Genomic DNA, 225,948 nt, shown 5'->3' with positions numbered 1-225,948 from the left:
CGGTAATCCAGGCCAGAGATGCGCTCAAGTCCAGCGTGAGTCCACCGGCGCCCTGCGTCAATTGCCCCGCCAGCAGTTGCAGATGGAGAAACCACGCCACGGCGGCGAACCACCAACTCATCACCGAGGGTTGGCGCACCCCCTGTTGATGGTTGATGATAATCATGGCCGAGGCGGCGGCGTAGCCGAGCACGGCGCCCCAAAATAGTAGTTCCGATATCACACCGGGCTCCTTTATTGCGTCTTGGGAGCGAAGGGCCAATCAGGGAATTTTCGCGTGACCAACCCCAACACTCTAAATTCCGCCCCCCACCCTCATGCGCAGGAGGCGCAGACCGCGCCATGCGCCATGGTGCTGGTGGCGGCGGGTCGCGGCAGCCGCTTCGGCGGTGAAAAGCCAAAGCAGTATCAATCCTTGATGGGACACCCCATTATACTCAAAACCCTACGCGCGCTGCACCGGCATCCGTTGGTGACGGACATCATTCCCGTGCTGGCGGCGGACGACCCTTTTTGGCCTGCGCTGACAGAGGCGCTCAAACAACTCCCCAAAGTCGCCAAGCCGGTCATTGGCGGCGCCGAGCGCCAGGACTCCGTGCGCGCTGGACTGGAAGCGGCCCGTGACGCCGGGCATCAGTGGGTCGGCATCCACGACGCTGCGCGACCCGGCGTCTCCACCGCGCTACTGGACCGTTTGTTTTTGGCGCGCGCGCAAGGGGATGGCGTTATTCCAGCGCTTCCGGCCCAGGATACCATCAAACGAGGCGATGCTCAGGGGAACATTGTTGAGACCTTGGACCGTTCGCAGATCTTTCTGGCGCAGACCCCGCAAGTGTTTCACCTACCCACCATTCTGGACGCCCATCAGGCGGCGATGCAGGCGGGCTTCTTCGGCACTGACGACGCCTCCCTCTTGGAGTGGGCGGGCAAAACGGTAAAGATCGTCGAGGGTGAGATGCGCAACCTCAAGATCACCCGACCGCTGGACTTGAAAATTGTCGAGTATCTATTAGGAGAGAGCGCATGAACATTCGCGTGGGCCAAGGCTTTGACGTGCACCGCTGGACGGATGGACGCCCTTTAATGCTGGGAGGGATTGAAATCCCTCATAATCAGGGCCTGCTCGGTCACTCCGACGCCGATGTGCTGCTGCACGCCATCTGCGACGCCCTGTTGGGCGCAGCGGGGTTGGGGGACATCGGTCAACACTTCCCCGATACCGACCCTACGTATAAAGGCGCCGACAGTCGGGAACTGCTGCGCGCCTGTGTGGCGGCGGTAACCGAACGCGGCTGGCGCATTGGCAACGTAGACGCCACGGTGATCTGCCAAAAGCCCAAGCTTGCTCCCCATCGCGCCGCCATGCGCGCGAGCATTGCCGCGTGTCTGGGAATTGACGAAGACGCGGTCAACGTGAAGGCCACCACCACTGAGAAATTGGGCTTCACGGGACGCAATGAAGGCGTGGCGGCACAAGCAGTGGCGCTCCTTGAAACATTCTAAACGGAATGGTCTGCCCCAGCTCATATTGTCAATACTGGCGCCATTTCCTTCCTTCCATCAGGCCATAGAAGAAACATGCGATATAGACGAGAAATCGACGGGCTTCGAGCCATTGCTGTTGCGCCAGTCATTCTTTTCCATGCTGGGGTGGAGTCCTTCAGCGGTGGATTTATCGGCGTCGATATCTTCTTCGTCATCAGCGGTTATCTTATCACCTCTATCGTTCTTGATGACATTGCCGCCAATCGCTTCAGCGTGATCCAATTTTACGAGAGAAGAGCCCGCCGCATTCTGCCGGCCTTATTTCTGATTATTTTCGCAACGGCGCCATTCGCATGGATGTGGATGTTGCCCAATGACATGAAGGACTTTTCGCAAAGCTTGATTGCCGTACCGCTCTATGTCTCAAATTTTCTCTTCACCATAGAAACAGGATATTGGGGCGCCCCCAACGAGATCAAACCTCTCCTGCACACATGGAGTCTAGCGGTTGAAGAGCAGTTCTATATCGCCTTCCCGCTTCTCATTCTTTTGATATGGCGCATCAACAAAACATGGTTATTGAGAGTGATTGTCGCTTTGGGCTTCATCAGCTTGGCCACGGCGCAGTGGGGGGCGGAAGCACACCCCCAGGCAAACTTTTTCCTCTTGCCATCTCGCTGGTGGGAGTTGGCTCTTGGCGCTATAATTGGCATACGCCTTTTCCACACGCCGGGAACGCCTAACCCGCATTACTCATTGGTTTTCGCCAATGCTCTCAGCCTGTTAGGAATATTCCTGATCACCGCCTCAATTTTTGCCTTTGATGAAAAGACACCCTACCCCAGTTTTTATGCATTAGCGCCAACAGTAGGTACAGGCTTGATTATTCTATTCGCCACGCCAGGCACGATCTGCGGAAGGCTCCTTGGGTCAAAGCCGTTCGTGGCGGTGGGACTGATAAGCTACAGCGCATACCTATGGCATCAGCCCTTGTTGGCTCTGGCGCGCCATTATCACTTAATGGGACACCCTCCCGAGATCTTGAGGCTTTGCCTAGCGTTTATTACACTGCCGCTCGCATATATCAGCTGGCGATTCGTCGAAGCGCCTTTTCGGAATAAAAATGTTGTGAGTCGGCGCACGCTTTTGGCAAGCATCACAACCGCCACAATACTCAGCATCGCATTTGGCTTGACTGGACACTTCACCAACGGATTTGGTTCTCGCTTGGCGGCAAACGGACAAACAGTTCTCAGTCTGCAGCAGCGTTTAAGTCCAAACTACGGACTGGACCTTCTTTGTGATGATCGCTTCACCCTCTCAGAACGCTGTAGAACCGATCCTGAGCCAGAAATTGTCCTGTGGGGAGACTCATACGCCCAACATCTGGCGCAAGGCCTTCTGGCGTCGGATAGAAAAATCCGTCTCATTCAAATGACCAACCGTGCTTGCGGGCCAATTCTTGATGTTGCGCCAATCCTGACAGGTAAGAAGCCAGTTTCCTGGAGCCGTGACTGTCTTGAGTTTAATAGCCAGGTTGAGGCGTGGCTAAAATCAAACCCAACGGTCAAAACCGTTATTCTCTCATCAGCTTTTCATCAATACTTTAAAGCTGGGCATCGACTGCTATACCCGGACGGGTCTCAGAAGCCAGCAGATTACCAAACTGCACTGATTTCTTTCCGCGCAACACTGGAGCGCTTGCAGGCCATGGGGCTTACCATTCGCGTGGTCTCCCCCCCGCCCAGCACGCAACAGGATCAAGGAAGGTGCCTGGGTAAAGCCGCGCTGCGTGGGGCGCCATTATCCGCATGTGATTTCAGTTGGGAGGATCTCGATCCAAACAACAAAAAGGCCTTTGATTTTATGAATGATCTCGCAAAGGATTGGTCTGTCATCCGGTTAGATCACATAATCTGCGCGCATAATCTATGTAAGACGTCCCTGGAGGATGGTACGTTTATATTTATGGATTATGGGCACCTCTCCCGCGAGGGCTCCTCTGCGCTCGGCAGGAAGGGAGAGTGGCGCGCCTGGGGCGCAAGCAATACATCAGACCACCTTTAAGGATTTACACCTTAAAAGAAAATGCGGACTATTCATCCCCTGAATTTGGCGGGCTCTGATTATTCTTAAGCACCCAGCGTCCCGACTCCTGCGCCCAATACTCCATAACGCAGCCCCGCTCGCGATAGAAGCGATAGCGCTCACGGCTGGCGGCCAGGGATTGCGGATCGCGCCCATCGGCAAAATCAAAGATCTGCGCGAATTGTTCTGGCGGATCCACCACCTGCCCGCTCATCACCATCAGCAACTCGGCGCCATTGGCGTCGGCGGGGCCGACGCCGATCAGCACCGGCTGATCGGCGTCGAACTCCCCGCCCGCCACCCCATGAGGCAGAAAGCTGTCGGGCTCGAACTTCCACAGAAAATCATCCAGCCACTGCGCATGCTGCGGATCTCCCGCCGCCACGCCGACCGGCAGGCCCTGTTGCAGGGCCTTGCCGATCAATTGCAGCAACGCGCTCTGCGGCGAGATCAATCCCACCTGGTAGAAGCGCGCCCGCGTGGGCTGATTATCCCTTTTTGCCATCTGCGGCCACGCAGTCCATCAGATATTGGGTCATCAGGCGCACGCCGATGCCTGATGCGCCATGGGGGATGTGCGGCTTGCTGGGCACAGCCCAGGCGGCTCCGGCGATATCCACATGGGCCCAGGGGATCTCCTCGCCGATAAAGTTGGAGAGGAAACAGGCGGCGGTGATGGTTCCCGCAGCGCGATCGCCTACGTTCTGGATGTCGGCCACCTTGGATTTGATCTGCTCGTGGTACTCGGCGAACATGGGCAGACGCCACACGCGGTCGCCAGAAACCTGACCGGCGCTCTCCAGCGCGCTTTGCAGATCGTCATCACTGCCCATCAGACCCGCGCACTGATGCCCCAGCGCCACCACGCACGCCCCAGTCAGGGTGGCGAAATCGACGATGGCGCGGGGTTTCATATCGCTTGCGTAGTTGAGGGCGTCAGCCAGAATCAAGCGCCCTTCGGCGTCGGTGTTGATCACCTCCACAGTGACGCCATTGGGATAGGAGATCACATCCCCCGGACGCTGCGCCGAACCGGAGGGCATGTTTTCCGCCACCGGCACCACCCCGACCACGTTAATCGGCAGTTTGAGTTCGGAGAGGGTTTGAATCAGTCCGAACACGGCGGCGCCGCCGCACATATCGAACTTCATCTCCTCCATTTTGGCGCCGGGCTTGAGGGAGATGCCGCCGGTATCGAAGGTCACCGCTTTGCCCACTACCGCCACCGGGGGCTGTTTCTTGCCGCCGCCGTTGTACTCCATAACGATCAGCCCAGGGGCATTGTCGCTCCCCTGCCCCACCGCCAGGATGCCCGGATAGCCGCGCTTTTTCAGCTCGGCGGCGTCGAGAATGGTGGTTTTGACCTTCTTGAGCTTGGCCATCTGCTCGGCGCGCGCCATCAGGTCCGCCGGACGCAGCGCATTGCCGGGGGTATTACCCAGGTCGCGAGTCAGATAGACGCCGCCGGCAATGGCGGTCTGCCGGGCAATGGCTTCACTCAGCAGCGCCTCATCGGCGGCGGCGCACACCAGGGTCAACTGCGCCAGAGGCGGATCGATCTCCTCTTTTTTGCTCTTATAGTCATTGTAGGCGTAGGCGCCCAACAGCGCGCCTTGCGCCAGATGCTCGCCACACTCGCCGCGCACCATGCCGCTGGGGCGCTCCAAAGAGAGCAGCGCCACGGCGGATTTGGCCTGCCCGCCCATCTGGGCGATGCGCGCACCGACGGCGCGCAGGGATTCGGCGGTGATCTTGTCGGCTTTGCCCAATCCCAGATAGAGAATGCGCTCGCACAGCAACGCGCTGCGCGGCGGTTTGGGCAGAATCAACGTCTCACCGGATTTGCCTTTGAACCACCCTGACTGCACCGCACTCTCGAGTTGGGCCGCCACCCCGGCGCCGCAGCGGGTGAGGCCGGACTGGGCCTGACCGCCTTCATACACGCCGATAATCAACAGCTCCGCGCTCCAGGCGCTGGCGCGCTCAGAACTCGCTTGAATGGTAATCGCCAATTCGGTCATGGGCCTTCCGTTCGTCGCAAGGCGCCAACCCTTCGAATGCGTGCGGGAATTCGCTATGATGGAGCGATCCGGCATCGCCGCCGCCAAATGCGTTGCATCGCAATGCTCTGGCGGCCGGGGGCGCAGTGAATGAGTAGATGCGCGAGGCGCGGCGTCAAGAGCGCCGCAAACGCGCGCGAACCTGAACGCATCATAGCCGAACCCCGGTCCAGAATGAACCGACTTTCCCGATATTTGCTCGCTGAATGCACGCAGGCGAGCTTGATCGCCCTGCTGGTGCTCACCGCGCTGGTGCTGCTGCCGCAGGTGCTCAAGCTGGTGGACCTGTGGGTCAACAAGAGCGTATCGATCACCATCCTGGGCATGATGACGCTGCTCATCATCCCCAAATTCCTGGTGGCGAGCCTGCCCATGGCGCTGCTGGTGGGCACTCTCACCGCGCTGGGACGCCTGGCGCAGGACAGCGAACTGACCGCCATGAAGGCCAGCGGCGTGGGGCTGTGGCACATGATCCGCCCCCTGGCGCTGCTGCCGCTGGCCGCGGCGCTGATCTCCCTCTCTCTGAACTGGTACTGGGTGCCACAGGCCCACGTGCTGTTTACTCAGGTTAAGAGCGCGCTGCTGGCCAGCAACACCTTTTCCATCAAAACGCAGACCTTCAATCAGTCCATTCCTGGCCTGACCATCTATGTGCACAAGCAGTCACAAGGGGGCCGCTTGCTGGAAGGACTGTTGATTCACGATGCCCGCGAGCCGGATCACCCCGTGACGCTGGTGGCGCGCAGCGGCGCGCTGCACCGCAACAGCGATGGCGATACCGCCATTCTGCTGCGTGAGGGCAGTCGTCATCAGTCGTTGCCGGAGGGGAAATTCCGCCAGCTGGCCTTCGCCACTTATGACCTGCCCCTCGGCGTGGACCTGGGCGCCTCCTCCAAAGAGGGAGACGAGGAACGGAAAATCACCGCGTTCTCTGGCGCGCAACTGCTGGAACAGACCCAAAGCAGCGACCCGCAACAAGCCTATGAGGCGATTCAAGAGCAGCACCGGCGGCTGGCCATTCCCATCGCCACGGCGATTCTGGGTCTGCTGGCGATCCCGCTGGGAACGCAGCATGCACAACGTACCGGACGTAGCTATGGATTGGTGGTGGCGGTGCTGGTAATGATCGCGCAGTTTGTGCTGCTGAACCTGGGCGAAGCCATGGCCAAGCGCCACGTGGTCTCGCCTCTGGTGGGGTTATGGTCGCCCAACTTGATCATGGCGCTGTTTACGCTGTATGTGCTACGGCTGGCGCATTATGATCGCGGCCTGCGCTTCGCCGACTGGCTGTCGCAGCTGCTGTCGGTGATTCCCCAGCGCCTGTTGCGCAAAGGACCGCCCGCCTCCCCCCGCGCCGAGGGCTGACCATGCCGATTCTGTTCCGCTACCTGTTCGCGCTGTTCTTCTCCGGCTTCACGCAGATTCTCGGCGTTTTCTTCGGCCTCTTCTTCCTGCTTGACGGCGCCGAGCAGATTCGCAAATTCGGCGGACGCGAGCACGTGGTGTGGCAGGATCTCACCGAGCTGCTGGTGCTGCGCATGCCGGCCTTCCTGGCGCAGTTCATGCCCGCCATCGCCCTGCTGGCCACCCTGGTGGTGGTCAGTCGCCTGAGCCGCAACAACGAATTGACCGTGATGCGCGCAGGCGGTGTCTCGCTGCTGCGGATTTTGATTCCGTTTCTATTTGGCGGGGCGATTGTGGCGGCGGCGCAGGCGGGGTTGCAGGATCAGATCACTCCGCGCGCCAATCAGGCCGCCGAGGCGTTGGAAGCGCGCCTGAACCAAACCGCCAGCACCCAGCAGCTGCGCAAGGGCGGCGAGTTGTGGCTGCGCGATCAGGGACGCATCATTCACGCTCGCCGCATCCTTTTCAATGAGCACGCCATGGAGGGGGTCACGGTGTTTGAATTTGATCCCGATCACCGCCTGGTGCGTCGCATCAACGCGGTGCGCGCACAGCAGACCGAACAGGGATGGCGGCTGTTGGACGGCATCGTCTACGACCTGCAGCCCGATGGCGATGGCGCGCAGCCATTCACCTCTCTGCCCTGGGAGGTGGAGTTGGAGACCCGGCAACTGGACCGTTCGGCGCCGCGCCCGGATGAGCTCTCCATCGGCGAGTTATGGGAGCAGGCGGAGCGTCTGCAACGGGAGGGTTATGAGGACACCCCCTACCGCATGGCGCTGTATCGCAAAATCGCCGACCCCTTCGCCACTCTCTCGGCGATTCTGTTGGCGTTTCCGTTTGCGCTGCGACTCTCGCGCATGGGCGGCGCCGCGCGTTCTGGATTGGCGGGATTGCTGGCGGGATTTGCGCTGTTTGTGGTGGTGGATCTGTTCACCGCGCTGGGGCTGGGCGAGCGTCTGCCCACCCTATTCGCCGCCTGGGCGCCGGTGGCCAGCTTCGCCAGCATCGGCGTGTTTCTCTTGATGCACATCGAAGAGACCGCCCCGCGCTAAGGCTCGGGGCGGCAGACTCATTCATACAAAGCACAGCCCACACAATCTGACGCATGAATCACATGCGCGAATCGTTGTCCAACTGCTGCAGCACCGCTTCGATCACCAGGAACAGCACCGAAATGGCGTTGGCCACCAGCGCGCCCCACACCATCGCCTTGGTCATCTCCAGATTGCCCGCCACATAGAACGCCCCCAGCGCCGGAATCAGATGGAAATCCGACACCAGACTGGCGGACATCATCATTGAACCGATGGCGTGACGCGTGCCCAGCTTGAGCATGGTGGCGATGAGGTTCATACACACGGCGATGATCAACTCATAGCCATTGCCATGAAACAGAAAGCTCACCGTGGTGGTCAACGCCATCAACAGGAAAAAGGTGGTCCAGATCAATCGCCAAGCCATCTGCTGCGCTCCTTAGCGTGCCGCCGCAAGGACGGGCCTCTTATGAGGATTTCTCGGTCGCGGTATCGACGCTCTCTTGCGCCACCGGGACAACATCTTCGGGGATTTCGTCATCGCCATCGGGCCCCTCCAGTTGCGGAGGGCTGGCGTCAAAATGGTGGTGTGGGTCCGGCGGCTTGCCTTCCGGGTGCAGGAAGGCGGGCAACTTCTCCAACTGCGCCAAAGTCCCCATAATCAACACCTGGTCGCCCCGGGTAATATGGATATCCGGATTGGGCATCATCAACAGGCGTTTGCGGCCCCGTTTACGAATGCCCAGAATGTGCGCGCCAATGGCGTCGCGCACGCCGGACTCGCGAATGGTCACCCCGTCCAGACGCGCGCCGCGACCAATGCGCACCTCACGAATGTCCAGATTGAGGAATTCGCCAAACGCCACTTTGTCCAGAAAGCTGCTGTGTTCCGGGTCTGGCGGATGCAACGCCATGGCGGAGATGCGTTGGCCGATCAGTTCATTGGGCAGAATCACCACGTCAGCGCCCACTTTGAGCATCTTGCCGCGCGCTTCATGGTGGGTGGCGATGGTGATGATGAGCAGCTCGTTGCCGGTCTCCTCCTCCATGATGCGCCCGGTCACCACGGCGGTGATGTTATCGGAGTCCTCATTGAAGGCGGTGATCAATCCGCGCGCCTCCTGCACATTGGCGCGCCGGTAGCTCTCGTTCAGGAAGGGGTTAAGGGGCAGGATCTGGTCGATCTGATCCTCATTGGCCTGGGCGATACGCTCAGGATCGTCATCCACCACCACATAGGGGATGCTCTGCTTATCGAGCATCATGATGGTCTCGCGGGCGATCTCGGTGTAACCCACGATGATGAAGTGCTGACGGAACTGCTTGACCTGATACTCCATGAGCGACTCCCGCAGTTTACCGATCAGATCCTCTTTGACGATGATGTTGATGGTCAGACCCAGAGCATAGGTCCACACCAACACGCCGCCCAGGATGAGCAGCACCACAAACAGTTTGCCGACATTGGAGATGGGGTGGGTCTCCTGATACCCCACCGTGGTCAGCGTGAACACCGTTTGGTAGACGGCGTCCAGAAAGGGGTAGCCGTCAATGGCCATGAAGCCAATGATGCCAATGGTGTTGACCATAATCAGCGCGATGATGGCGGGGCGGAAGCGTCCGACCAGATCGTAGAAATCATGGCGCTGCGTGTCGCGACGATCAGACAGAGCAGGCCTCCCCCTTCAGCGCGAAGGTTACTGAAAATTGGCGAATGAGGCCTGACGCCAAGGGCGCCGCGCCGCACTCTACAGCTTGCCCACAGCGGATTGAAAAATCAAGCAACGCGCGCCCCGGCGCAGAGGTTTGTAGCGCGCAGAGGCGCGCGTGGTGACCCTGGGCGCAAAAAAGCCGCCCTGAGCTCTGACGTTGACCAGAGTTCAGGGCGGCTTGAGTGTCCTGCGGATTCAGCTCAGGAGAGGCCGCACATTCCCGATGCGCAACCGCCGCCCGCACAAGGCGAGGGCGCTGGCGCATCGGATTGGCCCATTTTGGTGGAGCCGAGAATGCCGCCGGTGGAGAGGATCTTGCGCACTTGCTTGGAGTCGCACTGGGCGCAAGAGATCTCCGGAGTTTCGCTCATGCGGTGGTTGACTTCAAAAGTGTGGCCACAGCTGTCGCATTTGTAATCATACAAAGGCATCGATCATCTCCCCATGTGGATGGATTGAACGGCGTCGCCTTTGAAACGGCGCTTACTGCTTCACTTCACGCTCGACGATGACATCGAACTCACGCACCACGTCGGGGTGCAGACGGATGCGCACCGGGTGTTCGCCCAGGGTGCGGATCGGCTGCAACACGTCGATGAGGTTACGCGCCACGGTCACGTCCTGCTCTTTGAGGTAGGAGGCGATGTCGGCGTTGGTCACCGAGCCGAACAGCTTATCCATGGCTCCGGCGGGACGCGCCAGTTTCACTTCAATCTCGTCGAGCTTGGCGGCTAGCGCTTCGGCTTCGGCGAGGATTTTTGCCTGACGCGCTTCATAGTCAGCGCGATCGGCGTCAAAACGGGCCTGATTGGCCGCCGTGGCGGGCAGCGCCTTGCCTTGCGGGATCAGGAAGTTGCGGCCGAAGCCGGGACGCACGCTGACGGTCTGTCCCAGATCGCCCAGCTTGCCGATTTTTTCCAACAGGATCACTTGCATTGGATCTCTCCCAAAACGAAAGGGCGTCTACCCTTGAATTCATTCAGTCGTCATCTTTGAAGCGTTCACGAAAGTGAAACCAGGAGTCAAACACCCCCACCATCGTGATCGCGATATTGAACTCAACCCACCAGATCAGCGCGGCATAGAAGACGCCGCGCACCCAACCGCCCACTTGCCGCTTGGCAAACAGCGCCTCAGCGATGGCCACCCCCTGCGCCAGATAGGGCAGGATCCAGAAGAACACCAGATTCAACGCTGCAGCGCCGATGAAGGAGTCTCCCGGCAGGAAAGCCGCCGCCAATCCCAGCACAATGGCGGGCCACACCCAGTTGAACGGCATGGCGAACGCACGGAATGCTGAGAACTCCAGCGGAAACTGCGGCTCCCAACGCTTCATCAACAAAGCGCCCAGCCCCATGGTGACCAACTGGATCAGCAACCACCCCTGCACCACAATCAGGGGAAAGAAGCGCGCGATGATATCGAAGAACGCGCGCAGCTCAGCTTGCACATTGGCCAAATCCGTCGCTGCAACGCCTTTGGAGTTCTCCAAGGTTTGCAGGATGGAGGCCTCCTGGGTTTGCAGCGCCTGGCGCACCGCCGACTCGATCTCTGCGCCAAACAGGGGCGCAAACACCACCATGAGCAGCAGTGCGGCCAGAGCCAGCAGATAGCAGCCCGAGGCCAAGTGGAAAAAACGCCAGCCCCGGCGCATCAACCAAGCGCCAACCACAGGCGCGACGCCAATCAAAACCAGCGTTAACCCCAGAGCCTGCACATCGCTGGTCACCAGGGTTTGAGCGGTCACCCCCAACCCCAGCGCAATCAGCGCCGATTTTGCGTCGCCCTGTAATCCGGCCAAAAACACCGGCAAGCCAGCGATTCCCAACAGCGGAAAGAATGCTGCGGGCGCATACAGCGGCAGAACCAGACACAGCGCGGTAAGCAAACCGGCGCCATAAGGGTTGGCGGTGAGCCGTTTCATAGTCTGCTCGTCCCGAGACCAGCCAAAGGGACGCGCATCACGCCGAATCGGCGTGATCAGCCCACCAGGAAAGGCAGCAGAGCGATGTTGCGCGCCTGCTTGATGGCCACCGACAGCTTACGCTGGTGGGTGGCGCACACGCCGGTGATGCGGCTGGGCACCATCTTGCCCCGCTCAGTGATGAAGCGGGAGAGCATCTTGGGATCTTTGTAGTCGATGCGCAGGGTCTTGTCGGCGCAGAACGGGCACACTTTGCGACGACGGAAGAAGGGACGACGCGCGCCGCCGCCCATGGGGCGACCACCGGCGGGACGACCGCCGCGACCTTCGGGTTTGCCTTCACCACCGCGCGAGGGGCCGGAAGCTTGTTCGCTCATAGTTTACATCCTCTTGAATCTTCTTTCAGCGTCAGTCTGTTACGGACTGCGCCGAACTCGTTTGCGACTGCGCAGGCGGCAGAATCTCCAGCCGCCGCGCGATCAATTCCATTTTGCCCCAGCTCAGAGCGCCATTGCGGGTGCGTTTGGGCTGATTGAGCCCGCCCTCCACACGCAGGAGTTGCCCGGGTTGCAGACCGTCGCATCGATGGGCCAAATCGCCGATCACGCGCACGGGAATCAACAGGTGCAACCGCTCCAACAGGGCCACCCCATCCGCCGGGCCTTCATGCAACAGCATGAGGGTGGCGATGGGCGCGCCCGCCGGGGTGTAGCGCATTTCCACCGACTCTTGCAGCGCGCCCTGGAGAACCACATGGTTGCTGGGGGCGCTCACTGCGCTTACTCCTCGTCGGCGGTGGCCTCAGTGGTCTCTTCAGAGGCTTCGGCTTCGTCACCCTTCTCTTCGCTTTTCGGCTCCTCTTGGGGAGCCAGCGGGGTGGGATCGGCAAACGCCTGCTCAACGCGGATATTTTGGAATTTGATCACGTCTTCGTCGATGCGCAGCTTGGATTCCAGCTCATGCACCAGAGTCCCGCCGCCTTCGACGCTATGGAACACGTAGAAGCCTTTGTTGTTCTTCTTGACTAGGTAGGCCAACTGACGACGGCCCCACATTTCGGTCTTGAGGATTTTGCCGCCCAGGCCTTCGATCATTTCGCCCACGCGCTTGACCACCTGCTCCACTTGTTCATTGGAGAGGTCGGGCCTTAGGATGTAGATTGTCTCGTAGAACGCCACTCTTGTCCTCCTTTTGGACTTGCACGAACTGAACTTGCTTTCCGCTTTTGCGGGCGGCCCCCCGCGTGGCGCGCGAGGAGCAAGAAGGAAGCTCGTTAAGATGGAAAACGGGCAATATACCTATTTCAATGACTGGATTCAAGCCCCATGACGCCTCTCCTCCCTCAAGAGAACCGCTGGCCGCAAATTCCCGGCGCGCAACTGGCCTTTTCCACTCGCCATGGCGGCATAAGCCAAGGAGCCTACGCCTCTCTCAACATTGGCGACCATGTCGACGACGCGCCAGACGCGGTGCGCCAAAACCGGCGCATCCTGCGGCAAGCGCTGGGCGACGCGTCGCAACCGCTTTGGCTCGCCAATCAGGTCCACGGCGCCGCTGTGCTGCGCGCGCCATGGATCGATCCAGACGTTCATCCCGACGCCGACGCCATCGTCACCGACCAGCCGGACTGTCTCATCGGCGTCATGACCGCCGACTGCCTGCCCATTGTGATGGTTGACCCCACAGCGCAGGTTGCTGGCGCCGCCCACGCAGGTTGGCGCGGCGCCCTCTCCGGGGTAGGCGAGCGCTGTATCGAGGCGATGGAGGCCCTCGGCGCGCAGCGACAGCGGATCATCGCCGTACTGGGTCCGTGCATCCATCAACAGGCTTACGAGGTGGATGACGACTTTCGCGCACGCTTCTTGCTTGAAGACAGCGATAGCGCATCGGCCTTCGTGCAATCAGGAGACAATCGACCGCGCTTTGACCTGCCGGGTTATACGGCTATGCGGTTGCGGCGTTTCGGCGTTGCGCCCCCCAACCTGTTTGATGTCGGAATATGCACCTACACCAACGCACGCGACTTCTTCAGCCATCGATTCGCCACCCATCACAACGCCGCGCCCTGTGGGCGTCAGTGGAGCGGTATTGTGCTGCAACCCTGATCGCCGGGTTGCTGACGCTCCTGAGCCCCCTGCCCGCTCTGGCCGATGGCATCCCGCAACTGATTCGACAGATCGCCGCCGCCGAAAATGTGGACCCCGGATTGGTGGAGGCGGTGGTAGCCATCGAATCGGCGTTTAATCCAAAATCGGTGTCAAAATCGGGCGCCCAAGGGCTCATGCAGTTGATGCCGTTCACCGCCAAAGAGATGGGGGTGGATGATCCCTTTGTTCCAGAACAGAACATTCGCGGCGGCACACGCTACCTGAAAAAGCTGCTGGAGCGCTTTCAAGGCTCTGTCAGCCTGGCGCTGGCCGCCTACAACGCCGGCGCCGCCCATGTGATCAAACATGAAGGCATTCCGCCCTTCCCTCAGACGCAACGCTATGTGGTGAAAGTGCTGGCGTATTACTACGACTACCAACAGCGCCATGGCGAAGGCGCACCCAGCTTTGATCTGGCCAAACTGCGTCGCGCCGACGACGCCTCGGACGCCTCGCAAGACGCCGAACACGCCACTGATGATGAGTTAGCGCGCGCACTATTGGCGTCACTGCGTAAAACCGAGCCCACAGAAGCGGACATGCAGCCTGCCGCGCCAACGTCGCCGCCGACCCAATCCAAACCGAAGCCTCGTAAACTTGTCTTCACAACCCAAGCCAGCCCGCCCGCGCCGCCCACCGCGCCGTTGCGCACAATGCGCACCTCCAGCGGTCTACTGCTGACCAACGTTGCGCCGAACGCTCAAGCCACTCGCGCCCCTATTGTCCTGGACACCGGCGCCATGGGCTTTGCGCACGAGAGCGACGAAGATGACGCACAGGAGCGCGTACTCCCACACCGGCAACGGGCGCGGCACTCACTGGCCATGGGCTTTGAAGGCCAGACGTCGGCAGATGCGCGCCCCGGCGTTCAGGCGTATCGCGCCGCTTTGCAGAGCCCTGCACAGGGCTTTGAAGCTCAGGAGGAGAGCGCATGGGATGATGATACGTCACACAGTTCAGACGTCATCCGTCTCATTGCAACGGAGTTGCCTGCGCGCAGTCAGTTAAACGAGGATGAAACCGTTCTGGGCTTTGCGGAATAGGCGCGATGGCGCCAGGGCGACGGCGGGACCTCCTGCATCGCCCCCCGGCAGGGCATACAGGAACGGATATCAGGCGGGGAAAATCTTAGGGGGGGCGGCCAACTGATTGCCGTCCCCCCTTTATTCCATCATCAGCCCGCGCCTTAGGAGCGCGTTTCGTCTTCGGTGGGCTGCTCCGCATTCTGCGCGGCGACATCTTGTTGTTGTTGCATCATCTGCACAGCGGCTTTCTCTTCCTGCAGCGGGTTGACATTGTTGTCAACGGTAGCCAGGGCGGGAACCAGTGCAAACATCAGAGCGATCAAACCAGCGGCCATTGTTCATCTCCTTGGATCTTGAGGGTATGCGACGCTTTTTGCGTCCGCGTTTGCTTACTTAGACAAAACGCAACTCACCAGAATTCCAACAAGTTTTGCAAAATATGCGTAACACGAGACACACTTTGGATACACTCTGCGCAACAGATTGGGCGCGGCATGATACAGCGCAAACGATCAGTTGGCCGTCGTGCGTGCAGTAACGGATGCGAGACAAAACTGAGAAGGAAAACCAGAGGGCGGCCATGACGCCGCAAGGGGAAGAAAATCTTAGGGGGGACGGCCAGCTTATTGCCGTCCCCCTCTATTTCGTCATCAGCCCGCGCCTTAGGAGCGCGTTTCGTCTTCGACTGGCTGTTCCGCGTTCTGCGCGGCGACATCTTGTTGTTGTTGAATCATCTGCACGGCGGTTTTCTCTTCCTGCAGCGGGTTGACATTGTTGTCAACGGTAGCCAGGGCGGGAACCAGTGCAAACATGAGAGCGATCAAACCAGCGGCCATTGTTCATCTCCTAGAGTCTTGTGACTATGCGGTGCTTTTGCGTCCGCGTTTGCCTATTTAGACAAATCACAACTCACGGAAATTCAACTGGTTTTTGCAAAACTTCTGTAACAGATGCAACAGATCTGAAACAGGATATCCTAATATTAGGATTTTATTAAACTTATATTTATACATAGCTCCTGTAGCGCGCGCTGCACATCCAGGAACGGGTCCGTTCTTCGGCGTTTTCACCCAGCGGCGTCTTCGCCAAACCACGCTCTTCCGCCACTTTAATCACGGCCAAAGCGGTTTTCAACGACACTGCGCGGATATCCTGCAACGAGGGGTAAACGCGCCCTTTGTTGAGATCCGCCTCATCGGTGATCTCCGCCAGGGTCTGCGCCGCCACCAGGAACATCTCATCGGTGACATGCTTGGCCTGACACATGATCACCCCCAGGCCAATGCCCGGGAAGCAGTAAGCGTTGTTGCCCTGCCCCGGCACGAAGGTTTTGCCCTGCCAGGTAACCGGGTCAAACGGGCTGCCGCTGGCGAACACGCCGCGCCCTTCAGTCCAGCTGTAGCACTGCTCGGCAGTGCACTCGGCTTTGCTGGTGGGATTGGAGAGCGCAAAGATGATGGGACGTTGATTGATGCGCGCCATGGCCCGCACCACCTCTTCATAGAAGGCCCCGCCACGACCGGAGACGCCGATCAACGCGGTGGGCTGGAAGCTCTCCACCACCTTCTCCAGATCCTTTTCAGGCGCATCGTCGCAGGCAAATTCGCCTTTGCGTCCCGTCAGGTCATCCCGTTGACGCGTCACCACCCCGCGCGAGTCCATAAAGCGGAAGCGCTTAAGCCCCTCTTCCCGGGGCATCCCCTGCTGCTCCATGGCCAACAGAATCAGATCGGCGATGCCGAACCCGGCGCTGCCTGCGCCCATAAAGAGAAATTTCTGCCGTTTCAGTTCGCCTTCAGTGATGCGCAAAGAGGCCAGCAGGCCCGCCAGCGCCACCGCAGCGGTGCCCTGGATATCATCATTGAATGCGCACACGCGGTTACGGTACTTGTCCAGCAGACGGAAGGCGTTGTCGTTGGAGAAGTCCTCAAACTGAATCATGGCGCGGGGGAAGGCGTCGCCCACCGCCTGCACGAACTCCTCAATCAATCCGTCATAGTCGTCGCCGCCCACGCGTTTGTGCTGCAGCCCCACATAGAGGGGGTCATTGAGCAGATCTTCATTATTGGTGCCTACGTCGATGGTGATGGGCAGACAGTGAATGGGCGGAATCCCAGCACACGCGGTATAGAGAGCCAACTTGCCCACCGGAATGCCCATGCCGTTGGCGCCCTGATCGCCCAACCCCAGAATGCGGCTGCCGTCGGTCACCACAATGACGCGCACGTCCTTATGCTCCCAGTTGCCCAGCAGCTCGCGCACGTGGCCGCGATCCTCCAGGGAGATGAACATGCCTTGAGGGCGACGGAAGATCTGGCTGTAGGTCTGACACGCCTCGCCTACGGTGGGAGTGTAGATGATGGGCAGGGTCTGTTCGATATTCTCGCGCACAAAGCGGTAGAACAGGGTTTCGTTGCGCTCCTGCAACGCGGTCAGGAAGATATACTTCTCCAGATTGTTGGGCTTGCTGAAGAAGTTGGCCTTGACCCGCTCCAGTTGCGCCTCCATGGAGAGCGGGCGCGGCGGCAGCAGCCCCCGCAAACAGAGCCGCTCACGCTCCTCATGGGTAAACGCCACCCCTTTGTTCTGCGATGGATCGTGCAGAATATCCATGGGGCTGGCGTGACCGGTCAGGGCCTGGAGTTTCTCCGCATCATAGTTTTCCACTGTATCCGACATCTCACCAACTCCCTCGACTCACTCAGACCCACGCCGCGCACCGGCAACAACAATCAGGCGGTTAACGCCCGCTTCTATTCCGCATATCCGTGACGACCATCACACACCGGCATAGAGCTGGAGCGCCCACACTGGCAGATGGGCACATACTTATCCTTATCCACAGTGATCACCGCCGCCTTGCGACAGGCGGAGGCGTCCTGCTCGCCATCACACACCGGAAAGGTCTCCGACTCGCCGCAGTGGCAAATGCGATGCTCGCCCGCCTCCAAAAACGCCACCACCGGATGCATATCGCCCATGATGTTCCCTCGACCGCTGTTTTGCTATAGTGAATCAACAGATAACGCGCCACTTGGCGCATAGATGCAACCCAATGCCGCACGCAGGCGGCGCAGATTGGAACCCGCAGCCATGACCCGCGCACTTTTCCTGATCTTTCTCGGGGCCTTCCTTGCCCTGTTATCCGCGCGACTGATGACTTGGCTGTGGAAGCGTCTGTTTCCGACGCAGTCCAAGGACGCCACGCTGGAGGCGGAGGATATCACCCAGGACGCCGAATACCCACAACCGGACTGGATGCAGAGCCCGTGGGTCAAACGCGCGTTTTTGGGACTGGCGGCGCTGTTTGTCCTGCTGCTGATTTGGCGCATCAGCGCCACCAGCGAGCCGCCGCCCAAAACCTATCACACACCCCGACTGGAGGATGGCCGCATCATTCCGGGACGGATGGAGTAATCTCCGCCTGCTGCGCGCGCCAGTCGGTATAGCGCTGTGCAAACAAGCGCTCCAATTTTGGAATCACCTCGGCGTCATCGCCCCCCATCATGCGTTCCATAAGCAACTTGGAGGCGTCATCCAGCAGCGCGGCGTCCGCTTCGATCATGGGATAGCTTTTTTTCAACCGCTTGAGCGCCGCCACCGAGGTCTCTTTAGCGGGGGCAGGGATGGCAAGAGGCTCCATAGCCGAAGGCGCATGCTGCGCGGCGCGCGCGTCCTGCTGCTGCTCCTGGTGCAGAAACTCGGCAAAACGAATCACGCTTTTGCGCGCATCGGGGCTCAATTTGCGCCACGCGCGCAGGAGACGCGACTTCTCCGCATCGCCGCCCGGCGTCATCATAGGGAGAACTCCGCGATCACCGGCGCATGGTCCGATGGACGCTCCCAGGCGCGCGGCGTTTTGTCGATATGGCAATTCTGCAGCGCGCCACGCAGCGCATCTGTGACCAGAATATGGTCGATGCGCAGCCCCATGTTGCGGCGGAACGCGCCTTGTCGGTAGTCCCACCAGCTGAACCAGCCCGCCTCGTCATTGCCCACCCGGAAGGCGTCGCTCAAGCCCAGTTGCTGAAGTTTGCCAAACGCCGCGCGCTCGGGCTCGGAGACCAGCACGCCGTCGGCCCAGGCGGCGGGGTCATGCACATCGCGATCATCCGGGGCGATATTGTAATCCCCAAGCAGCGCCAATTTGTCATGCCGCGTGAGTTCATCAGCCAGAAACTCCTGCAACGCCTCCAGCCACTGCAGCTTGTAGTCGTACTTGTCCGACCCCACGCTGGATCCGTTGGGGATATAGACATTGACCACACGCACCCCATTGATGGTCACGGCCAGAAAGCGCTTTTGCGCCGCATCCACACCGGGCAGATCATAGACCGGATCGACGCCCTCCAGGCGACTAAGCAGCGCTACGCCATTATAGGTTTTCTGGCCGGTATACCAGACGTGATAGCCCAACTCCTGCAGCGCCAATGCGGGGAATTTCTCATCCACCAGCTTGGTCTCTTGCAGACACAGCACATCCACCGGATTCTCAGCCAACCACTCCTGCACATGCGGCAGGCGCACATTTAGTGAGTTCACGTTCCAACAAGCCAATCGCATGGTTTCAACCGTTGCTTTTTTCCGCCCACACGTACGCATAGACGCTGCGCCCGCCGGGAAGTTTGGTGATCTCCTCCAAGGCGTCGTCGACGTCGGAGAGATTGGGGAAGCGCAGATCCAGCGTCACCAGCGTGTTGCGCGCTGAACGGCTCTTGCTGTGCACTTGCAGACAGGCGATGTCATGGGACTCAAAATAGGCGAACAGCGCCGCCATATTGGGCGAGTCAAACGCCATAAGCAGTTGCACGGTGAGGATGGGCGGTGGACTGTTGAGAGTCTTATCGCTCCACGCGCCACCGCCCCAGTGGCCGCCATGGCGGGTTTTCTCGCATTGGGCGCGGTGCACGATCCAGCGTCCATCGCCGGACAAGCGGCCAATAATGTCGACGCCCGGCGCGGGCAGACAGCAGTTGGACCAGAGAATGTCCGCGCCGGTCAGATCATGCACCAGGAAGGAGCCGTCGCTGTTGCGTTTGATGCCGTGAATCTGGGTATTGCCCTCATGCAGCGCTTTTTTGATCAGGGTGCGCGCGCGCGCGGTTTTGACAAACTCCAACCAGCCTCGTTGGGGACGGGCGTTATTGGAGGTGATGACGGAGACCACATCGCCATCGGCCAGCGGATGGTCCGGCGGACGCTTGATGCCATTGACGTGGGCGCCGGTGCAGTGGTCGCCGATTTCGGTGTGCACCAGATAGGCGAAATCCACCACCCGTGAGCCCACCGGGAAGGTCAAGCGCGCGCCTTTGGGGGAGTAGACGTCCAGCAGGTCGGGCAGCACATGGGCGTGCACCTCGGACATACGCAGGTCGCTATCGCCCAAAGTGCCCAACAGACGCATGTAGCGGGCGGTATCGGGACCCGACTCGCCCCACTTGGCGAGAATGCCCAAGCGATTGGACTCATCGTCTCGTTTGCGCACCACGTGCACCGAGACCGGCAGACCGTCCCACACAATGCGCGTGGCCAAGGCGCGATAGCCATTCACCCGCGGCGCATTGAGATAGTCGCGCACATGGCGCGGCAGGGGGCCAAACAGACCGTGCATTTTACCCAGCACGCGCCAGGCGGCTTCATCGTTCTCCACCAACAGTTTGAGCCGATAGGCGGGCCACCCCACCCGTTGCAAGGTGCCGGTGCCGGGCTTCTCCGCCAGATGGAAGTAGTCGGCCAGCTTGCGCGGCTCCAACACAAAGTCGGTGGCCATCCCCTCGCCCATCACCAGCGCGGCGTGACGGGTGAGCCGGTCCATGGACTCGGCGCCTTGATTCTGCAGCGTGCGCAGACTCTTTTTGGCGCGATTGTACTGCACCGGCATCAGATGCGGCAGCAAGCGATCGATGAGCGCATCGGCCAGCATCATGATGCCAAGCCGCCGCGCCACGCCCACATAGATCAAGCCGATGCTGGCCTTGGCTTTGGCTTTTTCGGGTTTGTGAACGTTGAGGGTTTCGGAGTTGTGCAGAACGTCGAAGGTCTTGACCACCAGCACGCGAATGTCTTTGGCGGCGGCGCTGAGGATACGGCGATAGGTGGCGGGCATGTCGCCGGCGCCGGTCTGGAGATTGCGGATTTTGGACAGCGCCTGCACCAGCTCCAGCACATCCTCACCGATGGAGAGAATATCCTCCTCCGGTCCCTGGTCTGAGGCGTCTTCGATGACGTCATGCAAGAGCGCCGCACAGATGGCGGTGACGTCATTGAGGCCCCAGCTCAGACAGTGTTTGGCCACACTGATGCAGTGGGTGACGTAGGGCGCGCCATCCACTTTGCGAAACTGCTTGGCGTGATACTTACACGCCAGCATCGCCGAGCGATGAGTCTTCTGCGCCGCCTCCTCGCCATGATTGACGCGGCAGTGATCCACCAACTCTTGAATCTGTTTGAGCAACATGGGGCCAAACGGCCCCTCCAGCAACGCAGTTCCCGCATCGCCGGCGCCATCCCAGCGTTCGCCGGTAACGGCGATGCCATCGCCGCCTTCGGCGAACCCATCTTCGGGGTGCGTCTCGGGCGAACTGGAGCCGTCGGAAGCGACGTCGTTGGCGTACGCGCTGCTCATTTCTTGAACAGCGCCTCCGCCGCTTCGCGCGCCGCGCGCGCTTCCGCTTTGGGGTCCGGGCGCGCGCTGCCGCCCATGGCGTCTTTTAAAGAGGGGCGACGTGGTTTAAACCAGTCGCAAAAAGTGCTGTCCTCTTTCTCCACCACCCGTTCCGCCACGGGTTCAGCGCACTCATTATAAGAGGCCGGATCGTAAAATCGGCAGCCCATGCAGGCGCGTGTGGCGCGACCACAGTGCGGACAGACGTCGCTCCGGCCAAAATCATTGCCGCCCAACAGAGCGCCGCAATGCCAGCAGACGCCGCTACCCTGATGCTCCATAACGCGATTCCATCCCGATTGTGGGTCAGTCGGCGGACAGAGTGTTCGCCAACCCGCCCGGATGATTCCCTCACCCTGTTACGTCGGAACAGAATAGCGCAAAGGCGCGCGTTTCGGCGCCTCTTTTTTTGCGCTTTTTTGCTGACTCAATTACGCGCGGAGTTGGGCCTGTCCACCTGCGGAGAGAAAGTCATACAAATCGCCCATGATGTCATCGAGCTCTTCGGCTTCATACTCAGACAAGCGACCGATATCATCCAACTTTTCAACTTTGGCCAGCTGCGTGTCATTGAGGGTGGCCAGGGCGGCGCGATAGTCCATCTCCGTCCGATTGAGGTTCTCCAGACGAGTCAGGCTTTTGCGTAGTTTCTGTTTGTTTTCCATGTTGACGCTCCACAGGTTGGTACGGAACAACGCCTGCCGCTCTTGAGGCGGCGATCGCTTCGATCACAACATGCAAATATAGCGCCATCATTCTAAAAGCATGTATTCACAAGACTCCCTCCTCCCACCAGGAAATTCACAGGGCATATTTTTCCGAATGCTTCGCCATTTCCCTACATGACTGGCAAGATTTTCCCAATCAACAGACATCCTCAATCCTTGATGCAACGGCGCGCATCAGAGAGGATAAAGCATTACCACCTCAGCCCAGGAGAGATGAGCCATGGCGAAGAAAAAGAAGGAGAAGAGCGGCGCATTGGCGCTGGACGTCGAAAGCAATGAGCGCCTCAAGCGCCTGCGCGACCAGACCGGTCTCCCGCCAGCTGAGGTAATCGCCATGGCGCTGAAGTTTTGGGAAGAGCACACCCAGCCCGGTCAGACCGACCCGCTGGTGGCCAGCATGCGCAAAGTGGTGCGTGAGGAACTCAAGAGCATCACTCTCAACAGTGATGCGGCCTCCTCCACCCCACTCACTGAAGACGGCGAACGCGCCGCCCTGCCGCCGCAAGAGCGGGAAGCCTTGATTCAAGAGGCCCTCAAGCTGCGCCAGGAGGGCCAGTCCTGGAACCGCATCGCCGAGAATTTCAATCGCCGTGGACAAGCCACCTTGAGCGGCGTGGGCAAGTGGCACGGACAAACTCTGGGCAACTGGATGCGCCGGGAAACGTCCGAGTCGTCATAATCCCGACGCCAAACCAAGAGATCTGCGTCCCGCACGGACGCAAAAGCCCCTCTGGTCGCAGACGCCAGCCATATATTTCTGGCGTATGAATTGCATTCTCCCCACCAGCCGTCTGGTCCCTTTGGGCCATTTCACGGTGTGAACGACTCTCCGGGAGATGTTGCATGGCCAGTCCGAACATTCAATACATCAAGACCCCCCTGCATGACGCTGCAGGCGAAGGTGATCTGCAAAAACTGGAAGATCTCTTGATGGAGGGGACCTACGATGTGAACTCGCCCGACCAGGATGGTTGGACGGCCCTGCACTACGCGGCGGTGCGCGGACACGCCATGGCCGCAGAATTCCTGATGGAACAGGGCGCCAACCCCAACGCCGTCAACAGCCAAGGCGTCACGCCTCTTCTGGCCGCCACCTATGAAGGTCACCGCGGCGTGGCGGAAGCGCTGATCAACCACCAGGGCGACCCCAATACCTGTGACGAGAACCTGCTCACTCCGCTCACCACGGCGTTAGGGCGCGGCTATGGCGAGCTGGTGGATCTCCTCATGAATCACGGCGCGCGCTTTTAAACGCAGCGCGTCATAAAGCACGCACGCTAAAGATTAAATCCATCATGTTTGCGAAATATGCGAGATCTCAAGAATACATACACAAATCTATGCGCAATGGCTGAATTTATATAGATTTATATATAACATGCGCATAGTTGTATAAATCGACAATCGGAACATTTTTATACGCATTTGTAATATTTATCTCGCAACTCGGAACTCAGTCGGCGGATTGGTCGGCATCGCCGCCAGCGAGACAATAACATCCTGAACCCGCGCCATGGGCGGCCCCTGCCAACACCACTGCGCCAAAGCATCCACTTGCGCTGGCGGACCGATCACCAGCGCACGCACCGAACCATCCGGTTCATTACGCACCCACCCTCTCAGCCCCAACTTCTGCGCCTGTTGTTGAGTGGCTCCACGATACCAAACACCCTGCACGCGTCCGCGTATCACCAACTCCACACATGCAGATTTCTGCTCGCTTTGCGATGCCTCCATCTCAAACCCCTTACCAGCGCAACGTCATGCGGTCGCCCTGCACCTGCATGCTCCGCAAACGGTTAAAAAAGCGCATTCCCAACAAGGATTCGCGCATAGCGGCTTGATTCACCGACGCAGGAACTCCATGCAGCGTCAAATCGCCCAACGCCACTTCGCGCAACTTGACCGACGCCCCGCGCCCGCGTCCGTTGGCCGTATGATAAACGCGATCATAGGTCAAATCCGCTGGATTAAATCCCACTGCGCGCGCATCCTGCGGCGCCAGCACGATATCGCTGGCGCCGGTATCAGCCAAAAAGCGCACCGGCCGCCCATTGATCTGCAAGGTGAGCAAAAAGTGCCCGTTGCGGCTGCGGGTAATCACCATCTGTCCCGGTTGCTGCGACTCTGCATAACGCCCGGGCAGCAGCTGCGCCAGAAAACGATCCTTCACGCCGCCCAACTCATGCCGATAGCCGTACAGTAGGACCAAACTCGCCGCCAAAGCAATCCAACCGGCAACGGCCTTGAGAGTCTGCAATCGATCGAACGAGACGCGACCGTTGATGATCCATCCCACCCAAGCGCTCATGGCGAACAGATAAACCACGCCCATGCCATTCTGCTTCTCCGGCACGGTCAAGCGGCCGTTGAGCAGCCAATCCCCACCCAGGATCAGGGCGACAATCGCCACAGCTACGAGCAACGCCGTCTTCATAGGCGACACCCCTCCCACGTTAGCGAATCACTCACTGTTTATAGTCGCTAGCATTCAAAAGTGCACATATGGGCGCTGAAAGATATCGAGGGCTACGCCCTCGAGCTCCCAAGATCAAAATCCAAACCGTGATTCGGGCCATCCATGGCCCTCGCCCTTCGGGCTCGCTGCGCGAGTCCGATTCGGCAATCCTGCCGAATCGTGGGCGCTGCCCACACCCGCTTAAGAGTCACGGACCCTTAAGAATCCCGCCAAATTTCCGTTGGAAATTTGTCCCAGAGTCAGCGCAAGACCAACCAATGTCACGCAAACATTGAGCGCTTTGGATTTGTGGCATTCTGGATTCAAGCGGCGATATCTTTGCGCGCCGCAGAACTCTGCGCCAACCCCTGCGCCCACATGGCCGTGGCTCCGGCCACAGAAGCCGGCATCGCGATCAGGTTCAACCCTGGGATCAAGGTCATCACCAATGCCGCGCCGCCGAACCCCATGCTATTCATCCAGGATGCGCGCAAGATGCGCCGCATCTGCTTACCCTTGTAGCCATGGTTACCCATAGGAAAGTCGCCATACTCCACCGCCAGCATCCATGCCCCAAACAGCAGCCACGCCAGCGCCGCCAGCGGCGATAGAAACGGGATAAACAGACCGATCAGCGTCAAAATCGCCAGCGGGATCACCCAGCGCAACATGTAGAGGATTTTGCCCAGCTCGTCGAGAATGGCGCCGGGAGCGGATTTCAACGCCTGCGCAAAAGTGGCGTCATCGCCGGGCTCCGTCCCGGTCAACAACGCTTCGACCCGCGCCGCCAACACACTATTGAAGGGCGCGCCAATCAGATTGGCCAACACCGTAAAGCCATAGAACAGGAAGAGCAGGAACATCACCACAAACAGCGGTCCCACCAGCCACTCCAGCCACTGCAGCCAACTGGGCAACGCGGCGATGTACTGCGCCGCCTGCGCCTGCGCCCACTCATAGCCATAGTAGAATCCTGCGCCGAACAACACCGCATTGATCAACAGAGGAACCGCCACAAACGGTAGGACTTTGGGGTTCAGCAGCAGCCCCATGCCGCGCAGCAGACAACCCGGGCCAAAGCAGCGCACTGACGATTGTGCATCACTCATTTGGCGCTCCAAGGCATGATGGGCACGGTGGAGATGGCGTTTTGCGGCGAGCCATCGATGATCTTTTCGCTGTAAACCAGATAGATCAGCGTATTGCGCTTACGATCGAAAAAGCGCACCACCTTCATGGATTTGAACAGCGCCGAGGTGCGCTTGGAAAACACTTTATCGCCATCTTCAATCTCCCGCTCGAAGGAGATCGGGCCGATCTGGCGACAGGCGATAGAGGCGTCGGAACGGTCCTCCGCCAATCCCACCGCGCCCTTCAGCCCGCCTTTGACCGCGCGGCTCAAATGACACGCCACCCCATTGACGTCCGGGTCGTCAAACGCCTCAATCACGATTTTGTCATCGGGCCCCAGCATCTTAAACACGGTATCCACATGACCGATCACCTCGGCCTGGGCGCTGGATACCGCCGCGGCGCCACCGCCAATGGCCAGCAGCGTTCCAATCATCCTTTTGCGTATCGGCAACATTGTTCCTCCCTTTCGATTCCAATCCGGTAAAATTGGTCTCTTGACGCAATCCCATGCGTGAAACGCGCGACGCCCTGGCATTCTCCAGCATCAAAAAGCCCTGCATTACCCTCTGAAACTACAATTTATTTTGATCCAGAAACGACTCGACCCAAACCTGTGACAGTTTCTGGCATGGTCACTGCATTATGATGCACAACAGACAGGCAACAGATTCTCTCCGGCTCCGCTACGGCGTTGAGTCAGAGTCAATTTGAAACACCCAGAACAAGGCGGAATCCGATGAGCATGCTCGGCATCACCACTTATCTGACGCAGCGCGGAACCCAAGTCATGACTGGCCTCAAGCGCGATGGCCGCGATGACACCAATCGCGGCGCCGCTCCGGTGGCGCGCGATGGCAAAAACGAAGCCTCTGCGCAGGGTTCGCGCAATGCGCCGCGCGCCTCTGGCGCCTATCGCGTCACCCTCTCCAAGGCTGCGCTGCAGCAGTTCCAGCAAGCGCCGACCACCATCTAAGCACAGCGCATAACAGCGCCTGACCATCTCAAGTTAGGCGCTGATGCAAAAAAGGGGAAGGCCTTGAGGCCTTCCCCTTTCTGTTCCCGCCAACGCTCAATTCAGGCGTTGCTCTCCTTATCGCCAGATGCGCCATCCTTCTCCTGCGCAGCGCTATTGACTTCATCTTTATCATCATCCAGAGCCAGACGCCCCGCCTTGTCGTAATCCTTCTTATGGCTCGGCCAGTAGGCCCAGCCGATGATGATCAGAAAGATTACGAAGAACCACACCAAGCCAAACTGCTTGAGTATGGAAACTGTTTCCATGCCCATCGCCTTACTCCCCTGGTTGCGCTTTTTTCACGCTGATGCGCTGAACAAAGCGATAAACATCCTCACCGCGCTGCGCCTTGAGCTTCACATCCCAAATCCCACGCTGCGCAGGCGTGATCTGCGCCTGATAGACGCCGGGCGCCGCCTCACTCATGGAGATCGGCTGATCCAACGCCTGATCAGTGGGCCGGAACAGCGTTCCGGCCACCGTGGCCCCAGCCACAGGCTGGCCTGACTTATCCAGCACAGTGAGGGAGATGGCTCCTTGCCGCCCTTCTTGCAACGCTTCGGATCCAGCCAAACTCACGCGCCAACCCAACTCCATCTGGCGCCGCGCTGCGTCAATCTCCTTATTGTAGGTAATCCCGCGGCGATAAGCGCCCTCGATCACCAATCCATTGGAAGATTTCCCCGCCAGGTAGATAAACGTGGCGTTGACCACCAGCGCCGTCGCCAAGATGCCGACGATCACCCACGGCCAGGGTTCGAAGCGCTTTTTCGGCGCGGCGGTGCTTTGCTCTTGTTCACTCATAAAGATCAGGGCCCAATAAACACGGATTCATAGGTCGTTTCACCGCCTGAGGGATCCTGCGCAACCAAGCGGAAGGTCACCTCCCGCTGGCCGGACTGGACTTCCCCTCGCGGCTGTTTCACGAACAGACGATACGGCAGCACCTTGCCGGATTCAACCGGCAGCAACGGCGAGCCATCTGCAGCATACTTCACCTCCGTGGCCACACGAATGGTCGCCTTAGGCAGCCCTTCAACAGTCAACTTATACAGCTGAGCGCTGTGCGACATGTTCAGAATGCGCGCGGTGAAGTTGTTCTGCACGCCACCGTCAGAGAGCGGAATATAGATCGGTTGACGCTCGCGCACCACCCCCAAATCCACCGACGAACGCACCAGGAAGTACCCAAACATGGCGGCGGTGGTCACGCCCAAGATCAAACCGTAGATCAAGATGCGTGCGCGCACGAATCGAGTCGTGCCCTCGCCTTCGTTCATCTCCCGCATGGAGGTGTAACGAATCAGACGCGCCGGGTGCAGATCGGAGTGTTCTTTGGAGAGCGCCGCCATGGCGTCGTCACAGGCGTCGATACAAGCGCCGCAGGTGATGCACTGATACTGTTGGCCGTTGCGGATATCGATCCCCACCGGGCAGACATTGACGCATTCGCCGCAGTCGATGCACCAGCCCACGTCTTGGGCATGATCATGCCGTACGCGGCGATTGGACTCACGCGGCTCGCCCAGCTCTGGATGGTAGGCGACAATAATGGTGTCTTCGTCAAACATCGCCCCCTGGAAACGGGCATAGGGGCACATGTAGGTACACACCTGTTCGCGGGCGAATCCAGCCATGGTGTAGGTGGTCAGGGTCAAGAAGCCCAGGGTGAACCAAGCAGCGGTGGGCGCTTCGCCAGAGAAGAACTGATTGAGCAAAGTCGGCGCATCGGCGAAGTAGAAGACGAATACGCCGCCGGTAAACATGGAGATGAGCAACCAGGAGACATGCTTGCCGGTTTTGCGCAGGAACTTATTCATGTTCATCGGGCCGTCGTCGAGCATACGGCGCTGACGATAGCTGCCCTCGAACACCTTCTCCATATAGAGGAACATATCGGTCCACACGGTCTGGAAACACATGTAGCCGCAGAACACACGTCCCGCCAGCGCGGTGATGAAGAACAGACCCACCGCGGCAAAGATCAGCACCAAGGTCAGCAGAAAGATCTCCTGTGGCCAGATAACCAGATCAAACAGAAAGAATTTGCGCGTGGGCAAATCAAACAGCACCGCCTGATCCGGCAACCCCGCCTCACGATCCCAGCGCATGAGAGGCAGGACATAGTAGACGCCCAGCAGGATGATCAGAAGAAACCAGCGAACGTTACGGAAGAAGCCCGTCTGGTATTTGGGGTAGAGTTTTTTCCAGTCGGAGTAGAGAGAGTCTTCTTCCGGCTGTGTATCCTGCGGGGATTGTGCGTCCACGGGAGTCAGCTCCTTGAGTTGAGGCCAGTTCGAGAGGTGAGGCAAATTGTCATATTAGAATATAATAAACTTGATCAACAGACAATGGTTGCCTGTGGCGCACACGCGCCCAGGGTGGAAATCCTGCGCATCTTAGAAAAGAGCCGCCGCGTGACGCATAACAGAGGCGCGACACGCTGCGAAAGATAAGGGATTGATACTACCACTCAGAAGGCGCCGAGCCAATCATTTCTTCCCATTCAAGACGGCGACAGGCAATAAAGCGGAAAAACTGTGGGAAATGACGCACAATGCGCTAATCGCCTTGCTATTGGGCGCCGGATCATGCTATTCACCCACTCTTAATGTCTAATGAATTTTTTACCCGGACCCTGCAATTCCCCCTGGGAGTGATTTGACGAGCGTGACGTCCACACGCGCATTTTCGTTGAAACTCCCGAGACTAAAAGAAGGAGCGTTGCCGTGGCGCAAACAGCACTCTCAGAGAAGTATGATTATGGAATTGTAAAGATGTTCACCGTTGTGGCGGTCATCTACGGCGTTGTCGGTTTCCTGGTTGGGGACCTGGCGGCGTGGGAGTTGGCCTTCCCCAATATCAACGGCGGCATTCCTTACATCAGTTTTGGTCGCATCCGTCCGCTGCACACCTCTGCGGTGATCTTCGCCTTTGGCGGCTCGGTGCTGTTCGCTACTTCTTATTATATCGTTCAGCGCACCTGCAAGGCGCGGCTGTTCGCTCCGGGTCTGGCCCGTTTCACCTTCTGGGGTTGGAATGCGGTCATCGTGGGCGCGGTGATCACCTATCCTCTGGGCATGACCCAAGGTCAGGAATACGCCGAGACCATCTGGCCCATCGACATCCTCATCACCCTGGTGTGGGTCGCCTACTTCATTATCTTTGTGGGCACCTTGGCGCGTCGCCAAGAGAAGCACATCTACGTGGCCAACTGGTTCCTGCTCGCCTTTATCATCACCGTGGCGGTGCTGCACCTGGGCAACAACATCCACGTGCCGGTGAGCCTGACCGAATCCTATCCGCTGTTCTCCGGCGTGCAGAACGCCATGATCCAGTGGTGGTACGGCCATAACGCTGTGGGCTTCTTCCTCACCGCCGCGTTCCTGGGCATGATGTACTACTTTGTGCCCAAGCAAGCCGAGCGCCCCGTGTTCTCGTATCGTCTCTCCATCGTCCACTTCTGGGCGCTGGTGTTCCTGTACATCTGGGCTGGTCCGCACCACCTGCACTACACCGCTCTGCCTGACTGGACCGGCACCCTGGGCATGACCTTCTCCATCATGTTGATCCTCCCCTCCTGGGGCGGCATGATCAACGGCATCATGACCCTCTCCGGCGCGTGGGAAAAACTGCGCACCGACCCGATCATCCGCTTCATGGTGATCTCCCTCTCCTTCTACGGTATGTCCACCTTTGAAGGCCCCATCATGTCCATCAAGGACGTGAACGCCCTGTCGCACTACACTGACTGGACCGTCGGTCACGTGCACTCCGGCGCCTTGGGCTGGGTGGCCATGATCTCCTTCGGCTGCCTGTATCACATGGTGCCCCGTCTGTGGAACACCACCATCTACAGCGTGGGTCTGATCACCTTCCACTTCTGGCTCGCCACCATCGGCGTGGTTCTGTACATCGCCTCCATGTGGGTGTCCGGCATCATGCAGGGCCTGATGTGGCGCTGGTACGATAGCTACGGCAACCTCGCCTACGACTTCGCCACCACCGTGCAAGAGATGCATCTGTACTACGTCATCCGCGCCACTGGCGGGGCTCTGTTCGTGGTCGGTGGCGTGGTTATGGCTTACAACGTGTTCATGACCATCAAAAAAGCTGGTCAGGAAACCACCGTGGGCGCGACCGCTGCTGCGTGATCGCAATCAACCAGGAGAGTCCGGCCCTCCCCCACAGTGGGGAGGGCCCACAGAATGTAAGGAGCGTAAGCGGTGAATCACGCAATAATTGAAAAAAACATCCCTCTGTTGGCTATCCTGACGACGATTGTGATCTCCATTGGAGCCATCGTTGAGATCTTCCCCCTGTTCTGGATCGAAAAGACCGTGGAGAAGGTCGAGGGCATTCGCCCCTACACCCCGCTGGAACTGCGCGGGCGTGACATCTACATCCGTGAAGGCTGCTACAATTGCCATTCGCAGATGATCCGTCCCTTCCGCGACGAAGTGGAGCGTTACGGCCACTACTCGCTGGCGGCGGAATCTCAGTATGACCATCCGTTCCAGTGGGGCTCCAAGCGCACTGGTCCGGACCTGGCCCGTGTGGGCGGCAAGTACTCCAACAAGTGGCATCGCGAGCACATGCGCAACCCGCAAAAAGTGGTGCCTGAGTCGGTGATGCCGCAGTATCCCTGGCTGGAGAGCACCCCGCTGGCTTACGGCAACATCAAGAAGCGTTTGGAAGTCATGAAGATTGTTGGTGTGCCTTACACCAAAGAGATGATCGACAACGCGAAAACCGACCTGATGGCGCAAGCTAATCCCGACGCCGACGCCGATGGTCTGCAAGCGCGCTACAGCGAGCAGTTCAAGAGCCCGGAAATTCGTCAGGAGGACTTTGCTGGCGACGGCGCGGGCTCCATCACCGAACTGGACGCTCTGGTGGCGTATCTGCAAATGCTGGGCACCCTCGTCGACTTCAGCAAAGTTGAAGGCTTCGATGCGGAAACCGGCGTCGCCAAAATTGAACAGTACTAATTGTCCCGTGGCTTAAGACGAAAAAAGAGAAGTAAGGAGAGATTCTTATGGCTGAAGAGAATAAAGGCGTCGAAACCACGGGTCACAAATGGGACGACGAAGAGGGCTACCCTCTCCAGGAATGGAACAACCCGTTGCCCAGCTGGTGGCTGTACAGCTTCTACGCTTGTATCGTGATCGCCATCGTGTGGTGGATCCTCTATCCGGCATGGCCTCTGGCCAACAGCGCCACCAAAGGCGTGCTGGGTTGGGATATGAAGTCGGAACTGCAGAAAGAACTGCGGGAAGCGAGCGCGAAGCGCAAGCCTCTGGACGACCAGATTCTGAACATGTCCCTGACCGACGTGAAAAAAGACGTTGAACTGTATAACTACGCCATCAAAGGCGGCCAGTTCATCTTCGGTGAAAACTGCGCTGCGTGCCACGGCCGCGGCGGCGTCAACAGCGTGGATGGCTTCCCCACCCTGTCTGATGACGATTGGCTGTATGGCGGCGATTTGGAAACCATCGCCACCACCATCGCCGAAGGTCGCCAAGGCGTGATGCCCGCCAAAGGCGGCGCGGAACTGTCTGACAGTCAGGTCAATGATCTGGTCTCCTATGTGATGTCCCTGTCCGGCGCTGGCGCCGGTCCGGGCAACGCCACGGCTGGCGACAAGCTGTTCCACAGCGACGACGCCATGTGCTACACCTGCCACGGCGTGGGCGCCAAAGGCTCCCTCAAAGGCAAGACCCCCGACGGTGAAGAGATCGACAACAGCATTGGCGCGCCCAATCTGTCTGACGGCATCTGGCTGTACGGTGGCACCGAAGACGCCATTAAGACCACCATCTCCAAAGGTCGTAATGGTCATATGCCGGTGTGGAGCAGCGATAACGGCGGCAAGCTGTCTCCGGTTGAAGTCAAGAAAGTTGCTCTGTACGTGCAAAGCCTGGGCGGCGGCATGTAAGTTTCGCCCCTCAGTGAACACTCGAAAGCCCGCCTTATGGCGGGCTTTTTTTTTGGATAGATACGCCCTCTCCTTCTCGTATAGCCGCTTAATCCAGAAAGACACACATCCAAAGCGCTCAATGTTTGCGTGACATTAGTTGGTCTTGCGCTGACTATGGGACAAATTTCCAACGGAAGTTTGTCGGGATTCTTAAGGGTCTGTGACCCTTAAGCGGGTGAGGGCAGCGCCCGCAGTTTAGATTTTGATCTTGGGAGCTCGAGGGCGTAGCCCTCGATATCTTTCAGCGCCCATATGTGCACTTTTGAATGCTAGCGACTATATTCGTTAACCTCGCTTCTTGCGATTCAGCTTGAGATTGCTCACCATTGCGCCGAAGAACAGACTGTTTCCCTTTACGTCGACAGGAGCCGTCGGATGAATCGTGAGAAGGTGGTTTTCGGATTCTTTATCGTCTCAGCCCTCACTCTGAATTTTGGTTTCTGTCTGGGGGATATCGACAACCCCGACCACCATCACCTCTACGAGCTGTTTGTTGTGATTGTGGTCAATCTGGTGGCCACCATCCTCAAACTGGGGGATCGCACCCAAATGGGCGCCGTCCTGCTGGCCACCAGTCTGGTGGCGGATCTACAGTTGATCTGCGCAGCCATCGTATGGGGCGTCGCCACCCATGTGGCGCAAGCGGAATTGGCGGGCTCGGTCATGGCCTCCATTGTCTCATTGGCCAGCGGGGCGTTGGTGGCCAACGTGATTTCGGTGACGATTCTGGTGATTGAAACGGTGATTATCCGCCGCTGAGGAGGTCGTCATGACAGGGATGACCTACCACGTCTTCAAGCGTATGCGCACGCCGCTATTGGCGTTGCTGGCCGCTTACTCCATCGCCATCTTGGGCATGACGCTGATCCCCGGCGTCGACGACCAGGGCAACCCCTGGCGCATGTCATTTTTTCACGCCTTCTACTACGTCTCGTTCATGGCCACCACCATCGGCTTTGGCGAGATTCCCTATGCATTCAGTGAGGCGCAAAGAGTCTGGGGAATCTTCTGTATCTATCTGACAGTGATCGCGTGGTTCTACGCCATCGGCGCCATCATTAACCTGGTACAGGACTCTGGCTTTCGCGGCGCCTTTATTCGCGACAATTTTGCCCGTTCCGTGCGCGCCATACGTGAGCCGTTCTATATCATCTGTGGCTATGGCGATACCGGCAAAGAGTTGGTGCGGGCGCTGTGCGCCCGTGAAATCCGCGCTGTTGTGGTCGACTCCAACCAGCATCAGATGCACGATTTGGCGCTAACCAATCATTCATTGGAAGTGCCCGGCGTCTGCGCAGACGTTCGCGTACCCAAAACCTTGATTGATGCGGGAATCCAGCACCACTGGTGTCAGGGGCTGGTGGCCATGACGGATATCGATGCAGTCAATCTGAAGGTCGCCATTACCAGCAAACTGCTCAATCCCGATATGCCGGTGATCTGTCGCGGCGAGGCCCCGGAGTACGAGGAGAACATGGCCTCCTTCGGCACCGATCACATCATTGACCCCTTCACCACCTTCTCCAACCGGCTGGCCCTGGCGCTGGATAAGCCGGGCCTGCACCTGCTTAACGACTGGTTGAGCGGCGTGCCAGGAGCCCCCATGGAAGATCCGGTCTACCCTCCCAAGGGAACCTGGGTGGTGTGTGGATTTGGTCCCTTCGGCAAAGCGATGCACGCCAGTTTGACCCGCCGCGGCATTCCTGTGGTGACAGTGGAGTTTGACCCAGATAAGACCAGCAGCCCCCCCGGCACCATTCAGGGCATCGGCGCTGACCACGCCACACTGCGCGCAGCTGGAATTGAGAACGCAGTGGGGCTGGTAGCCGGCACTCAGGACGACGCCAACAATCTCTCCATCGTCATGACGGCGGTGGAGATGAATCCGCAGCTGTTCGTGGTCATTCGTCAGAATCGCAGCATGAACACACCGCTGTTTTCTGCTGTCACGGCCAATCTGGTGATGCAGTCGAGCCGGATTTTAGCGCGCGAGGTGCGGCTTCTGCTGACCCTTCCGCTGTTGCGCGAATTCCTGATTTTGGCCCAAAAACGCGATAACGATTGGGCCAATGGAGTCTCCAGTCGCATCCTTGGAATGATGCGCACCAACGTGCACCCCAGCTCCTGGTCCGTTTCCGTGGATGAAGAGCGCGCGCCCGCCATCGTGGACTCCATCAAGCGCGGCAATCCGGTCGCGATTGTGGATCTAATGCGTTCACCGGCCAATCGGGATGAGTTTATGCCATGCATGCCGCTGCTGCTCAAACGCGCCAGCGGTCAGACTCTGCTGACGCCAGAGACCGAACTGCATTTAAACCCAGGGGACCAAGTGCTGTTTTGTGGGGAGCGTGGAGTACGCCACCGCATGGGGTGGAGCTTTGCCAATATCAATGCGCTGGGCTACATCCTCACAGGAGACGATAGCCCGGATGGGTGGGTGTTTCAAAAATACCACGCGTGGCGGGCCAAACGCGCCATGCGTCAAGAGCGGGTATAGCATGACAAAGCGGGCGCAGTGGCACCCGCTTTGTACACGAAACAATCAGGCGATGGAGAGATACTTCTCCCCTTTCACCCCACACACCGGACAATTATCCGGCGCCTTGCCGATTTCGGTGTGACCGCACACCGGGCAGATGTAGATATCCAGGGCCGCATCCAGATCTTTACCAGACTTCACCGCAGCCAGAGCTTGCGAGAACAGGTCATAGTGGACCTTCTCCACTTCCATGGCTTGGCTCATGGACTTCACCGCGCGGCTGTTGCCTTCGGCTTCGGCCTCTTTCACAAAGCCCGGGTACATGTCGGTGAATTCATAGGACTCACCGCCCATGGCCTCTTCCAGATTGGTCACGGTGTCTTTGATTCCATCCAACACGCGCAAGTGCGCATGGGCGTGCAGGGTTTCGGCTTCCGCCACCGCGCGGAACAGTTTGGCCACTTGGGGGAAACCGTCGGTTTCGGCTTTTTTGGCGAAGGCCAGATATTTGCGGTTGGCTTGGGACTCTCCAGCAAACGCCGCTTTCAAATTGTCTTCGGTGCTCATCTCACTTGCTCCTCAAGGAAAGAGCGGCGCCGCAGCGCCGCAGTCGGCAATCGATCCATTATTTTGCGTCAGACCCGCGCCAACCTCACTGGATTTTCTCAATTAATCAGCGCATTCAAGCCACTTGTGAGGAATCGTCATTGGCTTCCGCGGGCATTTTCAGATCAGCCGGATCGGTTTTGGCCACGCAGACGCGATTGCGCCCGCTGGTTTTGGCTTCATACAGCGCCTCATCAGCGCGTTGACAAAGCGAGTCAAACGGCTCTTTGCCCTGCCGTAGCGCCACGCCGAAACTGGCCGTGACCTGCTTAATGGGCGGCGCCTGCATCTCCGCCACGCGCTGGCGCAGTTTTTCCGCAAACCGTCGCATCTCCTCTACGCTCTTACTGGGCACGATGATGAGGAACTCCTCTCCGCCCCAACGACCCGGCGTATCGGTGCCGCGCACGCTCTCCAGCAACAGCGCGCCAAACCGTTTGAGCACATCGTCGCCCACATCATGGCCATAGCGGTCATTGACCTGCTTGAAGTGGTCGATATCGCAGAAGATCACTGCACACCCTTCGCCATAGCGATCGTCGCGCATGATCTCCTTTGTCGCCATCTCGCCCACGGCGCTCCGGTTGGGCAGTCCGGTCAGCAGATCGGTATTGGCCAGGGTCTCCTTCTGCTGCAGGATCTTCTCGGTATAAGAGAGCAGCGCATTGATGGAGAGGTTGATGCGATCAAACTCGTCGGATTTGGTCAGCGGCAGGCGCACGCCGAAGTTTTCTGTCTGCATGATGCGATTGAGGCTCTGAATCAGGACTGACAGAGCGCGCAGCACGCGCACTACGGTGTGCACAGTCAGACCGATGGCCGCCACCAGCAGCCCCACCGCCAACATGATGAACATGCGCAACAGCCGCCACTGTTTGGCGATATCCTGCTCCAACTCGGCCTGGAGCTGGTCCAGCAGTTCGGTCTCAAGCCCTTTCATGGCATCGATGGCCAGGGAGGCCTGGCCCCACCACAATACGGTGGAGGTTTGCTCCACCCGACCGCCGCCGGGTTTCAGCAGATGCTCGATCTGCGCGATCACCTGTTTATACGTCTCGTTTTCCACCCTTTCGGCAAACAGATGCGCATTCTGCGGATTGATATCCCGGCGGAACGCATGCAGATGCTCATTTAATGCGCCAAAATTGCTGGCAACCGCGATGAGGTCAGCGGAATCGACGGCTTGTCGCGAGTAGATGCGATTGACGCCAGCGCGGATCAAGCCGAGCTTCTCCCGGCTCACCGCCAAGTCATGCACGGCGCGCACGGTATTGCTCACTTCATGAGAGAGGGAATCGATGCGCAGCAGCGCGGTTTCATCCAACAGCGAGGTGATCCAGCGGGTATAGAATGCGCGCACTTGAGGCCAATCAACCTCTCGTGCATCCACTTTGGCGCGGAAGATGGGCAGCTCTTTGCGCAACGCGGCAAGCTGATTGCTGCGCGCAATGGAGATCTCCGCCTGCTGCATGCGGGCGAAGTGTTGATCGATACCCTCACGCTGTTTTTTCAGCATGGCGGCGATGCCGACATTATCCCCGGCCAGTTGACCAGCGGTCAGGCCACGCTCTTTTTGCAACAGATGCACGGTATGCGAGAGGATGCGCGCATCGGACAGCAGCGCCAATTGCTGGCGCGATTCGACCACAGCGGCGTTGCGCCCCTGCCACTCCTGGAACAGCACCATCGCCACCGACAGCACCAACAGAACCGCCAACAGAATGGTGCTCAGACGAACGCTCATCATTTCAATTCCGATCACTTACACTGCGCTACCGCCATTGAACGCGCCTTGCGAAAACCTTGCACCGCGTTCAAAAAGCCAAGGGAAATCAAAGCACTTAAATGTCATTTAAAGCATATCGCCAAGGCGTGCTCATAAGTGAAGCGAATGAACACTCCAGCGCGCCTTTGCCACCTATTTCAGCGTTCAATTATATGCGCCTCGGCGTTTTGTAACAACCCCGCCGCCCCAGCTTTCCCCGGGATTTTTGTCACGAAACGCCACAGGCATCTCTTTAGAGCATTCCAATACACACTTTGCTCATGGCATAAAGGATTGCGTGGTCTATCCATCATCTTTCAAATGGCTTATGTCACCATGACAGACGTAAAAAGAGTCTTCGGCATCGCCCTGCACTCCGCCCCTGACACTTATGCAGCGGGCGAACCCACATGGCTGGCCATGCTGGAGACTCTGCTGGCCGTCTGCGCCTATTGGGGCATCGCCTGGTACTGGGATACCCATATCCACTTGATCGTGAGTATCTGTGTGGCGCCTTTGCTTTTGTTGCGCTCTGAGGAATCGGTTAAGTTGGGGGCTAAATGGTTTGTTGATTATTGGCAAGACACCCAAACTATACCATTTAAACCTAAGCCAATCATATATTCTATTTCAGTATTTTTCTCATTTATTGTATCTGGCTTCACATCTTGTATATTCTACGAATGGTTATTATCTGATATCACAGTACAGGCTGTCAAATGGTATGCACTGCTATACGGATATATCATATATATTATTTCTTTATCATCAGCTACACTTTCCTCCAACATTTTTTTAGGCCTGACAATGAAATATCAAATCCACTTGAGTACGCATCATTTTCTGCATCTATAGTAGCAACACTAATTCTTACCACAAATGATTTTACATTAGAAGCATTTGGAATATCAATAATTGTGTTGATAATTTATTTTCTAAAAATCAAAGGTACGGTCTATAAAAACAATATCCAACGAAAAGATTAGAGCTGGTTTATTGGTAACTGGAGCAATCGATTTGTTTTTCTTAACAATATCTCAAGCGTTTGGAATTTATATTAGATCTATCTATATACGCTTATTTTCAACAATAAAATTCCTACTGCATGGAATCAAGGCCCTGCCAGACAATTGGCACAGAAATACGTTTGAAATTGACACATTTCATCCGCCACAACTTATCGAAAAACAGGATATATTGACTACCAAAAAATTCCTAGTGGAATTTAATAGTGCTCGCCAATCCATAAAAAAACTACTTATTCCAATTGGAGTAGTAATATTACTCCCTGCGTACATGTACCGCTTGAGCCTAAAATCTACATTCTGGCTCTATTTCCCACTGGTTTATATATCTAAGACCCCAACCTGGAACTCTTTAAACGACATCCACGAAGCCAGCGGCTATCTGGATAGACTCCGCAACAGCTGGAACGAGTGGCGCAAACGCCTCCTTGCCGCCTTGGCGATTGCCAGCCTGCTGGTCGCCAATCTCTCACCAGAGATGCTAAACCATGTGCTTAAGGAGATTCCCCAATCATCCATGCTCTTCTATGCCTGGGTATTCGAGTGGGGCAACTTCGCGCCGTGGCAATGGCTGCTGCTGGCCAATGCGGCATTGACCGTCATACTCCCCTTCCCCTGCGATACCGCCTATCGCACCTGGCGGCACGATAACACCCATAACAAAGACAACCTCGCCACCATCACTTGGGCCAAGGGACTCAATCTGGTGGATCGGCTACGCAATGTTTTGGGATGGTTCTACCTGATCATGGCCTTTGGCTACGCGCTCATAGCCATGGGGACGATCAACCAATTTGAGCTGCCCAGCGGTTTTGGCTTTCTGCTCGATCTCTATGGCCCTTACCTGCCTAAGTCTGAGGGAGCTGAATCAGCATTGGTGATTTGAGGAGATTGGCGGATTGTGCTGCGGATCTGACTATTTTTCAGGTTGGCGGCCCCTAGGGCATTCGCTCCTGTCGGCTTCGCCGACATATCGCTCACCGCCGTTTCCCGTTTTGCCTCTTTACTGGCGCCGCCTTTCGCGCTCCTCTTGGGGCTTCTGACTGGCTCAGGCTTCTTTGCGCGGGAAACAGCAAATACCACTGCCACACCGTGGGGCGCCGCCCCACACCCCGCTGGGGTCGCGGACCCCAGACCCCGCCGCCGACCAGTCGGCGGCTACCTGACACAACGCCAGCACCACCTTTGTCACGCACACACTTTTGCTCTGTGCTGGCGCTACATATGGATCGCCCGTCCGTGCGCCGCCAACGCCGCCTCCTTCACCGCCTCCCCCAAACTCGGATGGGCATAACAGGTCTGGCCCAGCTCAGTGGCCGTCAACCCGCCGCGCATCGCCGCCGCCGCCTCCGCAATCATCTCCCCCGCCTGCGACCCCACCATATGCGCGCCCAGGATCTTATCCGTCTGCGCACACACCAGCAGCTTCACAAACCCTTCCGTCTCGCCCACAGAGCGCGCTCGCGCATTGGCCATAAAGGCGAATTTGCCAACAAGGTATTCCACCCCAGCCTCTTTCAGCGCCTCTTCACTCTGACCGATGGTCGCCACTTCAGGATGGGTATAGACCACACCGGGAATCATGCCGTGGTCCACTTCCCCCACCGCCTCCCCGGCGATGATGGCGGCCACAGCGACGCCCTCCTCTTCGGCCTTGTGCGCCAACATCGGCCCGCCGATCACATCGCCCACCGCATAGATCCCCGCAACGCTGGTCTCAAACAGCGTATTCACACAGATGAAGCCCTTGGCGTCCAGATTCACCCCCAACGCCTCCAACCCCAGCCCTGCGGTGTACGGACGCCGTCCCACCGCCACCAGCGCTACGTCCGCCTCCAGCGTTTCCGCTTCGCCCCCCGCTGCGGGCTCCAGAGTCAGGGTCACGCCGTTCTCATGGGCCTGCGCCGAGGCCACTCGGGTGGAGAAGCGGAACTTCAGCCCCTGTTTGGAGCCGAATACCCGCTTGGCGGTGCGGCGCAGCTCCCCATCCATGCCCGGCAGCGCGGCGTCCAGGTACTCAATCAGGGTCACTTCCGCGCCCAACCGCCGCCACACCGAACCCAGCTCCAACCCGATCACCCCGGCGCCGATTACCGCCAACCGCTGCGGGACACTCTCCAGCGCCAGCGCGCCGGTGGAGGTGACAATGCGCTTTTCGTCCACAGTGAGATTGGGCAGATCCGCCGACACCGAGCCCGTCGCGATCAGAATTTTCCCTGCGGTCAAAGTCTGTTTCGCGCCCTCGGCATCGGTGACCGCCACCTGCCCCGGCGCGGTAATGCACGCGGTTCCATCAAACTGAGTGATCTTGTTCTTTTTGAACAGGAACGCCACCCCTTTGGTGAGGTGCTCCACCACTTCGCCTTTGCGCGCCATCATGCGCGCCAGATCCAGCTTCACCTCGGCGGCGATCACCCCATGGTCGGCCAGATGCTTCTGTGCGGACTCGAAATGGTGCGACGACGCCAGCAGCGCTTTGGAGGGGATGCAGCCCACATTGAGGCAGGTTCCGCCCAGGGCTCCGCGTTTCTCCACGCAGGCCACGGAGAGTCCCAGTTGCGCGGCGCGAATGGCGGCCACGTAGCCGCCGGGGCCGCCGCCGATGACGATGAGATCAAACGAAGAAGAGGACATAAGGCCACCTGATACTTGGGCAATATCGAAAACGGTCACTATGATGCGACAATGCCCGATCAGGACGCGGAATGGGAAGGTGGAAAATCGCGAGATTTCTGGCCATGCAAAACCAAAACTGCTGAGAGCGGCCAATGTTTGCGTGACGCAGGGAGAGCTAGCGCTGACTATGGGCCGCCGACTGGTCGGCGGCGGGGTGATTCGGGCCATCCATGGCCCTCACCCTGCGGGCTCGCTTCGCGAGTCCGATTCGGCAATCCTGCCGAATCGTCTGGGGGCTGCGCCCCCAGCGGCCACAGGCGAAGCCGTATCTCACAAAATGGGCGGTGCCCCACGGTGTGGCTGTTGATCTTCAGCGGAGTTTGAGGGCGCAGCCCTCAATATCTTAAACCATCAATATTGTCATAGCTGGGGCCTGCCATGGAGAAACGTCAATGCCTCACCGCCGCCAGAAGCCGGGCCACAGGAGAATCAACACGGTAAAGATCTCCAAACGCCCCACCACCATGAGCACAGCCAACAATAACTTACCGATCTGCGGCAACGCGGAGAAGTTATCCATGGCCCCCACCCCGCCATAGCCGGGGCCCACATTGGTCAGACAGGTAAGCGCCGCCGACAGCGCCGTCATCATATCCACGCCCATCAGATGGAGGACCACGCCGCCCATGAGGGTGAGCAGAATGGTCATGGCCAACATCGCCACGCACCCCTCCACCACGTCCATGGGCAGGTCGCGTCCGCCCCACATCAGGGTCTGCACCCGACGCGGCTGCAGCAGACGCCGCATGGCCGCGCCCAACATCACGAACGCCACCGAGACGCGCACCACTTTGGGTCCGCCCGCAGTGGAGCCGGACATGCCGCCCACCCCCATGAGCAGAATCAGCAGCATGGCGGACAGCGCCTCCCACTGCTCCCAGTCGGCGCTGGCGTAACCGGTGGTGGTGAGAATGGAGGCCACTTGAAAGAATGCTTCCCGCGCCGCTTCCAGCGCAGGAACCTGCGCCTGGAACATCCGCAACAGAGTGATCATCACTGCCGCGCAGAGCGCCACGCCCATGTAGACGCGCCACTCCCGGTCTCCGAAGGCTTTCAAGTCGCGCATGAACACAAGACGGTAGTGGAGCAGAAAGTTGGTCCCCGCCAGCATCATGAACAGCGTGGCCCACCACTGCGCCGCCGGTGAGAAACCGACAAAACTGGAGTCGCTGGTGGAGAAGCCGCCGGTGGCCATGGTGGTCAGGGCGTGATTGAGGGCCTCGAACGGGGTCATGCCAAACAGCCAATAGCCCAACGCCGCCAACGCGGTGAGCCCCACATAGAGGCCCCACAGGATGCGCGCGGTGGTGATCAGTCGGGGCGTCAGGCGCTCTTTGCGCGGCCCCGGCGTCTCCGCCTTCATCAACTGCATGCCGCCCACCCGCAGGAACGGCAGAATGGCGATGGTGAGCAGCAACATGCCCATGCCGCCGATCCACTGGGTCAGACTGCGCCACAGCAGCAGACTGCGCGGCAACCCTTCCGGATGCCCCAACACGCTGGAGCCGGTGGTGGTGAAGCCGGACGCGGATTCAAACAGCGCATCGGCCCAGCCCAGGTGGTGGGAGATCACATAGGGCAGCGCACCGAGAAAGATCGCCGTGCCCCAACCGGCGGTGGCGACCAGAAAGCCGTCGCGCGGACCTAACCGGGGGTCGGCCTTCCAGGCCAGAATCCAACCACACGCGCCGACAATCAAGGCGATGAAGATGGCCCAGATCAGCGTATGCAGATTCTCCCCCGCATACCAGGCGTAGAGCAGCACGCCGCCTTCGAACATCGCCACCATCAGACTCAGCGCCGCCAACAGGCGCAGATCCATGCGCCAGTTCACGACTCGGCGCCCTTGGTGAGGAAGTTATCCACTCGCGACAGACCGCGGCGCGGCGCGATGAGCAGCACGCGGTCCCCCGGCTTGAGCACCGTATCGCCGTCGGGAATGCGCGCAACCTCCTCGCCCTGGGCCACCGCGCCCACCAGCACGTCGCGGGGAATTTTGGCTTTGCGCAGCGGCACGCCATCCAGGGCGGAGTTGGCGTGCACCTCGGCCAGCACCGCCTCCAACTGCGCATTGAGTAGCGGCGCGGCGTCGATCACCCGCCCTTTGCGCACAAAACGCATAATCGAGCCAATGGCGGCCAGTTGCGGACTGACGATAGCGTCCACGCCCAGTTGTTCGGCCAGAGAGATATAGGCTTCGGAATCAACCAGCGTCACCGCCATGGCCGCGCCCAGCTGTTTGGCCAGCAGCGCCAACGCCAGATTGCGCTCCTCATTGCCGCTCAACGCCAGGAAGGTGACGTCGGAGCCCAGAAGCTCCCGCAGCAGATCGCTGTCCTGCGCCCGGCCCCACAGAATCTGCGCCGAGGGCATCAAGCGCGCCAGCTGCTCGCAGCGGGTTTCGTCCTGCTCAATGATGGTCAGACGATAGCCTTTGGCCAGCAGCGCGCCACCGATCAACGAGCCGGTGCGTCCGCCGCCAGCGATGATGATGCGCCGCCGCCCCATGGGACGCTTGCCCAGCAGGCGCAAAATACGTCCGGACTCTTCGGTGGTGGGCAGCGCCAGATAGACGTCATCGCCCGCTTCGAACAGATGGTCCCCTTTGGGCACCAACGCCTTGCCGCCGCGGCGAATGGCCACCACCAGGGCGCCGCCGTTGCGGCTCCACTCCGCCCCCAATTCGCGCAACGACCGCCCCAACAGCGGCGATTCGGCGTCAAAGCGGAAACCCACCAGGTTGATCTGGCCATCGATGAAGGGGATCACCTCAAACGCCTGCTCGCGCAACACCAGTTGCAGCAGCATGTCGCAGGCGGACTGCTCCGGGCTGATCAGCGCCACATCGCGCAGCTCCAAGCCGCTCCATAATGCGCGGTCGGTGGAGAGTTTTGGGCCACGCACGCGGGCGATCACCTGGATGTCGGGATTGCGCGCCTTGGCGATGAGGGTGATGACGATATTGGTCTCATCGGAGTCGGTCAGCGCCAGCAGGAGCGCGGCGCGCTTGAGGCCTGCGTCCAGCAACACCGCCTGATCGGTGCCCTCGCCTTCGATGACCTGGGCGTCCAGCGCCTCCTGCGCCAACTTGGCGGCGCGCGCGTCGCTCTCCACCAGAGTGACATCCACCCGCTCTTCGGAGAGAAAACGCGCCAATTCGCGCCCGGCGTCTCCGGCGCCGACGATAATGACCTGCATGGGCGCGCGTCCTATTGCTCAGAAGAGTCCGAGGTTACGGGCATCTGCGCCTGAGTCGCGCGCATGCCCATCACATCCTCCAGCCACTGCGCCAAGGCGCCGTGACCGGTGTTGGCGGCCACCGCCATGGGGGTGTTGCGATAGCGATCCTCCAAGGTGGGATCGGCGCCCTTTTCGATCAGCAACCGCGCCTTCTTTTCATCTCCGCTATTGGCGGCGAAGTGTAGCGGCGTCCAGTCATAACGATCGCGGGCGTTGATGTCGGCGCCATGTTCGATGAGCAGTTCGGAGAGTTCGGCGCTGGCGAAGTGCAACGGGGTCCACTGTTTGCTGTCGCGGATATTCACGTCCAGCCCCAGTTCGATGAGATAGCGCGCCATCTCCACGGTGGTCAGGTGCAAAATGGTCTCGCCGGAGCGGTTGGTGCGGTGGATGTCCGCGCCATGAGCCACCAGCACTTCAGCGGCGGCGCGGTTGGCGTAGAACAGCGGGGTGTCGCCCTCCTTATCCACCGCGTTGACATCGGCGCCCTTGTCGATGAGCTGTTTGCAGGTCTCGGCGTCGCCGATGTCCGCCGCCAGGTGCAGCGGCGTGCGCCCGGCGTCATCGGCCAAGTCCACCTTCTTGGTGTGCGGCAGCAGCAGCGCCACCAATTCATGCCGCCCCGTCGCCACCGCCAGGTGCAGCGGCGTATCGCCGTGGGCGTTGGCGATGGATGGATCCGCCTGATACGCCAGCAACAAGCCGCACATGCCTTGATAGCCGCGCTCAGCGGCCAGACACAGCGGCGTTTTGCCGGTGGGGTTGATGGCGTTGACGTTGGCCCCCTCCGCCAGCAGCATCTGCGCCTTGGCGATATTGTCCAGACGCACGGCGTTGTGCAGACGGTCCGCGGCCTCTTCACCGCGAGAGAACTTCCCTTTTAACCAGTTAAACATGTTCCACTCTCCCGCAACGTCATCGAACTGATCGCGCCGCCCTTTAAGCAGTCACGCTCTGGCTATTGTGATGAGCCTCGCTCTGTGCAGAGGGCTGGCTCGCAGTCGGATTTTCCTCTCCAGATTCGCTCTGCGTAGACGCGCTATGCGCTGCAGACTCCCTTTGGGAGGAGTCTTCCAACATGGCGGCTTCGCTACTGCGCAGCCTCTCCTCCTCCTGCTGCCTGCTCTTCAATGAGCTGGGGCACTCCAGGAAGACCTGATGCGGACAGGCGGCGCACTGCGCTTTATCCAGGAAGCGATCGACAATGTTCTCCACCGCCTGGGACTTGGAGCAGAACACGTGATCCTGCTGAATGGCGCTGAGCGAACCGCTGCGCTTGATCATTTCATAGACCTGCTCCTTAACGTCATACAGGAACAGTCCACCGCCGCGCTTGCGCCGACGCTGCGCTTCGCGCTCCAGCATCTCTGCGCCGGACAGATCGGTGAAGTTGATGCCGCTGCACACCACTAACGCATTTTTCTGCGCGCCAGGTTGTTCGGCGTAATCTTTGAGGATCTGCTCCACATGGGCCACCGAGCCGAAATAGAGCGAGCCATCAATGCGCAGGATCTTCAACTGCGGACACTCCTGCAGCGCTGGGTCAGTGACGAACATGCGCCACGGCGATTTGGGATCAGGCACCCGCGCCACCACCTTGGGATGAGAGGTGCGGTTCAGATAGAACATCAGCGACAGCATCACCCCGGCGTAGATGGCGAACTCCAACTCCAGGAACAGGGTGGAGGCGAAGGTGACGCCCATGACGATGGCGCCCGGGCGCGTGGTCTGAGCGATTTTGCGGATCTCGTGGAAGTCGATCAGGTTATACGCCACCAGCAGGATCACCCCCGCCATGGCGGCGGTGGGCAGGTGGGAAGCCAGCGGCGCCACCGCCAGCACGATCAGCGCCAGAGAGGTGGCGGCAAACACCGCCGAAAGCGGAGTCTTGGCCCCGGCGTCGTAGTTGACGCCGCTGCGAGTGAAGGAGCCGGAGGCCGGATAGGCGGAGAAGAAGCTGCCCGCCATATTGGAAAGGCCCTGGCCGATGAACTCCTTGTTGCCATCGATGGTCTGGCCCGACTTCAGCGCCACCGAACGGGCGATGGAGACCGCTTCGATCAACCCCAACAGGGAGATGGCCAGGGCGCCGTTGGAGAGCGCGCGCACGTGATCGAAGCTGAAGGTGGGGTGGGAGATCGGCGGCAACTGGCTGGGAATGGCGCCGATGAGTTTGACCCCTTCGGCCTCCCAGCCAAACCAATAGGTGGCGCCGCCGCTGAGGATCATGGCGATGAGCATATTGGGCCAACTGCGCCGCCACAGGCGAATCACCAACGCCACCACCAGGGTGAACAAGCCCACGCCCAGCACGTAGAAATTGGTCTGATCGATCTGCGCAAATATCTGCACAAGCACATGCACAAAGGAGTGGGCATCCCCCTCCAGCGTGATCCCCAGCAGACTCTTGAGCTGGCTGACGGCGATGAGAATCGCCGCGCCGCTGGTGAAGCCGACCACAGCCGAGTGGGAGACGAAGTTGATCAATCCGCCCAGCCGCGAAATGCCGAGTCCAAACTGGATCACCCCGGTCATGAACGCCAGCGTCAACGCCAGCGCCACATACTGTTGCGAGCCGGGTTCGGCGATGGGCGAGAGGGTGGCGAACACCACGATGGAGATGGCGGTGGTGGGGCCGGAGATGAGGTGATGGGACGAACCAAACAGCGCCGCAATGACGGCGGGCACGATGGCGCAGTAGAGGCCATATTGCGGCGGCAGGCCAGCGATCATGGCGAAGGCTACGCCCTGGGGCAGCACCACGACGGCGCCGGTGAGACCGGCCATAAAGTCCTGACGCACGCTTTGAGGGGTAGAGGTGAGCAACCACTTGGGGGGGCGCAGACGCAACCAACGACGGGATTTGTTGGCTGGCGCGGCGGCCGATTGGGCGGACATGACGACTCCTTCAAAACAGACGGGACGCCATGGTGGAGCAACTAGCGGCTGCGGATGACCAACAGCTCGCAGATGGCGTCGTAGGGATTTTTCCAGTTATGCGGGTGGTGGGGCAGATAGTAGACCGATTGGGTCTCCTGTAGTGTGAACTCTTCGTCGCAATATTCCAACACAGCGCGACCTGAGCGAATCCAGACAAACTCCACGCCGTTGCCCACGCCAAACGGCTGTTTGGCCATGCGGCCATTGGGCAGCAGACGAATCAGCATCGGCTCGAAGGCCGGGGCAAAACGCCGTGAACCCAACGGCAGCAACTCGGCGCTGCGCAATGCATGCAGCAGCGGCTGCTTGTCCAAAGACAGCACCTCGATCTCCGAGAGAGGCTCGGCGGCGTCGGCGAAAAAGGCCGCAACAGGGATATCCAGAGCATCGGCCAGCTTCTCCAGCGTCGCCACCGACGGGGAGGTCTGACCATTCTCGATCTGCGACAGACCGGCGGCGCTGATTTTGGCCCTCTCGGCCAACCCCCGCAGGGAGAGACCTTTCTCCTGGCGATAGGCCTGGATGCGTTGTGCAACGATATTTGACATGGCGATTGTACGGAATTCTGAACGGTCGTCAACTATAATGATCGTCTAATATAACGATATTGAACCCAACACGCTACTCTCTTCATGGAAAAATTCCCAGTGCGTGCGTGTCGCATAGCCAACAAATGGCGTGCAATGTCGCATACGCGCGCACCAGCAGCCACCGGGTAAATCGTCAGATCACCCGCCATTCCGGAAGGTTACACACCATCTTTATACTGGCGCCACGCTTGCGCTATGTAGTGGTTCGCGCGCAAACAGGCGCGTGGAAAATTGTCTGAAGGAGAGCGCTGTCATGAAGACCCACCTGGATTGGTCCGCCTACGAAGACGCCGGCATGGGCGACGCCTACGCCGATATCCCCAAACACGGCGGCGATTTCGGCAAGGCGGTGGCGGTGTGCATCAACAGTCGCCTGTGTGAAGCGCGCGACGCTGACAAGCAGCTCATGTGTCCCAGCTTCCGCGCCACCGGCAATCCCAACCTCTCCACCGGCGGGCGGGTGCGCATGCTCAAGGCGGCGCTCAACAGCGACGATCCCGACGCCTCCTTCGCCAATCCAGAATTGGCCGAGGCGATGGATCTGTGCGTCTCCTGCAAGGGGTGCAAGCGCGAGTGCGAGAACAATGTGGACATGGCCCTGATCAAGGCGGAGTTCCTGGCGCAACGCTTGTATCGCCAACCTCTGTCTGCGCGCGGGCGTCTGTTTGCCGAGCTGCCCGCCTGGCTGCACAAATGGCCGCAACTGGGCGGGCTGGCGCGCTGGCGCAACGCTTCGGGGCTGCTCGCCAAACTGGGCGAACGCTGGCTACGCATCCCCGGCGACCGCCCCGCCCCGGCGCCGGAGACGCAAGCGTTCAATGAGAGCGACGCCCTGGCGCAGTGGGCCGATTTGCCGGTCAATCCCGAGCTGCCGGAAGTGACGCTGCTCACCGACACCTTCAGTCGCTATTTTGAGCCGCAGGTCGCCTATGCGGCGGTGGCGGTGTTGCGCGCGGCGGGCTATCGACTGCATCTGGCCACCCCGGACGACGGCGTTTCCGATCCCGAGCGCCCGCTGTGCTGTGGCCGCACCTACCTCTCCCAAGGGCTGGTGGATAAAGCCCGCGCCGAGGCCAAGCGCATGGTGGATTCGCTGCACCCCCACGTGCAGGCCGGGCGCATCATCGTCGGCATGGAGGCCTCCTGCGTGCTGGGTCTGCGCGACGACGCCAAGGCGCTGGGGCTGGGCGAAGCGCTCAATGAGATCGCCGACAAAACGCTGCTCTTAGAGGAGTTCCTGGCCCGGGAGACCATGGCCAAGCGCCTCAACCTCCCTCTGCGCGCCATTCCCGACCAGCCCAAGACGCTGATCCATGGCCACTGCCATCAGAAGACCGTGGGCGCCATGAAGTCCATGCGTCGAGTGCTCAAAATGATCCCGGAGTTGGATTTTGAGATGATCGAATCCAGCTGCTGCGGCATGGCGGGGACCTTCGGCATGGAGTCTGAGCACGCCGAACTCTCCACGCAGATGGCTGAAACGGCGCTGATGCCCACTCTGCGCGAAAACCCACAAGCCGATGTGGTGGCCAACGGCTTCTCCTGCCGCCATCAGATGCGCGCCCATGGCGACAACCGTGCGCGCCATCTGGCGCTTTTATTGCGCGATGCGCTGGACGCTCCCGCCGACGCCCGCTAAAGTGGGGCTTCCCCACTTCTGTTTGCGTCTGGAGCCTATGAAACATCAACGGCTGTTCCCGTTTATTGCGGCGCTGCTGGCCATCACCGCCGTGCTGAGTCTGAGCGGATGGGCATTGCTCAACTGGCTGGGGCAATCTCCCGAGTTGGCGCAGACTCTGGCTGCTGTAGGCGGCTATAGCCTGTTCGGCGCCTTTGTGGGCGGTTTTCTCACCCTGGCCTTTATGCCCCGTTGAGCAACCTGCGACGCGATGCGATGATTCAATAGGCTAAACGTTTATCCTGTTGAAGATGAAAGATATCGAGGGCTCTGCCCTCGAGCTCCCAAAGACCACACCGTGATTCAGGCCATCCATGGCCTTCACCCTGCGGGCTCGCTGCGCGAGTCCGATTTGGCAATCCTGCCAAATCGTGGGGCGCCGCCCCACATCCCGCTTAAGGGTCACGGACCCTTAAGAATCCCGCCAAATTTTCTATGAAAATTTGTCCCGTAGTCAGCGCTAGCTCCCATTGCGTCACGCACACACTTTTTCCTCTGTGCAGGCTTCGCCCCTCCTCTGCGCCCGCTCCCCGTGCTAGAATTTCAATTTTTGCGATCGCTTGTTCACGCACAGGATTTTCATGAAGATTCTGCTCGCCGCCCCCCATGACGCCATGGCCGACGCCGTCCTCGCCGCCCTCTACGTCAATGGGTGCGAAGTCCATCTGTACGACTACCGCTACAAGGCGCTCAAACGGCGCATATTGGGGATCAAGCCGGTAGGCGGCTGGCGCATGAGCGGCGATCTGGTCGCCACATGCCGCAGCCTGCAACCGGATATCCTGCTGGTGCGCAAAGGCGAATCCATCTCCTATGCCGCGTTGGCGAAAATCCGCGCCATGGGGATCAAGGCCCTCAACTGGTTCCCCGACGATCCCCACCGTTTGCGCCAGTCCATGCGCCTGGCGCCCCATTACGACATCCACTTCACCCACTGCTCCTACGCCGCCGAGCGCATCCGCGAGCAGACCGGCGCCGATGCGCGCTATCTGGCGCTCTCGGCCACGCAGCTCTTTTTCCAGGACATCGCCTTTACCCCCGAGCAGATTCGCGACTACGAATCCGAAGTCTGCTTTGTGGGCGGCTGGGATCCGGTGCGCGAAAAGGTGATGGCGGCCCTCACCGGCTTTGACCTCAAAATCTGGGGGCCGGGTTGGGAGAACTCCAGCCTGCAATCCCACTGGGCCGGGCGCGGCGCCTATGGGTTGGAGATGGTGAAAATCTTCGCCAACACCGGCCTCTCCATCAATGTGCACCGCAACTTTGGCCATGCGTTCGAAACCTATGGCCATGGGGCCAATGTGCGCGTGTTCGAGACCGTCGGGACCGGCGCGTTCCTGCTGTGTGACCGCAAAAAGGACGTCACCGACATGTTCCCCGAGGGGAGCCATGCGGGCTACTTCTCCACCCCTGATGAGGCCATTGAGCAGGCCAAATATTGGCTCACCCACGATACCGAGCGGCGCGCAGCGGCGCGACGGGCGCAGCAGGAGGCCCGCGCCAACCACACTTTGGAGGCGCGCATGGGGCAACTGTTGGAGATTCTGCGTGCGGAATGACGTGTGATGCGCATCCTCATGCTCACCTCGGACTATCCGCCGGATATCGGCGGCATCGCCGCCCATGTGCATCATCTGGCTCATACCCTGGCGGCGCGCGGGCATGAAATCACTGTCGCTTCGGTGTGGTTGGACATCGACCAGCGCGAAGCGATCACCGAGACCAGCGGCGGCGTGACGCTGCACCGGGTTCCCGGCTTTGCGCACTGGTTGGGGCGCGACATCACAATGCATCGCCGCCGTCTGCGCGCGCTGGCGCGCCGACTTCAGACCAACACGCCGTTTGACGTGGCGCACATCCATGGCCATGCGTGGGAGGCGTTCGCCTCGCGCCGTCTGCCAGGACGCCCGCCAATTGTAGGGACCATGCACGCCTCGGGGTTTCGCAATCGCTGCAAGAGCGCCAGCGGCCGCGCCAAACTGCGTCGCCGTTTGCGTCACCTCAACGCCATTATCGCCCCCAGTGCGGAGATTGCGCAGGCGGCGGAGTCGCTGCATCTGCCCCGCGCCGCCATTCACGCCATTCCCAATGCGGTGGATGCGGACAAGTTCACCCCTGGCGCGCCGGAGGGAGCGAACCCCTGGGGCATCGACCCCGGCAACAAGATCGTTCTGTGCCTGCAGCGCATTGCGCCGGTAAAAGGGACCATTCATCTGGCGCGGGCGGCGCGGCGCATTCTCGACGCCCACCCGGATGCGCGTTTGATCTTTGCCGGCAGTGAGACGCCGGAGTATGCGGCGCAGGTCAAGCACATTCTGGATGAGAGCGGCGCGATGCCGCGCTGCCGTTTTCTCGGCTCTGTGCCCAATGATCAAACACCGGCGCTGCTGCGGCTGGCGCAGGTGTCGGTGACGCCTTCTTTGATGGAGGCCACCAGCATTGCCTGCCTGGAGGCGATGGCGTGCGGAGTGGCGGTGGTGGGCTCGGAGGTGGGCGGCATTCCGGAGTTGATTGTCCCGGGCGAGCATGGATTGCTGACGCCGGTTGGCGATGCACACGCCATTGCCGATGCGGTGATTGCGCTGCTGGACGACCCGCAACAAGCCAAAGCCATGGGCCAGAGGGGGCGGCAACGGGTGGAAGAGAACTTCGACTGGCGCATCGCCGCACAAAAAGTCGAAGCTGTATATACTGAGATACTAGAGCCATGCGAAACATAACTGCACAGAATGGCCAATGTTTGCATGGCGCAGGCTGAGCGTGCTCTGACTATTGGCCGCCGACTGGTCGGCGGCGGGGTCTGGGGGCCGCGCCCCCAGCGGGGCGTGGGGCGGAGCCCCACGGTTTGGCTCTTGATCTTGGGGGAGTTTGAGGGCGTAGCCCTCAATATCTTAAAGCGTCAACAATTTGCATCACACTGTGTTGCAAAGACGGAGTTACCCAAAGATGCACATCGTCATGACCCAGTTTGCCCCGCCCTGCGACCACGGCGTGAGCGAAGAGGAGTACCTGCGCTATGACGATTGGTTCGCCAAATTGCGGCGGCATCTGGCCAAATCGCACCGGGTGACGTTCCTCTCCCAGACCAAGCAGAAGAGCCTGATTCGCATCCCCTGGGAGGGTTACGAGGCGCTGTTCTTCCCCATCGACAACCCTAATGAGAAGCAGAAGGCGGGCATCCGCTACCACAGCGCGGCGCTGCTCGACTGGTTCGAGCAGGAGAAGCCCGACGTCCTGCACGTCATCGGCTCGCAATCGGCCATGGGGCTGCAGCTGCTGGAGAGCCCGGCGGCGGGAGTGAAGATCCTGTGGGAGCGCAATCACACCACCCCGCAGACCCTGGCGTGGCCCGGCTGGAAGCACGCGCAACGCTACCTGCACTGCACCCAGGAGTCCGCCGAACTGGCCGCCGCCGAAGTCCCCCGTGAGCGACTCGACGTGGTTCCCATGGTCAGCGATCCGAGCAAGTTTCACCCTATGGAGGATGTGGCGCGGGCGTACGATATTCTCTCGGTGGGCAAGTTGACTGGACGCAAGCAGTTCAACGTGGTGCGCGATCTGGCGTTGGCGGAGAACTTACGCTGGCTGCACGTGGGCGGCTTCGTCAAAGGCCCCCCCTACCCGCGCTGGAAGGATCTGTTCTACTCGCGACAGATGCGCGCACTGGGACTGGCGGGCCCAATCAAATCCGCCCACGGCTGCGCCACCGGCGTTGTCTCTCATGATCAGATGCCGCGCATCTACAATCAGGCGCGCCTACTGGTCCACCCCAGCAACAATGAAGGCGCCTCCCGCGCCATGCTCGAAGCCCTCGGCAGCGGCATGCCCGTCGTGGCCAATCGCCAGGGCGCGCCGTGGGTGCAGCCGGAGTTCGGCATTGTGCTGGATGACCTGGCCAGCTTCCGCCCCACCGTGGCCAAGCTCTTGGCTGATCCTGACCGTTTGAACGCCATGGGCCGCGCAGGCCGTGAATGGGTGCAACACCACTGCGCTCCTGAACGTCTGTTTGAGACCATCGACGCCCTACACGCCCAACTGGGCCTGACTTTCTAAGGAGATTTCACCATGGAGGAACAATCCCGCCCCCAAGTTCTGCCCGGCCTCACCGCCGAAGGGATCCAGAAGCTCGAAAAGCTCAAAGCCGAACACGAGTCACTCAGCGCCGCTCTGCAGCACGCTGACTCCATGCCCGCCCACGAGTTGGAGGGTCGTATGCGCCAGCTACAGGATAAGGACGCCGAAATTCGTCGCTTTCTGCGGGAGTTGGGTTTGGACGTGGGGTAACAGGAACAGATGAAGTAACGGAACGGGACGCATAAAGATATTGGGGCTTTGCCCCAAACCCCACCAGGGCTCCGCCCTGGACCCGCCAGGAGGCCAGCCTCCTGGACCTCTTGGACCACAGACTTCCGCGCAATGCTTGGCGCCCCCGCCCTGGCCGCTCGTCCTGCGCGCTCATCGGAGTTCAAGTATTTGCAATCGTCTGACTGTGGGGATGCTTTAAGATAATGGGGCTCCGCCCCATGTCCGGCCAGGGCTCCGCCCGCTTTGTTAGATACGGCTTCGCCTGTGGCCGCCAAGAGGCCAGCCTCCTGGACCTCTTGGACCACAGACTTCCGCGCAGTGCTTGACGCACCAGCTTGGCCGCTGGTCCTGCGCGCTCATCGTCGCTCCGGAACAGCTACATGACCTGCCGGATCAATGCCTCCATGCGGTCCAGCATCGGCTCCATGCCGAATCGCTCCCGCGCCCGCGCCAAACCCGCCTCAGCCAGCCGCGCCCGCTTGTCGGGATTCTCCAGCAAGTCAGCCAGCGCCGCGCCCAACGCCACATGATTCTTGGGCGCAAACAGCAACCCGCTCACGCCGTCTTCAATGGTCTCGGGAATTCCCCCCATGGCGCTGCCCACCGCGCACACGCCGCACCCCATAGCCTGCCGCAACGCCTGCGGCACCCCCTCATTGGCATACGAAGGCAAGACGAACACATCCATGGCGCGCAGCCACGGAACCACGTCGCGCTGATCCCCCGCCAACGTCACCCACTCATGCAGTTGCAGCCGATCAATAGCCGCTTCCACCGAGATGCGCGCCAAACCATCACCCACAATCACCACCCGCGCCACCGGGAAGTGCTCACGCAATCCGGCGAACGCCTCCAGCAACGTCTCGTGCCCCTTCCAACTGCGCAGTGAAGCGACAATGCCGATGATCTGATGGGCTGGATCGAGCCCAATTTCCGCCCGCGCCGCATCCCGATCCCCCGGTGTAAAACGGTCCAGATCCACCCCGGTGGGTATGGAGTGAATGCGCTCCCCCGGGTAGCGATTAAGGTCGATCATCTGCTGGCGGATCATCTCGCCGGTGGTCACCACCGCGCGGCTGGCGCGCAGATAGAGCCAGCGGGTGCCGAAGTTATCGGTCACCGGCGCGGAGATGTGACGTAAGCGAATCACCGGGATATCCCGCCCTAACGTCACCCGCGCCGCTGCGGTAAGCCAACTGTCGGTGGAGCTGTGGGTGATGATGACGTCCGGTTGATTGAGGGTGAGCCAATCGCGCATCGCCTTGAGCCCCGGCCACTTCTTTTTGCTTAGCGGCATGGCGGTGACCGGCACGCCCGCCGCCTGCGCTTCACTGTAGATGCGTGATTGCGGCGAGCAGAGCAGATGCAGACGATGGCCGCGCGCCATCAGCCCACGGGATTCGGTGAGAATGCGGATCTCCTGCCCGCCCCACCCTTCCGAGGCTTCGGTATGCACGATAAATAGCGGTTGCGAATCGCTCAAAACGCGCCCTCTCTGGCCATCCGGAGCGCCATTCTCTTCGAGTGACGCAACGCAGGCGGGTTATTTTTCTTTTAGATCTGACTCAGATTTATTTTGCACTGCGTCATTAATTTGCGCATCTTCATTTTTCTTTGCATGGGGATCAAGTTCGCCGTCGTCATCGAACAGGATGCGATGGGCGGGGCCTTCCAGATCGTCGAACTGCCCCTGTTTCCAGGCCCAATACATGCCGATCAGACCGACCAAGCCAAGCATGATCGCCAGCGGCGCGAGAAAGTAGAGTACATCCATGATTTACCTCGTCAGTTCGCCCGTCACGCCCGCTGATGATGCCCGCGCCCAAGCCAGGAAGCAATAGCTTGAGCCTCGTGACGAAAATTCGCTCAATAGCCACATGCCCCACTGACTTGGACTCCAGAAAAGAGCCGCCAACTCACGGGGGTGCAGGGGAATCATTCCCCTGCCGGGTCGAGGGCGGAGCCCTCGCGGGTCAAGGGCGGCGCCCTTGTGGGTCCAGGGCAAAGCCCTGGTTGGGGTTTGGGGCGAAGCCCCAATATCTTTCAGCATCCAATCACCGCGCTCACCTCAAGTTAGTGCGTCACTTCACCCGGCAGAGGCTGAATCCGATTCAACCGCAAGGCGTTGCCCACCACGATCAGGCTGGAGAGCGGCATGGCCACGGCGGCGACGATGGGCAGAACGTGCCCACTGGCGGCCAGGGGGATGGCAATGGCGTTATAAACGAGGGAGAAGGTGAGATTCTGTCGAATAATCCGCATGGTGCGCTGGGCGATGGCGATGGCGCGGGCGGCGGTGGCCAGTTGCGGCGAGAGCAGCGCCACATCGGCGGTCTCCATGGAGACGTCGGCGGCGTTCTCCACCGCGATGGCCACATCGGCGCGGGCCATAGCCGGAGCGTCGTTGACGCCGTCGCCCACCATGGCCACCGCGACGCCATCGGCTTGGAGTTGCGCCACATGGCCCTCTTTTTCCCCCGGCAGCACGCCGCCGATGGCGTGGTTCACGCCCACTTCGGCGGCGGTCTGCTCCACCACGGCGGCGCGGTCGCCGGAGAGCAGTGTGGTTTCCAAACCCAGGGCGTGGAACGCCGCAACCGCCTCGCCCGCATCGGGCTTGGGCGCATCGGCCAGGGCGAACCAGCCCAGCAGGCGACCATTCTCCGCCACTGCGGTCCAGGTGAAGGGATTGGCGTCTGCGGGGGGCTCCAAGGCGTCCACGCCCAGCCACTCGGCGATAAACGGCGCGCGCCCCATGCGCGCTTCCTGCTCGTCTCCCCAATTGCCTTGAATGCCCAACCCGGCATGGTTGCGCGAACGCTCGGGTCGGCGCGGATTCTCGCCGCTCTGGTCACGGGCGTAGGCGGCGATGGCGCGGGCGATTGGGTGTTCCGACGCCGACGCCAAAGAGGCGGCGATCTCCAGCAGATACGCCTCGCCCACATCGGCGTCCAGCACCACCCGCTGCACCGTGGGACGCCCCAGGGTGACGGTGCCGGTTTTATCCAACACGATGCGCTGGGCGCGGGCCAGACGCTCCAGCACGTCGCCGCCCTTGATCAGAATCCCCGCTCGCGAGGCCGCGCCGGTGGCCACCACCACAGCAGCGGGGGTGGCCAACCCCAGCGCACAGGGGCAGGTGATGATGAGCAGCGCCACGGTGTTCTCCAGCGCCTGCGCCGGGTCCACCGTCAGCCAATAAGCCAGCGTGCCCGAGGCCATAATCAGGATCGCGCCGACGAACCATCCGGCCACACGGTCAGCCAAGGTCTGAATCGGCGGACGCGCCGCCTGCGCCGCCTCCACCATGCGCACAATGCGGTTGATGGCGCTCTCATCGCCGATGCGGGTAACTTCGATCTCCAGCGCGCCATCCACATTGAGCGTGCCCCCAGCCACCGAGTCGCCGAGGGTTTTGAGCACCGGCACACTCTCGCCGGTGAGCATCGCCTCATCCACGCCGCCGCCGCCGCTGAGGACGGTCCCATCCAGCGGGATCTGCTCGCCGGGCTTGACCCGCACCATCTCGCCCACCGCCACTTCGCGCACTGGAACCTGATACTCATCGCCATCGCGCACCACGCTGGCCAGCTTGGGCGTAATGCTCAGTAGACGCTCGGTGGCGTTGGCGGCCTTGCGCCGCGCGCCGGACTCCAAAAAACGCCCGGTGAGCAGGAAGAACAGGAACATGGTGACCGAGTCGAAATAGACCTCGCCCACGCCGCTGAGTGTGATCCACACCGAATAGCTGTAGGTGATCGTAGCGCCGATGGCGATGGGCAGATCCATGTTCAACGTGCGCAGACGCAACCCGTTGATGGCGCCGCGAAAGAAGGGCCAACCGGAGAAGAACAGCACCGGCGTGGCCAGCACCAGCGACAGCCAATGGAAGAAGTGTTTGTACTGCGCCTCCATGCCGGTGAAGAAGCCCGCATAGAGAACCACCGCGATGAGCATCACATTGCCTGCGCCAAAGCCCGCCACCGCCATGCGCAACAGCAGGTCGCGATCGCGTTTGCGGTGGCTCTGCTCCACCGCTTCGGGGTCATACGGCTCGCCGTTGTAGCCGATGCGGCGCACCGTATGGATAATTTGCGACAACTTGGTCTGCGCCGGATCCCAGGTCACGGTGGCGCGGTGGGTAGAGAAGTTCACCTGCGCCGAGGTCACCCCGGGCAGACCGCTCAGGACTTTCTCGTTAAGCCACACACAGGCGGCGCAGTGGATCCCCTCCAGCAGCAGATGCACCCGCTGCTTGCCGTCAGGCAGAGCGCGGACAACGGTTTTCTGATAGATTGGGTCGTCGAACGCCGCCAACGCCGCCAGATTCTCCTCATCCGGACGGCCGCCGCTCTGTTGCGGATCGCGCCGTTTGTAGAACTCCTCCAAGCCGGCGGACTGAATCAGTTGATAGGCGGTTTTGCACCCCACACAGCAGAACCGGCGCGTCTGCGGCCCCTCCTGAATGGTGAGATTGACCCCTTCGGGAATGGGCAGGCCGCAGTGGTAACAATATCCGTCGTCTGAGGCGTTCATGGAAACAGGCACACTCCGGCAGCGCATGCGCGCAAAAGGGATTTTGGGACAACCATGGAGCTGACGTTCTCAACGCTGAATCTGGGCGCCGCGCTGCTGGGCGGTCTGCTCTCGGCGGGCCACTGCGTGGGCATGTGCGGCGGACTCATCGCCGCCTGCGCCATGCGTCATGCACAGCATCAGGGCCACCTGCCCGCCTGGAGTCCGGCGCGGGTCACGCCCCATCTCCTCTACCACGGCGGACGCCTGCTGGTCTATGTCTGTCTGGGCGCGATCATCGGTTACCTGGGGTCGGTGGCGGACGCCGCCAGCGCCCTGGCGGGGGCGCGCGGCCTGCCGCAACTGCTGGCGGGCGCGGCGATGCTGCTGATGGGCTTGGCCACCCTGGGGTGGCTGCCGTGGAATCTGGAGCGCGGGTTTGCCGCCGACTCCCGCCTGGGCCGTCTCTATGCCCGCTTGATGCAGCAGGGTTCGGCCCTGAGCATGCTGCCGCTGGGCATGCTCACCGGCTTGCTGCCGTGCGGACTGCACTGGGCGTTTCAGGCCCAGGCGGCGGCCAGCGGCTCGGCGCTGGGCGGCGCGCTGATCATGAGCGCGTTTGTGCTGGGCACCATTCCGCCGCTACTCCTGTTCGCCCTGATCGCTGGCTGGATGAGCGCCCACGCCCGTCAACGCCTGCTGCAGGCGGCGGCGCTACTGGTGATGCTCATGGGCGGGCAACTGCTCATTCGCGGCGCCGGTTTGGCTGGTTGGCTGTAACGCTCACTTGGCGGATTTATCATCCATCGTTTTGACGACGTCGATCACCACAATGGGCGCCGCCCCCGCCTGGGGGTGGGTCACCAAACCCACATAACCGGGCACGCGCGCGGCCCACCCGGCCAATGGCGCGCGCAACACCGACTGTTTGAGCCGCCACTGCGCACGCGCATGATCGCGCTGCGCCACCGCCAGACCCGCCTTGGCCTCCACCGCCGCCAACTGCGCCTTCTCCAGCTCTTCGGCAGAGGTGTTGAGATCGTCATACAGCTGCTTGACCCGCCCCGCCTCGGCATCGGCCTGCTTGGCGCGCTCCTGCGCCGCCGCCAACTGCGCACGGGTCATGGCCGCATCGGCGCGAAACACGCTCTGATCCAACCGCGCCAACTCATCGCCCTGGGCCAGCTTCTGCCCCGGTTTGGCGCTGACGCTGGCCACCACGCCGGGCACGCCAAACGCCAGCGTCAACTGCTCGGCAACCGCCTGCCCCGCCGCCAACATCACTCCGCCCCCCAACATGAGGGCGCTCAACAGCGCCTTACGGCTGCGCATGGGTTCCATATCCGCTCCCTCCCGGTGGGGTGAATGAGTTCGACTCGCTGGCGGGCGCGGCGTCGGTCTGCGCGCCCATCTGCGCCACGCGCGTTAAGAAATCCGGCTTCAGCGCCGCTTCCGGCGACTCCCCCAGCAACACCGCCAGGGTCATGGAGGCCATATAGCGCGCCCCGGCGGCTTTGACCAGCTGCGCCTCGGCGCGGGTCAGATCCACCATGGCAAAGCCCAGATCGCTCACCCGCTCCTGCTGATAACGAGTCTGCCGTTTGAGCAGCTGCATCTCGGCCCAGCGCTTTTTCGCCTGCGCCGCCAGAATCGCCTGATGCGCCCAAGCGCTCTTCTGCGCCGCCTCCTGCACCTGTAAACGCAGACTCTTTAGCAGCAGATCGCGCTCGGCGCGCAACGCCTCGGCGTCGGCCAGCGCCTGTTCGCGCCGCGCATCCGTGGCGCCGCCATCCCACAGATCCCAACTGGCCTGCACCCCAGCCGCCCAGCGATCGTTGCCGCGCAGCGTGCGGGTGGAGCGGCCAAACTCCGCCACCGCATCCAGCTGCGGACGCGCGCGCTGGGCCTCGGCGGCCTGGGTCTGCGCCTGAACGCGCAAGTTCAACGCCTGCAATTGGGGATTGCGCTGCGCCGCCACATCGGCCAGACGCCGCCAATCCAGCACCGGCGGTTTGTCTTCCGGCGCGGCGGGCGGGCGAATCAGCTCCTTATCCAGCGGCAACCCGGTCAACTGCGCCAACTGGGCGCGTAGCTGGGCGTTGCGGTCACGCTCGCCATAATAAACCGTGCGGCTCGCTTCCACTTTCGAGAGCCATTCGGCGGTGACCACCGCATCACTCTTGCCCAGCGCTTCGCGCTCCTTGGCGCGCTCCCAGCGCACGTAGTCCAGCGCATGGGCCTCGTTGGCCGCTTGCAGGGTCAATTCAGAGACGTAGAGATCGAAATAGGCGCGCGCCGCATCCAGAGCCGCCGCATCCCAAGCGTTGCCCACGCTCAGTTGTGCAGCCTGGGCGCGCAGCTGGGCCGCCGCCGAGAGGGCGTCGCGTTTGCCAAAGTCCAGCAGCGGTTGTGTGAGGGTGATCGTGGCGTAGGCCTCGGCCTCATCGGTCTCGGCGGCGGACTCGGACTCAAACGCCCGCGCCGCGCCCGAGGCGGTCACCTGCGGCCCGTAGGCGGCGCGGGATTCGCGCACGGAGGCCTGTGCGGATTGGGCGCGCGCCTGCTGCGGCGCGGCGCGATAGCCCGCCTGGGCGCGCGCGCCCTCCAGCACGCTCTGCAAGGAGAGGGATTCGGTGTTCTGCGCCAGCGCCGAGGATGCGCCGATGACCACCCCCAACAGCGCCAGCCTCAGCGTTCTCAATACAGCCCACTGCGGCATCAGCGGCCATCCCGCATGAAGCGCGCCAGGGAGATCCCCTCTTTATAGGCGCCCGAGTGCACGTAGCGTCCGGCGGCGATGAAGCGCTCCGGCGGGAAGTAGCCGGTAATGCGCAGCGCCTGCTTGCCGTCGGTATCGAAGAAGATGATCACCGGCGTGGCGCGAATGCGCAACTCAGTGGCCCAGGCCTTTTCGCTCATGCCTTTGCCATCGGGGCTGGTGATCTCCAAGTCGCCCTTGATATTGCTCTCCAGCAGCACGAATTTGTCGCTGTAGTAGGCGTCCACGGCGGGATCCGGGAACACCCGCGCGCGCATTTTGCTGCAGAAGGGGCAGCCGCTGTAGTGGAACATCACCACCACGCGCTTGCCCGCTTCGGCGGCGTCGGCGATTTCAGTGGGCAGGTCAAAATCCAGGCTTTCGCCGATGAAGGCCGCTTGCCCATCCCGCATGCCCAGCACAAAGCAGCACACCGCCGCCAAAAGAATCAGCGTCTTCTTCATTCTGTCATCCCATATGTGAATCAAAACTCAAACTGGCGCGCCGCGCGCGCAATCAATTTTTATGATTCAAAGACCACCTGATTGCGCCCGGTCTCCTTGGCGTGATAGAGGCGCTTATCGGCTTCGTTGACCATCTCCTCCAGCGACCCATGCAGGGTGGTGGTGATGCCGATGCTCACGGTCACGCGGATGGCGTGGGAGCCGAACTGCGTGGTGGCCTCTTCAATACGTTTGCGGAAGCGTTCAAAGGTCTCATAGATGCGATCCGGCGAGGCGTTGGAGAGCAGAATGGCGAACTCTTCGCCGCCCATGCGCGCCACCACGTCGGTCTGGCGGAACGACTCCTCCATCTGTTTGGCCATCATTTTGAGCACCAGATCGCCCGCATAGTGGCCAAAGCCGTCATTCACTCCCTTGAAGTGGTCGATATCCATCATCGCCAGCCCCAGGGTGATGTTCTCCCGCTTGGCGTTGGAGAAGAGTTTCTCGCCCACATCAAAGAAGTGACGACGGTTGGACAGACCGGTGAGGAAGTCCAATCGCGCCATCTCCTGAATGGTGGCGACATGCTCGAGCAGCTCCACATCCTGCACCACCCGGCACATCAACTCTTCGCGTAGGAATGGTTTACTCAGAAAGTCATTGCCGCCGCTCTTGATGAAACGGGCCGAAAGCGCATTGGTGCCATAGGCCGACAGCCCCATCACCGACAGCTCATTGCGGCTCTTGCCCATGCTGTTGCGAATCCACGACAGCAGTTCGAAGCCATCCATCTCCGGCATCATGTAGTCGGTGATCACCAAACGCGTATCCGGATGATCCATCAACATACGCGTGGCTTCCAACCCATTGGAGGCTTCAATGACCTGAAACTGATACAGCTCCAGCATTTTGCGCGTCACCGCCCGCGAGGTGCGCGAGTCATCCACAATGAGAATCTTGACGTCGCGATTGCGATGCACCCGCTCCACCAGATCCACCACCAGATCGACGTTGGAGCCCTGTTTGACCACATAGTCAACAATGGACTTGGTCTCCATGCGCTCGCGCACGTCATCGCTGTAAACCGATGTAAACACGATACAGGGGATCTCGTGCTCCACCACCAAGTCCACCACTTCGCCATCTTTGGCGTCGGGCAGCACCAGGTCGCTTAAAGCCAGGAAGAACTCCACATCGCCTTTCTCCAGCAACTCCTGGGTCTGCGCATAGGAGGTGGTGTGAGTGACTTGAAATTTCAGCGTGGAGAAGATGCGCCGTTTGAGCAGCTCCGCCTGTACCTGGCTATCTTCCACAACAAGAATATTGAGCATTCTCGCTCCCACTCTCCGCCCTGAACCGGGGATACCGTTGGCACAGCGCGCGCGATTGGGCGCGCGCATTCAACAGTGTCGCAACGATGAAAAGAGACAGATCCCCTCAGCATACGGGGACGAAACCGCACCGCTGACTGAGGAGAGCCTCCTAGACCGGAAAAATTGTACGGCATTTGCAGTCAAATAGCCAACCCACGAGGGGGGGGGGGGCGCCGCCAGCTGCCGAATCCTGCAAAGAAACGGGGGCGGAAATGGTTAGGATGACCTAATAAACCATCATGATGCTTGAAACCGTGCCGGGAGTTATGTGACAATTTGTTTATGTTGTTAAATGTCTATTTCCTTATGCAGGGATGTGTAGTTTTCTCCTGCTAAAATGTGTAGATTTGGCCGTTCCCCTTACAGCGCATCGCAGCAAAACGTCATGGTTTCTGACGTTGAGGGCCGATAGCGCGTTTTCCGGTCGCGCACGACTGCGTTGATCAACCTTTGATGCGTCCGCGCCAACTGCGCGACGAAGGGCCGAACCGTATCAGCATGCTCACTTTTCTCCATAGATCCGTCGGCAAAAAAATCCTCTTCGCAGTCGGGGTGATGGGAACGCTCTGCCTTCTGGGCATGGGCAATGTCATCATCGCCATCATGGAGAACAGCCTCAATACCCAGTACCAGCACAACCTGGAGAATTTCAGCAACTCCGCCAACATCGGTCTGAAGAAGATCATGCTCAGCGGTCGCTCCGACATGGCGCATGACTTCATGGAGCGGCTCAAACGCAAAATCCCCGGACTGACCACCTTTATGGTTCTGCGCAAAAACGGCACCGAAGCCTTTGCCGTGGAGCGCGACAAAGACGGTAAGCCCATTCTCGACGAGGATGGCGAGACTACGCCGCTGGATCCTGAAGAGCAGAAGCCGGTCGAGCTCGACCCGGACAAAAAAGCGATTTTTGACCAGATACTCAAACAGGGCAAAGACGCCAAAAAGGGCTATACCATCGAAGAGGGCCCGGATGGCGTGGGCATCATCACCTACTTTGTGCCGGTGATTAAGGAGGAGGCGTGCAACGAGTGCCACGACGCCGACCCCAACCCCATCCGCGGCGTGTTCCAGCTGACCACCTCCCTGCATGAGGTGTATGACCAGATCAACAAGGCCAAGATCATGGCCCTGTTGGTGCTGGTGGGCGCCAACGTGGTGTTCGTGCTGATGCTGAGCCTACTGCTCAAACGCACCATCACCAGCCCCATCAACCACATCAACAACGCCATCCACGTGTTGGCCGACGGCGACCTGTCCAACCGCCTCGAACTCCACAAGACCGACCCGACGCAGTTTGACGAACTGGATGATATCTCCGCCCAGGTCAACCGCATGACCGACAATTTGGCCGAGAGCGTGGAGGTGATCAGCATCCAGTCAAAAACGCTGGATATCTGCGTGGCGCAGCTCAACTACGTGCAGCACATGCTCACCCAGGACGCCAAGCAGTCCCATGACATCAACCAGGTGCTGGCCAAAGACAACGAGACCCTGGGCCAGGGCATGGGACAGATGAAGGAGTCGGTGGCGCAGACCACCTCGCGCATCGAGAGCGTGGCCGAAGAGATTCAGACGCTCTCGACGGATATCACCAATATCGCCGACGCCGCCTCGGTGGCCAGCGGCAACGTCAACACCATGGCTTCCGCCGCCGAGGAGATGACCGCCAACATCACTCAGGTCAACGCCAGCATCGAACAGGTCTACGCCGAGGTGGACTCGGTGGCGCAAGCGATGACCGCCCTGAACGCCGCCCAGGAGAGCATCCGCGCCCACGCGCAACAGGCCAACCAGGTCTCCGACGCCGCCGGCTCCCACGCCGCGCGCACCAATGAGGCGATGGAGCAGCTCAACGAGTCGGCGCAGGAGATCGGTAAAGTGGTGGCCATCATCAACGCCATCGCCAGCCAGACCAACATGCTGGCGCTCAACGCCGCCATCGAAGCCGCCGGCGCGGGCGAAGCGGGCAAAGGCTTTGCCGTAGTGGCCAACGAGGTGAAGGATCTGGCCAGCCAGACCGCCGACGCCACCAAGATGATCTCCACCCGTATTCTGGAGATTCAGAACAACACTCAGGTGGCGGTCTCCATCACCCAGGAGGTCAGCGCCAGCATCGCGCGCATCAATGAAGTGAGCGATCAGATCAACGGCGCCGTGGATCAGCAGGCGATTACCGCCAAGGCCATCGGCGAATCGGTCACACGAGTCACTGAAGCCACCGACACGGTGACGCGCAACTCCAAGGAGCTGGACTCCGCTGCGCAAGAGGTGGCCCGCGCCGCCGCCGAAGCCGCCTCCGGCACCCAGGAGATCGCTGACTCCTCCCTGAGATTGGCGACTCTGGCCGAGAGCGTCTCCGGGCAAACCGGCGAAGCCAACGCCTTCATCCGCTCGGTCAACGAGTTCGCGCAGCAGACCGAGAAGGCCAGCGGCTCCGAGAAGATGCTGGTGGCGTTCCGTCTGGCGGGCTACCTACGTCGTTCGGTGGAGTATTTGGGCACCCTGACCAACACCATCTCCGACACCAGCAAATACCTGAGCGACTCCCAGGAGGGGCTCACTGTGGGCGACGAGCCGTTCAGCGCCATCACCCTTAAGAGCGTGCTGCTCTCCAGCGTGGGGCAGATCGGTCAACGCATCGAAGGTCGCATGGCGGAAGAGATGGGCCAAGCCGATCAAGTGGACATGGTGCTCGACGGCAACTTGCTTGGCTGGCTGAGTGGCGACGGAGTCGAAAAACTCTGCGAGTATCCCAAGTTCGCCGAAGCCGAGCAGCACTATAAAGCGATGCAGCAGACTCTACGCGAATGCCTGTCGGCTATTGACGATGAGGATGAGCCCGCAGCCAAATCCGCGCTGGGTCGATTCAACGAAGAGCGCGTCAATCTGTTCAACGCCATCGACAAGCTGTTCCTGGAGTTCTCCGACTAATCCCGGCGCAAGGCGGATATGGCGCCGAAACAGATGCAAAACGGGGAAGCGCATGCGCTTCCCCGTTTTTTTAAGCATCCGACCCCTGCAATAGCCGTTTAGCGCTTTACGCGCTTGGCCGCCGGTTGGAACATCAGGCGGTGAAACATCTCCAGATAGCGCTCATAGGCCTGCCTGCGATCCCGGTTCAGCCACTTATTGAAGCCGTAGAGCGCGCCCAGCGACAGCAGCTTCTCGGCATATAGCGGCCAGGCGTAGCGGCTTTGAATCCGCTGCATGGCGCGTTGTGAGTAGCCGTTCCAATGCTCGCCGTCGGCGGCGCAATCGTTGAGGAATTTGGCCATCAACGCCGCCGCCGCCACGCCGTCGTTGGGATCGATATGGAACCCGCACACATCGTGTTCGATCACCTCGCGCGGTCCGCCATGACGGGTGGCGAAAGTGGGCAGCCCCGAGCCCATGGCCTCCACCACGGTCAAACCGAACGCCTCATACAGCGCCGGTTGCACGAACACCGCGCGACGGTCGGCCAGCCAGCGATAGAGTTCGCCATTCAAACGCCGATCCTTGCTGGCGGGCAGCCAGCGCATCTGCCCATCCAGTTGATGGTTGTCCATGATCTGGTGCATCAACAGGATCTGATCGCGCTCCTCGCGATCGCCCGAGGCCGCCGCATCCACATGGCCGCCGATGATGAACAGATTGGCGCGCTCGCGCAGCTCCGCGCTCTCGCCAAACCAGCGCGCCAGCCCGGTGAGATTTTTGATGTGGTCCAGCCGCGCCATGGTGAACAGAATCGGCTTGTCCCGATCCTGTAACGCGCCGCGCCGCCCCGGTTGACTCTCGCCAAACACCATCTCCTCGATGGTCTCATGGTACTCCGGCATGCGCCGCTGGGCGTCGGTGTAGGGGAAGTAGATGTCTTCATCGGCGCCCGGCGGCACGATATTGAAACGCGGATCGAACACATCGATGCCGCCAACCACCCGATAGAGTCCCGGCATGGTGAAGTGCTGGTGCGCCTCATATTGGCCGACATTGACATCGGTGCCTGCGATCTCCTGAAAGGTGCTGGAGATGACGAAGTCGGCCTGATTCATGGCCAGCAGGTCGGCGCTGAACTGGCAAGAGAAGTGGTAGTTCTCCTCATGGTCGCGCCAGTAGAGGTCAGCGTTGAGGTATTTTGTCTTCTCCAGAGCGTGGGCGATGGTGGCCAGTGTGGCGCCGCTGCGCTGGGCCATGATGGCGGCCACCAGATTGCCGTCGGAGTAGTTGCCAATAATCAACTCCGGCTGACAGCCGAGGTGATGCGCCAATTCGCTCTCGGCATCCACCGCAAAGCGGTCCAGGAATGGCCACACCGCAAAGCGGGTAATCCAGTGCTGCGCCACATCGCCGTTGGGGTGACGGAACGGCACGCGCAGAATTTCGGCTCCCTGCGTCCCCTCAATGGGCTCGATGCGTTGATTGCAGGTGGTCTCCCCCGCTTCGGGGATCAGGCGCGTCAGCACCACGATGCGCGGCTCGATATCGAGCCCCTGCTTATACAAACGCTCGCTGATCTCCTTCTCCAGCGCCTTGACCTGGTCGAGGATATAGACCACTTGGCCGCCGGTGTCAGGCATGCCCAACACCCCCTCCTGGCCGAAATAGCCATGGGGCGAGAGAATCGCCACGGCGGTGATCACATTGGTGCGGTCGAGGAATTTGGCGATGGATGTGGCCGAAGGCGCGTCCAGCAGGTCCAGCAGCAGCGCCATGGCCTCGCGAATGCGCGCCACACTGCGCCCCCACCCCGCCTCAAAGCCCAGCGCGCGCAACGAATCAGCCACGTCGGCCCACTGCGTATCCGCCGAGTGGCTCACCAATACGCCATCGGCGCGCAGCAGCGCCTCACGCAGCTCCTCGGGTGTGTCCAACTGCGGTTGCGTCAAAGTCTGCTGACCGCGCACGGTTTTCTGCGCCAAGTACTCGGTCAGTCGCGCCGCGCCCTGATCAGGCTCCAGGAACAGCTGACTGGCCACCTGCCGGGCGATAAAGGTGTGCCCCCGACCGATGGAGTGCGCCCCCGCCGGTTTGTGCACATAGGGGTTAAAGGCGGTAAAATCCAACTCCAGCACGCCGGAAGGGTCGGTGTCCGGAGCGGAGATCAGCGACTCTTTGAAGTGCAGGTAGGCCTGCGGCGTCATCTCACTCAACGCGCCGCCTGCGCTGGCCAGTTGAAAGGTGCGATAGCGCCACGCCGCCACCCGGGGGCGCACGGCAAAGGCGGCGGCTCTTCTGCGCGCATCAAACGCCGCTTCCTGCGCCCAATGTAGTAGACAGCGCACGCTCTGCTCGACCTCGGGAGCCAACGCCTGCTCCGCCAAAAACTCCCCAAACGCCTGTTCCAACGCATCCCGTCGCATCACTTTGTGATTGCGGGAGATGCAGTAACGAATGAACTGGGAGAAGGGTTCGGCGTGTTGCGTGGCGTTGTGTTCCCATTGGGCGATGCTCATGATGGCGCGGTCTCCTCTGCGGCGTCGGTCTCCGTGGCGTCAGGAATTTGGATGTCGCCGAAGAAGTGGTAGTGGTTGATCCCTTCCAGGATGCCCCAGGCGTAGGGCTCTTCGGCGAAGTAGATACGCTCCTGCCCGCGCAGGAACGCCACTTCCGGGCTGTGGTTGGCCACCACCACGCCCAATTGGTTGCCTTGCAGCATCTCGATGTCGTTCCCGGCGTCCCCAGCCACCAGCACGCGATCCAACGGCACCCCCCACTTCAGCGCCAAGTGCGACAGCGCCAACCCCTTGGAGGCGCGGATGGGCAGGATATCGAGGAACTGCTGACGCGAGACGATCACCCGCGCGTGCAGATCGCGCGAGCGCAGCAGGCTCTGAATCTCCTCCCCGGAGGGGGCTTTCTCCACATCGATGTAGTAGCTGATTTTGCGTGAATTCTGGTGGTCCTTGGGCTGCGGCTTGAGCCCAGGAACCGCGCCCAGCGCATGCAGCAGTTCATCGCGCTCCCAGCGATAGTCGATGTGCTTGGCCCAGGTTTCATCCTCCACCAACTTGTGCCGGTAGTGGATCTCGCTGCCCGCCGAAGTGATCATGAAGTCGGGCAGCGGCACGCCCCACTGTTTGAGGATCTTGACGGTGTTTTTGAGCGTGCGCCCGGTGGCCACGCCGAAGCCGACATTGCGGGTTTCGGCCAAGTGGTTGAGCAGCGTACACATCCCCGTGCGGTCACCCAGCAGAGTGTTATCGATATCGCACAGCAAGATGCGGTCCACGGTGGGCAGACGGCTGCTGTCCACCTTCCGCCGCGAGCCCATGGCGCGCACGATGGTGCGCTTGCCCATCTCCTTGAGGCGTTTATCCACCGCCTTGAGGTAGGTGGCCACATGGCCGTCCCAGGTGTAGTGTTCGCGCACCCCTTTCAGACCATTTTTCGACCAACGCCGCCACTGCGCGCGGTCGGTCACCGCCTCTTCCAGCAGCGCCCCCAGCGCATCGGCGTCCAGCGGATCAAACAGCTTGCCGTTCTTGCAGTTGCCGATGATGTCGCGAGGGCCGCCATCATGGGTGGCGAGAATAGGCGCGCCACAGGCTGCGGCCTCAATCAGGGTCAAACCGAACGGTTCGGTGAGGGCCGGATTGACGAACACGCCGCGCTTTTTGGTCACCATGCGGTAGTAGTCGGGCACATCATCAGGCTGGTGATGCTTGGGCAGCGCCATGTGGCCATAGAGGTCATAGCGGTCCATCATCAGCAGCAACGAGCGCAGCACTTCGCGGGCGCCCTTATCCAGGGTTTCGATATCGTCGCGATTGCCCGCCACCACCACCAGATTGGCCAGCTCGCGCAGACGCGGATGTTCGCCATAGGCGCGCACCAGGGTGGCGATGTTCTTGCGTTCGTCGGCGCGGGAGAGCGCCAGGATCATGGGCTTTTTGGGATCGTGCAGAAAGCGGTGCAGGGTGTTGCGAATGGGCGGATGGAAACTACTCCAGGTCTCGGGCACGGAGAAGCGCGTGAGGTCGACGCCAGGGGGGATCACCACCATCTGTTTGGTGTGGTGATTCTCATACATGCCGTACTGCTCGGTCACCTCCTGGCTGGTGCTGGTGACCACCATGCCCGCATTGCCGAGGGTGATCTCCTCCTCCTCGATGCGTCGGGCGATGCTGTAACGCTGTTCGATGGTCTGCTCGTCGAGCCCCTTCTCCAGCAACCGCGCCTTTTTCACCCGTCCCAGGGAGTGGCCGGTATGCACATGCAGCACCCCCAGGTGGCGAGTGATGCGGGTGGCCACATAACCGGCGTCGGCGTAGTGGCTGTGCACCACATGGGGCAGCATGCCCAGTTTGCGAAAGTGCGGCAGGGCGTTATCGGCAAAGTGGCTCAGGTACTGCCACAGACTCTCTTTGCGCAGGTAGCGTTTCGGGCCGCACGGCAGGCGCACGATGTAGACATTCTCGCCCACCGACTCTTCAGCCACGGCATAGTCAGGCCCAACCCGGCTGTCCTGAATCAAACGGGTCATCAGGTCCACCCGCGCCACGCGCGGGTGGCGGCCCAGCGCCTGGGCCAGCTCCAACACATACTTGGTCTGCCCGCCGGTGTCGGCGTCGCGTCCAAGCTCCAGATTATGTCCGCGAATCAGCCCGTGCGGGCTGATGAGAACTATATAAAGTTTATCATCATCCTGCCGGACTTTAGCGCCTGCCATGGCGACTCTCCTCCCGCTACTGCGGGTTGTTGTGACCCCATTGCTCGAGATGGCGCGCATACAGCGCCGTATCCGGCGCCGTGGCGCCGCGTTGAATACAGATATCAGCGGCGAAATCCACCGCCCGTTGCACCGTCACGGCGTCGGGCCACCCCAAAATGCGGCCAATGACGCACACCGAGGAGAAGGCGTCCCCCGCCCCCACCGTATCGGCCACATCCACCGCCGCCGCGCGCGCCTGCGCCGCCTCCTTGACGCTGATGATCATGGCGCCCGCCTCGCCGCGGGTGAGCACGATGCGCTGGTTGCCGTGGCGCTCCAGCAGGGCGCGCGCCGCCTCCAGCAACTCCTCTTCGTCATCGATGTCGCACCCCTGCAGATAGGCCAATTCATGATCGTTGAGTTTGACGTCGTGGGCGCCGTCGAGCATCTGGCGCACATCATCGGGGTTGTGCCAGGGGTCGCGCAGATTGATATCCACGAACAGGCGCGGCTTGCGCTTGACGCGCATGCCGAACAGGGTCTGGCGCGACACCGATTCGCGCAGCGCCAGGGAGCCGTGAATCAACACCGCCATGGGCGATTCACAGCGACGCAAGCGCTGATCGGCCTCGGCCCAGTTGATGAAGTCGTAGGCTTGATTGGGATTGATAACGTAGCTGGGTTGGCCATCGACCAGGGTGACGCTGACCGAACCGGTGGGTTTTTCCGGATCCACCTGTACGCCGGTCAGGTCCATGCCCCAACCGGTCATGGCCTCGGTGACGCGCCGCCCCAGGCCATCATCGCCCACCCGGGTGATCATGTGCGGTTTCAGGCCGAAGCCCTGCAGGTGCCAGGCGACGTTGAACGGCGCGCCGCCCAGTACTGGCGGGCCCTCTTCAAAACAGTCAAACAGGGTTTCGCCAAACACCACGGGCCGACCGGGAAACGCGGTGAGCTGTGACATCCTCTCCTCCTGAAACGACGGCGGAAACGGGCAATGTCCTGGCAGCCGGACCACTCACATCATAGCGGCGCGGCTGCGCGCCCCACGAAACACCAATCATAGGCGAGCGCGGCGCATCCCACCACCCTTAGCGGGAAAAAGGACGTCTGTTTTCAGGGCTTCCGTCGTTCATTATGGGGGTGTAGAATGGCCCATTAGGATTTTCACCATCTTGATTTTGCGCCAACCGGTGCGCTTGCGCAGCCCAATATTCGGCTCAAAACAAAACATGTTGCGCCAAGGAGACGCCTGCATGCAATGCGCGCAGTGTCAACATCAGAACCGTGAAGAGTCCCGTTTTTGCACGCGTTGCGGAACGCCTCTCTATCTCCTGTGTGGTCGCTGCAATGCGCCCGCGCAGCATGACGACCTCTATTGCGGCGCCTGCGGCTCGCGCCTGCCCGCCGCCAATGGCCAACAGCTGGCGGCGCTGACTCCCGCCGCAGGCGGCAAGTCGCCGACCACCCGCGCGGTCGGCGCCAGCGCCGCAGCGGCGGCGCCGGAGTCCGAGCGCAAGAACGTCACCGTGCTGTTCGCCGACATCTCCGGCTTCACCGCCATGAGCGAAAAGCTCGACCCCGAAGAGGTCACCGACCTGATGAACGGCTGCCTGAAGATGCTGGCCGACATCGTGGTGCGCTATGAAGGCCACGTGGACAAGTTCATCGGCGACTGCATCATGGCCATCTTCGGCGCCCCCATCACCCATGAGAACGATCCCGAGTTGGCGGTGCGCGCGGCGCTGGACATGCAAAAGGAGATCGAGGAGTACAACAAACGCCTGCCGGTGAAGCTGGAGAAGCCGCTGTCGCTGCACATCGGCGTCAACTCCGGCATGGTGATCGCCGGCGGCGTGGGCTCCGATCAAAAAATGGAGTACACGGTGATGGGCGACACCGTGAATCTGGCCTCGCGCCTGGAGTCCATGGCCACCGGCGGCGAGACCTATCTATCGGTCTACACCTACAACCTGTGCCGCAACCACTTTGAGTTCGAAAAGCTCGATCCCATCAAGGTCAAGGGCAAGAAGGACCCGGTGGCGGTGTACAAGGCGATCAAGGCCAAGACGCTCACCGCCGCCGATCGCAAGAGCGCCAACACCGTCACCCCGCTGGTGGGGCGCGCGCGCGAGCTGGACACCCTGCGCGGCTGCATGGACCAACTGCTGGCCGGCAACGGTCAGGCGGTGTTCCTGGTGGCCCCGCCGGGCATCGGCAAGAGCCGCGTGCAGATGGAGATCAAACAGCGCCTGTCCGAAGGCGACGTGCAGATCATCGAAGGCATCTGCCGCTCCTTTGGCCGCACCACCAGCTACTACATCTTCAGCGAGATCTTCCAGCACCTGTTCAACATCGACAGCGAAGATATGCCCGAGGCGATCACCGAAAAGATCAGCTCCGGCCTGCCGCTGCTGCTCAATCTGGAACCCGGCGCCGCCACCGCCGAGGCGCGCAGCGCCATGGTCTTCATCGGCGCCATTCTGGGCGCGCACTTTGATGAAGCGGAGTTCGACGTGCCCATCAGCCAGATGGACGCGCAGGAGATCAAGGGCGCAACCTTCCGCGCCATCGCCTGGTTCTTCCTGGAGATGGCGCGCAGCAAGCCGCTGCTGCTGGTGCTGGAAGATCTGCACCACGCCGACAACAGCTCGGTGGAGCTGATCGCCAGCCTGTTCGAACAGCTGCGCAACGCCCCCATCGCGGTGTTGGCGCTGATGCGCCCGGTGAAGGATCACCCGTGTCAGAAACTGCCCATGATCGCGCAAAAAGCGCTGGGCGACTCCGCCACCGAGATCGAATTCAAATCCCTCACCCCCACCGAGTGCGACGAGTTGGTGCGCAAACTCATCGGCAGCGACGACGCCCCGGAGGAGATCCTGGCGCTGATTCGCCAACGCGCCGACGGCAACCCCATGTTCATCGAGGAGATCGTGCAGAGCCTGTGGGATGAGGAGGTGATCGAGCGCGCCAGCGACGGCGCCATCCGCCTGCTCAAAGAGCCCGATCAGGTCGCCATCCCCAGCTCCATCCAGGGCATGATCATCGCCCGCATCGACAAGCTGCAGAGCGATTTGAAGGAGACCCTGCACGCCGCCGCAGTGATTGGCCCGGTGTTCAAACACGCCCTGATCCAGCGCGTCTCCGCCGCCCCGGATATTGAGGACAAACTCAATCAAGTGGTGGATATGGGCCTGATCTTCGAGTCCAAATCGTTCCCGGAGATCGAATACAGCTTCCGCAACATCATGATTCAGGAGGCGATCTACGGCACCCTGCTGCACAAGAAGCAGAAAGAGCTGCACGCTGTGGTGGCGCAGCAGATCGAGGATCTGTTCGAGAATCGCTTAGAGGATCACTACGAGGTGCTGGCCGAGCACTATCAGCTGGCCGATGAACCGGCCAAGGCCTACGACTACGCCCTCAAGAGCGGTCTGAAGGCCAAAGAGGCGTTCGCCAACGCCGATGCGCAGAACTATCTGGAGATGGCCATCGACATCGGCATCAACCTGCCTGAGCCCCCCACCCCGCTGGCCACGGTCTACGCCGCCCTGGCCGACGTACAGGAGTTGGGCGGCGCGCTGGACAACGCCATCGCCGCGCGGCGCAAAATTCTGCCGCTGCTCACCGAGGTGGAGGCGCAGGCGGACATTCTGCGTCAGATCGGCCGCACCGAGGAGAAACAGTGCGCCCGCGAGCAGGCCATGGCCACCTATGAGGAGGCGCGCAAACTCCTGGCTGATGCGCCCGAGAGCATGAGCATGGGCAATCTGCTGGTGAACATCAGCTGGGTGCTGGGCCGGCTCAAGCGCACCGATGAGGCGATCGCCACGGCCGAACAGGCCATGGCGATTTTCGAAAAACAGGGTCACAAGGAGGGCGTGGCGCTGGCGTGCAACAACCTGGGCGTATTCCACGAGTTCCAGGGCGATCTGGACACCGCGCTGGACTACAACCAGAAGAGCCTGTCGATCTTCTCGGGACTGGGCGACCGCCGCCAGACCGGCAATCTCTATCTCTCCCTGGGCTTCCTCTACGCCAAGCGCCAGCAGGGCGACATCGCCCTGGACTTCTTTGAGAAGTCGCATCAGATCATGACCCGCATCGGCAACCGCCCGGGCGCGGCCACGGCGCTGATGAACAAGGGCAAGTGTTACGCCCAGCAGGAGCGTTTTGAAGAGGCCGAGGACGCCTTGTCGCAAGCGCTCAAGCTGCACCGCGAATTGAATCTGCGCGGACGCATCATCGCCAACTGCTGGTTGCTGTTTGATGCGCAGTTGGCGCGGGGCAAGACCAAGCCGGCGCGCGACACCCTGGAGTTGGCGCGTTCCCTGGCCTCGGCCCAGGAAGACACTCTGGATCTGGCCAAGACCGCCCGCGCTGAGGCGCGTCTGTTGGCGCGCGAGGGCAAACAGCCGCAGCAGAAGCTGAACGCGGCGATCAAACTGTTTTTGGAAGCGGGCCGCGAGAAGGACGCCGACGCCGTGCGGCAGGATTTGGCCCGTTATGAGGAGAGCGGCAAACTGTAATCCCTTTCGGCGCGGCGCAGTGCGCCGGGCCAGACAACCGCAAGTTTGCAGAAAGGATCGGGCAATGAGCAAAACGTTGAGCAAATCGCCACTGCGCCCCCTGGGTCGTGCGCTGATGTTGGCGGCGGCTTTGGGCATGGGCTCCCTGAGCTTGGCGGATAAAGCGGAGGCTTTCTGGGGCTGGGATGGCCCCTTTAACGGCTGGAATGGTCCCTTCTCCGGTTGGGACACCCCCTGGGGCGGCGGTCCGTGGGGCGGTGGACCCTGGGGCGGCGGTCCGTGGGGCGGCGGTCCTGGCTGGGGCGGCTACCCGGGTTGGGGCGGCGGCTATCCCTACGGCGGCTATGGCTACCCCTATGGCGGCTATGGCGCCCCCTACGGCGGCTACGCCTATCCCGGCTACGCCTACCCGGGCTATGCGGCCCCCGGCGCCGCAGCAGCGCCCCAAGCGGGCTATAGCGCCGCCGATATCGAAACCCTGAAGACCTCCCTGGGCATTCAATCCCACCAGGAGAGCGCCTGGAACGATCTGGTCTCGGCGGTCAATCAAGTGCCCGACGGCGAGAGCATCCTGGCGAACCCGGCGGTCACCTCCGCCTACGCAGTGTTGATGGAAGTGCTCAACCCGCAGCAACAGCAGATGGCCGAAGCCTTCAAGCAGAGCCTGATCTACTGAGTTTGAATACAGAGTGTTCAGCACAAAAAAAGGCCGCCCACTTGGGCGGCCTTTTCTATAGTCGCTTGAATTCAGAATGACACATATCCAAAGATGCAATGTTTGCGTGACGTAGGCCCGGCTTGCGCTGACTATTGGCCGCCGACTGGTCGGCGGCGGGGTCTGGGGGCCGCGCCCCCAGCGGGTGTGGACGGAGCCCACGGTGTGGCTGTTGGTCTTGGGAGCTCGAGGGCGGAGCCCTCGATATCTTCCAGCGCCCATATATTCACTTTTGGATGCTAGCGACTATATTTCACGCCAGCGCAGATCAGGCCGCCGCGTTCTCCTCCAAGTCGTCATTGGCCTCTTCGGCCGCTTCGATCTCTTCCAGAATGCCGGTTTCCGTGACCACGCCATCCAACTCCTCTTGGATCTCAATGGCGTCCACCGCCAAGCGCGCCAGCGCTTTGGAGAAGGAGTAGACGCGGCGCAGTTTATCCAACATGTCGCGCACAAAGGAGAACGAGCCCAGCATCTGGTTGGCGGCGCCCGCCTGCTTCAGATGACGCATGGAGGAGGATGCGATCAACGCCTCCAGCTCCTTCTCAATGGCCATCACACGTCGCACCGCCGGTTCATCGCGCTCGGTAAAGGCGCGAATGGCGGTCTCCATCGACTCCATTACCAGCGCATGCACGCTGCGCAAGAAGCTTTCCGTCTGCTCATCAACGGCCAGATTGCCTTTGACCCGCTGCCGTCCCAGGTGCACCAGATTGGTCTCGACGATATCGCCGATATTCTCCACCGTATCCACCGCGCTCACCAGCGAGATCAATTCGCGGGTCTGCAAACTGGTGAGATTGCCTCGCGAGACATTGCCCAAGTAGGCGATAATGCCTTCGTAATAGGCGTCGATCTCCTCGTCGCGCTTTTTAAACAGCTTCAGTTGCGGCTTATCGCCGCGCATCACCACCGGGAAGGCGTCGTTGAGCATCAGGCCACAGCGCATGCCCATGCCCTTGAACTCCCGCCGCGCCGCCTCCATGGCCAGCGCGGGCGTGGTGACCAGCGCCTCTTCCAGATAGAGCGGTTTGAACACCGGCGTTTCGTCGGGGGAGACGCTCTCCACCACCCGTTTTTCCGGCAGCAGTTTCAAAATCAACCAGGCAAACGGACCGGTAAACGGCAGGAAGATGATGGTGTTGACGATATTAAACAGGGTATGGGCGTTGGCGATCTGGCGCGGGCTCTCTGCAGCCAGCTTGGCGATGCCGGTAACATCCGCTGGCGCCGAAGGGGAAATCATCGCCACGGCAGAGGCCAATTGATCGATAAGCCCCACCCAGATCAGCACGCCAAACACGTTGAACAGAACATGCGCCAAGGCTGCGCGCACCGCTTCGCGGGGCTTGCCGATGGAGGCCAGCAGCGCGGTCACGCAGGTGCCGATGTTGGCGCCGAAGGCCAGCGCGATGCCTGCTGGCAAGGTGATAAATCCCTGCGAGGCCATGACGATGACGATGCCGGTGGTGGCTGAGGAGGATTGCACCAAGCCAGTGAAGGCCGCCGCCACCACGATGCCCAACCACGGGCTCTCCATGTGGATCATCAGGTCCAGGAACGGCTGATAGGAGCGCAGCGGCTTCATGGCGTCGGACATGATGGTCATGCCCAGGAAGATCAACCCCAGCCCCATGATCATGGCGCCGTACTGTCTGATCTGATCGCGCTTGCCCATGGCGTTGAGGCCAAAGCCCACAGCGATCATCAGGAATGACGCCTTGGTCACTTTGAAGGCGACGATCTGCGCGGTGATGGTGGTGCCGATATTGGCCCCGAAGATCACCCCCACCGCCTGCGACAGGGTCATCAAGCCCGCGCTGATGAAGCCCACCACCAGCACAGTGGTGACCGACGAGGACTGAATCACGGCGGTCACCGCCGCGCCGGTCATGGCCCCGGAGAGTCGGTTGCTGGTGAGTTTGGCCAGGATCGCCTTCATCCGATCCCCGGCCACCGCTTTCAAGGCGCTGGCCATCATCTCCATGCCGAACAGGAACAGCGCCAGACCGCCGAACAACCCCATGGCCATGGAGCCCCAGGCGATGGAGACCTCTTCGGAGTCCGCCGCCCACACGCTGGTGGGCGTTACGCTGATCACAAGTGTGGCGATCAGGAGAATAGAGAGAGCAATTGGGCGGTCGCGCCATGCGCGCCCTATGCTCAGATGGCTGACGGATCGCATAATGCCCCCAATACGCGTAAGAGGAAGAGTTGCTTGAGTTACGAGTATGACATTTTCGTGTCATCATGGAAACATCCGCAAGATATATTCATGCAAATATTCATAATCCAGTAGCGAAATGGAGGCGTGTATGCGCGATTCCGAATTCAACACAGGGGCTCTCCCCCTCTCGCCTATGCAGAAAGCGGCGCGTTATGCACAGATGGCGACCCTGGCGCAGCAGTTGCGCCACGTCTTGATGCGGGTTCCGCATGGGCATGGCGATCACTCAGATCGCTGCCGCATGGCCAATGACGGCCTGGCTCCCAGCGCGCCTGATCAGTGTCAGTGCCACGTGGCGGAGATTCGCGCGGTGTTAGCGCAATCCAGCATGTTGACGGAACCTGAGAAAGAGAGATGACGACAGAACAAACTGAAGAGATTATCTGTCCGCAGTGCCGGGGCAGCGGACAGATCTTCTATGGAAACGAGGATTGCTGTCTTGAGGGGTGCTGTTTTGAACCGTGTGAACGGTGTCAGGGCAGCGGACGAATCGCCCCGCCCGCCGACAGTAGCGAAGCGGTCGAGCAGGAGGGCGAGCCATCCGAATAGAAGCGATCAGGCGGAGTTGTCGGCGCTATCGCTGATCACGCTGAACATTTCGAAGACGTTGGAGCCTTTATAAAACTCGCGCGGCGTTTCGCGCGCCTTCTTGTGCGCCTGCACAAACGCATCGCTCTTGGTCCAGGCCACAAAGGACGCTTCGTCCTCCCAGAAGGTCATCACCACATGATAGTCGGTGCTGTCGCCCTCGGGGCGCAGCACCAGATTGCGAATGAATCCCGCGCAACCATCCACCAGCCCGGCGCGGTCCTTGAAACGGGCTTCGAACTCCTCCCAATGCTCCTTGTGCACTGGGATGCGATTGGTCACCACCACCATATTCCGACTCCTTGCCGCTGAATCCGCGCGCCGCGACCATCGGGGCGCGTACAACCAGTATGCCCCCGGCGCGGCGACGCGCCAAGGCCCGGCGCGGCTTACGGCGTGTGACGACGATCCACGAACAGCACGCTGCCCGGAGTCTGTTTGGCCATCTTCTTGGCGTGCACCGCCAGCGAAGCCACCTCATGATGGCTCTGGCACAACTCCACAGTGGGCTGCACCGCTCCCACCGAGAGGGAGAGGATGCCGAAGAAACTGCTCTGTCCGCGCCGGTCCACCGCCACGATGCCTTTGCGCGCGCGATCTTCTGGGGAGTAGAGCTGAACGATGCGTTCATCAAACGCGTTAAGCGCTTTCTGCACGCGGGTTTTCCAATCTGAACTGCGCATAAGCAGAATGAAATCGTCGCCGCCCACATGACCGACAAAATCCTGTTGTGGATCGACATAGGAGGTCAGCAACTCGGCGGTGATGCGAATGGCGTCATCGCCCTTGTCATAGCCGTAGGCGTCATTGAAAGGCTTGAAATTATCCAAGTCGCAATAGCACACCACGAACCCCTCGCCCCCGAGCAGACGCGAATCGATCTCCTCGCAGATGGGCACGTTGCCCGGCAACAGAGTGAGCGGATTGGCGTAGCGTGCGTAGGCGATCTGCAACTCGGTGATCTTCTGCAACAGGTCGATCAGATAGCCGACGCCCAGATATTTGCCTTCGCGCACGATCAGAAAGTCGTGCTCTGCGCGTTTGAGGGCGTCATGGGTGATGGCGCGACTGGCTGCGTCCAGCGGCGTTTCCGCTTCGACCGTCATCGGATCAACGGTCATCAATTTGCGAATGGGGCGACGGCCATACAGATCATGGCCGAATTGACTGAGGAAGATCGCCATAAAGCTGTTGCGGTGCACCGCGCCGACGGGGGCGCCGTTTTCCAGCACCGCAATAATGCGCAGCGCCTCGTCGGCCTGGAACGCCGACGCCACTTCCGAGGCTTTGGTCTGCGGCGTCACGGTTAATGTGGAGCGCAGCAGTGTGGCGATGGTCTCCTGGCTGCGCACGGTGGGAGCCGAGTTGTTACGACGCGCAGGGGCAGGCGGCGCCGCACGTTTTTTCACTTCGTCGATCTGGGGCATAGTGGGGGGCGCCAATACGGGGAAAGTGGAAGCGAATCGACCGGGGAGCATCCTGTCCCTCCAATCATTACTCTATAAGGGGGAGAATTTTCCGCTCGCTATGGAGCCAGTCGTTCTCATGAAAAATCACGCGCCGACACAAGCCGCGCAAAACCTGACCTTGCAGATATCCTGCAGGCCGTCAGGGTGGCATTAAATAGAAGTATGGAGAATTATTGCGCCCGCTTGAGTGAATTGTCCGTGAATAAGCGGGCAAATTTGGATTTCTACAAGCTGGGTGTATGAAGCGCGGGTTTGAGCGGAAGCGACAGCCCCGCCATGCACAAGGTCACGTTGTCGCAGCGCTGCGACAACGCTTGATGCAACCAGCCGGCTTCATCAACGAAACGACGGGTCAGTTCGCCCATGGGGATCACCCCCAGACCGGTCTCATTGCTCACCAACAGCGTTTGTCCGGGTAGAGAGGGCAGCACATCAAGCAGCGCCTGTTTCTGCACGGCAAACAGCGCCTCATCCTCGGCTAGCAGCAGATTGTTGAGCCATAGCGTCAGACAGTCCACCAGCAACGCGCCATCGGGGCGGGCGTGGCGCTGCAGCGCCTCCGCCAGCGCAATGGGCTCCTCCACCAACGCCCATGACGCTGGGCGATCGGCCTGATGCCGCGCAATGCGCGCCGCCATCTCCTCATCACCCGACCAGGGCGTCGCCGTGGCCACATAGGTGACCGCCAGACCGCTCTGCTCGGCCAGACGTTGCGCCAATGCGCTCTTGCCCGAACGCGCGCCGCCCAGAATCAGATGTGCGCTCACGCCACTCCCCTTTCGGCTTGGGCCGCGATCAATGCATCCATCAGCCGCGCCCACTGCGCCTCACAGCCTGGCAGTCCGAACCTCAGACCATTGTGCTCCTCGAACAGACGCACCCACACCCCTTGCCGCGCCAGAGCATTGCGCCAAGCGGCGGCTTGGGATGATTCAACCCACTGAAACAGCGCCGTGGCGCCGCTGGGCTCCAGCCCAAACATCTGCAACAGCGCACCCAAACGCGCGCTATCATCCGGTAATGCGCGACGCTGCTCACGCTGCCAATTCGAGTCGCTCAACGCCTGCTCGGCCACCCATTGCGCGGGCCCGGCCACGCGCCACGGCCCCAGCCTTTGGTCCAAATGGTTGAGCAACTGGAGGTCGCCAGCAGCGAAGCCCACCCGCGCGCCAGCCAGTCCAAAAAACTTCCCCAAGGAGCGCAACGCCACGATGTGCGTCAGGTTCTGGGCGCGGAGGACGGACTGCTCCGGTTGGGGATCCATGAACGCCTCATCCACCACCAACCAGCCGCCATGAGCCGCCAGGGCGTCGCGCCACGCCAGCAGTTGCTCCACCGGCCAGAGGCGAGCAGTGGGGTTATTCGGATTCACCACCACCAGAACGTCCAACTGCGCCAAGGCGACGGCGTCAACCGCCGCGCCATGCAGCAAGCGCACCGTGTGACCGCCATTGCGCCATGCTGCTGCGTGTTCGGCGTAACTGGGCGCCAGCACGCCCACCGTCAGCGCAGCGCGCCACAGCTGCGGCAGCGCCTGGATGATCGCCTGCGACCCCGCCGCCGCTATGAGGGACGCCGCGCCGTAGTAACGCCGCGCCGCAGCCAGCAGCGTCTCACGCCCCGCCTCCGGCAAGCGGCGCCAACATTCAGTGGGCGGCGCGCCCTGCGCTGTGTATGCAACAGGATTAATGCCGGTGGAGAGATCCAGCCAACCGCCTGCGGGAACCCCAAACCACTCTGTCGCTTGCTCCAAATTTCCGCCATGCTCAAGCCTGTCCAACACTGGAGCAAGCGCGGGGGATTGACGAATCTTAAGAGCGCTGACGGTCATTGGGACTCCCTGGAGTGGTGGCGTAGCGTGCGTGAGCATACGCCGGACCACGCCCCACGCCAAGGCGACCCGGCGCGATTACAGCCCCAATTCGGTCAAGCCTGGGTGATCCGCCGGACGCGGACCTTGGGGCCAATGAAATTTGCGCTCGGCCTCGGCAATGGGCAGATCGTTGATGGAAGCGATACGACGCTGCATGCGTCCATCGGCGGCAAACTCCCAGTTCTCGTTGCCATAGGAGCGATACCACTGGCCGGAATCATCGCGCCACTCATAGGCGAAACGCACGGCGATATGATTATCGCTCCAGGCCCACGCCTCCTTGATCAAACGATACGCCAACTCCCGCGCCCATTTGCGCTGCAGGAACGCTTCAATCTGCTCCCGCCCCTGCATGAATTCCGCGCGATTGCGCCACTGACTCTGCTCGGTGTAGGCCTGCGCCACCTTATGGGGATCGCGCCCGTTCCAGGCGTCTTCGGCCATGCGCGCCTTCTGCTGCGCTGTCTGTTGGTTGAATGGCGGCAGCGGCGGACGCGGTTGTTCTGCTGTGGTCATGAGCTCTCTCCTTCAGAGTGAAATAGTTTCGCAAACGGATGAGACAGACTTGTCTCACTCTTGTATGAGACAGATCTGTCTGTCAAGATGTTTTTCTGAATCTTGAGGAGCCCCCATGCCGCAAACCACTGAGCGCAAAAGCGCCCGCGACCGCCTATTGGAGACCGCCAGCCGCCTGTTCTATCAGGAGGGATTGCGGGGCGTGGGCATCGACCGCATCATCGCCGAAGCCGGGGTGGCGAAGATGTCCTTCTACCGCAACTTCCCCAGCAAGAATGCGTTGATCGTGGCGTTTCTTGAGCAGCGCCATACGCGCTGGATGGAATGGTTCCAAGCCGCTGTGAAGCAACGCCTACAGACCGATCCCAACTGTGGCCTCACCGCCATCGCCGACGCCCTGGCCGAGTGGTTCGCCGAGCCCAGCTATCGCGGCTGCGCCTTCATCAACGCCATGGCCGAGGGCGGCGTAGCGTTGGACCCGGCAGTGCGCGGGGTGGTGATGCGGCATAAACAGGAGCTGGCCGACTGGGTGGCGGCGTTGGCGCAACAGTTGGGCTTGGATGAACCGCAGATGCGCGCAGCGGCGGCCATGGTGGCCATTGAAGGGATGATCGTGCGCTACCAGATGACCGGCGATGCGCAGAGCATCGCCGCCGGACGCGCCCTGCTGGCGGTGTGTGGCCAGCTCCCCGCTGCGCAGCGTTGACAATTTCCGCCCCATAGCCAACTCTGACGCTCCTGGAGCGCGCTGCGCTCCGCCAACCTGAAGCTCCGCTGTATGAACGCCATCGCCCACATTCTGAGCCTGCCCCCCGCACAACGTCTGCACAGTCGTTGGCGCAACGCCTCGGCCAATCTGCGCGGCATCGCCTGGATGCTGCTGGCGGGCTTCTGCTTCACGCTGATCGCCACCTTGGTCAAACAGTTGGGCGAGCATCTGCATCCGTTCCAGATCATCGCCTTTCGCGGCGTGGCCGGGATGCTGTTTCTTGCGCCGATTCTGTTGCGCAATGGCGGCGCGCTGCTGCGCACGTCGCGCCCCGGCATGCACCTGGCCCGCGCCGCCATGGGCGTGGCGGCTATGGGGACCACCTACTACGCCTATGCGGTGCTGCCGCTGGCGCAGGTGACGGCGCTGTCATTCACCACCCCGCTGTGCATGATCGTGCTGGCGGCTCTGTTCCTGGGCGAACCGGCGGATTGGCGCCGCGCCCTGGCCACGGCGGCGGGCTTTGCCGGGGTGCTGCTCATCGCCCGACCGAGCGGCGTGGAGCGGTTCGATTCCCACCTGTGGCTGGCCATCGCCAGTCCGTTTTTTATCGCCGGAGTGCGGGTGATCATCGCTCGCCTCACCCCCACCGAGGCGACGCTCACCATCGTGGGCCGCTTCTCCATCGCCGCCACTCTGATCATGCTGCCGCTGGGTCTGTGGGCCTGGCGCGACCCCACCGGGATGGAGTGGCTCATGCTGGCGGCGGTGGGCGTCATCGCCACCGGCGCGCAGTCGGCCATGGTGCGCGCCTACGCCGAGGGCGAAGCCACCGTGGTCACCCCCTTCGACTACGCCAAACTGCTATTCGCCGTGGCGCTGGGGTTCGCTTTGTTTGGCGAAATCCCTGACGCCGACACCATCACAGGGGCCATTGTCATCGTCGGCAGCAACTTCTCGGTGGTGCTGCTACGCAAACCCCGGGAGCGCGCCGCCGATGTCTGACGCCAACCACCACCCGCAAGCGCCGCAATTGAGTTGGCGCGACGGCGACGCCCCCTTCAGCGAGGCGTTCGGCGATATCTATTTCAATCCCGAACATGGGGAGGCGGAGTCGCGCGCGGTGTTTCTCGATGGCGTGGGGCTGCCCGAATCCTGGCGCGGACGCGCGCGCTTTGTCGTTGGCGAAACCGGCTTTGGCACGGGGCTGAACTTTCTGCTCACCGCGCAACTGTGGCTGCAGAGCATGCCGCCTTCGGCGCGGCTCCACTTTGTCTCAGTCGAGGCGTTCCCCCTCAGCGCCGAGCAGCTGCGGCGCGCTTTGGGGGCGTTCCCCGGCCTCAGCGACGTCGCTGCGGAGTTGATCGCGCAGTGGCCGCCCGCCATCCCCGGATTTCACACCCTGGTTTTGGCCAGTGGGCGCATCACGCTGCATCTCCTTTTGGGCGAGGCGGAAGCGATGCTGGCCAATCTCTGCCTGCCGCCCACCGCCCGCGTGGATGCCTGGTATCTGGATGGGTTCGCCCCGGCGCGCAATCCGCAGATGTGGCGCCCAGCGGTGTTGCGGCAGATCGCCCGCCTCTCCGCCCCCGGCGCAAAACTGGCCACCTTCACCGCCGTGGGGCAGGTGCGACGCGACTTGGAGTCGCTCGGTTTCGCCATGGCCAAAACGCCCGGCTTTGGCGACAAGCGCGAACGCTTGATTGGAACCTACCGCGCCGACGCGCCGACGCCGTCCTACGCCGAGCCCTGGTTCGCTCCCAGCGAAGCCCCCAGGCCGGACGGCCCCATCGCCATCATTGGCGCCGGGGTGGCCGGGTGCGCCAGCGCCCATCTGCTGCGACAGGCTGGACGCGAAGTCATTCTGATCGACCGTCACGCCGCCGTGGGGCAGGAGGCGTCCGGCAACCCCTCAGGCATCTTCATGCCGCGCCTGACCCTGGAGCAGTGCGCCGACAACCGATTGCACGCCATGGCCTGGGTGGCGGCGCTGAATCTCTACGAACGCGCCTACGCTGACGATCCCGTCATCTGGCGCCAGCGCGGCGGCATTCTGCAACTGCCGGAAGATGAGAAGGAGGCGGGGCGTTTTGGGCGCATGTTGAGCAACGCCGGGTGGCCAGAGGATCAGGCGCGGCGGGTGACGCCCGCACAGGCGCGCGCCCTCAGTGGCCTGCCCGCGCAGCAAGAGGGGATCTGGTACGCCCAGGCGGGCTGTCTGTGGCCCGGGCGTCTGTGCCAATGGCTGGCCAATAGCGCGCCACAACGCTTGGGGCGGGAAGTCGCCGCCATTGCGCGCCATGGCGAGACCTGGATTCTGCGCGACGCCGATGGCGGCGTCATCGCCGAAGCAGCGGCGGTGATCTCCGCGCTGGGCGCCACTGGCGGCCCTATCGCGCCGGATCTGCCGCTGCAAGCGATGCGCGGCCAGTTGAGTCTGCTCACCCCCAGGGCCACCCGCGCGCAGCGGAGCGGCGCGCTGTTCGGCGGCTACCTCACTCCGCCCTATATTGATGAGCAGGGACAGACCCGACAAGTGCTGGGCGCTACATTTGCCCCATGGGATAACCCGTCCGACGCCGCGTGGCGCACGCTCCACGCCGCCGACCACGCCTTCAATCTGCAACAGCCGCGCGACCAGTGGCCCGCGCTGGCCGACATCCTGCCAGAGACTTCCGCCGGGGGGCGCGCCGCCCTGCGCGCCGCCACCCCGGACCATCTGCCGGTGAGCGGGCCGCTGCCGGACGCCCACGCCTATATCTCGGATTATGCGAAACTGTATCAGGGCAAACGCGGCGGCCCCTTCCCCGCCGCGCGCTATGCGCCGGGGCTATTTGCGCTGGGCGGTCTGGGTTCGCGCGGACTGCTCACCGGTCCACTGATGGCGCGCCAGTGCGTCGCCACGCTATTGGGCGCCCCCTGGCCCCTACCCATGGATGTGGCGCGCCATGTTCACCCGGCGCGCTTCCTCGTGCGCAAGCTGAAAAAGCAACCGCCCGACCTCTCCCGCAGTTGAGTCAAACCTGAGCCACCCTGGACGAAGGTGCGCAACACACGCGCCGAATCGCCCCACCTCCCAACGTATCAGTGGTTGTCCCCAGCCGAAGCAATCGACTATGTTTGAAGAATTGCCGCCTGCAAAGGTCTGGCGCAGCACTGACCCGCGCCAGCGCCCTTTGCGACGCGCATCACCGGAAGATCATGGAGCGCGTTCACCATGAAGCGGATTGCCCTCTTCGCTGTTGTCCTGAGTCTGTGGGCTGCGCCCGCCAGCGCCTGGGCGATGGATGTGCTGATCCAGGATCTCCGGCGTCACGTTGAGGCGGGCGATCTGCACGCCGCGGTGCGCGATTTAGGCGCGGGGGCCGACGTCAACGCCCGCACCATCAACGGCATGACGCCGCTGATGTGGGCCGCCCAGGAGGGTCATGTCAAACTGGTCCACTATCTGGTGGCTAAAGGCGCCGACGTCAACGCCCTGTTCGGCGACAAGCAATCCTCCGCCCTGATCATGGCTATCGAAGGACTGCATGAGGATGTTGTCCACGCTCTGCTCAAACACGGCGCCGACGCCAACTTCCGCCCCCGTTCCGGCGGTACGCCGCTGCTGCGCCTGTCGCGCTTTCGTCTGGCCAAGTGGGAGGAGCGCCGCCGCGCGCTGATCATTGTGCGCCACCTGCTGCGCTATAATGTGGACGTCAATGCACGCGACAACCGCCAGCGTACGCCGCTGATTCTGGCCGCCCAGTCAGACAATCCCGAACTGGTGGCGATGCTGCTTAACCACGGCGCCGAGGTCAATCTGCGCGACAAATATGGCGAAAACGCCCTCATGCGCGCCATCGAAAAGGGCGCGATGAATATCGTCCATCAACTGCTGGATAACGGCGCCGACGTCACCCTTAACGACGCCTGCGGCTGCAGCCCGCTGCACATCGCGGCGGAACGCGGCGATAGCGCCATCGTCAGCCTGCTCCTTCAGTATAAGTCGCCCATCGACGCCCCGGACGCCGATGGCTACACGCCGCTGATGTTTGCGGTGCGCGGCAAGCATCCGCAAAACGTCTCCCTGCTGTTAGAGCATGGGGCCGACCGGACAGTGCGGGATCATGACGGCAACACCGCCCTGATATTGGCCGACCGTTTGGCATTGCAACAGATCCATGACTTGCTGGCCGCCCAAGAAGCAGTCGCCAAATAAGCGCCCACATGCTGTGGTGGCGCGCCATGCTCGCTTGCGCGCCAAGAACAACGCGTGTAAATACCCATGATGTTTTGGGATTATGCCACCAACGCCAAAGCGCATTGTGGGAACGGCGCGCTTGTGCCATCATTCGGCATCCCATGACATGACGCCACCGCTTTGCGGCAGGCCCCCTTTGACGCAGTTATCAGGAGAGAGAGCTCATGATCAAGCCTCATGGCGCAGACGCCTTAACGCCGTTGTTTGTATACGATTCCGAGAAGCACCACGCGCTCGCCAAGGAAGCTGAGTCCCTCCCGTCGCTGTTGATCAACTCCGCCGCCGCCGGCAACGCGGTGATGCTGGGCGCGGGCTACTTCACTCCGCTCAAAGGCTTCATGAATCTGGCCGACGCGGTGTCGGTGTGCGAAAAGATGCAGACCACCGACGGCCTGTTCTGGCCCACCCCGGTGCTGAACATGACCGATAACGTCGCCGCCATCGGAGACGCCAAGCGCATCGCCCTGCGCGACCCCAACGTCGAGGGCAACCCGGTGCTGGCGGTGATGGACATCGAAGCCATCGAAGAGGCCTCCGACGCCCAGATCGACGCCATGTCCGAACAGGTCTACGGCACCACCGATCCCGAGCACCCCGGCGTGAAGACCTTCAAGAGCCTGGGCAAAACCGTTCTGTCCGGCCCCATTGAAGTGCTGAACTTCAGCTACTTCCAACAGGACTTCCCCGACACCTTCCGCACCGCCGTGGAGATCCGCAACGAGATCCAGGAGCACGGTTGGAACAAGGTGGTGGCGTTCCAGACCCGCAACCCCATGCACCGCGCCCACGAAGAGCTGTGCCGCATGGCGCAAAAAGCGGTCAACGCCGACGGCATCCTGATCCACATGCTGCTGGGCAAACTCAAGCCCGGCGACATCCCCGCCCCGGTGCGCGACGCCTCCATCCGCAAAATGGTGGAGCTCTACTTCCCGCCCAACACCGTGATGATCACCGGCTACGGCTTTGACATGCTCTACGCCGGTCCGCGCGAAGCGCTGCTGCATGCGGTGTTCCGTCAGAACTGCGGCTGCACCCACTTCATCGTCGGTCGCGACCACGCTGGCGTGGGCGACTACTACGGCGCCTTTGACGCCCAAACCATTTTCGACACCCCCATCGTCGCCGAGTCGCTGCTGATCGAAGTATTCCGCGCCGACCACACCGCCTGGTCCAAAAAGCTCAACCAGGTGGTGATGATGCGCGACGCGCCGGACCACACCAAAGAGGACTTCGTCCTGCTGTCGGGCACCAAAGTGCGTGAAATGCTGGGCCAGGGCATTGCCCCCCCGCCGGAGTTTACTCGCCCTGAGTGCGCGAAAATTCTGATGGACCACTATCAGAACAGCTAAATGAGAAAATCGCAGCGCCCTGGCGAACTTTCGCCAGGGCGCTCGGCCTTATTTATAGAGAAAACCGTTTGATCACCATCCACGCTTAATACAATTAAATCAGACTATTTTTTTCAATACTGGACCGCATAACGCCCGTCACGATACTATTCCACTGTCGCCCATTTTATCAGGACCGCCATATGAATCGTGATTCCGACAGCCTGCCCTCATCGCTGAGTGAAACTGAAGCCGAAGAAGCCCTCGCCATACAGTTGGCTGAAATGGGCGAGGATGACGATTGGCTGGAAGACCCCTCCCTGCGCTCCGAGAATCAGTGGGCCGAGGAGACGGTCAAAGCGTTGGAAGTGATGGCTGTGGCCGAGCAGACCATTGCGGAATTGGTCGGCAGCGCCAAAGCGGGCGAGCCGTTGGACCTGAGCGAGATGGACCTGTCGGTCAATCAGATGAACGCCTCCCTGGCGCGGGACCCCGAGGCGCTGCTCAGCCTCTCCATGCTGCGTGAGTTCGATGGCGAAGGGTTTGATCACGCCATCAACGTCTCCATCTACTTGATGGCCATGGCGCGCAGCATGGAGCTGGACGAGCAGACCGTCACCACCATCGGCATGGGCGGCATTCTGCACGATATTGGCAAAGCGCTGCTGCCGCAGAAGCTGATCCACAAAATCACCCCGCTCAGTGGTGACGAGCGTGATCAGATCGAATCCCACGTCACCATCAGTCTTGATCTGCTGCAAGAGATGAAATCGGGACGGGACCGCATCATCCCCCTCATCGTCAGCCAGCACCATGAGCGCCTGGACGGCAGCGGCTATCCCAACGGTCTGGCGGGCGACAAAATCAGCCTCTATGGCCGCATGGCCGCCGTGTGCGACTGCTTCGACGCCATGAGCTCCCAACGCACCTACCGCAAGGCGCGCCCGCCCAATGAGGTGCTGGGTGAATTGATGCTGGAGGGGCGCGTGCGTCGCCGTCTGGATCAAGAGCTGGTGGAGCGCTTTGTGCGCGTGGTGGGGGTCTACCCGGTGGGCTCGCTGGTGCGCCTGGCCGATGGCCGCGTGGGCGTGGTGATGCGCAACAACCCGCAGGACCTACTGCGCCCCAGCATCAAGGTGATTGCGCGGGACAATGGCGCCACGCCCATCACTCCGCAACGACTGGACTTGAGCAAACGCCCCAAAGGGGTGGAGGGGTTGCGCATTGTCAGCCATGAGTCGCCCGCAAGCATGCGCATCGACCCCATGAGCTTCATGCCCTCGCCGGAGTCCTACAGCACCCACTAAGCGCTCGTTTGAGCGTTAGCGCATTGATGACCGCCCCACCCCGACTCGCCGCAACGGCTTGGCTTTAACCTGTTTAGCGAATCGCTTGCGCCAGTTCGTTGGCGAACTCTCGATTGCCCACCACCATCATGCCGCCATGGAAGATGTCGATATCGGCGTTGCCATCCAAGCCGCAGGTCACGCCGCCCGCGCCCTGAATGATGGGGAACGCGGCGGCCACGTCGTAGGGCTCCACCTGGTTCCAAATGCGCGCATCGAACTTGCCTAGCGCCACCATCGCCGCATCGAACGCCGCCGAGCCGGTAATGCGCGTGGTGAAGGCGCGTTTGGCGATCTCCTGATAGCGCGCAAAAGCCGCCTCCCCCAAGCGATAGAATTGGTTGTCATAGGCCACCAACGCTTCACTGAACTGATGGCGTGGCGAACTGGTGATCACCCGCGTGCGGCCGCCATAGTTCTCATGGGTGGGGCCTTTGCCTGCGGTGAAGTTGTACAGCAGCAGATCGTAACGCGGGATGTGAATGAATCCCGCCAACGGGCGATTGTCCGCATCCAGCAGCGACACGGCGATGCCCCACTGTGGCAACCCATAGTGATAGTTGTGTGTGCCGTCCAGCGGATCGATCAGAAATTTCAACCGCTTGTCTTCGCGGAAGCGGCGCCAGTCAGCCATCTCTTCGGAGTAGATGCCCGCATCGGGAAAGCGCCAGGCGATGCCCTCGGCCAACAGTTTGTCGGCCATCAGATCCTCTTCCAGCACAAACTCATGGGGCGCTTTCATGCGCCGCTCGCCTTCGGCCCGCGCCCCCGCCTCATCGCCGGGATCGGGAAAGTGACGCGCCTCAAAACGCCGCAGCAGCAGCGCTCCGGCGTCCTGAATCAAGGGGATGAGTTTGCTCAGTTCAGCGGGCGAAATGGTCACGGATCTTCCGCCGCTGGAGTTTGCCGCTGTGGGTTTTGGGGATCTCATCGACAACCTCAATCACCGACGGCAACTTATGGGTGGAGAGCTTCTCACGGCAGATGGCGCGCACCGCTTTGATCAGTTCATCGCGGTCCACACTGGGATCCTTGGGCGCCACCGCCACCGCGATCACCTCGCCATGCACCGGGTCCTGTTTGCCCACCGCCACACAGCCCAGTACGGCGTCACAGCCGTAGATCACCTCTTCGATCTCGGCGGGCACGATGTTGATGCCCGATTTGATGATCAGATCCTTCTTGCGGTCGGTGAAGACGAACACGCCGCCCGGCTCTTCACGCCCCAGATCGCCGGTGTGGAACCAGCCATCCACCACCACTTCGTTATACAGCGCCTCGTTCTTGTAGTAGCCGACAAAAACGTTGGGGCCTTTGAGCAGAATCTCGCCATCCTCGGCGATGCGACACTGGTTGCAATCCAGCGCCACGCCGATGCTCCCCGGCTCCCATCCGTCCACAGTGGGGTCATCCACATGGCTGGGGCCGGTCTCCGAGAGACCATAGAGATTGGCCACCTTGACGCCATAGGTCTGCATGAAATCGCGCTGCGACTCCAGCGGCAAAGTGGAGGAGCCGCAACCGATAAAACGCAACGCGGAGAGGTCCAAACCGGTCAGGTCATGCTTGAGCTTGAGCAGCATCAACAGCACCGAGGGCACCACCTCGGTGTAGTTGATGCGATTTTCCGCCAGCACCTGGAAGAAGTTGGCGCGCAGCTTTTCGAACCCTTGCGAGGTGAACAGCGGCGAGCCAGCCAACAGCGCGGGCAGGATGTTGTAGTTGATGGAGGCGGTGTGGCCAAACGGCAGGAACGCCAGTTGGCGGGTTTCGGCGTCGAACCGAAAACCGCGATTGATGCTGTCGATGAGAGCGAAGACGTTACCGTGGGAGTAGAGCACTCCCTTGGGGTTGCCGGTGGTGCCGGAGGAGTAGTAGAGACACGCAATGGCGTCGTCGTCGGGCTCCTCCGCCGTGCAGGCGATGGGTTCCAGCGCCGCGACCTGATCAGGCGTCAGCGCGCTCATCTCGCCGATATAACGGGTGATCAAATCCTCACGATCGGTAATCAGCAACCCCGGCTGCACGTAGGTGAAAATCCGCGCCAACTCCCCCACGCTGGAGAAGTAGGGAATCGGGTTGAACACCGCGCCATTGCGCAGACAGGCGATGTAGGCGGCGATCCACTCAATGCCGTTGGGCAGCACCACCGAGACCACCTGCCCGCTCAATCCGGACATGGCGCGATTCCAGATATCCGCGCGCGCCAGCAGATCGGGGTGGGAGATCGTGCGCCCCCCCTCCACTTCGGTCACGCCGTGGGGGGAGCCGCTCAAGCTCCGGGTGATCTCTTGCAGCCAACGGGACATGCGGATCTCCAGGTTGGGGCGAGGGACTTACGCGTCGCCGTTAATCAGCGCCAGAATGCCGGCAATGGAGGAGAATGCGGTGATATTGGCGGCGGTGGCTTCGACATCGAACGCCTCCTCCACCCGCGCCACCACCGACATGTAGGCCATGGAGTCCCACTCGGGATAGTCGGCCTCATTGGCGTCGTCGGCGATGTCGTCGCGGCCCAACTCTTCACGCAAGATCGATTTCAGGGTTTCCAGTTTGTTGCTCATGATGGCGTGGCGTCCAAAGCGGTTAGCAGAGGCTCCAGATCGATTTTCACCGTATTCGCGGGCGTTCCCACCCGCGCGCACAACGAACTGGAGAGAAACAACAGCACAGCAGGCGGCTGCGCGAACATCTGTTCGGGCGCCGCGATCGGCAGCCCGGAACCGGGCAGACGACGCCCCTGTTTGCGCGCATCGCGGTCGAAACAGACGCCCAGACGCGCCGCCAGAGCCGGCGCATGGGCCAGCAACAGCGCCGTGCTGCCGCCCGCGCCATAGATGGCGTTGCGCGTCGCATCGGCATGCAGCGGCAACGCCGCCAACGCCTCCGGCAGACGCGCCAGCGCGGCGACCAAACGCTCCGCCTCCTGCAGACCCAGGGTCGGTTGTGGCGTCACAGGAGCGCCGGGGGCAAGTTCATACAGATGGTAGAGCACCTCATCGTGACGCAAGATGCGTCGCAAACGCAGCCCCGCACGCGCCATCAACTGACTCAGCGTCTCGCTGCGAAACAGACTCAGATGCTGATGCAGCAGCGCATAGTAGGGCGCATTGGCGCACAACCACGCCAGATTGGGAACCTCCACCAGCACATGACCGCCCGGGCGCAACAGCGCAGCGATGCGCTGCGCCGCCGCCAGCGGGTCGGGGAAGTGCTCCATCACATGGAACAGCGCCAACAGGCCAAAGTGGCTGGTGGGCAGATCCACCGTCAGGAAGTCCCCAGCGATGGCGTGGTCCACGCTGGCGATCACATCGGCGTTGAGCGAAAAGTCGCAACTCCAGGTCTCAGGGGACTCGCCGGTCAACTGTGCGGCAAAACCGTTGCGCCCGCCGCCAACCTCCAACACCGGAGTGCTGGTCAGCGCCTCGCCCAACTCAGCGCGGGCCATCTCCAATCGCGCCACATTGCCTGCCGGATTCTCCACATTGAACGCCTCGCCGGTATAGAGCTCGGCGATGAAGTCGGCGTCCATATCCTGCAACTGCAGATGGCCGCACTGCGGGCACACATACAGCGCGATGGGCGCCTGCGCGGGCAGCTGCCCATCCGGCTCAGGCCAGATCCGACTGGGAATCTCGGCATAGCGGGCGACGCAACGCGGATGCGCCGCGCCGCACACACGACAAGCCGCCAGCTCCTCGCCAGCAGCCCCAGCCTGCGCCTCGGCGGCGTGCGCGCTCATGAACGCGGGAACAGGGCGCCGATGCCGTAGTCGGTGTGATTGCCCGCGTCGAAGTACTCCTCCACGCGCCAGCGCGCGTCGGTGGCTGGATCGGCGCGGAACTCGCGCCAAAATTTGGCGCAACCGGCATGGTCGCTGGCGTAGATGTCGTGGTGCGCCATCACCCCATCTTTGGCCAGCAGCGGCGCATAGTTGGCGTGGTCGGATTTGACCACGTCATACTCATGGCCGCCATCCACGTGGATCAGGTCGAACGGACCGAACATCGCCGCCTTGCGCACCACATTGGGATCGGTGGAGTCGCCGGCGATGTAGACCAGATTCTTAAAGCGCATATTGGCCACCAGCGCATCGGTGCTGATGCCCCAGGGCGCCACCCAATCCACCGCCACGATCTCGTCGAACTGGAAAAACTTGTGCAAGATGGTGTTGGTGAATCCGGCGGAGAAACCGACCTCCAAAAAGCGTTTGAGCTTCTTCCCCGTATCGCGCTCATAGGCCTTCAGGGCGAACACCAGATCGGCGAACTCCACCGCATTTTGCATCCAGTGGGAGCCCGAGCCGTCATACATGCGATAGCCGCCGATTTCGGCGTTGCTTTTGTGGCGGAAGAACTCCACCAGCTCCTGCTTGTAGCTGTCGGAGAACTCAAAGCGGTCATAGATGTACTGGGTCGCGGTCATATCTTGGGCGTCTCTCGTCGGCGGTTGCGCTTAGGCGTTGTCGGCGCTCAGGTAGTTGGTCAGGTCGTAGTAGCGATTAACCGAGTTCTCATTGTCGAAGTAGCCGCGCAGGTAGAGGTTATCCCCCAAAATGCGCGCCTGATCGCGCGAGAACACCGACGAGTAGGGCGTGCACTTGTGCACTTCCGGTCCGCGATCGGTCTCATCCAGGCCATACATGTGCGCCAACGGACCCTCATCGCCGAAACCGTGCTCCAATTCATGCAGAATGGCGTCGATGGACTGCGGACGCTCAATGCGGAAACGGAAGTCGATCACCGACACCCCGGCGTAGGGCACCACGGTGTAGTTGACCAGAAAGCGCTCGGGATTGAGGAACGGCAACAGCATCGGCCCCTGCTTCTCCAGGGTGCAGAATTTGCGCAGCAGGGTGTCGTATTTAGGGTCGCCCAGCTTGTAGTGCTGGATATTGTGAATGACGTTGACGTCGGCGTCGAGCACGCCCCACTTATCATGGACAAACTGGGCCAGCGGCGTAAACGCGTTGACGGTGCAGGAGCCGTAGGAGATCACCTTGGCGCCGTCCAACGGCTCCACGTGGTTGAAGCCGTAGATGACCGTTTTGTCACAATCCCAGGAGGTGGCCGAGACATTCACCAGGCGGGTGTTGCCGGTGAGGAACGGCTGACAATCCTTGCGCAGCGTGTTCTTGCCGGAGCACTCCAGGAAGATCTCGGGCTCGCCGATCCAGGGAATCTCATGGCGCGGCGCGGTGGTGTAGATGATGCTGTTCTTGACCCCGTCGGCGCTGGTGAAGGTGATCTCATTTTCGCGCACGCTGATTTTGTAATACTTGTTGATGGGCACATAGATCTCATCTTCGATGATCTTGAGCGCCTGCTCCAGCGTGAGCTTGTCGTCATTGATCCAGGCGATTTTGAAGTTGGCGTGCTCGCTGCGGTCCAGCCAGTATTTGAGCAGGTGCAAGCCAAAGCGTCCGAAACCGTTCATACCGGTGAGGGTGGACATTGTGCTTCTCTCCTGGGGCTTTATGAAACTCGGATCACCCCGGCGCGGGCGCCCTCGACGCCGAAGCGGGCGGGCAAACATCAGGCGGGGTCATTGAATATATAAGCCGCGCATTGTATGAACCCACGCCGCCGAGGTCAATTGATCACGCGATTTGGCTCTTCCCCCCTGCGCCTGGGAGCTCCGCCAACCAATGGGCCAGATCCGGTTGCGCGTCGATCACCCGCACCCCTTGCGCCGCGCGGGGCGGATAGCGTAGCTGCGCGGTGGGCTCGAAATAGACGCTGGGTTTGCCCGCATGACGCGCCAACAGCGCGGTGCTGGTAAATGGCGCGGAGATGGCGGCGACGATCTGCGGCGCATCCAGCAGACGGGCGGCGTTGACCTCGGGATCCAGCATCACCACGTCGGGCTCCTCGGCCAACGCCTCCACCGCATGCAGATAATGGGGAACCGCTTCCGGGTTGAAGCGTTTGCGTTTGAGCGCCATGGTCAGCCCCGCCGCGCGCAGTTGCGCATGGGTCTGGCGCAAGAACGCCACCATCGCCGGCCCGGTGTAGAAGGCGTGCAGCAACCCCGAATGTAACGCATGCCGGTAACTGAACGGCGTCACATCAAACACCGCCACGCACCCCTCCGGCAGATCCGGCAGCGGCGTATTGGAGTCGCTCAACGGGATCGGCCCCACCACATGGGCCTGGGTGGGCAGCCCATTCTGACTGGCCACAAACGCCCCCTGTTGCGGCGTCCACACCTGATGGTGCGGCCAATCCATGATATTCATGCCGGGGAACGGCGGCGCCGGACGATGGGTGCGCGGCGCTGTGGGTTCGGAGTTGGTGGAGTACCACACCAGGTGGGTCTGACCGCCATGGGCGTCCAGCCAGTGGCTCCATAATGGACGATGCAGCGCGTTATCCAGGGTAAAACGCGCCTGCGTTGGGCGCAGCGCCGCAGGCAGGGCGCGCAGATGCTCCAGCAACACCGCTTCACGCAACAGCGCCGGAGCCCACCACGCCCCCAACGGCCAGCGCAGGGTCGCCATCAATGCGCGCCAGATCACCAAGCCGCTGGCGCGCAGCCGCGCGCCAACCCCCGGCACCCGGGGGAACAGTTGCCCGGTCAGACGCAGCCCCGAAGGGTGCGCCCCTTCGGCGCCTCCGTAGATGTGAATATAGGCGGGCAGATCGCCGCCTTCGCTCAAAGCCCCCGACGCATGCCAGGCGCCCAACGTATGGATGGGGTCGCCCACGCGCCAATCGGCGGCAGGCAGATTGCCGGTGCGCAGATTGACGCACAGGGCGTAGGGCGCGGCGGGCCGTTCCGGCCCGCGCCAGATCATGCGCAATCGGCGCGCGACTTCCGCCATGCCGCCGACATAGAAGATGCGCTGCGCCCGCAGCCACTGCCAGCGACAGCTCCACACACGCGGACGCAGCCCCAACCCGCGCAACCGCTTGCGCCAAGGCTGTGGCAGCGGCGCGCTCACCCGTCTGTGCGGGTCAGCCATGCCCGCCATCAACTCCGGCAGAAACACCACCGCCTCGCGCCGAATACAGAGAATCTGCCGCACCTGCCGATCCAGCAGCTCGGCGTCCATCCCCTTGGGCAGCAGCCCCCACCCCGCCCAGCGCCCCAGCCCCAGCGGGGTTTCGCTCAGACGCGAACCGAGGCGCAGATTGCCCAGGGCGTCATCGCCAGTAGCCAGCGCCCGCGCGCCGCGCAGCAGCCGCAATCTGCGCCTGCGCGCCCAGCCCTGCTTGAGCGCGCGGATCACGACGCCGCCTGCTGACCCACCGGTCCGCCCAGCGAAAACTCCGCCATGCCCACGCCGCGGATCATCCAGAAACTGATCACCCCGCACTCGGCGGAGCCGGACTGCTCGGGGAAGGTGAGCCGGAAACCGCGCCGCCCCTCTTTCAGCCACGCCTCCAGCGCCGCCATCTCCGCCTCATCGCGCACCGCATAGCAGATATGATGGAACCCCAGCGGATATTTGGCCGCGCGCCCTTCGCGCACGATGTACTCCTCATGCAGCCCCATCACTGCGTTCCAGCGAAACGCCACCCGGCACCCCTGGGTGGCGTCCTCATGGAACGCCTTTCCCAGTTGCGCCTCCAGTTGCGGCAGCTCCGCCGGATCGATCACCACGCCGAGGTGGTGTTTGGTCAATTTATCGAGCATGCGGCGAACTCCTTAACATGAGGCCAGTGTGATCTGTGCAGAGCATAGCGCGCCCGCCTCGCCCCGACAATGCGGCGGACGGAAGGATTTTTTCCTTAAGCCTGCGCCATGGCGCGTCGATAAGAGCTGTGAGAAGGCGCCGTCAGAGCGCCTCCACAAAAGGGAAACGTTGTCGCCATGCGCGGCGCGTTATTGTCATCATGAAGGGAATCCGCCTCAAGGGAGCCTCGCCTCAACCGCAATAACCAATCCAATCGCACGTCTCATCCCGGGCAGAGTTGGCCCGGTAAAATAGCTCAACTCATCCCAGCCACGGAAGGACCGTCTCAACTACGGAACATGCTGGGAGAACTCTCATGCCGCTTTACGTCAACACCAACGTTGCGTCGCTGAATTCGCAACGTCGTCTCTATACGGCCACCAACAATCAGTCGGAGTCCATGCGCCGCCTGTCATCGGGCAAACGCATCATCAATGGCATGGACGACGCCTCGGGCATCGGCATCGCCAATCGCAAGATCGCGCAGATTCGCGGCCTGCACCAAGCCCAACGCAACGCCAATGACGGCATCTCCATTCTTCAGGTCGCCGACGGCTCCCTGGAGGAGGTCGCCAACGCCCTGCAACGGGTGCGCGAACTCTCGGTGCAGATGTCCAACAGCTCCTACAGCACCTCCGACCGCAGCAATGCGCAGACCGAGATCGATCAATTGCTGTCGGAGATCAACCGCATGGCCAACGAGCATACGTTCAATGATATGAACATCCTCGATGGCGGCTACGCCAACCAGCAGTTCCACATCGGCGAGAATCAGGATGAGGTGATGTCCATCACCATCCCCTCCACCACCATCTCGGCGCTGGGACTGACCACCATCGGCGTCTCCACCCAGGCCAATGCGGAAACCGCCATCTCCACCATCGATACGGCGCTCAACTCTCTACTCAACATCCGCGCCGAGTTGGGATCGAAGATGAACCGTCTGGAGAGCGCCATCTCCTCACTGGCGATCTCGGAGGCGGAGATGGAGGCCTCGCGCTCGCGCTTCCAGGATCTCGATGTGGCCAGCGAGACCGGCAACCTTACCTCCCGCTCCATCATCCAGCAGGCCAGCGTGTCGATTTTGGCCCAGGCCAATCAGCAGCCACAGATGGCTCTGCAGCTTCTCGGTTAACACAGTGTTCGTTTTTTTGGGCGGCCCGACGCGGGCCGCCCAGGCGCATAAATTTGTAAAAAGTTCCTAACTTTTTTACAAAACCAAAAATTTTTTGTTCCGTCATAGACCATATTTTGATTTTGCTCAGCAACTTTGCGTCGTACAGTGAAGCGCTTCAAACAGACCCCGGTCCGCTGATGCATCCTCAGGACGCGGGGCCTCACAAAGCATGAAATCTTATTTTCATCTCCAAACCTGTTAAGGGGGATTGCATGGCGCACATTGTTGTATTGGGGGGAGGCGTCGGCGGTTGGCCCGCGGCCTATGAGTTGCGCGGCGCGCTGGGTAAGGAACACACGGTCACCGTGATCAACAGCGGTTCCGAATTTCATTTCACGCCGTCAAATCCGTGGGTTGCGGTGGGTTGGCGCTCCCGTGAGGACGTCAGCCTGGATATGGCCGAGCCGCTGGAGCGCAAAGGGATCAAATTCATCCCCAAAGCGGCCAAAGAGCTCAAGCCCGACAATAACCAGATCGTGCTGATCGACGACACCGTGGTGGAGTACGACTACCTGGTGATCACCACCGGCCCGCGCCTGGCGTTTGAAGAGGTCGAGGGCCTGGGTCCGGACAACAACACCCACTCGGTGTGCACCACGCCGCATGCGGAGACCGCCTGCAGCGCCTGGGAGCAGTTCGTGCAGAACCCCGGCCCCATCGTGGTGGGCGCGGTGCAAGGCGCCTCCTGCTTCGGTCCGGCCTACGAATTCGCCATGATCATGGACGCCGACCTGCGCAAACGCAAAATCCGCGACAAGGTGCCCATGACCTTCGTTACCTCCGAGCCCTACATCGGCCATCTGGGCCTGGGCGGCGTGGGCGACTCCAAGGGCATGCTGGAGTCGGAGCTGCGCAACCACCACATGAACTGGATCACCAACGCCAAGGTGGACAAGGTTGAAGCGGGCAAGATGTTCGTCTCCGAGGTGAACGACAAGGGCGAAGTGGCCAAGCAGCACGAAGTGCCGTTCGCCTACTCCATGATGCTGCCCGCCTTCAAGGGCGTGGACGCCGTGGCCAACGTCGGCGACGACCTGTGCAACCCGCGCGGTTTTGTCAAAATCGACAAGCATCAGCGCAACCCCAAGTGGCCCAACATCTTCTCCGCTGGCGTGTGCGTGGCGATCCCGCCCGTGGAGCCGACCCCGGTGCCCACCGGCGCGCCCAAGACCGGTTATATGATCGAGTCCATGGTCACCGCCATCGTGCACAATATCTCCGACGAGCTGGCGGGCCGTCCGGTGACCCATGAGGGCACCTGGAACGCCATCTGCCTGGCCGACATGGGCGACACCGGCGTGGCCTTCGTGGCCATCCCGCAGATCGGTCCGCGCAACGTGGCCTGGATGAAGAAGGGCAAGTGGGTCCACCTGGCCAAGATCGGCTTTGAGAAGTATTTCATGCGCAAGATGAAATCGGGCTCCTCCGAGCCGATGTTCGAGAAGTTCCTGCTGCGCATGGTGGGCATCACCCGCCTGAAGTAAGCTGTCCACACGGGAGCGCCTTCATGGCGCTCCCGCTGTTTCTCCCCGCCGCAAGCCCGCCGCATCACAACGTCACTAGCCATAGCGCCCGCTCGGCGATAAACTACACGGTCTTAATCGATCACTTTCAGCAACGTTCCTCTCCGCAGCCCGGATTGCAACGTTGCGAGCCCCAACAGCAGGAGGCACCGGTGGCGGACGCCAAGGATCTCAACTCCCCCGAAGTCTATGCCGAAGCGCTGGCCCGCGCCGCGCTCACCGACGACGTCAACGCCCTGGCCGCTTGGCTGGCGGGCGATGAGAAGGTGGCGGACAACCCGTTTCACAAATGGTACCTCTTCTTTGCGCAACGGCTGGAGGATCTGGCCCCGCGCCCGGAGTTGGGATTCAAACCGCGCAGCAAGCAGATCGCGCCGGCGCCGAAGATCGGCCGTAACGACCCCTGCCCCTGCGGCTCGGGCAAGAAGTTCAAGCAGTGCCACATTGGCAAAGAGGAGGCCGTGGCCTGGAAGCTGGCCCCGCCCACCCGCATGATCCAATCGGTGGCCGCCGCGCAATTGATCCACCAGCTCTCCACCGAGCAGTTGGACGCCGTGCCCACCGAAGGCTTGAGCGAAGTGGCCGCCACCGAGATGGCCACCGTCTATCATGAAGCCGAACAGGTGGAGAAAGCCGCGCCTCTGCTCAAAGAGGTGCTGGACGGTCCGCGCAACGACGACATGATGCTCTACGACTACTGGATCGCCCGCTACGCCGAATGGCTGGTGGAGCTGGAGCGGGAGAAAGAGGCTGAAGAGTTCCTGCTCGACGAGTACGACGCCCATCGCGGAGTGGAGAAGCATCAGGTGGCGCAGAAGTTGGCCGCCTTCTACCTGGACCTGGGCGACCCCGACAACGCCGAAACCTGGATCGATAGCGCCATCGGCGGCGAAGCCGACAACCCCTTCAACTACTATCTGAAGGGGTTGATGCAGCATCAGACCGAGCGCTATGACGAGGCCTGCGCCGCCTACGCCACCGCTTTGGACATGGCCAAGACGGCCGGTCATGAAGAGGACAGCGCCATGCTGGAACTGATCAGCGACGCCCTGGAGCGCGCCAAGAACCGCCAGCCCCCCGATGAAGAGGAGCCCGGCGAGGGCGACCCCTCTGAGGCCGAGACGGTGATCAACCCCAACCCGGGCCTGTGATCGCTTGGATGTGTCAACAAACGCCGCACAACACTTTATTTTAATTGGACCTGAACGCTATGCACCGCACACACGCCTGTAACGACGTCCGCGAAAACCTGATCGGTCAGACCGTCACCCTGGAGGGCTGGGTCAATCGCCGCCGCGACCACGGCGGCGTGATCTTCGTCGACCTGCGCGACCGCACCGGTCTGGCGCAAGCCGTGTTCAGCCCCGAGCATGACGCCGCCATTCACGGCGAAGCGCACCAACTGCGCAGCGAATACGTAATTCGCATCGACGGCGTAGTGGCCGCGCGCCCCAAGGAGACCGAGAACCCCAATCTGCCCACCGGCATGATTGAGATCAACGTCACCAAGCTGACCATTCTCAACGCCTCCCTGCCCCTGCCGTTCCAACTGGACGAGCAGGTGGGCGAAAACACCCGTCTGCAGTATCGCTACCTGGATCTGCGTCGCCCGCAGATGCAGCGCAACATCATGTTCCGCCACCGCGTGATGCAGAGCATGCGCCGCCACCTGGACGAATCGGGCTTCATTGAGGTGGAGACCCCCATGCTCACCCGCAGCACCCCGGAAGGGGCGCGCGACTATCTGGTGCCGTCGCGGGTCAACCCGGGCCAGTTCTACGCCCTGCCGCAATCGCCGCAGCTGTTCAAACAGCTGCTGATGGTCTCCGGCTACGACCGCTACTTCCAGATCACCCGCTGCTTCCGCGACGAGGATCTGCGCGCCGATCGTCAGCCCGAATTCACCCAGGTCGATTTGGAGATGTCCTTCGTCGAACCCGACGATGTGATGAACCTGACCGAGGGTGTGGTGGCGCGCGCCTTCAGCGACGCTCTGGGCATTGAGATTCCGCACCCGATTCCGCGCATCACCTACGCCGAGGCGATGGACAAGTATGGTCTGGACGCCCCCGACGTGCGCATTCCCCTGGAGCTGACCGACCTGACCGAGATCATGAAGGGCTCCTCCTTCAAGGTGTTCAATCAGGCCGCCAACCTCACTGGGCGCGGCAATGAGCACGGTTTGGTCAAGGCGCTGAAGATTCCCGGCGGCGCCTCGCTCACGCGCAAGCAGATCGACGAATTCACCGAGTTCGTCGGCATCTACGGCGCCAAGGGTCTGGCCTATATCAAAATCAATGGCGACTGGAGCGAAGAGAAGTGGCAGTCGCCCATCGTCAAGTTCCTCTCCGATGACGAGAAACGCGCCATCGCTGAGGCCACCGGCGCGCAGACCGGCGACATCGTCTTCTTCGGCGCCGACAAGGCCAGCGTGGTCAACGAAGCGCTGGGCCGTCTGCGGGTGAAGATCGGCAAGGAGCTGGGCATCATCTCCGACACCCCGTTCGCGTTTGTCTGGGTCACCGACTTCCCGCTGCTGGATTGGGATAATGAAGCGCGTCGCAATGTGGCGGTGCACCACCCCTTCACCGCGCCCAATCCCGAGGATATCCAGCACCTGGACCAGGCCGACGGCGACTCGGTGGAGCATCCGCTGGAGAAGGTGCGTTCGCTGGCCTACGACCTGGTGCTCAACGGCATCGAAGTGGGCGGCGGCTCGATTCGTATCCACTCCCCGGAGCTGCAGAAGAAGATGCTGGGGCTGCTGGATATCGACGACGAAGAGGCGGAGGCCAAATTCGGCTTCCTGCTCTCCGCGCTCAACTACGGCGCGCCCCCCCACGGCGGTCTGGCGCTGGGGTTGGACCGTCTGGTGACCTTGATGCTGGGGCTGGACTCCATCCGCGAGGTGATCGCCTTCCCCAAAACCCAGAAGGCCACCTGCGTGCTCACCGAAGCGCCGTCGACGGTGGATCTGCCGCAACTGCGTGAGCTGCACATCCGCACCACCGCCAAACCCAAAACGGCAGAATAAGACGCAAAAGGCCGGGCTGATTGGATCAGCCCGGCCTTTTTTCATTCCGCAAATGCTCTCTCAGCCCTGGGCGCCCGCATTCACTCCGCAGAAAAACTTAGGCCTCTTCCTGGGCGTAGAGGCTCAGTTCCAACAACTGATTGAGCAACGTCTGCTTACCCTCGCCAAAGCAGGCGCCGAAGGCGTCGCCATCCAGCCGCGCCACCGCACAGGAGGTTTTCGCCTCCTCTTTTGAGCCCGGCCAGTTCAGCATCAGTTCATCATCCAGCTTCAAGCGCTGCATCAACTCCGGCGCGCTGACCAGAGCGCCGGTAATGCTGATCTGCATGGTGCGCGCAAGCACGCTCTGCTCCTGACCTTTGATGCGCAATTCGCACGGCAGATTCACCGGATAGCGCACCGCCCGTGGCGCGGCGTTGGCCTTGCCTTTGGTCAGCAGGCAGGAGGGAAAGTCGCGCTTATCCTGCATAATATGGTGAAAGAACCACTGTTTGAGGTCATCAAACAGAATAGTGGCGTTGGTGCCGCTGCCCCGCCCCGCCTCGGCCTCGCGTAGAATCACTTTCAGCGCGCCGGTGAACTCCTGACGCAACTCGCCATGACCCAGGCAGTGCTTTTGGTGCAGATCGGCATCCATACACGCCTTGAGCACGCTCTCTTCATAGCCAAGATGTTCCGCCAAAGCGCCTTCCAGTAGAGTGGCGGTCATTTTCACCACCTCAATACCTGCCTCGGCGAATAGCACATCACGCATGGTGGTCAGCAAAATCAGCAGCGTCTCATGCTGCGCATCCACATCCGGGAATCCCACGCACAACCGCTGATCCAGACCGCCATCCTGACCGCTGCGCCACTGCTCGCTTATACTGCGCTGCACGGTCGGACCGGTTTTATTGGAACAGTTCATACTCTTGACCCAAATATAAAGAGAGTTTCATCCTGCATTAGTTTACAGCATCACGCCGCAAAGGATACCGCTGCATCATCCATAACAGCAAGAGTAGACCAGGCAGCGCGGCCAAAGTTGTGAGAGAAAAGAACGCCGCCCAGCTCATCTGGTCGGCGACCCAGCCGCCGCCAGAGGAGAGGACCTGCCTGCCGATGGCCATAAATGAAGAAAGCAGCGCGTATTGGGTGGCGGTGTAGGCGACATTACACAGTGACGATAGATAGGCCACAAATGCCGCCGTGCCCAATCCTCCCGCCAGGTTCTCCACCGCAATGGCGGCGGTCAGGGCGGTCAGGTCGCGCCCAGTCCAGGCCAAAATGACAAACATCAGGTTGGAGACCATCTGCAGCACGCCACACACCAGCAATGCGCGCATGATGCCCAAGCGATTGACCACCACTCCACCCAACACGCCGCCAACGATGGTGGCGGCCAGGCCAAACGCTTTGCTGATATTGGCGATCTCAATCTTGGTAAAGCCCAACTCCACATAGAAGGGGTTGTTCATCACCCCGGCCAGGGCGTCGCCAAATTTGTAGAGTAGAATGAATAAGAGAATCGGGATCGCGCCCTTTCGCGTTAGAAACTCGACAAACGGCGACCACACCGCCGCATACAGCCACGTGATCACCGCGCGGCTGCGCGGCCCCCAGTGGGCGCGTTTTTCCAACAGGGCGCGACAGCGTTCATCCTGCTTGAGAGACTCGGGCGTGGACTCGGTGGCGGGCTCGGGATTGAGCAGCACGGTGAGCATGCCCACGCTGACCAATCCCGCCATGATCGCATAGGCCATAAACCAACCAGAAGCCGAAGCGATGTAGAGCGCGCCAGCGCCCGAGGCGAGCATGCCAATGCGATACCCCAGCACCACCATGGCCGCCCCGGCTCCCTGCTGGCGCTCCTCCAGCAGCTCCACCCGATAGGCGTCGATGACGATATCCTGGGTGGCGCTCCAGAACGCCACGCAGAGGGTGAACAGGGCGGTCAGTTGCGCATTTTCCGCCGGATGGGTGGAGCCCAGAGCCAGGATGCTGACCATCAGCGCCAGTTGACTGAACAGAGCCCAGCCGCGCCGCCGACCCAACAGGCGGCAGAACAGCGGAATGCGCAACCGGTCCACCAACGGCGCCCAGAGAAATTTCATGGTATAGGGCGTTCCGGCCAAGGCGAACAGACCGATGGCGGTCTTGCTCACCCCCGCCTCGGCCAGCCACAGCGTCAACGTGCCGAAGGTGAGCGCCAACGGCAGGCCGCTGGAGAATCCCAGAAAGAGGATGGCGATCACGCGCCGATGCGCGTAGACTTGCAGGGATTTGGTCCACGAACCGGGCAAGTTTTGGGAGATTTTGGCGATCATGCGCGACTCTTTTTGGCAGCAACGGAAACAGCGGCGCCAGTTGGCGTTGTCCTCATCGGGACGCACAGCACGCAAACCGCTTGCCGTTTTGACCCTCGCCGCGCTGGTTGGCCTGAGCGGCTGCGCGCCGCGCTTGCAGAACCCCGAGCCTGACGAGAAGGTGAACGTGCTCGTCGACCTGCTGGTGCTGCGTCCGGTAGGGGCGGTGGCCACGGTGGCCGGCACGGGCGCGTTCCTGGCCACCCTACCCATTGTGGAGAAGGAGAACGGCTATCTGAGCCATGCCCGCACAACCGGCCGCGAGTGGGTGGCCAAACCGGCGGCCTTCACCTTCTCCCGCCCGCTTGGGCAGATCCCCGCCGGGGACAGCAAGCAGGATATCACCCCCTACGAACATGGCGTGATTCAGCGCTAACGTTCTCTCCCCGTGCAACAGGAAAAGCGATGTCCCTTAAGGCCAGGCTTGCATCAAAAAAACGTGAACTCTTGGCAATGTTTGGCTCGCTCGCGGCCATTTTCGTCTGCGGCAGCCTCCTCACCGCTACACATCAGGGCATATTTTTCTATTTGATGCTGTTCTTTGGCTACACAGAACTTCTGGCTGGCGCTGCGCTGATGGCGCCTGATTGGATCTATACCAGTGGGAGTCTCTTAGCCGCCGAACGCGGTCTGGGCTCACCCTCAGTAAGCTGGAAGAAAATCTTCATCTTCACTGCATTGTTCGCATGCGCCTGGTTTGTCATCCACTCTCTTCGCTAAACAACGCCGTTTTCCCCGCCTCTCCCGGGATCTCCCGCACCAGCTTGGGGACCAGATAGCCCGGCAGACGCGCCCGCAGCGCCTCCATCAGCGCCAGCGCCCGTTCGTCACTCACGGCGAAGTGCGCCGCCCCCGCCACCGGGTCCAACTGGTGCAGATAATACGGCAGCACGCCACGCTCCATCAGCGCCTCGCTGAGTTCAGCCAACGTCTCTGCGTCATCGTTCACCCCCGCCAGCAGCACCGACTGATTGAGCAGCGTGATCCCGGCCTCGCGACACCGACGCAACGCCGCAGCGCTGGCCGCATCCAGTTCGCGGGCATGGTTGGCGTGGATCACCAGCACGGTTTGACGCCCCGATGCGGCCATGGCGGCGACCAATCCCGCATCCACCCGCGCCGGGTCGGCCACGGGAACCCGGCTGTGGATGCGCACCCGCCGCACATGGGCGATTCGGCCCAATTGCGCCATCAATTCGCCCAACGGCGCCGCCTCCAGCATCAGCGGATCACCGCCAGAGAGTATGATCTCTGCCAGAGAGGCATCCTCGGCGATCTCCGCCAACGCGGGCGCCCAGCTCTGCGGCCCGCGCAGCCGCTCGGCGGCGGGCTGATGACGCCGAAAACAGTAGCGACAGTGAATCGGGCACGCGCGCCCCGCCAGCAGCAGCGCGCGCCCGGCGTATTTTTGAATCAAACCCGGCGCGCGGGTCGCCTCGGCCTCCGCCAGCGGATCGGCGGTGAAGCCCGGCGCCGCATCCAGTTCCCGCGCATCGGGCCACACCTGGGCGCGCAGCGGATCATGGGGATCGTCCCAGTTGATGCGAGCGGCAAAAGCGTCACTCACCCGCACCGGAAAGGCGCGATGAGCGGCCTGCTCATCCGGTTTCAAACAGGAGACGGCAAAGCGTGGCGGGTTGGCGTTCATGGCCGCAGCATACGCGCGATTGAACCCGCTGAAAACCCGATGCCGGAATTCGGTGATTTCCCTGCCCCGCCTGTGCTAGTATGCCGGGTTCTCTGTTTTGCCCATATTCCGGTACACAAGGTGACTTTTTATGGCCATGCTCTCGCACAACCAGCTCAAACAGGGCACCAAGGTGCTCATCGACGACCTGCCCTGGATTATCGTCAAAGCCGATTTCGTCAAGCCCGGCAAAGGTCAGGCCTTCACCAAGATCAAAATCAAGAACCTGATGGATGGCCGCGTCATCGACCGCACCTTCAAGTCCAGCGACACCGTGGCCAAGGCCGAGGTGATGGACAAGGAGATGCAGTACCTCTACAACGATGGCGAACACTACCACTTCATGGATCCCGACACCTACGAGCAGGTCGCCCTCTCCGACACCCAGGTGGAAGAGGTCAAGGATTGGCTCAAGGAGCAGGAGACCTATGAGGTGACCATGTGGGAAGGTCAGGCCATCAACGTGATGCCCCCCTCGCACATGATCCTCACCATCACCGAGTGTGAGCCCGGCATCAAGGGCGACACCGTCTCCGGCGCCACCAAGCCCGCTACCCTGGAGACCGGCAAAGTGGTCAAAGTGCCCCTGTTCGTGGAAGAGGGCGAGCGCATCCGCGTGGACACCCGCACCGGCGAATATATGGAGCGCGCCAAGGAGTAAACCGACGTTGGGGAAGCTCTTTCATCTTACGTATTGGAGATAAAAGAGACTGGGGCTTCGCCCTGGACCCGCGAGGGCCTGCCGGATTTATTCGATTCGGCTTCGCCTGTGGCCGCCAGGAGGGACGCCCTCCTGGACCTCGTTCAGTTTTCCCGCGTGCTGGCGCGACGTCGTTGCGCCAGCACGACTCCTCTCCTCGACTTGCGCTATGTCCGACTCCGCCCCCTGGCGCCCCACCGCATCCATTCACGCCCTGCGCGTGCGCGCAGCCGTATTGACGCAGATCCGCGCCTTCTTCGCTGAGCGCGCCGTGCTGGAGGTGGAGACCCCCGCCCTGCTGCAACACATCGCCCCGGAGTCCCACATTGAACCCGTCGCCTGCGCCGCCCCCTCCTCCGGCTGGCTGCGCAGCTCCCCGGAAGCGTGCCACAAACGTCTGCTGGCCGCTGGCTACGGCCCCCTCTATGAGATCGCCCGGGTGTTCCGCGCTGGCGAGTCCGGCGCCCGCCACAACCCCGAATTCACCCTGCTGGAGTGGTATCGCCCCGGCTGGTCGCTGGATCAATTGATGCAGGAGAGCGTGACCCTCACGGCGCAGATTCTCCAATGCCCGGCGGACTCCGCCAGCCGTTTCACTTATCAACGCGCATTCCTCAAGTCCGGCTGCCCCGACCCGCTCAACGCCAGTACAGAGGAGATGCGCGCCGTCTGTGCAGCGCGCCGCCTCCCCCTGCCCGATGAGACCGACCGCGAATGGCTGCTGGACTACCTGCAAACGGAGATCATGGAGCCGTGGCTGGCGCAGCAGGGCGGATTGATCCTGATCACCCACTTCCCGCCGCAACGGGCGGCTATGGCGAAAATCGATCCCGGCCCGCCCGCCACCGCATTGCGCTTTGAACTCTATGTGGATGGGGTCGAATTGGCCAACGGCTACCAGGAACTCACCGACGCCGCCGAGCAGCGCGCGCGCCTGGAGGCGGCCAACCAGACCCGCATCACCCAGAAACTCGCCCCGCTGCCCATCGACGAAAATTTTCTCGCCGCGCTGGAGGCGGGCATGCCCGAGTGCGCCGGGGTGGCGCTGGGGCTGGATCGCCTGCTGATGCGCAAATTGCACGCAGAGCGCATCGACCAGACCCTCGCCTTCCCGTATGATCGCACCTGACCCTGTTCACACTGACCGCCTTCAGGAGAGTCCGCATGGTTCTGCTGCACACGCCGCCCGGTGAACTGGGCGCCCCCGCCGCCGTTTTCACTCTGCCCGGCGTCGATGGACGCGATCACTCTCTGGGCGACTACGCCGCCTCGCGCGCCCTGCTGGTGATGTTCCTTTGCAACCACTGCCCCTATGTCATCGCCATTCAGCAGCGCCTGATCGCCCTGGCCAATGAGATGATTCCTCAGGGCGCGGCCATTGTGGCCATCAACAGTAACGATGCGGTGGGCTATCCCGACGATAATTTCGCCAGCATGCAGCGCGTTGCGCGGGAGCTGAACTATCCGTTCGACTATCTGTTTGATTAGAGCCAACAGGTCGCCAAGGCGTATGGCGCGGTGTGCACGCCGGACTTCTTTCTGTTCGATGGCGCGCGCCAGCTGGTCTATCGCGGGCGCCTGGACGACGCCCCGCGCGAGCCGCAGAATGTGACATCCCAGGAGCTGCGCGCGGCCATACAGGCGGTGTTGGCGGGCAAGCCTGTGGCAATCCAACAGAACGCCTCCATGGGCTGCAGCATCAAATGGAAGCCCGGCAACGAACCGGAGTGAAAACTTGCCAAGCCAATGAGCGCATGTTACTCAATTCGGCTCAGTATTTTTGAATCTCCCCAATCCAAGCGAAGACTGGCCCGCAAAGCGATACTACTCGTTCAGGGCACAGAGTCAAAACCAATGCAGGTCCAGGAGGATCATCCTCCTGGCGGGTCCAGGGCGGAGCCCTCGTGGGTCCAGGGCAAAGCCCTGGTCGGGTCTGGGCTGAAAGCCCAGCCTCTTTCATCGCCCCACGTTTTGCTCTCCACACCCACCCCTAAACACAGGAGCCAGAAGATGACCATGCGCACCCGTTTCGCCCCCTCTCCCACCGGTTTTCTGCACATCGGCGGCGCCCGCACGGCGCTGTTTGGCCACTTGCAGGCGCGTCGGGTGGGCGGAACCACCGTGCTGCGCATTGAGGACACCGACCGCGACCGCTCCAGCCAGGAGGTGGTGGACGCCATCCTTGAGGGGATGCACTGGTTGGGCCTGGACCCGGATGAAGGCCCCTTCTACCAAGCCGACCACGCCCAGCGCCATCACGATCTGGCGATTCAACTGCTCGAATCGGGTCATGCCTACAAGTGCACTTGCACCAAAGAGGAGCTGGACGAAATGCGCGAAGGTCAACGCGCGCGCAAGGAGAAGCCGCGCTACGACGGACGCTGCCGCCACAAGACGGAAGAGCCCGGCGACAAGCCCTATGTGGTCCGCTTCAAGAACCCCGAACAGGGCGACGTGGTGTGGGAGGATATGATCCAGGGGACTATCCGCATCGGCAACAAGGAGCTGGACGACCTGATTCTGCTGCGCTCCGACGGCTCCCCCACCTACAACCTGGCGGTGGTGGCCGACGACCACGATATGGGCATCACCCATGTGATTCGCGGCGAAGACCACATCAGCAACACTCCGCGTCAGATCAACCTGTTCAAAGCGCTGGGCTGGGACGTGCCGGTCTACGCCCACATGCCGCTGCTGCATGGGACCGACGGCGCCAAGCTCTCCAAGCGCCACGGCGCGGTGTCGGTGCTGCAATACCGTGAGGACGGCTATCTGCCCGAGGCGGTGAACAACTATCTGGTGCGTCTGGGCTGGTCCCATGGCGAGCAGGAGGTGTTCACCACGCAAGAGATGGAGAGCCTGTTCGACCTGACCCGTGTGGGACGCTCCGCAGCGATCTTCAACACCGAAAAGCTGGTGTGGCTCAACAGTCAGCACATGAAGGCCGCCACACCGGCGCGTCTGGCGCCGGAGCTGATCTGGCAACTGGCGCGCCTGGGGGTGGAGAGTCCCGATCCGGCGTTTGTGGAAGCGATCATCCCGGAGATGCAGGAGCGCACCAAGACCCTCAAAGAGATGGCTCAGATGGCGCTGTTCTACTTCCGCGCCCCCACCGAGTACCTGGAGAAGTCGGTCAAGAAGCATCTCAAGGAAGCGGTGCTGGCGCCGGTGAGCGATCTGGTTGCGCGTCTGGAGGGGCTGTCGGAATGGACCGAAGAGAGCATCGAAGGGGCTGTGAAAGCAGTGGTGAACGAGTCCGGGCAGAAGTATCCGAAAATCGCCCAGCCCATTCGCGTCTTCATCACCGGCTCGGACATCGCGCCGGGGGTGGCGGAGATTCTCAAGCAGTTGGGCCGCGAGGAGAGCATGGCGCGTCTGCAGCGCGGTCTGGAATTTTTCCGCACGCAAGTGGAATCCGTCTAGACCGCCCTTGCTTGGCGGATGCCATCAAAGCTGCTGGCGTCCGACCAATTCCGGCGATATAGTGGGCTTATCTACTGATATTTTCCGACGTTCTCTCTGACTAATAATAAGCGTGGACGCGGGGCTCGGGTCGGCCGACGCAACACCCACGAACCATCAGGACAGGAACATGGAACAGAAAAGCGTATTTCGGGTCGAAGAACAGAGCGATCAAACCATCATCCGCATTGCCGGACGCTTCAATGTGGAGAGTCTGCTGCAGGTCAACAAACTGCGGCCCCACGCAGACCCCAACCACAAGTACATCATCGACCTGTCCACCACCGAGTTCCTCGACTCATCCGGCATGGGCATGCTGCTGCGCCTGCGTGAGCACCTCAAAGGCGATCAGCACAACATGAGCATCATCAAACCCAAGCCGGACATCCGCAAACTGCTGGAAGTGGCGCAATTCGACAAGTTGTTCGATATTCAGTAAGGTTCGCTGCGTTGCCATAACGCGAACTGAAAGCATACAAAAGGAAAAGGCCGAGCGATGAATTGCTCGGCCTTTTAACCCAGGACGCGATTGCGGGCCTGGACGTCGCTTGTAAGGAGACTTAACCACTCCTTCGACCAGACCCGACTTTTGAGTGGGTATACAATTTTTAGCACAACCCACCGCCCGGATCCAACCTCATTTTCCGCCTCTTGCACAAATTGCCCTCTCTGCGCCGATCTCAAACGCGAGACCATCCTCAGCCTGCCACACCACGCCATCAAATTCGCTCTGACAGGCGCGCGCGCTGGCGTCATCATCCATGGGCTGGGCGTAGAAATGACTGAGCAGAAGCGCCTTGACCTGCGCCTGAGCAGCCAACCGACCACACTCCTGGGCGCTCAGATGGCCCGGGATCTTCTCGCTGGTCAGCGATGAACAATCAAGAATCGCCAGATCCGCCTGTGCGCACAGCGCCAGCAGCCCCTCGCTCCAATCGGCATCGCCGGAATAGACCAGCGCGCGCTGCCCCACCTGCACCCGATAGCCCAAACTGGGCAGCGATGCGCTATGTCGCGTCGGGGCGCTGATGAGAGTCGCACGCCCCACTTCCCAGACCTCCGGAGCGGTTTGCACGCTCACCGCAAAGCGTCCAGGCGGTTTGGCGACGCCCCACACCACCTGCGCGAAAAACTCTTCGATCCCTTGCGGTCCATACACCCGCAGCGGTTTGTCCCGCTGCACGGTAGGCATGCGCAGGGCGTGAAACAGGGTGATCAACTCCCCCACATGATCCGGATGCAGATGGGTGATGAGGATGATATCCAGATCAGCGATGGGCAGCCCCAAACCCGCCATGCGGGTCAGCGTACCGGAACCGCAATCCAGCAGAATGCGCGACCCATCATCCAGCTCGAGCCAATACCCCGACAGCGCCCGCTCCGGGGTGGGCGCGCCCGCGCCGCTGCCCAGCACATAACCGCGCATGGAAGCGGCTCAATCCAGCGCGTCAGGATTGGGCCAGAGCCAGGCGGCGCCGCGCACGCCGCTGGAGTCGCCATACTTGGCCTGACGCAACTGGGTGCGCACAGGATGCCGTGAGTGTACATAGGCGTCCCACTGTGCGGGCACGTTGTTGTACAGCCGCTGAATATTGGAGACGCCGCCGCCCAGCACAATGACATGGGGGTCGATGATATTGATCACCGCGCCCAGAGCGCGCGCCATACGGTTCTCGTAGCGGGTCAGCACCGCGTCCGCCGTCACGTCGCCCGCCTCGGCCAGCTTGGCGATCTCACCGCCATGGAGGCGCGTTCCGCTGGCGCGCTCATAGTCATCACACAGGCCTGTGCCGGAGAGATAACTCTCCACACAGCCGTGTTTGCCACAATAGCACTCAGGTCCCGGGCGCTCGTCATCGGTCATGCGCGGCAGGTGATTGTGCCCCCACTCCCCGGCGATGCCGTTGGCGCCCCGTAATAACTGGCCATTGACCACCACACCGCTACCGCAGCCGGTGCCGACGATCACGCCGAACACAATAGGCGCGCCCGCAGCGGCGCCATCCATGGCCTCGGAGAGCGCAAAGCAATCGGCATCATTGGCCATACGCACGTCGCGCCCGAGGATGCGTTTCAAGTCCGGCAACAGAGGCCGATCCACCAGCGCCACCGAGTTGGAGACGTTGAGCTGCTGGCCATCGGGGTGCACCGCGCCCGGCGCGCCCACGCCGACAGGCAGTTTGCGCTGCGCAATTCCCGCCGCCGTCTCCGCGCGGCTCACCACCTCCGCCAACGCCGCCAGCGTGCCCGCATAATCGCCTTTGGGGGTGGCGATGCGCTCACGGGCAAGAATCTCGCCCTGCTCGTTCATCACCACCGCTTCAATCTTGGTGCCGCCCAGATCCACCCCAATGCGCATGCCATCATCCCTTCTAATGCGACAAATTCAGTTTTGACTCGACCCGCCGCGACCATCCTGTGCGCTACGCAACCGTTTGATAAAGGTTGGAACGAACCCCAGCGTCGCCAGCAGCGCCAAGGCCGCCAAACTCTGCTGCAACAGCGCATCGCCGCCGCTCAGCGCCTGCTGGCCCACATGCCCCACGTAACTATAAACAAAGCACCCTGGGGCCATAAACACAAACGAGGCCAGCACATAGACGCTGGCGCGCACCGGCGTCAGGCCCAAAGCATAGTTGAGAAGATTGAACGGAAACAATGGAACCAATCGCACGAAGGCGATAAAGCGCCACCCCTCCGCCGCCACCCCGTCCAACAGCTTACGGCTCCAGCCCTGCGCCCGCTGCGCCGCCCAGTCGGCGGCCAGATAGCGCGCGATGAGAAACGCCGCCGTGGCGCCGATGGTGGCGCCGGTCAAATTATACAGCGGGCCCAGATAGGGGCCGAACAGCGCGCCGCCCGCCAGCGTCAGCGCCAATCCCGGCGCAAACGCCAGCGTGCCCACAGCATAGATCAGAATAAATGCTACGGGCGCCCACCAGCCAAATTGCGCCACCCACATCTGCAGCGCCGCCATATCCCACACATCGCCATAGCGCCACATGAGCCCGGCCACGAGCAGCGCAAAAACGATCACAAGCCACCGTTTGATTGGCTTCATCTCCCCATATCTCCCGGATTTATCCTTGTCACATTGGCGCGTTCGCGTTACAGCATCAGCACTGTCCGGCAAAAGTCCGGCCGATCTTTCTGTGGCGAAGCCTTCATGAGTGATTCCGAAAACAGCCCCGACGCAGCGGATAGCGATCTGCTGCCCGCCCCTGCGGAGACCTCCCATCAGTGGGTTGCGCCGCACATCGCGCCCACCTTGGTTGATGGCGCCCCGCACTACCGCCGCGACCAAATTGAGACGCTGCGCTCGCGCAAAGCGTGGAAGGTGCGCCAGCGCCGTATTCTGTCGGAAACCGAACCGCGCCGCATCGTGGAAAAAGAGAATGGTCGCCAGCAGGAGCTCTACAGCGCCGACCAGACACTCTCCGAAGAGGCGTACCTGCACCACCATCGCGACGCCATGGCGCAACGCTGTGACGAGTGGAACGCCTCCTGGACACAACTCCTGTCGGAGCTGCAGCAGTGGCGCGACGGCCTCACCGACGCGCGCCCGGCTGAGGTGGAGTTCGACCTGCTGGAGTTGATCCGTCAACGCGGCGAACGCCTGGACGCCCGCGCCAGCCTGGTCTCCCCCGCGCAGAAGCTGGAGCTGCCTCTGCAGGAGACTAGCGACGAGCCCTGGCTAGAGGCGCTGATCCACTACCGTGATCGCCGCGACGCCGCCCTGCGCGAAGAGCTGGACGCGCCCGACGAAACGCTGTTCGACGAGGTGGTCGGCGCGCTGCGCCACGCCGAGAGCGATCACCCCGACCCGCTGCACATCACCCCCTACTGGGAGTACTACGGGCGCTTTCACAAACGCTATGATGCGCGCCTATTCGAACGCGACATCTCCAACGCCACCCGTATCCGCGATTTTCACGTTCTGTTCGATGCGCGCCATATGTCGCGCCGCTTCACCCTCTATCTGGGCCCCACCAACTCCGGCAAGACCTACCAGGCGTTGCAACGGCTCAAACAGGCCGAAAGCGGCTTCTATCTGGCGCCGTTGCGTCTGCTCGCCCTTGAAGTCTCCGACACCCTCAACGAGTGGGGCGTTCCCTGCCACATGATCACCGGCGAGGAGCGCATCTACGTGGAGGGCGCCAAACACACCGCCAGCACCATCGAGATGCTGGCGCTGGACCGCCGCGTGGGCCACTGCGTCATCGACGAAGCGCAGATGCTGGGCGACGCCGACCGCGGCTGGGCCTGGACCCAGGCGATTCTGGGCGTGCAGGCCGACGAAGTGAGCGTCATCGCCGCCCCTGAGGCGCGCCCGGTGCTGGAGAAGTTGCTAGAACTGACCGGCGACCCTTACGAAGTGGTGGAAACCGAACGCCTCACCCCGCTCAAGCCCATCACCAAACCCATCAGCCATCTGGAGGAGTTGGAGCCGGGCACCGCCATCGTCGCCTTCTCCCGCGCCGGCGTGCTGCGTCTCAAAGGCGACATCGAGCGCCATACACAAAAGCCCTGCGCCGCCCTCTACGGCGCGCTGCCGCCGGAGGTGCGCCGCGAACAGGCGCGCCGTTTCGCCTCGGGTGAAGCGCCCTATCTGGCCGCCACCGACGCCATCGGCATGGGACTGAACCTGCCCATCCGCACGCTGCTGTTTGCCCAGGATCACAAGACCATCAACCGGCAGGAGTACGCCCTCACCCCCACCGAAGTGCGGCAGATCGCCGGACGCGCCGGGCGCTACGGCAAAAACGAAGTGGGCTTTGTGGGAACCTACAAAATCCCCAGCCACCTGATTCGTCGCGCCCTGGCCTCACAACCGGATCGCGTGCGCCGCGCCCACCTGGCGCCCAACCTGGACCACCTGCTGGCCATCGCCGACTTCAACGATCAGCGCAAGCCGCAACTGGCGCGTCTGTTCACTCTGTTCGCCCGCTCGGTCAAACCCGACCCGCAGATCTACAAAATGTCCGATCTGGAGGATCAGATCACCCTGGCGCGTATGGCGGACCGCTATAAGCGGCTGGATCTGCCCACCCGCTTCATGCTCTCGGCTGCGCCGGTGCCCCTGCGCGCCTCCAGCGTGGTCAACGCCTTCGAACGCATGGTGGAGGCGGTGGCCGATGGCGAGCCGCTCTCCATCGACGAGGCGATGCCCGGCCCGCGCTTCCAGGAACGGCAGAAGCTGATGGGGTTTGAGGATGCGGTCAAAATCGTCAACCTCTACTGCTGGCTGCACTTCCGCCTGCCAGAGTTGTTCCCCGACCGCGAGATCGCCGAAGCGCGACGCATGCAGCTCAATCAGGAGATCAACCGCCTACTCAGCCGCGAACGACGCGCACCCAGTTGCGCCCGCTGCGATGCGCCCTTACCGCCGCACCATCCCTACCCCATCTGCGACGCCTGCCACAGTCAACGCCGTCGCGGTCCCTCGCCCTACCGCAAAGGACGCGGCGGAGATCGCAAGCGCGGCGGACGCGCCAAGCCCCGCGGCTAGCGCCTCAAAAAGGGTGGGCGCGTCTTGGCAACTGTGGCATAGTGTGCCGAATGTGGGGATATTGAATAATTTTTTTTCCACAACTTGTTTACTCAACAATCGCTTCGCAGAGCGCGCGTCCCCGCCGGACCGCCCTTGCCGTCAGGTGAATCCCGTGAATGATAAATCCTTTCCCAGCGACGTTGACCACGACGATGATGACGAAGCGCCGACCCAAATGGCGCCGTTGAAAAACTCTCCCGCCGCCCAATCCAAGACCAGCGGGTCAGAGTTGAAGTTGGCGCCGGTAGAGGAGACGCCAAGCAGCGGCTCCGGGCTCAAATTGGCCCCTGTGGACGATGACGAAGACGCCACCGTCATGGCGCCCACTCCCCCTGCCGCCCCCGCACATGATGAGGACGATGACGAAGACGCCACCGTCATGGCGCCCACTCCCCCTGCCGCCCCCGCACATGATGAGGACGATGACGAAGACGCCACCGTCATGGCGCCCACGCCGCCTCCGGCGACGCCAGCGCACGACGACGATGATGAAGACGCCACCGTCATGGGCGCGCCGCCGCCGGTAACCAAGCCCACGCCAACCTCAACCCCCGTCGCCACAGACAGCGGCAGTGTGCTGCAAACGCAGCAGCCGACACAATCGACGGAAGAGACCGGCTCGACAACCCGCAAGAAGAAGAAAACCAACCCCGACGCGCTGCCCGAAGGGCATATGCTGTTCAACAATCTCTACAAAGTGGAGAAAGTGCTCGGCCAGGGCGGCTTTGGACTCACCTATAAGGCTTACGACACGCAGTTGGACACCCATGTGGCGATTAAGGAGTATCTGCCCACGCAGATCGCCCATCGCCAATCGGACCTCTCCATTCACGCCCGCTCCGATGAACAGGAAGAGATGTTCATCCAGGGACGTCAGCGATTCTTGGACGAAGCCCGCACTCTGGCCAAATTCAAACACAGCAGCCTGGTGCGCGTTGTCACCTTCTTCGAAGATAACAACACCGCCTATATGGCGATGGAGTTCGAGGCGGGAGAACCGCTCTCGGCTCTGCTCAAAGCCAAGCGCACGCTGAACGAAAAAGAGATGCTCGACATCATGCTCCCGCTCATCCAGGGGGTGCAGGTGTTGCACAACGAAGGCTATATCCACCGCGACATCAAGCCAGACAATATCTTCATCCGCTCCAAGGACGGCACCCCCGTGCTGCTGGACTTCGGTTCCGCGCGTCGGCAGGAGGGCAATGCAGACGGCTCCATGACCGCCATGCTCACTCCCAGCTATGCGCCCATGGAGCAGTACTTCGAAGAGGCCGCCCGCCAGGGCCCATGGACCGATATCTACTCTCTGGGCGCGGTGATGTACCGCTGCATCAGCGGCCGCAAACCCATCGGCGCGCCACAGCGCAGCAACGCCATCATGCGCAATGCGCCCGACCCGCTCAATCCTGCGGTGTCGGTGGGTGAAGGACACTACTCTGAAGCGATGCTCAAGGCGGTTGACCTGGCCTTGCGGGTCATCGAAACCGAGCGTCCGCAATCCATCCCCGAGTGGATGAACGCCGTTTCCGCAGAGAAGGGCGCCAACGATTTTGCCCAAGAGGTGCTGGCAGGCGAGGAAGGCGCACAGGACAAGAAGACAAAAGCGATCATCTTTGGCCTCGCCGCCGCTGTGGTGCTGGCGCTGGGACTGGCCATTTTCGTCGCCTCAGAATCCTCCAAAGGGCCGCGCAAACTGACCCAGGCGGAGATTTTTGCTCAGCAGTTCAAAGAGCTTGAAGACAAAGCCAACCAGGGCGATATCACCTCCATGTACGATCTGGGCATGCGCTACGCCGAAGGTCGCGGAGCGCGCGTCAACCAGAGCAAAGCCGTTGATTGGTTTACGCGCGCCGCCGAAGCGGGGCACGCTCAAGCGCAATCCAAACTGGGCGCCGCCTACCAGAACGGTACAGGCGCGCCGCAGGACTCCAATCTGGCCATCCAGTGGTATATGAAGGCGGCTGAGCAGGGTCAGCCGGAGGCGCAGTATCAATATGCGCTGGCCCTGGCCACCGGCGCTGGGATAGAGCAAGACCAGAATAAATCATTGGATTGGATGGAAAAAGCGGCGGAAAACGGCGTTCCGCAGGCACAGTTGGCGCTGGCTCAGGCCTATCACAAAGGCCAAGGGCGCCCACAAGATATGCGGAACGCCTTCCAGTGGTATCTGCGCGCCGCTGAGCAAAATGTGGCTGACGCCATGTACGCCATCGCGGAATTCTATGAAAAAGGCTTGGGCACAGAGCCTGATATGAATAAAGCCGAGCACTTCCTGCGTCAATCCGCAGAGTTGGGCTCCCTGGATGCACAGATCCGTCTGGCGCACATTCTGATAGAAGCTAATGGCCTGAATGAGGGCGAAAGACGGCGTGAAGCGGTCAAATGGTTCCGTAGCGCCGCCAGTCAGGGGGATATCGAATCGCAATTCCAACTAGCCCGCGCCATGGACTTGGGGCTTGGCACCCGGCCTGACATCACTGGCGCGCTCAACAACTACACCAAGGCCGCTGAGCAAGGCCACTTGAAATCACAATTGATTCTGGCCACAACGTACCTCACCGGCAAAGGCGTGCCGCGCGATACCCGCGAGGCGTTCAAATGGTTCAAAAAAGCCGCGGAGCAAGGCAGTTCTGTGGCGCAGAACCGCATGGGCATCAGCCGTTTGCAAGGCATTGGCGCGCCTAAAGATCTTCCCGAAGCGTTCCGCTGGTTCAGTATGGCGGCCGAACAAGGCGAGCGCGAGGCGCAGGTGAATCTCGCCACCCTGTATGAAAAGGGGATGGGCGTTATCAAAGACATGGAAAAGGCCGTCTATTGGTATCGTAAGGCTGCCGAACAGGGCGACGCCAGAGCACAAGGCACATTGGGTTGGCTCTACGAAGAGGGCAAAGGCGTGCAGCGGGACATTGGCGAAGCGGCCAAATGGTACTCGCTGGCGGCTGAGCAGGGCGACCATAATGCACAGAAGAACTTAGGCTGGATGTATGAAACCGGACGCGGGGTGAAGAAGGATCCCGTGCAAGCCTACTTGTGGTACGCCATTGCCGGCGCCTATGGCGATAAAGAGGCGCAACGCAATCTGGCGCTGCTCATGCGCACCATGAGCAATAAACAGAAGCTGGAAGGCGACCTGCTGGCCAAGCAGTGGGTCTCCAAACAGCAACAGCGCGCCGCCGCAGAAAAGACGAGCCCGTAGCGCTCCGCCTGCCCCTTTTTGAGCAAAAAAAACGCCGGAGATATTTCTCCGGCGTTTTTTTTACTACTGCAACCACTTTTCAATTGTGGCGGCTTCAATATCCCGCCACCTCCACGCGATCAGACAACTGTTCGCGCTGCTTACGCACAATGTGCTGATAGAGCTGCTCTTGGAACTGCGTCGTCTGCACCAGGATCATGGAGGCCACACGCATGCGGTGGCTGGAGTCTGGCCCCTTGATCATCACCACTTTGCCATAACAACGATGCTGCCGCCACTCGCGTCCATCGGGGTTGAGCTTGAGCAGCATCTCCACATACATGCCTTTGTGCAGCTCATGTTTGCGCGTACGAAAGGCGACCCCATTGGCGGAAAGATTGACCGGATAGGTGATCAATTCGCTCAGGCTATCATCTTCAGGGCTGGGGTAATCCTCATTGACGCTCCCCAGCTCCTCCAGATCATTACTGAACTGCTGCAACTTGGCCCCCAGCAACATCTCTTTGGGGTCCAACAGCTCCATGCCTTTGGCAATCTCTTTTTCAATCCGCTTCTTGAGCGCAATGCCCTCTTCAACGGCTTTCTTATCGGCTGCCGGATTACGCCGAAGCACAGACTGCTTGTTTTGCGCTTCCAATTGACGACGGAGAATTTGGAAAATCTGGGTCGGGCGATTACACGGCACGCCCAGTTTGGCGAATTCACGCAGCACATTGCCCAAATGATTGAGCAGACGCATATGCAACGCCACTTCATCGGCCAAGTTGGCGCGCTGGAAGCGCGCTTTAAGCTGGTGACAGAACCATTCGGTATTTTTATCGGCCTTCGGGTGCGCCTTGCGCACTGTGGTGCGCAATTCGGAGATCATCTCCAGCGCTGACAGATAGTCGCGTTCAATGCGCGAAGGCAGGATCTCGCGGGTAGCGGAGAGGTGATCCCCCGCCTCATCCAACTCCTGCTGGGTCACCACCCGCCACAGGAAAGGGATCTCATCATTCACGCGGAACGCCTGTCGACGGTTAGCGCCGTCATCGTCGATGGGTTTGGGCGGCGGCGGTGGCGGCGGCGGCACATAGGCTGCAGGCGCCGCCTGTTTCACTTCCTCCACCTCGTCGACCACCTCTTCAACCAGCTCCTCTTCCGGTTCCTCGGCCTGCAGCTGCGGTTTCCGGTTGTAGTTCGGATGCTGCTCGTACAGACATGTCACCCCATTGAGCCCATTCTCTCCCAGCTGAATCTGCGCCACCCGCGCATAGGTGCGCAGCAGCACCGGGGCGTCAGGAAACAGCGCCGCCTGAAGTTCAATCAAGTCCCCCACCGCCAGCCCACACTGTTTATCCCAGAAGATCAGGCCATCGACAGTGAGCACCGCATCCTGGGGCAAGCGATGCAGCGTTGCTTGCGGCGGCTTTGGATAGGCGAGTTCAAGAAGTTTATCGAGTTTATGTTCGAGCAGGCTGAAACTATCCAGGCGGGTCTGCTTGCGCGTGGCTCGATCGGTGGGCTTGGGCGCAGGCGCTGTCTCACTCAGGGCGCGACGCACTTCGCGCGCAAGCCCAACACGGGTGAAGTCCAGTCGCCCATCCTGTTTCATCTGTTGGGCGCGGGCTTCCAGCAAATAGGGCGTGATACGCCGCCACCAGACCGGCTGGTCTTTACTGATATTCAGCGTAGGGCGGGCATTGGGGCCGGACGCTCCGGGGTGCGTTTTGGGCGGTGGCGCCATAATGGTCCTCTCCCGAACGCCTTAGCGGCCTCGTTTGGCGCGCAACTGTTCTGACTGGCGTTTGAAAATGTGCTGGATAATGCGCTCCCGATCGCTGCCGAGGATCGGATCGAATTTCAGCGCCACGCGGGTCATGCCATCGCGTTCGCCAGGGATGATATTCATCACCCGCGCATAACAGTCGATGGTGGCCATGGCCTCTTCCGACAACGCCAAGCGCAACTCGAGGATATCGCCAATCTCGATGGCGGGCGCCTTCTCCCAAAAGGCCATGCCGCCGCCGCTGAGATTGACCTGAGTGAGGGTGAGCGCCTGCTCCTCTTCGGCGGGGTGAAACAGCTTGATCAGCAGATTCAGTTTCATATCCAAGCGGCTGAGAATGAGAGCGAGTGTCGGATCCTCACGCTCCATCTTGCGCAGCTTATCCGTGATATCCATGGCGCTGAGAATCTCATTCACGCCGCTGGATTTACTCGGGAATACACGATTTTTCTCGTAGTACTCGGCGATCTTGGTGAACTCCTGCTCATCCAGACGACGCCATCCCATAGGCAACATATCGTCGATGCGCACGAATTCCCGTTGTTGATTCTTCTGCGACGCGGCGCTGTTCTCTGCCATGATTCCGTATCTTCCCACGCGCCTGGGCGCGCTGTTTATCTGTGGCGAAACCTCTGACCACACGCAACTTGCTTCAATTTCGCAAGAGATGACGGTTCTTATAAGATTATAAGGACAAGCGCGTCGCTTCGCCAGTCTGCGTCAGTGAAAAATTATGCCAGATGGGGCGGCGCAGCAGATGATCCGGGCTGCGCCGTGTGCAGATGAGAGGTTACTCGACCGGTTTGATGATCTCCACCATGGCGTTATCCATGGCGCGCGGCAGAGTTTGTGTGGAGAGTTGAATCTCGACACGGTTGTTACGCTGACGCCCGGCGCTGCTGTTGTTGTCGGCCACAGGATGAAACTCGCCCAGACCGCGCGCCTGCAGACGACGGGGATCGATGCCTTGTTCGGCTAAGAAACGGGTCACCGCAGCGGCGCGCGCCATGGAGAGCGCCCAGTTGGTGGGATAGGCGCCGCCGGGCGGAGGCGTGTTGTCGGTATGCCCCACCACGCGAATCAGATTACCGCCGCCATTGGCGTCGCCCGCCAACGTGCTGGCGATCTGGCGCAGCAGATCCTGGAAGTTCTGCCGGATGGTCAGACCATCGGCTTCGAACATGGCTTCGCCTTTAAACTGGATAGAGAAACCCGTGTTGTCCTCCACCGTCTCAGCGTCGCCCATATCCACGTTTTCACGCATCATGAAGCTCGCCACCTGCTCGCGCAGTTTCACCAGCACGATCGGTTGCTTGTACATGGGCGCAATCAGGTTGGGGCTGTTAGGCGAGACATTGCGCTGTTCAAGCTTCTGCACGCCAAACGCAGTGGTCAGCGAGCCTTTGGCTTTTTCAAATTTGACGATATCCAACTGCGCAAACGACAACAGCAACACAAAGAAGGTGAGCAGCAGCGACATCAGGTCGCCAAAGGTCACCATCCAACCCGGCGCGCCCTTCTTACACTTGGGACATTTTTTCTTCTCGGCCATGCCCTGTGCTCCCGATCAACCCGGCGTGTTGGGGTTGTAGGCGTCGCGCGGCTGTTCGACCAGCGGCTCAAGATTATCATTCATGCGGGTGGGCATGGGCTCTTTGGATATCAGGATATCCAGCCGACGATTGGCCAGACGCCCCACCGCTGTGGCGTTATCGTCAATGGGTTTCTCCTGCCCCATGGCGCGGGTCTCAAAACGCAAGGGGTCCATCTGCGCCTGCAAGGTCAGGTAAGCCGCCACCGAGGCCGCCTGAGCGCCGGAAAGCGCCCAGTTATCCACATAGGCGCCGCCAGCCGGTCGGCTATCGTCGGTATGCCCGGTGATATAGATTTTATTGCGCTTGGTGTCTTCGTCGTCGTTAAGCGTCTCACCCAATTGGAACAACACCGCGTCGGCGGCGGGCAGGAGTTGCGCCGAGCCCCGATGGAACAGGGCGTCTGCCGACAACCGCACCAGCACCCCCTCATCGGTCTTGCCGATGCCTGCATTGCCATCTTGGATCATCCCTTCAAGCAGGCGATCCAAGCGCTCCACCAACTTCACCAATACGATTTCATTGTGAAAGTTGGGCGCAATAAACGTTTGACTGGTGGGATTGGAGTTAACCACCGTGGTCTGCTGCACTCCAAAGGCGTTTTGAATCGCCCCGGCCACTTTCTCAAACTTAACGATCTCCATCTGCGCAAAGGAGAGCAACAGCACGAAGAAGGTGAGCAGCAGCGACATGAGATCGCCAAAGGTCACCATCCAGCCGGGCGCGCCTTTCTTACACTTGGGACATTTCTTGCCCATCGCCGTGTCGCCTTTCCGCGCGCTTCAGACTTATTCGCCGTCACGCATGCTGGGCGGCAGCGCGGCTTTGAGGGCCTCTTGCAGCATCCGCGGGTTGACCCCTTTCTGGATGCCGATCATGCCGTCGATGATAATTTGGCGGGTCATCTGCTCATCTTTACTGTACATGTCCAGTTTCACCGCGATGGGAATGGCGATCACGTTGGCGAAAATGGAGCCATACAGCGTGGTGAGCAGCGCCACGGCCATGGCCGGACCGATGGAGGATGGGTCGTCCATGGTGGCGAGCATCTGCACCAGACCGATCAGGGTGCCGATCATACCGAAGGCCGGGGCGGTTTCGCCGATGCCTTCCCAGATGGCGATGCCTTTGGCGTGGCGATCGGCCAGATACTCCAGGTCCTTGTTGAGCACCCCTTCGAGGAATTCCGGATCGGCGCCGTCCACACAGTGGTTCACCGCGCCCTGCAGGAAGGGGTCGTCGGACTTGACCTTCTCCAGCGCCAGGATGCCATCCTTACGCGCGATGTTGGCCATGTCGATCAACTGACCGATCACCTGGTCGGGATTCTCCTGCTTGACCAGGAACGCCTTCATCATGATGCCGACGGAGCCGAACACGTCGCTCATCTTGTGTTTGATGAACATGGCGGCAATGGTGCCGCCGATCACGATCAGCAGACTCGGCACGTTGATGAACATGCCCAGTTCCCCACCCAGCATGATCGCCATCAGGATCAGGCCGAATCCCAAAACGATGCCTATTACGGTTGCCAGATCCATCTTTATGCACCCTTTTCAATGTGCCGCTGACGATTGCGATGGCGCCGTCATGGCGCTGACGGTTATAGATGCCGCGCCATTCAGTGAGCAATAATCAGACCAACCTTTTACCATTCAGCGATCACGACTCAAAAAGCTTGGCGATCTTTTCACGTGTCGGGGCCGTCACCACCCCCTTCTCTGTCACCAACGCAGTCACCAACTCAGCTGGCGTGACATCGAACGCCGGATTGCGCACTTTCACCTTCAGCGCCGCTGTACGCTGACCACGGAAGTGCGTCACCTCTTCGGCATCACGCTCCTCAATGGGGATGTGCGCGCCATCAGGGCAATTGCGGTCGATGGTGGAGAGTGGACCGGCCACAAAGAACGGAATATTATGACGCTTGGCCAACACCGCCAGAGTATAGGTGCCAATTTTATTGGCCACATCGCCGTTGGCGGCCACGCGGTCGGTGCCCACCACCACCGCATCCACTTCGCCCCGGCTCATCAGATGCCCGGCCATGTTGTCGGTCACCAGGGTGGTGTCCACATTATCTTCAATCAACTCCCACGCGGTGAGACGCGCGCCCTGTAGATAAGGTCGGGTCTCATTGGCGATTACTTGAATGTTTTGACCCGCCTCCACCGCCGCGCGGATGACGCCCAGCGCCGTGCCATAGCCGCCCGTGGCCAACGCGCCGGCGTTGCAATGAGTCATCACCACCGTGGGACGATCGGGGAATTGCGGCAGTTGCGCCGCACCGTTGCGTCCCATGGTTTTGCAGGAGTCGATATCCTCATCACGAATGGCGTGGGCCTCCGCCAGCAGCTTGGCGGGCAAATCATCACCCGGCTGCGCAGCGTCAACCACACCCCACATACGATCGATGGCCCACATCAGGTTGACCGCCGTAGGGCGGCACTCCCGCAGGATTTTGATCCCCGGCTCCAGCGCCGCGCGCCAATCGCTCGGGTTTCCATCGGCAGCCAAACGTTTGGCTTCCACAGCAAAACCGTATGCGGCTGCGCAACCAATTGCCGGTGCGCCGCGCACCACCATATCGCGGATGCCATCAGCCACCGCAGCGGCGCTCTCGTACTCCAGATAGACCTCCTGGTCGGGCAACAGGCGTTGGTCCATCATGCGCACGCGGCCATCGTGCCAAACTGCGGTGTCAAAAATGCTCATATCGCGTTTCCCTGCCTTTGGATTGGGTGGCGTCTGGTGATTTGCGCGCAACGCTTGCGGTCGCCCATGCGTCGTCGCGGGGGGTAACTTTACTATAGCTCTGTCGTGGGCGAAACCGTCCGGGGCATTAATCCCGCCGCGCAGTCACCACCGCCCAGTCTCCATAATACGCGATCGGCTCCACCGTCAGCCCGCACTGCTCACACGCGTAAGACAGAGCGTCAGCCTGTTCACGCAACATCCCCGAGAGGATCAAGTAACCGCCCGGCGCCACGCACGCCGCCAACGGCGCCGCCCCGTTATCGTCGGTTTGCAACATCGCCAGCAGCGGCTCGGCAAGAATATTGGCGAACACCAGATCATACGCCTCGCCTGTTGGCGGCGTGTCCCCCAACTGCGCCGTGTAACTCTCCGCCACGCCGTTAAGCTCGGCATTGCGCGCGCTGGTCTCCACTGCAACAGGGTCAAGATCGACCCCAAGCGCCGACTGAGCGCCCAGCTTCAGCGCAGAGATCGCCAGTATGCCGGAGCCCACCCCCATATCCAATACGCGCCCCAGCCCCTTCTCTTGCGCCAGCAGGTCGACGCGCTGTAGACAGCCTGCCGTGGTCTCGTGCCCGCCACTGCCAAACGCCATCTCTGGATCAATCAGCACCACCTGACGCTGGCCTGCGCCATCCATGGGTAGCCAGGTGGGTTGGATCAGAAGCGAAACGCCGATTTCAATTGGCTGGAAGTGCTCCTTCCAAGCATTTTGCCAATCCTGTTCAACCAACTGCTCCCATTGCATCGCTGGCAACACATCGGCGCCAGCTGAGGCAAGACGCACTGACAGGCCAGCTTCCAGGGCGGCGCGGTTAGCCGCATCATCAAAATATCCACTCACACGACACTGGGCGAATGTCGGCTGTCCATGCAGAGCAGGCTCATCGCCGATATCCACGACAGAGACCCCGGCGGAGCCCGCCTCCTCCATCCAATCCGACACCACGCTCTCCCATTGCGGGCCAGTCTCCACATGCAGCGTCCACATAATTCCCCCTTTTTTTCCACCCTGATCACTTTGCCGTTGACACCAGAGCGCCGCACAGCTATAACCTGAACGCCTTGGAGATGACATCCCAGTCCAACACGGATGAAGCAGGCGATTCTAAGCCAAAACGCCTTCAGTTTCCAAGCGTCTTGAAGGACGGAAAATTTGGTGCGCCCAGGTAGCTCAGTTGGTAGAGCAGCGGATTGAAAATCCGCGTGTCGGCAGTTCGACTCTGTCCCTGGGCACCAATTTGAAAACAAAAAAGCCACTCGCTAGAGTGGCTTTTTTTATGCCTGTTTTACCGCTCTGTCTGGCAACAGCATTGACGTCCGTCACCAGACATAAGCCCTGTTCAATACGTCATATTGCGCAGATAGAACTCATCCAAAAGCGTGAACAATTTCACGCGCATCGCATTGAATTTCACCATACTGAATTCCACGTCTGCGTGCTTGTCGGCGGCCAGGGCCATCTGCACGATCTCTTTGCCTTGATCGTGCACCTGCTTGTGCGCCACACCGATCTCTTGAAACAGCGAATCCGCTGCCCATTCCCCGGCGACCTCCAAATACCATTTGCCAAACGCGCAGCTGCGTTCATCTTCGATGACCTCTTCAGGCACCGCGTCATTGCCGCGAACAATATTGATCAACTGCTCCATCCACGCCAAATGGCTCTGCTTGACCGCGCCAATATCGAACAAGGGTTGCCCCACGCTAAACCCCTCCTCCGCACGCTTAAGGCTATCGGAAGCGGCTGCGGTGGCTTCCAACAACATACTGGCGCCGCCCACAATCCCATCGAGCTTGTAAGAGGAGACCATCAGGTCGATCATGGACTTCTGCACCTTTGCTGAGGCCAGGCTCACCTCACTGGCGAATTCGCGCACCTGCTGCAGCTTCTCCTTCACCTGTGAGCTCTCCTGCGCCACATCCTGCGCGCCTGCAGAGACCGTTGAAGCGGACGAAGCAATCTCCTGCGTGCCAACAGCCGCCTCGCTGGCTGCGCGCGCAACCTCCTGCGCGCCTGCAGCCATCTGTTCCGTATTGCGCGTCACCTCCTGGTTGGCCTGATCCACGGTCTTGATGGCTTGGGAGATCTCATCCACCCCTTCGGACTGCTCCGCGATCACCTGTAAAATGGCGTTATTTACGCTCCGCAGCGCTTTAATGGATTCGCCTACCTCATTGGTGGATTGCGCCGCATGGGTCGCATGATCCACAATTTGCGAAATATTGGCGTTAATCTAGGTGGTGGCCTCCGCCGTTTGACTGGCGAGCTCTTTCACTTCGTTGGCCACAACAGCAAAACCTTTGCCCGCCTCTCCGGCGCCAGCCGCTTCAATGGATGCGTTGAGCGCCAGCATGTTGGTTTGGTCTGCAATGCTCTTAATCAGTTTGACCACATTACCAATTTCCTGCGTAGAGACCGAGAGCTGCTGCATCACCTCAATGGTGGAATCCGCTTTTACAACGGCCTCTGTTGATGTCTCCTCTGCCTGCGCTACCTGTTTTTGCGCATCACGTGAGAGCGTCTGCATCGCCTCCACCGCGGAAACCACTGCATCGATGGACGCGCCGACCGAACTCAGATTCTGCGTGACCTGATCGATATTCGCATTCATCTCCTCTGCGGCAGAGGCCATGGTATTGACATTTTGGCTGGCCTGTTCAGCAGCGGCGGCGATGGAGTGGACATTATTGGCCAAATCGCCAGAGATCTGATCAAGCCGAATCACATTCTCGCTCTGCTCAGACAACTTCCCATCCAACATCATCACTTCGCCATCAATATAATCATTCTCTTTGATCACCTGTTCAGACATGGAATGGTTGGTTTGCGATGCATCCACCATGATCCGGTTCAGACGGTTTTGCTCAGAGATAATGGCGTCTAAGGTCTTGGCTTGCAGAGAAATGAGCCGAACATTGGCTTCCAGATTATCGCGCATGTGGTTGAGCAGATGTGCCAAACGGCCAATTTCGTCATTTTGACGCACATCAATCGTCTGTCCAAGATCGCCAGAGGAGAGGTGTTCGGCAAACTGACTGATCTTGCGTAATGATCGGGTAATGTTATGCGTGAAGACGACAGCAGTGAACAGGGACAATGCCGTGAGCGCGAGGGTCAGCGAAATATAGAGCGCCAAACCGGAGATGGCGCTGGCATGTAACTCGGCTGCACGCTCTATAAGATCAGCAGACAGCTCGTCTTCAATTTTTTTCAGAAGGTTAATCTTTTGCGTTATGGTCTTGAACCAATAGGTTGGCTCAATGCCAAAATTACCTGAGGACATCCTATCGAACGCCACGCCACGCATGCGCTCGACCTCATCCACAGCCTCTCCGGCTAACGTGCGATTAAACACGTCGAGATTCTTTGCAGAAGCCAACCCTTTAAACACGCGAAAATAGGTATCCTGCTGAGTGACCAGCGAACCAAATTTCCGCGCCATTCCGGGACCGAATTTATCCAGCGCGAAGGTGTTACTCAGCACAGCGCGCTCAATCCCAGCACGCTCCTTCCCCAGCAGAAAATTGACATAGCTGGCAGAGAGGTTGGCGAGTTCAGCGCCTTCGGAAAAATGGCCGACAAAGCCAACCGTATCCAGGAACGCGGCGTTCATCCGGGTATAGTAACCAATAGCCTCCGCCGCAACGATCTCCTGCGCGGAGACCCTTTGACGGATGCTGTTGACACCAGCCCATAGATTTTGCGCTTCGTTCAATTTATTCACAAAACCACCGCCCTGTTCGGACAGTTGCATGGAAGCGATATAGCTCTGTAGCTGCTGCGCACGATCACTGCTCAGTTTTCGTTGCTCAGGCAACTCTTTGGAGAATTTTTGCCCCTTACTCCCGAGGAAGCCCGCCGTCATCCCCCGCTCTTTTTGCGTCTCGTGCACCAGCGCGCTGATCAGCACCGAGAGTTCTGCCAGCTCCTCCATGCGCTGCATATTCTGACTGAGCTGCATCCGATCCAAAATTCCTGTCGCGGAAAAGCCAATCAAGCCCGCTAAGGAGAACACCAACATCAGCAAGAGCTTCGCACGCAAATTCAGGTTGTTGAGCAGATGCATTGGTCCCATCCCTTCTTTGAATATTGGCGCAGAGGATCAGACATCAGGTCAATATGGCCTGCGCCAAGCAAATGCCTGCGCATCAACTCACCCCCGACACAGTCACGGCGGCATGAGGCGAATACGCTAAGGGGAAAACAGAGAGGGGGGAAACCAGGGATCAATCTGTCATAAATAGGGGGTATTTACCAGCTCTGAAAGGAGCTCACACTTCGCTCCCAGAACAAACTTTGCTAAGGGATTATATCCAAATCCACCCCTGCAGGTCGGTGCCTTATCTCCGCGCCATTACCAAGGCTCACACAAAAAAAAGGCGCTGAGAAAATCTCAGCGCCTTTTAAATCAACTCTACATGGCGTTTTGTTTAGCCCGCCCGCTCCACAAGCTCAATGAAAGCCATGGGCGCGCAATCACCGAAACGATTGCGGGTTTTCAGCACTCGGCTGTAACCGCCATTGCGGTTGGCGTTGCGCGCAGCCAAGTCATCAAACAGCTTATGAACGACAGCCTTGTCGCGCAGAACCGATAGCGCTTGACGACGGGCATGCAGATCTCCACGCTTGCCCAGGGTGATCATGCGATCAACCTGCGGCTTGAGTTCTTTCGCGCGGGGAACAGTGGTTTCGATACGCTCATGCTCCAGCAAGCTGGTCAGCATGTTGCGAAACATCGCTTTGCGATGGGCGGAGTCGCGATTGAATTTACGCCCGGCTTTTCTATGTCTCATTGCTCAGATTCCTCAGAAGCTATCGTCTTCGAACTGCTTGGAGAGCTCCTCGATGTTGGTCGGCGGCCAAGCATCCAGGCTCATACCCAAAGAGAGACCCATCTCTTCCAAGACCTCTTTGATCTCATTGAGAGATTTCCGGCCAAAATTGGGCGTTTTGAGCATCTCCGCTTCGGTCTTCTGCACCAGATCGCCGATGAAGACGATATCGTCATTCTTCAGGCAGTTGGCCGAACGCACCGACAACTCCAATTCGTCCACTTTGCGGAACAGATTCGGGTTCCACTGGGGTCCCTTATCCTCCTCCATGATCTCCTGTACAGGAATATCATCGAAGTTGATGAACGGATTGAGCTGATCCTGCATGATCTTGGCGGCCAGCGCCAAGGCGTCTTCAGGAGAGACCACGCCGTTGGTCTCGATATTCATGATCAATTTGTCATAGTCCGTCTGTTGCCCGACACGCGCATTCTCCACGCGGTAAGAGACGTTCTTGACCGGATTGAAGCTGGCGTCCACCGGGATATCACCGATGTTGACCTGCTCGTCTTCCTTGCTCTGCCGAGCCCGAACATACCCCTTGCCGGTGTTCACCGTCATGGTGATGTCCAGCTTGCCGGACTTGTTCAGCGTCGCAATGTGGAGATCCGGATTCAGGATCTCCACGCCGGCAATCTGCTCGATAGCCGCGGCAGTGACAGACCCCTCACCCTCAGCCTTCAGAGTCAACTCTTTGGGCCCCTGGGCTTCCATTTTAATGGCGAGCCCTTTGAGATTGAGGATGATGTCGGTCACATCCTCCAGCACGCCAGGCACGCTGGAAAACTCATGCAACACGCCTTCGATGCGTACGGAGGTGATGGCGGCGCCTTGCAGTGATGACAACAGGATGCGACGCATCGCGTTGCCCAAGGTATTGCCAAACCCGCGTTCCAGAGGTTCGGCCACCAACACGGCCTTGCGCTGAATTTCGTTTTCTTCTCCGCTCAACTCAATGCTGCGCGGCTTGATTAGCTCAGTCCAGTTCCGATACATAACATCCCCTTGCGTCGGCGCCAGCAACAACAGCGTTGTGAACGGATTACTTCGAATACAATTCGACGATCAGGTTCTCATTGATATCGGACGGCAGATCGGACCGATCTGGAACCGATTGGAACACGCCTGACTGCTTGCCAGCATCCACTTCCACCCAGGAGGGGAAGCCGCGACGGCTGGCGGCGTCCAGGGCGCCTTTGATGCGCAGGTGCTCTTTAGCGCCGTCACGCACGGCCACCACGTCGCCCGGTTTGACCAGGTAGGACGGAATATTCACCGGCTTGCCGTTCACGCTGACATGCTTGTGACCCACAACCTGACGCGCTTCAGTGCGCGAGGCGGCGATGCCCATGCGATAGACCACGTTGTCGAGACGACGCTCAAGCAATTGCAGCAGGTTCTCGCCGGTTACGCCCTTCATGCGTTCGGCTTTTTCAAAGTAGTTACGGAACTGCTTCTCTTGCAGACCGTAGGTCTTCTTCACCTTCTGCTTCTCACGCAGGTGCACGCCGTAGTCAGAGACTTTACGACGACGCTGGCCATGCTGACCGGGCGCATAGTTGCGCTTTTCGATGGCGCACTTGTCGGAGAAGCACTTTTCGCCCTTCAGGAAGAGCTTGGTTCCTTCACGCCGGCAGATCCGGCACTTCGAGTCCAAATAACGAGCCATTGCAATTCTGCTCCTGTAACGATCGATGGGCGCGCGGATTAGACGCGGCGACGCTTGGGCGGACGGCAGCCATTGTGCGGGATCGGCGTCACATCGACCACTTGGGCGATGTTAAAACCGATGGCCGCCAACGCGCGCAGAGCCGATTCACGACCCGAACCCGGTCCCTTGAGTCGGACCTCCAGGTTGCGCATGCCGTGCTCCATCGCTTTCTTACCAGCGTTCTCCGCCGCCATCTGAGCTGCGAACGGCGTGGATTTCCGAGAACCTTTGAATCCCTGAGCGCCCGCCGAGCCCCAGGAGATGGCGTTGCCATGGGTATCGGTGATGGTGATCAGAGTATTGTTGAAGGTTGAACGAATATGCGCAATGCCACTGGCGACATTTTTGCGCTCTTTCTTTTTCAACCGCGAGGTCTTTTGCCCCTTGGCCATGATGCCTCCTAAAACGTTTGAGCTAGGTCAGTTATCGCGTGTCGCGGTTGATTATTTCTTCTTACCGGCGATGGGCTTACGAGGCCCTTTGCGGGTGCGCGCATTGGTATGCGTGCGCTGACCGCGCACTGGAAGACCGCGACGATGGCGCAAGCCGCGATAGCAGCCCAAATCCATCAAACGCTTCGTATTCATGGCGATCTGACGACGCAGATCACCTTCCACCTGGAATTCGTTGTCAATCACTTCACGCAGCTTCGCCACTTCGGCGTCGGTCAGTTCATTGACGCGCACGTGGGTGGCGATTTCCGCTTTTTCCGCAATGGTTTTGGCCGAATGACGACCAATGCCATAGATGTAAGTCAACGCGATCTCAACCCGTTTGTTTACGGGGATGTTCACACCAGCGATTCGAGCCACAGATTTTCCTCTTGCGTATTCTACTGGCCACACAACTGACGTTGCCTGGTCATTTGATCGAGAAAAAAAACGGGCATCCTACAGGAGTCGCCCATTTCATTCAACAAGAATTCGCCAGTTGGCTTAACCTTGTTTCTGCTTGTGCTTGGGATTCTTGCAAATCACCCGCACCACGCCTTTGCGCCGGATCACTTTGCAATCCTTGCACATCCCTTTTACCGATGCCCGAACCTTCATTTCACGATCTCCTCACATGGGCCGCATGGCCCGCTGAACCATCGGCTGCTTTGATTCGCGCCGATGATTTGACTCCCGCCAGAATTAACGGCGGCCTTTAATCTTGGCTTTCTTCATCAAGCCTTCATATTGGCGGCTGATGAGGAAGGACTGAATTTGCGACGTGGTGTCCATGGTCACGCCCACCACGATGAGCAGCGAAGTGCCGCCAAAATAGAACGGAACGTTCCAATTGGCAATCAACAATTCCGGCAACAGACAGACCAGGGTCACATACATGGCGCCGATCAGGGTGAGTCGCGTCAGAATTGTATCCAGGTAGTCGGCGGTGCGCTTGCCCGGACGGATCCCTGGAATGAAGCCGCCATACTTCCGCAGATTGTCTGAAGTCTCCTCGGGATTGAATACAATCGCCGTATAGAAGAAGCAGAAAAAGATGATCGCCGCTGCGTAGAGCACCATATAGGGCCAGTGACCAGGCGACAGATAGCCGGCTATGGTCTTGACCGAATCCCATGGGGCAAAGTTACCGATGGTGGCCGGGAACAGGATGATGGAGCTGGCGAAGATGGGCGGGATCACTCCGGCCGTGTTCACCTTCAACGGCAGGTGCGAACTCTCACCGCCTACCATGCGGCGGCCGGAGACCTGGCGTTTGGCGTATTGGATAGTGATACGGCGCTGGGCGCGTTCCATAAAGATGATGAACGCGGTCACCGCCACAGCCATCACCAACAGCAGCAGCACCAACAGCGGGGCAATATCGCCAGTCCGCGCAAGTTGCAGGGTCTGGAACAGCGCCACCGGCAGGTTTGCCACGATACCGGCAAAGATGATCAACGAGATGCCGTTGCCGATGCCGCGATTGGTGATCTGCTCACCCACCCACATGATGAAGCTGGTGCCTGCAGTCAGGGTGATCACAGTCAGGAGACGGAAATCCCAACCCGGATCCACAACCACATTGAGGTTTCCGGCGGTCATGCTCTCCAAGCCAATGGAGATGCCGAGCCCTTGGAAGATTGCCAGCGCAATGGTGCCGTAGCGAGTGTATTGAGTGATCTTGCGGCGCCCCGCCTCGCCCTCTTTCTTAAGCTGCTCAAGCTTGGGCACCACAGCGGTCATCAACTGAATGATGATGGACGCTGAGATATAGGGCATGATGCCCAGCGCAAAAACCGAAAGGCGCGATAACGCGCCCCCGGAGAACATATTGAACATACCCAGCAAAGTCCCCTGCTGCTGGGCGAAGAATTCGCGCAGCGCTTGTGGGTCGATACCGGGAGTCGGCACATGGGCGCCGATACGGTAGACAATCAACATGCCCAAGGTGAAGAGGATTCGCTTTCTCAGTTCAGGGATTTTCCCCATGTTGGCGAACCCGGCCAGCGGGTTTTCAGGCATCGTCGCCATGATTCTCCGTCACCCCTTCATGTTACGCATTGAATCCCAGAGCTCTGGGCTTGACTTACGCTTCGACTTCAGCGGCCGCTACAGGCATGGTCACTTCAACCTTGCCGCCAGCCGCTTCGATTTTGGCGATGGCGGCCGCGGAAGCTTTGTCCACACGCACAGTCAGGGCTTTGCTGATTTCGCCTTCGGACAGCAGTTTAATGCCGTCGGCAATCTGCTTGGGAGCCAGACCTTTGGCGCGCAGCGAATCAATGGTCACCTCTTCACCGGCTTCAAAGCGGCTCTCGAGTTGTCCCACATTCACCACGTCAAAACGCTTCTGGCTGAAGTTTTTAAAGCCGCGCTTGGGCAGACGACGCTGCATCGGCATCTGGCCGCCTTCAAAGCCGACTTTATGATAGCCGCCGGAACGCGCCTTCTGACCTTTCATACCACGACCGCTGGTCTTACCGTTACCAGTGGCCGCGCCACGTCCCACACGATTACGCTTTTGGCTATTACCGGGAACGCCGGGGATCTCATTCAGTTTCATGGCTCTGATCCAATCTCTCAATCAGCGAAGCTTAGGCGACTTCGACCAAATGCTTGATCTTGTCGATTTGACCGCGGATAGCCGGATTATCCGGCAGTTCACGCTCGCGGTTCATCTTGCTCAGACCAAGGCTTTTGACGATTTTATGCTGTTTTTCCGGGCGTCCGATCACGGAACGCACCAGCTTGACCTTCAAAGTGGCCATGACAACTTCTCCTCACATCCTAAGGCGCGGACATCAGTCACCCGCCAGAACGTTCTATCAGCAGACGCGAACTTTTTTCGGGTCCAACCCACGCTTGCTGGCGATGGTCTCAGGCGAGCGCACACAGGCCAGGGCGTCAAAAGTCGCCTTGATCAGGTTGTGCGGGTTGGAGGTGCCGGTGGATTTGGCCAGCACGTCACGAATGCCCAGGCATTCGAAGATGGGGCGCATGGAGCCGCCAGCGATGATGCCGGTACCCGCTGCAGCCGGACGCAAGACTACACGACCAGCGCCGTAACGCCCAACCATTTGGTGATGGATGGTGCGACCCTCTTTCAGGTCGATGGTCACCATGGACTTGCGCGCTTTCTCGGTGGCTTTACGGATCGACTCAGGCACCTCTTTGGCTTTGCCCAGACCGACGCCAACCTGTCCGGAGCCATCGCCCACCACCACAATGGCGGAGAAGTTGAAGCGGGAACCGCCCTTCACCACCTTGGCGGTGCGCTTAATCACCACCAATTTTTCCATCAGATCATCGCCCTCTTGGGCGGTGTCCTGCTCATTATTGCGACCGCGACGCGGATTGCTCATCATCAACTCCCCAACTTAGAACTCGAGACCGGCCTCGCGGGCCGCATCCGCCAGCGCCTTGGTGCGCCCGTGGTACAAGAAGCCGCCGCGATCGAACACCACGGAGGTGATGTCTGCCTGTTTGGCTTTCTCGGCGATTCGTTGCCCAACCAGTTTGGCCGCGGCAGAGTTGCCGCCATGTTTACCAGCCAGTTGCTCGCGCACCTCTTTTTCCAAAGTAGAAGCCGAGCACAGAGTTTTGCCGTCGATATCATTGATAATCTGGGCATAGATGTGGCTGGTGCTGCGGAATATGGAAAGACGCAGGCGGTCTCCGCGCACACTCTGCAATTTGTGACGGACGCGCCGTCCCCGGTTCCGCCGGGCGCGTTGACGATCATGAGCCATCGCTGAATCTCCCGATTACTTCTTCTTGCCTTCTTTACGAAGGATATATTCACCCTGGTAGCGGATCCCTTTGCCTTTGTAAGGCTCAGGCGGACGCCACGCGCGAATTTCGGCGCATACCTGACCCACAGCAGCCTTGTCGGCCCCAGAGATGGTCAACACCGTATTTTTCTCCACCGCGGCGCTCACGCCTTCCGGGAGTTCATAACTCACCGGATGGGAGAAGCCGAGGTTCAGCTCCACGGTGTTGCCTTTGACGGCGGCGCGATAACCAACGCCCTGGATCTCCAGCACTTTGGAGAAACCTTGGGAGACGCCGACAACCATATTGTTGAGCAACGAGCGGGACAGCCCCCACAGAGCGGGGCCCTTCTTCTCGGAAGGATCCACGCTGACGCTCACCGCATCGCCATCGCGCTCGAAGCTGATGGCCGGGTGAAACGTGCGCTGCAACTGACCCAGTTTGCCTTTGGCGGACACCACCGATCCGTCGATCTTCAGATCGACGCCGGAAGGCACGCTCACTGGCGTTTTGCCGATTCGGGACATGCTTCTTCTCCTGACCTCAGAACACAGTGCAGAGCAACTCGCCGCCCACACCCAACTTGCGCGCCTCACGAGACGAGATCACGCCGCTGCTGGTGGACAGGATCGCAACGCCTAGGCCCTGATACACTTGCGGAATTTCAGTCTTGCTTACGTACTGGCGGCGACCGGGCTTGGAGATGCGTTTGATCTCCTCAATCACCGGCTTATTGCGCACATACTTAAGCGTCAGCTCCAGCGCGGGATGGCCGTTTTCGCAAGAGGCTTCGGCAATGCCGTCAATATAGCCTTCTTCTTGCAGAATCGCGGCGATGCGCGCTTTCATTTTCGATTTGGGCACCAGCACCGTTTGGCGACGTCGCATCTGCGCATTGCGGATGCGGGTCAACATATCACTGATGGGGTCGGTCATGGACATGCCGTTACTCCTTGCGTCCGATTCTCGCGCGCTTACCAGGAAGCCTTGATCACGCCGGGGATCTCCCCGCGCAACGCCAACTGCCGCACGCAAACGCGGCACATCTTGAATTTGCGCAGATAGCCGCGCGGGCGGCCACAGCGTTGGCAGCGGTTGTATTTGCGCACGGCGAATTTGGGCTTGCGGCTCGCCTTAACCACCATGGAAGTCTTGGCCATGATTGCTTCCTAACTCAATTGCGGAACGGCATGCTGAAGCCGCGCAGCAGCGCTTTGGCCTCAGCGTCCGTATTGGCGGAGGTGACGATGCAGATGTCCATACCGCGCACGGCGTCCACCTTGTCGTAGTCGATCTCCGGAAAGATGATCTGTTCTTTAAGGCCCAGCGTATAGTTGCCGCGCCCATCAAACGCTTTGCCGGAGACGCCGCGGAAGTCGCGGACGCGAGGCAGAGCCGTATTGATCAAACGATCGAGGAACTCATACATGCGTTCGCGACGCAGGGTCACGCGGCAGCCAACCGGCTGACCTTCGCGCAGTTTGAAGCCAGCGATGGACTTCTTGGCGTAGGTGGTGACCGGTTGCTGACCGGCAATGGCGGTCATGTCAGTCAGCGCGCTTTTGAGCAGGTTTTTATCCTGCGACGCTTCGCCAACGCCCATATTGATGACGACTTTTTCGATTTTGGGAACCTGCATCGGGTTCTTATAATCGAACTCCTTCATCAAACCCGGCGCCACAGTCTCGTGGTAGAATTTCTTCAGCCTTGCCATTGTCTTATTCCCTGTCTACGCGCGCCGTGGTTCAACGATCCAGCACTTCGCCGGAGGCGGCGGCAACACGAACCTTGCGGCCATCTTCCAACGTTTTGTGCTTAATGCGGGTGGCTTTGCCGCCAGCAGGATCCAGCATCATCACATTGGAGATGTGAATCGGCGCTTCACGCTCGACGATGCCGCCTTCGCTGTTTTGGGTCGGCTTGGTGTGGCGTTTGATCATATTGACCTTCTCCACCAGCACCGCGCTCTTCTTGGGCAGCACTTGCAGGATCGCGCCGCGCTTACCCTTATCCTTACCGCTGATGACGACGACCTGGTCGCCTTTTTTCAGATCGGTTTTAAAATCGCTTTTCATCGTGCGGGCCATGATTCCCTCTCCCTCACAGAACCTCGGGGGCCAACGACACGATCTTCATATAGTTGCGACCGCGCAGTTCACGGGTCACGGGACCGAAGATACGCGTGCCCACCGGCTCGCCTGCTTTGTTAATCAGCACCGCAGCGTTGTTATCGAAGCGGATGTAGCTGCCGTCATTGCGCGACACTTCCTTCTTGGTGCGCACCACAACTGCGCGGGCCACGTCGCCTTTTTTAACCTTACCACGAGGCAGAGCCGCTTTGACGGAGACGATGATCACGTCGCCGACACGCGCATAGCGTCGCTTGGAGCCGCCGATCACCTTGATGCACTGCACTTTTTTGGCGCCGCTGTTATCGGCGACCTCGAGCATGCTCTCGACTTGAATCATGACGCGCTCCTAGGCTTCCTGCGCCTGGACGACACCGACCACTTCCCAGTTCTTATCCTTGGAAAGGCTGCGGGATTCGCGGATATTCACCACGTCGCCAGACTTATATTGATTCTCTTCGTCGTGGGCCTTGTACTTCTTGGACAGACGCACAATCTTGCCGTACAGCGGATGGCGAACCTTACGCTCGACCTTCACCACCACGGTCTTGTCCATCTTGTCGCTGACCACGACGCCCTGCATGATACGCTTGGGCATGACTCACCCCTCCTCGCTGGGCTTGCGCGCGCCGAGCACCGTAGTGATACGGGCGATATCACGGCGAACCTGCCGGATTCGGGCGGTATTTTCCAACTGAGCCGTCGCGTGCTGGAAGCGCAGGTTGAAGGCTTCCTGATGCAAGCTCTTGAGCTGATCAGCCAACGCGGCGTCGGACATCTCTTTCAATTCCGCGGCCTTCATCTTACAAACCTCCTTCGCGACGAACAAACTTCACCGGAATCGGCAACTTGGCCCCAGCGCGATCCATCGCTTCGCGCGCCAAGGTTTCCGTCACCCCTTCCATTTCATACAGAATCCGACCCGGCTTCACGCGCGCGGCCCAATAGTCGGGCGCGCCCTTACCCTTACCCTGACGAACTTCAGCGGGTTTGGATGAGACCGGAACGTCGGGAAAGACACGGATCCAGATACGACCACCCCGTTTGATGTGACGGGTCATCGCGCGACGCGCCGCTTCGATTTGACGAGCGGTGAGGCGTCCCGGAGCCAATGCCTTAAGACCGAACTGGCCAAAGCTCAGAGAGCTGCCCTTATAGGCGAGCCCATGGATGCGGCCTTTGTGAGCTTTTCGGAATTTTGTCTTCTTGGGCTGCAAAAGCATGGGATTATACTCTCAGTCTCAGCGTTTTTCAATGATTTCGCCTTTGAAGACCCACACTTTTACGCCAATTTTGCCGTAAGTCGTGTTCGCTTCAGCGAAACCATAATCGATGTCGGCGCGCAGGGTGTGCAGAGGCACACGACCTTCGCGATACCACTCGGTGCGGGCGATCTCACTACCGCCCAAACGACCGGCGCAGTTGATGCGGATGCCTTCAGCGCCCAGACGCATGGCGGAGGTGACGGCGCGCTTCATGCTGCGACGGAAAGCTACGCGGCGCTCCATCTGCTGCGCAACGCTCTCAGCCACCAGTTGCGCATCGGCTTCCGGCTTACGCACCTCGACAATATTGATCTGGCAATCGGTCTGCGAGAAGGCTTTGATATCATCCTTCAGCTTCTCGATATCGGCGCCTTTTTTCCCGATGATGATGCCGGGACGCGCCGAGTGGATGTTGATGCGCGCTTTTTGCGCCGGACGCTCGATGGTGATTTTGCTCACCGAGGCATGCCCCAGGCGCTTCTTCAACCATTCACGCAGCTTGATGTCCTCAAGCAGCAGGTCGGCGAAGTTTTTATCCGCGTACCAACGGGTGTCCCAGGTCTTGGTGACGCCCAGGCGGAAACCAGTGGGATGAACTTTCTGACCCATGTGTCTCTTCCTTCCTTCGGCGCTTAGTCGGCGCTGTTTTCTTGCGTGCTGACCGCCACGGTGATGTGCGACGTCCGCTTGAGAATGCGCGAGGCGCGACCGCGGGCGCGCGGCTTGAAGCGCTTAAGCACCGGTCCCTGATCCACGAAGGCCTGGGACACGATCAGCGTGTCCACATCCAAGCCCAGATTGTTCTCCGCGTTGGCGATAGCGGACTTAAGGGTCTCCTTAACCACGCGGGCGATGCGCTTTTTGGAGAATTCGAGAATCTGAAGGGCGCTCTCAACGTCCTGGCCGCGGATCTGGTCGATGACCAGACGCGCCTTGTACGGAGAGACCCGCTGATTCTTAGTAATGGCCCTGGCTTCTTGCATTGTCATCTTCCCCTATTAACGGCGCTTGCTCTTCTTGTCGACGCCGTGGCCGTAATAGGTGCGCGTGGGCGCAAACTCGCCCATCTTGTGGCCCACCATATTCTCCGTCACGAGTACGGGAATGAACTTGCGACCGTTGTGTACGCCGAAGGTGTAACCGACGAATTCCGGAAGAATCGTGGAGCGTCGGGACCAGGTTTTGATCAGTTCCTTGCGATTATCGGCGCGAAGGACTTCCACCTTCTTAAGCAGATATTCGTCAAAAAACGGGCCTTTTTTAACTGAGCGTGCCATTGCGCTTCTCCAAACCGCTTATCGCGTTCGCCGTCACTTACCGCCGCGCCGACGCATGATGAGTCGGTCGGAGCTCTTGTTTTTCTGACGGGTTTTCTTGCCTTTGGTGGGAACGCCCCAGGGAGTCACCGGATGGCGACCGCCGGAGGTGCGACCTTCACCACCACCATGAGGGTGATCCACCGGGTTCATGGCAACGCCACGCACGGAGGGGCGCTTGCCCATCCAGCGCTTACGACCGGCTTTACCGATCTTGGCGTTGGAGTTGTCCGGGTTGGAAACCATGCCCACCGTGGCCATGCAATCGAGCAGCACCATACGCATCTCACCCGAGGGGAGTTTCAACTGCGCATATTTGCCCTCTTTACCCATCAACTGAATATAGCTACCAGCGCTACGCGCCATCTGGCCGCCCTTGCCCGGTTTCAGCTCCACGTTATGCACGATGGTGCCGATGGGCATGGTGCGCAGAGGCAGCGCGTTGCCAGGTTTGATCTCAACCTTGTCCAAGGTGGAGCCGGCAATCACGTTGTCGCCCGCTTCCAGACGCTGCGGCGCCAGGATGTAGGCCTTTTCACCGTCAGCATAGTGCAGCAGCGCAATGAAGGCGGTGCGGTTGGGATCGTACTCGATCCGCGCCACTTTGGCCGGCACGTCCATCTTGCCGCGTTTGAAATCGATCACGCGGTAACGACGCTTGTGGCCACCGCCTTGATGGCGCACGGTCATGCGACCGGTATTGTTGCGGCCACCCTTTTTCGACAGCGGAGCCAGCAGGCTGCGCTCGGGGCCTTCGTTGGACAGACCGGAGTAGTCAACGGAGACCTGATGGCGCTTACCGGCGGAAGTCGGTTTATAAGTCTTCAAAGCCATTGTTCACTCTCCTCCGCTCAGGCGCCGGCGTTGAAGAAATCAATGGATTGACCATCTTTCAGGCGCACCATAGCTTTCTTCGTGTCCTTGCGCTTGCCGGTCAAACGACCAAAGCGCTTGATTTTGCCCTTCACGCTGACGGTCTTCACCGAGACAACGTCAACTTTGAAGAGCTTCTCCACCGCGGACTTGATCTGCAGTTTGTTGGCCCAAGGCGCGACGCGGAACACCACCTGATTGCTCTTTTCGAGGCACAGGGTGGACTTCTCAGTCACAATGGGCGCTTCCAAAACTTTATAGAGGATGTTGGCGTCGCTCATGACAACCTCTCTTCCAACTTCTTCACCGCCGCTTCCGTGATGACCAGATTGTCATGACGCAGCAGATCGTAAACATTCACGCCTTCGCAGGGCAGCACGGTCACGCCTGGAAGGTTGCGCGCAGCCAACTCAACATTGCGATCACTCTCGGCAATCACAACCAGAGCGGACTTACCCGCTTCGATGGTGTCCAGCACGCCGCGCATGGTTTTGGTTTTCGGCGCGTCCAGAGTCAGCGCGTCCAACAGAACCATCTCTTTGGCGTTGCATTTGGCGGACAGCGCCACCTGCAGCGCCAAGCGACGCATCTTTTTGTTCATCGAGACCGCAAAGTCACGCGGCTTGGGACCGAACACAATACCACCGGTGCGGAATTGTGGCGCGCGGGTGGTGCCTTGACGCGCGTTGCCTGTGCCCTTTTGACGATACGGCTTTTTGCCGCCGCCCTTAATCTCGGAGCGACCTTTGGAGTTGGCGGCGCCGCTGCGACGTTTGGCCAACTGATAGGTCACCGCCAAACCCAACAGGTCGGTGCGCAGCTCGCGACCGAAAACGGTCTCAGACAGCTCAGCGCTGCGCAGCTCCTGATTGGCGATGTCTTTAACAGGATACGATATCATCGCTCAGCTCCTCCTCAACCCTTGGCGGCGGCTTTTTTCAAAGCCTCCCGCACCATAACCAGGGAGCCCTTGGCGCCGGGGATGCTGCCCTTGACGGCCAGCAGATTGTTCTCCACGTCTACCGAAGCGACTTTCAGATTTTGCACGGTCACAGTGGCGTCGCCCATGTGCCCAGCCATCTTCTTGCCCTTGAACACGCGGCCCGGAGTTTGACACTGACCAATGGAGCCAGGGGCGCGGTGCACGCGGTGGGCGCCATGGCTGGCGCGACCGCCGCCAAAGCCCCAGCGTTTCATGCCGCCTGCGAAGCCCTTACCAATGGTCTTGCCCGTGACGTCCACAAAGCCGTCCACGTTGAACTGTTCAACCGTCAGCTCCTGACCCACTTCATACTGCTCGGGGTCGTCGACGCGGAATTCACGCAGCACGCGCTTGACTTCCACATTGACCTTGGCGAACTGACCGCGCTGGGATTTGCTCACACGAGAGGCTTTCGCCTCTTCGAAGCCCAACTGAACAGCCGTATAACCGTCCGACTCTTCGGTCTTCTTCTGCACAACCGCACACGGTCCCAACTTCAGGAGGGTGACGGCGATGCACTGACCGTCATCGGTGAACATCTGGGTCATGCCCAGCTTGCGACCGATCAGACCTGCACGCATAATGGTTCCCCTTCATTATCGATTGCCTCCAGAGACATTTTCACTGCTGGAGGATGCTTGCTTCTTCAGAGCCGCGGGGAGCGGCCCGAAGGATCAAAGCTTGATTTCAACGTTAACGCCAGCCGCCAAATCCAACTTCATCAGCGCGTCCACGGTCTGGGGCGTCGGATTGAGGATGTCGATGAGCCGCTTGTGGGTGCGGATCTCGAACTGTTCACGGGACTTTTTATCCACGTGAGGCGAGCGTAGCACCGTATAACGGTTGATCTTGGTCGGCAGCGGAATCGGCCCGCGAATGTCCGCGCCGGTGCGCTTGGCGGTGGCCGCGATCTCGCTGGTGGACTGATCCAGAATGCGATGATCGAACGCTTTGAGGCGGATTCGGATCTTTTGATTTTCCATGGTACCCTCGTTCTACAGGCCCCGCCCGACGAGCGGATGGCTCACTAACCTTACTCGATGACTTCAGCGACGACGCCAGCGCCGACGGTGCGGCCGCCTTCGCGGATGGCAAAGCGCAGACCCTGCTCCATGGCGATGGGGCCGATCAGTTCAACTTCCAACGTCACATTATCGCCGGGCATCACCATCTCGGTGCCCTCGGGCAGCTTCAGGGTGCCGGTGACGTCGGTGGTGCGGAAGTAGAACTGCGGACGGTAGTTGCTGAAGAACGGGGTGTGACGACCGCCCTCTTCCTTGTTCAGGATGTAGCACTCCGCCTTGAACTTGGTGTGCGGGGTGATCGAGCCCGGCTTCGCCAGAACCTGACCGCGCTGCACGTCTTCACGCTTGGTGCCGCGCAGCAGCACGCCCACGTTGTCGCCAGCCTGCCCCTGATCCAGCAGCTTGCGGAACATCTCAACGCCGGTGCAGGTGGTGGTCTGGGTGTCGCGCAGACCCACGATCTCAATGGATTCGCCAACCTTGATGATGCCGCGCTCAACACGACCGGTCACCACGGTGCCGCGGCCGGAGATGGTGAACACGTCTTCGATGGGCATCAGGAACGACTTGTCCAGCGGACGCTCAGGCTCAGGGATGTAGGCATCCACTTCCGCCATCAGCTTGTTGATCGCCTGGATGCCGATCTCGCTGTCTTCGCCTTCCAGGGCTTTCAGAGCCGAGCCCTGCACCACCGGAATGTCGTCGCCGGGGAATTCGTAATCGGAGAGGAGTTCACGAATCTCCATCTCCACCAGCTCCAGCAGCTCGGGGTCGTCGACCTGATCGACTTTGTTCATGAACACCACCAGGGCGGGCACGCCAACCTGACGCGCCAGCAGGATGTGCTCACGGGTCTGCGGCATGGGGCCGTCGGCCGCGCTCACCACCAGAATCGCGCCATCCATCTGCGCCGCGCCGGTGATCATGTTCTTGATGTAGTCCGCGTGACCCGGGCAGTCCACGTGGGCGTAGTGACGATTCTCAGTCTCATACTCCACGTGGGCGGTGGAGATGGTGATGCCGCGCTCACGCTCTTCCGGCGCGCCGTCAATCTCGTCATAGGCCTTGAATTCCGCGCGACCCGCATCCGCCATGGTCTTGGTGATGGCGGCGGTCAACGTGGTCTTACCATGGTCAACGTGGCCGATGGTGCCGACGTTTACGTGCGGTTTGTTGCGTTCAAACTTTTCCTTGGCCATGATCTCTCTCGCTCTTATCTATAGGCTCGAAGCGGCGCTTCGCGTCATCTCTTATTTGGTGGCTTTCGCCTTGATCTCTTCAGCGATGGAGTTCGGCACCTCTTCATAGTGGGCGAACTGCATGGTGAAGGTGGCGCGACCTTGCGACATGGAGCGCAGGTCAGTGGCGTAGCCGAACATGCCCGCCAGCGGGACATTGGCTTTCACCATCTGGTTGTTGCCAACCGCTTCCATACCGGAGACCTGGCCGCGACGGGAGTTCAAGTCGCCCATCACGTCGCCCATGTACTCTTCGGGGGTCTCAACTTCCACTGCCATGATGGGCTCAAGCAGGACCGGGCTGGCCTTGCGGCAGCCATCCTTGAACGCCATGGAGCCGGCCACGGAGAAGGCCATTTCATTGGAGTCCACATCGTGGTAGGAGCCATCGAACAGAGTGGCTTTCACGTCAACCACCGGGTACCCGGCGATCACGCCAGCCGACAGGGAGTCTTCGATCCCCTTGCCCACCGCCGGAATGTACTCCCGTGGCACCACGCCGCCCTTGATCTCGTCGATGAACTCGAAACCGGCGCCGGGCTCATTGGGCTCCAGCTTGACCCAGACGTGACCATACTGACCACGGCCACCGGTCTGACGCACAAACTTGCCTTCCGACTCCACCGTGGCCTTGATGGTCTCACGGTACGCCACCTGAGGCTGACCAACGTTGGCGTCGACTTTGAATTCACGCATCATGCGGTCGACGATGATCTCCAAGTGGAGTTCGCCCATGCCGCTGATGATGGTCTGGTTGGTCTCATGGTCGACTTCCACCTTAAAGGAGGGGTCTTCCTGGGCCAGACGCTGCAGCGCGACAGACATGCGCTCCTGGTCAGCTTTGGTTTTAGGCTCCACGGCGATGGCGATAACCGGAGCCGGGAAGTCCATCTTTTCCAGAATGACAGGGTTCTTACCGTCACACAGGGTGTCGCCGGTGGTGGTGTTCTTCAAGCCCACAGCGGCTGCGATGTCGCCAGCGCGCACTTCGCTGATGTCTTCGCGCTTGTTGGCGTGCATCAGCATGATGCGGCCCAGACGCTCTTTACGGTCCTTGGTGGAGTTATTCACATAGGAACCGGACTCAGCCACACCGGAGTAGACGCGGAAGAAGGTCAAGGTGCCGACGAACGGGTCGGTCATAATCTTGAAGGCCAACGCCGAGAACGGCTCGTCATCGTTGGGCTTGCGTACGCAGGGCTTCTCGTCGTCGCCCGGCTCGATGCCTTCAATGTACGGGGTGTCTTCCGGCGAGGGGAAGTAGGCCACGATGGAGTCAAGAAGAGGCTGCACGCCCTTGTTCTTGAAGGCGGAGCCGCAGAACACGGGGACAAACGCGCTGGCGATGACGCCTTTGCGGATGCAGCGTTTAAACTCATCCCGAGGGATCTCTTCACCCTCCAGATACTTCTCCATCAATTCGTCATCCTGCTCCAGAGCGGTCTCCAGCAGCGCCTCACGGTACTCGGCAGCTTCATCGGCCATGTCGGCGGGGATCTCAGCGATTTCGAACTTGGCTCCCATGGAGTCTTCGTCATAGAGAATCGCGTGATTCTCCACAAGATCCACGATGCCGACCAAGTCATCTTCAGAACCGATGGGCAGCTGAGCCGGAATCGCTCGAGCGCCGAGACGATCTTTCATAGTCTGGACAGCGCGCAGGAAGTCGGCGCCCATGCGGTCCATTTTGTTCACGAAGGCGACGCGGGGGACGCCGTAGCGGTCGGCCTGGCGCCACACGGTTTCGGACTGGGGCTGCACACCAGCCACGCCGCAGAACACTGCCACAGCGCCGTCGAGAACACGCAGGGAACGCTCCACCTCAATAGTGAAGTCCACGTGGCCCGGGGTGTCGATGATGTTGATGCGGTGATCCTGCCAGAAGCAGGTGGTGGCCGCTGAGGTGATGGTGATGCCCCGCTCCTGCTCCTGCTCCATCCAGTCCATGGTGGCTGCGCCATCGTGGACTTCGCCGATTTTGTGCGAGCGACCGGTGTAGTACAAAACACGCTCGGTCACCGTCGTCTTACCGGCGTCGATGTGCGCCATAATACCGATATTGCGCACTTTATTAAGCGGAATCTCGCGAGCCATCGCCCTGTCCTCTGTCCTGTCCGTCTATCCTGATTCGTTCGCTTACCAGCGGTAGTGGGCGAACACTTTGTTGGCTTCGGCCATGCGGTGCGTATCGTCGCGCTTCTTGACGGTAGCGCCGCGATTATTGGAGGCCTCGATCAACTCGGCGGCCAGGCGTTCACGCATGGTCTTTTCTCCACGAGCGCGGGCATAACCCACCAACCAGCGGATGGCCAGGGTCTGACGACGCGCAGGGCGCACTTCGACCGGCACCTGGTAGGTGGCGCCGCCGACGCGGCGAGAGCGCACTTCAACGCTGGGGCGGACATTGTCAACCGCCTGTTTGAACACAGCCAGAGGCTCTTCTTTGGTGCGCTCTTCGATCAGTTCCAGCGCGCCGTAGAACACACGCTCAGCCAAGGACTTCTTGCCATCCAGCATGAGGCAGTTCATGAACTTGGTGACCAGCTTATCCCCGTAGCGGGGATCGGGGAGCACTTCCCGTTTGGGAACATCGCGACGGCGTGACATATGCCGGACTCCTATCAAACGATTCGAATACAGTAAGGTTCGCAATCCAACGCAAGCGCGTGGAGACCAGTTTACTTCGGACGCTTGGCGCCGTACTTGGAGCGAGCCTGCTTACGATCTTTCACGCCTTGGGTATCAAGGACGCCGCGCAGGATGTGGTAGCGCACGCCGGGCAAGTCCTTCACACGACCGCCGCGAATCAGCACCACAGAGTGCTCTTGCAGATTGTGGCCTTCGCCCGGGATGTAGGCGGAGACTTCAAAACCGTTGGTCAAACGCACGCGAGCGACCTTACGCAACGCCGAGTTGGGTTTCTTCGGCGTGGTGGTGTAAACGCGGGTGCAGACGCCACGTTTCTGCGGGCAGGCCTGCATGGCCGGAACGTTGTTTTTCTTCTTCTGTAAACGACGCCCCTGACGCACCAACTGATTGACTGTGGGCATAACGATTCTCTCCACGAAGTCCACAACGGCGACGACCACTATCGCGATCGCACGCAACAAACAGAAGACCAAACAGAGAATCAACTCCGTTCAGGTCACACGAGTATAAAAAACAGGAGGTAACGAACTTTTAAAGCCACTTGCCTGAGCTCGCGCTTGTCGACAGAGTCACAAGGCGATGCAGGATGGCTGACGTCACAACATCCTTCCGACGTTCTAAGGACCGGCTTGGGAGGCCGGTGAGCCCGTTAGAGTCCGGCGAATATAGTAGAATCGCCGTCTTCTTGCAAGGGCTTTTTTCGGGTGGGGTGAATTTTTCTGACCCCACCCGAAAAAGGCGGTGAAATCTATGTAACTTAGTGGGAAGCGAGCTCCGCTTTTTCTTCTTCAGAGGGCGCGTCATAGGCGGCAAAGCCCTCACGCGCGCGCCCGGTGCCTGCGGGCACCAGACGGCCCACAATCACGTTCTCCTTGAGACCGTTGAGCGTATCGGTGCGGCCGGAGATGGCCGCCTCGGTGAGAACGCGGGTGGTCTCCTGGAACGAGGCCGCAGAGATGAACGACGGCGTAGAGAGCGATGCTTTGGTGATGCCCAGCAGCAACGGCGTACAGGTCGCCGGACGGCCGCCGCGCTTCTCGGTCTTGAGGTTCTGACGGTCGAAATCGACCCGCTCAACCTGCTCGCCCACCACGAAGGTGGTGTCGCCCGGATCCATGATCATCACCTTCTGCAGCATCTGACGCACGATTACTTCAATGTGCTTGTCGTTGATGCGCACGCCTTGCAGGCGATAGACCTCTTGGATCTCATTGACCATGAATTTGCACAGCTCCTCCAGGCCCAGCACCTTGAGGATATCCTGCGGCACTGGCGAGCCCTCCATGAGCGGTTCGCCGCGGCGCACATAGTCGCCTTCGTTGACTGCCAAGTGCTTGCCTTTGGGCAGCAGATACTCCATGCCATCGCCGGATTCCGGCGTAACGATAACGCGCCGCTTACCCTTGAGGTCTTTGCCGAAGGAGACCACGCCATCGTTCTCGGCGATGATGGCGAACTCCTTGGGCTTACGCGCTTCGAACAGTTCGACCACGCGCGGCAGACCCCCGGTGATGTCGCGGTTCTTGGAGGATTGACGCAGCACCTTGGCGATGATGTCGCCGGCCTGCACCTCTTCACCCTCCTTGACCACGATCACCGCGCCCACCGGCAGGAAGTAACGGCTGAACGAGCCGTTGGGCAGGGTCATGGTTTCACCGGACTCGGTATCCTTGAGGGTCACCCGCGGACGCATGTCGCTCTTGCGGCCCTGGCTCTTCCACTCGATCACCTCACGGCTGGTCAAACCGGTGGTCTCGTCCACGGTTTCCCGCAGAGAGACGCCGTCAACCAGATCGCCATACTTCACCACACCGGCGATTTCGCTGATGATGGGCAGCGAGAACGGATCCCATTCGGCAAAGGTTTCGCCTTTGCCCACCTGCCCTTCATTGGGCGCGGCCAGACGCGCGCCGTAAGGCACCCGATAGCGCTCGCGCTCACGACCGCCTTCGATCTCGCCCTGGGCGTTGGCAATGGGCTCGTGCACCGAGACCTCACCGTTGCGGGTCAACACCACCTGCTTACCGTTGCGGTCCTCCACGGTAATCAGGTTGTGGTAGCGCAACACGCCGCCATGCACCGTCTCGTGGGAGGACTGCTCCACTGCACGGGAGGCGGTGCCGCCGATGTGGAAGGTGCGCATGGTCAGCTGGGTGCCGGGCTCGCCAATGGACTGGGCGGCGATAACGCCCACCGCTTCGCCAGTGGTCACCGGGGTGCCGCGGGCCAGGTCGCGACCATAGCACTTCACGCACACGCCGCGATGGGTCTCACAGGTGAGCGGCGAGCGGATTTTCACCTTATCCACGTTGGACTCTTCGATGCGATCGACGATGTCCTCGTCGATGATCTCCAGCCCCTTGGCGATCACCTCATGGGTGATGGGGTCGACGATATCCTCCACCGGGGTGCGTCCCAACAGGCGATCGCCCAGGGATTCCACCACATCGTTGCCTTCCACCAGCGCAGTGACGGTGATGCCCAGGTTGGTCCCACAATCCTCTTCGCGCACGATGCAGTCTTGCGCCACGTCCACCAGACGGCGGGTCAGATAACCCGAGTTGGCGGTCTTCAGTGCAGTGTCGGCCAGACCTTTACGCGCGCCGTGGGTGGAGATGAAGTACTGCAACACCGTCAAACCTTCGCGGAAGTTGGCGGTGATGGGCGCTTCAATGATCTCCCCGGAGGGTTTGGCCATCAGACCGCGCATACCGGCCAACTGGCGCATCTGCGCCGCCGAGCCCCGCGCCCCGGAGTTGGCCATCATGAAGATGGAGTTGAAGGAGAGCTGCTCCTTCTCATTTCCTTCGGAGTCGACCACCTTGTCCGAAGAGATGGTTTTCATCATCTCGTCGGCCACACGCTCGGTGCAGTGGGACCAGATGTCGACCACCTTGTTGTACTTCTCGCCTTCGGTGATGAGACCCTCGGCGTACTGGCGTTCGATCTCCTTCACCTTCTCCTGGGACTCCTCCACCATGGTGTACTTGGTGTCGGGGATCACCATATCATCCTTACCGAAGCTGATGCCGGCGCGGGCGGCGAAGCCAAAGCCCACTTTCATCAGACGGTCGGCGAAGATCACTGTGTCCTTGGTGCCCGCCACGCGGTAGACGAAGTCAATCAGCTTGGTGACCTCTTTTTTGGTCAGCAGCTTATTGATGGAGGAGAACTCGATCTTCGACGGCAGCACATCGGCCAACAGGATACGGCCCACGGTGGTCTTTTCCCGCTTACCGCGGAAGCGGCACTGAATCGAGGCGTGCAGATCCACAGCGCTGCTGTCGTAAGCTTGGCGGACCTCCAGAGGATTAGAGAAGATCATCCCCTCGCCCAACACGCCAATGCGCTCGGAGGTCATGTAGTACAGACCCAGAATGATGTCCTGGGTGGGCACGATGATGGGCTTGCCGTTGGCCGGCGAGAGGATGTTGTTGGTGGACATCATCAGCACGCGGGCTTCGATCTGCGCCTCAATGGACAGAGGCACGTGCACAGCCATCTGGTCGCCGTCGAAGTCGGCGTTGAACGCGGTGCAGACCAGCGGATGCAGCTGGATCGCCTTACCTTCGATCAGCTTCGGCTCAAACGCCTGGATGCCCAGACGGTGCAGCGTGGGGGCGCGGTTGAGCAGCACCGGGTGTTCGCGGATCACCTCTTCGAGGATATCCCACACCTCGCCGCGCTCCTTCTCCACCATGCGCTTGGCCGCCTTGATGGTGGTGGCCAGGCCGCGCTCTTCCAAGCGGTTGTAGATAAAGGGCTTGAACAGCTCCAGCGCCATCTTCTTAGGCAGGCCGCACTCGTGCAGCTTGAGCTCAGGACCCACCACGATCACGGAACGACCGGAGTAGTCAACACGTTTGCCCAGCAGGTTCAGACGGAAGCGACCCTGTTTCCCCTTGAGCATCTCGGAGAGGGACTTGAGCGGACGCTTATTGGTGCCCGTAATCACGCGACCACGACGACCATTATCAAACAGGGCGTCCACGGACTCCTGCAACATGCGCTTTTCGTTGCGGATGATGATGTCCGGCGCCTTGAGGTCATACAGACGCTTCAAGCGGTTGTTGCGGTTGATCACGCGGCGATAGAGATCGTTCAGGTCCGAGGTGGCGAAACGACCGCCATCCAGCGGCACCAGCGGACGCAACTCGGGCGGAATCACCGGCACCACTTCCAGAATCATCCATTCGGGCTTATTGCCGGAATCGAGGAACGCCTCCAGGGTGTGCAGACGCTTAACGATCTTCTTGCGACGCGCTTCGGAGGTGGTGGTGGCCAACTCTTCACGCAACGTCTCGACTTCCGACTCCATCTCCAGATTGGAGAGCATGTAGCGGATGGCTTCGGCGCCGATGCTGGCGGTGAACTCATCGCCATACTCGTCAAGCATCTGCTGATAGCGATCTTCGGTGAGCAACTCGCCGCGCTTAAGTGGGGTCAGGCCGCCATCCAGCACCACGAAGTTCTCGAAATAGAGAACGCGCTCCAGATCCTTCAGGGTCATATCCAGCAGCAGGCCGATGCGCGAGGGCAGCGACTTGAGGAACCAGATGTGCGCCACCGGAGAGGCCAGCTCGATGTGGCCCATGCGCTCACGGCGCACTTTCGACTGAATCACCTCGACGCCACACTTTTCGCACACCACGCCGCGGTGCTTGAGGCGCTTGTACTTACCGCACAGGCACTCGTAATCCTTCACCGGCCCGAAAATCTTGGCGCAGAACAGACCGTCGCGCTCGGGCTTGAAGGTGCGGTAGTTGATGGTTTCCGGCTTCTTGACTTCGCCAAACGACCAGGAGCGGATCTTCTCCGGCGAGGCGATGGAGATGCGAATTCCGTCGAAGTTTTGCCCCAGCAGGGGCTTGGAGAAGAGTTTGAACAGGCTCTCCTGAGCGGCCGCAGGGGTCTGGGGCTCGGAGTCCTGGGAATGTTCGGCGTTGGGATCGAGAATATTCATGCCGTTCTCCTCAAACGTGCGAAAGCGCTAAGGACAGATCACCAAGATGCGACCACCCGGCGCGCTGGTAGGCGCGCCGGGTGGATGGCGGGCTTACGCCGCGCCGTCGCGTTTCAAGGTGACGTCCAGGGCCAGCGATTGCAGCTCTTTGACCAACACGTTAAAGGACTCGGGAACCCCGGCCTCAAAGGTGTCGTCGCCCTTGACGATGGATTCGTAGATCTTGGTGCGGCCCGCCACGTCGTCCGACTTCACGGTGAGCATCTCCTGCAAGGTGTAGGCGGCGCCGTAAGCTTCCAGCGCCCACACCTCCATCTCACCAAAGCGCTGACCGCCGAACTGCGCCTTACCGCCCAGCGGCTGCTGAGTCACCAGGGAGTAGGGACCGATGGAGCGGGCATGGATCTTGTCGTCCACCAGGTGGTGCAGTTTGAGCATGTAGATGATGCCCACGGTCACCGGACGGTCGAAGTAGTCGCCGGTGCGGCCATCGATCAGACGCACCTGACCGGACTCCGGCAGACCCGCCATACGCAGCCAGGAAGCGATCTCAGTCTCACCGGCGCCGTCGAACACCGGCGTGGCGGTGGGAACGCCCTTTTTCAGCTCCTTGGACATCTCCACCAACTGCTCGTCGGACAGCGCCGCCACCTCTTTGGACTCAAACGGCCCGTCGTAGATCTCGGTGAAGGCTTTGCGCAACTCGCTTTGATGACCAGCGCGATAGGCTTCCAACGCTTTCTGGATTTTCACCCCCATGCCGCGCGCGGCCCAACCCAAGTGGGTCTCCAGGATCTGACCCACGTTCATGCGCGATGGCACGCCCAGCGGGTTGAGGACGATATCCACAGCAGTGCCGTCCTCCAGATAGGGCATATCCTCAATGGGATTGATCTTGGAGATCACGCCCTTGTTGCCGTGACGACCAGCCATTTTGTCGCCAGGCTGCAGCTTGCGTTTGACGGCGATGTAAACCTTCACCATCTTCAGCACGCCCGGGGGCAGATCGTCGCCGCGTTCGAGCTTTTCGACCTTGGAGTCGAAACGCTTCTGCAGACGCTCGGCGGCCTTGTCGATGTGGCCGCGAATGGTCTCGATCTGCTGGGTGATGGCGTCATCTTCCAGGATCACGTCCCACAGATGGCTGGACGGGGTCTTGTCCAACCACGCCTGGGAGATCGCATCGCCAGCGGACAGGCCCGGCGCGCTACGCACAGGTTTGCCCACCAACAGGGCGCGAATGCGCTCGTCGGCGTCACGCTCAATGATGCGCCGCTCGGCGATCATATCCTTGCGCAACGAAGCGATCTCATCCTGATCGATCAATTTGGCGCGATCATCCTTCTCCAGACCACGACGGGAGAAGACGCGCACATCCACCACGGTGCCGGAGACGCCAGGCGGCAGACGCAGCGAGGTGTCGCGCACGTCGGAGGCCTTCTCGCCAAAGATGGCCCGCAGCAGTTTCTCTTCCGGAGTAAGCTGGGTTTCGCCCTTGGGGGTCACCTTACCCACCAGGATGTCGCCCGCCTTCACTTCCGCGCCCACATAGATGATGCCGGATTCGTCGAGGTTGCGCAGGGCGTCCTCGCCGACGTTGGGCATATCGCGGGTGATCTCTTCGGCGCCCAGTTTGGTGTCGCGCGCCATCACTTCGAACTCATCGATGTGAATCGAGGTGAAGACGTCTTCCGCCACCAGGCGCTCGGAGATGAGGATGGAGTCCTCGAAGTTGTATCCATTCCAGGGCATAAACGCGACCAGCACGTTGCGGCCCAGGGCCAGCTCGCCGATCTGGGTGGAGGGGCCGTCGGCGAGGATGTCGCCCGCCTTCACCGGATCGCCCTGCTTGACCAGCGGCACCTGGTTGATACAGGTGTTCTGGTTGGAGCGGGAGAACTTGGTCAGGTTGAAGATATCCACGCCCGGCTCGGTGGCGGCGGCGTCTTCCGCCGCCTTCACCACAATACGCCCGGCGTCGACTTCGTCGATGACGCCATCACGACGGGCGGTGATGGTCACCCCCGAGTCCTTGGCCACGGAGACTTCCATCCCGGTGCCCACCAACGGCGCGTCGGTTTTGATCAACGGCACCGCCTGGCGCTGCATGTTGGAGCCCATCAGAGCACGGTTGGCGTCGTCGTTCTCCAGGAACGGAATCAACGAGGCGGCCACGGAGACGATCTGCTTGGGCGAGACGTCCATGAAGTCCAGCTTCTCCGGCGCGGAGACAGTGAACTCCAGCTTGTGGCGGCACTGCACCAGTTCGCTGACAAAACCGCCCTCTTCATTCAACTCGGCGTTGGCCTGGGCGATGACATACCCCTCCTCCTCGATGGCGGAGAGATATTCGCTCTGATCGACGACCTTGCCGTCCTCCACTTTACGGTACGGGCTCTCAATGAAGCCGAACTCGTTGATGCGCGCATAGGTGGAGAGCGAGTTGATCAGACCGATGTTGGGACCTTCCGGGGTCTCAATGGGACAGATGCGGCCATAGTGAGTCGGGTGCACGTCGCGCACTTCGAAGCCCGCGCGCTCGCGTGTCATACCGCCGGGGCCCAGAGCCGAGAGACGCCGCTTGTGGGTGATCTCCGACAGCGGGTTGGTCTGGTCCATGAACTGCGAAAGCTGCGAGGAGCCGAAGAACTCACGAATCACCGCCGAGAACGGCTTGGAGTTCATGATGTCATGGGGCATCAACTGGTCGGCTTCAGAGGAGGACATGCGCTCGCGAATGGCGCGCTCCATACGCACCAGACCGATGCGCACCTGGTTCTCCAACAGCTCGCCGACGGAACGCACCCGGCGGTTGCCCAGGTGGTCGATATCGTCGATCTTGCCGTGACCATCCTTGAGTTTGAGCAGGATGTCCACCACGCCGAGAATGTCCTCCTTGCGCAGCACGCGCACGGTCAGGTCACAATCGACGTTCAGACGCTTGTTCATCTTCAAGCGCCCCACCGCCGACAGATCGTAGCGGTCGAGGTTGAAGAAGAGGTTGTTGAACAGGTTCTTGGCCGCATCCAGGGTGGGCGGCTCGCCCGGGCGCATCATGCGATAGATATCGATGAGGGCCTCTTCCTGATTGCGGTTCTTATCCACCGCCAGGGTGTTGCGCAGGTAGGGCCCGACGCTCACGCCATCGATGAACAGGGTCTCGATCTCATTGATCTGCTGCTCTTCGAACCACGCCAGCATATCCTCGGTGATCTCGGCGCCCGCCTCCACCACCACTTCGCCCTGACCATCCACCATATTCTTGGAGATGGAGCGGCCCAGAATCTCTTCAATGGGAATCTGCATCCAGTCGAGATTCAGCTCGCGCAATTTCTTCACCGCGCGGGCGGTGACCTTGCGCTTCGCTTTGACGATCTCTTCACCGGTGGTGGGATCGACAATGGCGTAGTTCAGACGCGCGCCCATCAGGGCTTCGGGATCCAGCTTCTTCTCCCACAGTAGACCATTCTTGCGGAAAGTCTCAGTGGCGTAGAAGGTGTTGAGGATCTCTTCCCCATCCATGCCCAGCGAGCGCAACAGCGTCGTCACCGGCAGTTTGCGGCGACGGTCGATGCGGGCGTAGACCAGATCCTTGGGGTCGAACTCAAAGTCGAGCCAGGAGCCGCGATAGGGAATCACGCGGGCCGAGAACAGCAGCTTGCCCGAACTATGGGTCTTGCCGCGATCATGGTCAAAGAAGACGCCCGGCGAGCGGTGCATCTGCGAGACGATAACGCGCTCGGTGCCATTGATGATGAAGGTGCCGGTATCGGTCATCAGGGGCATTTCGCCCAGATAGACGTCCTGCTCCTTCACTTCACGCACGGTCTTTGCGCCAGTGTCCTCATTCTCGTCCCACAGGGCCAGACGGAAGGTCACTTTCAGGGGCGCAGAGAAGGTCATGCCCCGTTGCAGACACTCATCCACATCGTACTTCGGCTCGCCCAAGGCGTAGTCGACGTAATCGATGCTCACGGCTCCGGCGTAGTCGTAAATCGGGAAGACGGACAGAAAAACGCCGTGCAGACCGGAGTCTTTCATCTCCGAGACGTCCTTGCCGGTTTGCAAAAACCGCTCAAAGGACTGCTTCTGTACGGCAATCAGGTTGGGAATGTCGATGATGGTCGGGATGCGGCCAAAGCTTTTGCGAAGGCGCTTCTTCTCCGTGAAACTCAGAGCCATCGGATCTCCTCTGTCGCCGGGATGGTGGAGTCGGCGGTGTCAAGGCGCGCGGACGAGGACCGCAACTACGGACCTCGCGAACGACATTCGCGGCGCCAACGGGGCGCGACAACGGTAATGACATAACAAATGCATGACGGGTTGGGGGCATGCATCGCCCCAACCCGTGACTTCAGCCCTACGCGAAATAGCGCAGGCGCATCGACAAATTGTCGTTGCGATTACTTCAGCTCGACTTTGGCGCCAGCCTTCTCGAGCTCTTCCTTCATCTTGTCGGCTTCGTCCTTGGACACGCCCTCTTTCACCGGCTTGGGAGCGCCTTCAACCAGATCCTTGGCTTCTTTCAGGCCCAGACCGGTGATGGCGCGAACCGCTTTGATGACCTGGATCTTCTGGGCGCCGGCGTCGGCCAGAACCACGTCGAATTCGGTCTTCTCTTCGGCGGCGGCGCCACCGGCGTCAGCGCCGGGAGCGGCGGCCACGGCCACAGCGGCGGGAGCGGCGGCGGAGACGCCGAATTTGTCTTCCAGCACTTTGACCAGCTCGGACAGTTCCAGCACGGTCATGTTTTCAATAGCGGAAACCAGCTCTTCTTGGGAGATGCCCATGTTCTAAACTCCTTGATGTTCGTTACGTGTGCGGCAAGCCGCGAAGCGTTTGTGTTTGGTGAAAGCAGACCCAGGCTTACGCCTCGGCGCCTTCCTTCTGCTGCCGAATCTGATCCAGAGCGCGGACGAAGCCGCTGGGGATCGCGTTGAGGACCGTCGCAAAGCCGCGGATCGGACCATTCATCACGCCCAGCAGTTGCGCCACGAGGACCTCTTTGGGCGGCAGTTTGGCCAGCCGTTCAATACCGGCCGGGTCAATCCGCTCACCATCGAGAACCCCGCCCAGGATCTCCAATTTCTTGTGATCCTTGGCGAACTCTGAAAACACTTTGGCCGGAGCAACCGGATCCGAGCAGGTGGCGATGCTGGTGGGGCCAACGAGGAACTCATTGAGATTCTCGATGCCCGCTTCGCTGGCGGCGCGACGAGCCAAGGTGTTCTTGACCACGCGCAACTCAGCGCCCGCATCGCGCATCTTCACGCGCAATTCGGTCATTTCGGCCACCGACAAGCCCCGGTAGTGGGCGACCAAGGCCACCGACGACTGGGAGAAGGTCTCTTTCACCTCCTCGATGACACTGCTCTTTTCAGCTTTATTCACGTACGCTACCTCCTTTTGGCGATAGGCGGAAATGCGTCCAATGCCAAAGGGAGCCTTCACAAGGAGTTGCTCTCAATCTTGGCGTCTCGGCAGGCGTTGGAGCCATTAAGGTCGGATCGCTTCCGACCACCTGCTGTCTTGGACGAGAAACCCATCTGCGCCAGCGAAGCTGAGGGACGCTGGCGGAAACGGGGTCAACACAAAATCGCTTACTCGGCGCCGATGGTGGTCAGATCCACCTTCACGCCAGGACCCATGGTGGAGCTGACGCAGCAGCGCTTCATATAGGTCCCTTTCACCGCGCTGGGCTTCATCTTGCGCAGCTGCTCAACCAGAGCGGTGACGTTCTCTTGCAGATCTTCCGCAGAGAACGAGGCCTTGCCCACGCCAGCGTGGACAATACCGTTCTTTTCGACGCGGAAGGCGACTTGACCGGCTTTGATGTCAGTCACAGCCTTGCTGACGTCAAAGGTCACGGTGCCCAACTTGGGGTTGGGCATCAAGCCACGGGGGCCCAGAACCTTACCCAGACGACCCACGATACCCATCACGTCAGGGGTGGCGACCACGCGGTCGAAGTCCATGAAGCCCTCTTGAATCTTCTCCATCAGGTCTTCAGCGCCGACGATATCGGCGCCAGCGGCTTCGGCTTCAGCGGCTTTTTCGCCTTTGGCGAACACCGCCACGCGCACCACTTTACCGGTGCCCTTGGGCAGGGAAACGGAACCGCGCACCATCTGGTCAGCGTGACGGGGATCCACGCCGAGATTAACCGCCAATTCGACGGTCTCGTCGAATTTGGCGGTGGCGCACTCCTTGACCAGAGCCACGGCTTCGCTCAGGGAGTAGTCTTTATTCCGGTCGATTTTTTCATTATTGGCGCGCAGGCGCTTACCAAGTTTGGCCATGTTCATCCCTCCCCTTAAACAACCGTGTAGCCCATGGAGCGGGCGGAACCGGCAATGATCTTCTTAGCCGCCTCAATGTCGTTGGCGTTCAGGTCGACCATTTTCGCCTTGGCGATCTCTTCGACCTGAGCCCAGGTCACTTTGGCGATGTCGGGGGATTTGCCCGGCTCGCTGGAGCCCTTGTCCTTCTTGGCCGCTTTCTTCAGGAAGTAGGAAGCAGGCGGGGTCTTCATCTCGAAGGAGAAGGTGCGGTCCGCATACACGGTGATAACCACCGGCACGGGGCTGTTAGGCTCCATCTGCTGGGTTTTCGCGTTGAAGGCCTTGCAGAATTCCATGATGTTCAGACCGTGCTGACCCAAAGCCGGACCCACAGGAGGGCTGGGTTTGGCGGCGCCGGCCGGAACCTGCAGCTTGATATACGCAGTGATTTTTTTTGCCATGATTGTCACTCATCGGCGGTGCAAACGGTCTCCCTCCCGCCGGAGGCATCCGCGAAACGTCATAACCGACGTTTCGCCCTGATGAACCGCGCGAAATATCAGCGCGGGAAAACACAAACCCGCTCTCAAACCAGGGCGGCTTAGAGCTTCTCCACCTGCACAAAATCCAACTCCACAGGAGTGGCGCGGCCAAAGATGGAGACAGAGACCTTCAAACGGGTCTTGTCTTCGTCCACCTCTTCCACCACGCCATTGAAGGAGACAAACGGGCCGTCGATGACGCGCACATTCTCGCCCACGGCGAAGGTGACCTTCGGCTTGGGCTTCTCCATCCCGTCTTCCACTTGGCGCAGAATCTTGTCCACTTCGCTGTCGGTCAGCGCTTGCGGACGGCCGCCGCCGCCAAGAAAACCGGTCACTTTGGGCACATCTTTGACCATGTGCCAGGTTTCGTCATTCATCTCCATCTTCACCAGCACATAGCCAGGGAAGAATTTCCGTTCAGAGGTCACCTTGGCGCCTTTGCGCAATTCGACGACCTCTTCGGAAGGCACCAGAATCTCATCAAACAGATCGGATTTACCCGCCAAACGCACCTTCTCTTCGAGGGTGCTTTTGACCTTTTTTTCAAAGCCGGAATAGGCGTGAATGACATACCACTTTTTGGCCATGAAACTCTCCTGGGGTCTTATTGGCCCGCGTCGTATTTCAGGCGCATTGCCGCGTGTCGTTAACCGATGACCAGTTGGACCAGGGAGGCCAAAATGGTGTCCACCAGCCACAGGAACAGAGACATCACCACAGTCATGCCAAACACCACGATGGTGGTTTGGGTGGTGTCTTTGCGGCTCGGCCAGACCACCTTTTTGATTTCGGACTGAACGTCCGTCAGGTAGGACTGGAACTGGGAAACGCGTTCCATCATAGCGAAAGCCTTATCCGCGCATTTACAAGGTGGTTCGGCGCACGCGCCGCGCTCCCTTGCGGAAGCGCGGCGGTGTGAAGGCGTATGGCAGGACAGGAGGGACTCGAACCCCCAACCGCCGGTTTTGGAGACCGATGCTCTACCAATTGAGCTACTGTCCTATCGGGGCTGCTTTACGCAAACCACGATTTCACTTGATTTTGCCTTCTTTGTGAACGGTGTGCTTGCCGCAGAACTTGCAGAACTTCTTCAGCGACATCTTTTCAGGATGGTTCCGCTTGTTCTTGTCGGTGGTGTAATTGCGACGCTTGCACTCTTCACAAGCCAAGCTGATGAGCTCGCGCATTTCAGACTCCAGACTACAGGGTGCGCGCCGTAGCACGCCCACAAATCGAAAAGTATTGAAAAACCAACGGCGCCCAGCATCTGCTGGACGCCCTTGGGATGGTGCTCAATCGTCGGTAAGCGGGCGTCGCTTACTCGATGACTTCAGCGACGACGCCAGCGCCGACGGTGCGGCCGCCTTCGCGGATGGCAAAGCGCAGACCCTGCTCCATGGCGATGGGGCCGATCAGTTCAACTTCCAACGTCACATTATCGCCGGGCATCACCATCTCGGTGCCCTCGGGCAGCTTCAGGGTGCCGGTGACGTCGGTGGTGCGGAAGTAGAACTGCGGACGGTAGTTGCTGAAGAACGGGGTGTGACGACCGCCCTCTTCCTTGTTCAGGATGTAGCACTCCGCCTTGAACTTGGTGTGCGGGGTGATCGAGCCCGGCTTCGCCAGAACCTGACCGCGCTGCACGTCTTCACGCTTGGTGCCGCGCAGCAGCACGCCCACGTTGTCGCCAGCCTGCCCCTGATCCAGCAGCTTGCGGAACATCTCAACGCCGGTGCAGGTGGTGGTCTGGGTGTCGCGCAGACCCACGATCTCAATGGATTCGCCAACCTTGATGATGCCGCGCTCAACACGACCGGTCACCACGGTGCCGCGGCCGGAGATGGTGAACACGTCTTCGATGGGCATCAGGAACGACTTGTCCAGCGGACGCTCAGGCTCAGGGATGTAGGCATCCACTTCCGCCATCAGCTTGTTGATCGCCTGGATGCCGATCTCGCTGTCTTCGCCTTCCAGGGCTTTCAGAGCCGAGCCCTGCACCACCGGAATGTCGTCGCCGGGGAATTCGTAATCGGAGAGGAGTTCACGAATCTCCATCTCCACCAGCTCCAGCAGCTCGGGGTCGTCGACCTGATCGACTTTGTTCATGAACACCACCAGGGCGGGCACGCCAACCTGACGCGCCAGCAGGATGTGCTCACGGGTCTGCGGCATGGGGCCGTCGGCCGCGCTCACCACCAGAATCGCGCCATCCATCTGCGCCGCGCCGGTGATCATGTTCTTGATGTAGTCCGCGTGACCCGGGCAGTCCACGTGGGCGTAGTGACGATTCTCAGTCTCATACTCCACGTGGGCGGTGGAGATGGTGATGCCGCGCTCACGCTCTTCCGGCGCGCCGTCAATCTCGTCATAGGCCTTGAATTCCGCGCGACCCGCATCCGCCATGGTCTTGGTGATGGCGGCGGTCAACGTGGTCTTACCATGGTCAACGTGGCCGATGGTGCCGACGTTTACGTGCGGTTTGTTGCGTTCAAACTTTTCCTTGGCCATGCCGTTCTCTCCAAGATCAGTTCATTCCAGCGCCAGGCGAAAACCCTATGCGCAGATCGTACGTGATTTAAAGAATGGAGCCCACGACCGGGATTGAACCGGTGACCTCTTCCTTACCAAGGAAGTGCTCTACCCCTGAGCTACGTGGGCGGAATACCAAAATCTATGACTGGGCGTTACCCCTGCCCCGCCAAAACTGGAGCGGGTGAGGGGAATCGAACCCCCGTGATCAGCTTGGAAGGCTGACGTTCTACCATTAAACTACACCCGCGTCACGGTTTCTGACGTCTGTGTGCTTAAATTTTCTTCCGCATGATTCTTAAAAATGGTGGAGGGGGAAGGATTCGAACCTTCGAAGGCTGAGCCGGCAGATTTACAGTCTGCTCCCTTTGACCACTCGGGAACCCCTCCACATTTTCAAGAGACGCAATTGATAAACCTATCGCGCTTTTAAGTCAACGGCATTTTTGCGAAGCCGTCATTTTTTTCCCAACTGTGAGTCATGCAATCTATTTTTTACACTTCTCCAAAATGCTCACGATCCCCTGCGCCAAAGAGCTGGAGGCGTTGACGTAGTTATGCCGCACATTGCCCTTGAAGCGCGCCGAGTCCCCCTCCTCCAGCACTTTGGCCTCGCCGGAGATCTCCAGCACCACTTCGCCCTTGAGAATATGCAGATACTCTTCACTGCCTGGCGGGTGCGGTCGGCCCTCATAGCGCGCTCCAGGTTGGAGGGTGAAGATCTGTTGCGAAAAGCGATGATCGTTGGGCGGAGAGATGGTCAACGCGCGATAGAGCCCATCTTGCGATTCGGTCCAGCGCATCTGCTCGCTATCCACCAATTGAATCCGCTCGTGATCCGTCACCACCAGCTCATCGATGGAGACGCCCAGCGCCTTGGCGATTTTATAGACCACCGCCAATGAGGGGTTGGCGTCATCCTTCTCCACCGTCGCCAAGGTGGCGCGGGGAATATTGGCTAGGTCAGCCAAATTTTGTTGAGTGAGTTTTCGCGACGCGCGAATTGCGCGAATTCGCGTGCCCGCAAGATTGTTGACCACACGAACCTCCCGTCAGCCCGAATGTTGCTACACAAACAAAAATGATGATATGTCACTTTTGTCGGACGTGTACAGGATTTGTTCTCATCCGCATTGCGCTTTATGCCGGGGCGTCCTGGACAAAGCCCTGGCGCAGTTGAATCGCTTCGGACAGATGCCCCACACTGACGTTGTCGGCTCCATCCAGGTCCGCCACCGTGCGCGCGACCCGGAGAATACGATGGAAGCCGCGCGCCGAAAAGCCCAATTTGCGGCTCGCCAGCGCCAACAGATCGCGCCCGGCACCATCCAGCGCCACAGACGCATCCAGTTGCGAGCCGCTCAGATGCGCATTGAGAATTGCGCCGCCTTGGCGCGCCTGTTGTCGAACCCGCGCAGCGGTGACGCGAGCGCGCACCGTTGCGCTGGGTTCGCCGCTGGGCAGTCCCGCCAAGGTCTCGAACGGCACTGCAGGGGCTTGAACGTGAAGATCGATGCGATCCAGCAGCGGGCCGGAGAGTTTACTGCGATAGCGTTCCACCTGTGGCGCGGAGCAGACGCACGCCTTCTGGCCATCTCCCAGATAACCGCATGGACAGGGGTTGCAGGCCGCCACCAACTGAAAGCGAGCGGGGAAGCGCACCGAACGCGCCGCGCGGGAGACGGTGACGTCGCCGGACTCCAACGGCTCGCGCAACACCTCCAAGGCGTTGCGATTGAACTCCGGGATCTCGTCCAGAAACAGCACTCCACGGTGGGCCAGACTCACTTCGCCAGGCTTGGGCACGCCGCCCCCGCCGACAAGCGCCACCTGCGAAGCGGTATGGTGCGGCGAACGAAACGGCCGCGCGCGAACCAGAGGGCGCTCGCGAGTCAAGCGTCCGGCGACCGAGTAGACGGCGGTGACATCCAGCGACTCCTCAATAGAGAGCGCTGGCAAGATACCGGGCAGACAGCGCGCCAGCAGGGTTTTCCCCGAGCCTGGCGGCCCGGTCATGATCAGATTATGGCCGCCCGCCGCACAGATCTCCAAGGCGCGTTTGGCGCTCTCCTGGCCTTTGACCTCGATGAGGTCCACCACCCCCTCTTGTTGCGTGGGGTCCAGATCCAGATCGATGGGCGGATGCGGCGTCAGCGTGTCATCGCCGCGCAGATGCGCCACCACCTCCATCAGCGTTTGTGCGCCGATGGCGCGCACGCCCTCGGCCAACGCGCTCTCCGGCGCATTGCTGGCGGGGATGATCACCTCTTCACAGCCCAACTCCCGCGCCAGCAACGCCGCTGGCAGACAGCCATTGGCTGGCTTGACGCGCCCATCCAGGGCCAACTCGCCGACGATGATGCGCCCACTCAGGGCCGGCATGGGGATGACGTCCATGGCCGCCAAGAGTCCCAGCGCCATGGGCAGATCGTAGCCGCTGCCCACTTTGGGCAGATCCGCCGGGGCCAGATTGATGGTCACGCGTTTGGCGGGCACTTGAAAGCCGGAGTTGGCCAGAGCGGCGCGCACCCGATCCTTGGCCTCGCGCACGGCGGTCTCCGGCATGCCGACGATGCTCAAAGTCGGCAGACCGCTGGCCAGATCGACTTCGACCTCCACTGCTCTGGCCCGCACCCCCTCCAGGGCGATGGTGTTGACCCGCGCCAGCATCCGCTCACCCCCCCAAGGCGCCGCGGGCGGGAACCGCCCAGCTTTTGCTCACCAGAAGATAGCGCGCCATGGTCACGCGAAAGCGCCCCAACAGGTCGCTCACCAGCCGGTCATTCTCTTCAATCTTTTTCTGCATCGCCGGATCGGGAATATGGATGGCGCCATTCTCCAGGAAACCATATTCGCCAAAGTGGTCGATCAACCACCCCAACTGCTGGGCGCGTTGACGCTGCATCTCGGCGCGAATATCCAGCAAATCGCCGACGGTATCGTAGAGCGGCTCCCGCGCGATGGCGAAGCGCTCGGTCAACTCTTTGGCCTCGGCCTCGCTGCCAGTAACCTGCTGCGCCTGCTCGCGGAACAGGGTCAACTCCTCATCGCGCCACGGGCCGCGCACCAGCTTGGCGTTCTGCTCGGCGCGCGCCGCAGTGTCTTGCACCACATCGCGGTAGCGCTTCAGCGCATCGCTATCGGAGCCGCGCAACGGCGGCGGTGCCTGCAACTCCTTAGGCTCCAGAGCCGCCATCAGGGCATCAACCCGTTGGGGAAAGGCGTCCAGATAGGGCCGAATGCCGCTTACGGTCTGACGATCCGCATCATTGAGCACATAGTAGCGCGGCGTCCCCGCGGCCGTCGCCACCTGGTCGGGCTTGAAAAACGCCTCTTCCATATTCAGGAAGAAGAACCACGCCCAACCGAAGGTGAGCGCCAGCGGCAGGAACAGGCGTGGGTTCTTGCCCCATCGCGCCAACCCCAACGCCACGATAGCGCCGATGGCGGTCCACTTGAAATAGTCCAGAAACAGGTGCGGCAAACCGTCCCACGAGCCGGCATAGATGCGCTCGATAAAGACGTTGAAGGTGATCAGCGTGGCGCTGACGATGAAGGCCATGTAGAGCTTGGGCTTCATGTCGCGCAGTATGCGGGGCGTTTCGGCCATGATGCATCCCGTATTGACGTGGCGGTGGGAAAGGATCAAACCATAAAGGAAACGCCCGCCCGGCGCAAAGCCGCTCACGCGCCCGCCCACAGGATTCCGCCCATGGAAACCGCACTGCTGATCCTCATCACGTTTCTGGCCGCTGGCGTCATCAAGGGCGCCACCGGCATGGGGTTGCCGATTTTCTCGTTGGCGATTCTGGCGCTGCGCATGCCCATGGAGAGCGCCATGGCCATCATCGCCCTCCCCTCGCTGGTGACCAATCTGTGGCAGGCGCTGGCGGGCGGCTATCTGCGCACACTATTACGCAAACTTTGGCCTTTCCTGACGCTGGCGATGATCATGACCTGGCTGGCTATCGCCGCGCGCGGGGCCATCGACAGCGCCCTACTGCTGCGCCTGTTAGGCGTTCTTCTGTGCGTGCATGCGCTGATCACCCTCACCGCGCCCCACTGGCGCGTGGCCGAACGCTACATCCCCTGGTTGAATCCGCTGATGGGCGCGCTCACCGGCGCCGCCACCGGGCTGGCCGGAGCGGCGATCTTCCCCAGCGCGCCCTACCTGCAAGCGATGGGGTTGGGCAAGGAGGCGTTCGTGCAAGCGTTGGCGCTGCTGTTCGGACTGCTGGCCATCGTCATGGGTGCGGCGCTCACCGCCCACAACTATATGGGGCGGGAGTTGGCGATTCTCTCCGTGTGGGCAGTGCCGCCTGCGTTGATCGGCTTGGCGCTGGGCGGGAAGATTCGCGCGCGCCTGTCGGAACAGCGATTCCGGCAGGCGGTGTTGGGCATGCTGCTGATTCTGGGCGCCAACTTGCTGCTCAGAAGCGCCTAGAGGCTTGCCTCCCCTCACCTAGTTCACCTGCTGACAATAGGGAAATCTCTCCTCAGGCATGGGATTTGGCGGCGCTTTCATCTCCTCCGGCGGCACGGTGGTTTTGGAGTACTGCGCCAGCAGATAGACGATGTATGGATTGCGGAAAAGACGCGCCATAGCAAGGGCCGTTGCATCGCCAAATTTTACCCGAGTCACCCCTTCTATAGACTGACAAAAGGGATCCCGAACCCACTTGTGCATAACGGCCCAATACAGAGGGTCTTCAAGCTGCTGCTGATCCGGGTTTGCTCCATGCGCCAGCAACAGCCGCGTCATCTCAACCTGATGCGTAAAAATTGCAGCATACAGAGGCGTTATTTTCACTCTGCTTGTGGAGCGTTGCCCTGCGCTGACTTCGTTAGGATCCGCACCGTGAGCCAGCAACATTTCTGCAATAGGAAGATTCCCAGACACAACCGCCAAAATCAGAGGGGGGAGAAACCCATGACCACGCTCGGCAGGAAGGTCTGTACGCGCTCCATAGCGGAGCAAAGTCTCGACGACCAATTGATGCCCGGATCGCACGGCTCTTTTTAAAGGGGTTTGAGGATTCTCCAGGTCCCGGCTTGGGGTATTTGGATTGGCGCCAGTTTCTAATAACGCTTTCACAATTTCAACGTGACCTGCCTGCGATGCCCAGTCCAAAGCGGTCACGCCGCGCGAAGAGAGGGTGCTCACTTTGGCGCCATTGGCGAGCAACAGCTTAACCATCGTCAACTGATCTCTTTGCGCAGCCCACATCAGAGGCGTTTTGCCAAAGGGGTCTTCGGATTCCAAACCCGCGCCCTGCGCCAAAAAATTCCTCACGGCCTGCTCATGACCAAAACGCACGGCATGATGCAAACTGCCCTTCTCCCAGGCCGCTCCTGTTGTTTCGGTTCAGATGGAAAATGACAAACCAATCGTTCATAATGTAGAGATATTGAGCGGAGGTTTGTATGGAACGGAAGAAGCGGAGATTTACGGCTGAGCAGAAGGTAGGCTATGTGCGCCGTCACCTGGTCGAGAAGGTGGTTCTCTCGGATCTGTGCGACGAGGCGGGCATTCAGCCCAGCCAGTACTATCGCTGGCAAAAGGCTTTGTTTGAGAACGGCGAAGCGGCCTTGTCTGACAAACGCGGCCAAAAGGCTTGTGACCGACAGATTGCCGAACTAGAAGCGAAGTTGGCAACCAAAAATGAAGTTATGTCCGAGCTTCTTGAGGCGCATGTTGCGCTAAAAAAAAGTCTTGGGGTGAGCTGAACGGCTGCTGGGTGGAGCCGGACATACGGGATTCGGTGGTGGATTTCGTGGCGTTTTGGTCAGACAAGAGCGAAATCGACACGAGCCGAATTATCAACTGGATAGGCGTGCAAAGGGGCAAGTTCTATTCATGGCGCAAGCGCTATGGAATGGTTAACGACCACAATGGCCGTATTCCCCGAGATTTTTGGCTGGACGATTGGGAAAGGGAAGCGATTGTCGCCTTTTTCCATGAACATCCGTCAGAGGGCTATCGGCGCCTGACCTACATGATGCTGGATGCAGGCGTGGTGGCGGTCAGCCCCTCTTCAGTGCTGCGTGTGCTCAGAACTGCCGGGCTGATGCGTCGTTGGAGCCCACCGCCCTCGCAGAAGGGCACAGGGTTCAAACAGCCTTCGGAACCGCATAAACACTGGCATGTGGACATCTCCTATCTGAATATCCAGGGGACGTTCTACTATCTGTGCAGTGTCCTGGATGGATGTAGCAGGTTTATCCTCCACTGGGAGATTCGTGAGTCGATGAAGGAAGATGAGGTTGAAGTGGTCCTGCTCCGAGCTCAGGAGGCCTATCCGGAAGCTAAGCCGCGGCTGATCTCAGACAATGGGCCGCAGTTCGTTGCCAACGATTTTAAGGCGTTCATCCGGGAATCCGGCATGACGCATGTGAGGACTTCGCCTTACTATCCGCAGAGCAACGGAAAGCTGGAGCGTTTTCACGGTAGTTTGAAGCGTGAGTGCATTCGGCCTCAGACGCCATTATCGCTGGAAGATGCCCAACGGGTTGTGGGAAAGTACGTCGAGCATTACAACACCCGGCGGCTCCATAGCGCCATCGACTACGTCACCCCACAGGATCGCCTGGAAGGGCGGCATGTGCAGATCCTGGCCGAACGAGATGAAAAGCTTGAGGCGGCCAGAGAACGGCGTCGGACGACGCACCAAAAGCAGTCTTTTCAGCCATCCCAAAAAATGGCTGAAAAGGCGAACAGCTAACTGATATTTTGGTTTAGACGGTTGTCATGTTTCCGCTGAACCAGCACACTGTGGCCTTGACGTTGAATCGTGTCTCATCATATTCAACATCGCCAATGCGATGCCTTTTATACTCAGAGCGTATGCGCTCTATTCGCTCCCGATCCAGTTCGGTTATGACATGGCAAATATCTTGATACGGGTAATCGGGCAAAGAGACCACCGCAGCATTATATCGATTAGCAAATGCGTCCAAAGCGTCGTGATATTCTCCTATCGCCCCGCCGAAAACCACGCATCCTCTTGACTCTCTCAGCGCCACCAACCCTGTTCTGCGAGCGTGTTCATTACAGATCACATTCCCTATCCCACCGCTATTGGAGTAGCCTCGCCCAATGGAATAGAGACCATACTCCCCCCTCTTCCCAGCCAATACCGCTAACGATTGCGCATCCATCTCTCTCAAGCTCTGCACAGCCTCACTGAGCGGGATTCTGGAAATCGAATCCATCGCTTGTTGCAAAACCGGCAAGCGCGAAGCGTTCTCAACTTTCTCATCAGCTTGAAGAGGACAAGAAACAATTAATATGAATAAGTATTGTAATACAAAGAGTCACAGAGATGACCTCATCTACGCATCCATATGCTGGTCAGTTAAAAATGAATAAAAATTTCGACGGTGAACATGGGAGCTCGAGGGCTGCGCCCTCGAGCTCCCAACAGCCAAACCGTGGGCTCCGCCCACACCCGCTTAAGGGGCGAAGCCCCTTAAGAATCCCGCCTCCGGCTGGCCGGAGGCCAATAGTCAGCGCCAGCGCGCGCTTGGTCACGCACACATTTTCACTTTTTTACTTCACCTGATACACCAGCACCCGCTCTTCGAGCATGTCCTTCATGGCGTACTTCACCCCCTCACGGCCCAACCCGGAATCCTTCACGCCGCCATAGGGCATGTTGTCCACACGGAAGCTGGGCACGTCATTATGAATCACCCCGCCCACCTCCAGCACATCCAACGCCCGCATCACCGTGTTGAAATCCTGGGTGAACACGCCGCACTGCAAACCGAATTTGGAGTCGTTGACCATCTGGAACGCCTCCTCCATGGAGGCCACCGGGGTCAAGGTCACCACCGGGCCGAACGCCTCTTCGGTGTTGACGCGACAGGAGGGATCCACCTCTTCGAGAATGGTGGCGGTCATATTGTTGCCCTGCCCGCCACGGGCCACGGTGTTGCCGGAGACCAACTCCGCGCCCTGCTCCAGCGCCTCTTTGACCCACGTTTGCAGCCGTTCGCGGTTGGCGCTGTCGATGATGGGCCCCAGCGTGGTGTTCTCATCCAGCGGATCGCCGGATTTGAGCGCCTCGGCGGCCTTCTTGAAACGGGCGCGGAACTCGCCCATCACATCCTGATGCACGAAGATGCGCTGCACCGAGATGCACACCTGGCCACACTGATAGAACGCCCCCAACACCGCGCGGGAGATCAGCCAATCCCAATCGGTAACGCTGTTGTCGATGATCAATCCGGCGTTGCCGCCCAGCTCCAGAACCACTTTTTTGGTGCCGGCGGAGGCTTTCATCTTCCAACCCACCTCCGGCGAGCCGGTGAAGGAGAGCAGCTTGATGCGCTCATCCTCCACCAACATCTGACCCGCCGCACGGTTGCACGGCAGCACCGAGAACGCCCCCTTGGGCCAGCCGGATTTCTCAATCAGTTCGGCCATCATCAGCGCCGTAACCGGAGTCATGGAGGCGGGCTTGAGCACCACTGGACAGCCCACAGCCATGGCCGGGGCGATCTTATGGGCGGCCAGATTCATGGGGAAGTTGAACGGCGCAATGGCGGAGACCACCCCCACCGGGTAGTGACGCACGATGCAGCGCCGACCGGCGCCCATGGCGTTGATTCCCAGGTCGTAGGCTTCGCCATACACACGGGTGGCCTCGCCTACGGCGACATCGAAGGTGGCGGCGGTGCGCGCCACTTCCAGACGGGATTCGGCCAGGGTTTTGCCGTTCTCCTGACTCAGCGCTACGGCGAACTCTTCGGCGCGTTTGCGCAACCCGTCACGCACGTAAGACAGGGCCTCGGCGCGTTGATAGGGCTCCATGCGCCGCGTCTCTTCCAGCGAGGCGACAGCGGCGTCCAGGGCGCGATCGATCTCATTGGGGCCGCACTGGGCCACCTGCTCGACCACGGAACCGTCGTATGGGTTGTGCACGTCCAGGGTTTTGCCGGTATCGATCCACTCTCCGGCCAGGTAGGCTTTCCTCATGGTTCGCTCCTTACATCGCGTTCATCCGACGCGCGAACCTCTTCGGGATGAGGTCACGCACGCCAGATCAAGCCAGCACAATTCTGGACAGGTGGCAAAGTCGGACATTTATGGCCGGCTTTGCCGGGGTCTGGGGGCCGCTGCCCCCAGCGGGTCGAGGGCGGCGCCCTCGTGGGTCCAGGGCAACGCCCTGGCCGGGTTTGGGCCGGAGGCCCAATATCTTTTCTCTTCCACAATGACCAGGAAGATTGCGCAACCTCACTCCTCGTCGCCCACCTGCTCTTTGAGCGCCGCCTCCAACTGGGACACGCGCTTCTCCATCGCATCCAATTGCATGCGGGCGTTGCCGAGCATGCGCTGGGCGACGTCGAATTCATCCCGGGTCACCAGGTCGAAGTGTTCGATCCCTTCGCGCACCACTTCGCGCACTTTGCGGATCGCCTCTTCACGGGTCTGCCCGGCCATTTCCGCCACCCCCAGCAGATTCTGGGTGATGCGGTCGATGATGTTGTTGTCCAGTTGCATGGATGCTCTCCGTGATGGTCGACCTGCGCGCACGCTGCGCGCGGGGGATATAAAACGCAAAAGCCAGTCAGGCGGTGGCCGGACTGGCTTGAACGCACGTGTTCAGTACGCGGTCTCGGCCCTGCGATTGTACGCGGTCAAGCCAAGCGATTCAAATGTGTGCGATTCCCAGGCCGCGCCGCGCGGCCCGGACTCAGGCGAGTTGTTCCGCCTGCAGCATGGCCGCATCGACGAAATCGAGCCCGGCGCGACCCAGGAAGTAGCCGTTGCAGAACGCCTGCCCGCCGTTGAGTTCGGTCAACCGCGCCAAAGCCTCGGCGCCGCCCAGCTTGCCATCCAGGCGATCGCGCCACACCTGCGCCACCTCGCCCATATGCTGACTCTGAGGCGACAGGCGCACGATATCAATGCCGCCATCGGCCAGTTGATCAGCCTGTTCAATGACATTGAACAGGCGGTCGGACATGGTCTGAATGCCGTTGATGGTGAGGAAGGGCTTGGCCTCCTGGGTGCGCATCACCATGCCGTCAGGATACTCGCCGCACTTGTACTGACAGTTGCTCTTGGGCAGGTTGAACGCCCGCGAGGTGTAGCAACGCGCCGAAAAGGTGAGCGGCAACTTGCCATAGGCGAACAGTTCACACTCCGGCTTCTGCGTCGCCCCGGAGATGATGCCGCGCACGTCGTCAAAACAGAGCTCCACCGGGAACACCACCCGCTGCGAGCCTACTGAGGCGATAAAATCCATCGTCTCTGGATTGTAGGTGGTCACATGGGGCCCGGCCACGCTGGGGGCGCCATCCAGCACCGAGTAGGCGGCCATATCGTTGGCTTCCACCTTGAGACCCAGATCGGCGGCGATGGCGACGATGCGGCGCATATCGTCCAGCTCCGCCTCGCTCATCACCAGCCCCATGGTGGAGAAGACGATCTCCTTGCCCGAGGCTTTCAGCTCTTCGGCCAACTTGCCCATCTCGTCGGGGCTGAGATTGAAGCGTTTGGAGCAGACCACCTCGCCGATATAGAGGATGTCGGCGGGGGTGTCGAACGCCATGCGCTTGTAGAAATCCTGGAACCCCTTTTTGCCCCAGTCAAACAGAACCGGTCCGATGGAGAGACGCATTACGACCACTGCTCCTGATAAACGCCCAACGTGTGGGTCTTGCCTTCCGAGGTTTGATTCAAGGTGCGCAGCCACGCCCCTTTGGCGCGGAAGCGCTCGGGGTTGGCGTAGTAGGCGTCCACCGCCTGACGCATGGTTTTGGTCACCGTGGCCACATAGGATTTGGTGCGCTGGCGCCCTTCGATCTTGAGGCTGCAGGCGCCCGCTTCGATCACCTCCGGCAGCATCTCCATGATGTTCAGGGAGCTGGGCTCCTCCATCACATGGTAGACGTGATCGTTGGCCTCAAAGCGCCCTTTGCAGATGGTGGGATAAGCCGCCTCTTCGCCCTCGTCGTACTCGGCGATGAGCACTTCGTTCAAGCGGGTCTGCAGCTTCGGCCCCTGGTTTTCAAATTTGACGTGGCGCGCCGGCGAGCAGACCCCCTCGATATTGGGCGAAGCGCCAGTCACATAGGAGGAGAGATAGCAGCGCCCTTCGGCCATCACGCACAGACCGCCATAGGCGAACACCTCCAGCTCCACGTCGGTGTGCTCCTTGAGGTGTTTGATCTCCGGCACGGTGAGTACGCGGGGTAGCACCACACGGGTGATGTTGAAGTGCTTCTTGTAGAAATTGATCGCCTCGTAGTTGCTGGCCGAGGCCTGCACCGAGAGGTGCAGATGCAGATCGGGGTAGCGGTCGGCGGCGTATTTGAGCAGCGCCAGATTGGCCATAATGATGGCGTCGGCGCCCAGCTCATGGGCCAGATCCACGGTGCGATACCACTCGCTCGGGTCGTTGACCTGCGGGTAGGTGTTGAGCACCACATTGACCTTGGCGCCGCGCTTGTGCGCGTACTCAATGCCCTGCGCGGCCTCTTCGTCGCTGAAGTTCAGCCCTTCGAAGTTGCGTGCGTTGGTGGCGTTGCGAAAGCCCAGATAGACCGCATCGGCGCCGTTGTCCACCGCTGCGCGCAGCGAGGGCAGATTGCCGGCCGGCGCGAGAACCTCCACTTTTTTCATGGGTCGCGTCATCCGTCGGTAGGAGAGAGTGTCAGCGGGTTTGATGGTTGGAGCGCAACGCGGATAAAAGGTTCAACGGCGCAGCAAAGGGATCAAACCGAGCCCTCTTTGGTACCCCATATCGCCGGTTGGGTCAATTGCCGCCAATGCGGATCATTCGCCCCAGCGATCCACCAGTTGGTGCTCCACCCCCAACCGGTCGAGAATGCGAGCCACCACAAAGTCCACCATCTCCTCCACTTGCGCCGGTTTGTTGTAGAAGCCGGGCATGGCCGGGAGAATGGTGACGCCCATCTGCGCCAGTTTGAGCATGTTCTCCAGGTGGATCTGCGACAACGGGGTTTCCCGCGGCACCACAATCAAAGGGCGCTGCTCCTTGATGGCGACGTCGGCGGCGCGTTCGATGAGGTTATCGGCCAAGCCATGGGCGATGGCCGCCAGGGTGCCCATGGAGCAGGGGCAGACCACCATGGGGCGTTTGACCGACGAACCGGAGGCCATGGGGGCCATCCAATCCATGCGCGAGTAGTGGCGCAGATTGTCGTCGTCGCTGAAGTACTCCTCGATGGTGCGGCGCAACTCGGGATCCTCCTCGCGCCACTCCAGACCGCACTCCTGCTCCAGCACGCTCTCGGCGGCCAGAGTGAAGGTGAGGTCCACCCGTCGACCGGCTTCCAGCAGACACTCCACCAATCGCAGGCCATAGACGGAGCCGGAAGCGCCGGTCATGGCCACGGTGATGGGGGGGAGATTGCGTTCTGCGCGTCGAGACAACATGATACCATCCTTACACATGAGCGCGCGCCAGCCGGGAAAAGGCCAATCGCGCGCAATCAAGCAGTGGGTAGTGGGGATCGGGTACGCATTCTGTTTACGCTGATCAGGAAAAAAGGGAAGCGCCATGTCTGTTTACACCCTGGTGAAGAGCGCCGATCTGAACGAGTGGCTGCCGCGTTTCGCCATCGGCGCGATGCGTCAGCTGCAGGGGATCACCGAGGGGCTGACCAATAGCAACTATCGCCTGTCGACAGAACGGGGCGACTACATCCTCACCCTGATTGAGACCGCTGAAGAGGATGAAGAGTTGCGCTATCTGGTGGCGCTAATGAGCCACTTGGCGCTGCGCGGCCTGCCTTGTCCCCTGCCGATTTGCGATATCGACGGCGAGGCGATCCACCGCTTGGCGCAGCGCCCCACCCTGCTGGTCACCTGCCTGCCCGGTCGTTCGCATGAGACCCCCAACGCGGCGCAGGCGGCGCAGATCGGCGGCTGGCTGGCGCAGATGCATCGCTGCGCCGAGAGCTTTCGCCAGCAGCGCAACAATCCCCATGGCCCCAACCGCTGGGGCGGCATGCTGGCGCGCATGACCCCGCGTCTGCAACAGGAGGATCCCGACCTGCTGATGCTGTTGCGTTCCGCGCTGGAGAGCGCGCAGCAAGAGCTGTTCGCCGTGGACGCCCCGCGCGGCTGCTGCCACGCCGACCTGTTCCCCGACAACGCGCTGTTCGACGGCGAACGTCTGGTCGGCGTAATCGACTTTCACTACGCCTGCGACGAGCGCTTTGTCTACGACCTGGCCATAGCGCTCAACGCCTGGTGCTTCGATGAGGTGGGAACCCCGGACGCCAAACGGCTGGCGCGCATGGTGGCCAGCTATCAGGCCACCCGCCCCCTGCCGCCGGTGGAGCGGCGCCTGCTGCGCCCGGCGCTTCAGGCGGCGGCGCTACGCTTCGCCCTCTCGCGCCTGCACGACGAGATGTTCCCGCGCACGGGGCATCAGGTCACCGTCAAGCCGCCGGAGACCTACATCCGCATCCTGCGCTATCACCGTGAGCACGATATCGCCCACCCGTTGGATTAATGCTGGCAGCGGGGGCAGTAGAAGCTGTTGCGCTGACCGATGACGCGGCTGCGGATGGGGGTTTCGCACACCGGGCAGGCGGCGCCGTCGCGCCCATAGACGTTGAGCTTCTGCACGAAATAGCCGGGCTTGCCGTCGGTTTGCAGAAAGTCCCGCAACGTGGTGCCGCCCTGCTCAATGGCTTCCGCCAGCACCTGCTTGATGGCGGCGACCAGACGGTCACAGGCGGCGCGACTCACCCGCCCGGCGGCGCGATGGGGCAGAATGCGGGCGCGGAACAGCGCCTCGGAGGCGTAGATATTCCCCACCCCCACCACATTCTCCTGCGCCATGATCAGATTCTTGATGGGGGATTTACGTCCAGCGCAGCGCGCGTGCAGATAGGCCCCGGTGAAGACGTCATCCAGCGGCTCCGGCCCCAGCGCCGCCAATAGCGCATGGGCGTGAGGATCGTCCCCGGCGGCGACCCACAGCAGCGCGCCAAACCGACGCGGATCGTTCAGACGCACAGCGCGCCCCGAATCCAGCACAATGTCCACATGATCATGGGCGGCGGGCGGCTCGGCGGGATCGATAATGCGCAGGGAGCCGGACATGCCCAGATGCAGAATCATGCAGCCGGACTCCAGCCGCCACAGCAGATATTTGGCGCGGCGGGTCAGATCCACCGTGGCGCGCCCCACCGCTTCACCCTCTAGCGCCGCAACGGGAATCGGCCAACGCAATTGCGGCTGTCGCACGATTATCGACGTCACCCGCCGCCCGCTCACATGGGGGTCAAGCCCGCGGCGGGTGGTTTCGACTTCCGGCAGCTCCGGCATCGGCGTCAGGGTCAGGCGGAGGGGTTCCAGGGCCCGCGCTTGGGCTCGGGAAACACAAAAAACCGGCGGCCCAGGAAGTTCAGCACCAAACCGATCCCCGTGGCCCACAACTTGGCGGCCATGGCCCCGGCGCCGGCCATGAGCAACCCTTGAGTGACCCCCGCATCCACCAGCGCCACCCCGCACACCACCGCCAGATAGATGGCCAGCTCCGTGCCGGTGCTCCACTTGGCGTTCTTCTGGAACAGCACCCACACGCACAGGCGATAGTTCACCGCCGCCGCCGAGAAGAAGGCGATGGGCGCGGCCAACAGCGCCTCCACATTGAAGCCCTGATAGAGCAGCAGGAACAGCAGCAGATTGAAGATCGCCGCCGTGCCGCCGATGAACAGATAGACCAGAAACTGCATGAAGATGGGCGCATTGTGCGCGTTGTAGCGCATGATGCAGTAGAGCGCGCGGAAGCCGTCGCGCATACCGATCTTCTTGCCCTCTTCGTAGGTGCGCCCATTGTAGGAGATGCCCATCTCATGCACCCGCAGTCGGCGCTGGGCCACTTTGGCCACCACCTCCGGCTCAAATCCGAAGCGGTCCTCCTCGATATCGATGGACTGGATCACCTCCCGCTTGAACACCTTGTAGCAGGTCTCCATGTCGGTCAGGTAGAGATCGGTGAACATGTTGGAGAGCAGGGTCAGCAGCTTGTTGCCCATGGTGTGCCAGAAGTAGAGCACCCGATGCTGACCGCCGGAGAGGTAGCGCGAGCCCAGCACCACGTCCGCATCGCCCTCACGCAAGGGACCGAGCAGTCGCAGCAGATCGCGCGGATCATACTCCAAGTCGGCGTCCTGCACCGCCACGTAGTCGCCAGTGGCCTGTTGAAAGCCAGTGCGCAGGGCCGCACCCTTACCCTGATTGACCTCATGATTGAACACGCGAATGCGCGCATCCTTGGCGGCCAGTTGGTGGGCGATCTCAAGACTGCGATCCTTGGAGGCGTCATTGACGATCACCAACTCCAACGCGGTGTCCTCATTGGCGATGGCCAACACCCGATCCACGCAGCGGGCCAGCGTCGCCTCTTCGTTGTAGCAGGGGATCACAATGCTCAGGGTCGATTTGTCCGACATGCGGAGCCTCATAAAGAGTCAGTTTCATCGTCGCCAGACCATCCATTGGTTCCGGCTTTGGGGGGGCGCGTTCAGCTCTCGGCGCGACTGCGTCGCCACGCCATCATAATCAACAATGCCGCCAACGCAACCAACAGGGATGCCGAGAGCGTGGTTAATGCAATGATCACGGTGGGTTTGTAGACCAGATTGGCCTGGGTCGTCCCGGCGGGAACCTGGATGCCGAGCAGACCGCCATAGACGGGTTGCGTCGCCAATGGCGAGCCGGTTTGATCCACCACGCGCCAGCCGTCGCGGGCGGGGGTCGCCACCACCAACTGACGCGGAGCCTCGGCGGCGGCAAAACGCAAACGGTATTGCGACGGGTTGAATTCCGACGTCACCGGGGCCGCCTGACGATGCCTCATCGCCTGCGTATAGTTGCGACACATCAATCGGTCATGGGCGCATCCGGGCTTCACCGGCAACGGCTGATCCCACTGCGCATCGTCGCTGAAAAACGCCAACTGCGTCGCTGTATTGCGGTAGATCGCCACCACACGGTCGGCCACCGTCACCCGGTCGAGCAGAGTCAACGTCGGCGCCACTGGCGCGCCGTCCAACGCCGCCAGCACGTCGATGGCGTAAAACGCCAATAGGTCGGCGTCCTGCGCCTCCCCCTCATCGAAACCGATAGTCCCATACGGAAAGCTGGGCGACGCGTCGAACAGGGAGAGGCTTCCCCCTTTCAAGGACCCCGTGGCCAGCGCGCGCTGGCGCTCGGGAAAACTGATGGTCATGAGGGAGGATTGCGCCAAAATATCCTGATTGCCGCGCAGCCACGCCTCCAGTTCGCCATCCAAGGCGATGCGCATGCCGGGTCGCTCCGCCGTGGCGCGCCACAACGCCGCATCCAACGTCGAATCCCGCTCCAACTCCCGCAGCGTGACCACATCTTCAGCGCCCCGGCTGAGGGCCCACGGCGTGGGCAGAAACGCTGCCGCCAACGCCGCCAGTTGCAGACCGATGATGACGCGAACCCAGCGCTCGCTCAGGGTTCCGCGCGCCGCCCAATGGTGCAGCAGAGCGCCGCCGGCCAAACAGCCAAACAGCACCGCCAGATCGCGGCTGTGCAGCGGCGAGGAGACCACCACGCCATCGGACGGGGTGAAAATCGCCACACAGGCCGCCAGAAACAGCCACGCGAAACGTTGAGCATGAGGTGCGCCGCGCCAAACCAACGCCGTCATCGCCAGCAGCGCCAGCGGCGCGCCGAAGAAGATCAAGCGATAGCGCTGATCAAATTGGAAGAAGATGAAGCCATCGGGATGCAGATGGATATTGAGCAGAAAACGCACAACGGTGAGAATCTGGTGCAGCCCCAACGGCAGCGGATCCTTCACGCTGCGCGCCACTACGTCGCCGTATTGGTCGAAAATGGCGTATTCGCTCAGCAGCGCCCACACATGGGCCGCGCCGATGAGCGCGCCCAGCACTGCGGCGACCACCAGCCAGCGGTAGGTTTGTCCATTGCGCCCGCTCACCGCCACAGCGTAGAGCAGGAAACCCACGGTGAATTGCGGGATGACCCCGAAATGGCCGTTGAGGACGAACAGTCCCGACGCCGCGCCCAGAAACAGGGTCCAGAACAGCCGGTTTCGCTGTGTTTGCGCCCCCGCCAAGCCGGTGATGCCCAGGATCACATAGGGGGCGAAGGTGATCATGGCCACATGGGTGGGCCAGAAGTCCCAGAAGGCGTATTCGACAATAGCCGAGGAGTAGAGGAAAGAGACGGCGGCAAGGGTGGCGAATCGCGCTGCGGCTCCCACGTGGCGCAGGATCAGATAGACGCCAACGCCGCCGATAAACAGCGCCGTCAGATAGAACAGATTGAGCCAGGCGCGCGCACCCAGATACGGCAGCGCGGCAAAAGCGGGATGGAAGTGTTGCGACTGGGTCAGCGGCAGCGGCGCGCCAAAGCCCATGAGGGTGGTCCACCAGGAGAGTTGGTCGGCGCGCCACATCTGTGCGAACAGTTGCGTGGCCAACATTGAGGAGTTCATCTCCTCGATATCATGGGTGCCGTATACAGCGAACACGGCGACCACGCCGACGCACGCCAGAAAAATCCACCCGTAGGGAAAGGCCGCTTGCGGCTTGATCATGGTCCTGTGACCTTCGCGCACGCGCGCCGTGTGCGCCGCTTTGGACGCTGTGGGACCAGGGAGCGCGGCAAGCTGTTGCGCTCCTGTGCGAAATAGGAAACACTGCGAGGCTTCATCAGATTCAAAACCCGCTGCGTTTTCCTCTCTCCGCGCCCTCTGATTCGTGAGCGAAACGGCGGATGCCCGGCCTGTGACGCCCACAGGACGCCATCAGAGAGAGAACACGAATCTGACGCCAAAGCGCAGAGTGTAAACGAGACCCCGCGCGCCGGGCAAGTGACCGCGCGGCGATTGACTTGGTTGGCCGATCGGGGCCACAGTGAGCGCGCTGGACGCCAGCGCGCATATCGTAAATCAAGATGGGATAACCAACATGGCATGGCTGTGGTTTTTACCGGGTGTTCTGGCGACTGCTCTGCTTCTGACCCTGTGGCCGCTCTTGCGACGCAACGGCAATGCGCCGCTGCCGGTGGGGCTGGAGGGCAATCCGCGCATAGAGTTGGAAGAGCGCCGCGACCTGCTCATCCGCCAGATCAAGGAGCTGGAGGTGGATGTGGCCGCCCAGGCGCTGGACGCCGCTGACGCCGCCGAAGCGCGCGCAGGGTTGGAAACCGAATTGGCCGACGCCCTGGCGCGCCTGGACGCCGCGCCCAAACAAACCGCTGCGCCAGACAAGAGCAACGGTTCTCTCTCCATTGCCGACCGCGCCATGGCGGTGAGCGTGGCCACGCTGACGGTGGCGGTGAGCGCCGGACTCTACATCATGCTGGGCGCGCCGGTGGACCCGGATAAAGTCGCCGCCCAGACCCCGGCCGGCATGGGGTCGGGCATGGGCCAAGCCGGCGGCTTCACCCCGGACATTCAGAAGATGGTGGCGGGACTGGCGGCGCGCATGGCCGAAGACCCCAGCGACATGCAGGGGTGGGCGATGCTGATCCGCTCCTATCAGCGCATGGGTATGGAAGAGAAGGCGCGCGCGGCGCTGGACGGCGCCCTCAAGCAGCTCAATGAGATCGCCGCCGAGTTGCAGAAAACCCCGGATGATGTGGAAGCTTGGTTGGCCTTCGCCGACGAGTGCCAGAACTTTGGTCTGGAGTCGCGCGCCATCGACGCCTACACCCACATTCTGACCCGCAAACCGGACAACCTGGAAGCCGCTTTGAGCCTGGGCGCGCTACAGGCGCTCTCCGATGACGCGCAACAGCGCCAGTTGGGCGAGACGCTGCTCAAGCATCTGGTGGAGAGCAACCCTGAGCGCTATGAGGCGTGGTGGTATCTGGGGGTGATCGCCAGCCAGGCTGGCGATGAGGATCTGGCCGCCAACCGCTGGAACAAGCTGCTGGAGCTGATGCCTGCGGACCACCCCAACCGGGATCGCGTGCAGCAGGCCCTTGATGGCTTGCGTCAAAAGCCATAAGCGTGTGATACTGTCGCGCTTGCATGCAGAGGCGTATTTTTGATCAACCGTCGGTAATAGGCGGTGGTCGCCGATACGGCGCAAGCGTTGAGTATTGAGCCCAGCCCCTGGCGCTGGGCCTCTGGGATTGAATCGACTGGTCGACGCGCAGAGCGTGACGACCACTGAAGGAGAGACCGCATGTTTGGCATTGGCGTTCCTGAGCTGCTGATTCTGCTGGTAATCGTTTTGGTGATCTTTGGCGCGGGCAAACTGCCCAAAGTGATGGGCGATTTGGGCCGCGGCGTCAACAGCTTCAAAAAAGCCATGGATGAGCCCGACGCGCCTGCGGACAAGCCCAAGACCATCGAAGGCGAAAGCTCGTCCGATAGCGAGAAAAAGGCCTGAGCCCCACTGTGGTTTTTGCGGCATCGGTTTCTGATTTGACGGGGTAAGCGGCCATGTTTGGCATGGGCTGGAGCGAAATCTTTATCATCACAGTGGTGGCGCTGGTGGTCATCGGCCCCAAGCAGCTGCCCGAAGTGGCGCGGGGTTTGGCGCGCGTGCTGCGCCAGGTGCAGCGCATGGCCAACGAGGTTCGCAACAGCATCGACCTGGAAGAGCTCTCCGAGCCGCGCCGCTCCTCTCCCTCATCACACGCGTCAATCGATCATCTCAATGATGATGAGCACGATGATGATGACGATGACGCCATCTGGGGCGGCGACGCCGATGAGTGGCGCGAAGCCAAGCCACAGCCGCCTGCAGCGGACAAAGCCAAACCCGCGACGCCATCCGCCGCAGCGCCTTCGGAGTCGCAGACCCCAAGCAAGCCCGAGGCGACCTCTGCAGCGCCTGCGTCTGAAACCGACGCCAAATCCTCGCCCACCTGAGCAGCCAAGACCGCGATATGACTTTGGGAACCGACGACAAAGCCCCCCTGATGGACCACCTCATCGAGCTGCGCTCGCGGCTGATGAAGTCGGTGGCGGCCATCATGATCGGCTTTCTGGCCTGCTACGGCTTCTCCGAGGATCTGTACAAATTCCTCACACTGCCGCTGCGCGGAGTGCTGGGTCCCGACGTGAAGATGATCTTCACCGCTCCGCAAGAGGCGTTCTTCACCTACTTGAAGCTCTCCTTTTTGGCCGGGACCTTCCTTGCGCTGCCGGTGGTGTTCACCCAACTGTGGCTGTTTGTGGCCCCCGGTCTGTACGCCCACGAGCGCAAAGCGACGCTGCCGTTCCTCATCGCCACGCCGATCCTGTTCTTTGTGGGCGGCGCGCTGGCCTATGAGTTCGTCATGCCGCTGGCGTTCAAGTTCTTCCACAGCTTTGAGACCAGCGACATCCAGTTGATGCCCAAGGTCAACGAATACCTCAGCCTGGTGACCAAGCTGGTGTTCGCCTTCGGCATCGCCTTTGAACTGCCGGTGGGTCTGCTGCTCATGATCCGCGCCGGCATCATCTCCACCAAAACCCTGGCGGAGAAACGCAAATACAATATCGTGATCGCCTTTGTGGTGGCGGCGGTGCTCACGCCGCCGGACCCCTTCACCCAGGTGATGTTGGCGATCCCGCTTTTAAGCATGTATGAATTTTCCATTCTTGCGGGTCGTCGCATTGAGAGAAAGCGCGCCTTGAAGGAGGCCGAAGAGGCCGCCGAGGCCGCCGACTGAGCGAATCCGCGCCAGCCTGTCCCCATCCGTCCGACGCGGCTGTGCGTCGCGCCCGGCAGCGGGACGCGAAAGGAACCGTCCGTGTCCGACGTCGATAACGCCCAATCCCTCCACATCATTCCCCTGGGAGGCCTGGGGGAGATCGGCATGAACCTGATGGCCTATGAGTTCGACGGCAAGATTCTTGTCGTCGACTGCGGCCTCACCTTCCCCACCCCGGACACCCCCGGCGTCGACGTCATCATCCCCGACATCGACTACCTGCGCCAGCGCCGCGACGACGTCATCGGCATCGTCCTCACTCACGGCCATGAAGACCACATCGGCGCCCTGCCCTACATCTGGCCGGAGATCCCCGTCACCATCTACGCCACCGCATTCACGCTGGGGCTGCTGGGACGCAAATTCCGCGAACACCGCATCGAACCACCCACCATCCAGGTGCAACATCGTCAGCCGTTCCAGTGCGGGCCGTTCAACATCGCCTTTATTCCGGTGACCCACTCCATCGTCGACGCCTCGGCGCTGGCCATTCGCCTGCCCATCGGCGTGGTGGTGCATACCGGCGACTTCAAATTCGACTACACGCCTGTGGATGGCCGCCCCACCGACCTCTACAGCTTCGCCAAGCTGGGCGAAGAGGGCGTGCTGTGCCTGTTGTCGGACTCCACCAACGTCACCCGTCCCGGCGCCTCGCGCCCGGAGCGCATCGTCGGTCCGCGCCTGCGCGAATTGATCGAACGCGCCGAAGGGTTGGTGGTGGCGGTCACCTTCGCCTCCAATATTCAACGCATCCAGCAGATCATCGACGCCGCCAAAGCGTGTGGCCGTAAGGTCATTCTCAATGGCCGCTCGATGGAGGCCAATGTGCAGGTAGCCCGCGAGTTGGGCTTCATCCAGGTCAGCGACGCCGATCTGGTGCCGGTGAAGAAGTTTGACCAGCATCAGCGCAGCAATCTGGTGGTGGTCTCCACCGGCAGCCAGGGCGAACCCAACTCCTCCCTGGTGCGCATCGCCCAGGGCGAGCATCGCGACATCCGCGTGCTGGCGGGCGATATGGTGATCTTCTCCTCCAAGTTCATCCCCGGTAACGAGCGCGCCATCTGGACCTTGATCAACCAACTGTTCCAGGACGGCGCCGAGGTGATCCACGAGAAGGACTATAAAGATATCCACGTCTCCGGCCACGCCTCGGAGGAGGATCTGAAGCTGATGCTGGCGCTCACCCGTCCGCGCTTCTTCATGCCCATGCATGGCGAACCGCACCACCTGCACCGCCATCGTCAATTGGCGCTGCAGATGGGCATCCCCGCCGAAAACACCACGGTGGCGCTCAATGGCGACCGCGTGATTCTGGATCAGACGGGCTTCGGCTTGGGCGAACCTGTCCCCCATGGGCGGGTGTTCGTGGATGGCAAAGGGGTGGGCGATGTGGGGGATATCGTGCTGCGCGACCGGCGGCATCTTTCTGAATATGGCTTGGTGACGGTTATTTTGGTGGTGGAGAAGGATTCCGGCAAGCTTCTTGATAGGCCTGAACTACTGACCCGTGGCGTGGTGCATGAGGACGAGAGCCAAGAGCTCCTCGAAGACGCCCGGATTGCAGTGGAGCAGGCCCTCGAACTGGGGCCAAGAGGCATGGACTTCAGCGACGACGAACAGGCCACCGCCAACGATTTGGCTGTGCGTGCGCTCCGCCGCTTCTTCAAGAAGCGTCTGGGTCGCCGACCCGTCGTGCTGCCATTGGTAATGGAGATGTAGATCGTGGTCAAACGGAGCCCCAACCGGACCCGCAACAGCAGACTCAACCTCAAACCCCAACCCGCCGCGCGCAAGGTCAAGAGCAACGCCAAGCCCGTCAGCAAGAGCAAGAGCAAAGTCCGCGGCATGACGCGTCTGGGCGCGGTCCAGGCCGGACAGTTGCAGGCCATGGCCGCCAAGCGCATGGCGCAACTGCGCGAGGGCAGTGGGATTTTGGTCACCGGCGCCACGGCGTTTGTGGCGTTGAGCCTACTCAGCTACAACCGCGCCGACCCCTCCTTCAACCATACCGGCTCCGCCGCGGTGCAGAACCTGGCGGGTCAAACCGGCGCCTATCTGGCGGATATCCTCTATCAAGCGCTTGGGATTTCGGCGGTTATTCTGCCGCTCATTCTGGCCTTTTTGGGGATTCGCCTGTTCCTGCGCTCGCCTATCAAGGTGCAGTGGGACCGGGTGCTGGCGATGCCGGTGTTGATCATCAACACCTGTATTCTGGCCACCATCTTCATCACCCCGGACCCCATTGAGCAGACCCTCCCCTCCGGCCCGGGCGGCGTAACGGGGGTGTTGGGCTCGCAGATGATGCGTGACGCTTTTGGCGTGTGGGGCGCGTTGCTGCTGTTGCTGCCGTTGCAGGTGATCGCGTTTATGCTGGTGACCCGTTTCACCTTCAGCGAGCATATGGCGCAACTGATTGAACTGTTGCGTCCTGCCCCCTCGCCTGAGGCCAGCACCGATGCTGATGACGAGCGTGAAGAGCCCTCAGGGACGCCGCTGTCTGCGCGCCTGAAGCAGGGCGGCGCTGGCGCAATAAGCAATCTGGGGCTGCTGGCCGGAGCGCTGCGCGAGCGCGTGGGCGACCTCGGCTCCCGCGTGGGCGACCAGGTTCAAGCGCTGCGTGAGCGGCGCTACCAGGAGGTGGAAGAGGAGGATCACGAACCGTTGCTGGAGGTGGAGGAGTACGATGCCGCCAGCATGGATGCGGCTTTGCGTGAAGACCCCATCGATCCCGATTTTGTCTCCGCCTGGGACGCCGTCAGTGAAGACGACAGCCATCATGAGCCCGCCTTTGCTGACGATGACGCGGCAGGCGATGATTGGCCCGCCGCCGAGCCCAGCCTGGAGCCCGACGCCCTGATGCTGCAACAAGCGCCGGTGCGCGCTGAGTCCAAGGCGTCCAAAGCCTCCAGCCAAAGCGACCCTGTCAGCGACGCGATGCGCTTTGACGCCCGCATCAAGGCCCATGAAGAGGCGCTGGCGGCGGATCAGGCGTTGGCCGCCATGCAGTCGGCCAACGCTGACGACGCTTTGACGCCCCGTCAAGAATCCGTGGTCGACGCTGCCGAAATGACCGCCCCGATGGCGTTGCAAGCGGACGCCGTTGCGCCGCCTCCCGCGCCCAGCGGCAATGGCGCGCCGCCGCAGCCGCAGATGGAGCCAGAACAGGAGCCCGAAGAGGAGCCCGCCGCGCAAACGCAGGAAGAGCCCAGCGGCGCCGTGGACTCCAGCTATATCGACTCCTTCTTCAACGACCCTGCGGGGATGGATCCCGAACTGGACGCCCTGGCCGCGCAGTTTGCGCCCGAGCCTGAACAACCGGCGGCGCCCAGCGAACCGATGATGGACAGTGAGCCCCGCTTCGACCCGGAAATGGTTGAGGCGACCCCCCTGGCGCAGATTGCCCCGCTCAACGAACCCAGCATGGAGTCGTCTGAACAGAGCGCTATTCCGGCCGAGCCCGACTTCACCTGGGATGACGCCCCGGTGGACGAACGCACTGAACCCGCTTGGGACGATGCTGCGCCGCAGCCTGAGTTCCAACCCATGGCGCAAGCGCCCGTGGAGCCGGAATTCCAAGCGCCGATTGAACAACCGACGCCGGATCCGTTTCTGGCCCAGGCGCAAGCCAAATGGGACGCCGATGAAGAGTTTGCCCCGCCCGCGCAGACGCTGACGGTGGAGCAGCCGCAGAATCAGCAACCGGCCCCGCTGATGATCGACCCGGCGCAACAGGAGTTCGCTCCCGTGCAGGAGTTTGCGCCTCAGCAGGAGTTCGCGCCTCAGCAGGAGTTCGCGCCTCAGCAGGAGTTCGCGCCTCAGCAGGAGTTCGCTCCCGTGCAGGAGTTCGCGCCCCAGCAGGAGTTCGCCCCTCAGCAGGAGTTCGCCCCTGCTCAGGAGTTCGCTCCCGTGCAGGAGTTTGCGCCGCAGCAGGAGTTTGCTCCCGTGCAGGAGTTCGCTCCCGTGCAGGAGTTCGCGCCGCAGCCGGAATTTATGCCGCAGCCCGAGCCCATGGCGCCGATGGATAACGATCAGACCATCACCGCGCCTGCGCCGGAGTTGACCATCGAGTCCATCCAAGCGGCTTGGGATCAAGCGGAAGACGCCTACGCTTCGGCGGAAGTGAATCAGACGCCTTCTGCGCCTATGGATGCGGCCCCCATGCCGCAACCGGCCCAGGAGCTCAACGCCGAGTCCATCCAGGCGGCGTGGGACGCCGCGCAACAGGCTGGCGGTCACGCTGCGGGCTCCACCATTCCGGTGGCCGCCGCTGTCTATGACGCCGAGCCGGTGCAAGTCCCGTCGCAAGACGCGCCTGCGCCGATGGCGATGGGTGAGGACGCCCTGCCCGCCGATCAGTTGGCGGAGATGAATGCGCATCAGCAGGCCTATCGCAACGCCATTCTGGAGCAGACCCCCACCGAACCCATGGAGGGGATTCAGCCGTGGGACGACGCGCCGCTGGATGAAGAGAGCGAAGACGATTTGGGGGCGATGATCCGCCCGCAGATGCCTCAAGAGGAGATGGCGCAGGACGATCTCCAAAACGAGCCGCAAGAGGCGTTACAGTCGCCGGTGATGCAATCGGTGGCCGAAGAGCTGGGCGAGACCCAGCAACAGCCCCACTTCGGTATTGACGGCCAGACTCTGCCGCCCAAAGCGCCCTACGAGTTGCCGTCGCTGGAGCTGCTGCAGCCGCCCCCGCCCGAGCGCGTGGGCCCCAGCATGCAGTATCTCAACGACAAAGCGCGCCAGTTGGAAAACGTGCTGGGTCACTTCAAGGTGAAGGGTCAGATCATCGACCACCACCCCGGCCCTGTGGTCACCACCTATGAGCTGGATCCCGCCCCGGGTCTGAAAGCCGCCAAGGTGATCGGCCTGGCCGACGACCTGGCCCGCTCCATCAGCGCGCTGTCGGTGCGCGTGGTGGGCAATATTCCCGGCAAGAGCGTCATCGGCGTGGAGGTGCCCAACGAAGAGCGCCAGACCGTCTACCTGCGCGAAGTGCTGCAATCGCCGCAGTTCCAGCAGTCCGACAGCCCGCTGACCGTTGCGCTGGGTTCGGACATCTCCGGCGATCCGGTGGTGGCCAATCTGGCCAAAATGCCTCACTTGCTGGTGGCGGGCACCACCGGTTCCGGTAAGTCAGTGGCGGTCAACGCCATGATCTGCTCGATCCTGTTCCGCGCCCGCCCCGAGGATGTGCGCTTCCTCATGGTCGATCCCAAGATGCTGGAGCTCTCCATCTACGAGGGCATCCCCCATCTGCTAGCGCCGGTGGTGACCGAGGTGCACAAAGCCGCCACCTTGCTCAAGTGGGCGGTGCATGAGATGGAGGAGCGCTACCGCCTGATGTCCGAGATGGGCGTGCGCAACCTCAAAGGCTACAACGAGCGCGTGGAGGAGTGCATCGCCAATGGCGAGCAGCCCACCCGTCGCGTAAAGGTGGGTTTTGACCCGGAAACGGGCTACCCGGTGGAGCAGGACGAAGCGATTCCGCTGGAGAAGAAGCCGATGATCCTCATCGTCATCGACGAATTGGCGGATCTGATGGTGCAGGTGGGCAAAGAGGTGGAGCCCTGCATCGCGCGTCTGGCGCAGATGGCGCGAGCGGCGGGCATTCACCTGATCCTGGCCACCCAGCGGCCGTCGGTGGACGTGATCACCGGCTTGATCAAGGCCAACTTCCCCACCCGCCTAGCGTTCCAGGTCTCCTCGCGCATCGACTCGCGCACCATCCTCGACGCCCAGGGCGCCGAGCGTCTGCTGGGCATGGGCGATGGCCTCTATCTGCCGCCGGGCACCTCCCACATTCAGCGCATCCACGCGCCGTTTGTGGCCGATGGCGAAGTGCATGCGCTGGTGAAGTATCTCAAGCGCTATGGCGGCCCGGCCAGCTACGACGCCAATATTCTGGTCCCCCGTGAGGGCGGCGAAGAGGTGGAGAGCGCCGAACTGGGCGGCATGCCCGCCATGCCCGGCTCCGGCGGCGACGATTATGATGAGCTCTATGATCAAGCCGTGGCGCTGGTGATTCGCGCCAAGCGCGCCTCCACCAGCATGGTGCAGCGGCAGTTCAAAATCGGCTACAACCGCGCCGCGCGTATTGTGGAGAAGATGGAGGAGGATGGCTTGGTGTCGCCCCCCAACTCCGCTGGTAAGCGCGAAGTGATCGCCCCCAATGCGGGGATGGACGATTACTAAGCCGCCGCCTCTGCGGTCAACGAAAAAAGCCTGACTCCGTTTGGAGTCAGGCTTTTTTTATATAATAGATCAAAAGTAAAGCTGCACAGAACGACCAATATTTGTGTGACGTAAGTTAGTCTTGCGCTGACTATTGGCCGCCGACTGGTCGGCGGCGGGGTCTGGGGGCCGCGCCCCCAGCGGGGGTGTGGGGCGGAGCCCCACAGTGTGGCTGTTGATCTTGGGAGTTCGAGGGCAAAGCCCTCGATATCTTTCATCGTCAATGTCCAATTTTGAATGTGACTATTTTCTGCGCGCGCGATCACTGCGCATCACGGTTCGACGAACGCATCCAATCGATCCGCCAACGCCTCTGCCGCCTGTTTGAGTTTAAATTTGGCGATGAGCGGCGCGATCTCCTCCACCACCTGGCGCGCTGCCGATGGCAGCGTCATGGCGTCCAACTCTGCAAGAGCGGCTTTGGCGTTGCGGGGATTGCGCGCCAGTAAGGCTTGCTTGAGTTGCTCCAAAGCCGCCCCACATCGCTGCGCGTCAAACGGTTCAGGGTTTGATGCATTCGTTGTTTCAGAGGCGCGCCCCACCTGCGCCAACCACTGCGCACAATCGTCCAAAAACGGGGTCAGCACAATCTGCACCCGTTTGGCCAGCGCCTCCAGATCGGAAGATTGCGCGCCGCCCTGGGCAATCGCCATCTCCAACTCATTGCCCGCGCGCCACAGCGCATCATGGCCAATGCCGCCGCACAGTCCTTTAAAGGTGTGCGCAATGCGTTCCGCCTCGCCCATGCTCCCCTGCCGCAGCGCGGCCAAGGTCTTGTGCATATCCTCGCCATGCTCCTGGCTGAAGCGACGCACCATGGCGGCATACAGCCCCGTATTGCCCGCCACCCGTTGCAGCCCCAACGCCATATTCACCCCAAGCAATCCGCCCTCGTCATCCGTGTCGTCCTGCGCCGAAGGCGTAAGCAGCGCATCCGCCGCCACGATGCGGGAGTCCGGTAGATAGCGCATGAGCGTATCGCGTAACGAATCCGCGTCGATGGGTTTGGGCACATGGTCATTCATGCCCGCGTCCAAACAGCGTTCGCGATCTCCAGCCATGGCGTTGGCGGTCATGGCGATGATGGGCGCCTCCGGCAGCGGCGACTGCGCGCGAATGGCGCGCGCCGCCTGCAACCCATCCATATTGGGCATCTGCAGATCCATGAAGATCACATCAAAGGGCTCCAGACAGGCCATGCGCACCCCTTGGGCGCCATCATTGGCCACCGTCACTTCACACCCCATCTGCGAGAGCAACTCCACCGCCACTTGCTGGTTTAATGCGTTGTCCTCCACCAGCAAAACACGCGCATCGCGGATAACGTGAGTCGGCTCCCGCGCCGACTGTGCGGCGTGGCGCCCCAACTCCGTGCGCGCATCGCAATGGCCGTACACATCACACACCAAGGTATCGAACAGCCGCGCCGCACTCACCGGTTTGGAGAGAAATCCCGCCAGCGCCAGAGTCGATGCCTCCTGCCGCACCGACTCCAGTGCGTGCGCGGTGACCAGAATGACGCGGGGCTTGGGCCGTAACGCCGCACTGTTCTGAATCCGCCGCGCCGCCTCCAAACCGTTCACGCCCGGCATCTCCCAATCCATCAACACCACATCCACCGGACGATCGTGCGCCTGCTCCTGTTCCAGACGCGCCAACGCGGCTTCGCCACTGCCCTCGCGCAGCGCCTCAAAACCCAGCTCCGCGCACAGATCACCCAGAATTTTCAATGCCGTGGGCGAGTCGTCCACCACCAGGATGCGTTTGCCCTGCAACGGCTCCGGCACACCATCGGCCAAGCGCGGAATCTCTTCGTGCAGTTCAAAGCGGGCGGTAAACCAGAATTCACTCCCCTGCCCCTCGACGCTGTTGACGCCAATGCGACCGCCCATCAGTTCCGCCAGCCGCTTGCTGATGCTCAACCCCAGGCCGGTGCCGCCAAAACGCCGCGTGGTGGAGGCGTCGGCCTGGGTGAACTCCTGAAACAGCCGCGTCATGTGCTCGGCGGGGATGCCGATGCCGGAATCCCGCACGCTAAAGCGCAGCAGCGCGGAGTGAGCGTCCCGCTCCTCCAGCGACGCCATTACCACGATGTGACCGGTATGGGTGAATTTGACCGCATTGCTGGTGAGATTGAGCAGCACCTGATGCAGGCGCAACGGATCGCCCACCAAACCGATGGGGATCTCCGGCTCCATGGCGGTGAGGAACTCCAGCCCCTTCTCAGCGGATTTGACTGAAATGATGTTGGCCAGATTCTCCAGCGTCTCATCCAGCCGGAATGGCGCATGGTCCATATCCAGCTTGCCCGCTTCGATTTTGGAGAAGTCGAGAATATCGTTGATAATCCCCAGCAGGGATTTGGCTGCGGACTGGGTCTTGCCCAGATAGTCGCGCTGTTTGTCGGTGAGCTGCGTCTGCAACGCCAGATGGGTCATGCCGATGATGGCGTTCATGGGGGTGCGGATCTCATGGCTCATATTGGCCAGAAATTCCGACTTCGCCTTGGACGCCGCCTCGGCTTGGAGCTTGGCTTCATTGAGCTCGCGAGTGCGCTCGGCCACCTGCTCTTCCAGCCCCTCCAGCGCCTGCTGCAGAGCCTGATTGGCCTCCCACAACTCCTGACTTTTGATATCCAGCAGCCGCTCGGCCTCCTGACGCGCATTGCGTTCGCGGGTCAGACGCCGTTGCCAGCGCGCTTCCGGGTCGACATCGTTCATAACGGCCTATCCCTGGCGCGTAATGGTGATCACCGCATCATTGGCCGATCCCGACATCTCCACCTCGGCGGGCTCATTGAAGTGCGCCATGGCGCCTTTGACCAACCCCAGCGCCAGGGGCGCAAAGGGACGGCTGGATTTGTAGCTCAGGCGCATGATCTTATCGCCATCGCGTGTGAAGGTGATCACGGGCAACTCGGCGGAGGGGTAGAGTTTGCGCACATGCGTGTGAATGGTGCTTTCGATACCCTCCAAAAACTCGAAGGCGTCGGACTTGCCTGAGAAAAAGTCGGGATAGAGCACACGGAAGCGCCCCAGCAGATGTACGCCAAACGCCTCCACCAACGCCTCGGGCGGTTGGCCGGTCTTTTGACTCAACGCGCCCACCAACGCGACCAACTCGTCATGGGCATACACCCCCATGGCGGTGTAGGAGCCATCATGCGGGTTCTCCGCCATGTCGATGATGTCGTCAAGCATATCGATGGAGAAGGCCTCCTCCACCATTTGCGAGAACTCGGTAAACACGATGCCCAGCATGACGCCGCCTTTCTTTAAACGCAGTCGCGCTCAGGAGATATTCACGAGGAACAGCGCTGACACTGCATTCGATTATGTTTGAATAAAAAAAGCATAGCGTTGTTTCCAAAAGGTGGAAAGAAAAACAGCAAATGCGCTGAGTGTTTTTGATCAATTGAGCGGTATTCCAGACAAACAAAAACGGGCGACCTCAAGTCGCCCGCTTTGGGAAAGCATTCCACTCTTTAAACGACAGAGGGGGGAATTAATCGCGTTCGTCCAACCACGCCATCTGAATCGCTTCGAGGATCTTTTCGTTACAGTGTTCCAGATCATCATCGAACCCGTCGAGCGCCATCACCCACTCCTGCAAGTCGGTAAAGCGCACGCTCATGGGGTCCACATCGGTCTTGGAATCGGCCAGCTCGATGGCGATATCGTGCACGTCAGTCCACTTCATGGCGCTGCTCTCCTTATGCGCGGATCACTTCTGATCCACGCGCATGTTGCGGTTGTACTCGGGGATGGTCACCACCAGCCCGTCCAACTCCTCGGTCATGATCACCTGACAGCCCAGACGGCTGGTGCTGGTGAGGCCGAAGGCGCGGTCGAGCATATCCTCCTCCTCGTCCTCGGCTTCCGGGAGTTTATCGAACCACTCAGGGGCGACGATCACATGGCAGGTGGAGCAGGCCAGCGAGCCTTCGCAGGCGCCTTCCAGCTCCACGCCATTATGGTGCGCCGCCTCCATCACCGATTCGCCCGCTTCGGCGTCCACGGTTTTGTTCATCGGCAGAAAAGTCAATTTGGGCATGAGCCGCTCCGTATTGTCCGCATCCCACGGACTGTCCTGTCTAACATGTTTGGAAGATATATAGAGACTGGGGCTTCGCCCCAGACCCCACAAGGCCAAAGGGGAACAAATCTCCCTTGACCCGCCAGGGCGCCGCCCTGGACCCGCCAGGAGTATAATCCTCCTGGACCTGTATAAGTTTCACTCTGAGCGATCGCCACGCTTGCGCGCATGACCCCGGCACTGTCTCTCTAACCCGCCGTCAATGCCCACCTTCTATCAGGAATCGACGAACTCGTCCACCTTGTGGCCGGTCATCGCCTCTTGAATGCCCCGATCCATGCGTCGTTGGGCAAAGAAGGTGGTGGCCTTGTCCAAACTCTCGATCTCGGCGTTGATCACCGCCGCATCATCGCCCTTGTGCGCTAGAATCAGCTTCTCCATAGCGTTCTTCACCTGCTCGGCCTCGGCCTCATTGAGCAGATCGCCATCCGCCTCCAAGGCTGCGATCAGGGCGTTGATGACGCGCTCGGCGTCAACGCGGGATTCGGCCAGACGCCGCGCCTGCATGTCATCCTCGCCATGCTCCAACGCATCGCGCAGCATGGTTTCGATCTCGCCATCGGAGAGGCCGTAGCTGGGTTTCACCTCCACCGTCTGCTTGGTTCCGGTGGTCTCCTCTTCGGCGGAGACGGTGAGCAGGCCGTCGGCGTCCACCTGATAGGTGACGCGAATGCGCGCCGCGCCGGCGGTCATGGACGGAATGCCGTGGAGTTCGAAGCGGGCCAGGGAGCGGCACTGTTCGGCCAGCTCGCGCTCGCCCTGCACCACATGCACCGCCATGGCGGATTGATTGTCCTTGAAGGTGGTGAACTCCTGCGCCCGCGCGGTGGGGATGGGGCTGTTACGGGGGATGATCTTCTCCACCAGCCCGCCCATGGTCTCCACCCCCAGCGACAGCGGGGTGATATCCAGCAGCAGCAGGTCGTCGCCACGCCGGTTGCCCGCCAGCAGGTCCGCTTGCAGCGCCGCGCCCAGCGCCACCACCTCGTCGGGGTCGATGTCGCACAGCGGCTCGCGTTTGAACAGATCAGCCACATAATCGCGCACACGGGGCACGCGGGTGGAGCCGCCCACCAGCACCACGCCGTTCAGCTCGCCGGGCTTCACTCCCGCATCCTTCATGGCGCGGCGGCAGGAGAGGCCGGTCTTCTTCACCAGCTCTTCGATCAAACCATTAAACAGTTCACGGGTCACTTCGGTGGAGAACACCGAACCATCGGCGCGCTCCACTTCGGCGGTGACGCTCTGGGCGTCGGTGAGGGCCTCTTTGGCCATGCGCGCGGCTTTGGTCACTGCCTGCTGAGTCTGGGAGTCGGGATCGTCCACGCCCATTTGCGCCAGCAGATGTTTGGCCAATTCGCGGTCGAAATCGTCGCCGCCCAGGGCGGAGTCGCCGCCGGTGGCCATCACCTGGAACACCCCGGCGGTCAGTTTCAGGATTGATACGTCAAAGGTGCCGCCGCCCAGGTCGTAGATGGCGTACATCCCCTCCGCGCCCTGCTCCAGGCCGTAGGCCAGAGCGGCGGCGGTGGGTTCATTGACCAGGCGCAGCACCTCCAACCCGGCCAGTTTGCCGGCGTCTTTGGTGGCGTGGCGCTGGGCGTCGTCGAAGTAGGCGGGCACGGTGATCACCGCGCCGAACAGGGAGCCGCCCAGCATCGCTTCGGCGCGCTGTTTGAGATTCTTCAGGATCTCGGCGGAGACCTCCACCGGCGACACATGACGATGGGTGGTGATCACTTTCGCCATGCCGCCTTCGCCCGCTTCCAGGTCGTAGGGGGTTTTGCGCCCTTCGCCGGAGACGTCGGCCAGACCGCGCCCCATGAAGCGTTTGATGGAGAAGATGGTGTCTTTGGGGTGGGTCAGGGCGTTTTGGCGCGCCGCATAGCCCACCACGGGCTCCTCTTCGGCCTCGCCGTAGAACACCACCGACGGCACTGCGGTGCGACCGGTGATATCGGGCATGCACTGGGGTTTGCCGTCCTGATTGATGGCCGCCACCAGGGAGTAGGTCGTGCCCAGGTCGATGCCCACCACGCGTTTGGCGTCTTCGGGGGTGGCTTCGTGGGGTTTGGCGGATTGTCCGGGTTCGGCGATATCGAGCAGGACGGGCATGGGATATCCTTGTGGTTAAGACGTGCGCCGGAGCAAAAAGTGTTTGCGTGACGCGCTTCGAGCTTGCTCTATTTATTGGCCTCCGGCTGGCCGGAGGCGGGATTCTTAAGGGTCTGTGACCCTTAAGCGGGTCACGGGCGGAGCCCGTGCGGCCCTCAAGCCGAAGGCTTGAAGAACTCAACAATCTAAAGGCGGAGCCTTAATATCTAACGCATTAATCGCGCCCTCTTTTCAAAAGCAAAATCGTAGATTTTGCTGGGGCGCTTCCTTGCTCAATTTGCTTCGGCAAATTGAGAGAGGAGTCTGGGGAGCGCCGCCTCACATAGGCGGCATTATCATCAAGTTCCCAGCATGCCGCCGAAAGCGGCGGTTTTGGGCTGGCTCCCAAGATCGCCATAAGCGATGCTCTTGAGCTGGCTCCTCTGCAATAAGAACCTATCCGTCCATCAAGTTATTCTCTAATAAATCTCTAAATTCCTAAAATCTGCCGCAAACACACTGAGGCTTTCCCAAGCCCAAATTTCTACGGCATTCGCTCCTGTCGGCTGCGCCGACATATCGCTCACCGCCGTTTCCCGTTTTCCCTTTGTGCTGGCTCACCGTTTCGCGCTCTCTATACCGCTTTGTGCTGGCTCGACCCTCTTCGCTCGGGAAACGGCCTAAAGCTTAAAGACCTTGGGGCGCTGCCCCAAACCCCGCCAGGGCGCCGCCCTGGACCCGCTGGGGTCGCGGACCCCAGACCCCGCCTCCGGCCAGCCGGAGGCCCATAGACAGCGCTAGCTCCAACTCCGTCACGCACACACTTTGACTCTGTGCTGGCCGGTGGCTAGAACAGCTGCTCCTCCATGCGGTCCACCTCTTCCAGGAACCGCTGGTGATAGCGCAACCGATCCGCATGCACGCTGGCCGCTTCCACATCCGGGCTCGCCATGTCCGCAAACGCACTGCGCAACGCCTCCACCTCTGCGTCGGCATGCTGCTCCACCTGATCGCGCAGGGAGTCCAGGCGATCCATGGCGTCATCCGCGTCCATGTCCACCTCGGAGAGCGCCTCGCGCAGCTCCATCACCTCCATCAGGAACATCGGATCCTGCGCGCCGCTGCCCGTCCCCTCGCCCCGGCTAACGCCAGATTGGGAGAGTAGATACTCGGCGCGCCGCAGCGGATCCTTCAGCGCCTGCATGGCGTCGTTCAAGCGCGTCGCCTGCTCCAAAGAGAAGCGACGCTCCGTGGCCGACTTGGCGGCGAAGCGATCCGGATGCAGCTTCTGCTGCCACTCCCGCCCTGCGCTCTCCAACGCCGCCACATCCACCTCATACCCGCGCGGCAGACCCAAGAAGTCGAAATGGTCCTGCTTGGGGTTGGGCGGTTGAATGGCGTTGCAAGTGGGACAGAAGGGCGCATCGCCCACCGGACCCTTGCAGGACCAGCAGGCGCGCGCGGTGGAGGCCGATGCAGACATCCCCGCTTACACCTTGAACGATTCGCCGCAACCGCAACGGGAGGTCTCGTTGGGGTTGCCGAACTTGAAGCCGGACTTGAAGTTCTCGGTGACGTAATCCATCTCGGTGCCAGCGATAAACAACAACGATTTGGGATCCACCACCAGCTTCACGCCGTGCTGTTCAAACACCTTATCGCCCTCTTCGGGCTCGTCGGCGTACTCCAATTTGTAGGAGAAGCCGGAGCACCCGGCGGTGGCCACGCCCAGACGGATGAAGGCGTCGGGGGTGCCGCGTTGATCCAACATCGCTTTGACGCGACCGGCGGCTTTTTCCGTCAAGGTGATCTGCTGAGGCTGACTCATGGTTCTGCACTCCACGCTCCCCTCAAAGGAGGAGCATGCGGGCGGAGCGTCCGCCCGCGTGATTGAAGGGATTACTTCTGCTTTTTACGGTAATCGGCCACCGCCGCCTTGATGGCGTCTTCAGCCAGCACCGAGCAGTGGATCTTCACCGGCGGCAGGGCCAGCTCTTCGGCCACGTCCTTGTTCTTGATCTGCAGCGCTTCGTCCACGGTCTTGCCTTTGATCCACTCAGTGACCAGAGAGGAGGAGGCGATGGCCGAACCGCAGCCAAAGGTCTTGAACTTGGCGTCGTTGATCACGCCATCCTCACCCACCTGAATCTGCAGTTTCATCACGTCGCCGCAGGAGGGCGCGCCCACCATTCCGGTGCCCACGTCCTCGGCGTCCTTATCCATGGAGCCGACGTTACGGGGATTGTCGTAGTGGTCGATGACCTTGTCGTTGTAAGCCATGTCAGTTCACTCCAAAGTAGCGCCCCGTGGGGCGGGATAGTCATGCGAAACCGACGGAATATGGGCCAGGACGCAACAGCGTGTTGGCCCATCAGCCGCCGGGTGGAAAATCGGGACATTCATGGCCCGATTTTCCGGGGTCTGGGGGCCGCGCCCCCAGCGGGTCGAGGGCGGAGCCCCGTGGGTCCAGGGCAACGCCCTGGCGGGGTTTGGGGTGGAGCCCCAATATCTTTCACCAGCCTGGATTCCATCTTCTGAATCTACAGCAAGGCTCAGTGCTCGGCCCACTCGATGCTGCTCAGATCCACGCCCTCCTGCACCATCTCCCACAGCGGGGACATATCGCGCAGTTTGTTGACCGCCGTGATCACCAGATTGATCACGTAGTCGATCTCCTCTTCGGTGGTGAAGCGACCGATGCCGAAGCGGATGGAGGTGTGGGCCATGGCCTCGTCCACGCCCATGGCGCGCAACACATAGGAGGGCTCCAGAGAGGCCGAGGTGCAGGCGGAGCCGGAGGAGACCGCCACATCCTTAATGGCCATCATCATGGACTCGCCCTCCACATAGCCAAAGGACATGTTGAGGTTGCCCGCCACGCGCTTCTCCACATGACCGTTGACGGTGACGTGGGTGAGCTTCTCTTCGATGCCTTTGCGCAGCTTCTCGCGCAGCATGAGGATGCGCTCGTTCTCAGTGGCCATCTCTTCGGTGGCCAGACGGCACGCTTCGCCCATGCCGACGATGAGCGGGGTGGCCAGGGTGCCGGAGCGCATGCCGCGCTCATGACCGCCGCCATGGATGATGGCGTTCAGACGCACGCGGGGACGGCGACGCACATACAGCGCGCCAATGCCCTTGGGACCGTAGATTTTGTGCGCGGAGATCGACAGCAGGTCGATGTTCATGGCGTTCACATCGATGGGCATTTTGCCCACGCCCTGGGCCGCGTCGCAGTGGAAGAAGACTTTGCTGTCGCGACAGATCTGGCCGATCTCCTTGAGCGGCTGAATCACGCCGGTCTCGTTGTTGACCGCCATCACCGACACCAGGATGGTCTTGTCGGTGATGGCCGCGCGCAGCTTGTCCAGATCCACCAGACCATCCACGCCCACCGGCATGTAGGTGACCTCAAAGCCCTTCATTTCCAGCGTGCGGCAGGTGTCCAGCACCGCTTTGTGCTCGGTGACCACGGTGATGATGTGGTTGCCTTTATCTTTATAGAAGTCGGCCACGCCAGCGATGGCGAGGTTATCGGACTCGGTGGCGCCGGAGGTCCACACGATCTCGCGCGGATCGGCGCAGATGGCGTCGGCCACCTGTTTGCGCGCGGCTTCCACCGCCGTATCGGCTTCCCAGCCGTAGGGGTGGGAGCGCGAGGCGGGGTTGCCGAATTTCTCCACAAACCACGGCGTCATGGCTTCAAAAACACGCGGATCCATGGGCGTGGTGGCCTGATAATCCATATAGATCGGCAGTTTCATGGTGTGTCCTCAGCTTACGCAGCCGCCACGATGGCGACTCAAAGGGGTTAAACCGCCACGCCCAATGCGGGGTCGGCCATGGATTGCAACTGTTTGACCTGATCGATCAGCGCTTCGGTGAAGCGTTCGACCTGGTCGGGCTGGGTGTCCCAACCCAGACTGACGCGAACAAAGCCCTGCGCCAGCTCCGACGCTACCCCCATGGCGCGCAGCACATGGGAGGGTTCGGTTTTGCCCGACGAGCAGGCGCTGCCCGAGGAGATGGCGAACCCGGCCAGATCCAGTTTGATCACCAGGGTCTCGCCATTCACCTGGGGGAACGCCAGCGCCGAGGTGTTGCCCATGCGGGGAGCGTCGGCGCTGAAGATAGCGGCGCCGACCTGCGCATGACGAATGCGCTGCTCCATGGCGTCGCGCATCGCCTCAAGACGGGTATAGGCGGCATAGTCGTTATCGCTGGCCATCTGCGCGGCGACGCCAAAGCCGACGATGCCGGGCAGATTCTCCGTACCGGAACGGCGGCGACGCTCCTGCCCGCCGCCCAGCAACTGGGCGCGCAGCGGCGCGTTCTTCTCCACGATGAGGGCGCCCACGCCCTGCGGACCGCCGAATTTGTGCGCCGAAACGCTCACATAGGCGATGGGCAGGCGCTCCAGATCCAGCGGGGCTTTGCCCGCCATCTGCACCGCATCCACATGCAGCGGAATGTTGCGCTCGGCAAGCTGTGCGCCAATCTCTTCGATGGGCTGCAAAGCGCCGGTTTCATTATTGGCCGCCATAATGGAGACCAGTTTGGTGTCGGGCTGCAGCGCGGTAACGATCGCCTCGGCGTTGACCACGCCATGGGCGTCGGGCTCGACGAATGTGGCGCGCATGCCCTGTTTGACCATCTGTTTGATCGGTTCGCTCACCGCCGGATGTTCAATGGCGGTGGTGACGATGTGGCCTTGGTAGTCATTGGCCGCCGCCACGCCCTGAATGGCCAGATTGTCCGCCTCGGTGCCGCCGCTGGTGAAGATCACGCGGCTGAAGTGGACATTGAACAGTTTGGCCACCGCGCGCCGGGCGCGCTCCAACCCCTCTTTGGCGGCGCGACCGCCGCTATGGGCCGCCGACGGGTTGCCGAACTTCTCCGAGAAGAACGGCAGCATCGCCGCCAGCGCCTCGGGGCGCAACTTGGAGGTGGCGTTGTGGTCCAGATAGATCACGCCGCCCCCCGCTTACCCATGGCGGTGTGGTGATCGCCATGATCGTGATCATGGGCCCCCGCCAGCATGGCCGAGCCGTTCTGCGCCAGATGCGCCAAATTGACCGAATCCAGGTAGTCGTAGATGTGGTTGCCCAACTGCACCCACAGATCGTGGGTGATGCAGCGGGTGGTCTTGCGACACCCTTCGGTCTGGTAATCCTTGCAGGAGGTGGCCTGAATCGGCTCATCCACCGCGCGAATGATGTCCGCCACGCTGATGCGCTGCGGCGTATGCGCCAGTTGATAGCCGCCGCCGGGGCCGCGAATGCTCTTCACCAATCCGCTGCGGCGCAGCTTGGCGAACAGCTGCTCCAGGTAGGAGAGGGAAATCTCCTGCCGCGCGGAGATATCCGCCAGGTTGGAGGGCCCCTCTTCGCCATGTTGCGCCAGATCCAACATGGCGGTGACCGCATAGCGTCCCCGGGTGGTCAGCTTCATGAGTCGCCTCCCGCCACGCGCAGCGGCGCCGCCGCTGCGTCACAGCTCTTGCCGTTTTCAGAGACCAGCGCCTCTTTCTCCCGCTCCAGCGTATTCAGGCGCCGCTCCATCTGATGCATCTGTTCGAGCATGCAGGTAACCGCGCGGGCCACCGGGTCGGGCATCTGATTCTCGGTGACGCCATAGGAGGGGAAGTCGGACTTATTATTGGGGTCGATGGGGTCGTGTTTCTTGGGCGCGACTTCGCGACCCGGAATCCCCACCACCGTCACATCCGGCGGCACCGCTTTGACCACCACGGCGTTAGAGCCGATACGGGCGTTCTCGCCCACCGTGATGGGCCCCAGCACCTTGGCGCCGGCCCCCACCACAACACCGTCGTGCAGCGTAGGGTGGCGCTTACCCTTGTTCCAGGTGGTGCCGCCCAGAGTCACGCCGTGGTAGAGGGTGACGTTGTCGCCAATCTCGGTGGTCTCGCCGATCACCACTCCCATGCCGTGGTCGATGAAGAAGCCCTTGCCGATGGTGGCCCCAGGGTGAATCTCAATCCCGGTGAAGAAGCGCCCCAGATGGGAGATGAAACGGGCGATAAGCTTGCGGTTCCAGCCCCACCACATGTGGGCGAAACGATAGAAGATCATGGCGTGGACGCCGGGATAGCAGAGAATGATCTCGGCCACGCTGCGCGCGGCGGGGTCGCGGTCAAAGATGACGCGAATGTCGTCCCGGATGGTTTTGAAAACGCCAAAAGCCACGATGACCTCTCTTGGTTTTCGCTAGATTCATAGAGACAAAAGATTGCCCCTTTGAAATGGAGATTTTAAATACCCGATGGAAATTGTCAACAATAAACCTGACTGGATTGGTCGGCTTTTTTGAAATACCCCTCATACAGTCAGGAATATCATCACTTCAATGAGTTGGGAGTATTCAGCGCAAATCGGCGAGCAATGAATGCTGTTGCGAAATCATCATCAATGACGCTCCGGCATCAGATACACCCTGCCAATTCCGACAAAATTAGTCAAGATAATGAATATGACAAAGCCCCGCCGAAGGGGTTCGACGGGGCTTTCAAGATTTCATTGCAGCGCCACGCAACGCGGTGCGGCAAATCCTATTTGTGCGGCGACAGCAGACGCGAGGCTTCGTCCAAAACATCCTCGGGCATGCGACGGTTGGCTTTGCGGGTTTCGCGACGGATCTTGTCGTAGATCTCCTCGCGATGCACCTCCACGTCGCGCGGCGCGTCGATACCGATGCGCACCTGGTTGCCCTTAATGCCCAACAGGGTGACTTTGATGTCATCCCCGATTTGCAGACTCTCTCCGACTCTCCGTGTCAAAATCAGCATGGCGGTAATCCCCTCGCAACGTCCGGCGTTTCCCGTCCCTCATTGGACCAGGCGCGCGCCGAACGGATCAGTGGCGAACAGCTCCAAGCGTTACAGCTGCTTGGAAAAAGTGTGAAAGGCGCCGGCGGTTGCTTTGGCGCCGGTGCGGCCATAGCCGCTGGTTTGTGGCGTCCCGCCGCTGCGGATCACCTCCATCACCGCCTCGGTGGCGGTTTGCACGCCGCGAAACGCGGCTTGATTCTCGCGATTGGCCTTCTGCGCGGCGTCGATGGCGGTACGCAACTGCTCGCGCAGCGCCATAAAGCCGCTCTTCTCCCCCAGCTTGCGCGCCAGATCCCCCATCGAAGGCACGCCGCCGGACAGACCCAGCACATGGGCCATATCGATGGTCAGTCGCTGACGGCGCTGATCGATGCGGCTAATCTCCTCCAAGCTCTCGCGAACGCTGGCGTTGGCGCTCTCCAGCGCCTCGGCGTCACGATTGCGTAACGCTTCACGCTCGGCGAGCAGGAGCTCGTGCAGCTTCTCGAAGCGATCGATCAAGGTTTCCACAATCTGTTTCAAGGCCCCGCTGGCGTCCGCCATGGTCTCCTCCTGTTAAATCCGGCTGTGGGACGGCCACCGCCTACAAAGACTGTTTGCGCTCCATGAGCACCTGACGCAGGATCTTGTCGGCCACGTCCAGGCTGGAGATGTCATAACGCCCGGCGTCCAACGCCTCTTTGATCGGCGTCACCAACTCCGAGCGCACATTTGGCGCGCTCTGCATCGCCTCGTCGGCCATGCCGTAGGCGCGCGCATTATCGGACAGCGCCACATCGTCGCGCCGCGCCCCGCCGCTGCGTCCGGCGCGGGCTGAACCGGCGCCAGCAGCGCCGCCTTTGGCGCGACCGCGCGTGATGCGCCCCAATTTTCCAGCATCCACGCTTTTGATTTTCATCGACGAAATTCCTTTCTCATCGGTTCAAGCACCTTGTGGCCCGCGTCGGGCTCACTCATCGCGCTTGGCGGCGGCGTTGCGGTAAGAACCCGGGATCACCCGCATTACGCTACCGCCGGGGCGCACGCCAGGCGCGCGCGTGAGTTGATCGTAGATCGCCTCTTTCAGACCCATGCCGCCGGTCTGACGTTGCGAGGCCATTTTGGCGTACTCGTCATCGAGCATGCCTTCGAACATCTTTTCGCCCTGCCCCTTCTTGATCAACGGATCGTCGCCTTGTATGGGCGTGACCGTTTTGCGCATGGCGCCGAGCATCTGCTTGATGAACATCGCTTCAAAATTGGCCGCCGACTCGCGCAGCTTCTTATCCTGCGCAGGCGCCAACTTGAGCCGCCGCACATTGCCCGCCGCGTGACGAGTGGAGGAGCCGCGAAACTGCCCGGCGACATTCTCCGTGGCCACACGCTGTCCGCCGCTGACGGCGTTACGCCGCGCGATGGCGATGGGGCTCGCTTCCTCTGTGTTCCCGCCCCGCCCTGCGTCCGCCCGCGCGCTGATCTGCTGCCCCTGTTCGGCCTGCAAACGCGCGCGCATGGCGTCGATGCTGGGAAATGTGGGGAAGTCGCTCATGGCTCGCCGCCCGCACGCCTTACTGGATCACAAGATCCGCTTGCAGCGCGCCAGCGGTCTTGATGGTCTGCAGAATCGCGATCAAGTCGCGCGGGGTCACGCCCACGCCATTGAGCCCTTTGACCAGATCGTTGAGGGTCACCCCCTCCTGCATCTCGATCAGACGCGCATCCTGCTCGGTGACGTTCATCTGATTTTGATTGGTCACCGCGGTCTGCCCCCCCGCCATGGCGTTGGGCTGGCTCACCTGCGGATTGCTGCTGATCTTGATGGAGAGATTGCCATGGGAGAGCGCCACAGTAGAGACGCGCACGTTCTCGCCCATGACGATGGTGCCGGTGCGTTCGCTCACCACCACTTTGGCCAGCTGATCGGGCTCTACTTGTAGAGTCTCCAGACGGGTGAGAAGATCCACCACGCGGCCCTGATAATCCTTGGGCACGCGCACGTCCACCGCGCCGGAGTCCCGCGCCTTGGCGTAGGGCTGACCCAGAGCGCCGTTGATGGCGCGCACAATGCGGTTGGCGGTGGTGAAATCGGGGTTGCGCAGTTGCAACTCCAGGGATTTTTCGCGATTGAGGGCGAAGTTGATTTCGCGCTCGACGATGGCGCCGTTGGCGATGCGCGCCACAGTGGGATGGTTCTTCTGCGCGCCCTGCCCGGCGCCGCCAGCAGAGAAGCCGCCAATGGAGAGCGCGCCCTGGGAGACCGCATAGATGCGGCCATCGGCGCCGCGCAGCGGGGTCATAATCAAGGTGCCGCCCTGCAGGCTCTTGGCGTCGCCCACCGAAGAGAGGGTGACATCCAGTTGACTGCCCTGACGAGCGAATGGCGGCAGGGTGGTGGTGACCATCACCCCGGCGACGTTTTTGGCTTTGATCTCGGCGCTGATGCTGATGCCCATCTGCGAGAGCATGCGGCGCATGGCCTGAGAAGTGAAAGGCAAGGAGGAGTCGCCGCTGCCATTGAGGCCCACCACCAGACCGAAGCCCGACAGCGGGTTGCCGCGCACCCCTTCAATGGTGACCACGTCCTTCAATCGCGCCGCATCGGCAATTTGTGCCTGCGTCAGAAAACCGATCACGCACAAAGCGCCCAGCGCCAGGCGCGGGATGAGTCCATTCACGACACGCATTTTGACTTCCTTTCCAGACACTTGACATTCCATTTGCGGACTTTGCATAGTCTGTGTCGACGCCGAGATTTGTGTGATAGCAGCGCAGAGTCGATCCGTCCGATCTCTATCATGCATAAGACGGGCCAGAGAGGCCTCCCCCACCCGTTCCATAGTCAATCAAGCCCAGCGCCCCCTCAGCGAAACGGCCAAAAAAAAACGCCGGGCCAAAGAGGCCCGGCGCGTCAAAGTTTCCTGCGACGGAAATTTGCGACGGAAAAATCGTGCTCTGCGCCCGCCGACCCGGTCTCCCGTGGGGGCGCAGCAATGCCTTGCTTAACAGTGCGATTTAGAACAGCGGCAGCGCCGCCGTCAGGAGCTGATAGGTCCAGCTGGGCTTCTGCTGATTGCTGATGTCGCCCTCACCGGAGAACTCGATGCGCGCATCGGCGATCATCTGCGAGCTGATGCTGTTGTCCGGGGAGATGTCGTCGGGACGCACAATGCCGGACAGAATGATGAATTCGTTATCGTTGTTCAGAGTGATGTCGCGACGGCCTTCGATGCGGAAGTAGCCGTTGGGCAGCACCTCGGTCACCACACAGGCGATGGAACCGGTGAAGTTGCCTGAACGGGTCACCTCGCCTTCCCCCTCATGGGTGTTCTCCGACTTAATGGTGGCGCTGTCGGTGAACTTGGACAGACCGCCCGCCTGCAGCGCCGCCGTTAAACCGAACAGACCGCCCAATGAAGTCTTGGACTCATCGTTCTTGCTCAGCGTGGTGTTGCTGCTCTTGGTGGCGTTGATGGTCTCAGCAATGTTCACCGTCAGGATATCGCCCACACTGCGCGCCTTGTTGTCGGTGAACAGGGCGTTGCGCTGGGCGCTTTGCCAGATGGAGCCCTTATTGGGCGCCATCACCTCCGGGGCCTGGGCGCGCACCATGCTCACCGGCGCGGCGGGACGTTGCGAAGCGCGGGTGATGGTCCCGCAGCCGGACAGCAGAGCCAGCGCGCTGGCGGCGATCATCATTTGGTAAGCAGCAGACTTTTTCATCACAACCCCCTTTGGGGATAAGCGTTCGTTATATGGCGAATGGTTGGGCTCGATGATCGATCGGTCGATCAGAGCATCTCCACCCGCACCGCGCCCGGGGCGATCACCGTGGCCAGGTAGCGACGGGAGCTTTCCGGATTGCGCACCGCGATGGCGTCGCCCACCCGCCCGGCCTGATCGGCCACGGCGATGGCGCGAATGGTCAGCGCGCCGGACTTGGCGGTCACCCGCACCCGCTCGCCGCGTTCGATGGCGATGGGACGGTCAAACCAGTCGCTTTTGAGCGGCGCGCCAGCGCGCACCGGGCGTTTCACCGCCATGCCGATAAGCTGGGCCGGGTCATCGGCGTAGGTCATCCCCTTATGGTTGACAACCCGCTCCTCCCAGCGCAGATCCTGCGGCCCCACGATCTCGCCGCGGGCCAGATTGCGCGCCAGGGTCAACACCCGTTCGCGCTGCTGCACCATCACGTTGGCGGTCAGCTCCAGGTGCGGCTTGCCGTTGAGCAGCACGGTGACCGGGATCACCCGGCGGCCCGGCTCGGCGTCCACATCCTGGGGATTCACCGCCAGCCGCCACTCGCCTTGATCGGGCAACTGCAGCGAGCGGGCAAAGTAGATCGCCTTGGGCTCCAGCCCTGGCTTGGCCAGGGTCATGGCCGCCTGCATCGGGGTTTGCGCCGCCTCCACCAACTCCTGACGGTGGATCATGCGTGCTTCGGCTTCGCCGCCCAGGGCGGCGGCGGCCAGCGCCGCCAGCGCCATCAGGCTCATTTTGAGATTACGCTTCATGTCGCCCACCCTTACCGTTTCAAGCTGCCGATGGTGCCGAGCATGCTGTCGGAGGTCTGGATGCTCTTGGAGTTCAACTCATAGGCGCGCTGAGAGGCGATCATCTGCACCATCTCCTCGACCATGTTGACGTTGGACATCTCCAGGAAGCCCTGCTGGATGGCGCCAAAGCCGTTTTCGTTGGGGTTGCCCGCCACCGCCGCGCCGGAGGCTTCTGACTCGGTGTAGAGGTTGCGGCCAATAGCGGTCAGACCCGCCGGATTGATGAAGTCGGCCACCTGCAACTGACCCAGCTGCGCCAGCGCCGCGGTGCCGGGCTGTTTGACGCTGATGATGCCCGAGGGCTCGATGGCCACGGCCATGGCGTCCTGCGGCAGGGTGATGCCCGGCTGCAGCACGTAGCCGTCGGAGGTCACCATCTGTCCGGTGTTGTCCAGCTTGAAGGTGCCGTCACGGGTGTAGGCGGTCTGACCGTCGGGCAGAGTGATCTGGAAGAAGCCCTGACCTTCGATGGCCAGATCCAGCTCGTTGCCGGTCTGCACGTAGTCGCCCTGGGTGAACAGTTTGCTCACCGAGACGTTGCGCACGCCGTGACCGAGCTGGATGCCCACCGGCACCGCGGTGCCCGCCTGCGAGGTGGCGGCGCCGGCGGCGCGCAGGTTCTGATACAGCAGATCCTGGAAGTCGGCGCGGGAGCGCTTGAAGCCGGTGGTGTTGACGTTGGCCAGGTTGTTGGAGATGACGTCGATATTGCGCTGTTGCGCCTGCATCCCCGTCGCGGAGGTCCACAATGAACGCAGCATGGTTCGATCCTTTCCAATACGTAAATTTCGTTGTCGCAGAACCGGTCATGGGACCGGGGAGGACCCCGCGCGCTCTTGATGGCGCGTCAGTGGTCCGGGCGCGCGACGGGGTCATCGCCCCGCCGCAGCGCCGGATTCGGGTTTACTCGAGGCGTCCCACTTGATTGGCCGCCTTCTCATCCAGGGTGTCGAGCGATTGAATCATCTTCACGTACATCTCGGTGGCGCGCTGAGTCTCGATCATCTGCGTCATGCTGCGGATCGGATTGCTGTTGGAGTCCTCCAGGAAGCCCTGGTGGAAACCGCCGCGCGCGCCATCCAGATTGGTCTCGTACTCCTGCGGGGCCTTGTAGAGGTTCTGCCCCACTTTATCCAGCTGCTCGGTGGGCAGCCCCACCCGGCTTAGCACACCCACCTGCTCGCCGGCGCTGGTGACCACGCCATCTTCGCCGATCACCACCGGCCCCTTGCCCACCACGATGGGCGCGCCGCCCGCATTCAGCAGCGGAAAGCCGTCCTTGGTGACCAGTTGCCCGAGGCTGTCGATCTCGAAGGCGCCGTCACGAGTGTAGCGGCGCTCGCCATCAGGCCCCTGCACGGCGAAGAAGCCGTCGCCCTCAATGGCCACATCCAGCGGGTTGCCGGTTTGGCGCAGCGGACCCTGGGTCATGGTCATCTCGGTCTCGAAAGCCACCGGGTAGGTCATGCGGTAGGCGTTGGAGGCGGGGTTGCTGAACGGGAACGGAATGTCGTAGGGTCCGCGCAGGCCCATGAAATTGTCGGTGGGCAGAGGAAACTGCTCGGGACCGGGCGACGTCATAAAGGAGTCGAAGGTCAGTTGGTCCTCTTTAAAGCCGGTGGTGTTGACGTTGGCCAGATTGTTGGCCAGCACGTCCAGTTTCATTTGGGCGCGTCGGGCGCCGTTGACCGCCGCATAGAATCCGCTGTCCATGATTCCCTCTTTCGTGTGCGCAGGCTCTTGTCAGTTTGTTGTGGCCCCATCTGGGGCCGCCGACGTCTTGTGCGCCGGTTGCGCCGCAGGTCTGAGCAGTGCGCTCTTGCCGCGACGCCTAACATTGAGCAACCCAGGCGCCAAACTCGCCACACGATAGAAAAACAGTGCGTTATATTGCGCATTTACCCATAATCACGCCCCCGGCCTACCCACTGATTGGGCAACATCGGCCATATTCAGCGGAAAGGATTGCCCCATGGAAGATTCTGCCGCCCCCGGTGAGGGGGAAAATTCGTCCCGCGCACTCAAAAAGGTGAGCGACTCCCCCGCCGGACGCGCGTTTGCGCAACTGGAGGAGCTGATGCGCCGCCTGCGCGCCCCCGACGGCTGCCCGTGGGACCAGGAGCAGACCTATGATTCGCTGCTGCGCTACACCATTGAGGAGGTCTACGAGGTGGTGCACGCGGTGGAGACCGGCGACGTGCCGGAACTGAAGAAGGAGCTGGGCGACCTGCTGTTCCATGTGGTGTTCTACAGCCGCATCGCCGAGGACAACCGCCAATTCACCCTGGCCGACGTGGTGGATGGCGTGGTGACCAAAATGGAGCGCCGCCACCCCCACGTGTTCGCCGACGAGAAGCTGGACGCCGCCCAGGACGTGACCAACAACTGGGAGTCCCTCAAAGCGCGCGAACGCGCCGCCTCGGGGCAGACCGAGCCGCCGCCATCGGTATTCGACGGCCTCTCCAACAAACTCCCGGCGCTGCTGTGGGCGTATAAGCTGCAGCAGAAGATGGCCAAGGTGGGCTTCGACTGGCCCGACCCGGAGGGGGTGATCCACAAGGTGCGGGAGGAGTTGGGCGAGTTGGTGGAGGCGCGCGCCGAGGGCGATCAGCACCACGTCAAGGAGGAGGTGGGCGACCTGCTGTTCAGCCTGGTGAATCTGGCGCGCCACCTGGACATCGACCCGGAGACCGCCCTGCGCCACAGCGCCCATAAGGTGCAGAACCGATTCCTCCACGTGGAGGCGCGCCTGCGCGAAACCGGCGAGAACGCCCACACCGCTGGACTCGATCGCCTCGAAGCGCTGTGGGGCGAAGCCAAAAGCCAGGAGCCGCCGCGCGATTAACGTGCGCAAAAACAGCACGCCAAACCTGTCGTCGTTCCCATCAATGCGCTATAGTAATGGGTCACGAAATTCCAGCGCGGCTGAGATCTCCAGCCCCCAATAAGGACGGCAACGGCATCGCCCCATGAGTGAACCCGAAAACAGCGCACAGCAGCCCATCAATATCGAAGACGAAATGCAGCGGTCCTATCTCGATTACGCCATGAGCGTAATCGTCGGCCGCGCCCTGCCCGACGTGCGCGACGGGCTCAAACCGGTGCACCGGCGCGTGCTGTTCGCCATGCGCGAACTGGGCAACGAATGGAACCGCCCGTATAAAAAGTCGGCCCGCGTGGTCGGTGACGTCATCGGTAAATATCACCCCCATGGCGACACCGCCGTGTACGACACCATCGTGCGCATGGCGCAGGACTTCTCCATGCGCCACATGCTGGTGGATGGCCAGGGCAACTTCGGCTCGGTGGACGGCGACTCCCCGGCGGCCATGCGTTACACCGAAGTGCGCATGACCCGCCTGTCCCACGAACTCCTGCTCGATATCGACAAGGAGACCGTGGAGTTTTCGCCCAACTACGACGGCTCGCTGTCCGAGCCGCAGGTGCTGCCAGCCAAGTTCCCCAACCTGCTGGTCAACGGCTCGGCGGGCATCGCCGTGGGCATGGCCACCAATATTCCGCCGCACAATCTGGGCGAAGTGATCGACGCCACCTGCGCCCTCATCGACGACAAGTCGCTCTCCAATCGCGACCTGATGCAATATGTGCCCGGCCCCGACTTCCCCACCGGCGGCTCCATCCACGGCCATGCGGGCATCGTCTCCGCCTATGAGACCGGGCGCGGCTCGGTGGTGATCCGCGCGGTCACCAACATCGAGACCAAAAAAGATGGCCGCGAGGCGATCATCGTCACCGAGCTGCCCTATCAGGTGAATAAAGCACGCCTGGTGGAGCGCATCGCCGAGTTGGTGCGGGAGAAGAAAGTCCTGGGCATCAGCGACCTGCGCGATGAGTCCGACCGTCAGGGCATGCGCGTGGTGGTGGAGCTCAAGCGCGACGCCCAGTCCGATGTGGTGCTCAACCAACTCTACAAGCACACCCCCATGCAGACCTCGTTCGGGGTCAACGCCCTGGCGCTGGTGGAGGGTCGTCCGCAAACCCTGGGGCTGCGCGGCTTCCTCGACGCCTTCCTCAAGCACCGCCGCGAGGTGGTGACCCGGCGCACCCTGTTCGAACTGAAAAAAGCGCAGTCCCGCGCGCACATTTTGGAAGGTTTGGCCGTTGCGCTGGCCAATATCGACCGCATCATCACCCTGATCCGCGCCGCCTCCTCCCCGGCGGTGGCCAAAGAGGGGCTGATGCAAGAGGTGTGGGGACGCGGCGAAGTGGAGTCCATGCTGCTGCGCGCCATGGGCGAAGGCGATATCGCCTCCCCCGGCTTTGTGCCCGGCGGCTATCAGCTCTCCTCCGACCAAGCCCAGGCGATCCTGGATATGCGCCTGCACCGCCTGACCGGCCTGGAGCAGGAGAAGATCCACGACGAGTTCGCCGAGATCCTCAAAGAGATCGCGCGACTCAAAGAGATCCTCGGCTCCGAAACGGTGCTGATGGAGGTGATTCGCGGCGAGCTGCTGGAGATCAAGGAGCGTTTCGCCAATCCGCGCCGTACGCAGATCTTCGACGCCATTGGCGACTTCTCCATCGCCGACCTCATTGAAGAGGAGGAGATGGTGGTGACGGTGAGCCACGCCGGCTACATCAAGCGCCAGGCCAGCGCCGACTACCGCGCCCAGCGTCGCGGCGGCAAAGGCAAGTCCGCCACCGGCATGAAGGATGAGGATTGGATCGAACAGATGTTCGTGGCCTCCACCCACGCCACCATCCTCTGCTTCACCGATACAGGCCGCGTCTACAAGCTGAAAGTCTACGAACTGCCCCAGGGCAGCCGCATCTCGCGCGGTCGCCCGGTGGTCAATGTGCTGTCGCTGGATGAAGGCGAGAAGCTGGCGCAGATCGTGCCGGTGGCCATCGACCCCAAAGAGTGGGACGCCTGGGATATCCTCTTCGCCACCCGCTGCGGCTTGGTGAAGAAGACCGCGCTGTCGGCGTATGGCAACATCCGCACCAACGGCATCCGCGCCATCAACCTGATGGACGAGGATGGCCTGATTGGCGTGGCGCTGGCCCCCACCCCGCTGGAAGAGCTGGGAACCGGCGGCGAGGATGGCGACGACGACGAATCCGCCGTCGCCGTGATCGAAAATGACGCCGACGATTCCGACGACAGCGGCGACGATGATGCCACGGTGGAGCGCGGCCGCGTGCTGCTGTTCAGCGCTGCGGGCAAAACCGCCCGCTTCCGCGTCAACCATGTGCGCCGTTCGGGCCGGGTGGCGCGCGGCGTGCGCGGCATGCGCCTGAAGGGCGATGACAAGGTGATCGCGCTGGTGGTGGTGGAGCCGGGAAGCGAGTGTGAAATCCTCACCATCTCCGCCAACGGCTACGGCAAACGCACCGAAGAGGCGCAGTACCCCACCAAAGGGCGCGGCGGTCTGGGCGTGATCGGCATGTCGGTCACCGACAAGACCGGCGCGCTGATGGGCGCCTTGGGCGTGTGGCCCGGCGACGAGGTGATGGTGATCACCGATCAGGGCACGGTGATCCGCACCGGCGTCGACTCCATCCGCCTGGCCGGGCGCAGCACCCAGGGGGTGCGCGTGCTCAATGTGGCCGATGGCGAACGGGTGTCGTCGGTGGCGCGCATCGCCGAGTCCGACGATGACGCCGAAATGGATGACGAGAACATCGAAAGCATCGACAACATCGACGATGGCGCGCCCGAAGGCGACGTCGGCGCCGATGACGCGGCAAGCTAAGCAGGGAGGCAGGCAATGCTGGATATCAAACAGATTCGCGCCGACATGGAAGGCGTTGAAGCGAAACTGCAACGACGCGGCGGCGGTCTGAATCTGGCCGCCTTGCGCGACTTGGATCAGCAACAGCGCGCCCTGCGGGTGCAGACCGAAGAGTTGCAGGCCAAGCGCAACGCCCTGTCCAAGGAGATCGGCGCGCGCAAGGCGCAGAAGGCCGACGCGGCGGATCTGTTTGAGCAGATGAAGGAGATCGGCCCGGCGCTCAAAGCCAAAGAGGCCGAGCTCAAGGAGCTGGACGAGCAGGTGCAAACCGTGGTGGAGGCGCTGCCCAACACGCCCCACGACTCCGTGCCCGACGGCGCCGACGAGAACGACAATGTCGAAGCGCGGCGCTGGGCGCCGGGCGCCGGTGTGGGCGGCGAGCCCACCCCCCTGCCCTTTGAGGCGCTGAACCATTGGGACATCGGCGAGCGTCTGGGCATCATCGACTTCGAAGCGGGCGCCAAAATCGCTGGCGCGCGGTTTACCGTGTTCAAGGGGTTGGGCGCGCGTCTGTCGCGGGCGCTGGCCAACTTCATGCTGGACCTGCACACCGGCGAACACGGCTATATGGAAGTGCTGCCGCCGGTGATGGCCAATGCGCAAACCCTGTTCGGCACCGGGCAACTGCCCAAGTTCGAAGAGGATCTGTTCAAGACCCAGGATGATCTCTACCTCATTCCCACCGCCGAGGTGCCGCTGACCAATCTGGTGGCGGGCGAGATTCTGGAGGCGGATCAACTGCCCCTGCGCATGACCGCCTGGACCGGCTGCTTCCGCCGCGAAGCAGGCGCGGCGGGCAAGGACACCCGCGGCCTGATTCGTCAGCACCAGTTCGACAAGGTGGAGATGGTTCAGGTGGTGCGCCCGGAGGAGAGCTACGACGCTCTCGAAGCCCTCACCGGCCACGCGGAGATGGTGTTGCAGCGCCTGGAGCTGCCCTATCGGGTGGTGACCCTGTGCGCGGGCGACATGGGCTTTGGCGCAACCAAGACCTATGATTTGGAAGTGTGGCTGCCCGGCGCCGGACGCTACCGGGAGATCTCCTCCTGCTCCAACACTGAGAGCTTCCAGGCGCGGCGCATGAAGGCGCGCTTCCGCCCCGAGCCCCAGGGCAAGCCGGAACTGGTCCACACCCTCAACGGCTCCGGCGTGGCGGTGGGCCGCGCGCTGGTGGCGGTGTTGGAGAACGGTCAACAGGCCGACGGCAGCGTTCGACTGCCTAAGGCGCTGGTCCCCTACATGGGCGGCGTTGAGGTTCTCACCCCGGCCCCATAAGGGCGCGCAGAGCAGAACATTTCGCATGCGGACAGGTGGCCGAGTGGTTGAAGGCTACGGTCTTGAAAACCGTCGTGGGGGCAACTCCACCGTGGGTTCGAATCCCACCCTGTCCGCCATTTTTTCAATGTTTTATGCGCTCGACTCGCGATCATTTCCGGGGTATGGCCTGGCTACGGAGCATGGCTTGGTGTACGGTTTGATTCTCGCTTGGGTGTGAACCGGATGCCCCCCGCTTGGCCAAGCCGCGCCAGGCAATCTGTCTGACTGTTTCGCGAAGCTGCGACACTTTCCGCGCTCACCCGATGGCGCGCGGAAGATGCACAGTCAACGCTGTTCCCTCTTGTTCATCACTCTTCATGTCGATGGCGCCATTCTGCGTCAGCGCCATCAGTCGAGCCGAGTAAGTCCCCAGCCCTGTGCCATTTTTCTTTCCTGCTGTGACAAGTTTATCGAAAAACCGATCTCGAATCTCTTCAGGCACAGAGCCCTGATTACACACGGAGATCGCCAATTGATCCTGTTCCGGCTCAATCCGCACAGAGACTTCTGAGCCGGATGGCGCAGCCTCAATGGCGTTTTTCACCAGATTGGAAAACATCGAATAGCTCAACGTCACATCCAGTGGAATTCTTAACTCCTCGGCGCTTAGACCCTCTGTTTGAACGTCTATCTTGACATCATGCATACCGGCAAATCGTTCCTGGTCGGACACAACCTGCTCAATCACCTTGTCCAGTTCGTGGAGATCAGGCTGGTACTGATAGGTCCCTCTCTCCATGCGGTAAAGATCCAGCGAGTGGTTAATCATATCCAGCATCGATTTCCCGGCCCGGACAATATTCTTTAACCATACCTTCTGCTCATCGGTGATATTCGGCTCCCCCATCAACAGTTCAGGAAAGTTCAGGATACTGTTGAGCGGAGCTTTCAAATCATGCTGGGTGATGCGCTGAATATCATCCCGGAGACGCTCGTTCTCTTCCAAGGCGGCGTTTCTCTCCAACAACACCCTGCGGGATCTTGCCAGGGCCAAATGGTTCGCCACCCGGGTTTTCACGATGGGCGGGAAGAAGGGTTTGTGGATATAGTCCACGCCACCAATTTCCAAACCGGCAATCTCACTGTCGTGATCATCCACAGCGGTCACGAATATCACCGGAATCTCTTTTGTCTCCTTCTGCGCCTTGAGGCGTCGGCACACCTCGAACCCATCCATCTCCGGCATCATCACATCCAGCAGAATGAGTTCAGGCTTGGGGTCCAATCCCGCTTTGCGCAACGCCTCTTCGCCACTGCGGGCAGTGACCACGGCATAGTCGTCCGAGAGCGTCCCCATTAATACGCGCAGGTTGTCAGGAACATCATCCACCACCAGGATCTTCGGCTTCACGCTGGACGTCATGGTTACCCCTCTTTGCCGACAAGCTCGTCGAGCATTTGCTGAATGGTTTTCTGCGCGACTTCTGTTTCGAACTCTTCCACCTGTTGCGTCAGGGAACGTAGTTGCCCGCTCAGGCTCGAGCGGGAAAGCAGCGGCCTCAGTGTCTCCATCAGCGGCTCCACCGCGCTATATTCATGATCCAACGCGGTGGCGATCTGTTTCAGAACGCTTTGGATCTTTTCCAAATCCAATGCATCACTGGAGGCGACCTCCCCCTTCTTGCCGCCCTCATCTCCGCTGGGGAGAACCGCCGCAATGCCCTGACAAAGGCGCTGCAAGGCCGCCGCAAACGGCGCGACGTCCGGCGCTTCGGAGGGAGACGCCTTTAAAACGTTTTCCAAACTCTCCGCCTCACTGCGCAGCGCCTTGGCGCCGATATTCCCCGCAACCCCCCGAATAGCGTGGACCAAGTGTCTGGCTTTCTCCCACTCCTGCGCCGCGAGATGCGCCTTCAAGTCGACATCCGCGCTGCTGTTATTCTCAACAAAACGCAGCAAAAGCCATTGCAGTGTCTGCAGATTTCCACCCACTCGCAAGAGCGCATCCTGCATATCCACGCCATCGATCTGCAGATCTTTTCCCACCGTGATATCCAGGTCCAACTGTTTCCCGGCTTCAGGCTCTATCACCCCTTTCACGTCGACCCAATGCGCGATGGTTGTATACAGCCGATCAGGATCAATCGGCTTGGCGATGTGCTCATTCATCCCGACATCCAAGCACGCCTGTACTTCGTCTTTCATGGCATTGGCGGTCATGGCCAAAATCGGCACGCTGCGCCAGCGATCATCGGTGCGGATTTTTCGCGTGGCGGTCAGTCCATCCATGACCGGCATTTGCATATCCATCAGCACACAGTCAAACGCGGTTGTTTCCAGCTGCTCAATAGCCTCCTGTCCATTGCCTGCAATACTAACCTGGGCGCGAACCACTTCCAGCAGCTCTTTGGCAAGCTGTTGATTGATGATGTTATCCTCAACCACAAGAATGCGCGCGCCACTGAGGTCAGGCAGGGGTTTGGCGGACAGAGTTCTCCCTTGAACATCTGGATCACGATGCTTGGCGCTCCGCGTATCCACCCCGACGATTGCGTCAAACAGAATACTCTGCGTGGTGGGCTTGGGCATGTACGATACAATGCCATGAATGCCGACCAACTCCTCCAAAAACGGCCTGTCGCTCTCGGGCGACATCATGAGCGTGCGCGGCTTGATGCGGATCTCCGCGTCTCCATCAATGGCCTGCGCCACCGCCACGCCATCCTCCCCCGGCATCTGATAATCCATCAGCACCAGGGAGATCGGCGCCTCTTCGCTCTGCGCCTGCTTGATCAACTGAATCGCCTGCGCCCCCGAGTCGGCCAACAGGAACTCAAAGTGAAAAGAGGTGAGATAATCGCTCAACGCTTGCCGCACGCTGGCGTTGTCATCAACCGCCAGCACGCGCATTTTCTGTAGCGCCGCGCCCTCAAGGTGCGGCGGCTCGCTCTCTTCATAGCGCATCCAGATGTCGAACAGAAACTCACTGCCTTGGCCCGGTTCGCTCTCCACCCGGATGTCGCCGCCCATCATGTGCACCAGATGTTGCGTAATCACCAGTCCCAGCCCGGTGCCGCCAAACATGCGCGTAATTGAACTGTCCGCTTGGCTGAACGCTTTGAACAGACGCTCTTTCTGCTCAGGACCGATGCCAATGCCGGTGTCTTTGACCGAACCGAGAAGATGCACCTGATCCGCCTGCTTTTCGAGTACGCTCAAATGGACAGCCACTTCCCCCTCATGGGTAAACTTCACCGCATTATTGACCAGATTCAACAGAATCTGCCCCAGCCGCAGCGGATCGCCGATCAGAACCATGGGCACATCGGGCGCACAGAGGGTAATGAACTCTAGGCGCTTATCCATGGCCTTGAGAATGATCCCGGTAGAGAGGCGATCGAACACATCCTGAATCTCAAAACGGGTCGCTTCCAGCTCCAGACGGTTGGCTTCAATTTTGGAGAAATCGAGAATCTCGTTGATGATCTGCAGCAGCGAGTTGGCGGAGGTGTGGACCTTACTCGCATAGTCCTGCTGGCGCGGCGTGAGCGGCGTCTGCAGGCACAGGTGGCTGAAGCCGATGATGGCGTTCATCGGCGTGCGGATCTCGTGGCTCATATTGGCCAGAAAATCGCTTTTGGCCCGGTTGGCGGCGTCCGCCTCGCGCTTCGCCCGCGCCAGCTCCTCCTCCATGCGCTTGCGGTCCGTCACATCCAGAGCCGTCCCCGCCATGCGTGTCGGATTGCCCTCCGCATCCCACGCCACCGCCTCTCCGCGCGAGTAGAACCAGCGGGTTTCGCCATCGGCAAGGATGGCGCGATACTCATTCTCATAAACGGGAATTTTGCCCTCTTTGTAATCCCGGCCCGTTTTCAGCACCCGCTCTTTATCGTCAGGATGGACGATATCCATCCAACTTTTGGTGGAGGGGTTGCCAATCTCTTCCAGGGACATGCCGATCATCTCGGCCCAGCGCGCATTGACCACCTGCGTCCCATTCACCAGATCCACATCCCAGGTGCCAAGATTGCCCCCTTTGAGCACCAACTCCAGGCGCTCTTGCATCTGTTCGGCCTGCACTTTGGCGTCGATCAGATCTTGGCGATTGCGGTCATGGATCACCGCGATGGAGAGTAGGTTCGCCGCCACGCGCATCAACGTCATATCGCGATCGGAGGGCTGTCGCGGCTCCTGATAGTACATGGCGACAGTCCCCAGCACCTCGCCTGACTTGGTCACAGCGGGAAATGACCAGCAGGCGCGCAGGTTACTCTCCAAAGCGGCGTCTTTGAACGCCGCCCAATAGGGGTGGTGGGCGATATCCCCTACAATCATCGGCTTGCCGGTGGCCGCCGCGGTGCCGCAAGAGCCCACGCCTTTGCCAGACTCAAACGATTCGACATGCTTCACATACGCCTCGGGCAGACCTCCGCCCACGACGAACTTTAGCGTTTTGAAGCCGGGAACCAGCAGATGGATGGAGCCGTAGCTTGCTGGATTGATCGCCTCGATGAAATCAACAATGGCGGAGCAGATATCCTCCAGCGGATCATCGGCTGCGATTTTTTCAGAAACTTTACGCGCTTCCGATTGGAGTTGCTCCTCCAGATAGCGCTGCGTGATGTCCGTGCCGATGCCACATACGAGCGGCTCTGAGGTGGCGTCGAGGGTTAAGGGGAAGAGAGTCAAATCGAAGTAGCGTCGCCCGGAGCTACTGGGAATGGCGATGTTCTCATATTTTGGCAGTCCGCGTTGGAGCACCCACCGCTTGGCCTCCTCCAGCTGCTGCGCCAAGGAGTCTGGGAAGATGTCGGCAATATTTTTGCCTGCGAAGGCATCTGGCTTTCGCTGCAAAACATCGGCAAAACGCTCATTCACAAACAGAATCTTATTATTCACAGTATGGAGAAAGACGATGTTCGGCATATTCGCGAGGATCGCTTCCATCTGCTCTTGCAGTTGGAGTCGTTTTGCCTCGGCGATGCGTAAGGTCGCTTCCGCCGCTTTCTGTTCCGAAATATCCCGAACAACCAACGTAAAGAATGGCTTTTCCGCGGGTCCGCCCCGGGTAATGGTCAAACTGACGGGAATTTTGGAGCCATCTTTTGCAATGCCATCGATCTCTTGGAAAAAAAACACCTTGCTGGGCGATGCCGAGGGAACGACGGCGTCTGCATTGGAAAAATGCGGCAATTTAAACAATGCAGAAGGGATAAGCTGCTGGATATTCAGGTTGATCAGTTCATTCTCTGCAAACCCGAACATGTGCGCCGCAGCTTGGTTGCAGGTGGAGATAACGCCCTTTGTATCGATCTGCAACACCCCATCGGTCATTGAACGAAGAATGTCTGTGAAGACCTGTTTGCTCTCATGTAAATCCAACGTCCGCTGCGCGACCCGCTCCTCCAACCTCAGATTCGCCTCAGACACGCACTCTTTTTGCTCTACTATCGTCCGAAGCATGGCATTGAGCGATTCGGACAACACGCCCGCCTCGCTTTGCCCCTCAACCGACGGCAAGCTCTGCGCCAGATCGCCTTGGGCAATGCTCAGCGCCGCATCGGCAATGGCGTGAATGGGCGCCACCAAACGCCCGACCGCCGACCAAACCCACCAGCCAATGAGCATGGAGCCACAAACGACGAATAGCCAAAGCCCGGTCTTAATAGCCTCTCCTTCAGCCAGAGCGATGTCAGAGGGCTGCCGGACCAATACGCGCCATCCCATCCCTGTTTCGGTTCAGTTGGAAAATGACAAACAAGCCGTTTATAATGTGTAGATAATAAGCGGAGGTTTGTATGGAACGGAAGAAGCGGAGATTTACGGCTGAGCAGAAGGTAGGCTATGTGCGCCGTCACCTGGTCGAGAAGGTGGTTCTCTCGGATCTGTGCGACGAGGCGGGCATTCAGCCCAGCCAGTACTATCGCTGGCAAAAGGCTTTGTTTGAGAACGGCGAAGCGGCCTTGTCTGACAAACGCGGCCAAAAGGCTTGTGACCGACAGATTGCCGAACTAGAAGCGAAGTTGGCAACCAAAAATGAAGTTATGTCTGAGCTTCTTGAGGCGCATGTTGCGCTAAAAAAAAGTCTTGGGGTGAGCTGAACGGCTGCTGGGTGGAGCCGGACATACGGGATTCGGTGGTGAATTTCGTGGCGTTTTGGTCAGACAAGAGCGAAATCGACACGAGCCGAATTATCAACTGGATAGGCGTGCAAAGGGGCAAGTTCTATTCATGGCGCAAGCGCTATGGAATGGTTAATGACCACAATGGCCGTATTCCCCGAGATTTTTGGCTGGACGATTGGGAAAGGGAAGCGATTGTCGCCTTTTTCCATGAACATCCGTCAGAGGGCTATCGGCGCCTGACCTACATGATGCTGGATGCAGGCGTGGTGGCGGTCAGCCCCTCTTCAGTGCTGCGTGTGCTCAGAACTGCCGGGCTGATGCGTCGTTGGAGCCCATCGCCCTCGCAGAAGGGCACAGGGTTCAAACAGCCTTCGGAGCCGCATAAACACTGGCATGTGGACATCTCCTATCTGAATATCCAGGGGACGTTCTACTATCTGTGCAGTGTCCTGGATGGATGTAGCAGGTTTATCCTCCACTGGGAGATTCGTGAGTCGATGAAGGAAGATGAGGTTGAAGTGGTCCTGCTCCGAGCTCAGGAGGCCTATCCGGAAGCTAAGCCGCGGCTGATCTCAGACAATGGGCCGCAGTTCGTTGCCAACGATTTTAAGGCGTTCATCCGGGAATCCGGCATGACGCATGTGAGGACTTCGCCTTACTATCCGCAGAGCAACGGAAAACTGGAGCGTTTTCACGGTAGTTTGAAGCGTGAGTGCATTCGGCCTCAGACGCCATTATCGCTGGAAGATGCCCAACGGGTTGTGGGAAAGTACGTCGAGCATTACAACACCCGGCGGCTCCATAGCGCCATCGACTACGTCACCCCACAGGATCGCCTGGAAGGGCGGCATGTGCAGATCCTGGCCGAACGAGATGAAAAGCTTGAGGCGGCCAGAGAACGGCGTCGGACGACGCACCAAAAGCAGTCTTTTCAGCCATCCCAAAAAATGGCTGAAAAGGCGAACAGCTAACTGATATTTTGGTTTAGACGGTTGTCATGTTTCCGCTGAACCAGCACATCCCCGGGAAGCCCATAACGCCTTTACTGAACGCAAATCCCGCCAAGTACTCCTGACCATTTTCATCATGCGTCAGTTGATACCCGTCGCCCTCTGCTCTCTCTTTCCCGCCGCGAGGAAAGATCTCCTGCTGTGAGGAGGCCATGACGGAATCCGGTCCAATTAACGGTTTGCCCTCACTGCTGAACAGGATCACTTCCAACCCACGCGCATTGCCGAGGGGTTGCAGCAACCCATTGCGCACATCACCAGCCCAATCCCAGCTGATATGGGCGACCAGCACGCCGGCAAAGGCGCCTTCTTCATCCAAAATAGGATGCGCCACATCGACAAAACGCAGAGGCAGGGAATCATGCCGCGGCGGAGCCATGTGTTGCGCCAGGAGATGGGCCTCATGGACATCTCCCGCATAGGCTTCACCCCGCAAGCCTGCGAGAAAATAGTCGCGTTTGGAAACATCGGCTCCTTCAAGAAGGCCATCGGAGGCGATGGCGATTTTTCCATTGCGATCAAGCAGACCGATCCAGGCGAATGCGGAATTATCCCGCCAACGGGTCAACAATTCACGTCGCTGTTCTGGGGAGAGGAGGTCGCGCGTCAGACGCTCATCGCCAGCATGCATGGTGATCTCATTCAGCCTGGCCGCCATATCCCGGTCCAGCTGATTGACCATGCTCTCCGCAATATGGAGAAAGAGCGTCCCCCGCGCACTGATGACCTGCTCATCAAAGAGAAACTGGATAACGAGTCCGCCTGCGATGCCCGAAGCCGTCAATAAGAGCCAAATATACAAACTCAGCTTATGACGAAGAGAGGCGCGCCGGGCGCTTGCGTTTCCTGTGCGCCCCACTCCAGCATTCCATGCAGCAAGATGGTCATTCATGTGATTTCAAATCCAGAATCTTGTCGTGCGGCCTGAACACGGAAAAGGAGCGCCCTTTTCTACCCGTAAAGAGAACGGCTTGGGCTCTTATCAGTATCTCAAAAGCGGCCAAAATCCTACTTGCTGGCGCTGAGATCTCGAAGGAGTTGTGTGCAGATGTCGTTTGCTGACGCAATCTGCTCTCGGGCCTGTTCATCCACGTTTTGGGTAGTGAACATTTGCAGGACCTGCGACAGGTGATCCTGGCAACGCCCAATCCCCACCGCAGTCGATTTCAAGCTCCGAGCGACCAACTCTTTTGTCTGTTTATCTCGAATCATCTCCGCCGCACGGCGCTGGCGTGAGACATCCTTGGCGTTCACAACGGCGCCAACCACGGCGCCGGAATCATCAGTCAAGCAGGAGATCGTCAAACTCACGGCAACCGTGTTTCCGCTTTTGCCCTTCCAGGAGGTCCCTTGCTGAATAACCGGCCGGCATTGGCAAACACCTCCGCCATATTCGCTTCGATCTGATCGGCAAAGAGATCACGCAGCTCAATATTAACAATCTCTTCCATATCATATTCCAGCATGCTGAGCGCCGCCGGATTGGCCAGAGTAATCTTCAAATCTTGAGAAAGCCCGATGATCGCGCTCTCCGAGCTATCCAACAGGCTTTTCACATAGAGTTTTTCCAACACAAGACTGCGCTTGTACTGGCGGGACGCAATCGTTCTTTGCACCACCCCTCTGATCTCGAATATGTTGGCTGGCTTGCGCATAAACAGATTCACGCCAAGCTTGTAGCAGCGTTCGATGACTGACAGATGATTATCACTCGTCAGAACAATAACATCGAAGTCGTGGGCCACGGTGAGATCAAGACTCCCCAGGACCTCATAACCGTTCATTACAGGCATCTCCAGATCCAATAAAACGAGGTCTGGCTTTGCATTGAGGATTTTATCTAATCCACGTTTTCCATTGTCCGCATACTCAAAAGCATAATCGCCTCCCAATGCCGCCTTAATAATTTGAAACGTGGCCTCTTCATCATCAACGATGAGAACAGTCGGTTTGTTATTTGGTTTTGTGTCGGAATTCATATCAACCCTCATGCATTGGTCGGCTTTGAGATGGCAGGATACGGATCGCGCTTCCCTCAAACCGACGTCGCCCAAGGAAGCTTAAATTCCAATCTCTCTCTGACGATGTTTCCGTACAAACACGGCAAACCCATGCCAGCTTATGCAAAACATGCTAATTTTCCAGATAGTTTTGCACAACAACAAAATTGCTGGCGATCATATTTCCTGATGCCAGCCCCGCTCGCATAAGTCTCCGGCGCCGCAGAGAAGGTCCTCGCCCACGGTTCCAACGAATTCGCCTGACTGTGCCGAGCAGTGAGATGGGGATATTTTTCTGCATGCGCCAAAACCCGCATTTTAGGCGCAGAAGAGGCGCGCGCCAGCGGGGTCGCTCACATGCGGCGCGCCCATTCTAAGACAAGCTGTTCGGCTCCATACGGCGAAGAGTAGCTTCGTGCTCTGCTTGTGCTGCGGAGGCCATGGCGACGGCATGCCCTAACAATGGAAAAGAGATGAATAGATTCGTGTTTTTCTTTCTGATGACGATGATTCTGCCTCCCAGCGTTTGCGCCTACGCAGAAAATATCGGCGCGTTACTGCAACAAGCGGAGCAGCATTTGGCGCGTGACCAACTGATGCGCCACAAGACGAAAAGCGCCTATGCAAAATTCAAGAGGGTCCTCGAAATAGACCCTGGGAACAGTCAGGCGAACACAGGTTTACGGCGTGTTTTTGAGCGCTATATCGAGCTGGCGGAACAGGCGCTGAGTCGAAACAGGCAAAAAGAGGCCAGAATTCTGTTGAAAAGCGCCACTCTACTGGTCAATGAGGGGCATGGAATGCCCAGCGAAATTATGCATATTCAGCAAGAGCTCGAAGGCGGTTTCGGCAACCTCCAGCAAATTGCCCTCACACCACTGAAAATGACCCAACAAGAGCTTGAGCGGGCAAATGCGCAACGTGATTGGAGACGAGAGGCTCGCGGCGCCCTCTACTGGGCCAATCAAGGAAGCGCCCGCGCACAATACAGGCTTGGCGAAATGTATTCGAAGGGAGTCGGCGTTTCTCAAAGCTTCGAACAGGCCATAACCTGGCATCAGAAAGCCGCACAGAATGGTTTTGCCCAGGCGCAATTTTACTTGGGAATATTTTATGCAACCGGCAAAGGCGTCCCACAGAACTTCAGCGAGGCGGCAAAGTGGTACCTGCTAGCCGCCGAGCAATGGTTTGCCCCAGCGCTTGTCAATTTGGGCGTGCTCTACGCCAAAGGAGACGGCGTGACGAAAAGCTTTATCCAAGCCCACAAATGGTTTGATTTGGCGCGTCAGAAGAACCCGGTTTCCGGACTGCGCAATCTTGAGCAGTTGGAGTCGATGATGACGCCAGAGCAGATTGAGGAAGCGCGGAGCTTGACGCGGGCGTGGTTAAACTCACCCCCCAAGACAGAGTAATTTCGGCTCCACCCGCCAAAACATCGTCTCCATAAGCGCCCAAGCTTACGGCCTGCCAAAAACCAAAAAGCCAGCGTAAAGCTGGCTTTTCAGGACTTCACTGCGCATTCATCCATTCAGGCGCTCTTCGGCCCCTCTCTGAGCCCCTGATGATTGCGCTATGCGGCTTAGCCCTCCCCCCAAGCTACAGTTGCGGCCCCGCCCGGACCAACTCCTCGCCATGGGCGATGTCCGTATAGGCGGCGAAGTTCTTGATGAACAGCGCCGCCAGCTTCTCCGCCTTCGCTTGCCACTGGGCCGGATCCGCATAGGTGTCGCGGGGATCGAGAATCCCCGGCTCCACGTCGTGCAGCTTGGTGGGGATCACCAGATTAAAAATGGGCAGGGTGATGGTCGGCGCCTGCTCGATGGTCCCGTCGA

Annotated in this window: 221 protein-coding genes, 6 tRNA genes and 1 pseudogene (2 of these 228 running past the window's edge); 68 read left to right on the top strand and 160 right to left on the bottom strand. The window is 60.7% G+C overall.

Going from position 1 to position 225,948, the window contains the following annotated elements:
- Positions 1 to 193: the start of a cytochrome C assembly family protein gene (locus tag MAIT1_RS18760; protein WP_143814929.1), read on the bottom strand. It extends 596 nt beyond the left edge of the window; only the first 193 of its 789 coding nucleotides appear in the window; its start codon is at positions 191 to 193; its stop codon lies beyond the left edge, outside the window.
- A gap of 84 nt (positions 194 to 277) precedes the next feature.
- Here MAIT1_RS18760 and ispD point away from each other — a divergent pair, with 84 nt between their 5' ends.
- The 3 genes from ispD (at position 278) to MAIT1_RS18745 (ending at position 3,552) form a co-directional block, all read left to right on the top strand.
- A complete protein-coding gene (gene ispD / locus MAIT1_RS18755) occupies positions 278 to 1,027 on the top strand; it encodes a 2-C-methyl-D-erythritol 4-phosphate cytidylyltransferase (RefSeq protein ID WP_143814928.1) in 750 nt (249 codons plus the stop codon).
- Entirely contained in the window at positions 1,024 to 1,503 is a 480-nt protein-coding gene (ispF, locus tag MAIT1_RS18750) for a 2-C-methyl-D-erythritol 2,4-cyclodiphosphate synthase (protein ID WP_085445444.1), read from the top strand. Before ispD ends, ispF begins: the two co-directional genes overlap by 4 nt.
- A 75-nt stretch (positions 1,504 to 1,578) precedes the next feature.
- Positions 1,579 to 3,552, top strand: coding sequence for an acyltransferase family protein (locus MAIT1_RS18745; RefSeq protein WP_085445443.1), 1,974 nt, complete (start codon positions 1,579 to 1,581; stop codon positions 3,550 to 3,552).
- 28 nt (positions 3,553 to 3,580) lie between these two features.
- On the opposite strand, the gene MAIT1_RS18740 is transcribed toward MAIT1_RS18745, so the two are convergent.
- Entirely contained in the window at positions 3,581 to 4,078 is a 498-nt protein-coding gene (locus tag MAIT1_RS18740) for a DNA polymerase III subunit chi (RefSeq protein WP_085445442.1), read from the bottom strand.
- Positions 4,062 to 5,594, bottom strand: a complete 1,533-nt coding sequence (locus MAIT1_RS18735; RefSeq protein ID WP_158089619.1) for a leucyl aminopeptidase — start codon at positions 5,592 to 5,594, stop codon at positions 4,062 to 4,064. Before MAIT1_RS18735 ends, MAIT1_RS18740 begins: the two co-directional genes overlap by 17 nt.
- Before the next feature lie 129 nt (positions 5,595 to 5,723).
- Here MAIT1_RS18735 and lptF point away from each other — a divergent pair, with 129 nt between their 5' ends.
- Together lptF and lptG are read left to right on the top strand one after the other, a co-directional pair.
- Positions 5,724 to 6,998 (top strand): LPS export ABC transporter permease LptF, encoded by a 1,275-nt coding sequence (lptF, locus tag MAIT1_RS18730; protein WP_085445440.1) that lies wholly within the window; start codon positions 5,724 to 5,726, stop codon positions 6,996 to 6,998.
- Between the two features lie 2 nt (positions 6,999 to 7,000).
- Positions 7,001 to 8,092, top strand: coding sequence for an LPS export ABC transporter permease LptG (gene lptG / locus MAIT1_RS18725; protein ID WP_085445439.1), 1,092 nt, complete (start codon positions 7,001 to 7,003; stop codon positions 8,090 to 8,092).
- Between the two features lie 58 nt (positions 8,093 to 8,150).
- On the opposite strand, the gene MAIT1_RS18720 is transcribed toward lptG, so the two are convergent.
- The 8 genes from MAIT1_RS18720 to rpsF all read right to left on the bottom strand — a co-directional run bounded on the left by MAIT1_RS18720 (position 8,151) and on the right by rpsF (position 12,888).
- On the bottom strand, positions 8,151 to 8,501 hold the full coding sequence (locus MAIT1_RS18720) for a DUF6394 family protein (RefSeq protein WP_085445438.1): 351 nt from the start codon (positions 8,499 to 8,501) through the stop codon (positions 8,151 to 8,153).
- A gap of 40 nt (positions 8,502 to 8,541) precedes the next feature.
- The gene (locus tag MAIT1_RS18715; RefSeq protein WP_085445437.1) at positions 8,542 to 9,663 is read right to left on the bottom strand and encodes a potassium channel family protein; all 1,122 of its coding nucleotides are present in this window, start codon (positions 9,661 to 9,663) and stop codon (positions 8,542 to 8,544) included.
- A 323-nt stretch (positions 9,664 to 9,986) separates the two neighbouring features.
- Positions 9,987 to 10,217: an FmdB family zinc ribbon protein gene (locus tag MAIT1_RS18710; protein ID WP_085445436.1), complete on the bottom strand. Its 231-nt coding sequence runs from the start codon at positions 10,215 to 10,217 to the stop codon at positions 9,987 to 9,989.
- A 52-nt stretch (positions 10,218 to 10,269) separates the two neighbouring features.
- On the bottom strand, positions 10,270 to 10,722 hold the full coding sequence (gene rplI, locus MAIT1_RS18705) for a 50S ribosomal protein L9 (protein WP_085445435.1): 453 nt from the start codon (positions 10,720 to 10,722) through the stop codon (positions 10,270 to 10,272).
- A gap of 43 nt (positions 10,723 to 10,765) precedes the next feature.
- Positions 10,766 to 11,710 carry a DUF2232 domain-containing protein gene (locus MAIT1_RS18700; protein WP_085445434.1) on the bottom strand — a complete coding sequence of 315 codons (945 nt, stop codon included), beginning with the start codon at positions 11,708 to 11,710 and terminating at the stop codon, positions 10,766 to 10,768.
- 56 nt (positions 11,711 to 11,766) lie between these two features.
- Positions 11,767 to 12,087, bottom strand: a complete 321-nt coding sequence (gene rpsR / locus MAIT1_RS18695; RefSeq protein ID WP_414673647.1) for a 30S ribosomal protein S18 — start codon at positions 12,085 to 12,087, stop codon at positions 11,767 to 11,769.
- A 31-nt stretch (positions 12,088 to 12,118) separates the two neighbouring features.
- A complete protein-coding gene (locus MAIT1_RS18690) occupies positions 12,119 to 12,484 on the bottom strand; it encodes a single-stranded DNA-binding protein (protein ID WP_085445433.1) in 366 nt (121 codons plus the stop codon).
- Between the two features lie 5 nt (positions 12,485 to 12,489).
- The gene (gene rpsF / locus MAIT1_RS18685) at positions 12,490 to 12,888 is read right to left on the bottom strand and encodes a 30S ribosomal protein S6 (protein ID WP_158089617.1); all 399 of its coding nucleotides are present in this window, start codon (positions 12,886 to 12,888) and stop codon (positions 12,490 to 12,492) included.
- A gap of 147 nt (positions 12,889 to 13,035) precedes the next feature.
- Between rpsF and pgeF the strand changes: the two genes are divergently transcribed.
- Both pgeF and MAIT1_RS18675 read left to right on the top strand, forming a co-directional pair.
- Positions 13,036 to 13,815: a peptidoglycan editing factor PgeF gene (gene pgeF, locus MAIT1_RS18680; RefSeq protein ID WP_085445431.1), complete on the top strand. Its 780-nt coding sequence runs from the start codon at positions 13,036 to 13,038 to the stop codon at positions 13,813 to 13,815.
- 8 nt (positions 13,816 to 13,823) lie between these two features.
- The gene (locus MAIT1_RS18675; RefSeq protein ID WP_198947935.1) at positions 13,824 to 14,900 is read left to right on the top strand and encodes a lytic transglycosylase domain-containing protein; all 1,077 of its coding nucleotides are present in this window, start codon (positions 13,824 to 13,826) and stop codon (positions 14,898 to 14,900) included.
- 143 nt (positions 14,901 to 15,043) lie between these two features.
- Here MAIT1_RS18675 and MAIT1_RS21925 read toward each other — a convergent pair whose 3' ends face one another.
- From MAIT1_RS21925 to MAIT1_RS18665, 4 genes are all read right to left on the bottom strand, one after another.
- On the bottom strand, positions 15,044 to 15,217 hold the full coding sequence (locus tag MAIT1_RS21925) for a hypothetical protein (protein ID WP_158089616.1): 174 nt from the start codon (positions 15,215 to 15,217) through the stop codon (positions 15,044 to 15,046).
- A 327-nt stretch (positions 15,218 to 15,544) separates the two neighbouring features.
- The gene (locus MAIT1_RS21920) at positions 15,545 to 15,718 is read right to left on the bottom strand and encodes a hypothetical protein (protein WP_158089615.1); all 174 of its coding nucleotides are present in this window, start codon (positions 15,716 to 15,718) and stop codon (positions 15,545 to 15,547) included.
- 169 nt (positions 15,719 to 15,887) lie between these two features.
- Positions 15,888 to 17,561: an NAD-dependent malic enzyme gene (locus MAIT1_RS18670; protein ID WP_085445429.1), complete on the bottom strand. Its 1,674-nt coding sequence runs from the start codon at positions 17,559 to 17,561 to the stop codon at positions 15,888 to 15,890.
- Between the two features lie 74 nt (positions 17,562 to 17,635).
- Positions 17,636 to 17,863: a CDGSH iron-sulfur domain-containing protein gene (locus tag MAIT1_RS18665; protein ID WP_085445428.1), complete on the bottom strand. Its 228-nt coding sequence runs from the start codon at positions 17,861 to 17,863 to the stop codon at positions 17,636 to 17,638.
- 112 nt (positions 17,864 to 17,975) lie between these two features.
- On the opposite strand from MAIT1_RS18665, the gene MAIT1_RS18660 reads away from it, so the two are divergent.
- Complete coding sequence (locus tag MAIT1_RS18660; RefSeq protein WP_085445427.1) at positions 17,976 to 18,299, top strand: hypothetical protein; 324 nt, start codon at positions 17,976 to 17,978, stop codon at positions 18,297 to 18,299.
- Here MAIT1_RS18660 and MAIT1_RS18655 read toward each other — a convergent pair.
- The 5 genes from MAIT1_RS18655 to MAIT1_RS18635 form a co-directional block, all read right to left on the bottom strand.
- A complete protein-coding gene (locus tag MAIT1_RS18655) occupies positions 18,277 to 18,681 on the bottom strand; it encodes a hypothetical protein (RefSeq protein ID WP_085445426.1) in 405 nt (134 codons plus the stop codon). The genes MAIT1_RS18660 and MAIT1_RS18655 overlap by 23 nt on opposite strands.
- On the bottom strand, positions 18,678 to 19,445 hold the full coding sequence (xth, locus tag MAIT1_RS18650) for an exodeoxyribonuclease III (RefSeq protein WP_085445425.1): 768 nt from the start codon (positions 19,443 to 19,445) through the stop codon (positions 18,678 to 18,680). The genes MAIT1_RS18655 and xth overlap by 4 nt, the downstream gene beginning before the upstream one ends.
- Positions 19,446 to 19,449: 4 nt before the next feature.
- Positions 19,450 to 21,507 carry an HD domain-containing protein gene (locus tag MAIT1_RS18645; protein ID WP_085445424.1) on the bottom strand — a complete coding sequence of 686 codons (2,058 nt, stop codon included), beginning with the start codon at positions 21,505 to 21,507 and terminating at the stop codon, positions 19,450 to 19,452.
- A complete protein-coding gene (locus MAIT1_RS18640) occupies positions 21,504 to 21,827 on the bottom strand; it encodes a hypothetical protein (RefSeq protein ID WP_085445423.1) in 324 nt (107 codons plus the stop codon). The genes MAIT1_RS18645 and MAIT1_RS18640 overlap by 4 nt, the downstream gene beginning before the upstream one ends.
- A gap of 150 nt (positions 21,828 to 21,977) precedes the next feature.
- On the bottom strand, positions 21,978 to 22,211 hold the full coding sequence (locus MAIT1_RS18635; RefSeq protein WP_085445422.1) for a hypothetical protein: 234 nt from the start codon (positions 22,209 to 22,211) through the stop codon (positions 21,978 to 21,980).
- 283 nt (positions 22,212 to 22,494) lie between these two features.
- Between MAIT1_RS18635 and MAIT1_RS18630 the strand changes: the two genes are divergently transcribed.
- Together MAIT1_RS18630 and MAIT1_RS18625 are read left to right on the top strand one after the other, a co-directional pair.
- Positions 22,495 to 22,953, top strand: a complete 459-nt coding sequence (locus MAIT1_RS18630) for a hypothetical protein (protein WP_085445421.1) — start codon at positions 22,495 to 22,497, stop codon at positions 22,951 to 22,953.
- A 164-nt stretch (positions 22,954 to 23,117) separates the two neighbouring features.
- Positions 23,118 to 23,525 carry an ankyrin repeat domain-containing protein gene (locus MAIT1_RS18625; protein WP_085445420.1) on the top strand — a complete coding sequence of 136 codons (408 nt, stop codon included), beginning with the start codon at positions 23,118 to 23,120 and terminating at the stop codon, positions 23,523 to 23,525.
- 183 nt (positions 23,526 to 23,708) lie between these two features.
- Here MAIT1_RS18625 and MAIT1_RS18620 read toward each other — a convergent pair whose 3' ends face one another.
- From MAIT1_RS18620 to MAIT1_RS18605, 4 genes are all read right to left on the bottom strand, one after another.
- Complete coding sequence (locus tag MAIT1_RS18620) at positions 23,709 to 24,011, bottom strand: acylphosphatase (RefSeq protein WP_085445419.1); 303 nt, start codon at positions 24,009 to 24,011, stop codon at positions 23,709 to 23,711.
- A 10-nt stretch (positions 24,012 to 24,021) separates the two neighbouring features.
- Positions 24,022 to 24,711: a retropepsin-like aspartic protease family protein gene (locus tag MAIT1_RS18615; RefSeq protein WP_085445418.1), complete on the bottom strand. Its 690-nt coding sequence runs from the start codon at positions 24,709 to 24,711 to the stop codon at positions 24,022 to 24,024.
- A gap of 344 nt (positions 24,712 to 25,055) precedes the next feature.
- Complete coding sequence (gene cysZ, locus MAIT1_RS18610; protein ID WP_085445417.1) at positions 25,056 to 25,841, bottom strand: sulfate transporter CysZ; 786 nt, start codon at positions 25,839 to 25,841, stop codon at positions 25,056 to 25,058.
- Complete coding sequence (locus tag MAIT1_RS18605; RefSeq protein ID WP_241893504.1) at positions 25,838 to 26,320, bottom strand: CreA family protein; 483 nt, start codon at positions 26,318 to 26,320, stop codon at positions 25,838 to 25,840. The genes cysZ and MAIT1_RS18605 overlap by 4 nt, the downstream gene beginning before the upstream one ends.
- 282 nt (positions 26,321 to 26,602) lie before the next feature.
- Here MAIT1_RS18605 and MAIT1_RS18600 point away from each other — a divergent pair, with 282 nt between their 5' ends.
- Positions 26,603 to 26,839: a hypothetical protein gene (locus MAIT1_RS18600; protein ID WP_085445416.1), complete on the top strand. Its 237-nt coding sequence runs from the start codon at positions 26,603 to 26,605 to the stop codon at positions 26,837 to 26,839.
- 101 nt (positions 26,840 to 26,940) lie between these two features.
- On the opposite strand, the gene MAIT1_RS18595 is transcribed toward MAIT1_RS18600, so the two are convergent.
- The 3 genes from MAIT1_RS18595 to ccoG are packed head-to-tail and all read right to left on the bottom strand — an operon-like array spanning position 26,941 to position 29,148.
- Positions 26,941 to 27,147, bottom strand: a complete 207-nt coding sequence (locus MAIT1_RS18595) for a cbb3-type cytochrome oxidase subunit 3 (protein WP_143814927.1) — start codon at positions 27,145 to 27,147, stop codon at positions 26,941 to 26,943.
- A gap of 10 nt (positions 27,148 to 27,157) precedes the next feature.
- Complete coding sequence (locus MAIT1_RS18590; RefSeq protein WP_085445414.1) at positions 27,158 to 27,685, bottom strand: FixH family protein; 528 nt, start codon at positions 27,683 to 27,685, stop codon at positions 27,158 to 27,160.
- Positions 27,686 to 27,690: 5 nt separating this feature from the next.
- Positions 27,691 to 29,148: a cytochrome c oxidase accessory protein CcoG gene (ccoG, locus tag MAIT1_RS18585; RefSeq protein WP_158089614.1), complete on the bottom strand. Its 1,458-nt coding sequence runs from the start codon at positions 29,146 to 29,148 to the stop codon at positions 27,691 to 27,693.
- A gap of 462 nt (positions 29,149 to 29,610) precedes the next feature.
- Here ccoG and ccoN point away from each other — a divergent pair, with 462 nt between their 5' ends.
- The 5 genes from ccoN to MAIT1_RS18560 all read left to right on the top strand — a co-directional run bounded on the left by ccoN (position 29,611) and on the right by MAIT1_RS18560 (position 35,361).
- A complete protein-coding gene (ccoN, locus tag MAIT1_RS18580) occupies positions 29,611 to 31,035 on the top strand; it encodes a cytochrome-c oxidase, cbb3-type subunit I (RefSeq protein WP_085445412.1) in 1,425 nt (474 codons plus the stop codon).
- Between the two features lie 72 nt (positions 31,036 to 31,107).
- Positions 31,108 to 31,872, top strand: coding sequence for a cytochrome-c oxidase, cbb3-type subunit II (gene ccoO / locus MAIT1_RS18575; protein WP_085445411.1), 765 nt, complete (start codon positions 31,108 to 31,110; stop codon positions 31,870 to 31,872).
- Between the two features lie 47 nt (positions 31,873 to 31,919).
- Positions 31,920 to 32,822 carry a cytochrome-c oxidase, cbb3-type subunit III gene (gene ccoP / locus MAIT1_RS18570; protein WP_085445410.1) on the top strand — a complete coding sequence of 301 codons (903 nt, stop codon included), beginning with the start codon at positions 31,920 to 31,922 and terminating at the stop codon, positions 32,820 to 32,822.
- A 417-nt stretch (positions 32,823 to 33,239) separates the two neighbouring features.
- A complete protein-coding gene (locus MAIT1_RS18565; RefSeq protein ID WP_085445409.1) occupies positions 33,240 to 33,623 on the top strand; it encodes a DUF6394 family protein in 384 nt (127 codons plus the stop codon).
- Positions 33,624 to 33,633: 10 nt separating this feature from the next.
- Entirely contained in the window at positions 33,634 to 35,361 is a 1,728-nt protein-coding gene (locus MAIT1_RS18560) for a potassium channel family protein (RefSeq protein WP_085445408.1), read from the top strand.
- 45 nt (positions 35,362 to 35,406) lie between these two features.
- Here MAIT1_RS18560 and MAIT1_RS18555 read toward each other — a convergent pair whose 3' ends face one another.
- Together MAIT1_RS18555 and MAIT1_RS18550 are read right to left on the bottom strand one after the other, a co-directional pair.
- Entirely contained in the window at positions 35,407 to 35,910 is a 504-nt protein-coding gene (locus MAIT1_RS18555) for a rubrerythrin family protein (RefSeq protein WP_085445407.1), read from the bottom strand.
- A 115-nt stretch (positions 35,911 to 36,025) separates the two neighbouring features.
- Positions 36,026 to 37,693: a diguanylate cyclase gene (locus MAIT1_RS18550; protein ID WP_158089613.1), complete on the bottom strand. Its 1,668-nt coding sequence runs from the start codon at positions 37,691 to 37,693 to the stop codon at positions 36,026 to 36,028.
- A 138-nt stretch (positions 37,694 to 37,831) separates the two neighbouring features.
- Between MAIT1_RS18550 and MAIT1_RS18545 the strand changes: the two genes are divergently transcribed.
- On the top strand, positions 37,832 to 38,569 hold the full coding sequence (locus MAIT1_RS18545; protein ID WP_143814926.1) for a hypothetical protein: 738 nt from the start codon (positions 37,832 to 37,834) through the stop codon (positions 38,567 to 38,569).
- 162 nt (positions 38,570 to 38,731) lie between these two features.
- Complete coding sequence (locus tag MAIT1_RS21655; RefSeq protein ID WP_143814925.1) at positions 38,732 to 39,625, top strand: hypothetical protein; 894 nt, start codon at positions 38,732 to 38,734, stop codon at positions 39,623 to 39,625.
- Positions 39,626 to 39,957: 332 nt separating this feature from the next.
- On the opposite strand, the gene lpdA is transcribed toward MAIT1_RS21655, so the two are convergent.
- From lpdA to MAIT1_RS18510, 6 genes are all read right to left on the bottom strand, one after another.
- Positions 39,958 to 41,373, bottom strand: a complete 1,416-nt coding sequence (gene lpdA / locus MAIT1_RS18535) for a dihydrolipoyl dehydrogenase (protein WP_085445403.1) — start codon at positions 41,371 to 41,373, stop codon at positions 39,958 to 39,960.
- A gap of 439 nt (positions 41,374 to 41,812) precedes the next feature.
- Entirely contained in the window at positions 41,813 to 43,249 is a 1,437-nt protein-coding gene (locus tag MAIT1_RS18530; protein ID WP_085445402.1) for a TrkH family potassium uptake protein, read from the bottom strand.
- The gene (trkA, locus tag MAIT1_RS18525; protein ID WP_085445401.1) at positions 43,246 to 44,613 is read right to left on the bottom strand and encodes a Trk system potassium transporter TrkA; all 1,368 of its coding nucleotides are present in this window, start codon (positions 44,611 to 44,613) and stop codon (positions 43,246 to 43,248) included. The genes MAIT1_RS18530 and trkA overlap by 4 nt, the downstream gene beginning before the upstream one ends.
- Positions 44,614 to 44,624: 11 nt before the next feature.
- Positions 44,625 to 45,551, bottom strand: coding sequence for an ankyrin repeat domain-containing protein (locus MAIT1_RS22510; protein WP_085445400.1), 927 nt, complete (start codon positions 45,549 to 45,551; stop codon positions 44,625 to 44,627).
- Positions 45,552 to 45,594: 43 nt separating this feature from the next.
- Positions 45,595 to 47,553: a SulP family inorganic anion transporter gene (locus tag MAIT1_RS18515; protein ID WP_085445399.1), complete on the bottom strand. Its 1,959-nt coding sequence runs from the start codon at positions 47,551 to 47,553 to the stop codon at positions 45,595 to 45,597.
- Positions 47,554 to 47,594: 41 nt separating this feature from the next.
- Complete coding sequence (locus MAIT1_RS18510; RefSeq protein ID WP_085445398.1) at positions 47,595 to 48,143, bottom strand: helix-turn-helix domain-containing protein; 549 nt, start codon at positions 48,141 to 48,143, stop codon at positions 47,595 to 47,597.
- Positions 48,144 to 48,438: 295 nt separating this feature from the next.
- On the opposite strand from MAIT1_RS18510, the gene MAIT1_RS18505 reads away from it, so the two are divergent.
- From MAIT1_RS18505 to MAIT1_RS18480, 6 genes are all read left to right on the top strand, one after another.
- A complete protein-coding gene (locus MAIT1_RS18505) occupies positions 48,439 to 49,824 on the top strand; it encodes a (Fe-S)-binding protein (protein ID WP_085445397.1) in 1,386 nt (461 codons plus the stop codon).
- Positions 49,825 to 49,861: 37 nt separating this feature from the next.
- Entirely contained in the window at positions 49,862 to 50,059 is a 198-nt protein-coding gene (locus MAIT1_RS18500; RefSeq protein WP_085445396.1) for a hypothetical protein, read from the top strand.
- 385 nt (positions 50,060 to 50,444) lie between these two features.
- Positions 50,445 to 51,422 carry a CgeB family protein gene (locus MAIT1_RS18495; RefSeq protein ID WP_085445395.1) on the top strand — a complete coding sequence of 326 codons (978 nt, stop codon included), beginning with the start codon at positions 50,445 to 50,447 and terminating at the stop codon, positions 51,420 to 51,422.
- 6 nt (positions 51,423 to 51,428) lie between these two features.
- Positions 51,429 to 52,583 carry a glycosyltransferase family 4 protein gene (locus tag MAIT1_RS18490; RefSeq protein ID WP_085445394.1) on the top strand — a complete coding sequence of 385 codons (1,155 nt, stop codon included), beginning with the start codon at positions 51,429 to 51,431 and terminating at the stop codon, positions 52,581 to 52,583.
- A 238-nt stretch (positions 52,584 to 52,821) separates the two neighbouring features.
- A complete protein-coding gene (locus MAIT1_RS18485) occupies positions 52,822 to 53,916 on the top strand; it encodes a glycosyltransferase family 4 protein (protein WP_158089612.1) in 1,095 nt (364 codons plus the stop codon).
- A gap of 12 nt (positions 53,917 to 53,928) precedes the next feature.
- Positions 53,929 to 54,147, top strand: a complete 219-nt coding sequence (locus MAIT1_RS18480) for a hypothetical protein (protein WP_085445392.1) — start codon at positions 53,929 to 53,931, stop codon at positions 54,145 to 54,147.
- 397 nt (positions 54,148 to 54,544) lie between these two features.
- Here MAIT1_RS18480 and MAIT1_RS18475 read toward each other — a convergent pair whose 3' ends face one another.
- From MAIT1_RS18475 to MAIT1_RS18465, 3 genes are all read right to left on the bottom strand, one after another.
- Complete coding sequence (locus tag MAIT1_RS18475; RefSeq protein WP_085445391.1) at positions 54,545 to 55,651, bottom strand: glycosyltransferase family 4 protein; 1,107 nt, start codon at positions 55,649 to 55,651, stop codon at positions 54,545 to 54,547.
- Positions 55,652 to 55,711: 60 nt separating this feature from the next.
- Positions 55,712 to 55,942 carry a cbb3-type cytochrome oxidase assembly protein CcoS gene (gene ccoS, locus MAIT1_RS18470; protein WP_085445390.1) on the bottom strand — a complete coding sequence of 77 codons (231 nt, stop codon included), beginning with the start codon at positions 55,940 to 55,942 and terminating at the stop codon, positions 55,712 to 55,714.
- A 299-nt stretch (positions 55,943 to 56,241) separates the two neighbouring features.
- Positions 56,242 to 58,704, bottom strand: coding sequence for a heavy metal translocating P-type ATPase (locus MAIT1_RS18465; protein ID WP_158089611.1), 2,463 nt, complete (start codon positions 58,702 to 58,704; stop codon positions 56,242 to 56,244).
- 54 nt (positions 58,705 to 58,758) lie between these two features.
- On the opposite strand from MAIT1_RS18465, the gene MAIT1_RS18460 reads away from it, so the two are divergent.
- Positions 58,759 to 59,463: a sulfite exporter TauE/SafE family protein gene (locus tag MAIT1_RS18460; protein WP_085445388.1), complete on the top strand. Its 705-nt coding sequence runs from the start codon at positions 58,759 to 58,761 to the stop codon at positions 59,461 to 59,463.
- A 3-nt stretch (positions 59,464 to 59,466) separates the two neighbouring features.
- Here the strand turns inward: MAIT1_RS18460 and MAIT1_RS18455 are convergent, their stop codons facing one another.
- From MAIT1_RS18455 to MAIT1_RS18440, 4 genes are read right to left on the bottom strand one after another with little or no spacing between them, the layout of a single operon-like run.
- Positions 59,467 to 60,024 carry an efflux RND transporter periplasmic adaptor subunit gene (locus MAIT1_RS18455; RefSeq protein ID WP_085445387.1) on the bottom strand — a complete coding sequence of 186 codons (558 nt, stop codon included), beginning with the start codon at positions 60,022 to 60,024 and terminating at the stop codon, positions 59,467 to 59,469.
- Positions 60,002 to 61,402 carry a TolC family protein gene (locus MAIT1_RS18450; protein WP_085445386.1) on the bottom strand — a complete coding sequence of 467 codons (1,401 nt, stop codon included), beginning with the start codon at positions 61,400 to 61,402 and terminating at the stop codon, positions 60,002 to 60,004. Before MAIT1_RS18450 ends, MAIT1_RS18455 begins: the two co-directional genes overlap by 23 nt.
- Positions 61,402 to 61,905: a thioredoxin family protein gene (locus MAIT1_RS18445; protein WP_085445385.1), complete on the bottom strand. Its 504-nt coding sequence runs from the start codon at positions 61,903 to 61,905 to the stop codon at positions 61,402 to 61,404. Before MAIT1_RS18445 ends, MAIT1_RS18450 begins: the two co-directional genes overlap by 1 nt.
- A gap of 59 nt (positions 61,906 to 61,964) precedes the next feature.
- The gene (locus MAIT1_RS18440; RefSeq protein ID WP_158089610.1) at positions 61,965 to 63,218 is read right to left on the bottom strand and encodes a diguanylate cyclase; all 1,254 of its coding nucleotides are present in this window, start codon (positions 63,216 to 63,218) and stop codon (positions 61,965 to 61,967) included.
- Between the two features lie 597 nt (positions 63,219 to 63,815).
- Between MAIT1_RS18440 and MAIT1_RS18435 the strand changes: the two genes are divergently transcribed.
- A complete protein-coding gene (locus MAIT1_RS18435) occupies positions 63,816 to 66,194 on the top strand; it encodes a methyl-accepting chemotaxis protein (RefSeq protein WP_158089609.1) in 2,379 nt (792 codons plus the stop codon).
- Between the two features lie 98 nt (positions 66,195 to 66,292).
- Here MAIT1_RS18435 and MAIT1_RS18430 read toward each other — a convergent pair whose 3' ends face one another.
- From MAIT1_RS18430 to MAIT1_RS18420, 3 genes are read right to left on the bottom strand one after another with little or no spacing between them, the layout of a single operon-like run.
- The gene (locus tag MAIT1_RS18430; protein ID WP_085445382.1) at positions 66,293 to 68,695 is read right to left on the bottom strand and encodes a sucrose synthase; all 2,403 of its coding nucleotides are present in this window, start codon (positions 68,693 to 68,695) and stop codon (positions 66,293 to 66,295) included.
- Complete coding sequence (locus MAIT1_RS18425; protein WP_085445381.1) at positions 68,692 to 70,911, bottom strand: HAD-IIB family hydrolase; 2,220 nt, start codon at positions 70,909 to 70,911, stop codon at positions 68,692 to 68,694. The genes MAIT1_RS18430 and MAIT1_RS18425 overlap by 4 nt, the downstream gene beginning before the upstream one ends.
- A 16-nt stretch (positions 70,912 to 70,927) precedes the next feature.
- Positions 70,928 to 71,860, bottom strand: a complete 933-nt coding sequence (locus tag MAIT1_RS18420; RefSeq protein ID WP_085445380.1) for a PfkB family carbohydrate kinase — start codon at positions 71,858 to 71,860, stop codon at positions 70,928 to 70,930.
- 292 nt (positions 71,861 to 72,152) lie between these two features.
- Between MAIT1_RS18420 and MAIT1_RS18415 the strand changes: the two genes are divergently transcribed.
- Entirely contained in the window at positions 72,153 to 75,425 is a 3,273-nt protein-coding gene (locus MAIT1_RS18415) for an adenylate/guanylate cyclase domain-containing protein (RefSeq protein WP_158089608.1), read from the top strand.
- Positions 75,426 to 75,489: 64 nt separating this feature from the next.
- Positions 75,490 to 76,101, top strand: a complete 612-nt coding sequence (locus MAIT1_RS22100; RefSeq protein WP_085445378.1) for a hypothetical protein — start codon at positions 75,490 to 75,492, stop codon at positions 76,099 to 76,101.
- A 307-nt stretch (positions 76,102 to 76,408) separates the two neighbouring features.
- On the opposite strand, the gene MAIT1_RS18405 is transcribed toward MAIT1_RS22100, so the two are convergent.
- Entirely contained in the window at positions 76,409 to 78,172 is a 1,764-nt protein-coding gene (locus MAIT1_RS18405) for a Na/Pi cotransporter family protein (RefSeq protein ID WP_414673651.1), read from the bottom strand.
- A gap of 283 nt (positions 78,173 to 78,455) precedes the next feature.
- On the opposite strand from MAIT1_RS18405, the gene MAIT1_RS18400 reads away from it, so the two are divergent.
- Positions 78,456 to 78,725, top strand: coding sequence for a hypothetical protein (locus MAIT1_RS18400; RefSeq protein ID WP_085445376.1), 270 nt, complete (start codon positions 78,456 to 78,458; stop codon positions 78,723 to 78,725).
- Positions 78,722 to 78,916, top strand: coding sequence for a hypothetical protein (locus MAIT1_RS21645; RefSeq protein ID WP_143814922.1), 195 nt, complete (start codon positions 78,722 to 78,724; stop codon positions 78,914 to 78,916). Before MAIT1_RS18400 ends, MAIT1_RS21645 begins: the two co-directional genes overlap by 4 nt.
- Before the next feature lie 6 nt (positions 78,917 to 78,922).
- Here MAIT1_RS21645 and MAIT1_RS18395 read toward each other — a convergent pair whose 3' ends face one another.
- The 5 genes from MAIT1_RS18395 to MAIT1_RS18375 form a co-directional block, all read right to left on the bottom strand.
- Positions 78,923 to 79,246, bottom strand: coding sequence for an antibiotic biosynthesis monooxygenase family protein (locus MAIT1_RS18395; RefSeq protein ID WP_085445375.1), 324 nt, complete (start codon positions 79,244 to 79,246; stop codon positions 78,923 to 78,925).
- Between the two features lie 98 nt (positions 79,247 to 79,344).
- A complete protein-coding gene (locus MAIT1_RS18390; protein WP_158089607.1) occupies positions 79,345 to 80,382 on the bottom strand; it encodes a diguanylate cyclase in 1,038 nt (345 codons plus the stop codon).
- Between the two features lie 266 nt (positions 80,383 to 80,648).
- The gene (gene cobU / locus MAIT1_RS18385) at positions 80,649 to 81,191 is read right to left on the bottom strand and encodes a bifunctional adenosylcobinamide kinase/adenosylcobinamide-phosphate guanylyltransferase (protein ID WP_085445373.1); all 543 of its coding nucleotides are present in this window, start codon (positions 81,189 to 81,191) and stop codon (positions 80,649 to 80,651) included.
- Positions 81,188 to 82,255: a threonine-phosphate decarboxylase CobD gene (gene cobD / locus MAIT1_RS18380; RefSeq protein WP_085445372.1), complete on the bottom strand. Its 1,068-nt coding sequence runs from the start codon at positions 82,253 to 82,255 to the stop codon at positions 81,188 to 81,190. Before cobD ends, cobU begins: the two co-directional genes overlap by 4 nt.
- Before the next feature lie 78 nt (positions 82,256 to 82,333).
- Positions 82,334 to 82,813 (bottom strand): nuclear transport factor 2 family protein, encoded by a 480-nt coding sequence (locus MAIT1_RS18375; protein WP_085445371.1) that lies wholly within the window; start codon positions 82,811 to 82,813, stop codon positions 82,334 to 82,336.
- A gap of 115 nt (positions 82,814 to 82,928) precedes the next feature.
- Between MAIT1_RS18375 and MAIT1_RS18370 the strand changes: the two genes are divergently transcribed.
- The 6 genes from MAIT1_RS18370 (at position 82,929) to MAIT1_RS18345 (ending at position 90,400) form a co-directional block, all read left to right on the top strand.
- Positions 82,929 to 83,519, top strand: a complete 591-nt coding sequence (locus MAIT1_RS18370) for a TetR/AcrR family transcriptional regulator (RefSeq protein ID WP_085445370.1) — start codon at positions 82,929 to 82,931, stop codon at positions 83,517 to 83,519.
- Between the two features lie 72 nt (positions 83,520 to 83,591).
- Positions 83,592 to 84,527 (top strand): DMT family transporter, encoded by a 936-nt coding sequence (locus tag MAIT1_RS18365; protein ID WP_085445369.1) that lies wholly within the window; start codon positions 83,592 to 83,594, stop codon positions 84,525 to 84,527.
- Positions 84,520 to 86,538, top strand: a complete 2,019-nt coding sequence (gene mnmC / locus MAIT1_RS18360; protein ID WP_085445368.1) for a bifunctional tRNA (5-methylaminomethyl-2-thiouridine)(34)-methyltransferase MnmC2/FAD-dependent 5-carboxymethylaminomethyl-2-thiouridine(34) oxidoreductase MnmC1 — start codon at positions 84,520 to 84,522, stop codon at positions 86,536 to 86,538. The genes MAIT1_RS18365 and mnmC overlap by 8 nt, the downstream gene beginning before the upstream one ends.
- 201 nt (positions 86,539 to 86,739) lie before the next feature.
- Entirely contained in the window at positions 86,740 to 87,723 is a 984-nt protein-coding gene (locus tag MAIT1_RS18355; RefSeq protein ID WP_085445367.1) for an ankyrin repeat domain-containing protein, read from the top strand.
- Between the two features lie 206 nt (positions 87,724 to 87,929).
- On the top strand, positions 87,930 to 89,114 hold the full coding sequence (gene sat / locus MAIT1_RS18350) for a sulfate adenylyltransferase (protein WP_085445366.1): 1,185 nt from the start codon (positions 87,930 to 87,932) through the stop codon (positions 89,112 to 89,114).
- Between the two features lie 182 nt (positions 89,115 to 89,296).
- Positions 89,297 to 90,400, top strand: coding sequence for an HD-GYP domain-containing protein (locus MAIT1_RS18345; protein WP_085445365.1), 1,104 nt, complete (start codon positions 89,297 to 89,299; stop codon positions 90,398 to 90,400).
- Positions 90,401 to 90,473: 73 nt separating this feature from the next.
- Here MAIT1_RS18345 and MAIT1_RS18340 read toward each other — a convergent pair whose 3' ends face one another.
- From MAIT1_RS18340 to MAIT1_RS18305, 8 genes are all read right to left on the bottom strand, one after another.
- The gene (locus MAIT1_RS18340; RefSeq protein WP_158089606.1) at positions 90,474 to 91,322 is read right to left on the bottom strand and encodes an inositol monophosphatase family protein; all 849 of its coding nucleotides are present in this window, start codon (positions 91,320 to 91,322) and stop codon (positions 90,474 to 90,476) included.
- Positions 91,303 to 92,748, bottom strand: a complete 1,446-nt coding sequence (locus tag MAIT1_RS18335) for a class I adenylate-forming enzyme family protein (protein ID WP_085445363.1) — start codon at positions 92,746 to 92,748, stop codon at positions 91,303 to 91,305. The genes MAIT1_RS18340 and MAIT1_RS18335 overlap by 20 nt, the downstream gene beginning before the upstream one ends.
- Positions 92,749 to 92,775: 27 nt before the next feature.
- The gene (locus MAIT1_RS18330) at positions 92,776 to 93,003 is read right to left on the bottom strand and encodes an acyl carrier protein (RefSeq protein WP_085445362.1); all 228 of its coding nucleotides are present in this window, start codon (positions 93,001 to 93,003) and stop codon (positions 92,776 to 92,778) included.
- Positions 93,000 to 94,184: a class I SAM-dependent methyltransferase gene (locus tag MAIT1_RS18325; protein ID WP_085445361.1), complete on the bottom strand. Its 1,185-nt coding sequence runs from the start codon at positions 94,182 to 94,184 to the stop codon at positions 93,000 to 93,002. The genes MAIT1_RS18330 and MAIT1_RS18325 overlap by 4 nt, the downstream gene beginning before the upstream one ends.
- Entirely contained in the window at positions 94,181 to 94,867 is a 687-nt protein-coding gene (locus MAIT1_RS18320) for a class I SAM-dependent methyltransferase (RefSeq protein WP_085445360.1), read from the bottom strand. Before MAIT1_RS18320 ends, MAIT1_RS18325 begins: the two co-directional genes overlap by 4 nt.
- Before the next feature lie 30 nt (positions 94,868 to 94,897).
- Positions 94,898 to 95,896 (bottom strand): glyceraldehyde-3-phosphate dehydrogenase, encoded by a 999-nt coding sequence (locus MAIT1_RS18315; RefSeq protein WP_085445359.1) that lies wholly within the window; start codon positions 95,894 to 95,896, stop codon positions 94,898 to 94,900.
- A gap of 145 nt (positions 95,897 to 96,041) precedes the next feature.
- The gene (locus MAIT1_RS18310) at positions 96,042 to 97,673 is read right to left on the bottom strand and encodes a polysaccharide biosynthesis PFTS motif protein (protein ID WP_085445358.1); all 1,632 of its coding nucleotides are present in this window, start codon (positions 97,671 to 97,673) and stop codon (positions 96,042 to 96,044) included.
- On the bottom strand, positions 97,670 to 98,080 hold the full coding sequence (locus MAIT1_RS18305) for a hypothetical protein (RefSeq protein ID WP_085445357.1): 411 nt from the start codon (positions 98,078 to 98,080) through the stop codon (positions 97,670 to 97,672). The genes MAIT1_RS18310 and MAIT1_RS18305 overlap by 4 nt, the downstream gene beginning before the upstream one ends.
- A gap of 356 nt (positions 98,081 to 98,436) precedes the next feature.
- On the opposite strand from MAIT1_RS18305, the gene MAIT1_RS18300 reads away from it, so the two are divergent.
- From MAIT1_RS18300 to aspS, 4 genes are all read left to right on the top strand, one after another.
- Positions 98,437 to 99,255, top strand: a complete 819-nt coding sequence (locus tag MAIT1_RS18300) for a flagellin N-terminal helical domain-containing protein (protein ID WP_085445356.1) — start codon at positions 98,437 to 98,439, stop codon at positions 99,253 to 99,255.
- A gap of 254 nt (positions 99,256 to 99,509) precedes the next feature.
- Complete coding sequence (locus MAIT1_RS18295) at positions 99,510 to 100,781, top strand: NAD(P)/FAD-dependent oxidoreductase (RefSeq protein ID WP_085445355.1); 1,272 nt, start codon at positions 99,510 to 99,512, stop codon at positions 100,779 to 100,781.
- 191 nt (positions 100,782 to 100,972) lie between these two features.
- Positions 100,973 to 101,971, top strand: a complete 999-nt coding sequence (locus MAIT1_RS22095; protein WP_198947934.1) for an SEC-C metal-binding domain-containing protein — start codon at positions 100,973 to 100,975, stop codon at positions 101,969 to 101,971.
- A gap of 59 nt (positions 101,972 to 102,030) precedes the next feature.
- Complete coding sequence (gene aspS, locus MAIT1_RS18285; RefSeq protein ID WP_085445353.1) at positions 102,031 to 103,854, top strand: aspartate--tRNA ligase; 1,824 nt, start codon at positions 102,031 to 102,033, stop codon at positions 103,852 to 103,854.
- A gap of 97 nt (positions 103,855 to 103,951) precedes the next feature.
- Here aspS and MAIT1_RS18280 read toward each other — a convergent pair whose 3' ends face one another.
- Together MAIT1_RS18280 and MAIT1_RS18275 are read right to left on the bottom strand one after the other, a co-directional pair.
- Complete coding sequence (locus MAIT1_RS18280; RefSeq protein WP_085445352.1) at positions 103,952 to 104,761, bottom strand: PilZ domain-containing protein; 810 nt, start codon at positions 104,759 to 104,761, stop codon at positions 103,952 to 103,954.
- A 37-nt stretch (positions 104,762 to 104,798) separates the two neighbouring features.
- Complete coding sequence (locus tag MAIT1_RS18275) at positions 104,799 to 106,160, bottom strand: AmpG family muropeptide MFS transporter (RefSeq protein WP_085445351.1); 1,362 nt, start codon at positions 106,158 to 106,160, stop codon at positions 104,799 to 104,801.
- Between MAIT1_RS18275 and MAIT1_RS18270 the strand changes: the two genes are divergently transcribed.
- Positions 106,159 to 106,575, top strand: a complete 417-nt coding sequence (locus MAIT1_RS18270; RefSeq protein WP_085445350.1) for a hypothetical protein — start codon at positions 106,159 to 106,161, stop codon at positions 106,573 to 106,575. The genes MAIT1_RS18275 and MAIT1_RS18270 overlap by 2 nt on opposite strands.
- A 29-nt stretch (positions 106,576 to 106,604) precedes the next feature.
- Positions 106,605 to 106,919 (top strand): hypothetical protein, encoded by a 315-nt coding sequence (locus MAIT1_RS18265; protein WP_085445349.1) that lies wholly within the window; start codon positions 106,605 to 106,607, stop codon positions 106,917 to 106,919.
- On the opposite strand, the gene epmB is transcribed toward MAIT1_RS18265, so the two are convergent.
- Positions 106,900 to 107,847 (bottom strand): EF-P beta-lysylation protein EpmB, encoded by a 948-nt coding sequence (gene epmB / locus MAIT1_RS18260; protein WP_085445348.1) that lies wholly within the window; start codon positions 107,845 to 107,847, stop codon positions 106,900 to 106,902. The genes MAIT1_RS18265 and epmB overlap by 20 nt on opposite strands.
- Positions 107,848 to 107,977: 130 nt before the next feature.
- Here epmB and efp point away from each other — a divergent pair, with 130 nt between their 5' ends.
- The 6 genes from efp to MAIT1_RS18235 all read left to right on the top strand — a co-directional run bounded on the left by efp (position 107,978) and on the right by MAIT1_RS18235 (position 112,487).
- Complete coding sequence (gene efp / locus MAIT1_RS18255) at positions 107,978 to 108,547, top strand: elongation factor P (protein WP_085445347.1); 570 nt, start codon at positions 107,978 to 107,980, stop codon at positions 108,545 to 108,547.
- A gap of 208 nt (positions 108,548 to 108,755) precedes the next feature.
- Positions 108,756 to 109,715 carry an EF-P lysine aminoacylase EpmA gene (gene epmA / locus MAIT1_RS18250; RefSeq protein WP_085445346.1) on the top strand — a complete coding sequence of 320 codons (960 nt, stop codon included), beginning with the start codon at positions 108,756 to 108,758 and terminating at the stop codon, positions 109,713 to 109,715.
- A gap of 35 nt (positions 109,716 to 109,750) precedes the next feature.
- Positions 109,751 to 110,074, top strand: coding sequence for a redoxin domain-containing protein (locus tag MAIT1_RS22090; RefSeq protein WP_198947933.1), 324 nt, complete (start codon positions 109,751 to 109,753; stop codon positions 110,072 to 110,074).
- Between the two features lie 30 nt (positions 110,075 to 110,104).
- Entirely contained in the window at positions 110,105 to 110,317 is a 213-nt protein-coding gene (locus MAIT1_RS22085; protein WP_198947932.1) for a thioredoxin domain-containing protein, read from the top strand.
- A 279-nt stretch (positions 110,318 to 110,596) separates the two neighbouring features.
- Positions 110,597 to 112,009 carry a glutamate--tRNA ligase gene (gene gltX / locus MAIT1_RS18240; protein WP_085445345.1) on the top strand — a complete coding sequence of 471 codons (1,413 nt, stop codon included), beginning with the start codon at positions 110,597 to 110,599 and terminating at the stop codon, positions 112,007 to 112,009.
- A gap of 169 nt (positions 112,010 to 112,178) precedes the next feature.
- On the top strand, positions 112,179 to 112,487 hold the full coding sequence (locus MAIT1_RS18235; protein WP_085445344.1) for an STAS domain-containing protein: 309 nt from the start codon (positions 112,179 to 112,181) through the stop codon (positions 112,485 to 112,487).
- 198 nt (positions 112,488 to 112,685) lie between these two features.
- Here MAIT1_RS18235 and MAIT1_RS18230 read toward each other — a convergent pair whose 3' ends face one another.
- The 3 genes from MAIT1_RS18230 to MAIT1_RS18220 are packed head-to-tail and all read right to left on the bottom strand — an operon-like array spanning position 112,686 to position 115,109.
- On the bottom strand, positions 112,686 to 113,474 hold the full coding sequence (locus tag MAIT1_RS18230; RefSeq protein WP_085445343.1) for an MBL fold metallo-hydrolase: 789 nt from the start codon (positions 113,472 to 113,474) through the stop codon (positions 112,686 to 112,688).
- A gap of 9 nt (positions 113,475 to 113,483) precedes the next feature.
- Positions 113,484 to 114,407: an ROK family protein gene (locus MAIT1_RS18225; protein ID WP_085445342.1), complete on the bottom strand. Its 924-nt coding sequence runs from the start codon at positions 114,405 to 114,407 to the stop codon at positions 113,484 to 113,486.
- A 27-nt stretch (positions 114,408 to 114,434) separates the two neighbouring features.
- The gene (locus tag MAIT1_RS18220; protein ID WP_085445341.1) at positions 114,435 to 115,109 is read right to left on the bottom strand and encodes a TVP38/TMEM64 family protein; all 675 of its coding nucleotides are present in this window, start codon (positions 115,107 to 115,109) and stop codon (positions 114,435 to 114,437) included.
- Between the two features lie 105 nt (positions 115,110 to 115,214).
- Between MAIT1_RS18220 and MAIT1_RS18215 the strand changes: the two genes are divergently transcribed.
- Both MAIT1_RS18215 and MAIT1_RS18210 read left to right on the top strand, forming a co-directional pair.
- A complete protein-coding gene (locus MAIT1_RS18215) occupies positions 115,215 to 117,557 on the top strand; it encodes an SUV3 domain-containing protein (protein WP_085445340.1) in 2,343 nt (780 codons plus the stop codon).
- A gap of 154 nt (positions 117,558 to 117,711) precedes the next feature.
- Entirely contained in the window at positions 117,712 to 120,795 is a 3,084-nt protein-coding gene (locus tag MAIT1_RS18210) for a serine/threonine-protein kinase (RefSeq protein WP_158089605.1), read from the top strand.
- Between the two features lie 94 nt (positions 120,796 to 120,889).
- Here MAIT1_RS18210 and MAIT1_RS18205 read toward each other — a convergent pair whose 3' ends face one another.
- The 7 genes from MAIT1_RS18205 to MAIT1_RS18175 form a co-directional block, all read right to left on the bottom strand.
- A complete protein-coding gene (locus tag MAIT1_RS18205; protein WP_085445338.1) occupies positions 120,890 to 122,521 on the bottom strand; it encodes a PilZ domain-containing protein in 1,632 nt (543 codons plus the stop codon).
- 21 nt (positions 122,522 to 122,542) lie between these two features.
- Positions 122,543 to 123,142, bottom strand: coding sequence for a flagellar brake protein (locus MAIT1_RS18200; protein ID WP_085445337.1), 600 nt, complete (start codon positions 123,140 to 123,142; stop codon positions 122,543 to 122,545).
- Between the two features lie 211 nt (positions 123,143 to 123,353).
- Positions 123,354 to 124,115, bottom strand: a complete 762-nt coding sequence (locus MAIT1_RS18195) for an OmpA/MotB family protein (protein WP_085445336.1) — start codon at positions 124,113 to 124,115, stop codon at positions 123,354 to 123,356.
- Positions 124,116 to 124,130: 15 nt separating this feature from the next.
- Positions 124,131 to 124,913: an OmpA/MotB family protein gene (locus MAIT1_RS18190; RefSeq protein WP_085445335.1), complete on the bottom strand. Its 783-nt coding sequence runs from the start codon at positions 124,911 to 124,913 to the stop codon at positions 124,131 to 124,133.
- A 30-nt stretch (positions 124,914 to 124,943) separates the two neighbouring features.
- On the bottom strand, positions 124,944 to 125,696 hold the full coding sequence (locus MAIT1_RS18185) for a motility protein A (protein WP_085445334.1): 753 nt from the start codon (positions 125,694 to 125,696) through the stop codon (positions 124,944 to 124,946).
- A 121-nt stretch (positions 125,697 to 125,817) separates the two neighbouring features.
- Positions 125,818 to 126,870 carry an S-methyl-5-thioribose-1-phosphate isomerase gene (gene mtnA / locus MAIT1_RS18180; protein WP_085445333.1) on the bottom strand — a complete coding sequence of 351 codons (1,053 nt, stop codon included), beginning with the start codon at positions 126,868 to 126,870 and terminating at the stop codon, positions 125,818 to 125,820.
- Between the two features lie 127 nt (positions 126,871 to 126,997).
- On the bottom strand, positions 126,998 to 127,903 hold the full coding sequence (locus MAIT1_RS18175; protein WP_158089604.1) for a 50S ribosomal protein L11 methyltransferase: 906 nt from the start codon (positions 127,901 to 127,903) through the stop codon (positions 126,998 to 127,000).
- A 172-nt stretch (positions 127,904 to 128,075) separates the two neighbouring features.
- Here MAIT1_RS18175 and MAIT1_RS18170 point away from each other — a divergent pair.
- Positions 128,076 to 128,151, top strand: a tRNA-Phe gene (locus MAIT1_RS18170).
- Positions 128,152 to 128,255: 104 nt separating this feature from the next.
- Here the strand turns inward: MAIT1_RS18170 and MAIT1_RS18165 are convergent.
- The 51 genes from MAIT1_RS18165 to MAIT1_RS21915 all read right to left on the bottom strand — a co-directional run bounded on the left by MAIT1_RS18165 (position 128,256) and on the right by MAIT1_RS21915 (position 167,066).
- Entirely contained in the window at positions 128,256 to 129,125 is an 870-nt protein-coding gene (locus tag MAIT1_RS18165; protein WP_085445331.1) for a methyl-accepting chemotaxis protein, read from the bottom strand.
- A 24-nt stretch (positions 129,126 to 129,149) separates the two neighbouring features.
- Positions 129,150 to 130,982: a methyl-accepting chemotaxis protein gene (locus MAIT1_RS18160; RefSeq protein WP_158089603.1), complete on the bottom strand. Its 1,833-nt coding sequence runs from the start codon at positions 130,980 to 130,982 to the stop codon at positions 129,150 to 129,152.
- A gap of 364 nt (positions 130,983 to 131,346) precedes the next feature.
- Positions 131,347 to 131,709, bottom strand: coding sequence for a 50S ribosomal protein L17 (gene rplQ, locus MAIT1_RS18155; RefSeq protein ID WP_085445329.1), 363 nt, complete (start codon positions 131,707 to 131,709; stop codon positions 131,347 to 131,349).
- 12 nt (positions 131,710 to 131,721) lie between these two features.
- Positions 131,722 to 132,744 (bottom strand): DNA-directed RNA polymerase subunit alpha, encoded by a 1,023-nt coding sequence (locus MAIT1_RS18150; protein ID WP_085445328.1) that lies wholly within the window; start codon positions 132,742 to 132,744, stop codon positions 131,722 to 131,724.
- 46 nt (positions 132,745 to 132,790) lie between these two features.
- The gene (rpsD, locus tag MAIT1_RS18145) at positions 132,791 to 133,417 is read right to left on the bottom strand and encodes a 30S ribosomal protein S4 (RefSeq protein WP_085445327.1); all 627 of its coding nucleotides are present in this window, start codon (positions 133,415 to 133,417) and stop codon (positions 132,791 to 132,793) included.
- A 38-nt stretch (positions 133,418 to 133,455) separates the two neighbouring features.
- Positions 133,456 to 133,851, bottom strand: a complete 396-nt coding sequence (gene rpsK / locus MAIT1_RS18140) for a 30S ribosomal protein S11 (protein WP_085445326.1) — start codon at positions 133,849 to 133,851, stop codon at positions 133,456 to 133,458.
- A gap of 51 nt (positions 133,852 to 133,902) precedes the next feature.
- On the bottom strand, positions 133,903 to 134,271 hold the full coding sequence (rpsM, locus tag MAIT1_RS18135; protein WP_085445325.1) for a 30S ribosomal protein S13: 369 nt from the start codon (positions 134,269 to 134,271) through the stop codon (positions 133,903 to 133,905).
- A 123-nt stretch (positions 134,272 to 134,394) separates the two neighbouring features.
- On the bottom strand, positions 134,395 to 134,508 hold the full coding sequence (rpmJ, locus tag MAIT1_RS18130) for a 50S ribosomal protein L36 (protein ID WP_085445324.1): 114 nt from the start codon (positions 134,506 to 134,508) through the stop codon (positions 134,395 to 134,397).
- A gap of 84 nt (positions 134,509 to 134,592) precedes the next feature.
- Complete coding sequence (secY, locus tag MAIT1_RS18125) at positions 134,593 to 135,921, bottom strand: preprotein translocase subunit SecY (protein WP_143814920.1); 1,329 nt, start codon at positions 135,919 to 135,921, stop codon at positions 134,593 to 134,595.
- A gap of 55 nt (positions 135,922 to 135,976) precedes the next feature.
- Positions 135,977 to 136,453, bottom strand: coding sequence for a 50S ribosomal protein L15 (gene rplO / locus MAIT1_RS18120; protein ID WP_085445322.1), 477 nt, complete (start codon positions 136,451 to 136,453; stop codon positions 135,977 to 135,979).
- Positions 136,454 to 136,484: 31 nt separating this feature from the next.
- The gene (gene rpmD, locus MAIT1_RS18115) at positions 136,485 to 136,658 is read right to left on the bottom strand and encodes a 50S ribosomal protein L30 (protein WP_085445321.1); all 174 of its coding nucleotides are present in this window, start codon (positions 136,656 to 136,658) and stop codon (positions 136,485 to 136,487) included.
- 57 nt (positions 136,659 to 136,715) lie between these two features.
- Positions 136,716 to 137,255 (bottom strand): 30S ribosomal protein S5, encoded by a 540-nt coding sequence (gene rpsE, locus MAIT1_RS18110; protein WP_085445320.1) that lies wholly within the window; start codon positions 137,253 to 137,255, stop codon positions 136,716 to 136,718.
- Between the two features lie 12 nt (positions 137,256 to 137,267).
- Positions 137,268 to 137,639 carry a 50S ribosomal protein L18 gene (gene rplR / locus MAIT1_RS18105; protein WP_085445319.1) on the bottom strand — a complete coding sequence of 124 codons (372 nt, stop codon included), beginning with the start codon at positions 137,637 to 137,639 and terminating at the stop codon, positions 137,268 to 137,270.
- A 15-nt stretch (positions 137,640 to 137,654) separates the two neighbouring features.
- On the bottom strand, positions 137,655 to 138,188 hold the full coding sequence (gene rplF, locus MAIT1_RS18100; protein ID WP_085445318.1) for a 50S ribosomal protein L6: 534 nt from the start codon (positions 138,186 to 138,188) through the stop codon (positions 137,655 to 137,657).
- Between the two features lie 16 nt (positions 138,189 to 138,204).
- Positions 138,205 to 138,603 carry a 30S ribosomal protein S8 gene (gene rpsH / locus MAIT1_RS18095; RefSeq protein WP_198947930.1) on the bottom strand — a complete coding sequence of 133 codons (399 nt, stop codon included), beginning with the start codon at positions 138,601 to 138,603 and terminating at the stop codon, positions 138,205 to 138,207.
- Positions 138,604 to 138,635: 32 nt separating this feature from the next.
- Positions 138,636 to 138,821, bottom strand: coding sequence for a type Z 30S ribosomal protein S14 (locus MAIT1_RS18090; RefSeq protein ID WP_085445317.1), 186 nt, complete (start codon positions 138,819 to 138,821; stop codon positions 138,636 to 138,638).
- A 14-nt stretch (positions 138,822 to 138,835) separates the two neighbouring features.
- Entirely contained in the window at positions 138,836 to 139,375 is a 540-nt protein-coding gene (gene rplE, locus MAIT1_RS18085) for a 50S ribosomal protein L5 (protein WP_085445316.1), read from the bottom strand.
- A gap of 31 nt (positions 139,376 to 139,406) precedes the next feature.
- A complete protein-coding gene (gene rplX / locus MAIT1_RS18080; protein WP_085445315.1) occupies positions 139,407 to 139,748 on the bottom strand; it encodes a 50S ribosomal protein L24 in 342 nt (113 codons plus the stop codon).
- A 13-nt stretch (positions 139,749 to 139,761) separates the two neighbouring features.
- Positions 139,762 to 140,130 carry a 50S ribosomal protein L14 gene (gene rplN / locus MAIT1_RS18075; protein WP_085445314.1) on the bottom strand — a complete coding sequence of 123 codons (369 nt, stop codon included), beginning with the start codon at positions 140,128 to 140,130 and terminating at the stop codon, positions 139,762 to 139,764.
- A gap of 9 nt (positions 140,131 to 140,139) precedes the next feature.
- Entirely contained in the window at positions 140,140 to 140,388 is a 249-nt protein-coding gene (gene rpsQ / locus MAIT1_RS18070) for a 30S ribosomal protein S17 (protein WP_085445313.1), read from the bottom strand.
- A 3-nt stretch (positions 140,389 to 140,391) separates the two neighbouring features.
- Positions 140,392 to 140,592 carry a 50S ribosomal protein L29 gene (gene rpmC / locus MAIT1_RS18065; protein WP_085445312.1) on the bottom strand — a complete coding sequence of 67 codons (201 nt, stop codon included), beginning with the start codon at positions 140,590 to 140,592 and terminating at the stop codon, positions 140,392 to 140,394.
- A gap of 1 nt (position 140,593) precedes the next feature.
- A complete protein-coding gene (rplP, locus tag MAIT1_RS18060; RefSeq protein ID WP_085445311.1) occupies positions 140,594 to 141,013 on the bottom strand; it encodes a 50S ribosomal protein L16 in 420 nt (139 codons plus the stop codon).
- A gap of 18 nt (positions 141,014 to 141,031) precedes the next feature.
- Positions 141,032 to 141,664 (bottom strand): 30S ribosomal protein S3, encoded by a 633-nt coding sequence (gene rpsC / locus MAIT1_RS18055; RefSeq protein WP_085445310.1) that lies wholly within the window; start codon positions 141,662 to 141,664, stop codon positions 141,032 to 141,034.
- A gap of 23 nt (positions 141,665 to 141,687) precedes the next feature.
- Positions 141,688 to 142,038: a 50S ribosomal protein L22 gene (gene rplV / locus MAIT1_RS18050; protein WP_143814919.1), complete on the bottom strand. Its 351-nt coding sequence runs from the start codon at positions 142,036 to 142,038 to the stop codon at positions 141,688 to 141,690.
- A 15-nt stretch (positions 142,039 to 142,053) separates the two neighbouring features.
- Positions 142,054 to 142,332, bottom strand: coding sequence for a 30S ribosomal protein S19 (gene rpsS / locus MAIT1_RS18045; RefSeq protein ID WP_085445308.1), 279 nt, complete (start codon positions 142,330 to 142,332; stop codon positions 142,054 to 142,056).
- Between the two features lie 33 nt (positions 142,333 to 142,365).
- Positions 142,366 to 143,205: a 50S ribosomal protein L2 gene (gene rplB, locus MAIT1_RS18040; RefSeq protein WP_085445307.1), complete on the bottom strand. Its 840-nt coding sequence runs from the start codon at positions 143,203 to 143,205 to the stop codon at positions 142,366 to 142,368.
- A 17-nt stretch (positions 143,206 to 143,222) separates the two neighbouring features.
- Complete coding sequence (rplW, locus tag MAIT1_RS18035; RefSeq protein ID WP_085445306.1) at positions 143,223 to 143,525, bottom strand: 50S ribosomal protein L23; 303 nt, start codon at positions 143,523 to 143,525, stop codon at positions 143,223 to 143,225.
- Entirely contained in the window at positions 143,522 to 144,145 is a 624-nt protein-coding gene (gene rplD / locus MAIT1_RS18030; RefSeq protein ID WP_085445305.1) for a 50S ribosomal protein L4, read from the bottom strand. The genes rplW and rplD overlap by 4 nt, the downstream gene beginning before the upstream one ends.
- Before the next feature lie 14 nt (positions 144,146 to 144,159).
- Positions 144,160 to 144,807 (bottom strand): 50S ribosomal protein L3, encoded by a 648-nt coding sequence (gene rplC / locus MAIT1_RS18025; protein WP_085445304.1) that lies wholly within the window; start codon positions 144,805 to 144,807, stop codon positions 144,160 to 144,162.
- Between the two features lie 93 nt (positions 144,808 to 144,900).
- The gene (rpsJ, locus tag MAIT1_RS18020) at positions 144,901 to 145,209 is read right to left on the bottom strand and encodes a 30S ribosomal protein S10 (RefSeq protein ID WP_085445303.1); all 309 of its coding nucleotides are present in this window, start codon (positions 145,207 to 145,209) and stop codon (positions 144,901 to 144,903) included.
- Between the two features lie 50 nt (positions 145,210 to 145,259).
- Entirely contained in the window at positions 145,260 to 146,450 is a 1,191-nt protein-coding gene (tuf, locus tag MAIT1_RS18015) for an elongation factor Tu (RefSeq protein WP_085445103.1), read from the bottom strand.
- A gap of 51 nt (positions 146,451 to 146,501) precedes the next feature.
- Positions 146,502 to 148,583 (bottom strand): elongation factor G, encoded by a 2,082-nt coding sequence (fusA, locus tag MAIT1_RS18010; protein WP_085445302.1) that lies wholly within the window; start codon positions 148,581 to 148,583, stop codon positions 146,502 to 146,504.
- A gap of 42 nt (positions 148,584 to 148,625) precedes the next feature.
- The gene (gene rpsG / locus MAIT1_RS18005) at positions 148,626 to 149,096 is read right to left on the bottom strand and encodes a 30S ribosomal protein S7 (RefSeq protein WP_085445301.1); all 471 of its coding nucleotides are present in this window, start codon (positions 149,094 to 149,096) and stop codon (positions 148,626 to 148,628) included.
- Between the two features lie 71 nt (positions 149,097 to 149,167).
- The gene (gene rpsL / locus MAIT1_RS18000) at positions 149,168 to 149,539 is read right to left on the bottom strand and encodes a 30S ribosomal protein S12 (protein WP_085445269.1); all 372 of its coding nucleotides are present in this window, start codon (positions 149,537 to 149,539) and stop codon (positions 149,168 to 149,170) included.
- Positions 149,540 to 149,895: 356 nt separating this feature from the next.
- Positions 149,896 to 154,101, bottom strand: a complete 4,206-nt coding sequence (rpoC, locus tag MAIT1_RS17995; protein WP_085445249.1) for a DNA-directed RNA polymerase subunit beta' — start codon at positions 154,099 to 154,101, stop codon at positions 149,896 to 149,898.
- Positions 154,102 to 154,194: 93 nt separating this feature from the next.
- Positions 154,195 to 158,283: a DNA-directed RNA polymerase subunit beta gene (gene rpoB, locus MAIT1_RS17990; RefSeq protein ID WP_085445247.1), complete on the bottom strand. Its 4,089-nt coding sequence runs from the start codon at positions 158,281 to 158,283 to the stop codon at positions 154,195 to 154,197.
- A gap of 221 nt (positions 158,284 to 158,504) precedes the next feature.
- Positions 158,505 to 158,891 carry a 50S ribosomal protein L7/L12 gene (gene rplL / locus MAIT1_RS17985; RefSeq protein WP_085445221.1) on the bottom strand — a complete coding sequence of 129 codons (387 nt, stop codon included), beginning with the start codon at positions 158,889 to 158,891 and terminating at the stop codon, positions 158,505 to 158,507.
- 76 nt (positions 158,892 to 158,967) lie between these two features.
- On the bottom strand, positions 158,968 to 159,492 hold the full coding sequence (rplJ, locus tag MAIT1_RS17980) for a 50S ribosomal protein L10 (protein ID WP_085446211.1): 525 nt from the start codon (positions 159,490 to 159,492) through the stop codon (positions 158,968 to 158,970).
- 209 nt (positions 159,493 to 159,701) lie between these two features.
- A complete protein-coding gene (gene rplA / locus MAIT1_RS17975; RefSeq protein ID WP_085446210.1) occupies positions 159,702 to 160,400 on the bottom strand; it encodes a 50S ribosomal protein L1 in 699 nt (232 codons plus the stop codon).
- A gap of 14 nt (positions 160,401 to 160,414) precedes the next feature.
- Entirely contained in the window at positions 160,415 to 160,843 is a 429-nt protein-coding gene (rplK, locus tag MAIT1_RS17970) for a 50S ribosomal protein L11 (protein WP_085445188.1), read from the bottom strand.
- Between the two features lie 140 nt (positions 160,844 to 160,983).
- The gene (gene nusG, locus MAIT1_RS17965; RefSeq protein ID WP_085445145.1) at positions 160,984 to 161,514 is read right to left on the bottom strand and encodes a transcription termination/antitermination protein NusG; all 531 of its coding nucleotides are present in this window, start codon (positions 161,512 to 161,514) and stop codon (positions 160,984 to 160,986) included.
- A 59-nt stretch (positions 161,515 to 161,573) separates the two neighbouring features.
- A complete protein-coding gene (gene secE / locus MAIT1_RS17960; RefSeq protein ID WP_241893502.1) occupies positions 161,574 to 161,768 on the bottom strand; it encodes a preprotein translocase subunit SecE in 195 nt (64 codons plus the stop codon).
- Positions 161,769 to 161,853: 85 nt separating this feature from the next.
- Positions 161,854 to 161,929: transfer RNA gene (locus MAIT1_RS17955), tRNA-Trp, on the bottom strand.
- A 29-nt stretch (positions 161,930 to 161,958) separates the two neighbouring features.
- Positions 161,959 to 162,114, bottom strand: a complete 156-nt coding sequence (rpmG, locus tag MAIT1_RS17950) for a 50S ribosomal protein L33 (RefSeq protein WP_085445105.1) — start codon at positions 162,112 to 162,114, stop codon at positions 161,959 to 161,961.
- 130 nt (positions 162,115 to 162,244) lie between these two features.
- Entirely contained in the window at positions 162,245 to 163,435 is a 1,191-nt protein-coding gene (tuf, locus tag MAIT1_RS17945) for an elongation factor Tu (protein WP_085445103.1), read from the bottom strand.
- A 75-nt stretch (positions 163,436 to 163,510) separates the two neighbouring features.
- Positions 163,511 to 163,585: transfer RNA gene (locus MAIT1_RS17940), tRNA-Thr, on the bottom strand.
- 47 nt (positions 163,586 to 163,632) lie between these two features.
- Positions 163,633 to 163,706, bottom strand: a tRNA-Gly gene (locus MAIT1_RS17935).
- A 55-nt stretch (positions 163,707 to 163,761) separates the two neighbouring features.
- Positions 163,762 to 163,846 (bottom strand) — tRNA-Tyr (locus tag MAIT1_RS17930).
- Positions 163,847 to 163,944: 98 nt separating this feature from the next.
- Complete coding sequence (locus MAIT1_RS17925) at positions 163,945 to 164,496, bottom strand: helix-turn-helix transcriptional regulator (protein WP_085445070.1); 552 nt, start codon at positions 164,494 to 164,496, stop codon at positions 163,945 to 163,947.
- Between the two features lie 100 nt (positions 164,497 to 164,596).
- Positions 164,597 to 166,126, bottom strand: coding sequence for a YifB family Mg chelatase-like AAA ATPase (locus MAIT1_RS17920; protein ID WP_085445019.1), 1,530 nt, complete (start codon positions 166,124 to 166,126; stop codon positions 164,597 to 164,599).
- 4 nt (positions 166,127 to 166,130) lie between these two features.
- Positions 166,131 to 167,066: a hypothetical protein gene (locus tag MAIT1_RS21915; RefSeq protein WP_158089602.1), complete on the bottom strand. Its 936-nt coding sequence runs from the start codon at positions 167,064 to 167,066 to the stop codon at positions 166,131 to 166,133.
- Between the two features lie 102 nt (positions 167,067 to 167,168).
- On the opposite strand from MAIT1_RS21915, the gene MAIT1_RS21910 reads away from it, so the two are divergent.
- Entirely contained in the window at positions 167,169 to 167,900 is a 732-nt protein-coding gene (locus tag MAIT1_RS21910) for a sulfite exporter TauE/SafE family protein (RefSeq protein WP_158089601.1), read from the top strand.
- An 18-nt stretch (positions 167,901 to 167,918) separates the two neighbouring features.
- Here the strand turns inward: MAIT1_RS21910 and MAIT1_RS17910 are convergent, their stop codons facing one another.
- Positions 167,919 to 168,785, bottom strand: coding sequence for an ankyrin repeat domain-containing protein (locus tag MAIT1_RS17910; protein ID WP_085444992.1), 867 nt, complete (start codon positions 168,783 to 168,785; stop codon positions 167,919 to 167,921).
- Positions 168,786 to 168,880: 95 nt separating this feature from the next.
- Between MAIT1_RS17910 and MAIT1_RS17905 the strand changes: the two genes are divergently transcribed.
- On the top strand, positions 168,881 to 169,183 hold the full coding sequence (locus MAIT1_RS17905) for a transposase (RefSeq protein WP_085440078.1): 303 nt from the start codon (positions 168,881 to 168,883) through the stop codon (positions 169,181 to 169,183).
- An 11-nt stretch (positions 169,184 to 169,194) separates the two neighbouring features.
- Entirely contained in the window at positions 169,195 to 170,178 is a 984-nt protein-coding gene (locus tag MAIT1_RS17900) for an IS3 family transposase (RefSeq protein WP_198947840.1), read from the top strand.
- An 827-nt stretch (positions 170,179 to 171,005) separates the two neighbouring features.
- Here MAIT1_RS17900 and MAIT1_RS17890 read toward each other — a convergent pair.
- From MAIT1_RS17890 to MAIT1_RS17870, 5 genes are all read right to left on the bottom strand, one after another.
- A complete protein-coding gene (locus MAIT1_RS17890) occupies positions 171,006 to 172,436 on the bottom strand; it encodes an aldehyde dehydrogenase family protein (protein ID WP_085444970.1) in 1,431 nt (476 codons plus the stop codon).
- Positions 172,437 to 172,694: 258 nt separating this feature from the next.
- Positions 172,695 to 172,961: an accessory factor UbiK family protein gene (locus MAIT1_RS17885; RefSeq protein WP_085444969.1), complete on the bottom strand. Its 267-nt coding sequence runs from the start codon at positions 172,959 to 172,961 to the stop codon at positions 172,695 to 172,697.
- A 193-nt stretch (positions 172,962 to 173,154) separates the two neighbouring features.
- Positions 173,155 to 174,084 carry a U32 family peptidase gene (locus MAIT1_RS17880; RefSeq protein WP_085444968.1) on the bottom strand — a complete coding sequence of 310 codons (930 nt, stop codon included), beginning with the start codon at positions 174,082 to 174,084 and terminating at the stop codon, positions 173,155 to 173,157.
- Complete coding sequence (gene ubiU / locus MAIT1_RS17875; RefSeq protein WP_414673650.1) at positions 174,084 to 175,079, bottom strand: ubiquinone anaerobic biosynthesis protein UbiU; 996 nt, start codon at positions 175,077 to 175,079, stop codon at positions 174,084 to 174,086. The genes MAIT1_RS17880 and ubiU overlap by 1 nt, the downstream gene beginning before the upstream one ends.
- A gap of 162 nt (positions 175,080 to 175,241) precedes the next feature.
- Positions 175,242 to 175,865 (bottom strand): UbiX family flavin prenyltransferase, encoded by a 624-nt coding sequence (locus MAIT1_RS17870; RefSeq protein ID WP_085446207.1) that lies wholly within the window; start codon positions 175,863 to 175,865, stop codon positions 175,242 to 175,244.
- Between the two features lie 124 nt (positions 175,866 to 175,989).
- On the opposite strand from MAIT1_RS17870, the gene MAIT1_RS17865 reads away from it, so the two are divergent.
- Positions 175,990 to 176,949 carry a homoserine kinase gene (locus MAIT1_RS17865; RefSeq protein ID WP_085444923.1) on the top strand — a complete coding sequence of 320 codons (960 nt, stop codon included), beginning with the start codon at positions 175,990 to 175,992 and terminating at the stop codon, positions 176,947 to 176,949.
- Here the strand turns inward: MAIT1_RS17865 and mutM are convergent.
- The 4 genes and pseudogenes from mutM to MAIT1_RS17850 all read right to left on the bottom strand — a co-directional run bounded on the left by mutM (position 176,946) and on the right by MAIT1_RS17850 (position 181,044).
- Positions 176,946 to 177,770, bottom strand: coding sequence for a bifunctional DNA-formamidopyrimidine glycosylase/DNA-(apurinic or apyrimidinic site) lyase (mutM, locus tag MAIT1_RS17860; protein ID WP_085444899.1), 825 nt, complete (start codon positions 177,768 to 177,770; stop codon positions 176,946 to 176,948). The genes MAIT1_RS17865 and mutM overlap by 4 nt on opposite strands.
- An 11-nt stretch (positions 177,771 to 177,781) precedes the next feature.
- The gene (locus MAIT1_RS22600) at positions 177,782 to 178,180 is read right to left on the bottom strand and encodes a GtrA family protein (protein WP_349678500.1); all 399 of its coding nucleotides are present in this window, start codon (positions 178,178 to 178,180) and stop codon (positions 177,782 to 177,784) included.
- 21 nt (positions 178,181 to 178,201) lie between these two features.
- Positions 178,202 to 178,900: pseudogene (locus MAIT1_RS22595) on the bottom strand (glycosyltransferase family 2 protein); the annotation flags it as partial.
- A gap of 71 nt (positions 178,901 to 178,971) precedes the next feature.
- Complete coding sequence (locus tag MAIT1_RS17850) at positions 178,972 to 181,044, bottom strand: hypothetical protein (RefSeq protein ID WP_085444897.1); 2,073 nt, start codon at positions 181,042 to 181,044, stop codon at positions 178,972 to 178,974.
- Between the two features lie 373 nt (positions 181,045 to 181,417).
- Here MAIT1_RS17850 and ccmI point away from each other — a divergent pair, with 373 nt between their 5' ends.
- From ccmI to MAIT1_RS17820, 6 genes are all read left to right on the top strand, one after another.
- Positions 181,418 to 182,461, top strand: coding sequence for a c-type cytochrome biogenesis protein CcmI (ccmI, locus tag MAIT1_RS17845; protein ID WP_143814917.1), 1,044 nt, complete (start codon positions 181,418 to 181,420; stop codon positions 182,459 to 182,461).
- 180 nt (positions 182,462 to 182,641) lie between these two features.
- The gene (gene tatA / locus MAIT1_RS17840) at positions 182,642 to 182,848 is read left to right on the top strand and encodes a twin-arginine translocase TatA/TatE family subunit (RefSeq protein WP_085444895.1); all 207 of its coding nucleotides are present in this window, start codon (positions 182,642 to 182,644) and stop codon (positions 182,846 to 182,848) included.
- Between the two features lie 53 nt (positions 182,849 to 182,901).
- Entirely contained in the window at positions 182,902 to 183,333 is a 432-nt protein-coding gene (gene tatB / locus MAIT1_RS17835; protein WP_085444894.1) for a Sec-independent protein translocase protein TatB, read from the top strand.
- 17 nt (positions 183,334 to 183,350) lie between these two features.
- A complete protein-coding gene (tatC, locus tag MAIT1_RS17830; protein ID WP_085444893.1) occupies positions 183,351 to 184,118 on the top strand; it encodes a twin-arginine translocase subunit TatC in 768 nt (255 codons plus the stop codon).
- Positions 184,119 to 184,199: 81 nt separating this feature from the next.
- Entirely contained in the window at positions 184,200 to 185,879 is a 1,680-nt protein-coding gene (locus tag MAIT1_RS17825; RefSeq protein WP_241893500.1) for a ribonuclease J, read from the top strand.
- Between the two features lie 3 nt (positions 185,880 to 185,882).
- The gene (locus MAIT1_RS17820; protein ID WP_085444892.1) at positions 185,883 to 190,361 is read left to right on the top strand and encodes a DNA translocase FtsK; all 4,479 of its coding nucleotides are present in this window, start codon (positions 185,883 to 185,885) and stop codon (positions 190,359 to 190,361) included.
- Positions 190,362 to 190,672: 311 nt separating this feature from the next.
- On the opposite strand, the gene MAIT1_RS17815 is transcribed toward MAIT1_RS17820, so the two are convergent.
- From MAIT1_RS17815 to flgF, 21 genes are all read right to left on the bottom strand, one after another.
- Positions 190,673 to 193,120: a hybrid sensor histidine kinase/response regulator gene (locus tag MAIT1_RS17815; RefSeq protein WP_085444891.1), complete on the bottom strand. Its 2,448-nt coding sequence runs from the start codon at positions 193,118 to 193,120 to the stop codon at positions 190,673 to 190,675.
- 6 nt (positions 193,121 to 193,126) lie between these two features.
- Positions 193,127 to 193,660 carry a heme NO-binding domain-containing protein gene (locus MAIT1_RS17810; RefSeq protein WP_085444890.1) on the bottom strand — a complete coding sequence of 178 codons (534 nt, stop codon included), beginning with the start codon at positions 193,658 to 193,660 and terminating at the stop codon, positions 193,127 to 193,129.
- Positions 193,661 to 193,904: 244 nt separating this feature from the next.
- Complete coding sequence (gene iscX / locus MAIT1_RS17805; RefSeq protein ID WP_085444889.1) at positions 193,905 to 194,099, bottom strand: Fe-S cluster assembly protein IscX; 195 nt, start codon at positions 194,097 to 194,099, stop codon at positions 193,905 to 193,907.
- A gap of 24 nt (positions 194,100 to 194,123) precedes the next feature.
- Positions 194,124 to 194,453, bottom strand: a complete 330-nt coding sequence (locus tag MAIT1_RS17800) for a ferredoxin family 2Fe-2S iron-sulfur cluster binding protein (protein ID WP_085444888.1) — start codon at positions 194,451 to 194,453, stop codon at positions 194,124 to 194,126.
- Between the two features lie 258 nt (positions 194,454 to 194,711).
- Positions 194,712 to 196,610, bottom strand: coding sequence for a Fe-S protein assembly chaperone HscA (hscA, locus tag MAIT1_RS17795; RefSeq protein ID WP_085444887.1), 1,899 nt, complete (start codon positions 196,608 to 196,610; stop codon positions 194,712 to 194,714).
- Between the two features lie 826 nt (positions 196,611 to 197,436).
- Positions 197,437 to 198,072: a Fe-S protein assembly co-chaperone HscB gene (hscB, locus tag MAIT1_RS17790; protein WP_085444886.1), complete on the bottom strand. Its 636-nt coding sequence runs from the start codon at positions 198,070 to 198,072 to the stop codon at positions 197,437 to 197,439.
- 6 nt (positions 198,073 to 198,078) lie between these two features.
- Positions 198,079 to 198,417, bottom strand: a complete 339-nt coding sequence (locus MAIT1_RS17785; protein WP_085444885.1) for a HesB/IscA family protein — start codon at positions 198,415 to 198,417, stop codon at positions 198,079 to 198,081.
- A gap of 71 nt (positions 198,418 to 198,488) precedes the next feature.
- Positions 198,489 to 198,869 carry a Fe-S cluster assembly scaffold IscU gene (gene iscU, locus MAIT1_RS17780; protein WP_085444884.1) on the bottom strand — a complete coding sequence of 127 codons (381 nt, stop codon included), beginning with the start codon at positions 198,867 to 198,869 and terminating at the stop codon, positions 198,489 to 198,491.
- A 272-nt stretch (positions 198,870 to 199,141) separates the two neighbouring features.
- A complete protein-coding gene (locus MAIT1_RS17775; protein ID WP_085444883.1) occupies positions 199,142 to 200,353 on the bottom strand; it encodes an IscS subfamily cysteine desulfurase in 1,212 nt (403 codons plus the stop codon).
- A 47-nt stretch (positions 200,354 to 200,400) separates the two neighbouring features.
- Entirely contained in the window at positions 200,401 to 201,561 is a 1,161-nt protein-coding gene (locus MAIT1_RS17770; protein WP_085444882.1) for a cysteine desulfurase family protein, read from the bottom strand.
- Positions 201,558 to 202,040: an Rrf2 family transcriptional regulator gene (locus tag MAIT1_RS17765; RefSeq protein ID WP_085444881.1), complete on the bottom strand. Its 483-nt coding sequence runs from the start codon at positions 202,038 to 202,040 to the stop codon at positions 201,558 to 201,560. The genes MAIT1_RS17770 and MAIT1_RS17765 overlap by 4 nt, the downstream gene beginning before the upstream one ends.
- Complete coding sequence (gene cysE / locus MAIT1_RS17760) at positions 202,037 to 202,795, bottom strand: serine O-acetyltransferase (RefSeq protein ID WP_085444880.1); 759 nt, start codon at positions 202,793 to 202,795, stop codon at positions 202,037 to 202,039. The genes MAIT1_RS17765 and cysE overlap by 4 nt, the downstream gene beginning before the upstream one ends.
- Before the next feature lie 362 nt (positions 202,796 to 203,157).
- A complete protein-coding gene (gene csrA / locus MAIT1_RS17755; RefSeq protein ID WP_085444879.1) occupies positions 203,158 to 203,394 on the bottom strand; it encodes a carbon storage regulator CsrA in 237 nt (78 codons plus the stop codon).
- A 90-nt stretch (positions 203,395 to 203,484) separates the two neighbouring features.
- Positions 203,485 to 203,979 carry a flagellar protein FlgN gene (locus MAIT1_RS17750; protein WP_085444878.1) on the bottom strand — a complete coding sequence of 165 codons (495 nt, stop codon included), beginning with the start codon at positions 203,977 to 203,979 and terminating at the stop codon, positions 203,485 to 203,487.
- Positions 203,980 to 204,019: 40 nt separating this feature from the next.
- Positions 204,020 to 204,334 carry a flagellar biosynthesis anti-sigma factor FlgM gene (flgM, locus tag MAIT1_RS17745; RefSeq protein WP_085444877.1) on the bottom strand — a complete coding sequence of 105 codons (315 nt, stop codon included), beginning with the start codon at positions 204,332 to 204,334 and terminating at the stop codon, positions 204,020 to 204,022.
- 51 nt (positions 204,335 to 204,385) lie between these two features.
- The gene (locus tag MAIT1_RS17740) at positions 204,386 to 204,964 is read right to left on the bottom strand and encodes a rod-binding protein (RefSeq protein ID WP_085444876.1); all 579 of its coding nucleotides are present in this window, start codon (positions 204,962 to 204,964) and stop codon (positions 204,386 to 204,388) included.
- Positions 204,965 to 204,983: 19 nt separating this feature from the next.
- Positions 204,984 to 206,099, bottom strand: coding sequence for a flagellar basal body P-ring protein FlgI (locus MAIT1_RS17735; RefSeq protein WP_085444875.1), 1,116 nt, complete (start codon positions 206,097 to 206,099; stop codon positions 204,984 to 204,986).
- 328 nt (positions 206,100 to 206,427) lie between these two features.
- Positions 206,428 to 207,135: a flagellar basal body L-ring protein FlgH gene (locus tag MAIT1_RS17730; RefSeq protein ID WP_085444874.1), complete on the bottom strand. Its 708-nt coding sequence runs from the start codon at positions 207,133 to 207,135 to the stop codon at positions 206,428 to 206,430.
- A gap of 68 nt (positions 207,136 to 207,203) precedes the next feature.
- Entirely contained in the window at positions 207,204 to 207,926 is a 723-nt protein-coding gene (flgA, locus tag MAIT1_RS17725; protein WP_143814916.1) for a flagellar basal body P-ring formation chaperone FlgA, read from the bottom strand.
- Positions 207,927 to 207,937: 11 nt separating this feature from the next.
- On the bottom strand, positions 207,938 to 208,729 hold the full coding sequence (gene flgG / locus MAIT1_RS17720; RefSeq protein ID WP_085444872.1) for a flagellar basal-body rod protein FlgG: 792 nt from the start codon (positions 208,727 to 208,729) through the stop codon (positions 207,938 to 207,940).
- 142 nt (positions 208,730 to 208,871) lie between these two features.
- Positions 208,872 to 209,681, bottom strand: a complete 810-nt coding sequence (gene flgF, locus MAIT1_RS17715) for a flagellar basal-body rod protein FlgF (RefSeq protein WP_085444871.1) — start codon at positions 209,679 to 209,681, stop codon at positions 208,872 to 208,874.
- Positions 209,682 to 209,940: 259 nt separating this feature from the next.
- On the opposite strand from flgF, the gene mazG reads away from it, so the two are divergent.
- From mazG to MAIT1_RS17695, 4 genes are all read left to right on the top strand, one after another.
- Entirely contained in the window at positions 209,941 to 210,813 is an 873-nt protein-coding gene (gene mazG / locus MAIT1_RS17710; RefSeq protein ID WP_085444870.1) for a nucleoside triphosphate pyrophosphohydrolase, read from the top strand.
- Positions 210,814 to 210,937: 124 nt separating this feature from the next.
- Positions 210,938 to 213,685, top strand: a complete 2,748-nt coding sequence (gene gyrA / locus MAIT1_RS17705) for a DNA gyrase subunit A (RefSeq protein WP_085444869.1) — start codon at positions 210,938 to 210,940, stop codon at positions 213,683 to 213,685.
- Between the two features lie 15 nt (positions 213,686 to 213,700).
- The gene (gene serS / locus MAIT1_RS17700) at positions 213,701 to 214,999 is read left to right on the top strand and encodes a serine--tRNA ligase (RefSeq protein WP_085444868.1); all 1,299 of its coding nucleotides are present in this window, start codon (positions 213,701 to 213,703) and stop codon (positions 214,997 to 214,999) included.
- A 29-nt stretch (positions 215,000 to 215,028) separates the two neighbouring features.
- Positions 215,029 to 215,118 (top strand) — tRNA-Ser (locus MAIT1_RS17695).
- 179 nt (positions 215,119 to 215,297) lie between these two features.
- On the opposite strand, the gene MAIT1_RS17690 is transcribed toward MAIT1_RS17695, so the two are convergent.
- Together MAIT1_RS17690 and MAIT1_RS17685 are read right to left on the bottom strand one after the other, a co-directional pair.
- The gene (locus MAIT1_RS17690; RefSeq protein ID WP_085444867.1) at positions 215,298 to 216,404 is read right to left on the bottom strand and encodes a hybrid sensor histidine kinase/response regulator; all 1,107 of its coding nucleotides are present in this window, start codon (positions 216,402 to 216,404) and stop codon (positions 215,298 to 215,300) included.
- Positions 216,405 to 216,406: 2 nt separating this feature from the next.
- Entirely contained in the window at positions 216,407 to 220,609 is a 4,203-nt protein-coding gene (locus tag MAIT1_RS17685) for a response regulator (RefSeq protein WP_158089600.1), read from the bottom strand.
- 170 nt (positions 220,610 to 220,779) lie between these two features.
- Here MAIT1_RS17685 and MAIT1_RS17680 point away from each other — a divergent pair, with 170 nt between their 5' ends.
- Positions 220,780 to 221,082: a transposase gene (locus MAIT1_RS17680; protein WP_085440078.1), complete on the top strand. Its 303-nt coding sequence runs from the start codon at positions 220,780 to 220,782 to the stop codon at positions 221,080 to 221,082.
- A gap of 11 nt (positions 221,083 to 221,093) precedes the next feature.
- Complete coding sequence (locus MAIT1_RS17675) at positions 221,094 to 222,077, top strand: IS3 family transposase (RefSeq protein WP_198947753.1); 984 nt, start codon at positions 221,094 to 221,096, stop codon at positions 222,075 to 222,077.
- Between the two features lie 13 nt (positions 222,078 to 222,090).
- Here the strand turns inward: MAIT1_RS17675 and MAIT1_RS21635 are convergent, their stop codons facing one another.
- From MAIT1_RS21635 to MAIT1_RS17655, 3 genes are all read right to left on the bottom strand, one after another.
- A complete protein-coding gene (locus MAIT1_RS21635) occupies positions 222,091 to 223,008 on the bottom strand; it encodes a cache domain-containing protein (protein WP_143814915.1) in 918 nt (305 codons plus the stop codon).
- 116 nt (positions 223,009 to 223,124) lie between these two features.
- On the bottom strand, positions 223,125 to 223,427 hold the full coding sequence (locus MAIT1_RS17660) for a hypothetical protein (RefSeq protein WP_085444863.1): 303 nt from the start codon (positions 223,425 to 223,427) through the stop codon (positions 223,125 to 223,127).
- Positions 223,424 to 224,095 (bottom strand): response regulator, encoded by a 672-nt coding sequence (locus tag MAIT1_RS17655; RefSeq protein ID WP_158089599.1) that lies wholly within the window; start codon positions 224,093 to 224,095, stop codon positions 223,424 to 223,426. Before MAIT1_RS17655 ends, MAIT1_RS17660 begins: the two co-directional genes overlap by 4 nt.
- 494 nt (positions 224,096 to 224,589) lie before the next feature.
- Here MAIT1_RS17655 and MAIT1_RS17650 point away from each other — a divergent pair, with 494 nt between their 5' ends.
- A complete protein-coding gene (locus tag MAIT1_RS17650) occupies positions 224,590 to 225,528 on the top strand; it encodes a tetratricopeptide repeat protein (protein WP_158089598.1) in 939 nt (312 codons plus the stop codon).
- Positions 225,529 to 225,712: 184 nt separating this feature from the next.
- On the opposite strand, the gene pckA is transcribed toward MAIT1_RS17650, so the two are convergent.
- Positions 225,713 to 225,948, bottom strand: partial view of a phosphoenolpyruvate carboxykinase (ATP) gene (gene pckA, locus MAIT1_RS17645; protein ID WP_198947926.1) — the 3' end only. It continues 1,369 nt past the right edge of the window; 236 of the gene's 1,605 nt are visible here — the last part of the coding sequence; its start codon lies off the right edge, out of view; its stop codon occupies positions 225,713 to 225,715.

It is taken from the genome of Magnetofaba australis IT-1 (genome assembly GCF_002109495.1).
GTDB lineage: Bacteria > Pseudomonadota > Magnetococcia > Magnetococcales > Magnetococcaceae > Magnetofaba > Magnetofaba australis.
Note: the sequence above shows the minus strand (reverse complement) of the source record. Positions and strands in the feature narration are given on the sequence as shown.

What these genes read in the sequence shown, in the direction of transcription:
- mutM (WP_085444899.1), bottom strand. Translation starts at nt 177,770, where the DNA reads ATGCCGGAGCTGCCGGAAGTCGAAACCACCCGCCGCGGGCTTGACCCC.
- MAIT1_RS18400 (WP_085445376.1), top strand. Translation starts at nt 78,456, where the DNA reads ATGCGCGATTCCGAATTCAACACAGGGGCTCTCCCCCTCTCGCCTATG.
- gltX (WP_085445345.1), top strand. Translation starts at nt 110,597, where the DNA reads ATGACCATGCGCACCCGTTTCGCCCCCTCTCCCACCGGTTTTCTGCAC.
- mtnA (WP_085445333.1), bottom strand. Translation starts at nt 126,870, where the DNA reads ATGAGCATTTTTGACACCGCAGTTTGGCACGATGGCCGCGTGCGCATG.
- cobD (WP_085445372.1), bottom strand. Translation starts at nt 82,255, where the DNA reads ATGACCGTCAGCGCTCTTAAGATTCGTCAATCCCCCGCGCTTGCTCCA.
- ccmI (WP_143814917.1), top strand. Translation starts at nt 181,418, where the DNA reads ATGGCATGGCTGTGGTTTTTACCGGGTGTTCTGGCGACTGCTCTGCTT.
- rpsJ (WP_085445303.1), bottom strand. Translation starts at nt 145,209, where the DNA reads ATGGAAAATCAAAAGATCCGAATCCGCCTCAAAGCGTTCGATCATCGC.
- MAIT1_RS22100 (WP_085445378.1), top strand. Translation starts at nt 75,490, where the DNA reads ATGAGCAAAACGTTGAGCAAATCGCCACTGCGCCCCCTGGGTCGTGCG.
- rplP (WP_085445311.1), bottom strand. Translation starts at nt 141,013, where the DNA reads ATGCTTTTGCAGCCCAAGAAGACAAAATTCCGAAAAGCTCACAAAGGC.
- MAIT1_RS18230 (WP_085445343.1), bottom strand. Translation starts at nt 113,474, where the DNA reads ATGCGCGGTTATGTGCTGGGCAGCGGCGCGGGCGCGCCCACCCCGGAG.
- MAIT1_RS17890 (WP_085444970.1), bottom strand. Translation starts at nt 172,436, where the DNA reads ATGAGGAAAGCCTACCTGGCCGGAGAGTGGATCGATACCGGCAAAACC.
- MAIT1_RS18425 (WP_085445381.1), bottom strand. Translation starts at nt 70,911, where the DNA reads ATGGCAGGCGCTAAAGTCCGGCAGGATGATGATAAACTTTATATAGTT.
- lptF (WP_085445440.1), top strand. Translation starts at nt 5,724, where the DNA reads ATGAGTAGATGCGCGAGGCGCGGCGTCAAGAGCGCCGCAAACGCGCGC.
- MAIT1_RS18640 (WP_085445423.1), bottom strand. Translation starts at nt 21,827, where the DNA reads ATGGAGCATCAGGGTAGCGGCGTCTGCTGGCATTGCGGCGCTCTGTTG.
- MAIT1_RS18505 (WP_085445397.1), top strand. Translation starts at nt 48,439, where the DNA reads ATGAAGACCCACCTGGATTGGTCCGCCTACGAAGACGCCGGCATGGGC.
- fusA (WP_085445302.1), bottom strand. Translation starts at nt 148,583, where the DNA reads ATGGCTCGCGAGATTCCGCTTAATAAAGTGCGCAATATCGGTATTATG.
- MAIT1_RS17650 (WP_158089598.1), top strand. Translation starts at nt 224,590, where the DNA reads ATGAATAGATTCGTGTTTTTCTTTCTGATGACGATGATTCTGCCTCCC.
- MAIT1_RS17730 (WP_085444874.1), bottom strand. Translation starts at nt 207,135, where the DNA reads ATGAAAAAGTCTGCTGCTTACCAAATGATGATCGCCGCCAGCGCGCTG.
- MAIT1_RS17680 (WP_085440078.1), top strand. Translation starts at nt 220,780, where the DNA reads ATGGAACGGAAGAAGCGGAGATTTACGGCTGAGCAGAAGGTAGGCTAT.
- MAIT1_RS18480 (WP_085445392.1), top strand. Translation starts at nt 53,929, where the DNA reads ATGGAGGAACAATCCCGCCCCCAAGTTCTGCCCGGCCTCACCGCCGAA.
- gyrA (WP_085444869.1), top strand. Translation starts at nt 210,938, where the DNA reads ATGAGTGAACCCGAAAACAGCGCACAGCAGCCCATCAATATCGAAGAC.
- MAIT1_RS17800 (WP_085444888.1), bottom strand. Translation starts at nt 194,453, where the DNA reads ATGCCCAAATTGACTTTTCTGCCGATGAACAAAACCGTGGACGCCGAA.
- nusG (WP_085445145.1), bottom strand. Translation starts at nt 161,514, where the DNA reads ATGGCCAAAAAGTGGTATGTCATTCACGCCTATTCCGGCTTTGAAAAA.
- MAIT1_RS18455 (WP_085445387.1), bottom strand. Translation starts at nt 60,024, where the DNA reads ATGGAACCCATGCGCAGCCGTAAGGCGCTGTTGAGCGCCCTCATGTTG.
- MAIT1_RS18370 (WP_085445370.1), top strand. Translation starts at nt 82,929, where the DNA reads ATGCCGCAAACCACTGAGCGCAAAAGCGCCCGCGACCGCCTATTGGAG.
- MAIT1_RS18365 (WP_085445369.1), top strand. Translation starts at nt 83,592, where the DNA reads ATGAACGCCATCGCCCACATTCTGAGCCTGCCCCCCGCACAACGTCTG.
- rplK (WP_085445188.1), bottom strand. Translation starts at nt 160,843, where the DNA reads ATGGCAAAAAAAATCACTGCGTATATCAAGCTGCAGGTTCCGGCCGGC.
- MAIT1_RS22090 (WP_198947933.1), top strand. Translation starts at nt 109,751, where the DNA reads ATGGTTCTGCTGCACACGCCGCCCGGTGAACTGGGCGCCCCCGCCGCC.
- MAIT1_RS18620 (WP_085445419.1), bottom strand. Translation starts at nt 24,011, where the DNA reads ATGGAGGCATCGCAAAGCGAGCAGAAATCTGCATGTGTGGAGTTGGTG.
- rplD (WP_085445305.1), bottom strand. Translation starts at nt 144,145, where the DNA reads ATGATATCGTATCCTGTTAAAGACATCGCCAATCAGGAGCTGCGCAGC.
- trkA (WP_085445401.1), bottom strand. Translation starts at nt 44,613, where the DNA reads ATGCAGGTCATTATCGTCGGCGCCGGAGACGCCGGGCGCGAATTGGCG.
- MAIT1_RS18595 (WP_143814927.1), bottom strand. Translation starts at nt 27,147, where the DNA reads ATGGAAACAGTTTCCATACTCAAGCAGTTTGGCTTGGTGTGGTTCTTC.
- MAIT1_RS18485 (WP_158089612.1), top strand. Translation starts at nt 52,822, where the DNA reads ATGACCCAGTTTGCCCCGCCCTGCGACCACGGCGTGAGCGAAGAGGAG.
- MAIT1_RS17815 (WP_085444891.1), bottom strand. Translation starts at nt 193,120, where the DNA reads ATGAACGATGTCGACCCGGAAGCGCGCTGGCAACGGCGTCTGACCCGC.
- iscX (WP_085444889.1), bottom strand. Translation starts at nt 194,099, where the DNA reads ATGAAGTGGACTGACGTGCACGATATCGCCATCGAGCTGGCCGATTCC.
- MAIT1_RS18630 (WP_085445421.1), top strand. Translation starts at nt 22,495, where the DNA reads ATGGCGAAGAAAAAGAAGGAGAAGAGCGGCGCATTGGCGCTGGACGTC.
- MAIT1_RS18615 (WP_085445418.1), bottom strand. Translation starts at nt 24,711, where the DNA reads ATGAAGACGGCGTTGCTCGTAGCTGTGGCGATTGTCGCCCTGATCCTG.
- MAIT1_RS18460 (WP_085445388.1), top strand. Translation starts at nt 58,759, where the DNA reads ATGGAGCTGACGTTCTCAACGCTGAATCTGGGCGCCGCGCTGCTGGGC.
- rplQ (WP_085445329.1), bottom strand. Translation starts at nt 131,709, where the DNA reads ATGAGACATAGAAAAGCCGGGCGTAAATTCAATCGCGACTCCGCCCAT.
- rpoC (WP_085445249.1), bottom strand. Translation starts at nt 154,101, where the DNA reads ATGAATATTCTCGATCCCAACGCCGAACATTCCCAGGACTCCGAGCCC.
- MAIT1_RS18435 (WP_158089609.1), top strand. Translation starts at nt 63,816, where the DNA reads ATGGGAACGCTCTGCCTTCTGGGCATGGGCAATGTCATCATCGCCATC.
- rplI (WP_085445435.1), bottom strand. Translation starts at nt 10,722, where the DNA reads ATGCAAGTGATCCTGTTGGAAAAAATCGGCAAGCTGGGCGATCTGGGA.
- MAIT1_RS17775 (WP_085444883.1), bottom strand. Translation starts at nt 200,353, where the DNA reads ATGAAACTGCCGATCTATATGGATTATCAGGCCACCACGCCCATGGAT.
- MAIT1_RS18225 (WP_085445342.1), bottom strand. Translation starts at nt 114,407, where the DNA reads ATGCGCATTGGGGTGGATCTGGGCGGCACCAAGATTGAAGCGGTGGTG.
- rpmJ (WP_085445324.1), bottom strand. Translation starts at nt 134,508, where the DNA reads ATGAAGGTTCGGGCATCGGTAAAAGGGATGTGCAAGGATTGCAAAGTG.
- MAIT1_RS18200 (WP_085445337.1), bottom strand. Translation starts at nt 123,142, where the DNA reads ATGGCAGAGAACAGCGCCGCGTCGCAGAAGAATCAACAACGGGAATTC.
- ccoS (WP_085445390.1), bottom strand. Translation starts at nt 55,942, where the DNA reads ATGGATGTACTCTACTTTCTCGCGCCGCTGGCGATCATGCTTGGCTTG.
- MAIT1_RS18670 (WP_085445429.1), bottom strand. Translation starts at nt 17,561, where the DNA reads ATGTCGGATACAGTGGAAAACTATGATGCGGAGAAACTCCAGGCCCTG.
- MAIT1_RS21915 (WP_158089602.1), bottom strand. Translation starts at nt 167,066, where the DNA reads ATGGCCGAAACGCCCCGCATACTGCGCGACATGAAGCCCAAGCTCTAC.
- MAIT1_RS18275 (WP_085445351.1), bottom strand. Translation starts at nt 106,160, where the DNA reads ATGATCGCCAAAATCTCCCAAAACTTGCCCGGTTCGTGGACCAAATCC.
- rpsE (WP_085445320.1), bottom strand. Translation starts at nt 137,255, where the DNA reads ATGATGAGCAATCCGCGTCGCGGTCGCAATAATGAGCAGGACACCGCC.
- MAIT1_RS17865 (WP_085444923.1), top strand. Translation starts at nt 175,990, where the DNA reads ATGTCTGTTTACACCCTGGTGAAGAGCGCCGATCTGAACGAGTGGCTG.
- flgG (WP_085444872.1), bottom strand. Translation starts at nt 208,729, where the DNA reads ATGCTGCGTTCATTGTGGACCTCCGCGACGGGGATGCAGGCGCAACAG.
- MAIT1_RS18550 (WP_158089613.1), bottom strand. Translation starts at nt 37,693, where the DNA reads ATGAGCGTTCGTCTGAGCACCATTCTGTTGGCGGTTCTGTTGGTGCTG.
- rplF (WP_085445318.1), bottom strand. Translation starts at nt 138,188, where the DNA reads ATGTCCCGAATCGGCAAAACGCCAGTGAGCGTGCCTTCCGGCGTCGAT.
- MAIT1_RS18465 (WP_158089611.1), bottom strand. Translation starts at nt 58,704, where the DNA reads ATGAACGCCTCAGACGACGGATATTGTTACCACTGCGGCCTGCCCATT.
- MAIT1_RS18665 (WP_085445428.1), bottom strand. Translation starts at nt 17,863, where the DNA reads ATGGGCGATATGCATCCGGTGGTGGCGTTTTTGGAGGCGGGCGAGCAT.
- epmA (WP_085445346.1), top strand. Translation starts at nt 108,756, where the DNA reads ATGTCCGACTCCGCCCCCTGGCGCCCCACCGCATCCATTCACGCCCTG.
- MAIT1_RS18335 (WP_085445363.1), bottom strand. Translation starts at nt 92,748, where the DNA reads ATGTCCCGTTGGCTGCAAGAGATCACCCGGAGCTTGAGCGGCTCCCCC.
- mazG (WP_085444870.1), top strand. Translation starts at nt 209,941, where the DNA reads ATGGAAGATTCTGCCGCCCCCGGTGAGGGGGAAAATTCGTCCCGCGCA.
- MAIT1_RS18745 (WP_085445443.1), top strand. Translation starts at nt 1,579, where the DNA reads ATGCGATATAGACGAGAAATCGACGGGCTTCGAGCCATTGCTGTTGCG.
- MAIT1_RS18405 (WP_414673651.1), bottom strand. Translation starts at nt 78,172, where the DNA reads ATGGCCATGGGGTTGTTCGGCGGTCTGGCGCTGTTCCTGTTCGGCATG.
- cysZ (WP_085445417.1), bottom strand. Translation starts at nt 25,841, where the DNA reads ATGAGTGATGCACAATCGTCAGTGCGCTGCTTTGGCCCGGGTTGTCTG.
- rpsD (WP_085445327.1), bottom strand. Translation starts at nt 133,417, where the DNA reads ATGGCTCGTTATTTGGACTCGAAGTGCCGGATCTGCCGGCGTGAAGGA.
- MAIT1_RS18305 (WP_085445357.1), bottom strand. Translation starts at nt 98,080, where the DNA reads ATGCTCGATAAATTGACCAAACACCACCTCGGCGTGGTGATCGATCCG.
- MAIT1_RS18265 (WP_085445349.1), top strand. Translation starts at nt 106,605, where the DNA reads ATGTCCCTTAAGGCCAGGCTTGCATCAAAAAAACGTGAACTCTTGGCA.
- MAIT1_RS18495 (WP_085445395.1), top strand. Translation starts at nt 50,445, where the DNA reads ATGAAGATTCTGCTCGCCGCCCCCCATGACGCCATGGCCGACGCCGTC.
- serS (WP_085444868.1), top strand. Translation starts at nt 213,701, where the DNA reads ATGCTGGATATCAAACAGATTCGCGCCGACATGGAAGGCGTTGAAGCG.
- sat (WP_085445366.1), top strand. Translation starts at nt 87,930, where the DNA reads ATGATCAAGCCTCATGGCGCAGACGCCTTAACGCCGTTGTTTGTATAC.
- MAIT1_RS22600 (WP_349678500.1), bottom strand. Translation starts at nt 178,180, where the DNA reads ATGCAGTTTCTGGTCTATCTGTTCATCGGCGGCACGGCGGCGATCTTC.
- ccoP (WP_085445410.1), top strand. Translation starts at nt 31,920, where the DNA reads ATGGCTGAAGAGAATAAAGGCGTCGAAACCACGGGTCACAAATGGGAC.
- MAIT1_RS18375 (WP_085445371.1), bottom strand. Translation starts at nt 82,813, where the DNA reads ATGACCACAGCAGAACAACCGCGTCCGCCGCTGCCGCCATTCAACCAA.
- secY (WP_143814920.1), bottom strand. Translation starts at nt 135,921, where the DNA reads ATGGCGACGATGCCTGAAAACCCGCTGGCCGGGTTCGCCAACATGGGG.
- MAIT1_RS21910 (WP_158089601.1), top strand. Translation starts at nt 167,169, where the DNA reads ATGGAAACCGCACTGCTGATCCTCATCACGTTTCTGGCCGCTGGCGTC.
- rpsH (WP_198947930.1), bottom strand. Translation starts at nt 138,603, where the DNA reads ATGTCCATGACCGACCCCATCAGTGATATGTTGACCCGCATCCGCAAT.
- MAIT1_RS18295 (WP_085445355.1), top strand. Translation starts at nt 99,510, where the DNA reads ATGGCGCACATTGTTGTATTGGGGGGAGGCGTCGGCGGTTGGCCCGCG.
- MAIT1_RS21920 (WP_158089615.1), bottom strand. Translation starts at nt 15,718, where the DNA reads ATGGCCGCTGGTTTGATCGCTCTCATGTTTGCACTGGTTCCCGCCCTG.
- rpsK (WP_085445326.1), bottom strand. Translation starts at nt 133,851, where the DNA reads ATGGCCAAGGGGCAAAAGACCTCGCGGTTGAAAAAGAAAGAGCGCAAA.
- MAIT1_RS17920 (WP_085445019.1), bottom strand. Translation starts at nt 166,126, where the DNA reads ATGCTGGCGCGGGTCAACACCATCGCCCTGGAGGGGGTGCGGGCCAGA.
- MAIT1_RS18710 (WP_085445436.1), bottom strand. Translation starts at nt 10,217, where the DNA reads ATGCCTTTGTATGATTACAAATGCGACAGCTGTGGCCACACTTTTGAA.
- rplW (WP_085445306.1), bottom strand. Translation starts at nt 143,525, where the DNA reads ATGAGCGACGCCAACATCCTCTATAAAGTTTTGGAAGCGCCCATTGTG.
- MAIT1_RS18190 (WP_085445335.1), bottom strand. Translation starts at nt 124,913, where the DNA reads ATGGGCAAGAAATGTCCCAAGTGTAAGAAAGGCGCGCCCGGCTGGATG.
- MAIT1_RS18185 (WP_085445334.1), bottom strand. Translation starts at nt 125,696, where the DNA reads ATGGATCTGGCAACCGTAATAGGCATCGTTTTGGGATTCGGCCTGATC.
- MAIT1_RS17740 (WP_085444876.1), bottom strand. Translation starts at nt 204,964, where the DNA reads ATGAGCGACTTCCCCACATTTCCCAGCATCGACGCCATGCGCGCGCGT.
- MAIT1_RS18590 (WP_085445414.1), bottom strand. Translation starts at nt 27,685, where the DNA reads ATGAGTGAACAAGAGCAAAGCACCGCCGCGCCGAAAAAGCGCTTCGAA.
- MAIT1_RS18315 (WP_085445359.1), bottom strand. Translation starts at nt 95,896, where the DNA reads ATGTCCACCCTCACCGGTATGAACGGTTTCGGACGCTTTGGCTTGCAC.
- MAIT1_RS18355 (WP_085445367.1), top strand. Translation starts at nt 86,740, where the DNA reads ATGAAGCGGATTGCCCTCTTCGCTGTTGTCCTGAGTCTGTGGGCTGCG.
- MAIT1_RS18720 (WP_085445438.1), bottom strand. Translation starts at nt 8,501, where the DNA reads ATGGCTTGGCGATTGATCTGGACCACCTTTTTCCTGTTGATGGCGTTG.
- ispF (WP_085445444.1), top strand. Translation starts at nt 1,024, where the DNA reads ATGAACATTCGCGTGGGCCAAGGCTTTGACGTGCACCGCTGGACGGAT.
- MAIT1_RS18560 (WP_085445408.1), top strand. Translation starts at nt 33,634, where the DNA reads ATGACAGGGATGACCTACCACGTCTTCAAGCGTATGCGCACGCCGCTA.
- MAIT1_RS21925 (WP_158089616.1), bottom strand. Translation starts at nt 15,217, where the DNA reads ATGGCCGCTGGTTTGATCGCTCTGATGTTTGCACTGGTTCCCGCCCTG.
- MAIT1_RS21645 (WP_143814922.1), top strand. Translation starts at nt 78,722, where the DNA reads ATGACGACAGAACAAACTGAAGAGATTATCTGTCCGCAGTGCCGGGGC.
- MAIT1_RS17905 (WP_085440078.1), top strand. Translation starts at nt 168,881, where the DNA reads ATGGAACGGAAGAAGCGGAGATTTACGGCTGAGCAGAAGGTAGGCTAT.
- MAIT1_RS17655 (WP_158089599.1), bottom strand. Translation starts at nt 224,095, where the DNA reads ATGAATTCCGACACAAAACCAAATAACAAACCGACTGTTCTCATCGTT.
- rplB (WP_085445307.1), bottom strand. Translation starts at nt 143,205, where the DNA reads ATGGCTTTGAAGACTTATAAACCGACTTCCGCCGGTAAGCGCCATCAG.
- iscU (WP_085444884.1), bottom strand. Translation starts at nt 198,869, where the DNA reads ATGGCTTACAACGACAAGGTCATCGACCACTACGACAATCCCCGTAAC.
- MAIT1_RS18605 (WP_241893504.1), bottom strand. Translation starts at nt 26,320, where the DNA reads ATGTTGCCGATACGCAAAAGGATGATTGGAACGCTGCTGGCCATTGGC.
- MAIT1_RS17785 (WP_085444885.1), bottom strand. Translation starts at nt 198,417, where the DNA reads ATGAGTCAGCCTCAGCAGATCACCTTGACGGAAAAAGCCGCCGGTCGC.
- rplE (WP_085445316.1), bottom strand. Translation starts at nt 139,375, where the DNA reads ATGGCAAGGCTGAAGAAATTCTACCACGAGACTGTGGCGCCGGGTTTG.
- MAIT1_RS21635 (WP_143814915.1), bottom strand. Translation starts at nt 223,008, where the DNA reads ATGAATGACCATCTTGCTGCATGGAATGCTGGAGTGGGGCGCACAGGA.
- MAIT1_RS18160 (WP_158089603.1), bottom strand. Translation starts at nt 130,982, where the DNA reads ATGCATCTGCTCAACAACCTGAATTTGCGTGCGAAGCTCTTGCTGATG.
- rplA (WP_085446210.1), bottom strand. Translation starts at nt 160,400, where the DNA reads ATGGCCAAACTTGGTAAGCGCCTGCGCGCCAATAATGAAAAAATCGAC.
- MAIT1_RS18715 (WP_085445437.1), bottom strand. Translation starts at nt 9,663, where the DNA reads ATGGTCAACACCATTGGCATCATTGGCTTCATGGCCATTGACGGCTAC.
- rpmD (WP_085445321.1), bottom strand. Translation starts at nt 136,658, where the DNA reads ATGGCCACTTTGAAGGTCAAGCTGGTGCGTTCCGTGATCGGACGCCCG.
- rpmG (WP_085445105.1), bottom strand. Translation starts at nt 162,114, where the DNA reads ATGCGCGAGCTCATCAGCTTGGCTTGTGAAGAGTGCAAGCGTCGCAAT.
- MAIT1_RS18655 (WP_085445426.1), bottom strand. Translation starts at nt 18,681, where the DNA reads ATGATGACGCCGGGCGGCGATGCGGAGAAGTCGCGTCTCCTGCGCGCG.
- MAIT1_RS17870 (WP_085446207.1), bottom strand. Translation starts at nt 175,865, where the DNA reads ATGTTGTCTCGACGCGCAGAACGCAATCTCCCCCCCATCACCGTGGCC.
- MAIT1_RS18270 (WP_085445350.1), top strand. Translation starts at nt 106,159, where the DNA reads ATGCGCGACTCTTTTTGGCAGCAACGGAAACAGCGGCGCCAGTTGGCG.
- MAIT1_RS18740 (WP_085445442.1), bottom strand. Translation starts at nt 4,078, where the DNA reads ATGGCAAAAAGGGATAATCAGCCCACGCGGGCGCGCTTCTACCAGGTG.
- rplX (WP_085445315.1), bottom strand. Translation starts at nt 139,748, where the DNA reads ATGGCCCGCACGATGAAAAGCGATTTTAAAACCGATCTGAAAAAAGGC.
- lpdA (WP_085445403.1), bottom strand. Translation starts at nt 41,373, where the DNA reads ATGTCCTCTTCTTCGTTTGATCTCATCGTCATCGGCGGCGGCCCCGGC.
- MAIT1_RS17750 (WP_085444878.1), bottom strand. Translation starts at nt 203,979, where the DNA reads ATGGCGGACGCCAGCGGGGCCTTGAAACAGATTGTGGAAACCTTGATC.
- rpsQ (WP_085445313.1), bottom strand. Translation starts at nt 140,388, where the DNA reads ATGCCCAAGCGTATCATGCAGGGCGTCGTGGTCAGCGACAAGATGGAC.
- MAIT1_RS18330 (WP_085445362.1), bottom strand. Translation starts at nt 93,003, where the DNA reads ATGAGCAACAAACTGGAAACCCTGAAATCGATCTTGCGTGAAGAGTTG.
- MAIT1_RS18395 (WP_085445375.1), bottom strand. Translation starts at nt 79,246, where the DNA reads ATGGTGGTGGTGACCAATCGCATCCCAGTGCACAAGGAGCATTGGGAG.
- MAIT1_RS18215 (WP_085445340.1), top strand. Translation starts at nt 115,215, where the DNA reads ATGAGTGATTCCGAAAACAGCCCCGACGCAGCGGATAGCGATCTGCTG.
- rplN (WP_085445314.1), bottom strand. Translation starts at nt 140,130, where the DNA reads ATGATTCAAGTCGAGAGCATGCTCGAGGTCGCCGATAACAGCGGCGCC.
- MAIT1_RS18390 (WP_158089607.1), bottom strand. Translation starts at nt 80,382, where the DNA reads ATGCCCCAGATCGACGAAGTGAAAAAACGTGCGGCGCCGCCTGCCCCT.
- MAIT1_RS17810 (WP_085444890.1), bottom strand. Translation starts at nt 193,660, where the DNA reads ATGCTGGGCATCGTGTTTACCGAGTTCTCGCAAATGGTGGAGGAGGCC.
- rplL (WP_085445221.1), bottom strand. Translation starts at nt 158,891, where the DNA reads ATGGGCATCTCCCAAGAAGAGCTGGTTTCCGCTATTGAAAACATGACC.
- tatB (WP_085444894.1), top strand. Translation starts at nt 182,902, where the DNA reads ATGTTTGGCATGGGCTGGAGCGAAATCTTTATCATCACAGTGGTGGCG.
- MAIT1_RS17850 (WP_085444897.1), bottom strand. Translation starts at nt 181,044, where the DNA reads ATGATCAAGCCGCAAGCGGCCTTTCCCTACGGGTGGATTTTTCTGGCG.
- pgeF (WP_085445431.1), top strand. Translation starts at nt 13,036, where the DNA reads ATGACGCCTCTCCTCCCTCAAGAGAACCGCTGGCCGCAAATTCCCGGC.
- MAIT1_RS17735 (WP_085444875.1), bottom strand. Translation starts at nt 206,099, where the DNA reads ATGCGTGTCGTGAATGGACTCATCCCGCGCCTGGCGCTGGGCGCTTTG.
- MAIT1_RS17690 (WP_085444867.1), bottom strand. Translation starts at nt 216,404, where the DNA reads ATGACGTCCAGCGTGAAGCCGAAGATCCTGGTGGTGGATGATGTTCCT.
- lptG (WP_085445439.1), top strand. Translation starts at nt 7,001, where the DNA reads ATGCCGATTCTGTTCCGCTACCTGTTCGCGCTGTTCTTCTCCGGCTTC.
- rplC (WP_085445304.1), bottom strand. Translation starts at nt 144,807, where the DNA reads ATGCGTGCAGGTCTGATCGGTCGCAAGCTGGGCATGACCCAGATGTTC.
- xth (WP_085445425.1), bottom strand. Translation starts at nt 19,445, where the DNA reads ATGCGATTGGCTTGTTGGAACGTGAACTCACTAAATGTGCGCCTGCCG.
- MAIT1_RS18150 (WP_085445328.1), bottom strand. Translation starts at nt 132,744, where the DNA reads ATGTATCGGAACTGGACTGAGCTAATCAAGCCGCGCAGCATTGAGTTG.
- MAIT1_RS17765 (WP_085444881.1), bottom strand. Translation starts at nt 202,040, where the DNA reads ATGAAGCTGACCACCCGGGGACGCTATGCGGTCACCGCCATGTTGGAT.
- tuf (WP_085445103.1), bottom strand. Translation starts at nt 146,450, where the DNA reads ATGGCCAAGGAAAAGTTTGAACGCAACAAACCGCACGTAAACGTCGGC.
- MAIT1_RS18345 (WP_085445365.1), top strand. Translation starts at nt 89,297, where the DNA reads ATGAATCGTGATTCCGACAGCCTGCCCTCATCGCTGAGTGAAACTGAA.
- MAIT1_RS18600 (WP_085445416.1), top strand. Translation starts at nt 26,603, where the DNA reads ATGAGCATGCTCGGCATCACCACTTATCTGACGCAGCGCGGAACCCAA.
- MAIT1_RS17885 (WP_085444969.1), bottom strand. Translation starts at nt 172,961, where the DNA reads ATGCAACTGGACAACAACATCATCGACCGCATCACCCAGAATCTGCTG.
- MAIT1_RS18660 (WP_085445427.1), top strand. Translation starts at nt 17,976, where the DNA reads ATGACCCGCGCACTTTTCCTGATCTTTCTCGGGGCCTTCCTTGCCCTG.
- MAIT1_RS18220 (WP_085445341.1), bottom strand. Translation starts at nt 115,109, where the DNA reads ATGAAGCCAATCAAACGGTGGCTTGTGATCGTTTTTGCGCTGCTCGTG.
- tuf (WP_085445103.1), bottom strand. Translation starts at nt 163,435, where the DNA reads ATGGCCAAGGAAAAGTTTGAACGCAACAAACCGCACGTAAACGTCGGC.
- flgF (WP_085444871.1), bottom strand. Translation starts at nt 209,681, where the DNA reads ATGGACAGCGGATTCTATGCGGCGGTCAACGGCGCCCGACGCGCCCAA.
- MAIT1_RS18320 (WP_085445360.1), bottom strand. Translation starts at nt 94,867, where the DNA reads ATGACCGCGACCCAGTACATCTATGACCGCTTTGAGTTCTCCGACAGC.
- MAIT1_RS18510 (WP_085445398.1), bottom strand. Translation starts at nt 48,143, where the DNA reads ATGTCAAATATCGTTGCACAACGCATCCAGGCCTATCGCCAGGAGAAA.
- rpmC (WP_085445312.1), bottom strand. Translation starts at nt 140,592, where the DNA reads ATGAAGGCCGCGGAATTGAAAGAGATGTCCGACGCCGCGTTGGCTGAT.
- rplV (WP_143814919.1), bottom strand. Translation starts at nt 142,038, where the DNA reads ATGCAAGAAGCCAGGGCCATTACTAAGAATCAGCGGGTCTCTCCGTAC.
- MAIT1_RS18430 (WP_085445382.1), bottom strand. Translation starts at nt 68,695, where the DNA reads ATGAGCATCGCCCAATGGGAACACAACGCCACGCAACACGCCGAACCC.
- MAIT1_RS18440 (WP_158089610.1), bottom strand. Translation starts at nt 63,218, where the DNA reads ATGCTCAATATTCTTGTTGTGGAAGATAGCCAGGTACAGGCGGAGCTG.
- MAIT1_RS18555 (WP_085445407.1), bottom strand. Translation starts at nt 35,910, where the DNA reads ATGAGCACCGAAGACAATTTGAAAGCGGCGTTTGCTGGAGAGTCCCAA.
- MAIT1_RS17880 (WP_085444968.1), bottom strand. Translation starts at nt 174,084, where the DNA reads ATGCGTCTCTCCATCGGACCGGTTCTGTTTGACTGGGGCAAAAAGGGG.
- tatA (WP_085444895.1), top strand. Translation starts at nt 182,642, where the DNA reads ATGTTTGGCATTGGCGTTCCTGAGCTGCTGATTCTGCTGGTAATCGTT.
- MAIT1_RS18235 (WP_085445344.1), top strand. Translation starts at nt 112,179, where the DNA reads ATGGAACAGAAAAGCGTATTTCGGGTCGAAGAACAGAGCGATCAAACC.
- MAIT1_RS18420 (WP_085445380.1), bottom strand. Translation starts at nt 71,860, where the DNA reads ATGTCACAGCTCACCGCGTTTCCCGGTCGGCCCGTGGTGTTTGGCGAA.
- rpsL (WP_085445269.1), bottom strand. Translation starts at nt 149,539, where the DNA reads ATGCCCACAGTCAATCAGTTGGTGCGTCAGGGGCGTCGTTTACAGAAG.
- MAIT1_RS18635 (WP_085445422.1), bottom strand. Translation starts at nt 22,211, where the DNA reads ATGGAAAACAAACAGAAACTACGCAAAAGCCTGACTCGTCTGGAGAAC.
- secE (WP_241893502.1), bottom strand. Translation starts at nt 161,768, where the DNA reads ATGATGGAACGCGTTTCCCAGTTCCAGTCCTACCTGACGGACGTTCAG.
- MAIT1_RS18625 (WP_085445420.1), top strand. Translation starts at nt 23,118, where the DNA reads ATGGCCAGTCCGAACATTCAATACATCAAGACCCCCCTGCATGACGCT.
- aspS (WP_085445353.1), top strand. Translation starts at nt 102,031, where the DNA reads ATGCACCGCACACACGCCTGTAACGACGTCCGCGAAAACCTGATCGGT.
- hscB (WP_085444886.1), bottom strand. Translation starts at nt 198,072, where the DNA reads ATGTCTGCATCGGCCTCCACCGCGCGCGCCTGCTGGTCCTGCAAGGGT.
- rpsR (WP_414673647.1), bottom strand. Translation starts at nt 12,087, where the DNA reads ATGAGCGAACAAGCTTCCGGCCCCTCGCGCGGTGGTGAAGGCAAACCC.
- MAIT1_RS18205 (WP_085445338.1), bottom strand. Translation starts at nt 122,521, where the DNA reads ATGGCGCCACCGCCCAAAACGCACCCCGGAGCGTCCGGCCCCAATGCC.
- MAIT1_RS18450 (WP_085445386.1), bottom strand. Translation starts at nt 61,402, where the DNA reads ATGCCGCAGTGGGCTGTATTGAGAACGCTGAGGCTGGCGCTGTTGGGG.
- flgM (WP_085444877.1), bottom strand. Translation starts at nt 204,334, where the DNA reads ATGAAAATCAAAAGCGTGGATGCTGGAAAATTGGGGCGCATCACGCGC.
- MAIT1_RS18700 (WP_085445434.1), bottom strand. Translation starts at nt 11,710, where the DNA reads ATGAAACGGCTCACCGCCAACCCTTATGGCGCCGGTTTGCTTACCGCG.
- tatC (WP_085444893.1), top strand. Translation starts at nt 183,351, where the DNA reads ATGACTTTGGGAACCGACGACAAAGCCCCCCTGATGGACCACCTCATC.
- rpsC (WP_085445310.1), bottom strand. Translation starts at nt 141,664, where the DNA reads ATGGGTCAGAAAGTTCATCCCACTGGTTTCCGCCTGGGCGTCACCAAG.
- MAIT1_RS18445 (WP_085445385.1), bottom strand. Translation starts at nt 61,905, where the DNA reads ATGAAGAAGACGCTGATTCTTTTGGCGGCGGTGTGCTGCTTTGTGCTG.
- MAIT1_RS18565 (WP_085445409.1), top strand. Translation starts at nt 33,240, where the DNA reads ATGAATCGTGAGAAGGTGGTTTTCGGATTCTTTATCGTCTCAGCCCTC.
- MAIT1_RS22510 (WP_085445400.1), bottom strand. Translation starts at nt 45,551, where the DNA reads ATGTTTAACTGGTTAAAAGGGAAGTTCTCTCGCGGTGAAGAGGCCGCG.
- MAIT1_RS18280 (WP_085445352.1), bottom strand. Translation starts at nt 104,761, where the DNA reads ATGAACTGTTCCAATAAAACCGGTCCGACCGTGCAGCGCAGTATAAGC.
- MAIT1_RS18490 (WP_085445394.1), top strand. Translation starts at nt 51,429, where the DNA reads ATGCGCATCCTCATGCTCACCTCGGACTATCCGCCGGATATCGGCGGC.
- csrA (WP_085444879.1), bottom strand. Translation starts at nt 203,394, where the DNA reads ATGCTGATTTTGACACGGAGAGTCGGAGAGAGTCTGCAAATCGGGGAT.
- rpoB (WP_085445247.1), bottom strand. Translation starts at nt 158,283, where the DNA reads ATGGCTCTGAGTTTCACGGAGAAGAAGCGCCTTCGCAAAAGCTTTGGC.
- mnmC (WP_085445368.1), top strand. Translation starts at nt 84,520, where the DNA reads ATGTCTGACGCCAACCACCACCCGCAAGCGCCGCAATTGAGTTGGCGC.
- MAIT1_RS18645 (WP_085445424.1), bottom strand. Translation starts at nt 21,507, where the DNA reads ATGAGCAGCGCGTACGCCAACGACGTCGCTTCCGACGGCTCCAGTTCG.
- MAIT1_RS18090 (WP_085445317.1), bottom strand. Translation starts at nt 138,821, where the DNA reads ATGGCCAAGACTTCCATGGTGGTTAAGGCGAGCCGCAAGCCCAAATTC.
- MAIT1_RS18325 (WP_085445361.1), bottom strand. Translation starts at nt 94,184, where the DNA reads ATGAGCGCGCACGCCGCCGAGGCGCAGGCTGGGGCTGCTGGCGAGGAG.
- MAIT1_RS18195 (WP_085445336.1), bottom strand. Translation starts at nt 124,115, where the DNA reads ATGGCCGAGAAGAAAAAATGTCCCAAGTGTAAGAAGGGCGCGCCGGGT.
- efp (WP_085445347.1), top strand. Translation starts at nt 107,978, where the DNA reads ATGGCCATGCTCTCGCACAACCAGCTCAAACAGGGCACCAAGGTGCTC.
- epmB (WP_085445348.1), bottom strand. Translation starts at nt 107,847, where the DNA reads ATGAACGCCAACCCGCCACGCTTTGCCGTCTCCTGTTTGAAACCGGAT.
- MAIT1_RS18415 (WP_158089608.1), top strand. Translation starts at nt 72,153, where the DNA reads ATGCAATGCGCGCAGTGTCAACATCAGAACCGTGAAGAGTCCCGTTTT.
- MAIT1_RS18515 (WP_085445399.1), bottom strand. Translation starts at nt 47,553, where the DNA reads ATGTCCGCCCAATCGGCCGCCGCGCCAGCCAACAAATCCCGTCGTTGG.
- MAIT1_RS18500 (WP_085445396.1), top strand. Translation starts at nt 49,862, where the DNA reads ATGAAACATCAACGGCTGTTCCCGTTTATTGCGGCGCTGCTGGCCATC.
- rpsS (WP_085445308.1), bottom strand. Translation starts at nt 142,332, where the DNA reads ATGGCACGCTCAGTTAAAAAAGGCCCGTTTTTTGACGAATATCTGCTT.
- rplR (WP_085445319.1), bottom strand. Translation starts at nt 137,639, where the DNA reads ATGGCTCATGATCGTCAACGCGCCCGGCGGAACCGGGGACGGCGCGTC.
- hscA (WP_085444887.1), bottom strand. Translation starts at nt 196,610, where the DNA reads ATGCCCGTCCTGCTCGATATCGCCGAACCCGGACAATCCGCCAAACCC.
- rpsG (WP_085445301.1), bottom strand. Translation starts at nt 149,096, where the DNA reads ATGTCACGCCGTCGCGATGTTCCCAAACGGGAAGTGCTCCCCGATCCC.
- MAIT1_RS18735 (WP_158089619.1), bottom strand. Translation starts at nt 5,594, where the DNA reads ATGACCGAATTGGCGATTACCATTCAAGCGAGTTCTGAGCGCGCCAGC.
- MAIT1_RS17685 (WP_158089600.1), bottom strand. Translation starts at nt 220,609, where the DNA reads ATGCTCATTGGCTGGTGGGTTTGGTCGGCGGTCGGGCGTTTGGTGGCG.
- flgA (WP_143814916.1), bottom strand. Translation starts at nt 207,926, where the DNA reads ATGAAGCGTAATCTCAAAATGAGCCTGATGGCGCTGGCGGCGCTGGCC.
- MAIT1_RS18300 (WP_085445356.1), top strand. Translation starts at nt 98,437, where the DNA reads ATGCCGCTTTACGTCAACACCAACGTTGCGTCGCTGAATTCGCAACGT.
- rplO (WP_085445322.1), bottom strand. Translation starts at nt 136,453, where the DNA reads ATGAAACTGAATGAGATCCCCGGCGTTCCCGGTAATAGCCAAAAGCGT.
- MAIT1_RS18175 (WP_158089604.1), bottom strand. Translation starts at nt 127,903, where the DNA reads ATGTGGACGCTGCATGTGGAGACTGGCCCGCAATGGGAGAGCGTGGTG.